Below are 229,539 nucleotides of genomic sequence, written 5' to 3' on the forward strand. Positions count from 1 at the left end.
GGCCAAGAAGTGCCCGGCCGGCAAGAAGCTCTCCATCGAGGCCTTCGACAACGACCAGCAGGCCCAGACCCGGCTGCGCGCCGGCGGCGCCGACGCCGGTTCCTCGGACTTCCCCGTCGCGGCGTACGCGGCGAAGACCTCCGGTGGCGGCAAGGACTTCGAGGTCGTCGGCGAGCAGGTCGAGGCCGCTCCGTACGGCATCGCGATCGACAAGTCGAACACCGAGCTGCGGGACGCCCTGAAGGCCGCGCTCGACGCGATCATCAAGAACGGCGAGTACGACAAGATCATCGCGAAGTGGGGCGTCGAGGCCGGCGCCGTCAAGGAAGCCACCCTCAACGGCGGCAAGTGACCGCGTTCCCAGCGGCACTGAAAGGCAACATCCGTGACTGTTGACATCGACAAGACGGCCGACCCTCAGGACACACCCCCGGGCGGACCGGAGGCCATCAAGGCCATTCCGGTCCGTCACTACGGGCGGTACGTCTCGGCCGTCATCGCGATCGCGATCTTCGTCTCGATCATCTACGCGTTCGCCCAGGGCAAGATCAACTGGGACGCCATTCCGGACTACTTCTTCGACGACCGCATCATCAAGGGCGTCGGCCAGACGATGCTCCTCACCGTCCTCTCGATGGTGATCGGCATCGCGGGCGGCATCCTGCTCGCGGTGATGCGCCTGTCGAGGAACCCGGTGACCTCGTCGATCGCCTGGTTCTACATCTGGTTCTTCCGGGGCACCCCGGTCCTGGTCCAGCTCGTCGTCTGGTTCAACCTGGGCCTGGTCTTCGAGTACATCAACCTCGGTCCGATCTACAAGGACGAGTGGTCGAGCTTCATGACGCCGCTGCTGACGGCGCTCCTGGGACTCGGTCTGAACGAGGCCGCGTACATGGCGGAGATCTGCCGCGCGGGTCTCCTGTCGGTCGACGAGGGCCAGACCGAGGCCTCGCACGCCCTGGGCATGAGCCACAGCAAGACCCTGCGGCGGATCGTGATCCCGCAGGCGATGCGCGTGATCGTGCCCCCCACGGGCAACGAGGTCATCAACATGCTGAAGACGACCTCGCTGGTGTCGGTGGTCCAGTTCGCCGAACTGTTCCGGTACGCCCAGGACATCGGTCAGTCCTCGGGCGCACCGGTGGAGATGTACTTCCTGGCCGCCGCCTGGTACCTGGTCCTGACCTCGGTGCTCAGCGTCGGGCAGTACTACATCGAGCGGTACTACGCCCGCGGTTCGAGCCGTTCGCTGCCGGCCACACCGTTCCAGAAGATCAAGGCGAACATGCTGTCACTGTCCAACCGCTCGGGGGGAGGGGCCAAGGCATGAGCACCGACATGACGAAGAGTGCGACCGCGGCGGGCTCCGGTACGCCCATGGTGAAGGCCGAGGGCGTCCACAAGTCGTTCGGCCCGGTCGAGGTCCTCAAGGGCATCGACCTCGAGGTGAAGCCCAGTGAGGTCTTCTGCCTCATCGGTCCCTCCGGCTCCGGCAAGTCGACGTTCCTGCGGTGCATCAACCACCTGGAGAAGGTCAACGCCGGGCGCCTGTACGTGGACGGGGAGCTGGTCGGCTACCGCCAGAAGGGCGACAAGCTGTACGAGCTCAAGGACAGCGAGGTCGCGCTGAAGCGGCGGGACATCGGCATGGTGTTCCAGCGCTTCAACCTGTTCCCGCACATGACGGCGACGGAGAACGTCATGGAGGCGCCGATCCAGGTCAAGGGCGTCAGCAAGGCGCAGGCGCGGGAGCGTGCGGCGCAGCTCCTGGAGCGGGTCGGTCTCGCCGACAAGGCGGGCAACTACCCCTCGCAGCTCTCCGGTGGCCAGCAGCAGCGGGTCGCGATCGCGCGGGCCCTCGCCATGGACCCGAAGCTGATGCTGTTCGACGAGCCGACCTCGGCCCTCGACCCGGAGCTCGTCGGCGACGTCCTCGACGTGATGCGCGACCTCGCCGAGTCCGGCATGACGATGATCGTCGTCACCCACGAGATGGGCTTCGCCCGTGAGGTGGGCGACTCGCTGGTCTTCATGGACGAGGGCGTGGTGGTCGAGTCCGGCAACCCACGCGACGTACTGACGAACCCCCAGCAGGAACGGACACAGTCGTTCCTGTCAAAGGTCCTTTAGCCGTCCGGCGGTTCGCGGAGGGGCGGTACGGATTCCGTACCGCCCCTCCGCGTTCGGCTACCACCGGGTTGTTCGTCGTCCGCGGGCGCGTGGGACCTGATCGCGCGGTTCCCCGCGCCCCTGAGGCCTTTCAGCCTGTCCGGCGCTTGAGGGCAGGGCGGTTCAGACCAATCCCCCACCCACCCTCCAGCCCCCACTCACCAGCCCGTCCGGCGCCTGAGGACAAGGCCGCGCAGGCCAATCCCCCACGCACCCCCAGCCCGTCCGGCGTTTGAGGGGACGGTCATCAGGCCGACTCCCCACCCACCCCCGTCAGCCCGCACCCGCCCAGCCTGTCCGGCGTTTGAGGCAAAGGCCGTTCTGGCCGATCCCCCACCCACCCGGTCAGCCGCCACCCACCCCCAGCCCGTCCGGCGTTTGAGGACAAGGCCGTGCAGGCCGGCTCCCCGCCCACCCCCGGCAGCCACCCCCGCCCACCCAGCCCGTCCGGCGTTTGAGGACGAGGCCGTTCAGGCCGAAGCGGGGGGCTGGGGGCGGCAGCCCCCAGAGATGGGACGGGTAGGGGCGGCGGGGGCGAGGAAAAGGCGCTACTTGAGGGCCAGGATCAGCGCGTCCGACGGGGAGCGCCAGACATCACGGGCCTCCGCGAAGCCCCGCTCGCGGAGCACACGCGCGTGCCACTCGACAGACGGCGTATCCCCCTCCGCATGCTCACCGTAGATCTCGAAGCGACGAGCCGTGGGCTCGGCCAGGACGGGATCCTGCCCGGCAAGCTGCCACCAGTCGGCCCAGTCGAGAACCCCGGCGGCCTTGGCCTCGTCCATACGGCCATGCCGCTGCGCACGATCCGCCGCATTGATCCGCGGAGTCGTCTCGTCGATCATGTGGTCCGCGTTCATGAACACCCCACCGTCCCGGACGAGTTCCGCGACCTGACCGTAGAGGACAGCGAGGGGCTCCCGGTGCAGCCAGTGGAGGGCGGTGGCCGTGAGGACGGCGTCGTACGAGTCGTACGGCAGCTTCGCCGGCCAGTCGGCGTCCTTGAGGTCGGCCGTGACGAAGGTGACCCGGTCGTCGCCCTCGAAGGTGCCCCGCGCGATGGTCAGCAGCGCGGGGTCGAGGTCGACGCCGGTACTGACCGCCTTCGGGAACCTTTCGAAGAGGCGGGCCGTGATACTCCCCGTACCGCACGCGAGGTCCAGGACACGCGGCTCGGGACCCACGAGGGCCTCGACCATGTCGAGCATGACCCGGAAGCGCTCCTCACGGTCCGGCATGTACCACTCCTGCTGCCGGTCCCAGCTCTCCTGCCAGGCAGCCCAGTCAGCTCCGATGTCGGTCGTCATGGATACCCCTCTCCCCTCCAGCATGTAATACCCTGGAAGTGCAATTAGCCATTACCTGTCCGCACCACGACGATAGAGTGCCTCCGTAAGGACTACAAGTGGAACTGGCCTATTACTCGGATTACGCCGTACGACTCGTCAACAGCGAGGAACCGGCCCGGGGCAAGGACGCGCTCACCTCGGTCGAGGCCGTCCGCGACCTCTTCGGCGGCAACTCGTCGGCGGCCCGCCGCGCCACGGACGCGGACGTGACCCGCTTCCGCGGCGTACGGGCCCGGCTGCGCGCGGTCTTCGAGGCGGCCGACGGCGGCGACGAGACCCTCGCCGTGGACCTGTTGAACTCACTGCTCCTGGAGTTCCCGGTGAGCCCGCAGATCTCGGGCCACGACTTCCGGGACGACGACGGCCGCCCGCTGTGGCACATGCACCTGGCGGACCACCCGTCGAACGCGACCGCGGGGTACGCCGCGACCGCCGCGATGGGCCTGGCCTTCCACCTCACGGAATACGGCGTGGACCGCCTGGGCCTGTGCGAGGCAGCACCGTGCCGCAACGCCTACCTCGACACCTCGACGAACCGCTCACGGCGCTACTGCTCGGACCGCTGCGCGACCCGGGCGAACGTCGCCGCCTACCGGGCCCGCAAACGCCTGGAGGCGGACCGGTCGGAGAGCACCGGCCTGGCGGCCGACAGCACCCAGCGCGCGACCGCGAACGGCGAGCGCTGACCCTTCTTCGGCGGCCGGTACCGGAACCGGACCTTCCCGAGGACGAGCTCCTCGGGCACGGTCCCGTAATCGGTACTGTCCCCACCCGCGTACGCGTTGTCGCCGAGCACCCACCAGCCTCCCTCGCGCCGCTCGGCCGCGCGCTTGACGACCAGCAGGTCCTGCTGGAACGGATGACGCAGTACGACCACGTCACCGGGCCTGACCCGGGCCCCGTACTGCACGACGAGGAGGTCCCCGTGCTGCAGTGTGGGCACCATGGACGGCCCCGTCACCTCGGCCGTACCGAAGGGCAGGGCGGCCCTTCCACGCTCGGTCTCCTGCGACAGCTCCGGCATCACCGGCACCTCCCCGGTCCATCCTCCACGAGTCCCAGTCTCACCCTGGACTTTTGTCCTAAGCCCATGGGGGCACTCGCGAAAACCCGTCCCTCACGGAGTAATGTCCCACCTGAGAAGACGATCACGAGGAAGGACAGCTCAATGCTCTCCCGCCTGTTTGCCCCCAAGGTCCAGGTCAGCGCACACTGCGACCTGCCCTGCGGTGTGTACGACCCGGCCCAGGCCCGCATCGAGGCGGAGTCGGTGAAGGCCGTGCAGGAGAAGATGGCCGCCAACGACGACCCGCACTTCCAGGCTCGCGCCACCGTCATCAAGGAGCAGCGCGCCGAGCTCGCCAAGCACCACGTCTCGGTGCTCTGGAGCGACTACTTCAAGCCCCCGCACTTCGAGAAGTACCCGGAGCTGCACCAGCTGGTCAACGACGCCCTCAAGGCCCTCTCGGCCGCCAAGGGCTCGACCGACCCGGCCACGGGCCAGAAGGCGCTGGACTACATCGCCCAGATCGACAAGATCTTCTGGGAGACCAAGAAGGCGTGACCCAACGCCTTCCGTTTTCGCGGTGGAGGGGCCCGGCCAATGCCTTGGCCGGGCCCCTTCCTCGTTCCGCTTCCGGGCCGTCGGCCGGTCGGAACCCGCGCCGACCGGGCAGCCCGCCGGTCGTCCGGGCAGGTTGACCGGCCCCGAGCCAGGGGCTCTGTCGGTGGGCCGTGGCATGCTGAGGGGCATGAACACGGAAGATCTGGTCCGGCTGCGCAAGGCGCGCGACCGGATGGACCGTGAGTACGCCGAGCCGCTGGACGTGCCCGCGCTCGCGCGTACGGCGCTGATGTCGGCGGGCCACTTCCAGCGCAGTTTCCGGGCGGCCTTCGGGGAGACTCCGTACGGCTATCTCATGACGCGGCGCATCGAGCGCGCGAAGGCGCTGCTGCGGCGCGGCGATCTGACCGTCACGGAGGTCTGCATAGCGGTCGGGTGTACGTCACTGGGGTCGTTCAGCTCCCGCTTCACCGAGCTGGTGGGCGAGTCCCCGAGCGCGTACCGGGCCCGTCCGCACGACGCGGGGGCGTCGATCCCGGCCTGCGTGGCGAAGATGTACACAAGACCCACACGCGTCCGGGCGTCCGAACCCCCGCCCTGAGGACAGCGGCGCGCTTCAGGGCGCCAGGCGGGCCGCGCGTGCCCGGAGGTAGCGCTGTTCCGGGCGGCTGAGGGTCTTGGCGGCGGCCGACTCGTAGGCGGTGCGGGCGGCCTCGGTGTCGCCGGCCCGTTCCAGGAGGTGGGCGCGGACCGCGTCGAGCCGGTGGCCCGTCGACAGCTCCCCTTCCAGGGAGGCGAGTTCGGCGAGACCGGCCTCCGGACCGTGGGCCATCGCGACGGCCACCGCGCGGTTGAGGCGCTCCACGGGACCGGGGACCAGACGGACGAGGATGTCGTAGAGGCCGAGGATCTCCTGCCAGTCGGTGTCGTCGGGCGAGGCCGCCTCGTCGTGGACGGCGGCGATCGCGGCCCTCAACTGGTAGGGGCCCAGCTGCGGTCGGGCCAGCGCCCGCGTCACGAGGGCCACACCCTCGTCGATCGCCGCCTTGTCCCACAGAGTGCGGTCCTGCTCGTCGAGCGGCACCAGTTCGCCGTGCGGCCCGGTGCGCGCGGCACGGCGGGCGTCGGTGAGGAGCATGAGCGCCAGCAGACCCGTCACCTCGCAGTGGCCGGGCAGCAGCGCGTGCACGGTACGGGTCAACCGGATGGCCTCGCCCGCGAGTTCGGCCCGCTGGAGCGCGGGCCCGGACGTGGCCGTGTACCCCTCGTTGAAGATGAGGTACAGGACGTGCAGGACCGCAGGCAGCCGCTCCTCCCAGTTCTCGGGGCGGCCGAAGCTCGTGCCCTTCACCTTCTGCTTGGCCCGGCTGATCCGCTGCGCCATGCTCGCCTCGGGCATCAGATGCGCACGGGCGATCTCGGCCGTCGTCAGACCGCCGACCGCCCGCAGTGTGAGCGCGATCCGCGCTGGCTGGGTCAGATCGGGGTGGCAGCAGAGGAAGAGCAGGGTGAGGGTGTCGTCCTCGGAGGGCGCGCGGTCGGCGCCTGGCGGCGGGGCCGTGAAGGCGTCGCGGGGAGTGAGCGCCGCCGCCCGCTCCTCGCGCAGCCGCCGCGCCTCCTCACTGCGCAGCACGTCCGTGAGCCGCCGCGAGGCGACCTTGATCAGCCAGCCGCGCGGATTCTCGGGCACCCCGGCCTCGGGCCACTGCCCGGCCGCCGCGAGGAGCGCCTCCTGTACGGCGTCCTCGGCGGCGTCGAAGTGTCCGTACCGGCGCACGAGCGCGCCGAGGACCTGCGGCGCGTGGCGGCGCAGCAGGTCCTCGGTCTCGGTCGTAGGTTCCGACGGGCGTCTCGGGGGACGGCTCACACGTCCCCGCTGCCGTCGGGGATCGAGCGGATGACCAACGGGTACTGCTTGGTGCCCTCGGGGACGGGGCACTCGAGGACCCGCGCGGCGATCTCCGTGACCCGCTCCAGGCTGGCGCAGTCCAGGATCCAGTACCCGGCGAGTACTTCCTTGGTCTCGCTGTACGGACCGTCGGTGATCACGGGCTTCCCGTCCGGGCCCCGCTCGACGAACCGGGCCTTCGCGGGCTCCGACAGACCGTTGCCGTCGATCATCTCGCCGGTCTCGGCGAGGTCGTTGTTGAGCGCGCCCATGTGCGCGTACATGGTCTGGATGTCCTGCTCGGTCCAGACGGGCGCGTCGGCGGAGCCCTTGCCGCTCTGCGCCGCGTAGTCGGCCTGCGTGCCCTGGATCATCACGAGGTACTTCATGAGTCCGCTCCTTCGATTCTGGGCCACCCGCACCGGGCGGCTCTCACAGGGGACGTCGGAGCCGGGCCGCGGTTCTCTACAAGAGCGCGAAAAAAAACTTTCCCGCGTTTTCTCGCGGGCCGTCGCACTCAGGAATCCCGCTCCACGGACGCCTGGTCCGCAGCCGCCTGGCCGGCGACCGCCTGCGGTGCCTCGGGCGGTCCGGGCTCGCTCGCCAGAACACGCTCCGACTCGGCTTCGGCCTTCTCGGCCTCCCCCTCCTCGTACTCCGCGCACGTGGAGTTCCGGCAGGGGCCCGCGCTCCACAGGGGCACGAAGACCCCGAGGGTCTTGCGCCGACGAACGACCGTGTCCACGGCCTGCTTGCAGACCGGACAGACGTACTCATCGCTGGTCATGTGCCCAGGGTATTGCGGGAGGGCGCGCCCCGACAGGCGGGCGACGAACCCGGCCCGGAATCAGCGCTTCCTGCTGTACGTCCGCACGATCGCTCCGTTCTTGAACGTGCGCACCTCGCCGAGCGTGAACTCGCCGATGGCGAACCCGGAGCCGAACATCGGCATGCCGGAACCGAGCACGATCGGGTACGTCTTGACGACGAGCTCGTCGATCTCGTCGACCAGTTCGCCCGCGAGCCGGGAGCCGCCGCACAGGTAGATACCGAGTTCGCCGTCCTCGGCCTTGAGTTCGCGGACCTTGCCGACCAGGCCGTCGGAGACGATCTCGACGTGCGGGTCGGGCGACTCCTTCAGGCTGCGCGAGGCGACGTACTCGCGCATATGGGCGTACGGGCTGGTGACGCCGATCTCCAGCGCGATGTCGTAGCTGGCACGGCCCTGGATGATCGTGTCGAACTTCTGGTTCGCCAGGTGGTCCGTGCCCGTGGCCCGACGGCCGTGGGTCGGCAGCGTCTCCGGGTATTCGGTCCTGAGGAAGTCGAAGAACTCCTCGTCGACCATCTCCACCATCATCTGTGCGTCGCCGCTCGGGTCGCCGATGAAGCCGTCGATCGAGCAGGCGATGAAATACGTGAGCTTTCGCAAGCCGGTCTCTTTCCGTAGGATGCGTGAACCACTCCATTCATAGTGCTTCATCTGTAGTGGTTGCAAGGGGGATTTCCGAGGAAGTCCCGTACGGGACTCAAGTGGGAGAGGGGATTCCGCATGGCGAGCAATCCGGAGCGCCGGGCCGCCCTGGTCGACGCCGGTGTGGAGGTGCTGGCGCGCGAGGGGGCACGCGGGCTGACGTTCCGCGCGGTGGACGGTGAGGCCGGGGTGCCGGTGGGCACGGCCTCGAACTACTTCGGCGGCCGCGACGACCTGCTCCGCCAGATCGACGCCCACCTCCACGAACGCCTCGCCCCGGACCCCGAGGTCCTGGCCGAACTCATGAAGGCCCCCAAGGACCGTGCCCTGGTCACCGCGTTCATGCACGACCTCATGGCCCGCGCCCAACGGGACCGCACGGGCTATCTGGCCCTGCTGGAGATGCGCCTGGAGGCCACGCGGCGCCCCGAACTCCGCGCCTCCTACACGAAGACGATCCGCGCCGACCTCGAATTCGGCATGGAGTTCCACCGCGGGGCGGGCCTCCCCGGCGGCGACGAGACGGTCACTGTCCTGTACCTCGCCATGCTCGGCCTGATCCTCGAACACCTGACCCTGCCGGGCGTCCTGGAGGGCGTACTGCCGGGAGTGACCGTCCCGGACGGCCTGGTGGAACGAATCGTCGCAACGATCGTGCCGGAGCCGGCCGACTAGGCGGCCGAGACGCCCCGCCAGGGGCGCGGGGAACTGCGCGACCAGCCCCCACCGGCCCGCGGACTACGAACCGGCGCCCCCGCCAAGCGATTCGGTCAGCGGCTTCCGCCACATGGGCCACATCGGCGGCCCATCGGGAAGCTCGAGCGCGCTCCCCATGAATTCGAACCCGAGCCGCTCGTAGAGCCCCCGGCTACGCGCACTGCTCGCCTCCAGATACGCGGCCACACCCTCACCGTCGCACCGGTCCAGCACATGCTGGACAAGCGCCGAACCGAGCCCCTCCCCCTGCCGGCCCGGCGCGACGGCGATCATCCAGAGGTACTCGTGGGCATGCCCCTCCGGGTGGATCCCGGCGGTCAACCGGCCTATCAGCTCGACCCGTTCGTTCTCGGGATCGATCTCCTCGCGCAGTTGGGCGGGCACGTCCTCGTCGTCCTCCCCGGCGGGCTCCGCGGGTATCGACAGCCACAGCGCGCAGGCCGAACCGTCCTCCGTGACGTCCACGTACCCCTCGGCGAGCACGCCGTCGACGAAGGCCCCCATCAGCAACGGATGCGTCCGCCGCCGGTGTTCCGCGTCGGGAAAGATCCAGCTGCTCACCGGGTCGTTCTGAAAGGCCTCGTCGAGCAGCCGTGTCACGGCCTCCCGATCGTCCTCGCCCGCTCTTCGGATCGCCACGCCCACTGCCCGCCCCTTTGACTCAACTGCCCATGCCCACTCGGCCGTTGCAGCCTAGCGATCACCGCGACGGAAGGCGACGGGCCCCGCACACCGTGGGGATGCGCGGGGCCCGCCGGAACCGGAACCCCTCCGCCTCACCGCGTTGTCAGGCACCGCGCGGCGAAGAGGGCCCCGGAGTCTCGTACCCATTACGGCCGATGAACGCCGTACCGCTCAGGGTGGAGTGACAGAAGTGAAGCAAGGGTGGAAGCGAGTCGGAGACGGGCGGTGTGGAGACGGGCCGGACTGGGAGTGGGCCGAGCCGGGAACGCCCCCTGTCCCCCCGCCCCTGCTCTGCCTCACCCCCGCCCTCGCCCTCGCCCTCACCCCCACCCTCGCCCTCGCCCCCGACACCGTGCGGCTTCGGCTGCCGCGTGCCCGCGGGCACCGCACGGCATCGGCCCCTGATCTCTACATACGCGCCGCCCTTCGATCACCCCTCACTCGTCGCACCCGTCCTACCCGTCTCACTCGTCGCTCCCATCGCTCCCATCGCTCCCTGCCGATCGCCCCCCACCAAAGGCCCGAACTCACATGCTCCGCCGCGTCACGAACTCCGCCAGGGACAGGAGCCCTCCCGCCGCCTCCGGATCCGGGACGGCCCGGGACAGATGCTGCAGGGATCTGGCCATCCGGTCGGCGGCCTGGACCTGGGCCCAGTCACGCCCGCCCGCCCGCTCGACGGCGAGGACCGTACGCTCCAGATCGCCGTCGCGGTACGGAACCCGGTACAGCTCGGCCAGTTCGGCCGCGGCCGATGTGCCGGAGGTGAGCGCGGCGACCACGGGGAGGGATTTCTTGCGGGCCATGAGGTCCGCCCCGGCCGGCTTGCCGGTGCGGCTCGGGTCCCCCCAGATGCCGATCACGTCGTCGATGAGCTGGAAGGCGAGCCCTGCCTCCCGCCCGAACGCGTCGAGGGCCTCGACGTCCTCCTCTCCGGCCCCCGCGTACAGCGCCCCGAGCGCGCACGCGCAGCCGAGCAGGGCCCCCGTCTTGGCCTCGGCCATGGCGAGCACCTCGTCGAGCGTGACGTCGTCGGGACCGCGACGCTCCATCGCGGTGTCCGTGTGCTGGCCCGCGCACAGTTCGACGACACAGCTCGCGAGCCGCGCGGCCGCCGCCGAGGACGCCGGATGCGGATCCTCGGCGAGCAGCTGATGGGCCAGCGCCTGCAGGGAGTCCCCGGCGAGGACCGCGTCGGCGTCCCCGAACACCGCCCACGCGGTGGGCCGGTGTCTGCGGGTGGTGTCCCGGTCCATCACGTCGTCGTGCAGCAGGGTGAAGTTGTGCACCAGCTCCACCGCGGCGGCCGCCCGTACGGCCGTCTCCTGCTGTCCGCCGAGCGCCCGGACCGCGGCCAGCACGAGCGCGGGCCGGATCGCCTTGCCCGAGTTCCCCGCCGCCGGGCTGCCGTCCGCGTGCTCCCATCCGAAGTGGTAGAGCGCGATCCGACGCAACGGGCCGGGCAACGACTCGACGGCCCTGCGCAGTTCGGGGTCGACCGACGCCCGGGACCGCTCCAGGATCCCGGCGGCCTCCTGCCCGTCGGGCGACCCCCTTCGCCCGCCAGGCACGCCACCCGGCACCGGCTCTCCCCGCGCTTCCGGTCCTTCCACGGCCGGCAGCGGGCTCTGTTGCGTCTCCGTCATGAGCTCACCCATGGATCCGCCTCGCACAGTGCGCGGACGGTGGCTGTTCCGCCGGGTTCGGGCACGTACCCCTTCGGTCCGCCGGCGACGGACGCGTACCCCCTCGGTCCGCCCCCACCGGCGGACAGGGACACGGCGCGCGCCGTACGGGACGTCACCTCCAGCGGCCGATCTCGACGTTCTCCAGGACCCCGAGCGCGTCGGGCACCAGGACCGCGGCCGAGTAGTACGTCGTCACCAGGTACGACATGATCGCCTGCTCGCTGATGCCCATGAACCGCACCGACAGGCTCGGCTCGATCTCGTCCGGGATGCCGGCCTGCTGGAGCCCGATGACGCCCTGGTCGGCCTCGCCCGTACGCATGGCGATGATCGAGGTCGTGCGGGCCTCGGTGACCGGGATCTTGTTGCACGGGAAGATCGGCACACCGCGCCAGGTGGGAATGCGGTTCCCGCCCATGTCGATGGTCTCCGGGACGAGCCCCCGCTTGTTGAGCTCGCGGCCGAACGCGGAGATCGCGCGCGGGTGGGCGAGCAGCAGCCTGGTGCCGCGCCGCCTGGTGAGCAGCTCGTCCAGGTCGTCCGGGCTGGGTACGCCGTCGTGCGGCTGCAGCCGCTGGTCGTACTCGCAGTTGTTGAGCAGCCCGAACTCCCGGTTGTTGATGAGCTCGTGCTCCTGGCGCTCCTTCAACGCCTCGACCGTGAGCCGCAACTGCTGCTCGGTCTGGTTCATCGGCTGGTTGTAGAGGTCGGCCACGCGCGTGTGGATGCGCAACACGGTCTGCGCGACGCTGAGTTCGTACTCGCGCGGTGCCGCGTCGTAGTCGACGTACGTCCCCGGGATGGCCGGCTCTCCGGTGTGGCCGGCGGCGAGGTCGATCTCCTTCTCGCCGTAGTTGTTGGCGCGCTGCGTGGGAATCGCGCGCAGTTGTTGCAGGTGCTCGCGCAGGGACTCGGAGCGCTCGGCGATCTGGTCGAGGTCCTGGCGGGGCAGCGCGAGGACCGTGCAGGCCGTGACCGCGCGGGCCGTGTACTCCCAGATGGCCTCCGGGTCGATGATGGCCTGCTCGCCGAAGTAGGCGCCGTCGGCGAGGACGCCGAGGACCGCGTCGTCCCCGTACGGACCCGTGCCGATCTTCTCGACCTTGCCGTGTGCGAGCAGGAACACCTCGTCGGCCTGGCTGCCGAAGGAGGCGAGGACGTCGCCCGGGTCGAACTCCCGCTGCTGGCAGCGCTGTGCGAGCTCGGCGAGCACCTCCGGGTCCTCGTATGTGCGCAGTGCCGGCAGTTCACCGAGTTCGGCGGGGATGACCTGGACGCGGTCACCGGTCTTCACGAACGTCACGCGTCCGTCGCCCACCGAGTAGCTGAGCCTGCGGTTCACGCGGTATGTGCCGCCCTGCACGTTCACCCACGGCAGCATGCGCAGCAGCCATCGTGAGCTGATCTCCTGCATCTGTGGTGCGGACTTGGTGGTGGTGGCCAGGTTCCGCGCCGCGGATGTGCCGAGACTCTTCTGCGGCTGATCCTGGTCCGCGCGGATCTCTTCGCCTACCGACATGAAATTGCCCTCCCCATCGTGCAATGAGCTGCGCCGAGAACACTTCCATCACAGACCGTGCCGGTGCTATTACACGAAAGAGGGGGAATGGATCTTCGAAAGCAGGGCATAACGGAGGGCCTCGCCCAGGCCGACAGGTCCCGGCGGCCGGCCGGCCCGGCGTCGTGGATCTTCCCGAACGGGAACTTCAAGATCGGGCCGCCCGTTGAACCGGCAAAACGGACGAACGACTACGGACGAACGACGAGGAGACGGCAATGGCAGGGTTCCTGGACCGCGCGAAGGAACAAGCGCAGCGCGGCCTCACGCAGGGCAAGCAGAAGCTCGACGACGTCCAGGCCCAGCGGGCCGGCGGCGATCTGCTGAAGAACCTGGGCGCGGCCTACCTCGCGGAGCGGCGCGGCAGCGGCTCTCCGCAGGCCACCCAGGAGGCTCTCCAGGCGCTGGAGAGCCACATCGCGACGCACGGGGACGGTTTTCTGCGCGCCTGAGGTCCGCCCGTGCCGCTGACCGGATCGGCTCGCACGCCGTGCGAAGAAGTGGCTCCGACCGGAGAGATCCGGGTACAAGCTGCGGTACGAGACGGCCGCGCTGGGTGGCCGTCGCGGCCTGTAAGGAGGCGGTCATGGCCCCACCCATGTCCGCGGGCAGTTTTCTGAGCCGGCTCAAGGCGGAAGGGCTCACCGTCGTCGAGGTCGGCGACTGGGAGCATCACAACCGCAATCACAAGGGCCCGTGGGGCCCGGTCCACGGCGTGATGATCCACCACACGGTGACATCGGGAAGTCAGCGCACGGTCGAGATCTGCCGTGACGGCTACAGCGGCCTGCCCGGCCCGCTGTGCCACGGTGTCATCACCAAGGACGGCAGAGTCCACCTCGTCGGCTACGGCCGTTCCAACCACGCGGGCCTGGGCGACGACGACGTATTGCGCGCGGTCATCGCGGAGAAGGCCCTCCCGCCGGACAACGAGGCGAACACCGACGGCAACCGCCACTTCTACGGCTTCGAGTGCGAGAACCTCGGCGACGGCGAGGACCCCTGGCCCGAGGCCCAGCTCGACGCCATCGAGCGCGCCGCGGCGGCGGTCTGCCGCCACCACGGCTGGACGGCCCGCTCGGTCATCGGCCACCTCGAATGGCAGCCGGGCAAGATCGACCCCCGCGGCTTCACGATGGCGGCCATGCGGGACCGCATCCACGAACGACTGAAGTAGCGCCCTCGTGGCGGGCCCGTGCCGCCGTGCCCGTGCCCCGCCCGGACGCGTGTCCGACAATGGGCGGGTGATCAGCCCCGAGACCCCCGAAGCGCTCGACCTGGGCGCCCTGCGGCCACGGCTGCCGTCCCCGGTGCGGGAGGCCGTGGACGAGCGGTTCGCGCGGCGCGGTGTCCGGCTGCTGCTCAAGCGGGACGATCTGATCCACCCGGAGCTGGTCGGCAACAAGTGGCGCAAGCTGGCCCCGAACCTGCGCGCGGCGGCGGGCCGCACGGTCCTCACCTTCGGCGGCGCGTACTCGAACCATCTGCGGGCCACCGCCGCCGCGGGCCGCCTCCTGGGCCTGCCCACCGTCGGCGTGGTCCGCGGCCAGGAGCTCGCCGACCGTCCGCTCAACCCGTCCCTGGCCCGGTGCGCGGCCGACGGCATGCGATTCCACTTCGTCGACAGATCGACGTACCGCCGCAAGAGCGAGCCGAGGACGCTGGCCGCGCTCCTTCGTGCGTGCGCCGCCGAGGACGCGTACGTGATCCCGGAGGGCGGCAGCAACTCGCTTGCCGTTCTGGGCTGCGGGGCCCTCGGCGAGGAGCTGCGGGACCACGGCGGTGTCGACGTGGCCGCGGTCGCCTGCGGCACGGGCGGCACCTTCGCGGGCCTGGCCGCCGGCCTCGGCCCGGACAGCCACGCCCTCGGCATACCCGTCCTCAGGGGCGGCTTCCTCGACGCGGAGATACGTACGCTCCAGGACGAGGCCTTCGGCGGCCCGCGCGGCGACTGGTCGCTCGACGACCGCTTCCACTTCGGCGGTTACGCCCGTACGCCACCCGAACTCGAAGCGTTCGCCGCCGACTTCGAACAGCGCCACGGCCTGCCCGTGGAGCGTCTCTATGTCGCCAAGTTGCTGTACGGACTTGTCGCCCTCGCCGAGGAGGGCGCGTTCCCGCGCGGGACGACGATCGCGGCGGTCGTCACCGGCAGCCCCCACCCTCGGGCCGCCGACAGGATCTAGGCGTCCGGGCCCTACGTCGCCTCGCGGAAGGCCGCCGCCTCCTCCAGGTCCAGCCGTCGCAGCAGCGTCCGAAGCATCTCGTCGTCGATGTAGCGGCCGTCCCGGAGTCTCACGAACATCTCCCGCTCGGCGCCGATCATCTCGCGCGACAGCCGCCGGTACGTGTCGTCGACGGTCTCCCCGGTCACGGGGTTCACCGTCCCGAGCCGCTCCCACACCGCGTTGCGGCGACGCTCCAGGACCGAGCGGAGCCGGTCGGCGAGCGGCGGCGGCAGCGCGTTGCGCTCGTCGTCGAGGAGTTCGTCCAGGCGGCGCTCCGCGGTCCGGGACGCCTGCGCCTGGGCGTTCGCCTCCGCGAGCGTCTCGGCCTGCAGATCCCGCTCGGGCAGCTTCAGCGCACGGACCAGCGGCGGCAGCGTCAGCCCCTGCACGACCAGCGTGCCGATCACCGTCGTGAAGGTCAGGAAGAGGATCAGATTGCGGCCAGGGAAGTCCTCCCCGCCCTCCGCGGTGAGCGGGATCGAGAAGGCGATGGCGAGCGAGACCACGCCTCTCATCCCGGCCCAGCTGATGATGAAGGGCCCCTTCCAGGTGGGGTTGTCCTCCCGTTCCCGGATCCGTTTGGACAGGATGCGCGGCAGGAAGGTCGCGGGATACACCCACACGAAGCGGGACACGACGACGACCAGGAAGACGGCCACCGCGTACCAGGCGGCACTCACTCCCTCGTACTCGTCGAGGCCCTTGAGGACGATCGGGAGCTGCAGGCCGATCAGTGCGAAGACCGACGACTCCAGGATGAACGCGACCATCTTCCAGACCGCCTCCTCCTGGAGGCGGGTCGCGAAGTCGACCTCCCAGTTGCGGTGCCCCAGGTAGAGCGCGACGACGACCACGGCGAGCACTCCGGAAGCGTGCACCTGCTCGGCGACCGCGTACGCGAAGAACGGGATCAGCAGCGACAGGGAGTTCTGGAGCAGCGCCTCCTTCAGGTGCGTGCGCAGCCAGTGGAGCGGCATCATCAGGACGACCCCGATGCCGACGCCGCCGATCGCGGCGAGCAGGAACTCGCCGATGCCGCCCGCCCAGGTCGCGCCCTCACCGACGGCGGCGGCGAGGGCCACCCGGTAGGCGGTGATCGCGGTCGCGTCGTTCACCAGCGACTCGCCCTGCAGGATCGTGGTGACCCTGGAGGGCAGCCCGACCCGGCGCGCCACCGCCGTGGCCGCCACCGCGTCCGGCGGCGCCACGACCGCGCCGAGCACCAGCGCCGCCGTCAGCGACAGGTCCGGCACGATCATGTAGGCGGCCCAGCCGACGACGAGCGTCGCGAAGAGCACGTACCCGACCGACAGAAGCGCGACCGGCCTGAGTTGCGCCCGCAGATCGAGGTACGAGCTGTCCGTGGCCGCCGTGTAGAGCAGCGGGGGCAGCACGAGCGGGAGCACGATGTGGGGGTCGAGTGTGTACTCGGGGACCCCGGGCAGGTACGAGACGATCAGACCCGCGGTGACCAGCAGCAGCGGCGCGGGCACCGGGGTACGGCGGGCCGCGCCGGCGACCACGGCGCTGCCCGCGACCAGCAGGAGGAGGGGCATCACATGCATCGGCTTCGGCCCACCTTCGATTCCGCGCGGATTCCCGCACGCCCGACGTAATCTGGCAATCATGAAACAGTGCACGCACGCCGACGCGCTGCCGCATCCAGAACCCGAGCCGCTGAGCGAGACCTGCCTGGAGTGTCTGGCGGCGGGCTCGCACCCCGTGCAGTTGCGACTGTGTCTCATCTGCGGAGACGTGGGCTGCTGCGACTCGTCGCCGCTGCGGCACGCGACGGAGCACTTCAAGAAGACGGGACACCCGATCATGCGCACGTTCGAGCCCGGAGAGAACTGGCGCTGGTGCTTCGTCGACCACGTACTCGTGTGACGAGGGATCCGGACGGTTCGACCCTCTGACCGTTGGGTACGTCAACCCGGCGCGCGCTCTTCCCAATTGGGCCCGCAGACCCCTAGCCACTGTGCGTATCCATAGGTTTACTATGAGTGACAGCAAGGGGTTGGGGTCCCGGGGACAGGAAACCTGAGAGCGCGATAGCGTCACCGCTGAACCACGTTGCGCGTTACCCCGGGGGGCGACCCTCGGCCCCCGAAAGAGCTTGTACCACCTTGGAGGTGAGGGTGTCCCAGATCGCAGGCGAGCCCGCGACCCAGGACTTCGTGGAAGTCCGGCTGCCGGCTGCGGGTGCCTACCTGTCGGTGCTGCGCACGGCCACAGCCGGCCTCGCGGCGCGTTTGGACTTCACCCTCGACGAGATCGAGGACTTGCGCATCGCCGTGGACGAGGCATGCGCGATCCTGTTGCAACAGGCGGTGCCGGGCTCCGTGCTCAGCTGTGTCTTCCGCCTGATCGACGACTCGCTCGAGGTGACCGTCTCGGCCCCGACCACCGATGGCCATGCCCCCGCGCGGGACACCTTCGCCTGGACCGTGCTGTCGGCCCTCGCCGGCAAGGTGTCCTCCTCGGTGGCCGACGACAAAACCGTTTCGATCAGCCTCTACAAACAGCGCGGCGCGGGACCCGGGCCGGCGTGAGGAACGGGGACGGGCCGGTGCGGGACGAAGAGCGCGGCACACGGGAACTTCCCGGCAAGGGCGAGGACGGCCCGACCGGGCCTCGGCCTCTGGCGGAAGGTGTCGACGGCATCCCCGAGCAGCAGGCCCGGCCGCATCCGGAGGACGACGCCTCCTCGGCGGCCGAAGCGCCTCGGCGGGAAGAGCCGGTCGGCAAGGACGGGCGCGAGGCGCTCTCCGACAGTGACGGGCGACAGGATCCAGACGTTGCCGCGCAGTGGGGGTCCCCCCGGACGGAGTCTGGGGGAACGTCCTCGGAAGGGCGGCGGCGGGTGACGGGCGGGATCATGAGCGAGCAGCACGAGCACGAACGAAATGCCGACAGCGGCGCGTCGGGTACGCAGCACGACCCCCACGACCGCAGTGGGGCGCGGGCCAGGTTCATCGAGCTGCGCAAGCTGGACCCCAGCAGCCCGGAGTACGCGGAGCTGCGCAACCGGCTGGTCCGGATGCATCTGCCGCTCGTGGAGCACCTCGCGCGCCGCTTCCGCAACCGCGGGGAGCCGCTGGACGACCTCACACAGGTCGCCACCATCGGTCTGATCAAGTCGGTCGACCGCTTCGACCCGGAGCGCGGTGTCGAGTTCTCGACGTACGCGACTCCGACGGTGGTCGGTGAGATCAAGCGGCACTTCCGTGACAAGGGCTGGGCGGTGCGTGTGCCGCGCCGGCTGCAGGAGCTGCGGCTGGCGCTCACCACGGCGACCGCGGAGCTCTCGCAGCTGCACGGCCGCTCGCCCACGGTCCACGAGCTGGCCGAGAAGCTGGGCATCTCGGAGGAGGAGGTCCTGGAGGGCCTGGAGTCGGCCAACGCGTACTCCACGCTGTCCCTGGACGTCCCCGACACCGACGACGAGTCCCCGGCGGTCGCGGACACCCTGGGCGCCGAGGACGAGGCCCTGGAGGGCGTCGAGTACCGCGAGTCCCTCAAGCCGCTCCTGGAGGACCTCCCACCACGCGAGAAGCGGATCCTCCTCCTTCGCTTCTTCGCCAACATGACCCAGTCCCAGATCGCCCAGGAGGTCGGCATCTCCCAGATGCACGTCTCCCGCCTACTGGCCCGCACCCTGGCCCAACTCCGCGAAAAGCTCCTGGTGGAGGAGTAACGAACCGCGCCCCTGAGACAGGGGCGCGGGCACCATGCGGTTTTCTTTCAGGGGCGCGGGGAACTGCGCGATCAGCCACAACGGACCCGCAGACGCAGTACGCCCTCAGCCCGCCCCGGCACACTCCGGCAGAACGCCCACAGCGCCCCCGGACCACTTAAGGCTCGCGTACCCCACCCGGCCCGGTGATCCCCAGGGCCCTGGTCGTCTCCGGGTTCACGATGAGCACCAGCGCCGCCACAGCCACCACCGCCAGGGCGATCCCCCCGGGAATGGCGAGACTGTCGGCCTGAAGCAGGTTGTACGCGACGGGCAGCGCCATGATCTGCGTGATGATCGCCGGCCCCCTGCTCCACCCGCGCCGCAGCAACAGCCCGCGCGCCGCCAACAGCGGAAGCAGCGCGAGCACGATCAGCGTCACGCCTCCCGTGACGGCCTGGCTCCGGTCGTCCGGGTGCCCCGTGAGACCCCTCACAAGCATGTAGCCGCCACCGACCACAAGAGCGAGCCCCTCCAGCGCGGCGAGCGCCGCCGCGACGGTCAGCCGCGTGGGACGGGGTTCGGCGTCGGAGGTGTCCGGGGTCGATTTCTGCTCAGAACTCACCCCTGAAGGGTAGCCCTCGCCCCGTACCCGCCAACGGCCCCGGGGCACCCCCGGGAATCCGCAGCGTGCTCCCCCTCACACCTGATCCTCACCTCGGTATGGGCCGAGTACCACGCGGTAGGTACGCTGCATCGCATGCGTGCACTTCTCGTGGTCAATCCGGCAGCAACCACCACAAGCGCACGCACGCGTGACGTCTTGATCCACGCCTTGGCGAGCGAGATGAAGCTCGAAGCGGTCACCACCGAGTACCGCGGGCACGCCAGGGACCTCGGCCGGCAGGCCGCGGAGAGCAAGGACATAGAACTGGTCGTGGCCCTCGGCGGCGACGGCACGGTCAACGAGGTCGTGAACGGTCTGCTGCACGGCGGCCCCGACCCCGACCGGCTGCCCGGCCTCGCCGTCGTCCCCGGCGGCTCCACGAATGTCTTCGCGCGCGCCCTCGGTCTGCCGAACGAGCCCGTGGAGGCCACCGGCGCCCTCCTCGACGCGTTGCGCGAGGGCCGCCAGCGCACGGTGGGCCTCGGCCTCGCCGCGGGCACCCCGGGCAGTGAGGACGAAGGCGTCCCCGCCCGCTGGTTCACCTTCAACGCGGGCCTCGGCTTCGACGCCGGCGTGGTCGGCCGCGTCGAACAGCACCGCGAACGCGGCAAACGTTCCACGCACTCCCTCTACCTGCGCCAGGCGATGCGCCAGTTCTTCGGGGAGACCCACCGCCGCCACGGCACGATCACGCTGGAGCGGCCGGACGCGGACCCGGTGACCGATTTGGTGCTGTCGATAGTCTGCAACACCTCTCCGTGGACGTATCTGGGCAATCGCCCGGTGTACGCGTCACCTAAGGCCTCGTTCGATACCGGGCTCGACGTACTCGGTCTCAGCCGCATGTCGACCACCGCGGTTGCCCGGTATGGCACCCAGTTGCTCACTTCGTCCCCCGAGCGCGGACCCCATGGGAAGCATGCGGTGTCCCTGCACGACCTGACCGACTTCACCTTGCATTCGAAGGTCCCACTCCCCCTCCAGATGGACGGCGACCACCTCGGACTGCGTACGAGCGTGACGTTCACAGGCGTTCGTCGTGCACTGCGTGTGATTGTGTGAGCGGAACGGGCTAAAGTCCTTCCACTCGAACGTTTAGGCCAGGATCCACCCCATGGAAGTACGGCTGTGACCTAGTCGACACCGAGGAATCAAAAAAACTTTCCGGTAGGGGTTGTATCCGTCGCTGAGGTTTGCGAGTCTCTTTGTGGCGCTCGGGACGGGCCGCAACATCGCCCCCACAGAGCGCCGGAACCCCTCCTCAATTCACAGGACCACACCAGTCCGTCTGGTAGTCGGCCCTTCACTTGTTGAGGGATTCGTGAAAGCGTTCACATTCACAAGCAACGTGCATGTAATACCAAGGAGAGGTAGCAGCCATGGACTGGCGTCACAACGCCGTTTGCCGCGAGGAAGACCCCGAGCTCTTCTTCCCCATCGGCAACACCGGTCCTGCGCTGCTGCAGATCGAGGAAGCCAAGGCCGTCTGTCGTCGCTGCCCCGTCATGGAGCAGTGCCTGCAGTGGGCGCTCGAGTCCGGCCAGGACTCCGGCGTCTGGGGTGGTCTCAGCGAGGACGAGCGCCGCGCCATGAAGCGCCGCGCCGCCCGCAACCGGGCCCGCCAGGCATCCGCCTGACAACCCACCCCACACGGTCCTGAGCTTGGCGGCGCGTACAGCGAGTACGCTTCTCCCGCCCCCGAGCCGCAGCGCGCAGTACCCCCGATGCGCAGATAGCAACGAGCACGATGAGCCCCGGACCGGAAATCGGTCCGGGGCTCATTGCTGTTTGCGGCTGCGTCTTCGTGGTGCGCCCGGCAAGCACTGGGCAGGCTCGGAAGCTTGTGACGATTACGCAGCGTGTGCGTGGAGTAATGGTGCGGATTGCCTGTGCGTCACTTGTGGGGCACCACCGGAATGTCCAGGACGACCTGCGTTCCGCGCTCGGGCGCACGGACCATGTCGAAGGTGCCGCCCAACTCCCCCTCCACCAGCGTCCGTACGATCTGCAGGCCCAGATTGCCGGAGCGGTGCGGGTCGAAGCCCTCGGGCAGACCGACGCCGTCGTCCTGGACGGTGACCAGGAGGCGGGCCTCCTTGGTGCTGCCGCCGCGGACCGCGGACACCTCGACCGTGCCACGGTCGCCCTCGCGGAAGCCGTGCTCCAGCGCGTTCTGCAGGATCTCCGTGAGGACCATGGAGAGCGGGGTCGCGACCTCGGCGTCGAGTATGCCGAAGCGTCCGGTGCGCCGGCCGACGACCTTGCCCGGGGAGATCTCGGCGACCATGGCGAGCACCCGGTCGGCGATCTCGTCGAACTCCACGCGCTCGTCCAGGTTCTGGGAGAGCGTCTCGTGCACGATGGCGATCGACCCGACACGGCGCACGGCCTCTTCGAGGGCCTCGCGGCCCCGGTCGGACTCGATCCGGCGGGCCTGGAGGCGGAGCAGGGCCGCGACCGTCTGGAGGTTGTTCTTCACCCGGTGGTGGATCTCCCGGATGGTGGCGTCCTTGGTGATCAACTCACGCTCGCGGCGCCGCAGTTCGGTCACATCACGCAGGAGTACGAGCGAACCCACCCGCGTGCCCTTGGGTTTGAGCGGGATGGCGCGCAGCTGGATCACGCCGTCGTTGCTCTCGATCTCGAACTCGCGGGGCGCCCAGCCGCTGGCGACCTTGGCCAGCGCCTCGTCCACCGGGCCGCGGGACGGGGCGAGTTCGGACGTGGTCTTGCCCAGGTGGTGGCCGACCAGGTCGGCGGCGAGGCCGAGACGGTGGTACGCCGACAGCGCGTTCGGTGACGCGTACTGGACGATGCCCTCCGCGTCCAGCCTGATCAGGCCGTCGCCCACCCGCGGCGAGGCGTCCATGTCGACCTGCTGGTTGGGGAACGGGAAGGAGCCGGCCGCGATCATCTGTGCGAGGTCGGACGCGCTCTGCAGGTAAGTGAGTTCGAGCCGCGAGGGGGTGCGCACGGTGAGGAGATTGGTGTTGCGGGCGATGACGCCCAGGACGCGCCCCTCCCTGCGCACGGGGATCGACTCGACCCGAACGGGAACCTCCTCGCGCCACTCCGGGTCGCCCTCGCGCACGATCCGGCCCTCGTCCAGGGCCGCGTCCAGCATGGGGCGGCGGCCGCGCGGGACGAGGTGGCCGACCATGTCGTCCTGGTACGAGGTGGGGCCGGTGTTGGGCCTCATCTGGGCGACCGAGACGTAACGGGTGCCGTCGCGGGTGGGAACCCACAGGACGAGGTCCGCGAAGGAGAGGTCGGAGAGCAGCTGCCACTCCGAGACCAGCAGGTGCAGCCACTCGAGGTCGGAGTCACCGAGGGCGGTGTGCTGGCGGACGAGGTCGTTCATGGAGGGCACGTGTGCGAGCGTACCCGCCGGGTACGACATGCTCCGAAATCGGCCACCCGCACGGGCCCCGGAAACACCCGCGGGCCGCGGCGCCTGAGAGGGACCCTCAACCCTCCCGGCACCGCAGCCCGGAGCAACATCGGCCGCGGGCTGTGCGGTCCCGTTCGGCCGAAGGATGAGGATCCGGTGCAGTCAGGGCAGAGAGCGCCGGCTCCTCGGTCCGTCTTCCTGTGCGGGGAAGACGGAGGCTTGGTCATTCGGACGGCTTGATCATCAAGTTGCGTTCTCAAGCTTTGTACGATTGTGGACTAGACCACTCTCGACTGTCCATGCGTTGGCGGATGTTTGTTGTTGTCTCTTTATCCAACAACTCACGTCCTACATCCACCACGCAGCCTATCCCCGAGCGGTTCACGAGCGGGGCCAGATTCGCATGGCGAGTTCGGCGAGTGCCTCCAGCTCTTCCTTGGTGGCGCCGTCGCGGGCCTGCTGGGACATGCCCTGGATCATGGCCCCGGTGTGCCGGGCCAGGGCTGCCGTGTCGATGTCCGCAGGCAGCTCACCTGCGGCGACGCCGGACCTTATGCGGCTCTCGATGGCGGCGATGTTCGCGTTGCGCCGATCGCGGAGGGACTCCTCCACCTCCGGGGTGGTGCAGTTGGTGGCCGCGTGGACGATCAGGCAGCCGTGCGGGCGACCCGGCTCCGTGTACTCGGCCGCGGCCTCGCGCAGCATCCGCTCGACCGCGGCACGGGCCGTCGGCTCCTCGGCTAGGGCGCGGTCGCCGAACGAGCCGTACCTCGCGCCGTACTCCCGCACGACCTCGTCGAAGAGCGAGCGCTTGTCGCCGAAGGCCGCGTAGAGGCTGGGGGCGCCGATGCCCATGACCTGGGTGAGGTCCGAGACGGAGGTCGCCTCGTACCCGTGCTCCCAGAACGCGAGGATCGCCTTCTCCAGCGCGGTCTCCCGGTCGAAGGAGCGGGGGCGACCGCGAGGCTTCGAGGCAGGACCGGCGGCGTCCTTGATGTCGTGGCTGCTCACCATGGAGTGAATTGTATAGCGGGTGCTAGAGAAATGTCCGCGGCGTGTTGTACGGTTTTTCTGTAGCGACCGCTAGACAAATGAGAAGGGGGCGTCGGCATGGGCGTGCTCACGGGCAGGACGGCACTCGTCACGGGGGCGAGCAGGGGTATCGGACGCGGGATCGCCGAGCGGCTGGGCCGCGACGGGGCGCGGGTCGGGGTGCACTACGGCAGGAGCGAGGCGGCCGCGAAGGAGACGGTGGCGACGATCGAGGCGGCCGGCGGCTCGGCGTTCGCGATCCGCGCGGAGCTCGGACTGCCGGGGGACGCGGCGGCCCTGTGGGAGGAGTTCGACCGGCACGCGGACGGGGTGGACATCCTGGTGAACAACGCGGGGATCGGTTCGACGCCGTCGATCGATGAGATCGACGAGGAGACGTACGACCAGGTCTTCGCGGTGAATGTGAAGGCGCCGTTCTTCATCGTCCGGCAGGGCCTCGGGCGTCTGCGCGACGGTGGCCGGGTCGTCAACATCTCCTCGGGGCTGGCACGGGCCGCGGCCTTCCCCCACCTGATCGCCTACGCGATGACGAAGGGCGCCCTGGACGTCTTCTCCCGGGACCTGTCCAAGGTGCTGGGCGCCCGCGGCATCACCGTGAACTCACTGGCGCCGGGCATCGTCGACACCGACAACACGGCCGAGCTGTTGCACGGCACCAGCGACGGGTGGGCGAAGGCTGCGGCGATATCGGCGCTCGGCCGGGTGGGCGAGACCGCCGACATCGCCGACGTGGTGGCGTTCCTCGCCTCGGACCAGGGGCGGTGGGTGACCGGGCACTGGATGGATGCGACGGGGGGTTCGCTGACCTGAGCCCCCGGACGGCCGGGGGCGGCCCGGGCGGCCGGGGGCGCCTCCGGATCGCTGGGGCGTCTTCGGATCAGCAGGGTGGCCCGGTCGAGCAGGGCAGCCGGGGCTCCTTGAGGTCGGCGGGGCAGCTTCGGTTCAGTGAGGCGGCTCGGGATCGGCGGGCGCGGCTCGCGACTGGCGGGGCAGCTTCGGTTCAGTGAGGCGGCTCGGGATCGGCGGGCGCGGCTCGCGACTGGCGGGGCGGCTCCGGATCGGCGGGAGGCTCGGGGTCAGCGGGTTTCTGTGACCTTCGCGAGGGCGCGGGGTGCGTCGGGGTCCTGGCCGCGGGCGATGGTGACCTCGTAGGCGAGGAGCTGGAGCGGGAGGATCTCCAGGATCGGCTGGACCTCTTCGGCCACCCCCTCGGTGGGCAGGACGAAGCCGGCGGAGGCCTGTTCGACCTGGGGGCGGGGGCCGATGACGACGAGGTCGGCGCCGCGTCCGCGCAGCCGGTCGAGCACGGGCTGGAGTGCCGCGCCGCCCTTGCCGTCGGTGACGACCGCGATGACCGGGGAGATGTTGTCGACCATGGCGAGCGGGCCGTGCAGCAGGTCCGCGCCGGAGTAGGAGAGGGCGGGGATGTAGCTGGTCTCCATGAGCTTGAGTGCGGCTTCCTTGGCGGTGGGATAGCCGTAGCCGCGGGAGGTGATCACCATGCGCTCGGCGAAGCGGTAGCGCGAGGCGAGGGCACGGATCTCGTCCTGGCGGACGAGCAGTTGCTCGGCGAGGTCGGGGAGCACCTTGGCCTGGGCGCCGTCGCCGCCGCGCAGTCCTTCGACGAAGAGATAGAGGGCGAGGAGGGAGGCGGTGTAGGTCTTGGTCGCGGGGAGGGCCTTCTCCGGCCCGGCCATGATGTCGATGTGGTACTCGGAGACGGCTGCCAGCGGTGAGTCCGGGTTGTTGGTCACCGCGAGCGTGATGGCGCCGGCCTCGCGGGCGGCCCGGGTCGAGGCCACCAGGTCCGGGGAGCCGCCGGACTGGCTGACCACGATCACCAGGACGTCGGTGAGGTCGGGGCGGGCACCGTAGGCCGTCGTGGTCGACATGGAGGCGAGGCCGCACGGCAGGCCGAGGCGGATCTCCAGGAGGTACTTGGCGTAGAGGGCGGCGTTGTCGGAGGTCCCTCGGGCGGTGAGCAGCACGAAGCGGGGCTTGCGGGCGGCGACCTGCTGGGCCACGTCCTGGATGCGCGGGGCGCCCTCCTCCAGGATCCGTCGCAGGACGGCGGGCTGCTCGGCCATCTCGCGGGCCATGATCCGGCCCGGGCGGTCGGACTCGGCGGATGCCGGCTGCGCGTCGGGCTGGGGGTCCGGCGGGGTGGCGGTCATGGCGTTTCCTCCTGGGGCTGTTGCATGGCGGGCGGAGCTGGGTCCGCGGGAGGGGGTGGCAGGGCTCGGTTGCGCGTGCGCAGGTTCCATTCCACTCCCCCGGGGCGAGCGGCGCCCGCTCGGGGTGGGGTGTCGGGCGCCTGCCGTGGCTCGGGCTGCCAGTCACCCGCCGCGGGGTCGGGCTGCCAGTCACCCGCCGCGGCTCGGGGTTCCGGTCACCCGCCGTGGGTCGGGGTTCCGGGCGCCCGCCATGGGGTCGGGGTGCCGGTCAAGTGTGGTTGGTCGGGGCGCCCCGAGCCGGGGGCGGCCGAGGTCGGCCGAGGGGCGACCGTGGAGAGCCGTTCTGCTAGATTGGTCTATACCACATGTTCGGTTGTGTCCCCTTCACCTTTCAGAACGGCAGGCCCAGCGTGGAAGTTGTCATCGTTTCGGACGCCAAGGCGGGTGGCGAGCTCATTGCCGAGGCCATGGCGGAGCTGCTCCGGCACAAGCCCGACGCACTGCTCGGGGTGGCCACCGGCTCGACGCCGCTGCCCATCTACCAGGCGCTGGCGGCGAAGGTGGATTCCGGGGCCGTGGACGCCTCGCGGGCGCGGGTCGCGCAGCTCGACGAGTACGTGGGACTGCCGGCCGAGCATCCCGAGTCGTACCGGTCGGTGCTGCGGCGCGAGGTGCTGAAGCCGTTGGGGCTGGACGTCGACGCGTTCATAGGACCTGACGGGACCGCCGAGGACGTGCGGGCGGCGTGCGAGGCGTACGACAAGGCGCTCGCCGAGGCCGGCGGGGTCGATCTCCAGCTCCTCGGGATCGGGACCGACGGGCACATCGGGTTCAACGAGCCGTGTTCGTCGCTCGCCTCGCGTACGCGGATCAAGACCCTCACCGAGCAGACGCGGGTGGACAACGCCCGGTTCTTCGAGGGCGACATCGAGCAGGTGCCGCATCACGTGATCACCCAGGGGATCGGGACGATTCTGGAGGCACGGCATCTGGTGCTGCTCGCCACGGGTGAGGGCAAGGCGGATGCCGTCGCGGCGACCGTCGAGGGGCCCGTCGCCGCGGTGTGCCCCGCGTCGGCGCTCCAGTTGCATCCGCATGCCACGGTCGTCGTGGACGAGGCGGCCGCGTCCAAGCTGAAGCTCGCGGACTACTTCCGGCACACGTACGCCAACAAGCCGGACTGGCAGGGTATTTAGGCGACTCGCTTCACGATACGAGTGCGTACGAAGGGGTGCGAGTAAGCACGAATACGAAGGTGCCGGGTCCCTCGTGGAGGACCCGGCACCTTCGTTCGTGCGGTGAGCCGGACATGCCCCGTCCGGCTCACGCCCCGGCGATGGCCTCCGCCGCCGCGAGGCCGCAGACGCGGGCCGCGCCGTGGGTGGCGATGTGGAGGGCGCCCCGGGGCGGTGACTGCGGCACGCCCATCTCGACCACGACCGTGTCGGGGCGGGCGGCGAGCAGGGTGTCGAGGGCCTCGGCCATCCAGGTGTGGCGGTGGGCGTCGCGGACCACCGCGACCACGCGGCGGGAGCCGGCCGCCGCGAGGGCCTCGGCCCCGGCGCGCTCCCCCGTGAAGCTCCCGGTCTCCGTGCCCGGCAGCATGCGCCGCAGTTCGGCGGCGACGCCCCAGGGGGTCTCGTCACCGACGGCGATGTTGGCGACGGGGGTGAAGGCGGCGACGTACGGAGCCTCGGTGACCGGTGCGAAGTGCGCTCCGCGCGTGACCGTCAGCGCCCGTCGGGCCGCCACCAGCCCGACGTCGGTCCTCGCGTCGGAGCCCGCAGCGGACCCCGCCTCGGTCCCCGCTGCGGAAACTGCCGACGCGGGTGTTGAAGGTGTCGGGTGCGTCGAAGCCGTCCAGGACGCCAGTGCTCTGACGCGGGCCGCCGCGTCCGCCAGGCGTTCCTCGGGGAGTTCGCCCGAGCGGACCGCCGCGACCAGGGCGTCCCGCAGTCGCAGGACCGTCGGCTCGTCGGAGAGTCCGCCGCCCACGCAGATGGCGTCGGCGCCGGCGGCGATCGCGAGGACACTGCCCCGTTCGATGCCGTAGGTCGCCGAGATGGCCTGCATCTCCATGCCGTCGGTGACGATCAGGCCGTCGTAGCCCAGTTCCTCGCGGAGCAGACCGGTGAGGATGCGGCGCGAGAGGGTCGCGGGGTGGACAGGGTCCAGGGCCGGGACCAGGATGTGCGCGCTCATCACGGCACGGGTGCCCGCCTCGATGGCCGCGCGGAACGGCACCAGTTCGCGGGACTCCAGGACCGCGAGGTCCGCGTCGATGCGCGGCATCGCGTGGTGCGAGTCGACCGCCGTGTCGCCGTGGCCCGGGAAGTGCTTGGTACAGGCGGCGACCCCGGCGGACTGCAGCCCGGAGACGTACGCGGCCGTGTGCCGGGCCACCAGTGAGGTGTCGGCGCCGAAGGACCGTACGCCGATGACGGGGTTGTCGGAGTTGGAGTTGATGTCGGCGGACGGCGCCCAGTTGAGGTTCACGCCACAGGCGGCCAGCCGGCGGCCCAGCTCGTGGGCGACCGCCTCGGTCAGCCCGGTGTCGTCGACCGCGCCCAGCGCGTGGTTGCCGGGGAACGAGGACCCCGTACGCACCTCCAGACGGGTGACGTCACCGCCCTCCTCGTCGATGGCGACCAGCACGTCGTCGCGTTCCGCGCGCAACTGGGCCGTCAGGGCTGCCACCTGGGCGGGCGTGGCGATGTTGCGGCCGAACAGGCCGACGGAGGCGAGGCCTTCGCCCAGCCGCCGCAGCAGCCAGGAGGGAGCCGAGGTCCCGGTGAAGCCGGGCTGCAGGACGGCAAGGGCGTCACGGGTCAGCGTGTCCGTGCCGGAGGCGATGGTGGTCATCGGGGGTGCTATCCCTTCACCGCGCCGGAGGTCAGTCCGCTGACAGCCTTGCGCTGGAGGAAGACGAAGAGGACCAGGATCGGGATGGCGAAGAGCGAGGCCGCCGCCATCGTGGCGCCCCAGTCGTCGCCGAACGTCGACTGGAAGCTGGAGAGCCACAGCGGGAGCGTCTGCTTCTCGGCGTCCTTGTTGAGGATCAGGACCAGCGGGAACTCGTTCCACGCTGTGATGAAGCCGAAGAGCGAGGTCGCCATCAGGCCCGGGGCGAGGAGCGGGAAGATGACCTTCACGAAGGCCTGCGGACGGGTGCAGCCGTCGACCATCGCCGACTCCTCCAGTTCCTTGGGCACGGCGGCGACGTAGCCGCGCAGCGTGAGGACCGTGAAGGGCAGCACCATGATCATGTAGAAGACGGTGAGCGGGACGAGGCTGTTCAGCAGGTCGGCGTCACGCACGATGATGTAGATCGCGATGACCATGACCTCCCAGGGCGCCATCTGCGCGATCATGAAGGTCAGGAGGAAGCCGCGCCTGCCCTTGAACCGCATCCGGGCCAGCGCGAAGGACGCGAGCAGCGCGATGACGAGGGAGAAGACCACCGCGAGGGTGGTCACCGTCAGGGAGTTGCCGACCAGCGTCCAGAAGTGGTCGGCGTCGAGAGCCCGTCGGAAGTGGTCGAAGGTGATGTCGGTCGGCAGGAAGACCGGGTCGTCCGCGATGATGTCGCCGGTCGGCTTCAGCGAGGTCGCGAACATCCAGTAGACGGGGAACGCGAAGACGACGAAGAGGACGAGGGCCGTCGCGTTGGGCCACAGCCGGGCCATCAGGGAGCGCTTCACAGCTCGTCCTCCTCTTGCTTGAGAACGGTACGCAGGTAGTAGGCGGTCAGGCCGAGCAGGATGAGGATCGTCAGGAACGAGATCGCCGCGCCCATGCCGTAGTGCTGGTTGCCGGGGCCCTCGACGAACGCGTAGATCGGCAGGGTCTCGGTGAGCCGGTCGGGTCCGCCGGCGTTCATCGCGAAGATCTGCGGGAACGCCTTGAAGACCCAGATGACCTCCAGGAAGGTCGTCGCCCACAGGAACGGCCGCAGGAACGGGAAGGTCACGTGGGTGAAGCTCTTCCACATCCCGGCCCCGTCGATCGAGGCGGCCTCGTACAGCTCTTTCGGGATGGTGGTCGTGGCGGCGTAGAGGTTGATCGCGACGAACGGGATGGACTGCCAGACGATCAGCAGGGTGATCACGGAGAAGGTGGAGAACTGGCTGCCGAACCAGTTGTAGTCCGACATCGACGACCAGCCGGCCTTGGCTAGCAGCCAGTTGACGACGCCGAAGCGCTGGGCGAACAGCCACTGGTAGACGGTGGTCGCGGCGATCACCGGCATCGCCCAGGCGAGCACCAGGCCGAGCATCAGCACGAGCCGCATGCGCTTGCCGAGCCGCGCGAGGAGCAGTCCGACGAGGGTGCCGAGCAGCATGATGAGGACGACGTTGGCCGTGGTGAAGACGACCGTCCGCTGGACGACCTTCCAGAAGTCCGAACTGCCGAGGACTTCCTTGTAGTTGTCGCCGCCGTTCCACTCGGTGAGGTGCAGGATCAGCTGGCGCGGGTTGAGGTTCTGGAACGACAGCATGCCGTTCTTGACCAGCGGCCAGCCGAGCAGCACCACGGTGACGAGCAGTGCGGGCACCAGGAGCAGGTAGGGGGCGGCCGTGCCGCCGCGCCGTCTGGCCTGCCCCGGACCGCCGGGCGGGGTTACGTCGGTCTTACGGACACCGGGCGCCGCGGCCGTGCCTGTGTCCGTGCGTTCGGTCTGCACTGACATGCTCGCCATCTCTTCCAGGTTCAGGAGTCGCAGATCGTTCGATGCGCCGGCGCGCCGGGGACGGACAGGGCCGCCCCCGGCGCGCAGGTGATCAGCTGCTCTGTGCGAGCCGCTTGTTGATCTCCGACTCGACCTGCTTGGCGGCCTCGGCGGGGGACTTGCCCTTCAGAACCGCGGTCATGTACGCCTTGATCGGGTTCGGGTCGTTCTCCACGGCGGCCCACTCGGGGATCAGCGGCGTGGTGCCACCGCCGGCCGCGGCCGGGGCCGCGGCCTCGGCGGCGCCGTTGCCCGCGAGGTTGGTCTGCAGCGACTCCTTGTTCGGGATGACGCCGTTCTCCTTGGCGAGCGCGCCCTCGAACTTGTCGGACAGCGCCATCTTCAGGAACTCCTTGGCGAGTTCCTGCTTCTTGCTGCCCGCGGCGACCGCGAAGTTGGAGCCGCCGAGGAAGACACCCTCGGGCTCGGCGGCCGACTCACCGGGAATGGTGAAGTAGCCGATGTCCTTCTCGATCTTCTTGTTGGCGGCGATGGCCGTGCCGGCCTCCCAGCCCATGCCGATGAAGGCACCGACGTTGCCCTTGGCGAAGACCTCGGCCTGCTGCGGGGTCGCCTCGTCCTTGTCCTTGGGCGCCTTGGAGAAGGCCTGGTACTCCTTGTAGATCTCCATGGCCTTGCCGACCTTCGGGTCCGCGAGGTTGGAGACGTACTTGTCGCCGTCCTTCTTCACCAGGTCGGCGCCCTGGCCGATGGTCAGACCGTCGAAGAAGTACCAGTTCTGGCCGGGCAGGTAGATCGGCTCGGCGTCGGTCTTCTTTTCGATGGTCTCCAGGGCGTCGAAGAACTCGTCCCGCGTCTTCGGGGTGTCCTTGATGCCCGCGTCGGCCCAGACCTTCTTGTTGTAGATGACGACACGGTTGGCGAAGTACCACGGGGCCGCGTACTGCTTGCCGTCGAAGACCGAGGACTCGTTCAGGGCCTTGGTCCAGTCGGCGCCTATCTCCGACTTGAGGTCCGACAGGTCCGCGAGACCGCCGGTGGCCGCGTACGCCGGGGTCTGGGTGTTGCCGACCTCCAGGACGTCCGGCGGGTTCTCCTCGGAGAGCGCGGTGGTGATCTTCTGCTGGATGCCGTTCCACTGCTGCGTCTCGAACTTCAGCTTGGCCTTCGTCTTCTTCTCGAAGGCGGCCGTGAGGTCCTTGGTCCAGCCGGGCGGCGTGGAACCGTCCATGGCCCAGACGGTCAGGGTCTGCCCCTTGAACCCGTCGGCCCCCGTCTTGCCGCCACTGTCACCGTCGTCGCCGCCACAGGCCGCTACGGACATCAACATGCCCGCGACACCGACAGCCGCAATGAGCTTGCGCTTCACGTCACCCTCCTCAGGGATTCCAGCAACCCCCCTGCCCACCGCGTGACTTACGACGAGTACTGCCCGTGGGGCTGGGACCTGGTCCTCAATGGTTTAGACCAGTAGGGGGGAGCTTGGCCTAGACCTAGAGGGGTGTCAAGGGTGGAAAACCCGCTCCAGGCCGTCCGTTACGCGACCTACATATGCAGGGACCTTTCACTACACGGGGAACAGAACGGGCATGCCTCGACGGGCGCATCGGCAGCCCCCTTGGAGCGCCCGTAGCAACCGCTCTCCGGCCCTGTGGACTAGACCAAAAGAGACCCCGACGGTATATAGAGGGGATCACGCAGCGTGCGGGGGGACACTCGCACGGCAAGCCGTGCCACGATGTGAGCCGCGGCCGACGCGCACGTCGGCCCATCGGCACCTGGAGCCGGGAAGGCAGAGTATGAGCACCGACGTCAGCAGTGCGGAGAACGAGGGTGGGGCCCCCATCCGTACCGCGCGCGTGCCCAAGTACTACCGCCTCAAGAAGCATCTGCTCGACATGACGGAGACGCTGCCGCCCGGCACACCGGTACCGCCCGAGCGCACCCTCGCCGCCGAGTTCGACACCTCGCGCACGACCGTGCGGCAGGCCCTTCAGGAGCTGGTCGTCGAGGGCCGCCTTGAGCGGATCCAGGGCAAGGGCACGTTCGTCGCCAAGCCGAAGGTCTCGCAGGCGCTGCAACTCACCTCGTACACCGAGGACATGAGGGCCCAGGGCCTCGAACCCACCTCGCAGCTCCTGGACATCGGCTACATCACGGCGGACGACACGCTCGCCGAGCTGCTCGACATCACCGCCGGCGGGCGGGTGCTGCGCATCGAGCGGCTGCGGCTCGCGAGCGGGGAGCCGATGGCGATCGAGACGACGCATCTGTCCGCGAAGCGGTTTCCCGCGTTGCGGCGGTCGCTCGTCAAGTACACCTCGCTGTACACGGCGTTGGCGGAGGTGTACGACGTTCATCTCGCCGAGGCCGAGGAGACGATCGAGACGTCGCTGGCGACTCCTCGGGAGGCGGGTCTTCTCGGTACGGATGTGGGGCTGCCGATGCTGATGCTGTCCCGGCACTCGCTCGACAGGGGTGGGTTGCCGGTGGAGTGGGTGCGGTCGGTGTACCGGGGGGACCGGTACAAGTTCGTTGCGCGTCTGAAGAGGCCTGTGGAGTAAGGGTTGTGGGGGTGGGCGGGCGGCTGCGGGCCCGGTGGGGGCTGATCGCGCAGTTCCCCGCGCCCCTGAAAGCAGGGGGTTGCGCCCGGTCTTTTGTCTTTGAGGGGCGCGGGGAACTGCGCGATCAGCCACGACGCACCCGCACGCCCCACCGCCCCAAGCCCACAACGGCGCAGGGGAGTTCACGTAAGCGCACATCGACTGGTGCGCATGGTGTAGCGCTGGTCCTCTTCCTGTTCTACGGTCCTCCCGTCACCCATGGACGGGAGGACGACCCGTGCGCACCGACAGCCCACAGACGGCATCGCCCCAAGGCCCTCGCAAGGCAAGTCCGCAAACCATCGTCATCTGGACCGTCGTCGCGCTGGTGTGCGCGGCCGGTTGGTCGGTCCTCGCGCTGTCCCGGGGCGAGGAGGTGTCGGCCGTCTGGATGGTGGCCGCCGCCCTCGGCTCGTACGCCATCGCCTATCGCTTCTACTCGAAGTTCATCGCCTACAAGGTCCTGAAGGTCGACAAGACCCGGGCCACGCCCGCCGAGCGGCTCAACAACGGCATCGACTTCCACCCCACGGACCGGCGCGTACTGCTCGGCCACCACTTCGCGGCGATCGCGGGTGCGGGTCCGCTGGTCGGGCCCGTACTGGCCGCGCAGATGGGGTATCTGCCCGGCACCATCTGGATCATCGTCGGCGTGATCTTCGCGGGGGCGGTCCAGGACATGGTCGTCCTGTTCTTCTCCACCCGCCGGGACGGCAGGTCCCTCGGGCAGATGGCACGCGAGGAGATCGGCCCGTTCGGCGGCGCGGCCGCCCTGCTCGCCGCCTTCGCCATCATGATCATCCTGCTCGGGGTGCTCGCGCTGGTCATCGTGAACGCGCTCGCCCAGTCGCCGTGGGGCACCTTCTCCATCGCGATGACGATCCCGATCGCCCTGCTGATGGGCTTCTACCTGCGGGTCCTGCGGCCCGGCCGGGTCAGCGAGGTCTCGCTGATCGGCGTCGGCCTGCTGCTGCTCGCGCTGGTCGCGGGCCGCTGGGTCGCCGAGTCGTCGTGGGCCGGCGCGTTCACGCTCGCGCCCTCGACACTGGTGATCTGGCTGGTGGCGTACGGCTTCATCGCGTCGATCCTGCCCGTGTGGATGCTGCTCGCGCCCCGCGACTACCTCTCCACCTTCATGAAGATCGGCACCATCGCGCTGCTGGCGATCGGTGTCGTCGTCGCGATGCCGACGCTGAAGATGGACCCGGTCACGGACTTCGCCACGCGCGGGGACGGGCCGGTCTTCGCCGGTTCGCTCTTCCCGTTCGTCTTCATCACCATCGCGTGCGGGGCCCTGTCCGGCTTCCACTCCCTCATCTCCTCCGGTACCACGCCGAAGATGATCCAGAAGGAGACGCAGGTCCGGATGATCGGGTACGGCTCCATGCTCATGGAGTCGTCCGTGGCCGTGATGGCGCTGATCGCGGCGTCCATCATCGACCCGGGTCTGTACTTCGCGATGAACGCGCCGGCGGGTGTCATCGGGGACACGGTCCAGAACGCCTCGCAGGTGGTGGGGAGCTGGGGGTACCAGATCTCCCCCGAGGACCTGGCCGCCGCGGCGAAGAACGTCGAGGAGGCGTCCCTGCTGTCGCGGACCGGTGGCGCGCCCACCCTCGCGATCGGCGTCTCGGAGATCTTCTCCGAGGTCACCGGGGGCGGTCTGCGCGCGTTCTGGTATCACTTCGCGATCATGTTCGAGGCGCTGTTCATCCTGACCGCGCTCGACGCGGGCACCCGCGTGGGCCGCTTCATGCTCCAGGACACGCTGGGAAACATCTACAAACCCTTCAAGAATGTGAGCTGGAAGCCCGGACTCGTCATCACGAGCGCGATCGTCTGCGGTCTCTGGGGCTACTTCCTGTGGGTCGGCGTCCACGAACCGCTCGGCGGGATCAACCAGCTTTTCCCGATCTTCGGTATCTCCAACCAGCTCCTCGCGGCGGTCGCCCTGGCCGTCTGCACGACCCTGCTGGTGAAGTCCGGACGCCTCAAATGGGCCTGGATCACGGGGATTCCGCTCGCCTGGGACGCCACGGTGACGCTGACCGCGAGCTGGCAGAAGGTCTTCTCCAGCGACCCGCGCGTCGGCTTCTTCAAGCAGCGCTCGGTCTACCAGGACGGCATCGACCGGGGCGAGCTCATCGCGCCCGCCAAGAGCATGGACGACATGCACACGATCGTCACGAACTCCACAGTCGACGGCGTCCTGTCCGCAGTCCTCGCCCTGCTCATCGTGATCGTGATCGCGGACTCGACGAGGGTGTGCATCCGGCACATACGCCGTCCCGCGCTCTCCACGCTCAGCGAGTCGCCGTATGTCGAGTCGAAGATCGTCGCCCCGGCCGGGCTGTTCCCGACCAAGGAGGAGAAGGAGGAGGAACGCGATGCGGTCGGCGCTGCTCCGGGCGGCTAGCCGGACGGTCAGGGGCGTGCGCTGGTACGTACGGGAGCTCACCGACGAATCGGCGTACGACCGCTATGTCGCGCATGTGCGCGAGGGGCACCCCGAGGCGGTCGTACCGTCGCGGCGGGAGTTCGAGCGGATGCGCACGGACCGTCAGGAAGAGGACCCCCGGCAGGGCTTCCGCTGCTGCTGAGCGCCATGTCCGCGGGCTGTCGGGCTCCGTGCTCGACAGCCCGCGGCCGTGAGCGGAACGCCATATCCGTTATGCGGACGGGGGTTCCATAAAGCGGAACCGTCCCTTAGATTTCCTGCGCGTTGCACAGGTGATCAGTGAGGGGACGGAGCCGCAGTATGTCTGAAGCGCCGGATGCGCCAAGAGCGCCCGAAGGGAAACCACCGGTGGCGACCCCGCCGGTCGTGACACCGCCTGTCGTCACACCGGTCCGCGTGGTGATCGCCGTCTGCCTGATCGCGCCGTTCGTGGCGATGCTCTGGGTCGGCTCGTACGCGAAGGTCGACCCGGCCTTCATCGGCATCCCGTTCTTCTACTGGTACCAGATGCTGTGGGTGTTCATCTCGACCGCACTCACGATGGTCGCGTACAAGCTGTGGAACCGTGACCAGCGCGCCCGCAAGTCCCAGAAGGAGGGCGCGTCCGCATGAACGACGGCGTGAACGGCGTGGCACTCGCCGTCTTCATCTTCTTCTTCCTGGCCGTCACGGTCATGGGCTTCCTGGCCGCGCGCTGGCGCAGGGCCGAGACCGAGAGTCTCGACGAATGGGGCCTGGGCGGACGGTCGTTCGGCACCTGGGTCACCTGGTTCCTGCTAGGCGGCGACCTCTACACGGCTTACACGTTCGTGGCGGTCCCGGCGGCGATCTACGCGGCGGGCGCGGCCGGCTTCTTCGCCGTCCCGTATACGATCCTCGTCTACCCGCTGATCTTCACATTCCTGCCCCGCCTGTGGTCGGTCTCGCACAAGCACGGGTACGTGACGACGTCGGACTTCGTGCGCGGCCGCTTCGGCTCGAAGGGCCTGTCGCTGGCCGTCGCGGTGACGGGCATCCTCGCGACGATGCCGTACATCGCGCTCCAACTGGTCGGCATCCAGGCCGTCCTGGACGTGATGGGCGTCGGCGGCGGCGAGGACACCAACTGGTTCGTCAAGGACCTGCCGCTGCTCATCGCCTTCGGTGTGCTGGCCGCGTACACGTACTCGTCCGGTCTGCGCGCACCCGCCCTGATCGCGTTCGTGAAGGACACGCTGATCTACATCGTCATCGCGGTGGCGATCATCTACATCCCGATCAAGCTGGGCGGCTTCGACGAGATCTTCGCCAAGGCGGGCGAGGCGTACAGCCAGACCAACCCGGCGACGGGCGCGCCGCGCGGTGCGCTGGCACCGGGTGAGGCGGGCCAATGGACCTACGCCACGCTGGCGTTGGGCTCCGCGCTGGCCCTGTTCATGTACCCGCACTCGATCACGGCCACGCTGTCGTCGCGCAGCCGTGAGGTGATCCGGCGCAACACCACGATCCTGCCGCTGTACTCGCTGATGCTGGGCCTGCTCGCGCTGCTCGGGTTCATGGCGATCGCGGCCGGAGTCAAGGTCTCCAACGGGCAGTTGGCGATCCCGCAGCTCTTCGAGGACATGTTCCCCGCGTGGTTCGCGGGAGTTGCCTTCGCGGCGATCGGTATCGGTGCGCTCGTGCCGGCCGCGATCATGTCCATCGCGGCGGCGAACCTCTTCACCCGCAACATCTACAAGGACTTCATCCGGCCCGACGCGACGCCGGCGCAGGAGACCAAGGTCTCCAAGCTGGTCTCGCTGCTCGTGAAGGTGGGTGCGCTGGTCTTCGTCCTGACCATGGACAAGACGGTGGCCATCAACTTCCAGCTGCTGGGCGGGATCTGGATCCTGCAGACGTTCCCGGCGCTGGTCGGTGGGCTGTTCACCCGGTGGTTCCACCGGTGGGCGCTGCTCGCCGGGTGGGCGGTCGGGATGCTGTACGGGACGGTGGCTGCGTACGGAGTTGCCTCGCCGACGCAGAAGCACTTCGGTGGTTCCTCGAAGGAGATTCCCGGGATCGGGGAGATCGGTTACATCGGTCTGACGGCGTTCGTCCTGAACGTGGTCGTGACGGTCGTCCTGACCTTCGCCCTCAAGGCCCTCAAGGCGCCCGAGGGCATCGACGAGACGTCCCCCGAGGACTACACGGCGGACGCGGGCGACAAGGGAGTCCAGGTCGAGCTGCCGCCGGCCACGGCGGGGGCCAACCACTAACCCCCGCTGCGCAGTTCCCCCGCGCCCCTGGGTATCCAGGGGTGCGGGGGAACTGCGCGACAAGCCCCCACCGGGCCCGCACCCGACAACTCCCCCTGGCCACACGGCAATCCGCGGTTACGCTGGTCGGCGTGACCGCTCGCGCGCCGATCGTCCTCGACAGTGACCCCGGCATAGACGACGCCGTGGCTCTCCAGTACCTGCTCGGCACGGGCAGGTGGGACCTCCGGGCCTACACCTCCGTCGGCGGCAACCTCCCCGCCGGGCAGACCTACCGCAACGCCCGCGCCCTGGCGAGAGCCCTCCGCATCGACACCGACGTCCCGGTCCACCGCGGAGCGGCCCGCCCCCTCACCCGTCTCCCGTACACGGCCGCCGCCCACTTCCACGGCCCCGAGGGCCTCGGCCAGGAGACGCTGCCCGACTCGACCGCCGGGCACCTGACGGAGTCCTCCGCACAGGCACTGCTGCGGCTCTCCCGGGAGCACGAGGGCGAGCTGACCGTGTGCGCCACCGGCCCGCTCACCAACGTGGCCATCGCACTCCTGGAGGACCCGGCCTTCGCCCACCGCGTGCGGAAGTTCGTGTTCATGGGCGGCAACGCGCAGGTGCCGGGCAACATCACCCCGGTCGCCGAGTTCAACATGTGGGCGGACCCGGACGCCGCCGAGGTGGTGCTCTCCTCGGGCATCCCGTTCACCATGGTCGACCTGGACGCCTCGCACCGCTGGCTCTTCGGCCCCGCCGACCTCGCCGCGCTGGAGGCGGCGGGGGCGGGCGCGGCGCTCGCGGCCCGGCTGCTGCGGGTCTACATCGACTCCTACCGCCGCCACGGCGGAGGCGACTCCTGCCCGCTGCACGACCCGCTCGCCGTGGGCGTGTGCGCGGACGAGTCGTTCGTGACGCTCGCGGAGGGAGCCGTCGTCGTCGAGTGCGCCAGCGAACTCACCCGCGGCCAGACCGTGTTCGTCCCCTCGGCCGCCCAACGGAACTACTACACCGAGTCGCCCGCCCTGACCGCCCGCACCCGCCACATGGGCCGCGTGGCCCTCGGCCCGGGCCCACGCGACTTCACGAAGGACTTCGTCACGACCCTCCCGCAGTGGCCCGCCGTGGGCTGAGCCCGCCCCCCTCGGACGTCCCTGGCACCGACGCGACGTCGTCCCCGGCACCGGTGCGCGAGAAACTCGGCAGCCCTTTGTCGTACCCCTCGGGCACACTGCCAGGCATGACCATCGTGATCAGACGGGCGAGGCCCGAGGAGTACGAGGCTGTGGGCGAGATCACCGCGCAGGCCTATCTCGGCGACGGGCTCCTCGACTTCGGGGAGAGCGACGAGTATCTGGGCGAGCTGCGGGACGTGGCGAAGCGTGCCGCCGCGGCCGACGTACTGGTGGCCGTGGTGGGGACGGGCGCGGCCGAGCGGGTCGTCGGCGGCGTGACCTTCGTCCCGTCCGGCGGACCGATGGCCGACATCGCGCGCGAGGGCGAGGCCGAGATACGGATGCTGGCGGTCGCGAAGGAGGCCCGCGGGCACGGGGCGGGCGAGGCCCTCGTGCGCGCCTGCGTCGAGCGTGCCCGGGCCACGGACGGCTGTGTACGCGTCGTGCTGTCCACCCAGCGCACCATGCACAGCGCCCATCGCATCTACGGACGCCTCGGCTTCACCCGCGCCCCGGACCGCGACTGGAACCCGATCCCGGACCTCGACGACATCATGCTGCTCACCTACGAGTTGACACTCTGACACCCTCCGAAGCCGACACGACACAAGATGTGGGGGTGCTTCCCGAGCCCGGCACAAGATGTATGCTCATGCTCGCTGTCGCCGCAGGGGAATCCGGTGCGAATCCGGAACTGTCCCGCAACGGTGTACTTGTGCATGTCTGTCCCCTGAGGAGAGCCGTGCGCCTGGTCAGTCCGAGGACCTGTCGACAGCGTGCCCAGGCCACCCGGCCCGGGTGCCATGACGTCCGGGCCTCGCGGAGTGGGCCGGTGGACGCGGCGTACCGCTGCGCAGAGCGTGTACCCCCGTGTGCCCCGAACCCCTCTCCCCGCAGGCCCCGTGCCGAGCGAGGGAGAGCCCCACGTGACCATCGCGCCAGCCGATCCGGTCTCAGCGAAAGCGCCCCAGTACCAGCAGGACAGGGCCGAGGCCGACGGACCGGGAACCGTGTTGCTGCGGACCCTGACCGACCTCACCGCCGACCTTCCCGACGCCGATCCCGGCAAGGTCGCCGCCGCCGCGCTGCGCGGCCGGTCCTCCGTCGGGGCCGACGGGATCACCGCGGAGCTGCGCGAGCTGGCCACGGAGTCGGCCGCGGGCCTCATCTCCGAGGACCCCGTGTACTCGAAGCTGGCCGCCCGTCTGCTGACGATCGGCATCGCCGAGGAGGCCGCCTCGCAGGGGGTCAGGTCCTTCTCCGAGTCCGTCGCGGTCGGCCACCGCGAGGGCCTGATCGCCGACCGCACCGCCGAGTTCGTACGGACCCACGCGGCCCGTCTGGACGCGCTGATCGACCTCGAGGGCGACGACCGCTTCGGCTACTTCGGCCTGCGCACGCTGCACAGCCGGTATCTGCTGCGGCACCCGATCACGCGGTCCGTCATCGAGACTCCCCAGCACTTCATGCTGCGTGTCGCCGCCGGTCTCGCCGAGGACGACTCGGCCAGGTCCGTCGACGAAGTGGCCGCGCTGTACCGGCTGATGAGCCGCCTGGACTATCTGCCGTCCTCCCCCACGCTCTTCAACTCCGGTACGCGGCACCCCCAGATGTCGTCCTGCTACCTCCTCGACTCCCCGCTGGACGAGCTGGACTCCATCTACGACCGCTACCACCAGGTGGCCCGTCTCTCGAAGCACGCGGGCGGCATCGGCATCGCGTACTCCCGTGTCCGCTCGCGCGGTTCCCTGATCCGCGGGACGAACGGACACTCCAACGGCATCGTCCCGTTCCTGAAGACGCTCGACGCCTCGGTGGCCGCCGTGAACCAGGGCGGCCGGCGCAAGGGCGCGGCCGCGGTCTACCTGGAGACCTGGCACTCCGACATCGAGGAGTTCCTGGAGCTGCGCGACAACACCGGTGAGGACGCCCGGCGTACGCACAACCTGAACCTCGCGCACTGGATCCCGGACGAGTTCATGCGCCGGGTGAACGAGGACCGCGTGTGGTCGCTGTTCTCGCCGTCCGACGTGCCCGAGCTGGTCGACCTGTGGGGCGAGGAGTTCGACGCCGCCTACCGCAAGGCGGAGGACCAGGGGCTCGCCAAGAAGACCATCCCGGCCCGCGATCTGTACGGCCGCATGATGCGCACCCTCGCGCAGACCGGCAACGGCTGGATGACCTTCAAGGACGCCGCCAACCGCACGGCCAACCAGACCGCGCTGCCCGGCCACACGGTCCACTCCTCCAACCTCTGCACGGAGATCCTGGAGGTCACGGACGACGGCGAGACGGCGGTCTGCAACCTCGGTTCGGTGAACCTGGGCGCCTTCGTCGACACGGACCCCGGGGCCACCGACGTCATCGACTGGGAGCGGCTGGACGCGACCGTCCGTACGGCCGTCACGTTCCTGGACCGGGTCGTCGACATCAACTTCTACCCGACCGAGCAGGCGGGCCGCTCCAACGCCAAGTGGCGGCCGGTGGGCCTGGGCGCGATGGGTCTGCAGGACGTCCTCTTCAAGCTGCGGCTGCCCTTCGACTCCGCCGAGGCCAAGGCGCTCTCCACCCGGATCGCCGAGCGCGTCATGCTCGCCGCGTACGAGGCGTCCGCCGACCTCGCCGAGCGCAACGGCCCGCTGCCCGCCTGGGAGAAGACCCGTACGGCACAGGGCGTGCTGCACCCCGACCACTACGACGTGGAGCTGAACTGGCCGGAGCGCTGGGCCGCGCTGCGGGAGCGGATCACCTCGGTCGGCATGCGCAACTCGCTGCTGCTCGCGATCGCGCCCACCGCGACGATCGCGTCCATCGCGGGCGTCTACGAGTGCATCGAGCCGCAGGTCTCCAACCTGTTCAAGCGCGAGACCCTCTCCGGCGAGTTCCTCCAGGTCAACTCCTACCTGGTGGCGGAGCTGAAGAAGCTCGGTGTGTGGGACGCGCAGACCCGGGAGGCGCTGCGCGAGTCGAACGGCTCGGTGCAGGGCTTCACGTGGGTGCCGCAGCACGTGCGCGATCTGTACCGCACGGCGTGGGAGATCCCGCAGCGCGACCTGATCGACATGGCGGCGGCCCGGACCCCGTTCCTGGACCAGTCCCAGTCGCTGAACCTGTTCCTGGAGACGCCGACGATCGGCAAGCTCTCCTCGATGTACGCGTACGCCTGGAAGTCGGGGCTGAAGACTACGTACTACCTGCGCTCGCGCCCGGCGACGCGCATCGCCCGTGCCGCGGGTTCCTCCTCGGCCGCGGCCGCCCCCATTCCCGTACAGGCGACTCCCGACGAGGACGCCGTCGCCTGCTCCCTTGAGAACCCCGAGTCCTGCGAGGCCTGCCAGTAATGACCACCGCTCCCGACAAGACCGTCAAGAACCTGCTCGACCCGGGCTTCGAACTGACCCTGCGTCCGATGCGCTATCCGGACTTCTACGAGCGCTACCGGGACGCGATCAAGAACACCTGGACCGTCGAGGAGGTCGACCTCCACTCGGACGTCACCGATCTGGCGAAGCTGTCACCGGGTGAGCAGCACATGATCGGCCGGCTGGTCGCGTTCTTCGCGACGGGCGACTCGATCGTGTCGAACAACCTGGTGCTGACGCTCTACAAGCACATCAACTCCCCCGAGGCGCGGCTGTATCTGAGCCGTCAGCTCTTCGAGGAGGCCGTGCACGTCCAGTTCTATCTGACGCTGCTCGACACGTATCTGCCCGATCCCGAGGACAGGGCCGCGGCCTTCGACGCGGTGGAGTCCATCCCGTCCATCCGCGAGAAGGCCGAGTTCTGCTTCAGGTGGATGGACTCGGTGGAGAAGCTGGACCGGCTGGAGACGAAGGCCGACCGCCGCCGCTTCCTGCTGAACCTCATCTGCTTCGCCGCGTGCATCGAGGGGCTGTTCTTCTACGGTGCCTTCGCGTACGTCTACTGGTTCCGCAGCCGGGGTCTGCTGCACGGTCTGGCGACGGGCACCAACTGGGTGTTCCGCGACGAGACGATGCACATGAGCTTCGCCTTCGAGGTCGTGGACACCGTCCGCAAGGAGGAGCCGGAGCTCTTCGACGACCGGCTCCAGGAGCAGGTCACCGACATGCTCCGGGAGGCCGTCGAGGCCGAGCTGCAGTTCGCGCGCGACCTGTGCGGTGACGGCCTTCCGGGCATGAACACCGACTCGATGAGGCAGTACCTGGAGTGTGTCGCCGACCAGCGCCTGGCGCGCCTCGGCTTCGCTCCGGTGTACGGCTCCGAGAACCCCTTCTCCTTCATGGAGCTGCAGGGCGTTCAGGAGCTGACCAACTTCTTCGAGCGCCGGCCCTCGGCGTACCAGGTGGCCGTGGAGGGTTCGGTCGGCTTCGACGAGGACTTCTGATCCTTGAGGTGTCCCTGCTCGGCCTCCCTGAGCTGACGGTCGATGCGCCGGTCGCGCACGATGCCGATCACCGACGGGAGGACGAGCAGGACCAGGATTCCGAGGACGAAGAGCATTGAGATCAGGCCTTCCAGCTGTGTCGTTTCCATGGACACCACTGTCGCGCCGATTGCTCCTTACCGTGAGTGGCAGTACTGCCGCACACCCTCGATTTCCTGCCAGATCGGGTGCACACTGGCAGCATGCTGAACAACGTGGCCGTCGTCCTGCTCGACGGGGTGCATCCTTTTGAACTCGGTGTGGTCTGTGAGGTGTTCGGCCTCGACCGCAGTGACGAGGGGCTGCCGGTGTACGACTTCGCGGTGGTCTCCGCGGAGACTCCGGGGGCGAGCCTCAGCACCCACGTCCCCGGGTTCACGGTCGCCACTCCGTACGGCCTCGACCGGCTGGAGGAGGCCGACCTGGTCGTCGTACCCGCCGGCAGCACCTATGCCGTACGCGAGTATCCGCCCGAGATGCTCGACGCACTGCGCCGGGCCGTGGACCGCGGGGCCCGGGTCCTGAGCGTCTGCTCCGGGGTCTTCGTGCTCGGCGCCGCCGGGCTCCTGGACGGGCGGCGCTGCGCCGTGCACTGGCAGCACGTGGACACGCTGGCCCGGCAGTACCCGCGGGCGAGGGTCGAGCCGGACGTGCTGTACGTGGACGACGACCCGGTGGTCACCTCCGCGGGCACCGCGGCCGGCATCGACGCCTGTCTGCACATCGTCCGCAAGGAGCAGGGCCCCGAGATCGCCAACGCCATCGCCCGCCGCATGGTGGTGCCCCCGCACCGGGACGGCGGCCAGGCCCAGTACATCGAGCGGCCGCTGCCTCGCTCGCAGTGCGACACGGTCGGCGAGGTGCTCGCCTGGATGGAGCGCCACCTCGACGAGGAGGTGACCGTCGAACAGCTCGCCGCTCGCGCGCTCATGTCCCCGCGCACGTTCGCCCGCCGCTTCCAGCAGGAGACTGGCACGACCCCGTACCGCTGGCTGCTGCGTCAACGGGTGCTTCTGGCACAGGAGTTGCTGGAGGCCACCGACGAGACCATGGACTTCATCGCGGACCGCACGGGGTTCGGGACCGCGGCCGCGCTGCGCCACCAGTTCGTCCGCTCGCTCGGGACGACCCCGAACGCGTACCGGCGCACGTTCAGAGGCTCCGAGGCCGCCTGAACGTGCGCCGCGCGCTCAGCGGGCCACCGCCCTCAGCAGCAGCCGGTGCGGCCGCAGTGTGATGCCGACCCGGGTCGTGTCGTCGGAGTCGGACACCTGCTCCAGGCGCCAGCGCGAGGCCACCGCCGCGGTGATGAGGCTGAGCTGGGCCATCGAGAAGTGGTCGCTCGGGCACTTCCGGTTGCCCACGCTGAACGGACTCATCGCGAACTTCGGCACGTCCTTGGCGCGCTCGGGAAGCCAGCGGTCGGGGTCGAACTCCAGGCTGCCGTCGTACGACCGCGGATCGCGCTGGATCGCGTACGGGCTGTAGACGATGTCCGCCCCGGCCGGAATGCGATACCCGCCCAGTTCGGTTTCGGTCACGGCCCGGCGCGTCAATATCCATACGGCGGGACGCAGCCGCATGGCCTCGACGACGACATTGTTCGTGTGGGACAGCTTCCGCACATCCGCGAATGCGACGGGACGGTCCCCCGCGACGGATTCGACCTCTTCGCGTACGCGGTCCGCGTGTTCCGGATGTTCGGTGAGGACTTGCAGCAGCCACATGATCGTGGAGGCGACGGTTTCGCTGCCGGGGGTGAGTATCGCGACGACCTGATCGTGGATCTCCTGTTCGCCGATCGGGTCGCCATTCTCGTCCTTCGCTTCCAGCAATGCCGTCAGCAAATCGTCCGGCTTTTGACCAGACGCCCGGCGTTCGGCGACGATCTCGTCGACCAGGAGGTGCAAATCGGCCAGTGCGCGGTCGAATTTGCGATTGGCCGGAAGCGGCAGCCGATAGAGCGGCCCCGCCGGGATCACCATCCGCCGGTACATGCCCCGGAACACCGTGGCGAGCGCGACGCTCAGCCGCTCGGCGCGCTCGTCCATGAAGTCGCCGCGCAGCAGACAGCGGGCGGCGATACGGACGGCGACCCGGAACGACTCCGAGGTGCAGTCGACCGTCTCGCCCGACCCCATGCGCTCGGCGAGGGCGTGCGCCTCCTCCTCCATGATCGGCCCGTACTCGGGGATGATGTCGAGCCGGAACGCGGGCTGGATGGTCCGCCGCTGGCGCCGGTGCCGCGGCCCGTTGGCGGTCGCCACTCCCTCCTTGCCGAGCAGGCCTTCGAGGGACTCCCACAGGGGTCCGTCGATCTTGAAGTCGGGGTTCAGCGCCAGCGCTCCGGTGAGGGCCGGCGTGGTGACCGCGTACACCGTCTTCGGGCCGAGCCTCAGCCGGACGACGTCGCCCTGGTCGCGCAGCCGGGCCAGGAAGCCCAGCGGGTCACGGACCAGTTTCAGGCCGTGACCGAGGCCGGGGACACCGCCCCCGGCGAGGGGCGGGGTGGACAGTTCTGCCGCCTGAGGTGCAGCGGGCCGCACGGACTCGACGGTCATTTCTCACCTGCCGCTTCGTTGTTGACGTACGGGGGTGTGGAGCGGTCGTCCCAGCTGTCGACCATGTACCGGCCGGACTCGTGGTGGAACCAGTACACGGAACTGAACCAGTTCCGCATATTGAACAGACACGCGCGCACGGCGTCCGCCAATTCGGCGCCCCGCACGGATCCGCTGTCGATCCGGTCGGCGTACCGCAATACCTCCTTCTCAACGTCGAGGAATTCGCTGATGCATTCCTCGACCCGACGCCTCACTTCCTTCACCGCTTCTTCGAGTCGCATTCCCTCGTGGTGAATGAGACTGATTCCGAGATTGTGGACCTCGTCGCCCGCTATTTCTTTCGGAAGCGAACACAGATCGTTGTACCAGGCGGCGAAATCCTGGCACAGCAGCGAAGCCCGCCGATATGCGGAGTTCTGCCGTACGGCGGCGGGCAGTTCGTACTCCGCGCTCGGCTCAAGCAGGTCGATCCAGATCCAGTGCGCGAAAGTCATCCGCCGCAGTTCGAGATATTCGTCGACGGTCGGGACAATGCCTTCCGTTCGGTTGCGGAATTCCCGGTCGTACGCCTCGATGACGGCGTGGAAGTCGTCGGCGAACCGGACGTTCCACCCCTCGCCCAGGAACGAGTACAGCCGCACCATGCTGTCCGCGAACCCCGCGACCAGGGGATCCCGGTGGTGCAGGTGGTCCCACGGGGAGTCGAGAGCCGTGTGCAGCCGGCGCCGGAGCCTGCGCCAGGCCTCCGGCCGGCCGTGTATGACGTCGCGGTCGTGGCGGTCGTCCCAGACGAAGAACCACGCGCTGTAGTCCGCTATCGCCTGGAGGACCTGGTCGGGCGCGCCAATGTAGTAGCCCGCCATGAGGTCCGTGTAGCAAAGCCCGTCGGCATATGCCTCGACCTTGTCCGGGGACATGAGGCGTTTTTCCAGGAGCCAGGCCCTGGTCTTCTCCTGAAGCCGGGGCCAATACGGATGGAGTTGACGGGGAAACTCCCTCTCGATCACCGGGAGAGAGAGCGCCGGTGGAACCGAGATCGCGGTGTGCGTCGTTGTGGTGCTCTGTGGGAAAGCAGGCACGAACAAACCCCTCTCAGCCGCCTGTTGGCGACACGCCCCTCCCGCTGTGCCGGGCGTGCGCCGTTGCGTATCCCCGCACTTCCCATTCAGCACCACAACTGACCGTTCTGGGAACGGATTTGCTTCACTCACTACCCCACCGTGCCGAGAATCTCCCCTCACGTGACTGAATATGGATCATTGCGTGCGCACAAGGGATCGAACGTGCGACGCACAGACGAACGACGCCTGGTCGGAAGGTGATCCGACCAGGCGTCGTGGATACGGGACGCTCACGCCCCGGCTGTCGTTCTCTGTCACAGCCGTTCACAGCCGTTCAGAGTTCTTCGCGGCCACCGGCGGCCACCGGCCGGCCGTTCGCAGCCGTCCTCGACTGTTCTCGGCCGTTCTCCGTGGCTTCGGCGGCGGTGGTTCAGTCGTTCGCGACGACGGGGTACCGCGGCTCGTTCTCGGCCATCTGCCGCAGCGCGTCCTTGCGCTCGCGCTTGGAGAGCCGGTCGATGTACAGGTACCCGTACAGGTGGTCCGTCTCGTGCTGGAGGCAGCGCGCGAAGTAGCCGGTGCCGCGCACCTTGATCGGGTTGCCCTTCTCGTCCTGCCCGGTGACCTCGGCGTAGTCGGGCCGGGCCAGCGGCGCGTACGCGGTCGGCACCGACAGGCAGCCCTCGTTGCTCTCGTCCAGCTGGCGCCGCTCGGCGGGCAGCTCCACGAGCACGGGGTTGCAGACGACGCCCACGTGCCGCTTGCCCTCGTCGTCCGGGCAGTCGTAGACGAAGACCTTCAGGTCGACGCCGACCTGGTTGGCGGCCAGCCCCACGCCCTCGGCGGTGTGCTGGCTGGCGAACATGTCGTCGACCAGCTTGGCGAGGTCGTCGCCGAACTCCGTGACGTCCTTGCACTCCTTGTGCAGTACGGGGTTCCCGACGACCGTGATGGGCCGCGAGGAGCCGCGCCCGCGATAGGCCGCCTCACGCTCCCCCGCGTCGTCCTCACTGTCGATGACGAAGCCCTCGTCGTCCACGGGGAGCACGCCCACGTGCTGCTGATCGGTGTCCTGCTGCGCCATGACCGACGTAAGCCTTCCTCGGAAAACAGGGTTGTGATGCTGAACAGGGTACGGGGCGCTTCCTGCCAGGAGCCGCCCCGTCAGGAGGCGCTCCTGACAGGGGCGCCCCTTCAGGGGCGCGGGGAACTGCGCGACCAGCCACGGACGGCCCGCAGCCTACGAACAGCCCACGCAGCCCTTAACAAACCTCTTCAAGATCCCGCCAGTCCCGGGAGTCGGGACTGTCGGCAACCCACCCGTCCAGCAACCCCCTCACCAATGAGGCGGGGGCGGCAAGCCCACACTCCCGCTCGGGCACCCACAGCTGCCCGTCCGTCCGGTGCCCCAGCGGCCCCGGATGCCCCGGCTCACTGTGATCGTGCGGATCGAGATGCTCCCCGTCCCCCTCGTCGGACGGCATCCGGGACTCGGAACACATCCGGCAGAGCAGCCGGACCGACGACGACCAGTCCTCCGCGGCGAACCCGGCGTCGGCCGCCAGCCGCTCCAGGGCGTTCCGGTCGTCCTCGGTCTCCGCCTCAAGGAGGACCACCCAGGTCGGCACGGGAGAGGGGGCCCACAGCTCGATCTCGTCGAACACGGGATAGGAGTGCCCCGCGGCGGTCGTCCGCTCACCGTGCGGAACCCCGTCGTGCAGCACGACCTCGCCCCAGCGCCGCCCGGAGGACGGCAGCGGGATGGAGAGGACCTCGATCCGGGCGGGGTCGAGCCGCCGCCCCCACACGACCTCGGCCTCGCCCTCGGGCGACAGCCGTACGGCCGCGCTGCCGAGGTCCATGCCCACCGGTTCGCCCGAGGCGGTGGCGCCGCCCGGCACCCGCAGTCCGTAGGCCTGCCAGGCCCGCCGCGCGAGCGGCCAGTCCTGGAGGGCGGTGGCCGCGATGCCGACGTTCCACCAATCAGGGGCCCCGGTCTCCCGGTCGAGCAGTGCCACGGCCCTCAGACCGGCCGCCCGCGCCTGCTCCCAGTCGTGCCGGAACTTGTGCAGGAGCGCGAGGTTGAACCAGGACTCGGACAGCCAGGGTTCCAGGTCCGCGGCGCGCGTGAGCAGCGCCCCCGCGTCCTCGTACCGGCCGTCGCCGATCAGCGTGAACGCACGGTCGGTGGCCTGCCGCCATGAGGCGGAGGGCCGGTGCCGTCCCTTGCCGAAGATCCTCACGATTCCCGCCTGCCAGTTCGTTGAAGAGCGTGCAGCCTCGGGCTGGACTGTGCCCCCTGATGTCCTCTTCCTCGCATCCAACCACGGACGGTCGGACGGGCGCTCATTACCCATGGGTTACCCAGCCAGGGGCAGCATAAGACTGCCCCTCGCCAGCACCCTGGCCAGCGACTCCACCACCTCGGGCTGATAGTCCCGGGCCGTGCCGAGCCTCAGCTCCTCCAACGCCCTGAGGGGCCCGCCGGGACCTGCTTCCCTGGCTTTCTCCTCGTACGCGTTGACCGCCCGTACGATTCTGGCGCTGACCGGCTGTTCGCGGTACGGGTCCGCCTGGCGCTCCACCACCACGGCGACCTCCGCGTCCACCCCGGTCCGGCGCACCACGGCACCGCCGAGCAGGGCGATGCGCCGCTGGTCGTCGGGGGCGAGGGAGGCCGTGGCCCCCGCGGGAACGGGATCGACGAGGGACAGCTGACCGATGTCGTGCATCAGGGCCGCGTACTCCAGAACGGTCAGTTCGGGCTCGGAGAGGCCCAGCTCACGGCCGACGGCCCGGCTGAGCGCGGCCACGCGTCTGGCATGCCCCGCCGGGGTGTAGCCGGCGATCTCGGTGGCCCGGGCGAGGGAGGCGATGGTCTGGCGGTAGGTGGTCCGCACGGCCGCGTACCGCCGGAAGGACAGCTGGGTGAGCAGCAGCGGCAGGGAGAACACGGGCAGCGCCCACAGGCCGGCGACGGCGACCGCGAGCGCCATCACGGCGCCGGTCGCGCAGACCGCCGACCCGATGCCGAGGGTGCCCCGCAGCTCGTCCCGCAGCAGCGGCCCGAACGGCCAGCGGGTCCGCGCGTGCGCCATGGCGGCGGCCAGTACGGCGTCCCACAGCGCGGACAGCACGAGCAGCGCGACGACGAGGGCCGCGTACGTGGGTCCGTCCGCGGCCCACTCCCTCAACCTGCCCTGGTTGTAGAGGGGTTGGAAGCAGACGGCGGCGAAGGCGACGGTCAGGACGCGCCGCGTGAGGTGGTCGGCGGTGGGCCCGTTCCCCTTGGCCACATGGGGCACGCACCCCGCCAACGAGGCCGCCACGACGACGGCGACGGTCTGCAGCACCCCGTGGTGGCTGCTCTGCCCGCCGTTCTCCCCGAGCAGCGCGTACGCGAGCGCCCCGGCCGCCCCGAGCGGCGCGGCCTCCCGCTGCTCCGCCCCACCCCACCGGGCCAGCTCCCCAACAGCGATCAGCACCCCGAAGGCGAGGGCCACACCACGTTCGTCGAGTCCGTGCCAGAGGGTGCCGACGAGCGCCACGACCGCGAGAAGGCCGGCGGCGACACGGGCGAGGGTGAGCACGGACAGGGGCCACGACCGATTCACGGGGACCTCCGGCGGGCGGTGCGGGCGGGTGCTCGGCGGCCCGGGTACACATGGCAGGCGGGGCTTGAGGAGGGAACTCGGCCGGGCAGGCGGGCGTGGGAGTCGGTGGTTTGTGAGGGCGGCGCGATGCCGGGGGTGGTCATCGCGTGGTCTCGCCGACGCTTTTGCGGTGACCGGATGGCGTGCTGGAAACGGGCGGAGTGGGTGGGTAAGGCTCGCCGCGCAGCGGTGTCTCGTCGGCGGTGACAACGGGATGCCACCCCCCGCGGGCAAGCCCCCGCACCAGCGCCTCCACCATCCGCGGATCGAACTGCGCCCCCGCACACCGCTCCAACTCCTCCAGCGCGGCCGCAACAGGCCGCGCCCGACGGTACGACCGAGTGGACGTCATCGCGTCGAAGGCGTCCGCGACCGCCACCACCCGCGCGAACTCCGGAATCTGGCCCCCCTTGAGCCCGTACGGATACCCGCTCCCGTCCAGCCGCTCGTGGTGATGCAGGATCGCCGACCTGGCCTCCCCCAGAAATCCGATCCCGCGCACCATCTCGTGCCCGTACTCGGGATGCAGTTCGATCACCCGCCGCTCCTCGGGCGTCAGTGGCCCGTCCTTGCGCAACAGCCGCGTGGGGACCCCGAGTTTGCCGACATCGTGGAGGATCCCGGCGAACCTGAGCACCTCGGCCCGCTCGTCGTCCATGCCCAGTTCGCGCGCGATCACCATCGACGCCTGCCCCACCCGCTCGCTGTGCCCGCGCGTGTACCCGTCCTTGATGTCGACGGCCTGCACGAGCGCCCGGATGGTCGCCTGGTGGGCGGCCCGTTCCCGGTGGTACTGCGCGAACACCCACCACGACACGTACATCGGCAACAGCACGAGGAGCGCGGCGACCGGCCCGTACGGACTGCGCCAGAGGACCGCCATCATCAGCCCGGCCAGACCGTGCACGGCGACGGGCGCGAGCGAGCGGAGAAAGAGCCCGCGCCAGGCGGCCCGTACGGGCACCCGCTCGGCGAGCACCAGGATCCCGCCGTCGAGCACGGTCAGCACCAGGCAGAACGCCACGACGGCCGCACCGGCGGTCACCAGGACGTACGGGAAGTCCGACGAGAGGACCGCGTCCCGCCCGCCGAGCGCCCAGTGCACCCAGGAGGCGGCCCACGCGGCGAGCGCGAGCTGCCCGGCCCGCCACACCCGGCGCAGCCACCGCGGCCGCTGCTCGACCCGGGTCAGCAGCGCCCCCGGCAGGGCAATGAGCGCCGCGGCCGGAGGCGGCAGCAGAAAGGCCGCGGCGAGGAGCACGGGCGTGTGCCACCTGGGGGAACCGCCCGGTTCCCCGGACACCCCCGCGCCCTCGGGTGCGCGGCCCGCCGCGAACCGGCTTCCGGCGAACAGTTCGCACCCCGCGCAGAGCACCGCGAAGAGCAGCACCGCACCCCACGGCGCGTGCGTGGCCGGCAGTGGGAGGGCGCAGCACGCCGCTCCGAGCGCGGTGCAGACGACGTAGACACGCGCCCACGGCGAAACCGGCCGCATGGCGCTCCCTTCCCTGTGGCCCGGCCCCTGTCGGCCGACCGGGCGGGGCGGCTCCGGCACAAGCCCCGTACAGGCCTTGGGACATGGACGATAGGACGGCCGGGCACGGCTCGGGGGAGGCATGGAACGATTCGTCGGGCCCAGGAGGCAGATTCGCCCGTTCGAGTGAGCCGGGTACGCGCGGGGCACCGCGTCGTCGTCAAAGCGCTGTCAGAGCGTCGTCGAAGCGCGCCGGATCGCCCTCAGAGCACCCTTCGAGCCTTGTCGAAGCCGTCAGTGCGCCACATCGGCCGCGAGCGCCCGGCTCAGCTGCTCCACCGTCGCCGGTGACTCGCGCTGGAACGCGGGGATGTCGAGGCCGTCGTCCCCCATGACGGTCAGCAGGGCCCGGTCGCCGACCGCCATCACGATGACGTGTCCGGAGCCGCACCTCGCCACCACCTCGCGGAGCGCGCCCACGCCCGCCTGGTCCGCCATCCGCCGCCCCACGCCGAGCGTCGCGGCGGCGAGCGCGGCGACGGACTCGGGGTGGACGGAGTCGGAGTCGTGGACGACGAGGAGGCCGTCCGCCGTGGACAGAACGCTCTGGGAGATCCCCATCACCCGGTCCCGCAGAGAGGTCAGGATCTCGGTCAGGGGACTGGGCGGCGGCTGTTCACTCATGACGAGCTCCTTGCTAAAGGCATATGCAATCCTGGTACGGTCCAACTGGTACGTTCCAACGGGTCAGTCGGATTCCGGCAGTCCCGTCAGGCCCCGGCGGACACGGCGGAGCATGTCGACCGAGGGTTGGTCGGCGGCAAGGTCCTCGGGCGAGAGCATGGGGAGAACGAACGGCTGCGCCCCCGGGGATTCACCGGCGGTGTCCCCGTCGGCCCCGGACGACGAGGCCGCGCCCCGCACGGGCAGTGGCGGCCTGCCGACCGGTGGTGCCGGTCGCGACGGCGGTGCCTGTTGTACCGGCTGTGTCTGTTGCACCGGCGGTGCCTGTTGCACCTGCGGCGCCTGTGGGAGCCGCGGTGCCTGTGGGAGCCGCGGTGCCTGTGGAACCTGCGACCGAGTGCCGGATTCGGTGGAGCGTCCGGGCCGCGCCTGTGGGGCGTCCGCGTCCGGTCCTCGCACCCGCTGCTTCGCGGCCCGCCTCGCTTCGGCCTCCGTGCTCCGTCGGCGCATCGCTGCCCGACGTCTGCGTGAGCTCACTACCCCCCCGTCCCCCCGTCGTTACCTGCGGCAAAAGCACTGCTTCCCCCCGCGGGCCGTTGGCCCGCCGGACCCTCGCGTGCCGGCCCTTCTCCCACCCTCGACGCACCGCCCGGCCTGCGCCTCGGCAGTGGTTCGGCCTTCGACTGCGACCCGAACCCGGCCTCTGATCCTGACCCGGCGCCGGACCTCGACGGCTGCGGTGTCGCGGAGCGCCGTTCGGGCAGTACGCGCGGCGCGGTGCTCGGCCTGCCGCCGGATTCCCTGCCCGCGTCCCACCGGACGAGGTCCAGCGCCTCCAGCCGGGTCAGGTCGAGCATGACCGCGTACAGCCCGCGCCCGAGTGTGAAGGCGATGTCCCGGGCCGTACGACGCCCGTTGACGGTGTTCAGCACGGACTGATGGCGGAGCGACAGCCAGCGGCCGGGCCCGGGGCCCGGAACCGGTGTGGGCCGCACGCGCGCGAGTTCCCCCGGCGCCCCCCACGGGCCGGAGAGCTGCGCCATGCGCCGGGTGGTCTCCTCGGTCAGCCGCCGCGGTTCCACACCCGGCGTGGCGAGGAGAGTGGGTTCGGGGTCGCTCAGTGTCCAACTGCCGGGCGGACCCAGCGCCATGGCGAAGGCCGCGTCGAACACGGCCGCGGTGCACACGACCTCCAGTTCGGCGGCGCCGATCAGGCCCGCGGCCACCAACTGCCCGCCCAGCCGGTCCACATCACGCTCCGCCGCACACGCGGCCAGCCAGGCCTCGTCGTCGATGCGGCCCGGTGTGAGCAGGACCGACGTGGCGGTCGGCGCGCCCGGTGTCTCGACCGCGCCGATCAGACCACGCCTCAGATGAATCGTTCCGCCCGGGGAACCGGAGACCCGCACCGTGCCGGTGAAGCCCTCCTCGTACAGCCCCTGCAGAAGCGCGGGCAGATTGCGCGCCGGGGCTCCCGTCATGCGAGCACCTCGGCGACCCGGTCGCCCAGACTCCGCGTGGCGAGCGCCAGGTTGGCCCGCTCCCGGTCCATGCCGGCCGCCAGCAGCAGGGGGTCGCCGGCCGGCCGTGCCACCGCGAGCAGCACCTGATGGCGCCGCGCGCTGGTCGTGATCACGCTCTCCAACTCCCCCTCGGCGCCCGCCTGCCCGAGCCGTTCGACGATGAGCGCGGCGAGTTCGGCGCACTCCGCCCCGCCCGCGGCCTCCTCGGAGTCCCCGGCCACCCCGTAGGTGAGGCCCGTGACCGCGTCGACCAGGGCGACACCCGTGACCCCGGGGGAGTCGAGGAGCCGGGCCAGGGAGGCTTCAACGGCCGTTGTCATTTCCCCGTTTCCCCCTTCACGTCCGAACGTCGCACAGTACTTTGAACATCAACTAACGCAACAGGTAACAAATTTGATGTTTTGTGACGCACAAGCCACTTGTGTTCGATCGTAGTTGTACGAGCAACGACCGTCAGCGTCACTGAGGAATTGGGGCAACGTGAACATCGAGACCGCACTCAAGGAAGCCATGACCGTGGACGGGGCGATCGGCGTCGCCCTCGTCGACTACGAAAGCGGAATGTCGCTCGGCACGCTCGGCGGGGGGCCGGCGCTCGACCTGGAACTCGCCGCCGCGGGCAACACCGAGGTGGTGCGCTCGAAGATGCGCACGCTGGCGTCGCTTGCCATGGACGACACCATCGAGGACATCCTGATCACGCTGGGCCAGCAGTACCACCTGATCCGCCCGCTCGGCAGCAGCAGCGGCTCGCTCTTCCTCTACCTCGCGCTCGACCGGTCGCGCAGCAACCTGGCGCTGGCCCGGCACAGCCTGAAGCGGATCGAGAACGGCCTGGAGGTCTGAAACGGCCCAGGACGTCGGAGGTGAGACGCCACTGCCCGCGGCCGGACCGGTCAACCCGGTCCGGCCGCGGGCAGCTTGGCGACCGGGGCCGGTGCCAGGACCGGCAGCGCGGAAGAAGGAACCGCGGAGGTGGGCACCGTGCCGAGGCGGAGACCGCGGAGGCAGGAACCGGGGCGCTCAGCCCTCCGTGGCGGCCGCTCCGCGGACGTCGGCGACGGTGACGTCGTGCTCCGGCACGGTCTCGCCGGAGCGGATCAGCTCGATACGGCCCATGACCTTCGCCCGGAGGTCGGTCGGCACGTCGTCATGGCCGCAGCACCGCTTGACCAGCTTCTTCACGGCCTGCTCGAGGCCGTACTTCTCCAGGCACGGGGAGCACTCCTCGAAGTGCACCTCGAACTTGGTGCAGTCGGCATCCGGCATCTCCCGGTCGAGGAACTCGTAGAGATGATCGAGTACTTCACTGCAGTCCGTCTCGTGCGGCTCTCCGCAGCTCATGAGCCCGAGCCTTTCGTTCCGTCCGACTCCCCGGCGCCCGCCGGGACCAGGCCGCGGTCCTTCGCGTAGTCCTCGAGCATGCCGCGCAGCTGGCGGCGGCCCCGGTGCAGCCGGGACATCACCGTACCGATGGGTGTCCCCATGATGTCCGCGATCTCCTTGTACGCAAAGCCCTCTACGTCGGCGAGGTAGACCGCGATGCGGAATTCCTCGGGGATCGCCTGCAGCGCTTCCTTGACGTCCGAGTCGGGCAGGTGATCGAGCGCCTGCGACTCGGCGGAGCGCAGACCGGTCGACATGTGCGACTCGGCGCGCGCCAGCTGCCAGTCCTCGATCTCCTCGGCGGCGGACCGCTGGGGCTCGCGCTGCTTCTTGCGGTACGAGTTGATGAAGGTGTTGGTGAGGATCCTGTACAGCCACGCCTTGAGGTTGGTGCCCTCACGGAACTGGTGGAAGGACGCGTACGCCTTCGCGTACGTCTCCTGCACCAGGTCCTCGGCGTCGGCCGGGTTCCGCGTCATGCGCAGCGCGGCCGAGTACATCTGGTCGAGGAACTCCAGCGCGTCCCGCTCGAAGCGCGCACTGCGCTCGGCGGTCGACTCGCCGCTGCCCGGGCCCTCGGGCTGCTCCGCCTGGCCGTGTTCGGTCCCTGCGTCGGTCCCTGTGACCGGACCCACCTCCTCCAGAGTCTGGGCAGGACCGAAACCGGACCCACCAGAATCGGAGGATAGACGACGATCCGGCCCGGCCGCCGCCCGAATAGGGGTGGTCTTTGCCGCATGCAGAACGGACCACTCCAGGTCAGCGCTGCTGCTACGGCTCGGGCAGATGGTCGAACCCATGCGGCGGACTTCCTCTCATGCGACTTCTCACAGCACGTGTCGTGCTGTCTGATCCGCACAACAGTGGCCCGGGGCTCAGCATTCCCGGGGGTCACCCGAGTGATGAGGTCCACTTCAGTACGCCATCGGTGACGATCTTCAGGGCCTCGCCCTGGTCGAGAGGAGCACGCTTCGGCACGGCGAAGCCATGATCGCCGTACGGCACCTCGACCATCTCGTACGCGCCCTCCGGGAACTCCTCAGGCCTGCCGAACGGGTCATTGCCGCCCTGGACGACGAGCGTGGGCACCCCGGCTCCGAGCAGTTCGTCGGCACGGGACTTCTCCGGCCTGCCCGGCGGATGAAGGGGGAAGCTGAGCGCGAGGACGGCGTGGGCGCCGAGTTCGGTGGCGGTGCGGCAGGCGACACGGGCTCCGGCGCTGCGCCCACCCGCGATCACGGGCAGTCCGGGCTTCACCAGTGCCGGCCAGATGCCGCGCCATCCCACGTCCAGCGTCTTCGGCGCGGGCGCGAGCTTCTTGCCCGCCACCCGCCAGGGCTGCTCGACCAGGGCCACGCTCACACCGTGCGCGGGCAGCTCGGCGGCGAGCGCCCGGAGGTCCCGCGCCTCGATCCCGCCGCCGGCGCCATGGCTGACGGCCAGCACCAGCCGCGCCTTCCTCGCCCGGTGCCATGTGACGCGGGCCGTACCCGCGTCGGTGTCGATGGTCTCGATGATCTCCGTCACATGATCCGTCACGTCAGAAGAGTGTGCCCTCTTCGGGCCCCTCCAGCTCCTTCAGCAGCTCCGGCCCGTTGTTGCGGACGTTGCTCACCGCGGTGGAGACGGGGTACGCCCGCATCAGCCCCTCCGGGGGAGGCGCGAGCAGGGAGCGCAGGTCCTCGACGTCCGTGCGGGACGGGTCGAGCCAGGAGTCCCAGCGGTCCGGGGTGAGCATCAGCGGCATACGCGGGTGGATGTCGGCCAGCGCGCGCGGCCCCTCCTCCGGGCCGACGGCGAGCGGCGAGGTCTCCGCCTCCGTGGTGATGACCGAGCACGTCACCCACCAGGCCCGCGGATGGTCGTCGGGCAGCGTCTTGTCCCGCCAGAACTCGTACAGCCCGGCCATCGCGAAGACGGAACCGTCGGCGGGAAGCACGAAGTACGGCTGCTTGCGCGGCCGCTTCTTCTTGCCCTCGACCTCCAGATCGCGCTCTCCGGAGCCGGTCACCCACTCGAAATAGCCATCGGCGGGGATGATGCAGCGCCGGGTGGCGAAGGCCCGCCGGTACGAGGGCTTCTCGTGGACGGTCTCGGCCCGGGCGTTGATCATCCGGGCGCCGCCCTCGGGAGTCTTCGACCAGGACGGGACGAGTCCCCACTTGAGCGTGCGCAGCTGCCGAACCGGCTTCGGGTCTTCCGCGTCCTTAAGAGGACGGTCCAGGACCGCGTAGACCTCTTTGGTGGGAGCCACGTTGTAGTCGGGGGCCAGAGCCTCCTCCGGCTCCCACTTCTCGATCTCAAAGATTCCTGCGAGATCCTCGGGCCTACGACTCGCTGCATACCGTCCGCACATACGTGCAACACTGCCAGATTCCGAGCCAGCCAGAGGAGCCCTCACCCACAATGGACAGCATCGCCGCCACCTCGCTGGCCACCCTCTGGGACGAGGTATTCGGGAGCCAGCCCGACCCGGACACCTGGGTGGTCATAGCCACGATGGTCGCGGCACTGGCCGTGATCGTCCCGCACAACATCTGGCGGCTCTCGCGCAACGCCATCACCATCGCGCACGAGGGCGGCCACGGTCTGGTCGCGCTGCTCACGGGTCGCAGCCTCAGCGGTATCCGACTGCACTCCGACACCAGCGGCCTCACCGTCAGCCGCGGCAAGCCGACCGGTCTCGGCATGATCCTCACGGCGGCCTCGGGCTACACCGCTCCCCCGCTGCTCGGCCTCGGCGGCGCCGCGCTGCTGGCCGCGGGCCACATCACGGCCCTGCTGTGGCTGGCCACGCTGCTCCTCGTGGCGATGCTGGTGATGATCCGCAACGCGTACGGCGCCCTCACGGTCCTCCTCACCGGCGGCACGTTCGTGGTGGTGTCCTGGCTGGCCGGCCCCCAGGTCCAGGCCGCCTTCGCCTACGCCGTCGTCTGGTTCCTCCTCCTCGGCGGCGTCCGCCCGGCCTTCGAACTCCAGATGAAGCGCAGCCGCGGCGGAGCCGGCGACTCGGACGCCGACCAGCTCTCCCGTCTGACCCACGTCCCGGCAGGCCTGTGGCTGTTCCTGTTCCACACGGTGTCACTGTGCGCACTGATGGGCGGGGGCAGGTGGCTGCTGGGGTTGTGAGCCGCGCCCCGTAAGGGGCGCGGGGAACTGCGCGACCAGCCACACACGACCCGCAGCCGCCCAACCACACAAATCCCCCGAGCTCTCAGGCGCACCCCACGGAGTGGTTCCGCCCCTTTCGATCAAGATCTCCGCAAGTGGCAAACCATTAAAGTGAGGGCATGCCCGTTAACGCCGCCCACACCGCCCTCTGGCCCGCCCCGCACGCGAGCGGAGCCGTCGACGCGACGGTCCACGTGCCCGGGTCCAAGTCGGTCACCAACCGCGCCCTCGTCCTCGCCGCCCTCGCGGCGGAGCCCGGCTGGCTGCGCCGCCCCCTCCGCTCCCGCGACACCCTCCTGATGGCCGGCGCCCTGCGTGCGATGGGCGTGGGCATCGAGGAGGGCGTGGGCCCCGACGGCTCCGGCGAGGCCTGGCGGGTCATCCCCTCGGGCCTGCACGGCCCGGCCACGGTCGACGTCGGCAACGCAGGCACGGTGATGCGCTTCCTGCCCCCGGTCGCCGCCCTCGCCGACGGCCCCATCCGCTTCGACGGCGACCCGCGTTCGTACGAGCGCCCCCTGCACGGAGTGATCGACGCGCTGCGCGCCCTCGGCGCCCGTATCGACGACGACAGCCGCGGCGCGCTGCCGCTGACCGTGCACGGCTCCGGGGCGCTGGAGGGCGGCCCGGTGGAGATCGACGCGTCCTCGTCGTCCCAGTTCGTGTCGGCGCTCCTGCTCTCCGGCCCGCGCTTCAACCAGGGCGTGGAGGTGCGGCACACCGGCTCCAGGCTCCCCTCCATGCCGCACATCCGGATGACCGTCGACATGCTGCGCTCGATCGGTGCCCAGGTGGACACCCCGGAGTCGGGCGGCGAGCCGAACGTCTGGCGGGTCACGCCGGGCGCGCTCCTGGGCCGCGATCTGACGGTCGAGCCGGATCTGTCGAACGCCCAGCCCTTCCTGGCGTCCGCCCTGGTCACCGGCGGCAGGGTCGTCATCCCGGACTGGCCGCTCCGCACCACCCAGCCCGGTGACAAGCTGCGTGAGATCTTCACCGAGATGGGCGGTTCCTGCGAACTGACCGACCGGGGCCTGGAGTTCACCGGCTCCGGTTCGATCCACGGCATCGACGTGGACCTGGGCGAGGTCGGCGAGCTGACCCCGGGCATCGCGGCGGTGGCGGCCCTCGCCGACTCCCCCTCCACCCTCCGCGGTGTGGCCCATCTGCGCCTGCACGAGACGGACCGGCTGGCCGCGCTCACCAAGGAGATCAACGAGCTGGGCGGCGACGTCACCGAGACCGCCGACGGCCTCCACATCCGCCCGCGCCCACTGCACGGCGGAATCTTCCACACGTACGACGACCACCGCATGGCCACCGCGGGCGCGATCATCGGCCTCGCGGTCGACGGCGTACAGATCGAGAACGTGGCGACGACGGCGAAGACCCTGCCGGACTTCCCCGATCTGTGGACCGGAATGCTCGGGAACTGACGGGCGGACCGGGATCATGCGCCGTTACGGCAAGCACACCGACGAGGACGACATCCGCCAGCGCCCGAACCGCAAGGGCAACCGGCCTCGTACGAACATCCGCCCCAAGCACGAGGAGGCGGTCGAGGGCATGGTCCTGACCGTCGACCGGGGTCGTCTGACCTGCCTGGTCGACGGCCGTGTCGTCATGGCGATGAAGGCCCGCGAGCTGGGCCGCAAGGCCGCGGTCGTCGGCGACCGGGTGGCCATCGTCGGCGACCTGTCCGGCGAGAAGGACACCCTCGCTCGCATCGTCCGCATCGAACCGCGCACCTCCGTGCTGCGCCGCACGGCCGACGACGACGATCCGTACGAGCGTGTGGTCGTCGCCAACGCCGACCAGCTGGCCATCGTCACGGCCCTGGCCGACCCCGAGCCCCGCCCGCGCCTCATCGACCGCTGCCTGGTGGCGGCGTACGACGGCGGCCTGGACCCCCTGCTCGTCCTGACGAAGTCGGACCTGGCCCCGCCCGACGAACTCCTTGAGCTGTACGGGGCGTTGGGCGTCCCGTACGTCGTGACGAGCCGTCAGGAGCTGGAGAGCGGCGAGGCGCTGGACCGCGTGCACAAGCAGCTGGACGGCAAGATCACGGCCTTCGTCGGACACTCGGGCGTCGGCAAGACGACGCTGGTCAACGCGCTCGTGTCACGGGAGCGGCGGCGCTCGACGGGCGTGGTCAACGCGGTCACCGGCCGCGGCAGGCACACCACGACGTCGGCGCGGGCGATCCCCCTGCCCGACAACGACGGCTGGGTCGTCGACACGCCGGGCGTACGGTCCTTCGGTCTGCACCATGTGGATCCGTCCCGGGTCATCAAGGCCTTCCCGGATCTGGAGCCCGGCACCGAGGGCTGTCCGCGCGCGTGCAGCCACGACGAACCGGACTGCGCACTGGACGCGTGGGTGGCCGAGGGTCACGCGGATCCGGCCCGCCTCTACTCACTGCGCCGGCTGCTCTCCACGCGCGAGCGGCGCGAGGGGGACTGATCTCCGGCCGATCCGCGACCGATCTCCGCTTGACCTCAGTGTTGTTTGCATCCCCGCTGCGACGGTAAAGGCATAATCGCACCAAGCGGGATGCAAGCGAGACGAAGCGGTCACGGAGCGTGGGAGGGCATCACATGGCGTGGCTGCTGGTTGTCGTGGCGGGGCTCCTGGAGACGGGTTTCGCCGTCTGCCTCAAGCTCTCCCACGGCTTTACGAGACTCTGGCCCACGGTGGCCTTCTGCATCTTCGCCCTGGGCAGCTTCGGCCTGCTCACGCTGTCCCTCAAGAAACTGGACGTGGGCCCCGCCTACGCGGTCTGGACAGGCATCGGCGCGGCCGGCACCGCCATCTACGGCATGATCTTCCTCGACGACCTGGTCTCCACCCTGAAGATCGTCTCGATCTCCCTGGTGATCATAGGAGTCATCGGCCTGCAGCTGTCGGGCTCGTCCCACTAGGAGCAGGCCACCTGTCTGTGGGCAGGCGTTCCGCGCATCAACTCACCGACCGCACAGTCGTCAAGGCGTCCCGAACCATCCCCGCCGTACCGCCCTCCCCGGCAGGGGCCAGCACACACGACACCCCCAGCCGCACCACGAGCTCACAGGCCCGGGCCAGCTCCGAGGCCTCGGACTTCGACGTCCCGGGCACGGTCAGCGATGCGACGGCCCGGTCCCGTACAAGACCCACGAAGTCCCCCGGCGACGGCAACGGCCCATCGGCCCTGCGCTGAGCGGGCACGGCCGACGAGGACGGCACCGCGGACAGGGTGGGAGAGGGCAGCCTCTCCGCCCAGCACCCCGTGAGCATCGCCCGCACCAGCGCGTTCCCCCGAGCCGCCGACACCGTCCACTCCGCCGCGGCGGCCAACCGCTCCCGGGGCTCGGCATGGCTCACCAGAGCCCGCTCGACGCCCGCGAGATACGCGTCGGCCTCCCGCCGTACGAGCGCACGCGCGAGCCCGTCCTTGCTCCCGAACTCGTTGTAGAGGGTCTGCCGCGAGACCCCGGCCGCGGCGGCCACGTCGACCATCCGCACGGCGGACCACGGACGCCGTCCGAGCGCCGTGTAGGCGGCGTCCAGTAGGGATTCCCGCGCTGCAGGCATCGTCGCCTCCCGGGGGCGATCGGCTCTGCGCTTCAGAGTTGACGCGCACGGAGGCACTGTCAAGGGTTCGCGGCACCGCCGGGGGGGGCGCCAAGCGCCGCCGAGGGGCGCGCGACCGTGCCGGACCGCGGCTCGCCGCGGGGGTGCGACCGGCCGCGGCGGGGTGCGACCGCCCGCATCCGACCCGTACCTGTAACACAACCCCCGGTCTCCCCCCGTTCCCCGCGGAGCGACCCGGAAGATACGGTTCGCTCATGCCCGACTATCGCGATGACCTGCGCCTCGCCCATGTCCTGGCGGACGCCGCCGACGCCGCGACGATGGACCGGTTCAAGGCGCTCGACCTCAAGGTCGAGACCAAGCCGGACATGACCCCGGTGAGTGAGGCCGACAAGGCCGCCGAGGAGCTGATCCGCGGCCACCTCCAACGGGCACGGCCGCGGGACGCGATCCTCGGCGAGGAGTACGGCGTCGAGGGCACCGGCCCCCGCCGCTGGGTGATCGACCCGATCGACGGCACCAAGAACTACGTACGCGGCGTACCCGTCTGGGCCACGCTCATCGCGCTCATGGAGGCGAGTGAGGGCGGCTATCAGCCGGTCGTGGGCGTGGTTTCCGCGCCCGCGCTGAGCCGCCGCTGGTGGGCGGCGAAGGGTCACGGCGCGTTCACCGGCCGCAGTCTGTCGTCCGCGTCCCGGCTGAAGGTCTCCCAGGTCTCGCGCATGCGGGACGCGTCCTTCGCGTACTCCTCGCTGAGCGGCTGGGAGGAGCGCAGCCTGCTCGACGGCTTCCTCGACCTGACCCGCGAGGTGTGGCGCACGCGCGCGTACGGCGACTTCTGGCCGTACATGATGGTCGCCGAGGGCTCGGTCGACATCTGCGCGGAGCCCGAACTGTCGCTGTGGGACATGGCGGCGACCGCGATCGTCGTGACCGAGGCGGGCGGCTCCTTCACGGGCCTCGACGGCCGCCCGGGCCCGCACAGCGGCAACGCGGCCGCGTCGAACGGCATCCTCCACGACGAGTTGCTGGGGTATCTGAACCAGCGCTACTGAAGCCGCCTAGGGCTTGACCTGCACGTTTCCCCTATCCTCACCCCTCCTGGGCCGTCGTGGGGCCGTCATCGGCCTTCGGGCCGTCCTCGAACGCGCGGTTCACCGCTTCCCGCGTGCGCTTCTCGCTGCTCGGCATCAGGTGCGTGTACGTCCGCAGCGTGAAGCCGGGGTCATGGTGTCCCAAGTACTCCGACAACGCCTTGATGCTCTCCCCCGCGTCCAACAGAACGGACGCGTAGAAGTGCCTCAGTGCGTGCATGCCGTTCTGCCTGCCGCGCGGGATGCCTGCCTTGTCGAGGGCGGGCCGCCACGCTTTGAGGTTGAAGGAAAAGCGATTCACCGCGCGCCCCTCGGCATTGGGGAAGAGAAGGGAGTGCGTGACCGGTGAACCGTCGACCGACCGCCAGGGCAACGGCACGGCCAAGGGCGGATGCTGCGCGATATGAGCCTCAAGCGCGCGAGCAACGCTCTCAGGCAGAGGGACCGTACGTGCCTTGCCGCCCTTGGGAAGCGCGAACACCTGCTTCGTGGCGATGAGTTTGACCTGCCGGACGATGTGAACGACTCCTTCGACGAAGTCCACATCGTCAACGGCCAGGCCAAGCACTTCGCCCTGCCGCATGCCGCACCCGCCGGCCAGATCCACCATGGCTCGGTACCGCTCCGGCAGTTCCGAGCGCATCGCCAGCACGCGCTCAGGTCCCCACGGAACGATCCGGCGAGGTTCCGGCTTCGGTGCCTTCACGGACGACGAACGGCACGGGTTGTGCGGGATCAGGCGATCGTCGACGGCAGCCGCCAACATCGCGTTGAGGTTCGCGAAGATGACCCGCTGATAGGCGGGGGCCAATCCCCCGTCTTCGAGCTTTCGCAGCCACTCGCGGATATGGATCGGCCGCAGTGAGTCGAGCGAGCGGCTGCCGAGGTGCGGCAGGACGTGAAGGCGGATGCGCGTCTCCGTGCTCACGAACGTACTGGGGTCCATGGTGAGAGACGCCAACCACCGTTCGGCGTGCTGCCGCACGGTGAGGCGACCGGCCCGAGGGTCGATGTACTGCCCGCGCGTCATGTCCGCCTCGATCCCGGACAGCCACTTCTCGGCGAGTCGCTTCTGCCCATCGGGGAAGCTCTTGGACTTCTCGGTGCCGTCGGGGCCGATGTACCGGGCCCGGTAGCGCAGGCCGCTTCCGTGGCGGTCACTCTTCACACGGGCGGTCTTGCCGTCGGCGTTGGTCTCGGTCTTGTACCAGCGGTCTTGGATGTGGCCTGCCATGTGGCGGCGGTCCTCTCAACACGCAGCAGGGAGAGCCGCCGGGTAGCGGCTCTCCCTGCTGTCTGCGGTGGGTGTTGGGTCAGGCGGCGTCTTGGTCGGTGCTCTTGCGTTCGGCCACGTGGGCGAGCACGTCGGCGGGGTCGTAGCGGATGTACTTGCCGATGCGGAATCCGGGCGGACCGATGCGCTTCTTGCGCCACTGGTAGACGGTTTCTTTGGGCACCTCGAAGATCTCAGCGATGTCGTCGGAGGTGAGGTACCGATCGGGCAGGCCGCCGCGAAGGGTGGCGCGCGGGTCGGACTGAGCGGAACTGGTTCGGCTCATGGGATTCCTCGGAGGTTGAGGCACGTCGCGTGGGGCCTCGGACTCCGTGTGTGTCCGAGGTTCGGATTTCTGCGTCACCGCGTCATCAGCGTCACTTGAGGCTCTGACCTGCGGGTTTAGGTGACGCGGCCGTTCGGGGCTGCGTCACCGGTGCGTCATCGGCTGCGTCATCTGGTGACGCAGGTGACGCAGGATGACGCAGAGCCATCCGTCTGCGTCATCGCTGTTAGCGCAGATCAGCGGCCGTTTTCCGGCTCGGGTGACGCAGGTGACGCAGCGTCTTCCTACTTAGGACAAAGAAGGGGCCGCCTGTAGTACCTCGGTGCGCCTTACAGAGCGAAGAAGGAGCCGCTGCGCGGCGCGACCTTGGGGCGGCGTTCCGCCGAACAGCAAGAGGAGCACGTGCTCCTCTTGCTGTTCGCTTGAGCGTGCGGGTCGCGGGTCAGAACGCGTGCGTCTGCTCGTGCGGAGGCAGGGTCAGGACGACTGTGCGGGTCATTTCGAGGTAGCGGCCCGCCTTGGTGCGGCCCGAGTCGATGAGGACGCCCCGAGCGGCCAGCGTGGGTTGGAGGCGCTTGAGGCGGTCGGAGAGGACTTTGCCGGTGGTGGGCCACCCCTTGGGCAGGGGACGGCAGTCGTCGCCGCTGTAGAGGCTGCTGAGGCAGGCCAGCCACTCCGTGGACGTCATCTGCTGCGCTGCACCCGGCTCGATGGTGTCGGCGTGCCGGAGAACGGTCTGCGCGAGGAGGTCACCCTCGATCACGTCGTCGTTCAGGTCGTCCAGACTCGCCCGGTAGGCAGGCAGGGCCCCGAGACCGGTCGCCGCGTCGAACTGCGCGCACAGGTGCGCGAAGTCCGCCATCCGCAGGTCAGTGGGCGTCTCCGCCGTCACCGCGCGGACCTTGACCGTGAGGTCCAGGAGCGAGCCCAGCACGACGGGCAGCACTTCCGCGTAGTCCGCCCACAGTTCGGCCTCGGTGCGCCGTACGCGGGGCCGCTCCAGCCGCAGCGGCAGGAGCCGTTCCGCGAGGTCGGGCCGGATGACGCCGACGTCGATTCCGGTGAGGAGGAGGGGGCGGCGGTAGCCGACGCGGAAGACGTCCCCGTCGGTGAACAGGGCCCGCTTGACGCTCTCGGCGCCGGTGACGATGCAGCACATCGCGTCGGACAGGTCGGGGGTCATGTGGGAGAGGTTGTCCAGCGCGGTGACCCAACCCGCCGCCACCGCCGCGATCAGGTTCTCTTCATCCTTCGGCGCCCTGCGCAGGTCCCCGCTCATGCCCTCGATGATCCGAACGAGCATGCGGCCCCCGGTGGACTTGCCCGCTCCTTGCGGTCCGGTGAGGAACGGCGCGGGCACCGGCACGGACGGACCGAGGCAGCCGATCAGCCACGCGATGGCCAGGCACTCGGTCTCGGCGTTGGCGAAGTTGCACAGCCGCATCAGCAGGTCGATGCCCTTGCCGTCGGTGTCCTTGACCGGCAGCGGCAGTTCCCCGGTGAGCTGCGTGCGCCGCCAGCACACCTCCCGGGGGTCGGGGGTGAGGATGTCCCAGCCGGTGGGGTGGATGCGGACGGACTGTCCGTCGTCGCGGCCCAGGTCCAGCCATGTCGCTCCGTCGAATCCGGGGGCCACACGGATGTTCACGGCGTGTGTGTCCGCGTCCAGTGCGAGGGCTTCGATCAGGTCCAACGCCTCTTTCATCGCGGACCCGTTGAACACGCCGCGTCCGTCCTTGAACAGGCCGACCATGAGTTCCTGCCGGTGGCTTCCCGTGGTGCCCTGGGAGCGCATCGGGCGGGCCACGGGGTGCCCGTTCTTCTGCGCGTAGACGGTTCCGTCGGGGGTGCGGAAGTACCGGAAGTGGGCCTGTGCGTAGTCCGTAATGACTTCGCGGCCGGGAGTCTTGTCGTCCTCAGACATGCTGAAGTCCCAACGTGGTCAGGGCGTTGGTCCACGCATCCGTGCAGTGCCGGGCGCTCTCGCCCTTGGCCTGCGCTGCGGTGAACAGCCGGGCGGTGTGAGCGTCGGTGAGGCAGCCGCACCGGCCGTGCGCGGACAGCACCGCGAGGAACGTCCGGTAGACGGTCGCGTGCACCGCAATGCGGGCTTCGGTGATCCGCTGTACGGCCATGGCAATGCCACGGTCCAGATAGGTGGGCGTGCGGTGCGGGCACTGCCCGCCACCGGCCAGCGCGGGCACCGCGACAGACGTTGGACGGGTCGAGGCCGACGCCTTCACGGTCAGCGCACGCACGGCATCCGGCAGGGCCGTCATGGTGCCGGTGCCGGGCCCGAGGTAGCGGGCGTAGGCCATGGTGGACTTGATGTCGACGCCGGTCCGTACGCCGTTGGCGCCCTGCATCGCACCCTGGTAGAGCCAGTGCTCGCCCCGGGTCGTCGGCACGATCCGGGTAGCGGGCAGGCTCGCACGGGCCCACACGATGGCGGCCTCGTTGTCGAGATCCACGACAGTCAGGCCTGCGCCGCCGGGGTGGTAGGCCACGCCCGCCGCTTCCCGCCACGCCCTCGCCCACGACGTCGAGTTGATGACGTGGGGGTTGGTGGTGGCGGCGGCCCAGCCGTGGCACGGCTGCGGGCAGGCACAGGGGCCGGGGATCTTCATGTTCGGTCGGCCACCGCACGCGTTGCGCGCGCAGGTCGGACAGTTCCCGAACGGCATCTTCCCTGCTCGTAACGGCATCGGGGGTACGCCGTGGGCTGCCAGCGATAGGGCGGTAGCGAGATGGTCTCGCCGAATGTCGGTGAGTTGGGTCATGCTGAAGGTCTCCAGTTCTCTTTGAGCGTGCTGGATTGGCGGCGGCCCCGGTTCTTGGTCGGATGGGGGCCGCCGTTGTCGTGACTAGGAGTTGTCGGGCGGTCATGAGCCAGAGCGCTGAGCCTGAGGCTCCGCCCGGTGCGTCACGGATTTTTGCGCCCTGACCTGCAGCGTTCATGTGGTCGTTTGTGTGTAAAACTCCACGGCACACGAACCAATGCGAAGGCAGGGCACATGCGTGGGGTGGGAGTGGCCGTGGCCGCGATAGCGGTGATGACGGCGCTGACAGGTTGCGGCGGCGGTGACAGTGTCGACGCAGCGGGCGAGCGGACGACTGCTCGTGCGGCCGAAAAGGCGGCCAAGGACGAGTTGACCGTGGATGCCGTGCGGGGTGATGTCCGGTCTGCGGCCAAGGCCGCGGGGATCGGACGGCTGAGTTTCCCCGACATGAGCAAGGCGGGCTCTCCGTGCCGTGTGCTGGGGGTCTTGCGGACTGAGGACGCGCCGAAGCGTGAGGTCGTGGATTCGGTGTCTGTTGTGCTGAAAGCACGGGGCTGGGGACGGATGGAGCGGATGTCAGCCGAGGACGGTGGCCAGGCTTGGCACCTGGAGAAGAACGGCTGGGACATGTTCCTGGGTGCGGGGAAGGTCCCCGAGGGAGCGGGGATCGTATTCGACGCGTCGGGGAAAGCGTGCGGGGTGCCCATGCCGTCGCGGCCCGCAGCCTCCGAGACTGCGCCTCCTGAGCGGCCCGTCCTGCCCTGAGCGCAGCCGCTCTCTGTGCTGCGGTGGGTCAGGCGGCGGCGGAGTCGTCGCGCGTGGTGGTCAGTCGGCCGTCCGTGGTGCGGAAGAGCGTGCCACCGGTGGTGAGAGCTTTGATCTCGCGCGAGACGGTGCCCTTGTTCAGGCCTGTCGCGTCGGCCACGTCCTTCGCGGTGCGGGCCCCGGACTGCACGGCGGTGAGCACCTTGTCCCGGTTGGACGCCGTCCCGGACGGTGCGGCGGTGCCCTTGACCAGGTGCAGCGGTCGCGGCGACTGCCCGCCGGTCGACTGGTCCGGGGTCCAGATCGACTTGGGCAGTGCGCGTACGCCCGCGTCGTCGAGGGTCCAAGTGCGCAGCATGCGAGGGCCGTAGCCCTTGAGGTATCCGTGCCCTCGGTACTCGCGGCCGTCGGGGATCTGGTGCGGGGCGTAGTGCGCGCAGTCGTCCAGCGCGACCTGAGCCTGTGTCGTGCCGGCCACCCGCAGCGAGAACCGCGTGAGGAGGTTCGGTGCGATCAGCTTGTGCACGCCCGGGGCCCCACCATCGGTGAGCGGGTACTGGGTGGCCCACCACAGGACGACCCCGCGCGAGCGGCCCAGCGAGGACAGTTCGATCAGCCGTTGCAGCCGGTCCTTGTCCTTGGTGATCAGGGCCAGGATCACCTGTCCCTCGTCCACGACGACGGTGAGCTGACGGCCGTCCCACACGCTGATCCCGCGCTGTTTCATGTCGACCTTGCGGCGGTTCATCTCCGCGTGCGCTTCATCCACGGCGTCGGTGATCTCGTCGCGTTCTACGGCGACGCGGCACGCGGACTCCCAGATGTTGGCCTCTTCGCCCTTGCCGTCGATGAGCAGCAGGTCACCGCGCAAATGGGCGGTCGCCATGAGCGGGCGGAAGGACCAGGACTTGCCGGTGCCGGACGCGCCGGACACCAACAGCCGCTCGTCGAACGGGATCAGGACCTCATCCCCGGTCTCGGTGTCCAGAGCGAGGCTCATCATCAGCGGGTCGGACGGGATGCGGTCCGGGGTCCACAGCGAGGAAACCCCCGCGGCTGCCGACCGGGTCGCCAACGTCACGACAGCCCACCCGCCGCGCGAGGCGGACGTGATCCGTATGCGCAGCGCGGTGCGGGCACCCAGCAGCGCACGGACCGAATCGGCCTTGTCCGCGAGCGTCTTGACCGTCCACGTCCCATCCAGCCGGATCTCACACCGGATACCTCCCGGCTCCATGCTCGGCGGCGTGGTGACCGTGCCGGACAGACCACGGTCCGGGGCGTGCTCGACCCAGTACGACGGGTCGAGCCGTTCCATGAGCTGACGCTCTTCCAGCGACAGCGACTCATCCACCACCACCCGCAGCTTGCGCCGCCCGAGCGCGAGGGCGGCCACGTTCGCCCCGACGAGTACGGCCGAAGTCGCGGCCGGCCAGATGGTCAGGTGTGAGGTGGACATGAGCGCGGACGCAATCGCGCTCGGCACGGCGTGCACCGAGTGTGCCTGAATCGCGCGGGCCTTGAGTGTGCTCGGGTAGTTCACCCGCGCGGCCTTGAGCTTGGCGCGGGTGTCGCGCTCGTGCCGCGCGGCTGCCTTGCTCGCGACGCGCGCGGCGCGGCGACCGGCCGCGAACGGATTGTTGGACGCGGCGCGCGCGGTGAGTTGCTGGCTCTTGGCGGTGGAGTGCGTGGACCGTGCGGCGTTGTGCTCCTTCTGCGTCGCCATGAGCGTCTTCAAGTGCTCGGGGGTGCGCAGCTTGTTCCGCCGGTCGGCCTCAAGGTCCCAGCGGGTGGCGAACGGCACGCACACCGGGGCGAGTGAATCCAGCGCGCTGTTGGTGGTGTTGGCGGTGGTCGACCATGCTTGTTTCCAGTCCACGAAAGGGTCCTCCAAGACCGTGGATGAGGGCCGGTGCGCCGTCGCATGGCGTCACCGGCCCGCCCGAGTTGCAGGGAGCAGTGCTGTCGGTTGCGTCGACAGCACCGGTTGAACCCCCGCAACCACATCTGACCTGCGAAGTTGCAGAGTTGAGCAGTGGGGAGGGGTGGGGCCCTACGCGCCCGCGCGCGTAGGGCGGCGGAAAAACCGGCCGTGCAACCCCATCGCGGGGCCCTGTATGGCCGTTCACGGCTCGGGGGGTCTCGACCCACACGGAAGGGGGTCCGGGCGCCCTGCGGGCCGCCTACGGCTCCTGGCCCGTTGCGGGGATGCGGAGTCGCAGGCGGATGGTGCGGAGCGCCGGGTCAGACCTTGGGGCGGGCGAGGCGGAAGGTGATGCCGCCGATGCCGATGGGTCCGGCGGTCTGGGCGATGACGGTGACCGTGTGGGCGGCGGCGTCGAGCAGCGCGCACAGGGCGGCCACCAGTCCCCAGCACCCCATGGCACAGGCGCCCGCGATGACCAGCGGGCCCAGGTAGTGGCCCAGCGGGCGCCCGCCCTGGTCGGTGGTGTGGACGACGATGACGACGGGTTGCCCGGTGGCTTCGGCGCGGCGGTAGGCGTCTGCGGGAATGTGCGGGGCGATGATCCCCGGAGGGTCACGATGGTCCATCAGGGCTCCTTCCTCGCGATCAGTTGGGGTAGGCGCAGGGAACGCAGGCACCGAGCGAGGCGGGGATGACGTATCCCGCGTCCGTGCGGCACTGCGGGCAGGTGCGGCGGGCGAGATTGGCCTTGGCCAGCGCCGCCCGTTTCGCCGGTGTCATCGGCCGGACCGGCTTCGCGTAGTCGAGGCGGTACAGGTAGGCGACCAGCGGGCCGCGCCGGTAGCGCGGGCGCAGGACCTGCGCGGCGATGGGCTGTCCGCCCGGACGCAGGCCACGCGCCCGCAACTGGCGGCGCGTGACCATGCCGTCCGGTGCCATCCGCCACGGGAAGGTGGGGATGCCGTAGCGGGCGCCGTTGGGGTCGAAGCACTTGCCGTACGAGCGGCCCATCACGGAGTGGTGGCGGCGCGTTCGGCGAGCAGGGTGTCACGCAGCATGCGCGCGTTGGCCGGAGAGGTGTGGACCTCGCGGCGGATGCCCTCAGCGGTCACCTTCGCGGCCGGCCAACCGGCCGTCACCGTACGCGCCTCGTCGAGCAGTTGAGCCGGGGTCCGCTTCGGCCGCGCCGATCGGGCGACGACGGGAACGGTGCCGGTCGCCCGACGCGGTCGGATCGATGCGGCAGCCGCCGCGCGCTTCGCGGTCACCTTGACCGGAGCCGGGGCGATGGCACGTACCGGCTTGAACGGCAGAGCCGACTTCAGGAAGTCGACCGCGACCGGAGCGGGCATCCGCAGCGGAGCCACGGTGATCGGCGCGGGGGTCGATACCGTGAGGTCAGCCGTAGACCGATTCCTCATAGTCTCGGTAGATTCCTCCGCATTCGCGACCAGGGTCGGAATCGGGGCGGGGCGGTGGTGCAGCACCTTGGCGACCAGGTCCGAGCCGAAGTAGATCGACCCGACCGGAAGCGATGTCGCGAGCAGGACCAACGCGTAGTTGGCGGGGTCCCAGTCGGCGAGTCGACCCCAGTCGACCGACGCGCCGTGCAGCTCGGGAACGAGTCCGTGGACGTAGTTGAGGACCAGCGAGGCGAGCGTGTAGGTGCCCAGCACCTTCAGCGCGAACCGCTTGTCCCCCTCGTCCGTCAGAACCAGGGTCGCGAGCAGGGCCAGCGCCATCAGTCCGTCGACCACGAACGGGTAGAGCGTCGCGGCCGTGCTGTCCGCGCCGATCGCGCTGGCCACGTCCCGCAGCGCGTTCCACGAGACCCGGAACGCCATGCCGACCACGCCGACCAGGGCTAGGACCAGGAGGGCTTTGCCCTTGCGGTTCAGGTTCATGCGCGCACCTCCGGGAGGACCGGAGAGGCCGCGTTCGCCAGCAAGCGGCGGGCCGCCAGGACGCGGCGGCGGGCCCGACGGACACGCCGGGCGTCCAGCTCCGTCGGCGTGCGGTCCAACATGATGATCTGCGCGTCCAACAGGTCGATGTCCGCCCGGATGGCGGGCATCTCGCGTTCGATGGCGTCCAGCTCCGCGTCCGTCGGCTCCATGAAGTCGGCGAACGCGGTAACAGCATCCTGAACAGTGACGATGGTGCTCATAGGGTCGTGGTTCCTCTCACCAGGAACGGCCCGAACAGCGGCCCCGGTGTTCCCGCACCGGGGCCGCCCGCCGTTGAAGTCGGTAGATCCGGCTCCCCTCAGCGCTGCTCGTACGAGACGAGCAGCGGAGGCAACCGGCCACAGCAGATGAGCTGCGGAAAGGTCGAATTCCGTTGCACTCACACGCGGGGCGAACCCCACTTGTGCCGCCCACTTGGTCGCAGAGGTAGGGCAGTCACCTCAGGCACGCTGTTCAGTTCTCAACCAATGCGCGCTCACTTCGTACTCACCCCTGCGGGCTTTCCTCCGGGCACATCCCTAAGGTTCCCTAGGGTTCCCTGTGGTGTCAAGCGGTAAGGTAGGGAACCTCAGGGAAGTGACGACAAGGAGCGAGCGACATGGCAGGCCAGGCCGACAATCGGGCCCCGTACGCGAAGATTGCCGCCCACTACACGGAGTTGATCGCGTCTGGTCAGCTACAGCCGGGATCACTCTTGCCGAGCATCAAGAACCTCGCGGAAGAGTGGAAGGTGAGCACTGCGACGGCCGAGAAAGCCCTGCGCAAGCTGCGCAACGAGGGGCTTGTTCGCGGCATCCACGGCATCGGAACCGAGGTTCTAGACCGGCCGGCTTCGATGTCGTCGGGGTCCCAACGCCAGGATCGAGGACGCCGGACCGGGTCCAGTTGGGGGCAGGGCGAAAGGTCCGACTCGCATCAGGCGGCAGTGGTGCCCGCACCCGCCGAAGTAGCCCAAGCGCTGGACATCGAGCTTGGCTCTGATGTGGTCCGCCGTAGCCGGGTCTACAGGGACCGGCACGGCATCGTGGCCCACAGCACGTCTTGGATTCCTGCTCGATACGGGAAGCTGATCCCTCAGCTAGCAAAGAGTGAGCGTCTGACAGGCGGAACGTCGCTCCAGCTCATCACCCAGGTGACCGGCCACCCGATCAGCCACAGAATCGACACCGCTTCGGCTCACCTCCTGACGCCGGAGTACGCACGGCTCTTGGAGCTTGACGCCGATGGCCCGCTGGAGGAACCGGTAGTCGTGATGACAGCGAGGTTCGTCGACAGCGAAGGCAACATCGTTGAGTACGGCGTGGACCTCGGGGGCCCGGGCCGTACATGGCGCACGGAATCGGAGGTCTCCGCGTGAGGGTCGTGGATGACACTCTCGTGAGCGTGCTCGAAGACCGCCTAGGAACACTGCTCGTCGAGCGCAGGACTGGCACAATCACGCCTGAAGCCGAAGCAGAGATAGAAGCCATCGCCCAGACCTTGACGAGACCGATGCAACCACGCCTGCCCTTCTGCGTCCTGATGGCCGGACTTCCCGGCTCCGGAAAAACCACCCTCTCCCGCGCCCTCACAGCCCGTGGGTTCGTACGGCTGTGCCCAGATGAGGAGATGTACCGCCGACATGGCGTCTACGGGGTGGACTTCCCCCGGGGCACCTTCCCCACCCTGGAACGGCCGGTCCTCGATGACGTGGCGGGGGAACTGAGCACACAGCTCAAGGCGGGACACGATGTGGTCGTTGACCACGGCTTTTGGACCCCCGAGGATCGGAAAAAATGGCGAGCCATCGCCACTGACGCCGGCGCCGTACCTGTGCTTGTCTACCTCGCGGCTAGCCACGATGAGCTTTGGGCAAGGATCAGCAAGCGCAACGAACTCCACGAGAACGATCCAAACTCGATCTACTTCGCAGAGAGCGACCTACAGCGCTACCGCATGCGATTCGTCCCCCCTGAGGCAAACGAATCGCATCTCACATACGACGGCGATGCAGCTGCCGTGATCGCGGCCCTGAACGACTCACACTCTCAACGCTTGCAGGACTGATACGAGGTCAGGCGGGCAGTGCTCCACCTCAAGCTCTGTCTCATTTGGCCTGCCGTTTTAACGTCGCCGCTAACCTCACCTGGGGGTGATTATGACTGAACCGGTGACGCTGATCACCATAGAGCAGCAGATCATCGAGTGGGAAGCGACCGTTAATGAACGGCTGTTCCAGAGAAGGCTTGCGAGGATATGGATCTTCGGCCTGATTCCATTGCTGGTGACAGGAATTGTCGCAGGAAACATCCTCATTGACTTCTCAAGGCCCGGCAATGGACGTGCAGCACTAAACTATTCACTATCCATTCCGCTCATTATCAGCCTTTTCGGCGCTCCTCCATCTTGGTGGACGGCCCGGAATAACCTACATACAGCACAATTGCGACTGAGACAGAAGCAGGCCCTAAGGGAGGCGATGCAGCCCAGGGCCAGTGATGCCGGGCGACAGACATCCGAAGCGTTTCGAAGTTACCGAGAAGCCATTCCTGCACTCCTTGATGACTATAGACGTGGGGCCGAGAAGTATAGAACTCGTCACAATTGGTTCCAGATTGCAGTTATCGTCGGATCGATCCTCACCTCTGTCGCGACAACGGCGGCAGCCGAACAGGGTTTTTGGAGTTGGCTCGCCGTGGCCCTCAGCTCAGTTGTAAGCGTCTCGGCAGGAATCATCTCGTACTTCAAGTTTCGAGAGAGAAGTATGAATCTTCAGCAAACTGCAGATTCCGTCGACCAGGAGATTCAAGCCTTCACTCTCGGAATTCGCCGTTATAAGAACTTGAACGCCGATCAAGCAGCCGCCGAATTCGCCGAAGAAATTGAACGCATCAAGGAAGAGCAACGAAAAAAGGAGCTACAGCTAGAGCAGCCACCTGAGGCGCAACAACAGGCTTCCGGAAGCAATGGAACGGTTCAGTCCTGAGCACTACAAGGCGCGACCATAAGGACAGCGACAGCCCTTCCCCGCCGGGCCGCCCCCGAGCCCCCACAGCTTGCGTTCGCAGCTTAAATCGTGGTCTCACTAATGGCCTCAATGCCCGATCGTTCCAGGGTGATAAAAGACCCGTTCCGCGGCTGGGCGGTTGACTCTATGACTCTACGGCATCCGACGGTTGCATAATCTCACCAACGCGCTTGACAAGAAAGTTGACCGACTGGGCATTGCGAATCTTTTCTACGTAGCCCTCTTGGAATTCGCAAAATCTCGCCAAGCAGAGTAGCACCATCAGCCTCAGGGATTCTGCCAGCCAGTACAACTCCACGGTTGACGCGCCAGGCCCCTTGCCTTTGTCGTGATGCACCATTCTGTTACGAGCGTCAGTCACAGCCTTGGCCCAATGTTGCGCATCACATTTCAAGACAGAAGGAAGATCAGCATACTCAGCAAGCTCGATTAGGCGATCCCGGAGGCGGGGTTCATTCGAATGCAGAAGTTGTTGGCTCAGCCATGAGCGATATTTCTTGGGAACATGACGTACGAGCATGCGCCTGAAGTGTTTATACTCATCTGCCGGGCGAAGTTCATTCGGAAACTCCATCCGGTGAAGTGTTTCAGCGGCCGAAACTGCGTTGAAGAATTTGTTCTCCGTGTACATCTGACTGTACTTCGATGAAAGCATCAGGCCAAGCACTACACGCCGTCCGCGAACGAAATTAAACCAGCGCGCTACGGACGGAATGTCTCCAATTTCCTTCAACTTGAGGACCATGTCACTGGGCTTCGACTCTTTCACTCTGGTGTACGCGGGTTGCTGCCCATAAGCCTGGACGAAACTGGGCTTACTGTCACCCTCGCCACTCCCTACCGGAATCTCCAGCGTAATATGCGTCGGCACTGAAACTGCATCGGTGGTCGCCGTCAGCAGATCTTGCAGTACGGTTACATCCCCCACAATGGATTCGAATCCAACGGGATCTTCGTACGCAATACTGATCGAGAAGTCTTGTTCGAATCCCGGATTCTGTTGATTACCAAGAATCTTCCAAACACCGCCAATGGAAATCTTGCACCCGTCAGCAGGATGTTCAATCTTTTCCATTGGCGTCAGCGTGAGTCCAGCTTTTACGAGCTTGTTCTGCGCATCGAAAACGTGCTCACGGGAAACTGATGAATACCCAATCCAGTCGTAGAGGTTGTTGAACCGAACTGAAACGCGGTTGAACACTACGGATTCAGGAGCCAGCAACGCTTGGCCGGCAAACATGTACTCAACCCGATAGTCTTCACGCATAAACCCTGGCGACTCAAATCGGCGTGAAGCTCGACTGGATCCGATAAGGGTCAGGAACCTCTTCCCTGCTACGCCATGGATGATTGAAGCCTCGGGCCCATTCTCCATATCACCGAAGGGCGTCTCTGAAAAACCGCCGATCAGTGAAAGCCTAGTCCCCGTTATGGGAGAAAAGGAAACCCGCCCGGCTACCTGGTCCTCCTCCTGGTTGGGCAACCAGAAGAGACCATCGCTTTCGAACGACTCCACAGGCTGCCTCGAAATCCTAGTTGGATATCAACTAGCACAGTTTAGGGAAGCCGTTGCTTCCCTGCGAGCAATTTACGGAGATCCGGCACTCAAGGCGGACTGCTCCGGAGCCGTCCGGGCCCAACACGAGGAGCACTCAGTCGATCAAGACACAGGGCCCCTCGTGTGGGACTCGCCCTCGGCCACCGGGCCGCCTGTGGGCCGTCCGGGGGCGGCCCACGACGACCAACAACGACCAAGAACAACAGCTACCAGGCAGCTCCCCAGGGGGATGCGGGACAGGGCTGCACCTCGCCGCAAGGCCAGTTCAATACCAGCGCTACTGAGGCGCCCGGGGGCAGTTGAGGCACTGACGGGCGAGAAGGCGCCCCAAATATCGCCCGCACACGCCCTCTTGTTGACCGTCTCTTTAACTGCGACTCTGAGAGTCCCCCCACTTGTGAACTTGTGAATCCGTTAACTAACGGATTCGTAGGAGGTGGCTCCGTCCATGCTCGTCCGCGACGCCATGAGCACGGTGGTCCTCACCATCGGACCCGCTCACACCCTCCGGCAGGCCGCCGCGCTGATGTCCGCACGCCGCGTGGGCGCGGCCGTGGTTCTCGACCCCGACGAAGGCGGGCTCGGCATCCTCACCGAGCGCGACATCCTCAACTCCGTAGGCCTGGGCCAGAGCCCGGACGCCGAGCGGGCCCATGCCCACACGACCACCGACGTGGTGTTCGCCGCCCCGACCTGGACGCTGGAGGAGGCGTCCCTCGCCATGACCCACGGCGGTTTCCGCCACCTCGTCGTCCTCGACCACGGCGAGCCGGTCGGCATCGTCTCGGTCCGCGACATCATCCGCTGCTGGGCACCACTGCGGCAGCACGCCACGGCCTGAGCCCACCGGGCTCGAGCAGTCCTGCTTGAGCCCGACTCTCCTTGCGCGCGACTCTTCTTGAGCACGGCCCGGAAGGCGAACGGGCCGGATCTCCGGTACGGGAGATCCGGCCCGCTCTTCGACGACAAGCGTTCCAGTGCTGGTGTCAGCCGCGCAGGGCCTGGACCGCGGCTTCCAGCCGCTTGCCGAAGTCTCCGTCGGCCTGACGGAAGTTGTCGATCGCGCGCTCGGCGATGTCGTCGCGCGAGACCTTGGCGATGAAGCCCGCGAGGTTGTCGACCAGCCGGCCCTTCTCGCCCTCGGACATCAGACGGTAGAGGTTGCCCGCCTGCACGAAGTCGTTGTCCTCGGAGTGGACCGGGGCCTCGTGATTACCGGTGCCTGCCGTGAAGTTCGCGGTCGCCCGCCACAGCGGCCGGTCCGTCTGGAACGGCCCGCCGAAGCTGTTCGGCTCGTAGTTCTTGGCACCCTTGTGGCGGCCGTCGTACAGAAAGCCGTCACGGGAGTGCGTACGCGCCTCGGTCGCGTGCGGACGGTTCACCGGCAGGTGGTCGGCGTTGACGCCGACGCGGTAGCGGTGGGCGTCGCCGTACGCGAACAGGCGGCCCTGGAGCATCTTGTCGGGCGAGGGTCCGATACCCGGCACGAAGTGCGCGGGGCTGAAGACGGACTGCTCGACCTCGGCGAAGACGTTCTCCGGGTTGCGGTTGAGCTGCAGCCTGCCGATCTCGATCGGCGGGTAGTCCTCGTGTGGCCACACCTTGGTGAGGTCGAACGGATTGAAGCGGTATGTCGCCGCGTCGGCCGCCGGCATGATCTGCACCTGCACGGTCCAGGTCGGGAAGTCGCCGCGCTCGATCGACTCGCGCAGATCGCGCTGGTGCGAGTCGGGGTCGAGGCCGGAGACGTTCACGGCCTCCTCGGTCGTCAGGTTCCTGATGCCCTGGTCGGTCTTGAAGTGGTACTTGACCCAGAAGACCTCGCCGGCCTCGTTGTTCCACTGGTAGGTGTGCGAGCCGTACCCGTTCATGTGGCGGTACGAGGCGGGGATGCCGCGGTCGCCGAAGAGCCAGGTCACCTGATGGGTGCTCTCCGGGCTGAGCCCCCAGAAGTCCCAGACGTTGTCGGCCTCCTGGGAGCCCGTGTACGGGTCGCGCTTCTGCGTGTGGATGAAGTCGGGGAACTTGATGGCGTCCTTGATGAAGAACACCGGGGTGTTGTTGCCGACGAGGTCGTAGTTGCCCTCTTCGGTGTAGAACTTCAGCGCCCAGCCGCGCGGGTCCCGGACGGCGTCGGCCGAACCGAGGTTGCCGGCCACGGTGGAGAAGCGCAGGAATGTCTCGGTCTGCCTGCCGACCTCGGAGAGGAAGTGGGCACGCGTGTACCGGCTGACATCTGCGGTGAGCGTGAAGGTGCCGTAGGCGCCGGCGCCACGGGCGTGCACCACACGCTCCGGGATGCGCTCACGGTTGAAGTGGGCGAGCTTCTCCAGGAGGAGCTGGTCCTGGACGAGAACAGGGCCGCCGATGCCCGCGGTCTCGCTGTTCTGGTTGTCGGCGACCGGCGCGCCGGCTTCCGTCGTAAGCGGTCCCTGAGTCACGTGCGCCTCCTGCGTAATTCCTTGCCGATCTCTGTCGGCCTGCTGATCCTGCCCCTCAGCCAAGGCCGAACTCGATCCTACAATAGACAATGTCTAAGTCAAGGAATGCTCCAAAGTCACACCTGTTCGGAAACTGGGCCTCCCTGCTGCTAGGCTTGGTGGTATGAGCGACCTGTTGGAACGACTGCGCGGACGCGGCTGGCGCATGACCGCGCAACGGCGCGTCGTGGCCGAGGTCCTCGACGGCGATCACGTCCATCTGACGGCCGACGAGGTCCATGCGAGGGCCGTGGCCAAGCTGCCCGAGATCTCCCGGGCGACCGTCTACAACACCCTGGGTGAGCTGGTCTCGCTCGGCGAGGTGCTGGAAGTCGCCACGGACAAGCGCGCGAAGCGGTACGACCCGAACGCGCACAGTCCGCACCACCACCTGGTCTGCGCCCAGTGCGGCGCGATCAAGGACGTCCACCCGGGCGGCAACCCGCTGGCGGACCTCCCCGACTCCGAGCGCTTCGGCTTCGCGGTCTCGGGCGTAGAGGTCACGTACCGCGGCGTCTGCCCGAACTGCGCGGCAGCCTGACCACCCGCCCAACACCCCCGAAGCCCCGGCCACGATCGACTCAGGCCGGGGCTTTCGACACCCCCGCCCCCTGCCTCACTCGCCCTCCCGCCCCCGAACACACCGAAGGCCCGGAACCATTGGTTCCGGGCCTTCGGTCTTCAGTAGCGGGGACAGGATTTGAACCTGCGACCTCTGGGTTATGAGCCCAGCGAGCTACCGAGCTGCTCCACCCCGCGGCGATGTCTGAACAGTACGTCACCGGCCCCGACCAGTGCAAATCAGTTCCTCTACCCTTCGAATCCCGCTCCTGGACGGGCTGTTTTTCAGCCCGTCCGGCGTTTGAGGACGAGCGCGGAGCGCGATACGGGGGTTCGGGGGCGGAGCCCCTGAGTCAGGGACGGGAATGGGTAGGGGCGGCGGGGGCGAGAAAGCCAGGCCCGCCACCCCCTCACGCCGACAACTCCTGCCGCAACGCATCCCGCAACCGAGCCGCCCGCTCGGAAACCTCACCGGGCCCGAGCGACACGGCCCGATCGGCCCACCGCTGCCCCTCCGCCAACTCCCCACGACGCGCGTAGACGAGGGCGAGCCGCAACGCCGCCCGCCCATGCCCCGCGTCAGCGGCCCGAGTCCACCACAAGGCAGCCTCCGGCTCACTCCCCTCCCGGGCAAGCAACAGCCCAAGATTGAACGCCCCGTTCCGAGACCCCGCCTCCGCGGCCTCCCGGTACCACCGAGCCGCGTCCACGACATCCCCGCGCGCGGAGGCGAGCATCCCCACCCGCACCTGAGCCCGCCGATGCCCCTGGGAAGCGGCCCGCTCGTACCACTCCTCGCACTCACTCTTCTCGGTAGCCGGCTCCCCCAGCTCATGCGCGGGCGCGGGCGGCCGCCGGGCGTCGAGCACGGTGGCCAGCCGATAGGCCGCCTCCGCGCTCCCCCCGCCCGCGGCACACCGAAGGTGCCGCTCGGCGGCCCGCTCGTCCCCGTCCCGAAGACGCGCGATCCCCACCTGCAGCGCGGCCTCGGTGTGCCCGGCGGCAGCGGCCCGCTCGTACCACCGCAGGGCCGCCGCGTCCTCGCCCCGTCCGGCGTGCAGGATCCCGAGGTTGAAGGCGGCGTCCACGCTCCCGGCCTCAGCGGCCTTGGAGAACCACGGCTCGGCCCCGGACGCGTCACCGACCTGCAGCAGCAGGATGGCCAGCGCGTTCGCCGCCTCACGGTGTCCCGCGTACGCCGCACGCCGGTACCACTGCTCGGCCTGCGCGGTCCGCGCCTGCTCGGCGCAGAGCAGCCCGAGGTTGTACGCGCCGTTCACATCACCCGCGTCCATCGCGGCCCGGTACCACCGCTCGGCGGTCTGCGTCTCGCCCCGCTCGGCGTGCAGCGCGCCCAGCGCGTTGGCGGCGTTCCCGTCGCCGTCCTGGGCGGCCCGCAGCCACCACACGGCGGCGCTCTCGGTGTCGCCCGCGTCCCGCAGCAGGAACCCGAGCGCGCAGGCGGCCCGCGCCTCGCCGTCCTTGGCGGAGGTCAGATACCAGCGCCCGGCCTCCTTGAGCTCCCCGCGCCTCTCCAGGATCGCTCCGAGGTGCAGCGCGGCACGGCGGTGACCGCGCGCGGCCGCCTGCCGGTACCACTGCTCCGCCTGCGCGGCGACGGTCGCCGCGACACCGTTGTCGCCCTCGTCCTCGCCCGCCTGCACGGCCTTGCGGTCCAGCGTCCGCGCGAGCCGGTACGCCGCCTCACGGTGCCCCCGCTCGGCGGCCGCCCGCATCCAGTCCACGGCACCGGCGTCGCCGCGGTGCTCCAGGAGGTCGGCGAGTGCGTAGGCGCCGAGGGCGTGGCCCTGCTCGGCGGACTGGCGCAGCCAGTACTCGGCGGCGGGCTCGTCCCCGCGCTCGCGGTGGTGGCGGCCCAGCGCGTGCGCGGCGGCCGCGGAGCCGGCGACGGCGGCGATCCGCCACCAGCCGGCCGCCTCCTCGGCGTAGCCGCGCTGGTGCAGGAGGACACCCAGATTGTTGGCGGCGGCCCGGTCCCCGGCCGCCGTGGCAGCGCGCAGCTGAGGCTCGGCCCCGTCGAGATCACCGCGGCGGAGCAGCATGGCTCCGAGAACACTCATCGCCTCGACGTCGCCCGCCTCCGCGGCGAGTCGTCGGCGAGCCTCCTCCGCAGCCTCGCCGGTCTCGTCCCGGTCGGAAGGCTGCACAAACCGCCCTGTCTCCAACAGAGTTGCCTTGTCCCCCATAACGTCCATCGTCGCACCACCTGCAACCTGGGTACACCTGGTATACCGCAGCCAGTGAGGTCACTTCAGCGTTTTGTCGACATGCCCACAGAGAGACAAGTGAAACACAGATTCCCCAACTCAAGGCGGATGGCGCAGCCTTCGCCGCAGCAGCACTGATGAACGATGGGCACACGCACGCGGTCCCGCACGGTCCGCACACGTAGAAGGACCCGGATCCTTTAAGGATCCGGGTCCTTCTACTTCAGTAGCGGGGACAGGATTTGAACCTGCGACCTCTGGGTTATGAGCCCAGCGAGCTACCGAGCTGCTCCACCCCGCGCCGTTGTGTTGCAACCGTACCACGGCGCGGGGTGGGCCTGCTCAACTGCCCTGGTCACCGTCCTGTTGACCGCTCTCTTCCTTGTTGGCCTCGCTGTTGGCACCACTGGCGGCGCCGGCCTTCTGCTCGGCCTCGGAGGCGCGCTGGAGTGCGTCCTGAAGGTCCTCCTGGGCCTTGCCGTACGCCTCCCAGTCGCCCTTCTTGAGCGCTTCCTCACCGGCCGTGTAGGCGTCCTGGGCGTCGGCGATGGCCTTCTCCAGGTCGGTGTCGCCCGTCGTCGGCGGCGTCGGGGTCTCACCTTCCTTGGGTGGTGGCTCGGTGGTGTCCTCGCCGTCCACTCCGAAGACCGTGTTCAGCCCTTCGGCGAGGGTGTCCTTGAAGACGGTCTGGTCGCCGTAGGCGACGCCCACCTTTCTCAGCAGCGGGTAGTTGGACGTGCCGCCTCGCGCGTACACCGGCTCGATGTACAGGAACCCGCCGTTGAGTGGCACGGTCAGCAGGTTTCCGTACTCGATGTCGGAGTCCGTGCCTCTGAGGTTGCGGACGAACTCGGCGACGTCGGCATTGCTGTTGAGCTCGCTCTGCACCTGTTGTGGACCTCTCACCGTGGAGGTCACTCTCAACAGCCTTATCGTGCCGTAGTCCTTACTGGCCGCATCCGCGTCCACCGCCATGAACGCCCCCAGGTTCGGGCGCCCGTTGGGCGTGAAGGTCGTGGTCAGCGAGAACTGCTGCGCGTTCTGCCCGGGCATCTTCAGGCTCAGGTAGTACGGCGGGACCGCACTGCTGTCCTTGTTGGTCGGGTCGTCCGGCACCTGCCAGGCGTCACTGCCGCTGTAGAACTGGGCGGGGTCGGTGACGTGGTAGCGGGTGAGCAGCTCACGCTGGACCTTGAAGAGGTCCTGCGGGTAACGCAGGTGCTCCATCAGCGACTCGCCGATGTCGGCCTTCGGCTTCACCGTGTCGGGGAACGCCTTCATCCAGGTCTTGAGGACCGGGTCCTTGGTGTCCCACTGGTAGAGCTTGACCGAGCCGTCATACGCGTCGACGGTCGCCTTCACCGAGTTGCGGATGTAGTTGACGCGGTTCTGCTGCGCCACCACCGCCCGCTGGTTGTCGGTCAGCGAGTCCGCCGTGGTGTCGCCCAGCGTCGTACGGGAGGCGTAGGGGTACCCGTTGGTCGTCGTGTAGGCGTCGACGATCCACTGGATCTTGCCGTCCACGATCGCCGGATAGGCGTCGCCGTCGATGGTCAGCCACGGGGCCACGGCCTCGACGCGCTCCTTGGGCGTGCGGTTGTAGAGGATCCGGGAACCCTCGCCGATCGCGCCCGAGTAGAACATCTGCGGCTCGCCGAAGGCCACCGCGTACGCGGCGCGGTTGATCGGGTTGGCGAGGTTGACGCCGCTCTTGCCCTTGTAGCTGGTGGTCTTCTCGCCGTTCTCCTCGTAGTCGAGCTCCTTCTGCGGGCCGCCCACGATGGAGTACTGCTCGGTCTTCTCCCCGTAGTAGATCCGCTGCTCGTACTTGCCGAGGTCACCGGTGGTCGGCAGCCCCGACTCGGAGAAGTCCGGGGAGCCCGGCGGATCGGAACCGGTCGCCGTGCCCCTGGCCGCGACCGCGCCGTAGCCGTGGGTGTACGTGAAGTGGTCGTTGATCCAGTTGCTCTTCGGGATGCCGTTCAGGTTCAGCTCGCGCAGACCGATGACGGTGTCCTGCTCCTTGCCGTTGGCGTCCGTGTACCGGTCGACATCGAGCGTGGAGGGGAACTGGTAGTACTTGCGCTCCTGCTGGAGCTGCTGGAAGGCAGGCGAGACGACGTTCGGGTCGATCAGCCGGTAGCTGGCGGCCGAGTCGGCGTCCTTGCGGATCTGCTCGGCGTTCTCGGTGCCGCCCTTGCCGGAGTAGTCCGTCACCTTGGCGTCGTCGATGCCGTAGGCCTCGCGCGTCGCCTTGATGTTCTTCTTGACGTACGGCGCTTCCTTGGCCTGCTCGTTCGGCTGGACCTGGAACTTCTGAACGATCGCCGGGTACAGACCGCCGATCAGGATCGCCGAGAGCACCATCAGGCCGAAGCCGATGACGGGCAGCTGCCAGGTGCGCCGCCACAGGGTGGCGAAGAACAGCAGGGCGCAGATGACGGCGATGCAGAACAGGATCGTCTTCGCGGGCAGATACGCGTTCGCGTCGACGTACCTCAGGCCCGTCCAGTTGTCCGTCGCCTTGAAGTCACTGGACTTCACCGCGAGGCCGTACCGGTCGAGCCAGTACGCGACCGCCTTCAGGGCGACGAAGAGGCCGAGCAGCACCGAGAGATGCCCGGTGGCCGCGGCCGTGGCGCGCGCTCCGGGACTGGTGATGCGCAGCCCGCCGTACAGGTAGTGCGTCAGCGCCGCGGCGATCACCGAAAGGATCGCGGCAGCGAATCCGAAGCCCAGCAGGAAGCGGTACCAGGGCAGATCGAAGGCGTAGAAGGCGATGTCCAGGTGGAACTGGGGGTCCTTCTGGTTGAAGGGCACTCCGTTCACCCACAACAGCCACGTACGCCACTGGCCCGCCGCGGAGGCGCCCGCGATCAGCCCGACCAGGGCGGTGATCCCGAGAAGAATCCACTTCTTGTACGGGGCCACGCCCATCCGGTAGCGGTCGAGGCTCTGCTGCTCCATCGACATGGCGCTCAAGGGCGGCCGCAACCGGTGGGCCAGCCAGATGTTCACACCGACGGCCGTGGCCATCAGCAGTCCGAAGACGGAGAACAGTCCGATCTTGGTCCACAGGGTGGTCGTGAAGACGGACGAATACTTGACCGACCGATACCAGAGCCAGTCCGTCCAGAACCCCGCGAACATGACGAAGGCCATGGCCAGCACGGCCAGTACGCCCAGTGTCATGAGCAGGGTCCGGACGCGCCGGGACGGTCGGCCCACTCTGATCCGTGGCCCCGTCGGGCCTCCGCCGCGGTCCGGCATCTGGAAAGCCAAGGTGCGCACCTCGAAGTTCGCTGTTGGTATCTGGGGGCCCCGCAAACGCCGGGCCACATCTATGCAACTTACTGATGCTTTACTCGGTTCCCGCTTCGGGGGCCGAACGAGGCAGGATTGTGACCATGTCCAACACCTCCTCCTCAGGCACACCCATGGCGGCCGGGCCCCTCACCCGTGCCGTCCTCGAGATCGACGAGTACGTATCGGGGCTCGGCTGGGACCAGCCCGCCCGTCTCTTCGCCCTGGTCGACACCGGCCGGCTGCGCTCCCAGGAACCGGGGCTCGCCGAGCGCCTCGGCCTGACCGAAGACGCCCCAGAGGGCACCCTTACCCCGATTGAGCAGGACGAACTCCCCGCGGGCAGCCCGCTGGACGAGTTCCTCGGCACCATCGCCTGGCCGGACACGGTGGTCGGCTGCGCCCTGTCCGTGGAGCGGCTGATGCTCCCGCCGTCCGCGGAGGCGTCCGTCCCCGACGGCCTCGACGAGAAGCGGCTGGCGAAGTGGGTCGCCGAGCACCCGGAGCGCCAGGAGGTCCGGATGACCGTCGCGGTGCTGCGCGGCGGGAAGCGCGAATCGGCGCTGCGGCTGCGCGAGAAGGACGCGGCGACGGACGTGCTCACCGGATCCGACCTCGTACCGGGCCTGGCCGAGGCCCTGACGGCGACGTTCGCGGAGTAGCACGGCGCGGGCCGACCCGCCGCGAGTGCCCTAGTTCCTGGTGCACTTCGGCAGGTCGGCCGTCTTGCCGCCGCGGATGTCCTTGAGGGCGCTCATCGCGTCGTCGATGGTGCCGACCTTGACGAGTGTGAGCCCCTCGGGGACGTCACGGGCGGCGGCCGCGCAGTTGTCCTTGGGCGTCAGGAAGTACTGGGCGCCCTTGTCGCGGGCGCCGACCGTCTTCATCTCGATGCCGCCGATCGGGCCGACCTCGCCGTCGTCGGTGATGGTGCCGGTGCCGGCGACGAACTTGCCGCCGGTGAGGTTGCCCGGCGTCAGCTTGTCGACGATGCCGAGGGCGAACATCAGACCGGCGCTGGGGCCGCCGACGTCGGCGAGCTTGATGTCGATGGTGAACGGCAGCGTGTGGTCGGTCCCGGCCGAGATACCGACGATCGCCCGCTGCTCGCCGGTGTCCTCGGACTTGGCGGTGGTGATCGTGATCTCCTCGGTCCTGGTCGCCGTCCGGTTCTCCTTCTCGGCGGCGGCCTGTTCCTTGGCGGGCACGATCGTGAAGACGACCTTCTCACCGGGCTTGTGCTTGGTGACCAGCTTCGCGACGTCGTCGGGTGCCTTCACCGTCGTACCGTCGACGGCCTTGATGACGTCACCGGCGTGCAGCCTGCCCTCGGCGGGGGTGTCCTTGACGACGGTGGAGACGATCACCCAGGACTTCACCGGGATGTCCAGTTCCTTGAGGGCCGCGACCTTGGCGCTCTCCTGGGACTGGCTGAACTCCTCGGCGTTCTCCTGTGTCGACTGCTCCTCCGTCTTGCCGTTCGGATAGAGCGTGTCGTGCGGAACGACCTTGTTGTCGTGGGCCAGCCACCCGTACACGGCCTCGACGAGGTTCATCTTGTAGTCGGCACTGGTGACCCGGACGGTGGTCATGTTCAGATGCCCGGTCGTCGCATAGGTCTTGCGGCCTGAGATCTGGAGCACCGGCTCGCCGTCGTGCTCCCCGAGTGTGTTCACCGTCGGACCCGGTGACATCTCCGAATACGGCACATTGATGAAGACTCCCGCGCACAGGAGCGCGATCAGCATCAGGGTGGAGGCGAGCATCGTCGCGGTGCGGCGTGGCATGGAACGACAGTACGGGACCGGTCTGTCAGCGCACCGTCAGGGCCGTCCGTCCGGGGAATCCGGGCCGGTCAGGCGTCCGTGTGCAATTGCGCCGACTTCTCCGGGTTCTCCGACTTCTCCATGGCCTCGCGGAAGCGTGTGTAGCCCGCGAGCTCGGTGCCGTCCCCGAGGGTCTTTCGGTTCCGTCCGGCCCAACTGCCCCACAGTCCGGCGCCGATCGCGGCCAAAAGCGGAATCAGCAACCAGGCGAGCGCCGCCATGCCGACCTCCCAACCCCATGAGCGACCGCAACTGACTGATCAGCAGATTAACCATCCGCATGTTCAACGCTCACGGCAGGGGTCGGGTTACGCAACCGGAACGGCGGACAGGAGTGCCCACTGGGACTGACGTGACCCCTGGGACCTCAACAGGCCCCGACCCACTCCTCCGTACCGTCGGAGAATGTCTGGTGCTTCCAGATCGGGACCTCGTGCTTGAGATCGTCGATCAGTTTGCGGCAGGCCTCGAACGCCTCGCCCCGATGCGGACACGAAACGGCGACGACCACCGCGAGATCACCCACCCGAAGATCACCGATCCGGTGCACCGCGGCGAGCGCCCGCACCGGATACTCGGCGACGACCTTCTCGGCGACCCGCCGCATCTCGGCCTCGGCGCTCGGATGACAGGAGTACCCGAGCGCGTCGACATCGGCTCCCCCGTCATGATTCCGCACGGTCCCCACGAACAGCGCGGTCCCTCCGGAGGCATCGTCCCCGACAGCCCGGAAAACCTCGTCCAAGGAGAGCGCGGTCTCCCGAATCGCCAGCAGCTTGATGGGCTCCTGAGCGGCCAGCTCACCGGGATGATCATTCATCGATGCCATACCCCCATCGTGCCCCACCCCGCCAACCCCACGGAATACGGTTTTCCCCCCGCACACACGCGTGCACGATTGGAGCCTCCTACAACCAGCCCGTCCGGCGTTTGAGGACGAGGCCGTTCAGGCCGATGCGGGGGCCTGGGGGCGCAGCCCCCGGAAAGGGTCGGGGATGGGAAGGGGCGGCGGGGGCGAAAACCCCCACGCCACAGCCCCACCGCCTCAGATCCGCCGCCTCAGATCCGCCGCCTCAGATCCGCCGCCGAGCCTTCCGAGCCCGCCGCACCAACGCAGCCGTACCCAACAGAGCAACAGTCGCCCCCGCGGCCCCCGCGGCCGTGGCATCCTTCCGCCCAAGCCGCCGCCCGGCCAACGTGTGCCGCCCGGCAACCTCCTCGAGCAGCTCCGCAAGAACCTCCTCATTGGTCCACTGCGGCCGCCACCCGGCATCATGCAGCCGGCTCCCGCTCACCACCCACGGATACATCGTGTAGGCGAGATCCCCCGCCGGAGACGGCGTGAGCCCGATCCGATGGAGCCGGGCCGCGGCCCCCAGCGCGACGGCCGACGGCAACTCCATCCGCCGGATCCCGCTGAGCTCCTCGACCTCCTCCTGCTCCAGCCACCCCTCGCACCCGACGGCCAGCTCCCCCTCGACCTTCTCCAGAACGGCGTACTCCAGAGCCCCGCACAGGTCCTCGACATGGCAGAACTGCCAGACGGGACGCGACCCGGCGACGACGAGCAGCCGGGGCGACTCGAAATACCGCGTGAGAGCGGTGTCGGTCCCTCCGACCAGCACGGCAGGCCGTACGACGGTGACGTTGAGCCCGGGATGCGCACGGGGCGCCCGCCGCGCGAGCCGCTCGACCTCCAGGAGGTCCCCCACCCCCGTGGCCTCCGCGGTCGCCCGCAGTTCGGCGTCTTCGGAGAGGGGCAGTTCGTTGTCGGGCAGCGCTCCGTAGACCATCGCCGAGGTGCACAGCACGACACGGTGGACCCCGGCCGCGGCGGCGGCCGTCAGCACGGTCTGTGTCCCCCGCACGTTGTAGGCCGTTCGTGCGGCCGGGTCCGTCTCCAGGTCGAGATCGAGCGCCAGGTGCACCACGACGTCCGCGCCGCGCAGCTTCTCGGCGATCGCCGGATCCCGGACATCCAGGATGTGCCACTGCGCCGCCGCGCACTCGCCGCGCCGCTCGTCGATGGCGATGACCTGCTTGATCTCGTCGCTGGCGGCCAGCCGCTCGGTGAGCATCGCGCCGATTCCGGCGGCGGCTCCGGTGATCGCGACGACCGGGCCGCGTAGAGCCGGATTGGTTGAAGGGTTTCGCGCTGCGCGAACCTGTGGATCTGGGGAACTCACCGGGCGTCTCCAGCGGTTGTCTTCAGTAAGAACGCGCGTGACGCGTACGTACCAGGTGGCATCCATCCTGCCGCAGCCGCTGTGTCGGCGAAGCACCGAGGCCCGAACCGGTTGTGGTGTCTACGCTGGGTGGTGATGTAGGGCAGCCGCCGTCGGAGCGAACCGGCGGCCTTAACAGCCGAGGAATCCCGTGAGTGACACCCCATTCGGATTCGGCCTTCCGCCGGAGGAGCCGGACGACGGCGACGAGGGCAAGAAGAAGGACCAGCAGAGCGGTGGTGGTCAGGGACCTGCCAACCCGTTCGGTTTCGGGCCCGGAGGACCGGGTGGCGACAACCCGCTCGCAGCCATGTTCGGTTCGCTGAACCCCAACGACCTGGGCGCCGCGTTCCAGCAGCTCGGCCAGATGCTCTCGTACGAGGGCGGGCCGGTGAACTGGGACATGGCCAAGCAGATCGCCCGCCAGACGGTGTCCCAGGGCACTCCCGACGGCACCAAGGACGCGAGCATCGGCCCCGCCGAGCGCACCCAGGTCGACGAGGCGGTGCGCCTGGCCGACCTGTGGCTGGACGACGCGACATCACTGCCGTCCGGCGCCGGCTCCGCGGTGGCCTGGAGCCGCGCGGAGTGGGTCGAGGCGACCCTGCCGGTGTGGAAGGAGCTCGTCGACCCGGTCGCCGAGCGGGTCGGCGCGGCCATGGGCGACGTACTGCCCGAGGAGATGCAGGCCATGGCGGGCCCGCTCCTCGGGATGATGCGCTCCATGGGCGGCGCCATGTTCGGCACGCAGATCGGGCAGGCCGTCGGCGTGCTCGCGGGCGAGGTCGTCGGCTCGACCGACATCGGCCTGCCGCTCGGCCCGGTCGGCAAGGCCGCGCTGCTGCCGCTGAACATCGAGTCGTTCGGCAAGGACCTGAGCGTCCCCCAGGAGGAGGTGCGGCTGTACCTCGCCCTGCGCGAGGCCGCCCACCAGCGGCTCTTCGCCCACGTGCCATGGCTGCGCTCGCATCTGTTCGGCGCGGTCGAGGGATACGCGCGCGGGATCAAGGTCGACACGGCGAAGCTGGAGGACGTGGTCGGCCAGTTCGACCCGCAGAACCCGGAGGAGCTGCAGCAGGCACTCCAGCAGGGCATGTTCCAGCCGGAGGACACGCCCGAGCAGAAGGCCGCCCTGGCGCGCCTGGAGACGGCGCTCGCGCTCGTCGAGGGCTGGGTGGACGCGGTGGTCCACTCGGCCGCGAAGCCGCGTCTGTCGTCCGCCGACGCGCTGCGGGAGACGCTGCGCCGCCGTCGTGCGACGGGCGGCCCCGCCGAGCAGACCTTCGCCACGCTGATCGGCCTGGAGCTGCGCCCGCGCCGCCTGCGGGACGCCTCGCGCCTGTGGGCCTCGCTCACGGACGCCCGCGGCGTCGACGGCCGCGACGGCCTGTGGGCGCACCCGGACATGCTGCCGACCGCCTCGGACCTGGACGACCCGGACGGTTTCGTGCACCGCGAGCAGCTGGACTTCTCCGAGCTCGACAAGATGCTCGGCGAGGCCGCGAGCGGCCCGTCCGAGAAGCCGAACCTCACGAAGGACGAGCCCAAGGACGACGAAAAGGGCGAGGAAAAGGGCGACGACGACAAGTGAGTCTGTACGACGACGCCGTCCTGGTCCTGAAGGGCATCGAGGGCCAGGAGGAGCTGCGGCAGGCCTATCTCGACCATCTGGAGGCGCATCCGGACGGCATGTGGAAGGCCTGCACGGCCGGACACGTCACGGCGAGCGCCCTGGTGATCGATCCCGGGCACGGCAGGGTGCTGCTGACTCTCCACAAAAAACTGCGGATGTGGCTCCAAATGGGTGGTCACTGCGAGCCCGGCGACGCCACGCTGGAGGCCGCCGCCCTGCGTGAGGCCACGGAGGAGTCGGGCATCGCGGGCCTGACCCTGCTCCCGGGGGGACCCGTCCGCCTGGACCGGCATCCCATCCCGCCCCCCTGCCACTGCCACTTCGACGTGCAGTACGCGGTGGTGGCCGAGCCCGGCGCCGTCCAGGAGATCAGCGACGAGTCCCTGGACCTGCGCTGGTTCCCGTACGACGAGGTGGCGAAGGTGGCCGACGACTCGGTCGTCCGTCTCCTGGCGGCGACACGGGCAAGGCTCTGAAGAGGCACGCGTAAGGGGCGGCCGCAGTGGCGACCGCCCCTTACACACACGCTGACAAGGGCGCTCCGTCAGGGGCGCGGGGAACTGCGCGCCCGGCCACGGCCGGCCCGCAGCCAACCACCGGCCCCGGACCTTTCGCGTGGCACTCCGAGGAGTGCCGAGCGAAAGGTCCTAACTCCAGGCGTTGCCCTGGTTCTGCCCCCGGGCCCCCTGCTGCCCCATCCCGTACTGGGCGGCAACACCCGATCCGATCGCCGCGTTCTGCGGCGGCAGCATCTCGCTGGGCTGCACGAGCGCGTACCCCTGGCCCATGAAGCTGAGCTCCCAGCCCTCACCGGTGTTGCCCCGGCGCCGGAACACCCCGGAGGAGTGGGTCTGGGCCTGCATCTGTACGCGCAGACTGGTGGACCAGGCGACGATCGCGTCGGCGTCGCAGTTGACGTACCGGTCCGGCGTGACCTGCAGCATCAGCGGCATGCCCGACGTCATCAGGGCGACCTTGCCGCGCCCGGTGATGTTGAGCTGGTACTTGCCGGAGCCGGAGATCCCGTACTGGCTGTCCACGGCGATCACCTCGTGGTGCAGCGAGGAGTCCATCGCGAGGACGTAGCTGCTGTCCACGGTGAGGCCGTCCTGGTCCACGTCCACCACATGGATGTGCTGGGCGAGGTTGGCCAGGTAGACGGTGCCCTGCCCGTGGCAGCGCATCAGGTCGAGGCCCTCTCCGGTGTGGGCGCGCGAACGCTGCTGACCGGAGTTCTGGTACTCGGCGTCGAACTCCACAAGACCCTGGTACGCGACCATGGTGCCCTTGCGGGCCAGCATGTCGTCGTGGCCCTCCAGGACGACGCGCAGCATCTGCTTGTTCTGCAGGCTGTAGCGCTCCTGGGACTGCTGGTCGTTGTAGGCGAAAAGCGGGCTCTGCATGGTGTGTGTGCTCCCCCTCAGCCCCGTACCCGGAGGCGGTCGGTGCTGTCCTCGCTGGGCTGGACGACGACGATGCCCTGTCCGGAGAAGGCCATCTGGAAGGCCTCGCCGCTGCCCCGCCCGATCAGCGACTGCGCCTTGAAGCTGCGCTTGCCCTTCACCTTGAGGTTCGGGGACCAGGCGACGAGCGCGTCCGGGTCGACGTACGTCTCGTCCTCGCCGCCGCCGCAGTCGACGACGATGGGCTTGCCCCGGGAGGTCAGGGCGACCCAGCCCTGCCCGGAGATCTTGGTGTTCCACAGGCCCTGTCCGGCGAACTTCGCCAGCCCCTTGACGCGCTCGACACCCCAGGTGAGGTGCGCGTCGAAGGCGAGCAGGTTGGTGGCGTTGACGGAGATCGCGTCGCCGTTGAGGTTGATGACGACGACGTTCGCCCCGTAGTCGGAGAGGTACAGCAGACCGTCTCCGGAGCACTTCATCAGGGGTGCGCCCTCGCCGGTCATCCAGTCCTTGGCGATCTGGCGTACGGCAGGCGGATTCGGCTCGTACTGGACGAAGCCTTCGTAGGCGACCATCGACCCCACGCGCGCGAGGAGGTCGTTTCCGGTCTGCATGGCGACCTTGAGCATGTGGTTGCCGTGGTTCTCCATGCGTGCGGCAACGGGTGCCGGGGCGAAGCCCGCGAGCTGCTGGTTCATAGGACGGGCTCCCTCAGACCTCGTACGGCTGGACGACGATGAAATTGCCGGGCGCGCCACGGAACTGGAGGTTCACGCTCTCCCCGGTGTCGCCCGGGTAGGCGTTGCGACGCATCCTTACCTGGCTGGAGACGATCACCTGGGAGGCGGCGGACCAGGCGACGACGGCGTTGCAGTCGGCGAACGTCGTCGGCGTCACGGGCAGCACGACGGGCACGCCACGCGTCTTGACGACGATCGTGCCGGTCCCCTGGAACTGCATCGTGAACAGCGCTCCGCCGGGGATGCCGTGTCCTTCGACGCGGCGCACCTCGTACTGGAGTGTCTCGTCGAAGGCGAGGACGTTCTCCGCGGAGACACAGACGGCGTCGCCCTGCAGTTCGATCGGGTGCAGCATCGCGGAGTTGTCCGCGAGGAACACCTGGCCGCGGCCCGAACAGCGCATCAGCTGCATCTCCTGGCCGGTCGCGTTGCCCACGATCCGCCCGGAGAATCCGGCGCCCTTGTAGCTGAAGTCGACCTTGCCCTGGTAGAGCACCATGCTGCCCTGGCGGGCCAGTACGGCCTGGTCGCCGCCCATGCCGAGGTCGACACGGACCATCTTCTTGTTCTGCTGGGTCCAGCGCTGCCCGGTGGGCGTCTCCTTGTACGCCTGCAGCGCCGCGGTGACACCGGCGCCTCCCTGGGGAGCGCCCTGAGGCACTCCGTAGGCGGCGGGCGCACCCGGCACACCCGGTGCGCCGGGCTGACCGGGCACCTGGCCGAACGGCGGCTGCTGACCGTAGCCGGGAGGCGGGGTCGGCTGGCCGTAGCCCGGGGGCGGAGCGGGTGCCTGGGGCGCCTGAGGTGCCTGGGGCTGTCCGTAGCCGGGCGGCAGGGGTGCGGTCTGGCCGGGGGCCTGACCGTACTGAGGCTGCTGGCCCGGCTGCCCGTAGGGCGCGGGGGCGGGAGCCGGAGGCGGTACCGGGGCGCCGCCGGGCGGGGTCAGGGGCGCGATGATGGTCGGCGCCGCGTGCACCGAAGGCACGGGGGCCGGCGGTGGCGTGGCTCCCTGGGGCGGTGCGAAACCCTGTGCGGCAGGCTGCGGAGCCGGCACGGCGGGGCCTGCCGGCGCGCCGAACGCGGGCGGTGCGGCTGCCTGGGCGGGCGGCGCGAACGAGGGCGCGGCGGCCTGGGGTGCCGGGGCCGCGGGCTCCTCCTCGGCGACCTCGCCGCCGAAGTTCTTCAGCAGCGCGTCGAGCCCGCCGTCGAAGCCCTGTCCGACCGCGGCGAACCGCCAGACGTCCTTGAGGTAGAAGTCGCCCAGCATCACGGCGCGTTCGGTGGAGAACTCGCCACCGTTGAAGGAGTAGCGGGCCACCTCCTCGCCGCCCGCGACGATGCGGAGGTACCCGGGGGCGACCTGCGACATCTGTCCGGTGCCGTCGATCGTCGCCGTGAAGGACAGCTTCTGGATCTGCGCCGGGATCCTGTCGAGCGTGACGCGGAAGGACTCCGTGTCGCCCGCCTGCGCACCGAGAAGCTGGATGGACTCTTCGGGGGTCTTCGGCTGGTTGAAGAAGACGAAGAACCGGTCGTCCGAAAGCTGTTCGTCGGCGTCGAGACCGAAGCAGCTGATGTCGAAGCTCAGTCCGGGGCCGGTGATCTGCACACCCACGTACAGATCGGTGCCCGCGGTGAGGTCACTGATCTTGGCCTTGTGGCCGCGTTGGAATTCCCTGGCCATGCGTAACGACCGTCCCCCATCCCGAATACGAGTGCGTCGCGTCAGGCTAACGGCAAAATCCAGCCGTGGACGAAGCCGGTACACACCCGGTACAGAATCCCTGCTTCGAGCGGTCCGGCCAGGGTTTCGGCGCCGGACGGGCGTCAGGCCGACGTCACTCGCCGCGGGTGGCGGGCAGGTGGGGCAGCCGGTCGGCGGCGACCACTCCTTCGAGGTAGCCGCGGGCCCGCTCGGTCCGCGGATAGGCCTCAAGAAGCCGCCAGAAGTCGGGGCCGTGGCCGGGCACGAGCAGATGCGCGAGTTCATGGACGAGGACGTAGTCGACGACGTATTCGGGCATGCCCTGCAGCCGGTGCGAAAGACGGATACTGCCCTCGGCGGGGGTGCACGAGCCCCAGCGGGTGTTCTGATTGGTGACCCAGCGGACCGAAGTGGGCCGGGCCCGGCCGTCGAAGTACAGATCGGAGAGCCGCGCGGCCCGCTCGGACAACTCCGTGTCGCCGAGCACCCGCTTGTTCTCCTGGGCGGCCAGCTTGTCGAGCATGACGCTCACCCAGCGCTGCTCCTCCGCCTCGGACATCCGGGCGGGGATGAGCACGACGGTGCGATCGCCTTCACGGTACGCAGAGACCGTTCTGCGCCGTCGCGCGCTCCTGCGGACCTCGATCGCGCTCGCCCCCGAGCCGCTTGGCGGCTGGCTCGTCGTGCTGCGCTGTGGGTTTCCGGCGCGGTGCAGTGGGTCGGCGGGCACAGCCCGACGTTACCCGTTGCACACGGGGGAAGTCCCGCCTCCGGGACGCATCGATGCCGAACCGCACCCCACGCGCTCGATTTGTACGACGAATATCCACTGCCTGTGGACAACTTTCGGCACGTGCCGGGCAATGCGGGCATGCTGACATTCGACCGGCGGAGCGGGACGAACACCCGCCGGCGCAACGGGGACGTACGGGGGTCGGTCATGCATCCGATGGTGAAACCCGCGCTGCGGCGCGGCTGGCGGGATCTCAACACCGTGCAGTTCGGGATGGCACCCGCACACGCGATGGTGCTCGGCCCGATGGACACGGCGACGGGCAGTCTTCTGACTTTGTTCGACGGCACACGCGGACTGCCTCTGTTACGCGACGAGGGACGCCGCATGGGTCTGCCCGACGGCCATGTCGACGGTCTCGTGGAGCGACTGGCCCAGGCGGGACTGCTGGACGACGCGACGGGCGGCGGCCCGGCCGCCGATGCTTTGCGCAAGAAACCGGCGGTCCTGGACCGGCTGCGACCCGACGTCGCATCGCTCTCCCTGGTCGCTCCCGAACCGGGCGACGCCATGCGCCGGCTGGCGGCCCGCCGCTCACTGCGCGTACAGGTGCGGGGCGCGGGCCGGGTCGGAGTGGTACTCGCCGCGGCACTGGCGGGAGCGGGCGTGGGCCAGGTCGACGTGCACGACGGCGGCTGCGTCGAGCCGTGGGACGTGGCTCCGGGCGGGCTGCCCGTCGAATCCATCGGCGAGCGCAGGGACGAGGCCGCACGCCGTGCGGTGCGCCGTGCGGCACCGAACCGCCCGCCGCGTCGCGGCAGCGCACGCCAGGCTCCCGAAGCCGAGGATCCGGGCCTCTCCCTCGTGATCATCACGCCCCGGGACGGTCTCGCCGTCCACGCCCCCGACCCATCGGCCGCCGAGCCCCTGATCGACTCCGGAACACCGCATCTGTACGCCGGGGTGGTGGAGGGCACGGGAGTCGTCGGCCCCCTCGTCCTGCCGGGCGACACGGCCTGCGCGGGCTGCCTGGATCTGGGACGCACCGACCGGGATCCGACCTGGCCACGGCTACTGGCACAGTGGCGTTCCGCTCAGTCCCGTCACGTACCGGCGTGTGATCTGGCGCTGTCCACCGCGGTCGCCGGCCTGGCCGCGGGGCATGCGCTCGCTTTTCTGGACGGGGAGCTGCCGTCGAGTGCGGGGGCCCGCTGGGAGGTATCGGTGCCCGGTTTCGACTGGCACTCGACGCCGGTGTGGGACCATCCCGCATGCCGCTGCGGGGCCGCGGAGAAAGCTAAGGGGGAGCAGACCTCGGACGACGAAGGGCCGCACGAGACAATGGCCGGGCAACAGCCGCACGCGGCACGGCTGTCCGGTACTTGGAGGGCGCATGTCTGATCTTCCCCGGAAGGCGGTCACCCGAACCGCCAAGCTCGCCGCGCTACCGCTCGGCTTCGCCGGGCGGGCGACCTGGGGACTCGGCAAACGAATCGGCGGCAAGTCGGCCGAGCTCGTGGGTCGCGAGCTGCAACAGCGCACGGCGGAGCAGCTTTTCAAGGTGCTCGGTGAGCTCAAGGGCGGAGCCATGAAGTTCGGACAGGCCATGTCCGTCTTCGAGTCGGCGCTGCCCGAGGAGGTCGCGGGCCCCTACCGCGCGGCGCTGACGAAACTCCAGGAAGCGGCCCCGCCGATGCCGACCCGCACGGTGCACTCCGTGCTGGCGGAGCGGCTCGGCGAGGACTGGCACGACCTGTTCCTGGAGTTCGAGGACAAGCCCGCCGCGGCGGCCTCGATCGGCCAGGTGCACCGGGCGGTGTGGCACGACGGCCGGGAGGTCGCGGTCAAGGTGCAGTACCCCGGGGCGGGCGAGGCCCTGCTGTCCGATCTGAACCAGCTGAGCCGTTTTGCCCGCCTGCTGGGGCCGTTGATTCCCGGCATGGACATCAAGCCGCTCATCGCTGAGCTGCGCGACCGGGTGTCCGAGGAGCTCGACTACGCCCTGGAGGCACAGGCGCAGCGGGCGCACGCGGAGGAGTTCGCCGACGACCCGGATGTACTGGTGCCGGCGGTGGTCCACCAGTGCGAGCAGGTCCTGGTGACGGAGTGGATCGACGGGATCCCCCTGTCCGAGGTGATCACCGACGGTACGCAGGAACAGCGCGACCGGGCAGGCCAGCTCCTGGCCCGCTTCCTCTTCTCCGGCCCGTCCCGCACCGGCCTGCTGCACGCGGACCCGCACCCGGGCAACTTCCGTCTCCTGCCGGACGACGCAGAGGACGCCCAGGACCCTGAGGACCCCGAAGGCTCCGGCGGCAAGGGCGGCTGGCGGCTCGGCGTCCTGGACTTCGGCACGGTGGACCGCCTGCCGGGCGGCCTGCCCCCGACGATCGGCGACTCGCTCCGCATGACCCTCGACGGCGACGCCGAGGCGGTCTACGACCTGCTCCGCGAGGAGGGCTTCGTCAAGGAGTCCATAGAACTCGACCCGGACGCCGTACTGGACTACCTGCTCCCCATTATCGAGCCGGCCCAGGCCGACGAGTTCACCTTCACCCGCGGCTGGATGCGCAGCCAGGCGGCCCGCATCGCCGACCCCCGCTCCCCCGCACACCAACTCGGCAAACAGCTCAACCTGCCCCCGGCGTACCTCCTCATACACCGGGTGACCTTGAGCACCATCGGCGTGCTCTGCCAACTGGGAGCGACGGTACGACTGCGGGACGAACTGGAGGAGTGGCTGCCGGGGTTCGTACTGGAGGACGACGAGACACTGACGGAGGGCGACTCAGTGGCTGAGGCGTGAGCTTGGGCTGCCGTTCTTTGAGCGGGAGGGGTGGAGGCGGGGGGAGGGGGGAGGGGCCCAAGAGGACTCCGGAGCTCACCACCAAGCCGAGTCCAGTCGGCCCTCGATCGCTCTGAGGTTGGCCCGGGCGCAGTTGTCGCAGATGTAGTGGCGGGCGCCGTTCTCCACGGAGAAGGTCCAGGTCAGTGGCGGGTCCTCTGATGTCGCGCCGCAGCGGGCGCACGCGATGGGCCGGGGCTCCGCGGTGGAGCCGTCGCTGTCACTGTCACTGTCCCCGGGAAGACTCGTCACGTGGTGACGATAACTCCGGGATCCGCGGTTGGAGAGGCACAACGCACCGCGGGGGCCGGTCCGTTCGGACCGGCCCCCGCATCAGCTGTTGCTTCTGTTGCCGTTGCGAAAACGGTTCTACTGCATGACCGCCATGGCCAGTGCGCGGCGGGCGCGGCGTGAGGCGCGCTCGGCACGGCGCTGCATGCGGCGCGCGGTCACCAGGCGCATCGCCCGGCGTTCCTGCTCCGCCTCATGCAGCCGGTCGTGCATATGCGCACGAGCCAGGGCTTCTGGGATGAGTTGCATCTCTCGGGTCCTGTTCTGGCGCGTGTCGTTCGCGCCGGTGGAGGTGAAGTCTGGGATCGCGGAGCCGGCGGGCTCGCTGGTGGACGGCTTCATCGGGACCTGCTTCTTGGGGTCGTGCGTCAGGGGGCGATCGATCGTTCCTAGGGTGTTCATGCCGCAACCGGGTTCTTGCGCGGGCGGCCACGCGGCCGCTTCCGGGCGACAACGACGCCCTGGACGAAGAGCTCGCCGCCCCAGACGCCCCAGGGCTCACGCCGCTCCTTGGCGCCGGCGAGGCAGGCCTCGATCAGCGGGCAGGTGCGGCAGAGGGACTTGGCGTACTCGACGTCGGCCGGCGACTCCGCGAAGAAGACCTCCGGGTCGTACGAGCGGCAGGGGACAGGTACGCCGAGGTTCTCGATGGCGTCGTCGAGCGCGGTGAGCGCAGTGAGCGGGGTCAAGGTGGAGTCCTCCGTGAGGCCGGGCGGGGAGATCGTTTCGGAAGGCGGTACGGACGGGGCGTGCGCTTCGAGTTGCACGATTGGTTCTTCCTCGTCTGGTCGTGCCGGCCGGTTGGCCGGTTGGCGGCTGGTACCGGGTTCTTTTCTTGTCCCGAGGCCCCTTCGCTCTGTCGTCCCTGGTCGGGGACAAACAGAAGGGCCGCGGATCCCGGGTGGGGTTCCGCGGCCCTGAAGGCGCCGGCCTGATCGTCGATCAGGCTGGATCACTCCAGGGTTCAGGCCCACGGAAGGCCCACATCGTGTGGTGCGTCTGCTTGGCGGCTCCGGCACCGGTGGCTGCGAAGGCATAGGCCTGCGCCTGTGCCTCTACTGCTTCCAGTGCCTTCATCGGTCGCTCATTGCGCTCACGGACAGGGAGGCCCGAGAGAGACACGGAGGACGCCGGCCGGACGGCGGGAATGCCGGACAGACCGGTGCCCAGGTTCGAGAAGCCGAGCAGGCACGTGGAGACGACCGAGCGATCGGTCAATTTGACGGAGCTGACGGAGCTGACGGAGCTGCTGGTGGTGCTGATCACTGGAATCGCCTCCTCTCGGCGTCTCTGGGACCGGGCGAGCCGGTCCGACGGTTATTAAGTACAGCACGGAACCAGGGCCTTCGAGAAGGCCGCCGTTTCCGTGCTTTAGAACCTATGGGGATTGCTGGGGCATGCGCAAACTATTTTTTCGACGAGTTTGAATCAGTCCTCGTCTGCGTCGTCCTCAAGTTCCTGACCTGCGCAGATGGCGAGTACGTCGGCCCCGTAGCGGTTGAGCTTGCGGGCGCGGACCCCTGGGATGCGGGACAGCTCGACCGGAGTGGACGGCACCGCTTCCGCGATGGCCATCAGGGTCTTGTCCGTGAAGACGCAGAAGTCCGGCTGCCCGCTGCGCTGCGCCTGGACGGCCCGCCAGTCGCGCAACCGCTCGTAGAGGCCCTCGTCCATGTCGGAGGGGCAGTCCTCGCAGCGCATCAGTTTCATCTCGCCGGCGTCGTTGAGGGTGCGGCCGCAGACCCGGCAGCGGGCGGGGGTGCGGTTCGCCCGTCGTGTGACGCCGGGGGCGCTGCCGGGAGCGCCGCGCTCGATGCCGCCCGAGCCGAGGGGGCCTGCGGTGCCGCCGCGGTTCGCCGTGGTGACGGAGCCGGGTCGCAGTCCGTCGAGGAAGCGGCTGGGCCGCCGGTTGGGGCGGCCGCCGGGTGAGCGGGACAGGGCCCAGGAGACGGAGAGGTGTTCTCTGGCGCGGGTGACGCCGACGTAGAGGAGGCGGCGCTCCTCCTCGATCTGTTCGTCGGTTTTCGCGTAGGTGATCGGCATCATGCCTTCGGCGACGCCGACCAGGAACACGACGTCCCACTCCAGGCCCTTGGCGGAGTGGAGGGAGGCGAGGGTGACGCCCTGGACGGTGGGGGCGTGCTGGGCGCCGGCGCGTTCGTCGAGTTCGGCCACGAGGTCGCCGAGGGTGGCGTCGGGTTTGGCGGCGGCGAAGTCCTGGGCCAGGTGGGCGAGGGCGGCGAGGGACTCCCAGCGCTCTCTGACGGCGCCGGAGCCCGCGGGGGGCTGGTGGGTCCAGCCGTCTCCTGACAGGACGGCTCGCACCTGCGAGGGCAGGTCGGGGGCGTCGTCGAGGAGTGAGTCGTTGCCTCCGAAGCGGGCTGCTCCGCGCAGGGCGTGGATGGCTCTCTTCACCTCGGGCCGGTCGAAGAAGCGCTCGGCTCCGCGCAGTTGGTAGGGCACCGCGACGTCGGCGAGGGCCTGTTCGTAGATCTCGGACTGTGAGTTCGTACGGAAGAGGATCGCGATCTCGCTCGCGGGGATGCCGGAGGCGATGAGGTCGCGGATGCGGCGGGCGGCGCCTTCTGCCTCGGCGGGTTCGTCGGTGTATTCGGTGTAGCCGGGTTCGGGGCCCGCGGTGCGCTGGGAGATCAGCTCCAGGCGGTGGTCGGCGGCGCGGCCGCGGGCCTGGGCGAGCAGGCCGTTGGCGAGGTGGACGACCTGGGGGGTGGAGCGGTAGTCGCGGACGAGTTTGACGACCGTGGCTCCGGGGTGGCGGGTGCGGAAGTCGAGGAGGTGGTCGGGGGTGGCGCCGGTGAAGGAGTAGATGGTCTGGCTGGCGTCGCCGACGACGCAGAGGCTGTCGCGCTCGCCGAGCCACAGTTCGAGGAGGCGCTGCTGGAGGGGGCTGACGTCCTGGTACTCGTCGACCACGAAGTGCTGGTACTGGGCGCGGACCGCTTCGGCGATGTCGTGCTGGTCCTGGAGGATGGCGACGGTCAGCAGCAGGACGTCTTCGAAGTCGATGACGCTGCGATCGCGTTTGAGGTCCTCGTACGCGGCGTAGAGCTGGGCGATCTCGGCGCGGTCTCGGGGGGCTTCGCGGCCGGCCTTGGCCGCGGCGGCGGCGTAGTCGGAGGGGACGGTCTGGGTGACCTTGGACCATTCGATCTCGGTGGTGACGTCCCGCAGCTCGCCGCGGTCGAGGCGGACGCGGCAGGCCGCCGCGGCGTCGGCGACGAGTTGGATCTTGCGGTCGACGATCCGGGGCAGGCTGCCTCCGACTGCTTTCGGCCAGAAGTACTGGAGCTGGCGCAGGGCGGCGGAGTGGAAGGTGCGGGCCTGGACTCCGGAGGCGCCGAGCTGGCGGAGGCGGCCGCGCATCTCTCCGGCGGCGCGGTTGGTGAAGGTGACGGCGAGCACGCTGGAGGGCTGGAGGATCCCGGCGCGTACTCCGTAGGCGATGCGGTGGGTGATGGCGCGGGTCTTGCCCGTACCGGCTCCGGCCAGCACGCATACCGGGCCGTGCAGGGCGGTGGCGACCTCGCGCTGCTCGGGGTCGAGCCCTTCCAGTACCGCGTCGGCCGTGTCAGGGGCCTGCGGGAAGAGGGTGGAATGCGTTGCTGCTGTCACCCCGCCATGCTGCCAGGTCGGCGGAGACGGGTGCGCCGGTTGTCCACAGGGAGGCGCTCGCAGTCGTACTAATGCGGCAGGTGCCCGGCCCGACGGCGACGGCACCGCCCCTTTCACCGGGGCTGCCCTCCGCCGTGTGCACCGGCTCTCTCCCTTGCCGCGTATGGGAATGGTGGCCAGGTCGCGTACGTTCCATCACTGCGAAGACGTACTCCCCTGCAGCGAAGGAGCATGAGAGACATGCTGGGCACTGTGACGATGTACAGCACCACGTGGTGTGGCTACTGCCGCCGGTTGAAGGGCCAGATGGACCGCGAGGGCATCACGTACAACGAGATCAACATCGAGCAGGACCCAGCGTCCGCGGCCTTCGTGGAGAAGGCGAACGGCGGAAACCAGACGGTTCCCACCGTTCTCTTCCCGGACGGTTCGACGCTGACGAACCCTTCGCTGGCGCAGGTCAAGCAGAAGATCGGCGCGTAGTCGGTACGTGCTTCAGGCGGCCGCCCCGCGTGTCGGCAGGGGCTTGCCGTACCAGAGCTCGATCAGGCGGGCCGCAATCGAGATGCCGTAGGGAGGCAGGACCTCCCCGGACTCGAAGGCGGCCCGCAGGTCTTCGCGGGAGAACCAGCGGGCTTCCTGGATCTCCTCGCCGTCGACGTTGATCTCCGCCGAGGTGGCGCGGGCCATGAAGCCCAGCATGAGGCTGGAGGGGAAGGGCCAGGGCTGGCTGGCGATGTACTCGACCTCGCCGACGGTGATGCCGGCCTCTTCGAAGACCTCGCGGCGGACCGACTGCTCGATGGACTCGCCGGGCTCGACGAATCCGGCGAGGGTGGAGAACCGGCCTTCGGGCCAGTGGACCTGGCGGCCGAGGAGGATGCGGTCGTCGTGGTCGGTGACGGCCATGATCACGGCGGGGTCGGTGCGCGGGTAGTGCTCGGCGCCGCAGGCGGGGCAACGGCGGATGTGGCCGGCCGCCGCGATCACGGTGCGTTCGCCGCAGCGGGAGCAGAAGCGGTGCAGGCGCTGCCAGTTCTCCAGGGCGACCGCGTGCACCATGAGGCCGGCGTCGCGCTGTGAGAGGAGCAGGCCGGCTTCGCGCAGGCCGGCCGCGCGCGCGGACTGGTCGATGCGGCCCGGAAGGGCGTCCTTCTGGAGTGCGAAGTAGCTGACGCCGTCGTCGTCGGTGCCCAGGAAGTAGCGGTGTGCTTCGGTGAGGGGCGCTTCGAAGGACGGGGTCATGACGAGTTCGGTGGTGCCGTCCGCCGTCTCGTCGATGAGGACCTGGCCGCCGGAGACCACGAAGGCGCGGGTGGTGGGGTGGCTCCACGCCGCGGCGAGCCAGGCCTCGTCGAGCCGGTGGTGGGCGGCCCGGTCGATGCCGCTCGGGGCGGTGAGCGAGATGGGACGGTCGGCGGTGTGGTCGGTCCAGGTGGTCACGGGTGCTTCCAACTCCCCCGGTGGAACGGTTGTTTCGGCGGGTGGTTCAGCGGCTGTACGGCAGGGCGTCTGCGACGGGGCGTCTTCAGTGTGCATCGCGCCAGTTCTCGGCCAGGTCGCCCCACAGGTAGGCGGTGGTTTCGACGCCTTTGAGGAGGAGGTCGAGTTCGACCTTCTCGTTGGGTGCGTGCCAGCCGTCGGAGGGGACCGAGATGCCGAGGAACAGCACGGGTGCGGCGAGGACGTCCTGGAGGTCCGCGGCGGGCCCTGATCCTCCCTCGCGGGTGAAGCGGATCTCCTGCTCGAAGGCGCGCCCCATGGCGCGTGCGACGGACTGCAGTGCCGGGTGGTCGAGGGGTGTGAGGCACGGGCGGGTGGCGGCGGCGAAGGTGATCTCGTGGCGGATTCCGGCGGGCAGCCGCTCGGCGGTCCAGGCGCGGACGATCTTCTCGATGTGGTCGGGGTCCTGTCCGGCGACGAGCCGGAAGGAGAGCTTCACCATGGCCGAGGAGGGGATGATCGTCTTGCTGCCGGGGCCTTGGTAGCCGCCTCCGATGCCGTTGACCTCTGCGGTCGGCCGGGCCCAGATCCGCTCCAGGGTGGTCCGTCCGGCCTCTCCGTGGGTGGCCGTCGACTTGGCGGTGCGCAGCCACTGCGCCTCGTCGAAGGGCAGTTCGGCGAAGAGTTCGCGCTCGCGGTCGGTGAGTTCGGTGATGCCTTCGTAGAAGCCGGGGACGGCCACGCGCGCGTGCTCGTCGTGCAGGTCCGCGACGAGGCGTGCCGCGGCGGTGGCCGGATTGGGTACGGCGCCGCCGAAGGCGCCGGAGTGGATGTCCTGGTCGGGCCCGTGGAGCTCGATCTCGCACTCGGCGAGACCGCGCATGCCGGTGCACACGGTGGGAGTGTCCTCGGACCACATGCTGGTGTCGGAGACGATCACGGCGTCGGCGGTGAGGCGGTCCTGCCGCTCTTCGACGAGTGCGCGGAAGTGCGGGGAGCCGGACTCCTCCTCGCCCTCGATGAGCAGCTTCAGGTGGACGGCGGGGGCGGTGCGGCCGGTGGCGGCGAGGTGGGCGCGGACGCCGAGTGTGTGGAAGAACACCTGGCCCTTGTCGTCGGCGGCCCCGCGCGCGCGGAGGCGGTTTCCGCGGACGACGGGCTCGAAGGGGTCGGTGTCCCAGCCGTCCTCGCGGGCCGCGGGCTGTACGTCGTGGTGTCCGTAGACGAGGACCGTGGGTGCCTGCGGGTCGTCGGAGGGCCATTCGGCGAAGACGGCGGGGGCGCCGGGCGTGGCCCAGACCTCGCAGGTCGGGAAGCCTGTCTCCTGGAGTTTGGCGGCGAGCCAGTCGGCGCTGCGCCGTACGTCCGCGGCGTGTTCGGGCTGGGCCGACACGGACGGGATGCGCAGCCACTCGGCGAGGTCGTCGAGGAAGGCTGCGCGGTGCTGCTCGATGTACGCGCGGACGGCGCTGTCCGGAGTCTTGCTCATGGTCACGAGCCTAGCCGTCCACGCGCGCGTGCTGGTCCGGCGGTTCCTCGGGGACCCCATCGGGTGGTTCTTCGAGGAGGAGCCGCTCCAGTGCGGCCCGGTCGGGCAGGCTCTCGGGGCGTACGACCTCGCCGCTGCGCACGTACAGGAAGGCGGCCTGTACGGAATCCAGGGGTACGCCGTGCTGCTCGGCCCAGGCGAGCCGGTAGAGGGCGAGCTGGAGTGGGTCGGCGTTGCGGGCGCGGTTGGTCTTCCAGTCGACGATCTCGTACGTCGTCCTGTCGCCGTCGTCTTCTTTGTAGACGGCGTCGATGCGGCCCCGTACGACGCGTCCGGCGATCGCGAGCTGGAAGGGTGCCTCGACGCGGTAGGGGGTGCGGTGGGCGTACGGGGTGCGTTCGAAGGCGTCCTTGAGGGCTTCCAGGTCGCGTTCGTCGGCGATCTCGGCCTCGCTGCCGGGCAGTTCCTCCGGTTCCAGCATCGGCAGGCGCAGCTCTTCGAAGCGGGCCTCGACCCAGGCGTGGAAGCGGGTGCCGCGGCGGGCGGCCGGCTGGGGCGGGCGCGGCATGGGGCGCGCGAGTTCCTGTGCGAAGGCGTCCGGGTCGGCGGCCAGGCGCAGCAGCTGGGAGGCGGTCAGGGAGGCCGGCAGGATGACGTCCGTGACGCTTTCGCGGGCGCGCAGGAGCTCTCCGGCGAGGGCGTCCAGGTCGCGGTCCCAGGAGGCGACGGTGCGGGCTTCCTCCGGGGTGAGGTGCCTCGTCTCGGAGGCGGGGCGGGGCGTCTCCGGAGGGTGTGGGCGCGCGTCCGGGGAGCGGGCGAGGTGTGCGTCCGGGGACGGGGTGGGGTGCGGAACCCTGGGACGGTTCGTGGTCCACGAGTCCCAGTCCCCCCGGGCTGACTCGTCTGTGAAATCGGTCTCTTCGTGGATGTCCTCCCCGAAGGGGGGCTCGTCGTGGAGCGGTTCGTCGTAGGGCAGTTCGTCGTCCTCGGGTGGAGGCGGCCAGTCCGGGTCGTCGCACGACTCCGGGGCGTCGTGGGACGAGGGGTGGGCCGTCTCGTGGGAGTGGCCGGATTCCAGGTGGGCCAGGACCGTCTGTGCGGCCGCGCGTCGGCGGGCCATGGCCGCGTCGTCGAGCGGGAGCGGCCAGGCGTGGTCGCCGCCCGCCTCGTGCAGCGCGGGGTTCTCCTCGGTCTCCTCGGGTTCGTCCGCCCAGGCCTCGATCTCGCCGTGCCCGGCCTCGCAGTGCTCGTACAGGGACTGCAGGAAGTCGGAGGGGCCGCGGGGCTTCTTCTGGGAGGGGCCCCACCAGTGGCCCGAGCCGAGCAGCAGGGAGCGGGGGCGGGTGAACGTGACGTAGCCGAGGCGGAGTTCCTCGGTGTGCTGGTGTTCCTTCATGGCCTCGTGGAAGGCCTTCATGCTGCGGGAGTCCCAGGCGCCGATGTCCGGCAGGGTGTCGGCGTCGCCGCGGAGTTCGTGCGGCAGGACCTTGCCCTGTGCGGTCCATTTCTCGCGGCCCTGGCTGCTGGGGAAGGTGCCGGTGACGAGGCCGGGGACCGCGACGACGTCCCATTCCAGGCCCTTGGACTTGTGCGCGGTGAGCACCTTGACGGTGTTCTCGCCGCCCGGCAGGGCGTTGTCGAGGCCCTTCTCGTACTGGGCGGCGGTGCGCAGGAAGCCGAGGAAGGCGAGGAGGGTGGCCTCGCCGTCGTTGGCGGCGAAGGAGGCTGCGATGTCGAGGAAGTTGGAGAGGGTCTCGCGTCGGCGGGCCGCCAGGGCGTGCGGGGACGCGGAGAGCTCCACCTCCAGGCCGGTGGTGGCGAGGACCCGGTGCAGGACGTCCATGAGCGGGTCGGAGAGCGAGCGGCGCAGGTCGCGCAGTTCGGTGGCGAGCCGTGCGAACCGTACGCGGGCGTCGGCGGAGAAGGGCAGGCCGTCGTCGTCCCCGTGGCCTCCGAGGGGTGTCTCCAGGAACGTGTCGAGGGCGTCCGCGAGCGAGATGATCTCGGCAGGGTCGATGCCCTCGACGGCGGCGGCGAGCCGCCGGTCGGGGTCGTCGTCGGCCCCCACGCGCGCGTGCGACACGAGAAGGCGGGCCCTGCGTCCCAGGAGGGCGAGGTCGCGGGCGCCGATGCGCCAGCGCGGGCCGGTGAGCAGGCGGACCAGCGAGGCGTTGGCGCCCGGGTCCTGGAGGACCTCGCAGACGGCGACCAGGTCGGCGACCTCGGGGAGGTGCAGCAGCCCGGAGAGGCCGACGACCTCCACGGGGATGTCGCGGGCGACAAGGGCGCCCTGGATCTCGGCGAAGTCGGTCGCCGTGCGGCACAGGACGGCGATCTCACCGGGCGCCTTTCCGGTGCGTACGAGATGGGCGATGGAGTCGGCGAGCCAGTCCATCTCCTCGGCGTGGGTGCGCAGCAGGGCGCAGCGCACCATGCCGTCCCGCTCGGCCCCCGGGGCCGGGCGGAGGGCCTCCACGCCCGCGTGGAGGGCGCGCAGGGGCTCGGCGAGGCCGTTGGCGAGGTCGAGGAGGCGGCCGCCGCTGCGGCGGTTCTCGCTGAGCGACTGGCGGGTCGCTGGGCGGCCGTCGGCGTGGGCGAAGTGCTCGGGGAAGTCGTCGAGGTTGGCGACGGAGGCGCCGCGCCATCCGTAGATCGCCTGGCAGGGGTCACCGACGGCGGTCACCGGGTGGCCCGTGCCGCTGCCGAACAGGCCCGCCAGGAGGATGCGCTGGGCCACGGAGGTGTCCTGGTACTCGTCGAGCAGGACCACGCGGAACTCGTCGCGCAGGATGCCGCCGACCTCGGGGCGGGTGCTGGCGAGGGTCGCGGAGAGGGCGATCTGGTCGCCGAAGTCGAGGAGGTCGCGCTCGCGCTTGGCGGCCCTGTAGCGGCCCACCAGCTCGGCCAGTTCACGCCGGGCGGCGGCCGTCTCGGGGACCTTGCGCAGGTCGGCGTTGGTGAGCTTGACGCTCTCCAGGTCCCGCAGCAGTACGGCGTCGTAGGCCCGCAGGTCCCGGGGGTGTACGAGGTGTTCGGCGAGCTCGCCGTCGAGCGTGAGGAGGTCGCTGACCAGGTCGGGGAAGGAGCGGGTGAGCGCGGGGTAGGGCCCCGGTGCCTCGCGCAGGACGCGTGCGGCGAGCTGGTAGCGGGTCGCGTCGGCGAGGAGGCGCGCGGTGGGTTCGAGCCCGATGCGCAGTCCGTGGTCGGTCAGCAGGCGGCCCGCGAAGGCGTGGTAGGTGGAGATGACCGGCTCGCCGGGCGGGTTGTCCGGGTCGATCACGTCCGGGTCGGTGACGCCCGCCTTGATGAGGGCTTTCCGTACGCGCTCGGCGAGTTCGCCCGCCGCCTTGTTGGTGAAGGTCAGGCCGAGGACCTGTTCGGGCGCGACCTGTCCGGTGCCGACCAGCCACACCACGCGCGCGGCCATCACCGTGGTCTTGCCGGATCCGGCGCCGGCCACGATCACCTGCGGGGCGGGCGGTGCGGTGATGCAGGCCGTCTGCTCCGGGGTGAACGGGATGCCGAGGAGCTCCTTGAGCTGCTCGGGGTCAGAGATACGGGCTGGCACGTCAGAGAGGCTAGCCGCGCCCACTGACAGCCGGTGCCGAATCGGTGTCCGGGCCGGAGGATGCGCTGGTCAGCACGCGTGGTGCGGTACGTCACTTCACGTACGGCGGGAGCCCTGCGAACAGCGGAGCCTCTGCTACGGCGGATGTCCGCACCCGCCCTTCGGAGGCCCGCGCCCTGTCACTCGGCCGTGGCCGTCACTCGACCACTCCCGTCACTCAACACCGCGCTCATCACCCGACCAGGCCTCTCACTCGACCACGTGCCGCCCTTCCGGCCGTGCGCTGCACGAGGCCCGGAACGCGCAGTGGGTGCAGTGCTGGCCGGTCGTCGGTGTGAAGCGTTCGTCGAGGACCTTGCCCGCCGCGGTGGCGAGGAGGTCGCCGACCCACTCCCCCTCCAGCGGCTGCTGGGCCTGCACCTTGGGCAGGGTCTCGCCGCCGTCCTTCTTGGGGGCGCCCTGACGGAGTTGGACGAGTTCGGCGCCGCCCGATTCGGGGCGTTCGCCCTCGAAGGCCTCGTCGACCGCGCCTTCGCTGACGGCGAGCTGGTAGACGGCGAGCTGCGGGTGGTGGGCCACGTCGGCCGCGCTCGGTGCCTGTTTGCCGGTCTTGAAGTCGACCACGTAGGCGCGGCCTTCGGCGTCCTGCTCGACGCGGTCCATGGAGCCGCGGATGCGTACTTCGTAGGAGCCCGCTTCGAGGGTGACGTCGAAGTCGTGCTCGCTCGCCACCGGCGTACGGCCCGCGCGGGCGCCGTTGGAATCGACGTGCCACTTCAGGAAGCGTTCGAGCGCCACGCGCGCGTGCTCCTTCTCCTGCGCCGACTTCCAGGGCGCGTCGAAGGCGAGCGCGTCCCACACGGAGTCGAGGCGCTCCATGAGGACAGCGAGGTCCGCTGGGGTGCGGCCGGAGGCGACCTCGTCGGCCAGGACGTGCACGACGTTGCCGAAGCCCTGGGCGACGGTCGCGGGGGCGTCGGCCTTCACCTCGCGGCCCAGGAACCACTGCAGGGCGCAGGTGTTGGCGAGCTGGTCGAGGGCGCTTCCGGACAGCACCACGGGATGGTCGCGGTCGCGCAGCGGCACCTTGCTCTCGGTCGGCTCGTACATGCCCCACCAGCGGTAGGGGTGGGCGGACGGCACGAGGGGGCGACCGTCCTCGTCGCCGAGCGCGGCGAGCCTGGCCAGCCGACGGGCGGCGGCCTCCCTGAGCCGGTCCGAGACGCGTGGGTCGACCGTGGTGGCGCGCAGTTCGGCGACGAGCGCGGCGACGGACAGGGGGCGACGGGGGCGGCCCGTCGTGTCCTTGGGCTCCACGCCGAGTTCGGTGATGAAGCGCGAGGGCTGGTCGCCGTCGTCTGCCGGGGCCTTCACGGCGGTGACGACGAGGCGCTCACGCGCGCGCGTGGCGGCCACATAGAACAAACGGCGCTCTTCGGAGAGGAGTGCTCCCGGGGTCAGCGGCTCCGCGAGGCCGTCGCGTCCGATGCGGTCGGCCTCCAGGAGGGAGCCGCGGCGACGCAGGTCGGGCCACAGCCCTTCCTGGACGCCCGCGACGACCACGAGGCGCCACTCCAGGCCCTTGGAGCGGTGTGCGGTCATCAGCCGTACGGCGTCGGGGCGTACGGCCCTGCGGGTGAGTGTGTCGGCCGCGATGTCCTCGGCGTCGATCTCCTCCAGGAAGTTGAGGGCGCCACGGCCTCCGGTGCGTTCCTCCGCGCGGGAGGCGGTGGCGAACAGCGCGCACACGGCGTCGAGGTCACGGTCCGCGTTGCGGCCGGCCGCGCCGCCGCGCCGGGCGGCCCGCTCCAGGCGCTGCGGCCAGGGCGTGCCGTCCCACAGCTCCCAGAGCGCCTCCTCGGCCGTACCGCCGCCCGCGAGGCGCTCTCGTGCCTTCCGCAGCAGGGCACCCAGACGCTGGGCTCCGCGCGCGTACGACGGGTCGTGGGCGACCAGCCGCTCGGGCTCGGCCAGCGCTCGCGCCAGCAACTCGTCGGAGGGCGGCGGCACATGGTTGCCCGCGGCACGCTCCTCCTCTCGCAGGGCGCGTCCCAGACGACGCAGATCGGCGGCGTCCATACCGGCAAGCGGCGACGCGAGGAGGCTGAGCGCGGTCTCGGTGTCGAGCCAGGGCCTGTCGGGAGATGGCGCTTCCGGCGCGGAGTCCCCGGAGGGATCGGAGTCCACGGAGAGATCGGGGTCCTGGGAGGAGTCGGGGTTCTCGGAGGAGTCAGGATCCTGGGAGGGATCGGGGTCCTCATGAGGCGCGTCGGCTCCCTCGGCCTGCTCGCCGACTTCCCCGACGGGTGGGTCGTCCTGGTGGCCTGCCTCCGCGCGTTCGTGCACGCCGGTCGCGTGTTCATCCACACCGGTCGTGCTTTCGTCCACCCCGGCCCGTACGCCCTCATCGGCCCGTACGCTCTCGTCCGCCCGTACGTCCTCGTCGGGACGCACGCCCTCACCCGGACGCTGGTCCTCGTCGGGTCGCACACCCGCCGCGGCGCCCACCGGGCCCGAGGTCTCCGCCGCGGCCACCGCCCTGAGTGCCGTCAGGAGCGGCGACACGGCCGGTTCGTGCCGCAACGCCAGGTCGTCGCCGTCGATGTCGAGGGGGACGCCGGCCGCGGTGAGGGTGCGGCGAATCGTCGGGATGGTGCGGGAGCCCGCGCGCACCAGGACGGCCATCTCGTTCCAGGGGACGCCGTCCTCCAGGTGGGCGCGGCGCAGGATGTCCGCGATGTTGTCCAGCTCCGTGCCGGGCGTCGGATACGTGTGGACCTCGACGCGGCCGCCGTCCCGTACGGGGGCCAGCTCCCGGTGGGCGCGTACTTTCTCCGCGGGGAGGCGGGTCAGGGGCATGCGCTGGGTCAGCAGCCGGGTGGCCGCCAGGAGGCCGGCGCCGGACCGGCGTGAGGTCCTGAGGACCTCCATCGGTGCCGATGTACCGTCCGCGCGCGGGAAGGCCTCCGGGAACTGGAGGATGCCGTTCACGTCGGCGCCCCGGAACGTGTAGATCGACTGGTCGGGGTCGCCGAAGGCCACGAGGGTGCGGCCGCCGCCCGCGAGCGCGTGCAGGAGCCGTACCTGTGCCGGATCGGTGTCCTGGTACTCGTCCACGAAGACGGCGTCGTACTGGGCGGCGAGGCGCTCGGCGACCTCGGGGCGGCGGGCGAGCAGGACCGCGCGGTGCACCAGTTCCGCGTAGTCGAGGACTCCTTGCATGTCGAGGACGTCGAGGTACTCGGCGAGGAAGGCGGAGGCGGCGAGCCAGTCGGGGCGGCCGATGCGCCGCGCGAAGGCCTGGAGGGCGTCGGGACCGAGGCCCAGTTCGCGGCTGCGGGCGAGGACCGCGCGGACCTCGTCGGCGAAGCCGCGCGTGGTGAGGCAGGCGCGGAGCTCGTCCGGCCAGCGCACATGGGCGAGGCCGAGCTTCTCCAGGCCGGGCTGGCCCGCGAGCAGTTCCCGTACCGCCACGTCCTGTTCGGGGCCGGAGAGCAGCCGCAGCGGCTCCACGAACAGGTCGCTGTCCTGGTGGGCGCGGACCAGGGCGTAGCAGAAGGAGTGGAAGGTCGTCGCCTGGGGCGCGCGGGCCGCTCCTATGCGCAGCGCCATGCGGTCGCGCAGTTCGACGGCGGCCTTGCGGCTGAAGGTGAGCACCAGGATCCGCTCGGGGTCCGCGCCGCGTGCGATCCGCGCCGCGACGGACTCCACGAGTGTGGTCGTCTTGCCGGTGCCCGGACCTGCGAGAACGAGCAGCGGGCCGTGCTCGTGGTCAACCGCCGCGCGCTGCCCTGCGTCCAGCAGAGGGGGAGCCACCCTGGCCGGCGGGGTACGCACCAGTCGGTAAGCGCCACGGGCCCCCTGTCGCCCCTGGGGGTGCGACAGGCGCCTGGTGGAGAAAGAGGAGCTCACGTGGTTCGCCGGTCCTGGTGGGTGTGCTTGGGTCTGTCTCTGTCGACGCGGAACGCCGTCATTCAGGGGTGGTGGTGGGGCTACGGGTGGATGGCCCCTCGCGCGTGGAGGGCGGTGGCCGCGGGGTGAACGGGATGCGCGCCGTCGACGCTACGCCGGTGGATGTGATGGAAGCAGCGCTTCCTCTTGTTCCCACCCGGCACACGCGTCTCCCGCCTCACGAACGTACGGCATGTCACGGGCGTGCCCCGCTTCCCCCGTACGGGCCATCGGTGCCCCTCCTGACAGCTCGATGCCGGAAGCTGTCAGGTGTGACCCTCCGTGCGCCCTCCGCCGTCCCACCGGGCCCGTTTCATGTCGACCCGCGGGAGATGGCCCTCGGAGGCCCTGCTCGCCTCCTTCAGGGGCGTGCCCTCGGCGCGGTAGTGGCCCAGCGCGTCCAGCTCGTGGCCGGGGAGCAGCTTGCCGTCCGCGCGTATGACCCGCCACCAGGGAACCGCTCCTCCGTAGAGGGCCATGACGCGGCCGACCTGTCGGGGCCCGCCCTCCTCCAGCCATTCGGCGACATCTCCGTACGTCATGACACGCCCGGGCGGGATCAGCTCGGCGACGTCGAGGACCCGCTCCGCGTACTCCGGCAGGGCGTCCGCCGGAAGGCTCTGCTCGCTCATCCGGCCCATCCTGCCCCAGAGCACCGACAATGTGACGTGGTGGCGACTGTGCGTATCCCTCGCCCCGGAGCAGCGCTTGGGGCAGACTGTGCGACCCCGCATTGCACCCTGATGCCCCCCTGTGTCGGCGGGGCATGCCACCATCGTGCGGGCGGTTACTGGTGATACGAGATCAAGAAGAGACGATGAAACAGCAGGGCGTGCACCCCGAAGACGCGGAGGGCACCTCTGAGGTTTCGTCGCGCCCGGACACCGACGACGGCACGGACGAGCGCGCTGCGAGCGCGTCCGAGAAGGCCGACCTGACCAAGAAAGCGGCCCCTGACGGGCGGCCCGACGGACAGGCGGACGCGCACAAGGAGAGGGGCGACGAGGCGGCGGACTGCGCCGACGACGACGCCCACAGCGAAGAGGTCGAGGGCGACGAACCGCTGCTCCCCGCGCGCGTGCACCGCCCTTCCGACCTGATGCGTCTCCTGGTGGGCGTGCTCGCGGTCGCCTTGTTGCTGGCGATCGCCGCGTTCGCGCACGGCACCACATCGGGGCTGGCGCAGGACATCAACAAGGGCACCGACGAGGCACCCGACCTGCTGATCAAGATCGCGGGGCTCGCGTCGAGCATCGCGATCCTGCTGGTGCCGGTCGCGTTCGCCATCGAGCGGCTGATCAAGCGTGACGGGCTGCGCATCGCCGACGGTGTGCTGGCCGCGGTCCTCGCGCACGGTGTGACACTCGCCACCGACCTGTGGGTCGCCAAGGCGGCCCCGGACTCGATCCAGAAGGCACTCACACAGCCCTCCCCCGGCGACATCCAGGCCCTCACCGACCCGGTGCACGGTTATCTCGCGCCGGTCATCGCGTACATGACGGCCGTCGGCATGTCGCGTCGGCCACGCTGGCGCGCGGTGCTGTGGGTCGTGCTGATGCTCGACGCCTTCTCCATGCTGGTCACCGGCTACACGACCCCGTTCTCGATCATCCTGACCGTGCTGATCGGCTGGAGCGTGGCGTACGGGACGCTGTACGCGGTCGGCTCGCCGAACGTGCGGCCCACGGGTCGGACCCTGATGGCGGGCCTGCGGCACGTCGGCTTCCACCCGGTGAGCGCGGCCAGGGACGAGACTCCGGAGGCCCTGGACGGCGATCGCGGCCGCCGGTACTTCGTGACGCTCCAGGACGGTCCACCGCTGGACGTCACGGTCGTCGACCGCGAACAGCAGGCGCAGGGCTTCTTCTACCGTGTGTGGCGCCGTCTGACGCTTCGCGGCATCACCACGCGCCGCAGCCTCCAGTCGTTGCGCCAGGCCCTGGAGCAGGAGGCCCTCCTCGCGTACGCGGCCATCGCGGCCGGAGCCAACGCGCCCAAGCTGATCGCGACCTCCGAGCTCGGCCCCGACGCCGTGATGCTGATCTACGAGCACACCGGTGGGCGCACGCTCGACTCGCTGCCGGACGAGGACATCACCGACAACCTGCTCCGGGACACCTGGCATCAGGTACAGGCACTGCAGTCCCGGCGCATCGCGCACCGCAGGCTCGCCGGCGACGCGATCCTGGTGGATCGTTCCGGCACGGTGATCCTCACGGATCTGCGCAACGGCGAGATCGCGGCCGGTGAGCTGCTGCTGCGCATGGACGTCGCCCAGCTGGTGACCACGCTGGGCCTGCGGGTCGGCGCGGAGCGCGCGGTGGCGTCGGCCGTCGGGGTCCTCGGCCCGGACGCGGTCGCGGACTGTCTGCCCATGCTGCAGCCCATCGCGCTCACCCGCTCCCACCGCGCGACGCTGCGGAAGCTGGCCCGGGAGCGGTCGGAGCGCGAGCGCGAGGCCGTCCTGGAGGCATCCCGGCAGGCCAAGCTGGCCCGCGCCGAGGAGCACGAGCACACTCCCGAGGCGACCAGACCCGTCCTGGAGAAGCCCGACAAGAAGGCCGTACGCGCCGAACAGCGGGCCGAAAAGCGCGCCATCGACGACGCCCTCGAGGAGGCGCGCGAGGAGGATCTGCTCACCCAGATCCGTCACCAGGTGCTCCTGATCAGGCCGCAGGCACCCGTCGAACCGGCCCGTCTGGAACGCATCCGGCCTCGCACCCTGATCAGTTTCATCGCGGGCGCGTTCGGCGCCTACTTCCTCCTGACGCAGCTCACGCACATCGAGTTCGGCACGCTCTTCGACAACGCCGAGTGGGGCTGGGTCGCCGCCGCCGTGCTCTTCTCGATGCTGAGCTACTTCGCGGCGGCGATGAGCCTGCTGGGCTTCGTGCCCGAGCGGGTGCCGTTCATGCGGACCGTGGCCGCGCAGGTCGCGGGGTCCTTCGTGAAGATCGTGGCGCCCGCGGCGGTGGGCGGTGTCGCCCTCAACACGCGGTTCCTCCAGCGCTCGGGGGTACGGCCGGGGCTCGCGGTGGCGAGTGTCGGCGCGTCGCAGCTGTTCGGGCTCGGCTGTCACATCCTGATGCTGCTGTCCTTCGGCTATCTGACGGGTACCGAGAAGACGCCCTCCTTGTCGCCGTCCAGGACCGTCATCGCGGGTCTGCTGACCGTCGCGGTCCTTGTCCTCGTGGTGACGTCGGTGCCGTTCCTGCGGAAATTCGTCGTCACGCGCGTGAGGTCGCTTTTCGCGGGTGTCGTGCCGCGCATGCTGGATGTGCTCCAGCGGCCGCAGAAGCTCCTCACCGGCATCGGCGGCATGCTTCTGCTGACGGCCTGCTTCGTGATGTGCCTCGACGCGTCGGTCCGGGCGTTCGGGACCGAGGGCATGCCCTCGCTGAGCATCGCCAGTGTCGCCGTGGTCTTCCTCGCCGGAAACGCGCTCGGTTCCGCCGCACCGACCCCGGGTGGCGTGGGCGCGGTCGAGGCGACCCTCACGGTCGGTCTGATCGCCGTCGGGCTCCCCAGCGAGGTCGCGGCGCCCGCCGTCCTCCTGTACCGACTGCTCACGCTGTGGCTGCCCGTGCTGCCGGGGTGGCTGTTCTTCAACCACCTCACGCGCAAGGGCGCGCTCTGACCCCTGGGCTCGCCCCTGAGCGGCCCCCGGGACACGAGAGCGCGCTCCACAGAGGTGCCTCGGGGCTCTCACCCGCACGGACCGTGTCCCGAGCGCCCCGCTCCGGGCGACCTCAGGATGGGAGCATGCCGAACCCTTCCCCGCTGCGGGCCGCCGCCCTGACCGCCACCGCCGTTCTGCTGTCGGCGGCCCTCGCCGGCTGCGGCGGCGACGGGGACTCCAAGGACGAGGACCTGTCGGCGCAGAAGCTGAGCTGGAAGGACTGCCCGGAGCCCTCCGAGGCCGAGGGTGGCGGCGATGCCCCGTCGCCCCTGCCTGACGGTGACACGTGGAAGTGCGCGACCCTCAAGGCGCCGCTGGACTGGGACAAGCCCAAAGGGGACACGATCGGGCTCGCGCTGATCCGCGCGGAGGCGAGCGGCGCCAAGGACAAGCGCATCGGCTCACTGGTCTTCAACTTCGGCGGCCCCGGCGGCTCGGGCGTGACCACGCTCCCCGCGTTCGGCCAGGACTACGAGCAACTGCGCACCCGCTACGACCTGGTCAGCTTCGACCCCCGGGGCGTGGGCCGCAGCGCGGGCGTGAAGTGCGAGAACAACGAACAGCTCGACGAGTACTTCCAGCAGGACGCCACCCCCGACGACCCGGCCGAACAGAAGACGCTCCTGGAGAACACCAAGGAGTTCAACGCGGCCTGCGAGAAGAACTCCGGCAAGACCCTCCCGTACGTACGCACCACCGACGCGGCCCGCGACATGGACCTGATGCGGCAGGTCCTCGGCGACGACAAGCTGCACTACTTCGGCATCTCGTACGGCACGGAACTGGGCGGCGTGTACGCCCACTTGTTCCCCAAGAAGGTGGGGCGGGCCGTCTTCGACGCGGTCGTGGACCCGACACAGAACTCGGAGCAGGGATCGCTCGGGCAGGCCAAGGGCTTCCAGCTCGCACTCGACAACTTCGCCGAGGACTGCACGTCGAAGACGGAGGACTGTCCGCTCGGCAACAGCGCCCAGGACGTCAAGGACCGGATCGCGAAACTGCTCACGGACCTCGAAAGCAGACCGATCCCGGGCGTCTTCCCCCGGCAGCTGACCCAGACCGCCGCCACCAGCGGCATCGCGCAGTCCCTGTACTCGCAGGACTTCTGGGAGTACCTCACCGAGGGACTCCAGCAGGCGTACGACGGTGACGGCCGGGTGCTGATGCTGCTGGCCGACTCGATGAACGGGCGGAACCAGGACGGCGAGTACAGCAACATCGCCGCCGCCAACGTCTCCATCAACTGCGCCGACGACAAGCCCCGCTACACCACCGCCGACGTGCAGGCGAAGCTTCCGGAGTTCCGCAGGGCCTCGCCCCTCTTCGGCGACTATCTGGCGTGGGGCCTGGTCGGCTGCACCGACTGGGCCGTGGCGGGCGCCGCCGACCACCCGGACGTGAGCGCGCTGGGCTCGGCACCGATCCTCGTGGTCGGCAACACCGGCGACCCGGCGACGCCGTACGAGGGCGCCCGCAAGATGGTGGACTCGCTCGGCAAGGGAGTCGGGGTGGAGCTGACGTACAAGGGCCAGGGGCATGGGTCGTACGACAGTGGAAACAAATGCGTGCGCGACACCGTGAACGGCTATCTGCTGAACGGCAAGGTCCCGCCGACCGGCCAGGTCTGCTCGTGAAATAGCAGGTCAGACGGTTATCCACAGGGCTTCACGGCGCTCGCGGCCATCTGCCTACTATTGCCTGACTGTCATCCGCGACATCCGGCGGACGACACCCGCGAGGGGGGAAGTGTTCATGGCGCGTATCGCACGGTGGACGGCTGTGGCCGCCGCCGCGTTGCTGGTGGCCGGCTGCAGCGGCTCGTCCGGGAGCGACGGGGACGAGAGCAAGGACGACGGAAGGCCGCCTGCCGCGGCGCCCTCCGACACCACTGGGCTGCCCGCCTCCCTCACGTCGCAGAAGCTCGACTGGGGCGGCTGCAAGTCGACGGAGACCGGCCCCGCCCCGGGCGGCGACTGGCGGTGCGCGACGCTCAAGGTGCCGCTGGACTGGTCGAAGCCGACGGGCGAGACCATCGGCATAGCGCTGATCCGCAGCGAGTCGAGCGGCTCCTCGGACGAGCGCATCGGCTCACTGCTGTTCAACTTCGGCGGCCCGGGCGGCTCGGGCGTCGACTATCTGCCGCCGTACGGACCCACGTTCGCCGAGCTCCACAAGCGGTACGACCTGGTGAGCTGGGACCCGCGCGGCGTCGCGGCCAGCGAGGGCGTGCGCTGTCGTGACAACAAGGAGATCCAGACGGCCGAGTCGGTCGACACCACGCCGGACACCTCCGCCGAGGAGACCACGTTCCTCAAGGACGCGGCCGACTTCGGCAAGGGCTGCGAGAAGTCGGCGGGCAAGCTCATGGAGCACGTCTCGACCACCGACACGGCCCGGGACATGGACCTGATGCGCCATGTCCTCGGCGACCAGAAGATGCACTACTTCGGCATCTCGTACGGCACGGAACTGGGCGGCGTGTACGCCCACTTGTTCCCCAAGAACGTGGGGCGTCTGCTCCTCGACGCGGTTGTCGACCCGAGCGCCGGCACGGTGGGCCACGCCAAGAACCAGGCAAAGGGCTTCCAGCGCGCCCTGGAGGACTACCTCAAGTCGACGGGCCAGGACCCGCAGGAGGGCTCCCAGAAGATCGTCGACCTGCTGAAGCGGATCGACTCCGAGCCGCTGCCGACGACAAGTGGCCGCGATCTCACCCAGCAGCTGGCCCTCACCGGCGTCATCTACCCGCTCTACAGCAAGTCGTCCTGGCCCGCGCTCACCAGCGCGCTCGAAGCGGCCGAGGACGGCGACGGTACGGAACTGCTCGCGCAGGCCGACGGCTACAACGACCGTGATGCGTCGGGGCGCTACGGCACGACGACGCATTCACAACGGGTCATATCGTGCTTGGACGACAAGGAGCGGCCGACGCCCGCCGAGGCGAAGGCGCTGCTCCCCGAGTTCCGGAGGATCTCGCCCGTCTTCGGCGATTCGATGGGCTGGGACACGGCGGGCTGGTGCCACGACTGGCCGGTGGCCGGCCAGCACGAGACGGCGGAGGTGAGCGCGCCCGGCGCGGAGCCCGTCCTGGTGGTGGGCAACACCGGCGACCCGGCGACGCCGTACGAGGGTGCCCGCAAGATGGCCGACGAGCTGGGCAAGGGCGTCGGTGTGCAGCTCACCTGGAAGGGCGAGGGACACGGGGCGTACGGCAGCGGGAGCGACTGTGTCGACAGCACGGTGAACGACTACCTGCTGGACGGGAAGGTGCCGCAGGACGGCAAGGTCTGCGAGTAGCGGTCCGGGCGGCCCCGACGGGAGCGAACCCGACCGGGGCAGCCCTGAGCGGGCCGGTTCCGACCGGAGCAATCCTGATCGGGCCGGTCCCGACCGGAGCGATCCCGACCGGGGCAACGAAAAGGGGCCCGGCGCACCTGGTGCCGAGCCCCTCGTCGCAAGGCCTGTGCCTGCGAAGCCTGTCCCTAGTAGATGGGCTTCTCCGGCTCGATCTGGTTGACCCAGCCGATCACGCCGCCGCCCACGTGCACGGCGTCCGCGAAACCGGCCGACTTGAGGACCGCGAGGACCTCCGCGCTGCGGACACCCGTCTTGCAGTGCAGGACGATCTTCTTGTCCTGCGGGAGAGTCGCCAGGGCGGTGCCCATGAGGAACTCGTTCTTCGGGATCAGCTTGGCGCCGGGGATCGAGACGATCTCGTACTCGTTGATCTCGCGGACGTCGATGATCTCGATGTTCTCGCCGTCGTCGATCCACTCCTTGAGCTGCTTGGGAGTGATCGTCGAGCCGGCCGCCGCCTCCTGGGCCTCTTCGGAGACGACGCCGCAGAAGGCCTCGTAGTCGATGAGCTCGGTGACGGTGGGGTTCTCGCCGCAGACCGCGCAGTTCGGGTCCTTGCGGACCTTGACCTGGCGGTACTGCATCTCCAGGGCGTCGTAGATCATCAGGCGGCCGAGGAGCGGCTCACCGATGCCCGCGAGGAGCTTGATGGCCTCGTTGACCTGGATGGAGCCGATCGACGCGCACAGCACACCGAGGACGCCGCCCTCGGCGCAGGAGGGGACCATGCCCGGCGGCGGGGGCTCCGGGTAGAGGCAGCGGTAGCAGGGGCCGTGCTCGGACCAGAAGACCGACGCCTGGCCGTCGAAGCGGTAGATGGAGCCCCAGACGTACGGCTTGTTGAGCAGCACGCACGCATCGTTGACCAGGTAGCGGGTCGCGAAGTTGTCCGTGCCGTCGACGATCAGGTCGTACTGGCTGAAGATGTCCATCACGTTCTCGGCCTCGAGCCGCTCTTCGTGAAGGACCACGTTCACGTACGGGTTGATGCCCAGCACGCTGTCGCGGGCCGACTCGGCCTTGGAGCGGCCGATGTCCGCCTGGCTGTGGATGATCTGGCGCTGCAGGTTCGACTCGTCGACCTCGTCGAACTCCACGATGCCGAGCGTGCCCACGCCGGCGGCGGCCAGGTACATCAGCGCCGGCGAGCCCAGGCCGCCGGCGCCCACACAGAGCACCTTGGCGTTCTTCAGCCGCTTCTGCCCGTCCATGCCCACGTCGGGGATGATCAGGTGGCGGGAGTACCTGCGGACCTCGTCTACGGTGAGCTCAGCAGCTGGCTCGACCAGGGGTGGCAGCGACACGGGGACTCCGTTGGTCGGTCAATCACTACAGTTGTTCTCCCCGTAACACTGCCACGCCCTTCTTCATTCCGAGACACCCGTTCCGATCCGCGAGACGATTTCGTCCCAGTAGCCGGGCATGCTCTCCCAGGGGTCGGCCGAACCGCCGCGATCCGTGCGGTCGGTGAAGTAGATCGTCGAGGCGCCCTGCCAGCGGGCGATGCGCAGTGCCTCGTCGAGATGGCCGCGCGGCACGCTGTGCACGAAGTGGCAGAAGCGCTCGGGCGGGTACTCGGCGGTCCACTCGGCCACCTGCGACCAGCGGTAGTCGCTCCAGGGCCCGGCGAAGGTCACCAACTGGTCGGCGGCCTCGGCATATCCGGGATACGGGTGGCTGCCGTGGCCGAGGACGACATGGCCCTCGCGGCCCTCGCCGAAGAGCGCGCGCAGGCTGGTGGCCGTGCGACGGATCTCGGGCAGCGCTGTCCGCTCCGTGGGACAGCGGTCCAGGAGGAAACCGTCGACCTGGTACCAGTCGCGATAACGGTGTGCGTCGGAGACGAGCTCGCCGAAGGCTCGTGCGCCGTACGTCACATCCAGGTGGCCCAGGACACGGACGCCCGCGTTGCGCAGGCGTCCGGCCGCTTCCAGACAGCGGGGGTCGGGGCGGGTGCCGGGGCCGTCGGCGACGTTCAGGACGACCCAGTGCAAGGGGGTGCCGGGGCGGGTGAGTTCGCCCCATTCGACCGGGGCGACAAGGGGGTGCGCATAGCCGGGGATACCGAAGCCGACCCGTAAGTCGGTGCTCGCGGTGCCCGTTGCGGTGCTGGTCAGATGCGGCATGCCGCCTCCATCCAGATGTCGGCGAGGGATTCCTCGAGGTTGATCCGGGGGCGCCAGCCGAGCCGGTCTCGTGCGGTGCGCACGTCGGCCTGCTGCCAGCTGCCGCAGCCGTCCGGGTAGGGGTAGGCGGTCGGGGCCGTGTGCTCGGGTTCGGAGCGGGGGTGGCCGATGGATGGCCTGACCGGGACGGGCGGTCCGTCGAGTTCGTGCAGGGCACCGCCGTAGCCGGCGACGCGTGCGAGGACGGAGGCGGCGTCGCGGAGGCGTACGGCACGACCGGATCCGATGTTGATGACGCCCTGTGCGGCGGAGAGGGAGGCGGCATGGACGGCACGGGCGACGTCGCGTACGTCGATGAAGTCGCGTTGGACACCGAGGCCACCGAGTTTGAGTTCGCCGTCGCCGGACTGCATGGCGCGGCGCATGGCCTCGGCGAGGCGGCCGAGGGGCGAGCCGGCCGGGGTGCCGGGGCCTGCGGGCGAGAACACCCGCAGGACGACGGCGTCGAGGCCGGACCCGAGGACCAGTTCGGTGGCGGCGAGCTTGCTGACGCCGTAAGGGCCGCCGGGGCGGGGCACGGCGTCCTCGGCCGTGGAGGAGCCGGGCTGGCTGGGGCCGTACTCCGCGCCGCAGCCGATCTGCACGAGGCGCGCTCCGCAGCCGCTGCGGCGCAGGGCTTCGCAGACGGTGGCGACGGCGACGGTGTTGTGCCGGGTCAGCTCGCGGGCGCCGCCGCGGGTGGCTCCGGCGCAGTTGACGACGACGCCGGGGTGTACCGCGTCCAGGAAGCGGGTGAGCGCTCCCGGGCTGCCGCTTGCGAGGTCGAAGCGCACGTCCGCGTCGTCGCCCCGGCCGAGCGCGGTGAGCTGCACGGCGGGGTCGGCGAGGAGGCGGTCTGCGACGAACCGGCCAAGGTATCCGTTGGCTCCGATCAGCAGCACCCTCATCGGGCGGCTCCCGGGGCGGATTCTCCGATGCGGAGGGTGATCATCTGGCGTTCTCCTTCAGGGTGTTGCCGTGGGTCGTGCGGAAGGCCCGCGGTGTCGGCCCCGCGGGAAGGGCGCTCGGCACGGAGGCCGGGCGCCGGGGGCGGTTCACGGTGTGTCTCCGTGTGCCGCGTGGGCCGAGGCCCGGGTGAGGGTCCTGGTCGCGTGGATCAGGAGGACGAGTGCCGCCCCTCCCCACACAAGGGCGGGGACGGATCCCGGCCCCCAGGCGGCGGCCGCGGTCTCGACGGGCCGGGCCAGCAGCGAGCAGCCGGGCAGGCGGCCGGCGAAGACGCTCACCAGTGCCAGCGCCTGGGCCGTGCCCGCGGCCGCGAGGATGACGGCGGGAGCGTGCGTGAAGCCGTGCACGGTGAGGAGCCGGGCGAGCAGCAGAAGCGCGCCGAGGGCTCCGGCCGCGGCGTACGCGGGAGGTTCGCCCAGCCATGCCCCGCTGCCGGCGAGCAGGCCGCCCAGGGCGCAGAGGAACAGTCCGAACACGCCCAGGAGCAGGGGCCTCACGGAGGAGGCGAACTCCTCCAGGCCCCGGCTGGTGGCGAGTCGGCGCCGGGCGCGTACGGCGAAGAGGTGTGCGCACCAGGCCGCCGGGACGACGGCCAGGGTGAGGGCGAGAACGGACGCGAGGGCTATCGGCCAGGGGCTGCCGGAGCCGCCGGTGGGCGGTCCGTCGGGGCCGCCCTCGATGCCCGCGGCGAGCAGGCCGTCGCCGAGAAGGGCGTAGGCGAGGAGCCCGCACGTCCACGCGCGCGTGGACGTGGTCGGGTGCCACGCGCGTGCGGCACTCAGCGGGCCGCGGCGGACGGCCGCGCGCAGGCCCAGGGAGATGGCGAACACGCCCACGACGGCCACCGCGAGACGCGGCCGTCCCTCCGTGAGCCGGAGCCCGGTCACGGTCGCCGCGCACAGGGCGCCCGGCAGCAGGGTGAGCAGAGCCCAGTCGGCGCGCACCTTCGGGCTGTCCGGCGCCTCGGACCGCGGTGCCGTGTCACCGGCGCGGGGCACGCGCGCGTACATCTCCTCGGCGAGCGAGAACACGTCCCGGTGCCGGAAGCGCGTGGCGGTCCGGTCGGTCACACCGTGTGCCTCCAGCCCCGCAGCGATCTCCAGCGGGTCCACCGCGCGTTCGCACAACTCGCGGTGGCGGTGCATGAGGGCCTTCACGGGGTCGACGGCACCGCGCCGGGCGGAGGGCTTGCGGTCCGCGGCAGCGCCTCCCCCGGCGTAGGCGGACGCATCGCGGTCGGACCCGGCCGACTCACTCCCGTGGACGGAAGCCCCGTGGACGACAGAAGCGGCCTGGCTCGCGTGAGACGTCGGCTTCCGGCCGGAAGCCGGCGCCACCCCGGCACCCAAGCCCGCACCCGCACCCGCACCCGCACCCGCACCCGCACCCGCACCCGCACCCAAGCCAACACCTGCGCCCAAGCCAACACCGGCACCGGCACCCTCGCGAGAGACGGCATCCCACGCGCGCCGGGCATCCGCCACCCTCGACTCCCCCAACTGCACGTCCACCACGCGGACTTCTCCGGGCTGGACGTCGACCACCCTCGTCTCGCCGACCTCGGCGTCCGGTGTCCCCGGCTCGTCGACGCCCATCAGCCACTCCTCGGACCTTGCGTCCCATGCCTCGGGGCTTCCCGGTGCCTGGGTGGCGTCCGCGCGCCCCGTCCGTCGCCGTCCGTTCACCACGCCCCCTCCCCCGCGGGCACGGGCTCGCCGGAAGCGGCCCCCGAGGCGTACCCGAGCGGGACACCCCGGACGGGCGGTCCCGCCGCCCATCCCGGCCCCGGTCTGCCCGCGACCAGTCGTGTGCCGGAGTCGGCCCACCGCCCCGGCACATGGGCCTCGGCCGGTATGGCGAACGGCAAGGGCTCACCCGAGGCGTCGACGACGACCCTCGGGACCGGACAGCGCGAAACGATCTCAAGGTAAATGCCGTGAAATGCCGTGATGTTCTGCTCGACGGTGAACAGTTCGAGCGCACGCGCGCGTGCCGCCGCGCCGAGGCGCGCACGACGCTCGGGGTCGCGCAGCAGGGAGACGCACGCCTCGGCGAGCGCCCGCGGATTGCGCGGCGGCACCACGAGACCCGTACCGCCGATGACCTCCACGACCGCGCCGACATCGGTGGAGACCGTGGCGCGTCCGCAGAACATCGCCTCGACGAGGCTGATCGGGAAGCCCTCGACGACGCTGGACAGGACGACGACGGACCCCGCCGCGTACGCCTCCGGGAGGGTCGGTACCTCCGGTCCGCCGATCTCCTCGAAGGAGACAGGGTTGTCGCCGACGGTGTGCACACCGTCCGCCTCGTCGGGGAAGAGCTGCGCGGCCAGCGCCTTGCAGTGCGCCAGATAGGTCGCGCCCTCCAGCCCCTCGGACGGTGCGCCGACGATGCGCAACCGCGTCTTCGGCTCGTCCTTGCGGATCTCCGCGAAGGCGTGCAGCAGCGAGATCAGGTCCTTGGCGGGCTCGATGCGCCCGACCCACACCAGGGTGTCCGCGTCGGCGGCTTCGGCGCTCTCGCCCACGTCCGAGAAGCGGGACGCCTCCATGCCCGGATAGACCGTACGGATCCTGGCGCGGTCGGCGCCGCAGCGCTCCTGCCAGCGGCGGGCGTGCGTGTTGCCGGGCGTGATGATCTCGGCCTGCCGGTAGGCCTCGGCGGCGAGCCGGCCGTGGAACGCGGCGAGCAGCGCCCGCGCCGAGGACGAGGCCGCACGGCCCTCCAGATCCTCCCGCGCACCCAGATAGTGCGCCCGCAGCTGCACGCCGTACTCGGTGACGAGCAGGGGCACGCCCGTGAAGTGCCGCGCCAGCAGCCCGGGTAGGGCCGCCGCGCCGCCGGAGGTGGCGTGGCACAGGTCGACCGAGCCGAGCCCGTCGTCCTCGTACCAGTCGAGGGACAGCGGTCTCAGCGTGCGCTCCACCTGGGCGGCGACGGTGAGCAGATCCGGTACGCGTGCGCCGCGTGCGGCACGAAGTGCGCCGGGCGCGCGGCAGGCCCGCTCCAGGGCGCGCACGGCGGTCTCGGAGCGCAGGGCGCCGACCAGTCCGCCCTCGTCCCGGGCGAGTTCCGCCAGCCCGTACAGCGCACTGCCGAAACGGTCCGCCACACCCGCAGAAGCACCCGCGGAGGCACCCCCGACCGCCCCTCCGCCCCCGGCCGCTCCGGCGGATCCGGCTGCCGCCGCAGACCCGGCCGCCCCCTCGAACGCGGCGGATCCCACCGGCGCGTCCCCGGCGCACACGGCCGCCGCCAACTCCTCGTAACACTCGGCGAAGCGCCGCCGTGCCCGTCGCCCGTATCCGACACCGTCGTCCTCGGCGGTCCACAGCGGTGCGGTGCGTACGCGGCTGACCTGGGGCGGGAGTTCGATCCAGCCCTCGTCCTCCTGTTGCTCGCTGCGGCTGAGCGCGTAGATGTCGAACTCGTGCTGCCCGAGCCCGCGTACGAGCCGGTCGCACCAGAGCCTGGCATCACCGCTCACATACGGATAGCCACCCTCCGTAAGCAGTCCGATGCGCACGAGCGCACCCCCGATCTCCCGTATGGGGAGCCGCCGTTGACCCGGCGGCTCACAGCGGGACGAACGTATGCGGACATGACGGTGGCGCGATGGACGGTTGTCCATCGCGCCACCAAAAGGGGTGAACGGTCGTAACTTTCCCGTGCGGGTCGCGTTCTGTCGCGCTAAGAGATCAACCGAACACGTTTCGTCATGTCACGGCCCGCCGGTTTCCGGCGAGCGGCCGCCAGCCCTCGGGAAAGCCGTCAGTTCCCGGGGAACGCCCAGGGGTTGGGCCGGCAGCGGATTCCGTCGTGGTCGAGGAACTTGGTCTGCTGCTGCATGACGGGGGCGAGCGCGCCGTCCACACTGCAGCTCACATGGCCGAAGCCGAGCCGGTGGCCGATCTCGTGGTTGATCAGCATCTGGCGGTACGCGTACATCTTGTCGCCGTACGTCTCGGAACCCTGGGCCCAGCGGTACGCGTTGATCATCACGCGTTCGGTGGAGGCCGAGTCGCAGGAGACGTTGTCCTCGGTGGTGTCGAGGCCCGACTTGGCACACCAGAACGCCGTCGTCCCGGGGCTTGCCAGGGTGATGACGAAGTCGGACTTCCCGGAGGAGACCCGCTCGAAGGTACGGCCGCCGTCGTGGGCCCAACTCCGGTCGTCGTTCAGGGTCTTCTGCACGGCCTCCGCGAAGAGCGCACCGTCGAGACCGAGGCCCTTCTCGACGTCGACGCGGTAGGTGTACTTCCGCCCGGTCCCCGGCGCCTTGTCGAACCCGGAGATCGCGTCGAACTCCCCGGAGCCCTTGAGATCCGCCGCCAGGGGATATTTCTTCGCCATCTGCTGGGAGTACGACAGCGTGGCCGCACCAGCGCCAGCACCAGCAGCCGCATCCGCCCCCGCCGATGAGGACGGGACCGGCCGGCTGTCGGTGCGCGACGCCGAGTCCTTGGCCTCCCGGTCGGCGCCACTCGCGGACTGCGGGCGTACGGAGTCGTCCTCACGTCCGCCGATGACCTGTCCGGCCACGACGACGGCCAGGACGGTGGTGACGGCGGCGGCCGCGATGCCGGTGAAGGCCCGGCCCTTGCCTCCCCCGGCCTTCTCGGGCCGCGCGTCCGGAGGTTCCTGATCGCCCGGAGGCGTCCTGCGCCCGCCCGGGGCCACCTTGTGCTCGACCTCGTCGTCCCAGACGGTGACGGAGGCGTAAGGGTCCGAGCGAAGCGCCGCCTCGGCGGCAGAACGGGGCGCGAAGGGGTCCTCGCCCCGGTCGAAGGCGTCCACGTAGGCCTGCCGGGGGCCACCGGCTCCCGACCTGGGCGGCGCGAACCGCTGCCGGGGAACCGTCGGGCCGGACCGGCCCTGCGGCAGGCCCTGGCCTTCCCCGGGCCCGGGCCGCACTGCCCCGGGAGGCCCTTGCGGAGATCCCTGCGGGGATCCCTGCGGCGCTCCGTACCCGACGCCCGCCCGCGGACCACCCCTCAACTCGCCCCAGGCACCGCCGTTTTCGCGCTGCTCGGGATGCCCACCACGGACCCGCGGTACGCCGTGCGCGGGAGTGCCGTCGGGATAGCGCGGCGCGCCACGGTCCGGAGTCCCGTCGGGCAGCCGGGGAAACCCGTGCGCCGGAGTCCCGTCGGGCAACCGCGGAAACCCGTGGGCAGGCGTGCCGTCCTGCGGCCTCGGAAAGCCGTGGGCAGGGGTGCCGTCCTGCGGCCGCGGGAAGCCGGCGGCGGGAGTGCCGTCCTGGAAGCGCGGAAACCCATGAGCGGGCGTGCCGTCCTGCATCCGCGGGAACCCGTGCGCCGGAGTCCCGTCGGGGAGGCGCGGAAACCCGTACGCGGGCGTGCCGTCGGGAAGCCGCCCGGTGGGCGCTCCTCCACCGGTCGCCCCGCCGGCCGCTCCTCGCGCCGCCGGACCGCCGGAGAACCGCGAAGGTCCCCCGGCCTGCGCGCCACCCGCGAATCCCGAAGTCCCACCCGGGGCCCTGCCGGGAGCCCTGCCCGGGGCTCCACCCTGAGGCATCCCGCCCCCGGCCCGCGGAACTCCCTGCCCCGGTACGCCCTCGGACCCCCGGGGTGCCCAGCCCTCGGGCAGCCGGGGCATGCCCTGGGCCGGCGTCCCGCCCGTGGGCGGCTGAGGAGCCTGCCGTTCGGCCGACCCCCGCCGGCGCCCGGACCACTTCCTCTTCTCCGGCTGCGGTTCCGACCGGGCAGCGGGAACCACGTGTATGTCGGCGGTGTCGCCCTTCGGGGCCGGCCCGCGGCGGCTGTGACGTCCCACGTCCCGCCTCAGCTCCTCGCGCTGGTAGGGCCGGTGTCGGCCAACTCGCCGGTGTCCGCGAGGAGTTCGCGGAAGGCCGTGGCCACGGTCTCCGGGTACTCCATCATCGCCACATGTCCCGCGTCAGGCAACGTCAGCAACCGCGAGTCGCGAAAGGCTCGTGCCGCCCGCTGGGCCATACGGTACGAGACGAGCTGGTCGCGGCCTCCGTACACGAGGAGCGTCGGCGCGAGCACCCGCTCGGCCTGGCGCCACAGTCCGTGCTGGCCACCCAGTGTGTACGCGTTCACGATGCCGCGTGCCGAGCGTGCCATGGCGTCCCAGAAGTAGGGGAGGGCGAGCCGCCGCTCCATCTCCTCGACCGCGTTGCGGAATCCCTCGGGCGTGACCATGCCGGGGTCGCCGTAACAGAGCGCCGTGACTCCCCGTACGCGCTGTTCGGCGGACCAGTCCTTGGTGAACCTGGTGAACAGGCCCGCCACGCCGGGCAGGGCCAGCAGCGCCGTCGGCACGGCCGAGCGCTGCACCCGGATCTCCGGGAGCGCCGGCGAGACGAGGGTGAGCGTGCGGACGAGATCGGGCCGTACCGCCGCGACGCGCGTGGTGACGGCTCCGCCCAGCGAGTTCCCGAAGAGATGCACGGGACCGCGCTCGGCCGCGTCGAGAAAACGGATGACCGCGCGCGCGTGCCCGGTCACCGAGTAGTCGCCGTCGTCCGGTGGCGGCGAGTCGCCGAAGCCCGGCAGATCGACGGCCTCGCTTTCCACGAGGCCGTCCAGGAGGGGCATCAGCGCCGACCAGTTCTGCGAGGAACCGCCGAGACCGTGCACGTACAGCGCGGGCGGCAGCCCCTCCCGCACCGGCGGTCTCGACCGGACCGTCAGCGTGATCCCGGGGAGCCCGACCGTGCGCAGCCGCTCCCCCGCGGCCACCCTGACGGTCCCGACCTTCGGAGCGACGGAAGTGGCCAGCACGGACGGCAGTTCGGTCGAAGACATGCGGCAATGTTACGAGACGATCACGCGCTGGATCGTGTGTTCGCAGTCACAGGACCCGGTGTCGCACGACGGCCCGGCGGCCGGACGGCGGCGCGATCGCATAGCGTCCCGATCTCGACTCTCATAGGCTTCATAGACGAGGGCACTCGTTACTCGCACGAGAGCGCGCTCGCACCCACTCGGGAAGAGGACACATGACCGTCGACCCCACCGACCCCGAGACCATCGAGGAATCCGACGACACCGAGATCGGTGTCGAGGCCCCCGAAGCCGACGCGGCCGAACAGCACGCGGACCTGGCACTCCACCGCGACGAACCGCTGACCGATGCGGACACGGACAGCGCCAACGAGGCGGACCTCGCGGAACAGGCGAGGGTCGTCGAACTCGACGAGGACGACTACCGCTGAGGCGAGGTGAGGCGAACCGGGGCGGGGTCGGAGAAGACACGACCGCCCGGTATGCCCCTTGATGAAGGTTTATGCAGGGTTTTCACCGGCGTCCGGTCCGTGAAATTCTGCGCTCGCACCGCGCACACCACGGTTACCGAAAAGTACGATGGCCGCGCGGCGCTCACCGCAATGTGGACGATTTTGGGAGGCGGCGTGACAGCCATCGAGCAGACAGAGGCGGCGCGCCCGCGGGGCACACGCCTGCCGCGCCGTGCCCGACGCAACCAGCTCCTCGGCGCTGCCCAGGAAGTGTTTGTCGCGCAGGGATACCACGCGGCCGCGATGGACGACATCGCCGAACGCGCGGGCGTCAGCAAGCCGGTGCTCTACCAGCACTTTCCCGGCAAGCTCGACCTCTACCTCGCGCTGCTCGACCAGCACTGCGAGTCACTGCTGCAGGCCGTACGTGCCGCCCTGGCGTCCACCACGGACAACAAGCTGCGGGTGCGGGCGACCATGGACGCGTACTTCGCGTACGTGGAGGACGACGGCGGCGCGTTCCGTCTGGTCTTCGAGTCGGACCTGACGAACGAGCCCGCGGTGCGCGAGCGGGTCGACAAGGTCACGTTCGAGTGTGCGGAGGCGATCTGCGAGGTCATCGCGGAGGACACCGGTCTGTCCAAGGCCGAGTCGATGCTGCTGGCCTCGGGTCTCGGCGGACTCGCCCAGGTGGTGGCCCGCTCCTGGCTGCACAGCGACCGCAGCGTGCCGCGCGACCAGGCGGTGCAGCTGCTGACCTCGCTGGCATGGCGGGGCATCGCCGGTTTCCCGCTGCACGGCAGCGAGCAGCACTGATCACGGGGATCGCGGCACCACTGGTCGCGGGGATCACCGGGGTCACCACGGGGGACGACCACCGACCGCCACTTTGTTCCCACCGGATGTTCGCTCCTGGCGTTCTCGGGCGGAACATGTACGTCCCCTCACCGGGCTAATGTGTGCTGCGTACGGCGCGGACGAACGCGCACATCAGTGACCGTCGGAGGGACATAGCCGTGGAGGTCAAGATCGGCGTGCAGCACGCGCCCCGCGAGATCGTTCTGGAGAGCGGTCAGACCCCGGAAGAGGTCGAGCGCGCGGTGTCCGAGGCGCTGGCCGGCAAGTCGCAGCTGCTCAGCCTCGTGGACGACCACGGCCGCAAGGTCCTGGTCCCGGCGGACCGCCTCGCCTACGTGGAGCTCGGCGAGCCGACGACGCGCAAGGTGGGCTTCAGCGCGCTGTAAGGCGAAGAAGAGGGGCTCGGTGGCAACTGCCGCCGAGCCCCTTTTCCATGCTCTCGCCCCTGGTGTCCGTGCTTCACGGATGGAGCACAACTCGCTCACAGAGGAGGATTGCATTCCGCAGGTCACGGGTATGCAGGGCTACGACCGAAGTGCACACGGCCGTGCGGGAGGGACCCCCTGATGTTCTTGGAAGCGCTCGGCTCCGCGATCCTCGGTCTGGCACTGGCCTGGGCCGCCGCGTATCGCCTGCCGCACCGCCTGCCCGCTCGCCGCCTGGTCCTCGGGACAGGCATCGCGGGAGGCCTCTTCGGCGCCTTCCTCACCCACACCGCCCTGGGCTCCGTCGGCTTCCTGCCCGTGATGCTCGGCGCGGTGGCGGTGGCAGCAGCATCCATCTCCCTGCTCCTACGCCCCGCGGGAAGACTGAGCCGCCACTCGGCAACGGTGTGAGCGACGGTCCCGACTAGCTTTTGGGGGCGCGGGGAACTGCGCGCCCAGCCCCCACGCACCCGCAGAAAACAAACGAGCCCAGAAAACGAACCGGCGCCAAAAAGGCTAGGCGGCCAGCCCGAGCGCAGCCATCCGCTTTGTGTGCGCCTCAGTGATCCGCGAGAACATCCGCCCCACCTCGGCGAGATCGAACCCGTCGGCCACCCCGCCGACGAGCATCGTCGACAAGGCGTCCCGGTCGGCAACCACCCGCTGGGACTGCGACAGCGCCTCGCCCATCAACCGCCGCGCCCACAGGGCGAGTCGCCCGCCCACCCGCGGATCCGCGTCGATGGCGGCCCGTACCTTCTCGACGGCGAACGACGCGTGCCCGGTGTCGTCGAGCACGGCCAGTACGAGCCCGCGCGTATCGGAGTCGAGCCGGGCCGCGACCTCCCGGTAGAAGTCGCTGGCGATCGAGTCGCCGACGTACGCCTTGACGAGTCCTTCCAGCCAGTCCGAGGGGGCCGTCTGCTTGTGGAAACCGTCGAGCGCGGCGACGAACGGCTCCATGGCCTGCGTCGGCTCCGCCCCGATCTCCGTGAGCCGGTCCCGCAGCTGTTCGAAGTGGTGGAACTCCGCCGACGCCATCTTCGCCAGCTCCGCCTTGTCCGCGAGCGTCGGCGCCAGCTTCGCGTCCTCCGCGAGGCGTTCGAACGCCGCCAGCTCCCCGTACGCCAGCGCTCCGATCAGGTCCACGACCGCGGCGCGGTACTGGGGGTCGACGGAGGCCTTGGCCCAGTCCTGGGCGGCGACTCCGGTGTGAGCGGCAGATGCGTCGGAAGCGTTGTCAGGCGTCGTCATGAAGCGCACAATAGCCCGCCCACCGTACGACGGAAGGCCCTGGTCAATCAGTGTGACGACGACTACGTGACCAAATCGGCCATCGCATATGCGCGATTCCGGGGTATGGTGGTAATGCGCTCGCTGAGTTGATCTACGTAACTCGACGGGCCGCACGAATGAGGATGCCCGGTCGGTGGCCCGATCGGCTCCGACCAGACAGCCCTCCACGTCGGTACGGCACATTGCGTACGACACCCGGAGGGAACCCTCAGCGGTACGAGAGCTCGAGCGTCGGCAGTGGTCCCATGCCACCCGGCCCGCTGGTCAAGAGCGGCCGACGTCCCCGGCACGGTCCCGACACGACCCCCGCGCTCGCCTCGCACCGCGTACACAGAAGAGGCAGCACCCTGACTACTTTCCGAGAGCTCGGGATTCTTCCCGAGACAGCCGAAGCCCTTGAGGCCGTCGGCATCACCAGTCCCTTCCCCATCCAGGAGATGACGCTCCCCGTTGCCCTGACCGGCACCGACGTCATCGGCCAGGCCAAGACCGGCACCGGCAAGACGCTGGGCTTCGGTCTTCCGCTCCTCGAGCGCGTGACCGTTCCCGCGGACGTCGAGGCGGGCCGGGCCAAGCCCGAGCAGCTCACCGACGCCCCGCAGGCCCTCGTCGTCGTCCCGACGCGCGAGCTGTGCACGCAGGTCACGAACGACCTGCTGACGGCCGGCAAGGTCCGCAACGTACGCGTTCTGGCCATCTACGGCGGCCGGGCGTACGAGCCGCAGGTCGAGGCCCTCAAGAAGGGCGTCGACGTGATCGTCGGCACCCCGGGCCGGCTGCTGGACCTCGCGGGCCAGCGGAAGCTCGACCTCAAGCACATCAAGGCACTCGTCCTCGACGAGGCCGACGAGATGCTCGACCTGGGCTTCCTGCCCGACGTCGAGAAGATCATCAACATGCTGCCGGCCCGCCGTCAGACGATGCTGTTCTCGGCGACCATGCCGGGCGCGGTCATCGGCCTCGCGCGCCGCTACATGTCGCAGCCCACGCACATCCGCGCCACGGCGCCGGACGACGAGGGCCAGACGGTCCGCAACACCGAGCAGTTCGTCTACCGCGCGCACAACATGGACAAGCCGGAGATGGTCTCGCGGATACTGCAGGCCGACGGCCGCGGTCTCGTGATGGTCTTCTGCCGCACCAAGCGGACGGCGGCGGACCTCGCCGACCAGCTGCAGCAGCGCGGTTTCGCCTCCGGCGCGGTCCACGGCGACCTCGGCCAGGGCGCCCGCGAGCAGGCGCTGCGCGCCTTCCGCAACGGCAAGGTGGACGTGCTCGTCTGCACCGACGTGGCCGCGCGCGGCATCGACGTCGAGGGCGTCACGCACGTCATCAACTACCAGTCCCCCGAGGACGAGAAGACGTACCTGCACCGCATCGGCCGTACGGGCCGCGCGGGCGCCAAGGGCATCGCGATCACCCTCGTCGACTGGGACGACATCCCGCGCTGGCAGCTCATCAACAAGGCGCTGGACCTCGGTCTGAGCGACCCGCCGGAGACGTACTCCACGTCCCCGCACCTCTTCGAAGAGCTGAAGATTCCCGCGGGCACCAAGGGTGTTCTGCCGCGTGCCGAGCGCACCCGCGCCGGTCTCTCGGCCGAGGCCGTCGAGGACCTCGGCGAGACCGGCGGGCGTGGCGCACGCGGCCGCGGTGGCCGTTCCGGCGCCCCGGCGTCGGCCGCGGCCCCGGTCGCCGAGCGCGACCGGGAGCGTCCCGCTCGTACGCCGCGTCGCCGTCGCCGCACCCGCAACGGCACGCCGCTGGACGCCACGGAGCAGCAGACCACGCAGGAGACCACGGAGTCGGCGCCGGCCGCCGCGGCCACGGAGGCACGCACGCCGCGCCGCCGTCGTCGTACGCGTTCCGGTGGCGCGTCGGAGGCTGCCGAGACGGCCGTCGCCACGGCCGAGGGCACGGTGGCCGAGGCCGCCGAGCCGACCGCGTCGGCCGAGCCGGTCGCCACGGAGGCCAGGTCGCGCCGTCGTCGTACGCGCCGGGCCGCGGAAGCCGCTCAGCCCGAGACTGCCGTCGTCGAGGAGGCCCCCGCGGCCCCCGTCGCCGAGGCCGTCGAGGTGTCCGAGCCTGCGTCCGAGAGCAGGCCGCGCCGCCGGACCCGCAAGTCCGCCACGGCTGCTGCCACAGCTGCCGAGGCCGCGGTGGACACCGCCGAGGGCACGGTCGTCGAGGCGGCGGAGGTCGCCGAGACGAAGCCGCGCCGCCGTACGCGGAAGGCCGCCCAGGCCCCCGAGGTCGTGGTGGAAGCCGCTGTCGAGCCGGTGGAGGCCGTCGAGGCCAAGCCGCGCCGCACCCGCAAGGCGACGACCACGGCCGCCGCGGAGGCCGCCCTGGACACCGCCGAGGCCGCGGAGGCCAAGCCGCGCCGCCGTACTCGTAAGGCCGCCGCGTCCGCCGAGGTCGCAGCAGCCGTCGAGGCCGTCGAAGCCGCCATCCCGGCCCAGGTGGCCGAGGAGGCCGAGGCCAAGCCGCGCCGCCGCACCCGCAAGGCAGTCACGGACACCACGGTCGCGGAGGCCGCTCCGGTGGACGAGGCGCTCGCCGCGGAGGCCAAGCCGCGTCGGCGTACGCGCAAGGCCGCCGAGGTGGCGGTGGACACCGCCGAGGGCACGACGGCCGAGGCGCCTGCGGCCACGGCGACGAAGCCCCGCCGCACCCGCAAGACCGCTGCAGCCGCGGAGGCCGCCGTGGACACCGCGGAGGCTGCGGAGGTGGCCGAGACGAAGCCCCGCCGCCGCGCCCGCAAGGTCGCGGTCGCCGAGGCCGACATCCCGGCCCAGGCCACCGAGGCCGCCGCGGCCGAGGCCCCGGTCAAGCCGCGCCGCACGCGCAAGACGGCGGCCACGGCCACGGCCACCGTCGCGGACGCGGTCACGGTCGAGGCCGCACCCGAGGCCAAGCCCCGCCGCCGTGCGCGGAAGACGGCTGCGGCCGCCGCCGAGACGACGGAGAGCTGACGCTCACACCTGAAGGCCCGGTCCCCCTCCGGCGGGACCGGGCCGTCGGCGTTCCCGCGCATGGTGGCTGGCTGGTCGTCGGTGTTCCCGCACGCGGCCGCGGGCTCGTCGTCGGCGTTCCCGCACGCGGTCGCAGGCCTGTCGTCGATGTTCCGGTGCACGATCGCGCGCCTGTCGTCGACGTTCCCGCACACGGTCGCGAGCCCTTCGCCGATGCTCCGGTGCACGGCCGTGGGTCCGGCGTCGGGGTTCCCGTGCACGGTTGCACGCCTGTCCTCGGCCTTCCCGTGCGCGGTCGCGGGCCCGTGTCCCCGGCCCGTCGTCCCGCGGTAGCCGCCCGGCATGCCGTTCGAAAGGTTCCCCGGATAGCCTCCTCCTCATGAGCAGGCCCGCCACCTTCGTCCCGCCCCCCGGAACCCGTGCGTATCGGCTCGCCACCGCGCGCGGGGAGTTCGCCGTGATCGAGGCGGGCAGTCCCGAGAAGGGCACCGCACTCCTGCTGCCGGGGTTCACCGGCAGCAAGGAGGACTTCATCTCGCTGCACGAACCACTGGCCGCGGCCGGGTACCGGACCGTCGCCGTGGACGGGCGGGGCCAGTACGAGTCACCGGGCCCGACGGACGACGAAACTCCTTACGCACAGGCCGAGTTGGCGCAGGACGTCCTCGCCCAGATCGACGCCCTGAGCGATGGCCTCAGCGATGGCCTGGCCAACGCCCCGACCCACCGCCCGCAGGAGCGCGTCCACCTCGTGGGCCACTCCTTCGGCGGGCAGGTCGCCCGGGCGGCCGTGCTGCTGGATCCGTCCCGTTTCCGGTCGCTCACGCTGATGTCGTCGGGGCCCGCCGAGATCTCCCCCTCCCAGCAGCAGCGCGTGAAGCTCCTGCGGGACGCGCTCGCCGTGATGGACATGGGCCAGGTGTGGGAGGCCATCCAGGCCCTTGAACCGCCGGAGGACGCCGAGGGCGACCTGGACGCCGGTCTGGACGACCAGGACGACCTGAAGCGCCGCTGGCTCGGCAACAGCCCGGCCCAACTCATCGCCGCGGGGCGGCAGTTGTGCGAGGAGCCCGACCGGGTGGCCGAGCTGGCCGCCGTCGGGCTGCCCGTCCACGTCCTGTCGGGCGAACGTGACGACACGTGGCCTGTGCCGCTCCTCGACGACATGGCGGTGCGCCTGAACGCGTACCGCACGGTTGTCGGCGGGGCCGAGCACTCGCCGAACTCGGATCGGCCGCGGGAGACTGCCGAGGCGCTCGGCTTGTTCTGGGATCGGGTGGGCTGACGCCCTGCCGGTGGGCTTTGCGGCCGCGGGTCGTTCGTGGCTGGTCGCGCAGTTCCCCGCGCCCCTGACGGGGCGCTCCTCGCCGGCCCCGCAACGAACGAACCGTCGCCTCCGCCCAGGCAGCGGCAAACGAGCCTAGTACTGCCCCTGCAAGTGCTCCCAGAACCCGTCCCGCAGGGACCGTCGCAGGTCTGCCTGCCCCCGCAGTGAGTACTGCAGCAGCCCCTCCGCCTCCACGAGCAGGTCCTGGTCGACCGGGCCGGGCAGGTAGGGATGTCCGGGCAGCAGCTCCGACAGCGCCTCGCGCCCCCGCGCGGCCAGCCACTTCGCGGCGATCTGCGCGCCCACGAACCGCACGTCCTCGCGCGTGGGCCGGCCCGCCGCCGACGTGTCGTACGAGGCGGCGGTCCGCCGGGCGACGTACGGCTTGAAGAACTCCAGGTCGAAGGTGCGCTGGCTGTCGACCTCCCAGAGCAACGGCTCCGCCTGGTTGCGCCCCTCCGGCGCCTCGATGCCCCACAGGTGCACGCGGGCCCCGTACCCCTGCGCCGCCTCGACCGCCGAGACCAGGTCCTCGTCACCGCCGATGAGCGCCGCGTCACTGATGGCGCGGTGCCGGGCCAGTGACTCCAGATCGGTGCGGATCAGGGAGTCGACGCCCTTCTGCTGATTGTTGGCGTTGAGGTTGCCGAGGCGGACCTTCACGTCCGGCAGCTCGGCGATGGACTGCTGCTCCGCGGTGTGGATGCGGCGCCGCGCCCCGTCGTACCAGTAGACGCGCAGCAGCCTGCTGTCCGCGAAGATCGTGCGGGCCCGGTCGATGAGCGCCTCGATGAGTCCTTCGGCGTCCAGATCGAAGGCCCGGCGGTCCTCCGTCCCGGCGACGAGCCGGCCCGCGGCCGCGTAGAGGTACCCCGCGTCGACGAAGATCGCATGAGTCGACGGCGTCTTCGCCACCTCGGCGAGCATGCGCTGGAGCAGCTCGTTCGTGCGGTCGATACGCGCACCGAGCACCGCTGGATCGAGGTCGTCATTCATATGCGCCTCATTGTCGCAGGCGGTCACGGGACGAACACAACCGGTCCGGAATCCCGTCCGAATACCGACCCGGCCACCGACCCGGACAGCGGTCGGATACCAGTCAGTAGTTAGCCGTTCGAAAAATTTCTTTAGCGTAGGGAATGTTTGTAACACGCATGCCGTTGGATCCCTATGTAACCAAGTAGTTCTCCTCAGGAGGATGACCAGACGAAGGGAGAAGCCTGTGCGCTTCGAAATCATGCGCCTTGACGACGTCGACGGAACCCCCGTGGACAGCACCGTCGTGGACGCCGCCTCCGTCAACCGGATCGTTCAGCAGGCCGCCGCCATCGGGCAGCGCCTCTGGATCCGCCCGGCCAACACCCCGGCGTCATAACGCCGGACACGCTCGGCAGACCACAACTGGCTGACCGACAGACTTCAGAACCCCCGTACGGCACCGACGCCGTACGGGGGTTCTGCGTGTACGACGCCCTGGACGGCACACGCGCAAGGGCCTTGAACTGCCGGCCTTCAGCTGTTCTGGATGACCTGGGTCACGCCGTTGATGATCTGCTGCACGGCGATCGCGGAGAGCATCATGCCCGCGAGCCGGGTCACCAGCACGACACCGCCGTCCTTGATGACCCGGATGATCAGCAGCGAGTACCGCATGACCACCCAGAGCACGACATGGATGGCGACGATGGCGGCCCACACCGACACCTGCGACGCCACGCCGTCGGCCTTCTGCACGGCCAGGATGACGGACACGATCGCGCCCGGCCCGGCGAGCAACGGCATGCCCAGCGGTACGAGGGCGACGTTCACGTCCTTCGTCTGCTTGGGCTCATCGGTCTTGCCCGTGAGCAGGTCGAGCGCGATGAGCAGGAGCAGCAGCCCGCCCGCGATCATCAGCGCCGGGACGGACACATGCAGGTAGTTCAGGATCTGGTGCCCGAGCAGCCCGAAGACGGTGATGACTCCGCCGGCCACGCAGACGGCCTGGAACGCCATCCGCTTCTGCACCTTGGCAGGCCGTCCGGACGTCAGCGCGAGGAAGATCGGCGTGATCCCGGGGGGATCCATGATGACGAAGAGGGTGAGGAAGAGAGAGCCGAAAACGGCGAGGTCGAACACGATGAGCCTTGCGAGAAGAGGGACGGGACGAGGGGTGGGGTGGGACGAGGGAGCGGAACAACGAGAGCAGGCCGTACGGCCCAGCGCCCACCGCCTGCCACCGCTACCGACAGGCGTTACGCAGCCCTGAAGCGCCAGCCACAGCCGGGAACCGATGGACACAGCCCGGGGCTCAGGCGCCTTCGGAAGCGATCGAGAGGGAACCCGACGGGACCGGTTACCGCTCGGCGCCCCCGCCGGCCCCCGGCACGGGAAACGCGCCGGTCGCCCGCCGGGTGATCTCCCCGTAGATCTCGGGATCCGTCGTGAACTCCCCGAGCACACACGTCTTCCGGCTGCCGTGGTAGTCGCTTGAGCCGGTCGGCAGCAGCCCCAACTCGCCCGCGAGGCCCCGCAGTCGGGCCCGGGTGGCCGGTTCGTGGTCCATGTGGTCGACCTCGATCCCGTCGAGCCCGGCCGCCGCGAGCTCCGCGATCGCCGACTCCGGAACGGTCAGTCCGCGCTTCGAGGCGGCAGGGTGCGCGAAGACGGTCACTCCGCCCGCGGCCTTGACGAGCCGGATCATCTCGAAGGGGTCCGACTCGTGCTTCTCGACGTAGGCGCGCCCGCCGTCGGCGAGCCACTCGGTCGTGAACGCGTCGGAGACGCTGCGCACGACGCCCAGCTCGACCAGCGCGGTGGCGATGTGCGGCCGCCCCACGGAACCGCCGGCCGCGATGCGCTCCACCTGCTCCCAGGTCACCGGCACGCCCAGCTCCTGGAGGTTGGCGATCATGGCCTGGGCCCGCGGCACCCGGTCGTCGCGTACGAGCTCGCGCTCGCTCAGCAGCTCGGGCTCCTCGGGATCGAAGAGGTACGCCAGCATGTGCAGCCCCACTCCGTCGAGGCGGCAGGAGAGCTCGGCCCCGGTCGCCAGCGTCAGCCCGGCGGGCAGGGCCGCCAGGGCCTCCGCGTACCCGCGTGTGGTGTCGTGATCGGTCAGCGCGACGACGTCCAGCCCGGCGGCAGCGGCGTTGCGCACCAGCTCGGCAGGGGTGTCCGTGCCGTCGGACGCCGTGGAGTGGCAGTGCAGATCGATGCGCACGACACGAACTCCAGACACAGACGAAACAAGAGGGACCGCTCAAGGATAACGGCAGCGAGGACACCCTCTGTCACACCCACAGCAGGGTTTCACCCCCTACAGGCAGCTCCCGTGACAGCACGCCCGCGCTCTTCAGGGGCGCGGGGAACTGCGCGACCAGCCACGAACAACCCGCACCCGGCAGACCACAGGCACCCCACCCGCAATAGCCGCCCACCCCACCAGCGGAGCGCTACGGCTCGAGAATCCGCGGAGACAACGCCCCACAAGGCAACAGATCCACTTCCGCCCCCGCGTCCCGCAGATCCGTCAGCACCAGCTCGTCGTACATCAGCAGCCCCGACTGCTCGGGCCACACGACGGCCCACAGCCACAACCCCCGTGCCTCCCCCGCGAAGACGGCCCGGTCGTCGGGCGTCCCGGCGACATGCCACAACGGCGTCGGCCGCCCCGCGGCGAGCAGCTTCGCCTGGGCGGGCTTCTCGACACTCATGTACGGCCCCGGATCGGGCCCGTCGATCCCCGCGTACCGCGCACCGAGCCCGACGCCGAGTTCCTCGGCGATGAGCACCAGCTCCCCTATGCCACCGAGCGGCCCCGGCCCGGAGCAGGCCACCGCCGTGGCGCGGCCGCCACTGCGGTCGTCGCCGGCGAACGCGGCACCCGTGAAGAGCCAGCCGACGGGCAGCGGCCACGGCATCCACACCGGTACGCGCGCACGGTGTACGACCACGCCGAGGGCTTCGACGCTGGGCGGGATCACGGGCTGCAGCGGATGCACGATGCCGTGCACATCGCACTGCCAGGAGTCGGCAAAGAGGCCGGGAGCCCTGACCCGGCCACCACACTTCGGGCAACTGGGTTCGCCCCTCATAGGGCCCAACGGTCCTCCCCCTATTTGGTTGCGTCAAGGACGATCACCCGTCCGGCGTGTGCCTGTCACCTTCCTCCCACCTCGGGAAACTAGATGTAGCTTGCATTTATTAGTGGACCTAACTTATTATGTGTATACACCAACGATCCCGATGCGAGGAGTGAGGGAGCCGGCATGAACAGCGGTACGGGAGATCACACAGGAGGTCCCGCCGAAGGGGACACGTTCGACGCGGGTGCCGGCGGCCTCCTGCGTCAGCCGAAGGCGGTCTGGGCGACCGCCGGGGCATCCGTCGTCGCGTTCATGGGCATCGGCCTCGTCGACCCGATCCTGCCCTCCATCGCCAAGGGCCTGGACGCCAGCGCGGGCCAGGTCTCGCTGCTCTTCACCTCGTACTTCCTGATCACGGCCATCGCGATGCTGGTCACGGGCTTCGTCTCCAGCCGTATCGGCGGCCGCAGGACCCTGCTCCTCGGTCTCGCCCTGGTCGTGGTGTTCGCGGGCCTGTCCGGCACGTCCGGTTCGGTCGGCGAACTCGTCGGATTCCGCGCGGGCTGGGGGCTCGGCAACGCGCTGTTCGTCTCGACGGCCCTCGCCGTCATCGTCGGAGCCGCGGCCGGCGGCAGCGCCGCGGCGATCCTGCTGTACGAGTCCGCCCTGGGCCTCGGCATGGCCTGCGGGCCCCTGCTCGGCGCGCTGCTCGGGGACGCCAGCTGGCGCTACCCGTTCTTCGGCACCGCGGTCCTGATGGCGATCGGGTTCCTGTGCATCACGGCGTTCCTGAAGGAGCAGCCGAAGCCCGCGCGCAAGACGGGCCTGCTCGACCCGATCAAGGCGCTCGGCCACGGCGGGCTCGCCTCGGCGGCGGCCTCCGCGTTCTTCTACAACTACACGTTCTTCACCGTGCTGGCCTTCACGCCGTTCGTGCTGAACATGAGCCCGTACAAGTCGGGCGCGGTCTTCTTCGCCTGGGGTCTGCTGCTCGCGGTGTTCTCGGTGCTCGTGGCGCCGCGCCTGCAGGCACGGTTCGGGTCACTGAAGGTGCTCGGCGGTTCGCTGGTGCTGCTCGCGGCCGACGTACTCGTCCTCGGCTACGGCAGCCACACCACGGCCGTCGTCTGCACGATCCTCTCCGGCGCCTTCATCGGTGTGAACAACACCGTCTACACGGAGCTCGCGCTCGGTGTCTCGGACGCCCCGCGCCCGGTGGCGAGCGCCGGCTACAACTTCGTCCGCTGGTTCGCGGCCGCCGCCGCTCCCTACTTCGCGCCGAAGATCGAGGAGTGGACCGACATCCACATCCCGTTCGTGGTCGCGGCGGTCACCGCGGTGCTGGGCGCCGTCGTCGTCCTCGTACGCCGGAAGTCCCTCACGCACGAGGCGGAGGAACTGGAGACGCGGCACGCGACCGAGGACAGTGTCGCCGTTTTTGCCAACTGACGGATTTCGGCCACGGGTTGGTGACGTTACTCACCCCCGGGGCCGCCCGGATCAGTCCAGTGGGACGGACTTGCGTGAGGGATCGCGCAGGTCCGTTCCGCTCGTGAGCCAGCGCTCCTGGAGGGCCCCCGCGCCGTGCACCCGCTTCCACGCGGCCTCGTTCGGGGTCATGGGCAGCAGCGGCAGGAAACGTACGGGATCGAGGGGGGCGTCGAGCTCCAGGTCCTCGATCAGGCCGCCCGCCTCGGCGACCAGTACGGAGGTGAAGGGGGCGCCCGGCCATAGGGGCTCGCCCACGTCGAGCGAGGCGCCCGGGGCCACGATCAGGCCCTCGACCTGCGGGGACGCGGCCAGTACGGCGAGGGGGCGGAGCACCTTGTCGGTGTCGGCGGCGCCGGGCCGTACGGAGAGGACCAGCTCCGCGCGCGGGCCCGCGACGGGATCGACGACGACCGCCGTGGGGTCGGCCATCGGCTGGGCGGACATGCCGAGCGTCGCGTAGCGGACGATCCCCTTGTCCGTTCCTCCGGCGGTTCCGTCGGTGAAACGGAGCACCTCGATGCGGTCGGTGCCGAGGAAGGTCACCGCGGCGCGCGCGTCCGGTTCGCCCAGCGCGGTACGCAACCGGGCCTCGACCAGAGGAAGAACATCAGCCATGCGCCGAGCATAGAACTCGTCAGTGACGGGCAAAGCGACGGCTTGACACTTCAGTCGGCTGATAGTCTTGGCCGCTGGTCGGGGCAGCACGCAGAAGCGTCGCTCTCGAGTCCCGACCCAAGTCTCGACAGTCTCGACGCATGAGACTCCCCTACGGGGGATGGACCTCCCCTACGGGGGACCGGCCGGAGGAGGTGGGGCTCCATGGATCGAAGTCGACCGTGCAGTACCACCCGCTCTTCCGGCGGCTGAGTCCCTCTCAGCTCCAGAGCTCACGCTCTACTGGCTGCCACCTCTCGCACTCGCGTCCTGGCCTCCGGTGCACAACGGAAGAGCACTTCGTTTTTCCTGATCTGTCTGATTTTTCTGATCTGTATCAGTAGCGAAGCTGCCACCGCGACGGTGCGGTGCTCCCCGCTTTGTGGACGTGCCAAACATCCGCAGTCAGGACGTCCCCATTCCGGGCAGTCTCAACCGTTGCCGGCGGCTCTCGTTCCGCGAAGGAGCCAGCCATGTCGATGATTCGTGACCTGCGTGCCGCGGTCCGTCCCTCGCTGCGCAAGGACGGCGGCGCGTACGACACCACCCGCGCGGCCGGGGACAGTTCGGCCGTCGTGGACTGCGCGGTCTACCGCGACGGCGTCCGCCTCCCGTCCGACGAAGGCCTCACGCCGCGTGCGGCGATCCGCCAGGCACGGCGGGACGGCGGATTCGCCTGGATCGGCCTGCACGAGCCGACCGAGGCCGAATTCGCCGGTGTGGCCGCCGAGTTCGGGCTGCACCCGCTTGCCGTCGAGGACGCCGTCCACGCCCACCAGCGGCCCAAGCTGGAGCGGTACGACGACACTCTGTTCGCCGTCTTCAAGACCATCCACTACGTCGAGCACGACGAGCTCACCGCCACCAGCGAGGTCGTCGAGACCGGCGAGGTGATGTGCTTCACCGGGCGGGACTTCTTCATCACCGTGCGGCACGGCGGCCAGGGCTCGCTGCGGGCGCTGCGCCACCGGCTGCAGGACGACCCCGAGCTGCTCACCAAGGGCCCCTCGGCCGTGCTGCACGCCATCGCCGACCACGTCGTCGACGGGTACGTGGCCGTCGCCGACGCCCTCCAGGACGACGTCGACGAGGTCGAGACCGAGGTGTTCTCGCCCGGGCCGCGGGGCGGGGTGTCGCGCGGTGTCGACTCGGCGCGGATCTACCAGCTCAAGCGCGAGGTGCTGGAGTTCAAGCGCGCGGTGTCGCCGCTGATGCGGCCCATGCAGCTGCTCAGCGAGCGGCCGATGCGGCTGGTCGACCCCGACATCCAGAAGTACTTCCGCGATGTCGCCGACCACCTCGCGCGGGTCCAGGAGCAGGTCGTGGGCTTCGACGAACTGCTCAACTCGATCCTCCAGGCCAACCTCGCGCAGGCCTCCGTCGCGCAGAACGAGGACATGCGCAAGATCACGTCCTGGGCGGCGATCATCGCCGTGCCGACGATGGTGTGCGGCGTGTACGGCATGAACTTCGACCACATGCCTGAGCTGCACTGGCGGTACGGCTACCCGGTGATCATGGGCGTCACCGTGGTGCTCTGCCTGGGCATCCACCGCACCCTGAAGCGCAACGGCTGGCTCTGAACTGCCCCGACCTGCCATGAGGGGCCCGGCACTAGGCTGACCCCATGACGGATCAGCTGCTCGACCAGGCCCTCGTCGAGGAGGCCACGAAGAAGTCCGGGCTCGTCTGGGTGCGGGGGCTTCCCATGCAGGGTCCCGTCCAGGGGTCCCTGCACGGGGACGGGGCGTCCTCCCAGGCCCTGTGGCACGTGTGGCACGACGGGGCGGTGTGCCTGGTCGGGGACGGGCCCGGGGAGCAGCCGTTGCCCGGGCTCGTGGACGGGGGCGAGGCCGTCGTCACCGTACGCAGCAAGGACAAGGGCGGTCGCCTTGTCTCCTGGTCCGCGAAGGTGGTGGAGCTCGCTCCCGGGTCGGAGGAGTGGGACGCGGCCGTCGGCGAACTGAAGGGCAAGCGGCTGAACGCGCCCGACGGGGAGGCGATGACCGGGCGGTGGGCCCGGGAGTGCCGGGTGGTTCGGCTGGCGCCGACGGGGTCGACTGCGTCGCTGCCGGACGGGTCGTTGGCGGCACCGCCGTTGCCCACGTCCGCGACGACGCGTCTGCCGATTCCGGCGGGGTTGCCGCGGCTGCTCTTCAAGAAGCGCAGGCGCGGCTGAGCGGTGCCGCTCCGCGGGGTGCGTCGTCGACTGCGGGTGCGTGGGGGCTGGTCGCGCAGTTCCCCGCGCCCCTAAAAACGGGCTCGTTTCAGGGGCGCGGGGAACTGCGCGATCGGCCACGAACAACCCGCGCTGGACCCACCGGCCTCAGCCACCCCCAAGGGGCGCGGGGAACTGCGCGACCAGCCACTACGCGCCCGCAGCCGAGCCGCAGGCGCAACTCCCCTCAGGACGACGGGAGTTGCTGGCCGTAGTCCACCGTTTCGTCCTTGTCCGGGGCCTCCAGGGCAAACCCCTTGCCCCAGTCGGTCAAGCGAAGCGTCCCCGCTCCGCCGGCGCGGACGAGGAGGAGAGGGTACGGCTTGCCCTCAAGGGAGACGTCCAGCTCGCCGCCGGAGCCCTTGTCACCGGTGATCCGGATCGTGCGGAGCCCGCGCTGCTCATGGTGGCCGTCGGTGGCGAGCTCGCCCTGGAGGGTGAGCAGGCCGTCGAGGAGTACGTCCTTGTCGGTGAAGACGCTGAGCTGCTTGTAGGCGGGGTCACCCTTGGGGACCTTCACGTACTTGCCCTCCAGCTTGCCCGCGGCCGTGGCGTCGGACGTGGCGTCGTCGCTCTTGCCGTCCTGGTGGTCCCAGAAGTCCGCGTCGGCCTTGATGAAGAGGTGCTCGTCGACCCGCAGCAGTTGGAACGTCACTCCCTTCGAAGTGACCGAGCCGGTGCCGCCGTCACCCTTCAACTGCATGTCCAGCTTGTAGGTGCGTTTGCCGCTGATCACGGCGCCGGACAGCCGTACCGTCTCCGCGGCCCGGGCGGCCGACTGCGTTCTGCTCTGGATCTTGGCCGGGGGCAGTTTCCCGACCCCGTTCGTGCCCGCGTCCGGGTCGTCACCGCCGCACCCCGTCACCCCTGTCCCCGTCACGACCAGCGCACACACGGCGCTCGCCAACGCGGCCCTACGGGTACGTCCCTGGGGAATCGCAGTCACAGGTGGCGCTGCCTCTCATGCGGGTGACCTCAACGGCGTACCGCAGCGTACCGGGGCCCCCTACGCCACTCGGAGTCAGTCCGTCCGCACCGCTCACCAGGGCGTATCCGACCGGGACGGGCTAGCCTGAAGCCCACCCGAGCGGACATGACACATCAAAACGCCCGTAGTGGAGCCCGTACGAACAAGGAGGCGCGGGCATGGCGGCAGGTGCCCCCAGGATCTTCGTCTCGCATCTCTCCGGCATCGCCGTCTTCGACCCGAACGGCGACCAGGTGGGCCGGGTGCGCGACCTGGTCGGCATGCTGCGCGTCGGGCGGAAGCCCCCTCGGCTGCTCGGCCTCGTCGTCGAACTGTCCACCCGCCGCCGCATCTTCCTGCCCATGACCCGGGTGACCGGCATCGAGTCCGGTCAGGTCATCACCACCGGCGTCCTCAACGTCCGCCGTTTCGAGCAGCGGCCCACCGAGCGGCTGGTCATCGGCGAACTGCTCGACCGGCGGGTCACACTCGTCGAGACCGACGAGGAGGTCACCGTCCTCGACGTCTCCATCCAGCAGTTGCCCGCCCGCCGCGACTGGGAGATCGACCGGGTCTTCGTACGGAAGGGGCGTACGGGCGGCGCGTTCCGGCGGGCCAAGGGCGAGACGCTGACCGTCGAGTGGTCGGCCGTCACCGGGTTCTCGCTGGAGGAGCACGGGCAGGGCGCCGAGAACCTCCTCGCCACCTTCGAGCAGCTGCGCCCCGCCGACCTCGCGAACGTGCTGCACCATCTGTCCCCCAAGCGGCGCGCGGAGGTCGCGGCCGCCCTGGACGACGACCGGCTCGCGGACGTCCTGGAGGAGCTCCCCGAGGACGACCAGATCGAGATCCTCGGCAAACTCAAGGAGGAGCGCGCCGCCGACGTCCTGGAGGCGATGGACCCCGACGACGCGGCCGACCTGCTCGGCGAGCTGCCGGAGGAGGACAAGGAGCGTCTGCTGGCCCTGATGCGTCCGGACGACGCGGCGGACGTACGACGGCTGATGGCGTACGAGGAGCGCACGGCGGGCGGTCTGATGACGACCGAGCCGATCGTGCTGCGGCCGGACGCGACGGTCGCGGACGCGCTCGCGCGGGTGCGCAACCCCGACCTCTCCCCGGCGCTGGCCGCCCAGGTGTACGTGTGCCGCCCGCCGGACGAGACGCCGACCGGCAAGTACCTGGGCACGGTCCACTTCCAGCGGCTGCTGCGCGATCCGCCGTACACGCTCGTCGGCTCGATGATCGACGACGATCTGCAGCCGCTGGACCCGGAGGCCGTACTGCCCGTCGTGGCGGGCTTCTTCGCGGCGTACGACATGGTCGCGGCGCCCGTGGTCGACGAGAGCGGCTCGCTGCTGGGCGCGGTCACCGTGGACGACGTACTCGACCACATGCTGCCCGAGGACTGGCGCGAGACGGAGTTCCACCTGAACGGGGAGACACCGCCGGAGACGGCCGGTGAGGGGGCTTCTCATGGCTCCTGAGCGCGAGGCCGCCCGCGAGCGGGCCGCCACCGGGGCGACCGCCGCCGGCCGGCCGCGCACCCGGCTCGACCAGCCGCAGCCGCCGCGGCGCCGGTTCCTGCCCGAGTACGACCCGGAGGCCTTCGGCCGGCTGTCCGAGCGGATCGCCCGCTTCCTCGGCACCGGACGGTTCATCGTCTGGATGACGTTCGTCATCATCCTGTGGGTGGTGTGGAACGTGTCCGCGCCGCGTGACCTGCGCTTCGACAACTACCCGTTCATCTTCCTGACCCTGATGCTCTCGCTCCAGGCCTCGTACGCCGCCCCGCTGATCCTCCTCGCGCAGAACCGGCAGGACGACCGCGACCGGGTCAACCTCGAACAGGACCGCAAGCAGAACGAGAGGTCGATCGCGGACACCGAGTACCTGACGCGGGAGATCGCCGCGCTGCGCGTGGGCCTCGGTGAGGTCGCCACCCGTGACTGGATCCGCTCGGAGCTGGAGGACCTGGTCAAGGAGCTGGACGAGCGGCGTCCCGAGGGTCGCGGCGACGCTCGTGTCGTATTCCCGGCAGAACACCCTCGGGGACGTGACGTAGACGACCGGTGACAGGCTTTCCTGGGCCGGTGGGAAGCGCCGTACCATCGACCCTATGGCTACGGAAGACGCGGTGCGTGAAGCACTGGCGACAGTGAACGACCCCGAGATCCATCGCCCGATCACCGAGCTCGGAATGGTCAAGTCGGTGGAGATCGGTGCGGACGGTGCTGTCGCGGTCACCGTCTACCTCACGGTCTCCGGCTGCCCGATGCGCGAGACCATCACGAAGAACGTCACGGACGCCGTCGCGGCGGTCGAGGGCGTCACCCACGTCGACGTCACGCTGGACGTGATGGGCGACGAACAGCGCAAGGAGCTGGCGTCCGCGCTGCGCGGCGGCCAGGGCGAGCGGGAGGTCCCGTTCGCCAAGCCGGGTTCGCTGACGCGTGTGTACGCGGTCGCCTCCGGCAAGGGCGGCGTCGGCAAGTCGTCCGTGACGGTCAACCTCGCGGCGGCGATGGCCGCCGACGGCCTCAAGGTCGGCGTCGTGGACGCCGACATCTACGGCCACTCCGTGCCCCGCATGCTCGGCGCCGACGGCCACCCGACCCAGGTCGAGAACATGATCATGCCGCCGTCGGCGAACGGCGTGAAGGTCATCTCGATCGGCATGTTCACCCCCGGCAACGCGCCCGTCGTGTGGCGCGGCCCGATGCTCCACCGCGCCCTCCAGCAGTTCCTCGCGGACGTCTACTGGGGCGACCTGGACGTGCTGCTCCTGGACCTCCCGCCGGGTACGGGAGACATCGCGATCTCGGTCGCGCAGCTCGTCCCGAACGCGGAGATCCTGGTCGTGACGACTCCCCAGCAGGCGGCGGCCGAGGTCGCCGAGCGGGCCGGCTCGATCGCCGTCCAGACCCACCAGAAGATCGTCGGCGTCGTCGAGAACATGTCGGGCATGCCGTGCCCGCACTGCGACGAGATGGTGGACATCTTCGGCACGGGGGGTGGGCAGTCGGTCGCCGACGGACTGACCCGCACGACCGGCGCCACCGTGCCGGTCCTCGGCTCCATCCCGATCGACCTCCGCCTCCGCGAGGGCGGTGACGAGGGCAAGCCGGTGGTTCTGACGGACCCCGACTCCCCCGCGGGCTCGGCCCTGCGAGCGATCGCCGGCAAGCTGGGCGGCCGCCAACGGGGTCTGTCGGGCATGTCCTTGGGCATCACGCCGAGGAACAAGTTCTAGGACGTCGCCCATTGCCCTGCGGCCGCGCCTTGCAGGGCGGCCGCGGGCCCGGTGGGGGTTGTTCGCGCAGTTCCCCGCGCCCCTAAAAAGCGCGGGGCTGCGCCCCTGGCTTTTATCTTCGGGGGCGCGGGGAACTACGCGCTCAGCCAGAACGCTCCCGCGCTCGACGCACCACGCCGGACCCCACTCACCCAGGGGCGCGGGGAACTGCGCGACAAGCCCCCACCGGGCCGCAGCCGACGAACAACGCCAAGGAGGGCACCGTCAGCAGACGGTGCCCTCCTCGCTCAGCCCGCCGCCTAGGCGTACGTAGCGATGTCCTTGATCATGGCGAAGCCCAACCCGTACGCGCTCATCCCCCGCCCGTACGCCCCCAGGTGAACCCCCTCCTGGGTGGACCCCGCGAGAACCCACCCGAACTCGGACTCCCGGTAGTGGAACGGCGTCGGAACGCCGTCCACGGGAAGCGAGAGCGTGGACCAGTCGGCGCCGTCCAGATCGTCCGCGAGGACCCACGCCGTCTCGGTCTGCTGGTCCAGCCAGTCGTCCCGCAGCGTGTGGTCCATCTGCCCGGGCCAGGTGAAGGACAGCAGCCCGACCCCCGCGAGCCAGGCCGCGGAGGACACCGAGGTGGCCTCCAGCAGCCCCGTGCCGTCGGCGCTGCGCCGCACCGGGCTGGCCGCCACGGTCACCACGACCGCGAACCGCTCCTTGTCCTCCGTGGTCTCGCCGCGTACCGAGGGCTCGTCGCCGTGCCCGATCGAGCCGTGCTCGATGGCTCCGTCGGCCGAAGCACCGACCTGCATCAGCCAGCGCGGTCCCGTGAAGGCCTCGTCGAGGCCGTACCACGGGAAGGGCGCCAGCAGGTAGCCGTCGACCGTGCGCCGGGCGGAGGGGACCTGTTGTCCGCCCTCCGCAGCCGGCGCCTGCGCGCCTACCCGACTTGTCGTCTCCATCGCCCGGACGCCTCCTCGCTCTCGTCGAACCGGGCGGCCCGCCCCCCTTCGGGCGTCCTTCCGGTCCGCACAACAACTAGGCAGGATAGCCACAGGTCCGCGGCGACCCCGGAAACCGGTCGGCTCGTGGGTCGCGTACGCGTCAGATCCGGCCCCCTTTGAGCAGGCAGAACGCAGGCTGCGTACGGGGAAAAGGGGTGCGGGCAACCCGGCTGGAGCGAGTTCCGGACGGCGGGCGTGCCGCACGTCGACGGCCCGCGGGCGTACGCCGCGGACCCGGGCTGTTCAGAGCGGCCCGGGTCGGCCCAGGTCAGGGCCGTTCGGCGCGAGCGGCCGGGACCGGCTCAGGTCGCGTCGGCGTCGAACGGCGGGCGTTCGTCCTGGTCGAGCTTCTCGCGCTTCTTCGTCATGTCGACGGTGCCGCCGGTGGAACCGGACGAGGAGGAGGACGACGAGGCGGAGGACTCGGACTCGCGGCCGTGCACCGCGTCCGTGACGTCGGCCATCTCCTTCTTCAGGTCGAAGCCGTTACGGATCTCCTTGAGCCCCAGCTCGTCGTTGTCCAGCTGCTTGCGGATGAACGTCTTGGGGTTGAGGTCCTCGAACTCGAAGTCCTTGAACTCCGGGCCCAGTTCCTCGCGGATGTCCGCCTTGGCGCTCTCCGAGAACTCGCGGACCTTGCGGATGGTGCGCGTGACGTCCTGGATCATCTTCGGGAGCTTCTCCGGGCCGAAGACGAGCACGGCAAGGACAACGAGCGTCACGAGCTCGAGCGGTCCTATGTCATTGAACACCTTCAGCTCCTTGCGATGTCCTCGGCCCTCGGCAGGTCGTTCCGTGGTCCGGGCCGGGTCCACGGTACCCGGCGATCCTGTCCGACCGGTACTGTCCCGGGCCCTCGGACCGCGTGTACACACCGGGTTTTCCAGGATGTTTGCCTGATGGGGTCCTGGTTCGGCCCGCTTCCTGTGAAGTTCCTGTCGGTTGCCCCGCGCGATCGCCCCGTCAGTCGCCGTCGGCGGAACCGAGGACGAGAGTGACCTTCTTCTCCTTGCCGTCGCGCTCCAGCGTCAGCTCCAGGCGGTCGCCGGGGCGGTGGGACCGGGTCTTGACGATGAGCTCCTCGCCGGAGCGCACGCGCTGTCCGTCGACCTCGGTGATGACGTCGCCGGGCTTGATGCCGGCCCGGTCGCCGGGGCCGTTCCGGTTGACCGGAGGGCTGCCGTCGTTGCCCTTGGTGCCGACGCGGGCGCCGTCGCCGCTGTAGTCCATGTCGAGGGTCACGCCGATCACCGGGTGCGTGGCCTTGCCGGTGTTGATGAGCTCCTCGGCGACGCGCTTGCCCTGGTTGATGGGGATGGCGAACCCGAGGCCGATCGAGCCGGACTGGCCGCCCTCCAGGTCCGAGCCGCTGTCGGCGGAGCGGATGGCGCTGTTGATGCCGATGACCCGGGCCTTGGAGTCGACCAGCGGGCCGCCCGAGTTGCCGGGGTTTATCGGGGCGTCCGTCTGCAGCGCGTCCACGTACGAGATGTCGCTGCCGTCGCCCTCCTCACCGCCCGCCGTGATGGGGCGCTCCTTGGCGCTGATGATGCCCGCGGTGACGGTGTTCTCCAGGTCGAAGGGGGCACCGATGGCCACGACCGGGTCGCCGACCTGGACGTTGTCGGAGTTGCCGAGGGCCAGGGGTTTCAGGCCGCTGACACCGCTCACCTTCACGACGGCGAGGTCGTAGCCGCTGTCGTGTCCGACGACCTTGGCCTTGGCGGTCTGGCCGCCGCTGAACGTCACGGTTATCTCGCCGCTGCCGTCCGCCGGGTCGACCACGTGGTTGTTGGTGAGGATGTGTCCGCGCTGGTCGAGCACGAACCCGGTGCCGGTGCCCTGCGCCTCCGACCCGCTCACATGCAGGGTGACCACACTGGGCAGCGCGCTGGCCGCGATCCCGGCCACGCTGTCCGCGGCCCGTCCCTCGGCCTCGGTCCCGGCCTGCGGCAGCTCGACGTCGTCGATCCCGCCGTTGCGCTCCAGATACGCCCCTACGGCCCCGCCGACGCCGCCGGACACCAGGGCGAGCAGCGCGGCCCCGAGGACCAGCGCCCGCCCCCTGCGCCGACGCCGCCCGGTCGTGGTCTCGACGGCCGCCCCGTTCTGCTGAAGGGGGGCGGCGGCCCAGGGGTCGTAGTTCTGCCAGGGGGTGTGGGGTGCTTGAGGGTGGTGGGGCTGAAGGTCGGGCTGAGGGTGGGGCTGGGGATGCGTCTGGGGGTGGGCCTGAGCGCCTGCCTGGGGCACGGGGGCGGGGGCGGCCGGGACGTGCGGGGTCAAGGCCTGCGGGGCCGAGGCGTGCGGTCCAGGGGCGTGCGGAGCCCCGGGGTGGGGAGCCGGGGCCTGCGCGGGGGCCCCGTGGTCCGTGGGGCCGTGGTCGGGAGTGCCGTGGAGGGGGGCCGCCGCCTGGTGGTAGCCGGAAGGCAGCGTCGATCCGAGGATGCCCTGTGTCGCGGCCGGTCGCGGGACGGAGTCCTCCGGCCCGGCTCCTGCCGGAGTGCCCTGGGGCGGAGTCACGGCATGGACAGCGGCCGTGCCGTGCGCGGGAGTCGTCCCCGGGTGCTGGACCGGGGGCGCGGGAGCCCAGGGACCGGGCCCGCCGTAGGGCGGCGTGCTGTAGGGATCCGGATCGTGCAGAGGCCTGGGCCGCCCACCCGGAGGCTCGGGCCTCACGTCCGAGGGCTCGGGCCGCTCGTCCAGAAACCTGGGCCGCTCGCCCGGGGGCTCGGGCCGCTCACCGGCCGCGTCGGCGCCACCGCTCGCGTCGGCCGACACATCGCTCGAAGCCCGGGTCGGCACATCGCTCGAAGCCCGGGCCGGTGCCTGGCCCGGCGTCCCGCCCGGCGCCACGGTGGAACCGGTCGGGGTCTCGGCGCTGAAGGCATCCGCGACGCCGGCCGCACCCGCGCCACCGAAAACGCCCGCGCCGCCCGAGGCACCAGCGGCACCGGAGCCACCCGGGCCGCCCAAGCTGCCCGCGGCACCCGACGCACCGGCAACCGCAGGCTTCTCCAGCTCGAAGTCGCCGTCCATGTCGCTCCCGTGGAACCCACTCGTGCCGTCCCCCGCGGAAACCGGGTCCGGCGGAGCGGATTCCGGCACGTGGGTCCGGGGCCGGCTCCACCACTTCGGCTTCGTGGGCTTCCCCTCGTCCATGCTCTCCCCACACCTGACCCGCGGCTCGACGCATCGGCGGTCACCGCGGTTTGTCCACTCCGAGCCCGGGTTCCTACCGCGGGCGCGGCCCATCCCTGGATTCAACCAGGTTCACGGGCCGCAGCGCAGAGGGCCGGTTCAGCCGGGGGAGGAAGGCGAAGGTGAGGCGGACGAGTCGGACGGTGGCACGAGCGGCAGCAGGGACGTCTCCAGCTCCGACGCCGTCGAGAACGCGGTCAGCGCGACCGGTGGGGCGGGGCTGAAGGGGCGTATGAGCGGGGACATGGCGGCGGCACCGGCCACCACGGGGGTGGTCAGCGCGTGCAGCGTGCGCGCGCCCTGCTCGGCGGGCGAGGGTGCGAGGGGCGCGGGCACCCCGGGAAGCAGCGGCGCGGACATCTCGGTCTGCGCGCCCCCCTCCGCGGTGAAGGTGCGCTGTCCCTGTGCGAGCAGCGGTGTGAGCGACCGGCGGCGCTGCGAGTCGGGGTTGGTCACCCCGCCCGCGTTCGCCGTCCGCATCGGGGTCACGTTGCTTCCCGTACCCGACCCGCCGCGCGCGTCCGTGGTGTCCGTCGGCATACCCGTCGACACCCCGCCGAGCGCGATCGCGGCGAGCGACACGGCACCGGCCGCGGCGGCCGCGAAGCGCAGGCCCCGTGAGGCCGAACGCTCGGCCTCACGCCGGCTTATGTCATGGATGCGGAACCCGCGCTGCTCGGAGGGCATCACTGCGGCATGGGGGCCGGACGGCACGTAACCGAAGGAGTCCGGCTTCATGCCGAAGACTCCGGACGTGCCGAACCCTCCCCCGCCCAGCGGAGAACCGTCGCCTTCCGGGTCGCCTCCTCCGGGGAGCCCCTGCAGACGGGCCAGGAAACTCTCCGAGGGGGGCGGTGGGGCGACCTCCGCGAACACGTTCTTCAGTCGTCGCTGCTCGTCGGCCTCGGCTTTGCACTTCGCGCACGTGGCGAGGTGTGCGAGGACACGCTCGCGCGCCTCGTGGCCGAGCTCGCCGTCCACGAGGGCGGAGAGCCGGTCTCCGAGGTGCTGCTCGGTAAGGGGCCGATCGGCAGGGTTAAGCCGTGATCCACTCACGCGCTCGCGCCCCCTCCTCCCAGAGCGGGCACTCCGGTGACCGCGAAACCGCGGCGCTCGGCACGGGCCTCGGGCGAGCGGTGGGCGAGCGCCTTGCGCAGCTGGGAGCGGCCGCGGTGGATGCGGCTGCGGACCGTGCCGAGCTTGACGCCCAGGGTCGCGGCGATCTCCTCGTACGAAAGGCCTTCGATGTCGCACAGGACCACTGCGGCGCGGAACTCCGGGGCGAGGGTGTCGAGGGCCTGCTGGACGTCCGCGTCGAAGTGCGTGTCGTTGAAGACCTGCTGCGGGGAGGGCTCGCGGCTGGGCAGTCGCTCGGCCGCGTCGTCGCCCAGGGCGTCGAAGCGGATGCGCTGCTTGCGGCGGACCATGTCCAGGAAGAGGTTGGTGGTGATGCGGTGGAGCCAGCCCTCGAAGGTGCCCGGTGTGTACGTCGACAGGGAACGGAATACCCGGACGAAGACTTCCTGGGTCAGGTCCTCGGCGTCGTGCTGGTTGCCCGTCAGGCGGTAGGCGAGACGGTAGACCCTGGTGCTGTGCGTGCTGACGATCTCCTCCCAGGTGGGCGGAGTCCACGCCTGCGAGTCCGCGTCGGACGTGAAGGTCGCGGTCTGAGCGGAGTCAGCGGTGCGGAAACGGTCAGCGGTGTCGTTCACAGATTTCGGCTCACCCGCCGATCTGAGCAGGCGCCTCAGCACCCCTCCCCGATCCACAGGCGCAGCCGCACCTCCCCTGTCGGCTCTGGTGGTGTCCGGTGGAGCCCCTACCATAGCCACCTCGCCCGTTAGCTCCGGATAAGCGGTTTTACGAGAAATTGATACGCGCTCATATGGCTGCGTCAGCACTTGCTCGGTGTCCTGATCCATCTGCTACCCCCGCGTAGTTCCCCACCCCCTCTAAACGCCCGGTCCCATCTGCGGGTTCCCGGCGGCAACGGATACAGTCACGCCCAGGCAACCACGGGGACAGGAGAGGGCCATTACCGGCAACCGGCTGACGAGCTGGGCGTTCGCCGACGCCTTTGTCGCCGAGGACGAAGCACTGCACTGGGCCCGGGACCGGGCCCGGGACGCAGGGCTGCGCTCTGTGTCGCCCGGCACGGGCGCCGCGCTGCGACTGCTCGCCGCCACCGTGGACGCCAAGGCGGTCGCGGAGATCGGGACCGGCACCGGGGTCTCCGGAATGCATCTTCTGCACGGCATGCGGCCGGACGGTGTACTGACGACCGTGGATCCGGAGCCCGAGCACCAGCAGTTCGCCCGCCAGGCCTTCCGCGCGTGCGGCTTCGCGAGCAACCGGGCCCGCTTCATCCCGGGCCGCGCGCTGGACGTCCTGCCCCGGCTGGCGGACGCCGGCTACGACCTCGTCTTCTGCGACGGCGACCGTCTCGAGAGCCTCGACTACCTCGCTGAATCGTTGCGCCTGCTCAGGCCCGGCGGCCTGGTCGTCTTCGAGGGTGTCTTCGCGAACGGCCGGACCGTGGAGTCGGGCCCGCAGCCCACGGAGGTCCTGCGGCTGCGCGAACTGCTGCGCACGGTCCGTGAGAGCCAGGAGCTGATTCCCTCGCTCCTGCCGGTCGGCGACGGCCTGCTGTGCGCGGTCAAACGCTGATCCGGCCCCTCGCCAGACCGCCCCTGAACCCCTGCTGACCTGCGCGAACACGCATGGCACAGGTCGCCGGCGTACCCCTGAAAACCCACTGCCCCGGCATCACTTTGGATGCCGGGGCAGTGGACAGGTATGGTCGCGTTCCGCGTCAGCCGACGACCTTCTTGAGGGCGTCGCCGAGCGCGTCGGCCTCGTCAGGGGTCAGCTCGACGACGAGCCGACCGCCGCCTTCGAGCGGAACGCGCATGACGATGCCCCGCCCCTCCTTGGTCACCTCGAGCGGGCCATCGCCCGTCCGCGGCTTCATGGCCGCCATGCTCGTTCCCCTTCCTGAAACCAGCTCATCGTCGCCGACGGCCCCACTGAAGGGCACGCATCCTCTCGTCGGACACGCGTCACCGGCATCGAACACATTGCTTCCAGGCCATTATCCCGCATCTCAGGACCCGATGACCAACATCAGTCGGCATCGCTTGCGCAACGCGCTTGAGCAAAACCACTCAATTCGCCGAAGTGGCTGCGATACTGCGCCGCTGTCGCGCCGCTGCATGGACTTTCGGACGCCGGAATTCTTTGACGCAGGTCACATGTCCGAACCCCGCCGCCGCTCATGATCTCCGCCATGCTGTCCTCAGACCAGAACGTACCGACGGGTACGACGGAGCCGCGAACCGGAGGGGACCCCCATGGCCGACACCGTGCTCTACGAGGTGAGCGACGGACTCGCGACGATCACGCTCAACCGCCCCGAGGCGATGAACGCGATGAACATCGAGACCAAGGTCGCCTTCCGCGAGGCGGCGCAGGCGGCCGCGGCGGACGATTCCGTACGGGCCGTGCTGCTCACCGCCGCCGGTGACCGTGCCTTCTGTGTGGGCCAGGACCTCAAGGAGCACATCGGCGGGCTGCTGGCGGCGCGCGAGTCCGGCTCTGGCGAGGGTGTCATGAGCACCGTCCAGGAGCACTACAACCCGATCGTGCGGGCCCTGACCGGGGCGGCGAAGCCGGTCGTGGCGGCGGTCAACGGGGTGGCGGCCGGCGCTGGCCTCGGTTTCGCCCTCGCGGCGGACTATCGCATCGTCGCCGACACGGCTGCCTTCAACACGTCGTTCGCCGGGGTCGCGTTGACCGCCGACTCCGGGATCTCGTGGACGCTGCCCCGGGTCGTCGGGCCTTCGCGGGCCGCGGATCTGCTGCTGTTTCCGCGCAGCATCACCGCGCAGGAGGCGTACGAGTTGGGGATCGCCAATCGGGTTGTGCCTTCTGCCGAGCTGGCGGCCGAGGCGGTGAAGGTGGCTCGGGGATTGGCCGAGGGGCCGACCTTGGCGTACGCCGCGCTCAAGGAGTCTCTTGCCTATGGGCTGACCCACTCGTTGGAGGAGACCTTGGAGAAGGAGGACGAGTTGCAGACTCGGGCCGGATCTTCCGAGGACCATGTGATCGCTGTGCAGGCGTTCGTCAACAAGGAGAAGCCGAAGTACTTGGGGCGGTGACCGTTTGTGGGGAGCTGCGGGCCGGTGGGGGCTGGTCGCGCAGTTCCCCGCGCCCCTAAAGGGCGGCGCCTCTGGCCACGCAGTCTGCCAAGTGGTCGTTGACCAGGCCGCAGGCCTGCATCAAGGCGTAGGCCGTGGTGGGGCCGACGAAGCGGATGCCTTGTTTCTTGAGGGCCTTGGAGAGGGCCTTCGAGTCGTCGGTGACCGCGGGGACGTCGGCGAGGGCCTTCGGGGCCGGGCGGGTCGTCGGGTCGGGGGCGAAGGACCAGATCAGTTCGTCCAGCTCGCCCGGCGCCCACTGCGTGAGTACGCGCGCGTTGGCGACCGTCGCCTCGATCTTGGCGCGGTTGCGGATGATGCCGGGGTCGGCGAGGAGGCGCTCCTTGTCGGCGTCCGTGAACGTGGCGACCTCGGAGATCTTGAAGCCCGCGAAGGCGGTGCGGAAGCCCTCGCGGCGGCGCAGGATCGTGATCCAGGAGAGACCCGACTGGAAGGCCTCCAGGCACAGCCGCTCGTACAGCGCGTCGTCGCCGTGGACCGGGCGGCCCCACTCCTCGTCGTGGTACGCCACGTAGTCCTCGGTGGACAGGGCCCAGGGGCAGCGCAGGGCGCCGTCGGGGCCCTTCAGGGCGTCGCTCACCGGTTGTCCTCCTCGGCGGGCTTGTCCAGGGAGGTGGACCGGGCCGCGTGGGCCGCTCCGGCCAGCGCGGCCTCCAGGTCGGAGATCCGGGCGTCCCGCTCGGCCAGCTCGGCGCCGAGGCGGCCCAGGGCGTCGTCCACGTCCGCCATGCGGTAGCCGCGCATCGTGAGCGGGAAGCGCAGGGCCTCCACGTCACCGCGGTGCAGGGGGCGGTCCAGGGGCAACGGATCCTGGAGGCGCTCCGGCGGGGTCTCAGGGAGGGCGCTGCTCTCGCCGCCGCCCACCACGGAGAGAGTCACCGCGCCGACCACGACGACTAGGGCGACGACCAGGAACAAGAACATGAACATCGCTGAGGTACCCCTTCTGTTGTGCTGTGCCTCCGGGACGCCCCAGCCGGTGTCGAGGGGGCGACCGTGCTCGACCCTTCGGGCCTCCGCGCGCTCACCCCTCGGCACCGGCGCGCCCCTCCGGCTCCGCCGCACTCTGGTGCCGACGCGGACGCGTCGGCGCGGAAAGTATCAGGCTCCGATCGTGCCATGCGACTCTGACAGTTAGGGTCGCAGGCGGCGGAACGGCGACATCCGCTGCCGACTAACGGGAGAGGTCACAGGGGATGCTCAGGCTGGGCAGGCGCGAGTTCGAGGCGCACGAGCCGGTGATCATGGCGATCGTGAACCGGACCCCGGACTCCTTCTACGACCAGGGCGCCACCTTCCGCGACGGGCCCGCGCTCGCGCGCGTGGAGCAGGCGGTGTCCGAGGGCGCGGCCATCATCGACATCGGCGGGGTCAAGGCCGGACCGGGCGAGGAGGTAACGGCCGACGAGGAGGCGCGGCGGACGGTCGGCTTCGTCGCCGAGGTGCGGCGCCGTTTCCCCGACGTGATCATCAGCGTCGACACCTGGCGGCACGAGGTGGGCGAGGCCGTGTGCGAGGCGGGTGCGGATCTGCTCAACGACGCGTGGGGCGGGGTCGATCCCCGGCTCGCGGAGGTCGCCGGGCGATACGGGGTGGGGCTGGTGTGCACGCACGCCGGTGAGACCCAGCCCCGGACCCGTCCTCACCGCATCGCGTACGACGACGTCATGGCCGACATCCTGCGGGTGACGCTGGCGCTGGCCGAGCGGGCCGTGGAGATGGGGGTGGCGCGGGAGTCCGTGCTGATCGATCCCGGGCACGACTTCGGGAAGAACACGCGGCACAGTCTTGAGGCGACGCGGCGGCTCGGGGAGATGGTGGAGACGGGGTGGCCCGTGCTGGTGTCCCTGTCCAACAAGGACTTTGTGGGTGAGACGCTCGATCGGCCGGTGAAGGAGCGGGTGGTCGGGACGCTCGCGACCACCGCCGTGTCGGCGTGGTTGGGGGCTCAGGTCTACCGGGTCCACGAGGTCGCCGAGACGCGGCAGGTCCTGGACATGGTCGCGTCGATCGCCGGCCATCGCCCGCCTGCCGTTGCCCGGCGGGGGCTGGCGTAGGGCCTTTTTCGCCCCCGCCGCCCCTGCCCATTCCCGTCCCTTTCGGGGGCCGGCCCCCGAACCCCCGCTCCTCAAACGCCGGAGGGGCTGGTTTTCAGCCCGTCCGGCGTTTGAGGACGAGGCCGTTCAGGCCGACAGCGGGGGTCTGGGGGCGGCAGCCCCCAGGGACGGGACGGGTAGGGGCGGCGGGGGCGAGGAAAAGGCCCCCTACCTCCCCGCCTCCTTCGACACCAACGCCACCGCCTCGTCCACGTCGTCCGTGAGGTGGAACAGGAGCAGGTCCTTCTCCGAGGCCTTGCCCTGGGCGATCAGGGTGTTCTTGAGCCAGTCCACCAGCCCGCCCCAGTACTCCGTACCGAAGAGGACGATCGGGAAGCGGGTGACCTTCTGGGTCTGGACGAGGGTGAGCGCCTCGAAGAGTTCGTCGAGGGTGCCGAGCCCGCCGGGCAGGACCACGAACCCCTGGGCGTACTTCACGAACATCATCTTCCGCACGAAGAAGTAGCGGAAGTTGAGACCGATGTCGACATACTGATTGAGCCCCTGCTCGAAGGGGAGCTCGATACCGAGCCCGACGGAGATGCCCTTCGCCTCGCAGGCACCCTTGTTGGCGGCCTCCATGGCGCCGGGACCGCCACCCGTGATCACGGCGAAGCCCGCCTCGACCAGCCCGCGCCCGAGCGCGACCCCCGCCTCGTACTCCGGAGAGTCCGCCGGCGTCCGCGCCGAGCCGAACACACTGATCGCGGGCGGCAGTTCGGCCAGCGTGCCGAAGCCCTCGATGAACTCCGACTGGATGCGCAGCACCCGCCAGGGATCGGTGTGGACCCAGTCCGACGGCCCGCCCGCGTCCAGCAGCCGCTGGTCCGTCGTGCTGGCCTGCACCTGTCCCCGCCTGCGCAGCACGGGGCCCAGCCGCTGCTCCTCCGGTGGCCGCTTCTTGCCCTCCGGGTTGCCAGTAGCCATGTCCGCTCCCTCCACACGTGCGGGTCGTTCCGCCCCAGCGTAGATCTACGCGGGTTACGGAGGGGGGACGCCGACATGTCCGCCATGAACAGCCGTCAGGTACGGGTCAGGCGGTGAGCCACGCCCTCAGCCGCTCCTCGCCCGCGAGGATCTTCGCGATTTCCACCCTTTCGTCCCGCTTGTGTGCCAGATGCGGGTTTCCGGGACCGTAGTTGACGGCCGGGACGCCGAGGGCGCTGAAGCGGGAGACGTCCGTCCAGCCGTACTTGGGCTGGGGGGTGCCCCCGACGGCCTCGATGAAGGCGGCGGCCGCGGGGTGGGAGAGGCCCGGCAGCGCCGCGCCGCTGTGGTCGTCGACCACGAACTCCTCGACACCGCAGTCGGCGAAGACCTCGTGGACGTGGGCCAGCGCTTCGGCCTCCGTGCGGTCCGGCGCGTAACGGAAGTTGACGGTCACCACGCACTCGTCGGGGATGACGTTGCCCGCCACCCCGCCCGAGATGCCGACGGCGTTGAGGCCCTCGCGGTACTCCAGGCCGTCGATGACCGGGTAGCGCGGCTCGTAGGAGGCGAGGCGCGCAAGGATCGGGGCGGCTGCGTGGATGGCGTTGGAGCCCATCCAGCCGCGCGCGGAGTGCGCCCGCTCGCCCGTCGTCCTCAGCAGCACCCGCAGGGTTCCCTGGCAGCCGCCCTCGACCTGTCCGTCGGACGGCTCCAGAAGGACCGCGAAATCGCCCTCCAGCCACTCCGGGTGTGCCTCGGACACATGCTTCAGCCCGTTGAGGTGTGCGGCCACCTCTTCGTTGTCGTAGAAGACGAAGGTGAGGTCGCGATTGGGGGCCGGGACCGTGGCCGCGATCCGCAGCTGGACGGCGACTCCCGACTTCATGTCGCAGGTGCCGCAGCCCCACAGCACGCCGTCCTCGTCGAGGCGCGAGGGCACGTTGTCGGCGATCGGGACCGTGTCGATGTGGCCGGCCAGGATCACTCGCTCGGCCCGGCCCAGGTTCGTACGCGCCACGACGTTGTTGCCGTACCGCTCGACCGTCAGGTGCGGCAGGGCGCTCAGCACGCCCTCGATCGCGTCCGCGAGGGGCTTCTCGTTGCCGCTCTCGGAGGGGAAGTCGACGAGCTGCGCGGTGAGCCGGGCGGCGTCCAGGGCAAGATCAAGTTGGGTGTCGGCCATGCCGTCGACCCTAACGCGGCGCACGCCGCGGCCCTGTCGGTGGCCTGATACCTCTGCCGTCACTGGCTTGTCCACAGTCCCACGGATGGCCGACAGTACTCTCCAGTACCTTGTACGCGTGCCAGAGCCGTCCCCCACCTCCGCCAGGTCCGTACGCCGTGGTCGTCTCCTCCGTTCCGGAGCCGCCTTCGCCGTGCTGCTCGCCCTCGCCGGCTATCTCGCCGTGCAGTACCTGACAGGGAGCACAGGAGAACCGAAGTGCACGGTCGTCTCCGGCAGGGGCGACGGAGCGTCGTACGAGTTCACGGCGGAACAGGCGGTGAACGCGGCGACGATCACGGCCGTCGGCACCAACCGCGGTGTGCCCGAGCGCGCCGTCACGATCGCCCTCGCGACGGCCCTCCAGGAGTCCGCCCTGCGCAACATCAGCCACGGCGACCGTGACTCGCTGGGCCTGTTCCAGCAGCGGCCGTCGCAGGGCTGGGGCACCGAGAAGGAGATCCTGGACCCGGCGTACGCGGCGGGCGAGTTCTACGAACACCTGGAGAAGGTGCCGGACTACACGAAACTGCCGCTCACCGTCGCCGCGCAGCGCGTCCAGCGCAGCGGCTTCCCGGAGGCGTACGCCAAGCACGAGCCGGACGCCACGCTCCTCGCCGCGGCCCTGACCGGGCGCGCGGCCGCCACCTTCACCTGCGAGGGCCGTCCGAGCACACCCCCCGAGGGCCCGGACGCGGTACGTGCCGCGCTCGTACGGGACTTCGGGCGCGACGCGTTCCAGGAGACGGGCGCCGAGGTGGCCGCCACGCCCTCGGCGTCTCCGTCGGCTCCGACGGCCGTGCCGTCGACCTCCTCGACCGGTACCAGTGGCCCCGGCGGCACCCGCACCGTGACCGTGACCGTCCCGAAGACCCCGGCCGCGCAGGGCGGGGAGCGGCGGCGCGGCTGGGCCCTGGCGCACTGGGCGGTGGCCAACTCCTCGGCGCTGCACGTCGAGCGTGTCTCGTACGCAGGCAGGTCGTGGACGGCCGGGAGCACCCGGAGCGAGTGGCGCGACGACTCGGGTGCGAGCAACTCCACGGGCGAAGTCCGAATCGTCACCGGGCAGTAGTACGGGCCGTCACCCGTTGGAGGCATGCCCGGCGCGGCACGTCGACGCTCGCCGGGTATTTCCTCCGGCCCTTCCCGCGTCTGTCGCGAATCAGCTGAATCCCTTGGGAACAAAGGGCCGTAGCCATTCGGCAGACTTTCTCACCGGACGTTCTTTGCCCGGGTTTCTCCACAGCTGATAATGCGACGCATTGCCAACTCTTTACGTTGGATCACCGCAACCTTCGCGGACTTCGAGCGGTAGTCACTGCGTCCGAGCCCGGAACGATCAACAGCCGGTCGATCGACGGCAGACCGACAGCCAGCCGGTCAACTGCCGGGCACGGCACGACACTTCACCGTTCTCTTCCGTCAAAGGAGCATCATGTCCCTCCCCCTGACCCGCCGGATCGCCCGTGCCGCGCTGCTCGTCGCAGCGGGAGCGGCAGCCGGGGTCGGTGCGGCCGGCTCCGCGAGCGCGGCCGAACTGCCGGCCACCCCCGACCTCGGCGGGCTGTCCGCGCTGGACAACGCGGGCACCACCGTCGACGGCGCCGCGCAGAACGCCACCGGGCTCGCGGGCAACGCGGGCAGCAAGGCCGTCAAGAAGGCCGTGCCGACCGCGGGCAAGACCGGCGGCAAGGCCGTCAAGACCACGACTCCCGCCGCGCAGAAGACCGCGGGGGATGCCGCGGGGACCGCGGGTGAAGTGCTCGGGGACGCGGCGGGGGCCACCGGTGGTGGGCTGCCCGGGGCGGGGCAGCTGCCGCTTCAGGGTCTGCCGCTCGGCTAAGCCCTCCGGGGGCTTTACGGAGAAGGGGTCCAGGGAGTTTCTTCCCTGGACCCCTTCTCTTGTGCCCGGTGGGTGCGTGCCCGGTGGGTGCGTGCCCGGTGGGTGCGTGCCCGGTGGGTGCGTGGGTGGGTGCGGGTGCGTCGTGGCTGGTCGCGCAGTTCCCCGCGCCCCTAAAGGGGCGCGAGCCGGTTTACCGCTGCCTGTACCCGGTCGTCCGTTGCCGTCAGTGCCACGCGTACGAAGGTGTCGCCCGCGGGGCCGTAGAAGTCGCCCGGGGCCACCAGGATGCCCAGGTCGGCGAGATGGGCGACGGTGTCCCAGCAGGGCTCGTCCCTGGTGGCCCAGAGGTAGAGGCTGGCCTCGCTGTGCTCGATGCGGAAGCCGTGGGCCAGGAGGGCGTCGCGCAGGGCGGTGCGGCGGGCGGTGTAGCGGGCGCGCTGTTCCTGGACGTGGGTGTCGTCGGAGAGCGCGGCGACCGTCGCGGCCTGGGTGGGCGCGGAGGTCATCATGCCGCCGTGCTTGCGGATCTGGAGGAGGTCGCCGAGGACCGCGGGGTCACCGGCCAGGAACGCCGAGCGGTAGCCCGCCAGATTGGACCGCTTCGAGAGCGAGTGGACCGACACGATCCCCTCGTACGAGCCGCCGCACACCTCGGGGTGCAGGACCGAGACCGGGTCGGCCTCCCAGCCCAGCTCGATGTAGCACTCGTCGGAGAAGACGAGGATGCCGTGCTCGCGCGCCCAGGCCACGATCCGGGTGAGTTCCGGGAGGGAGAGCACCCGGCCGGTCGGGTTCGACGGGGAGTTGAGCCACAACAGCTTCAGGCCGGTGGGGTCCAGGTCCGTCGGGTCGTCGTACGCCACGTAGTCCGCGCGGGCCAGCCGGGCGCCCACCTCGTACGTCGGGTAGGCCAGGCGCGGGTAGGCGACCCGGTCGCCGGGGCCCAGGCCCAGCTGTGTGGGCAGCCAGGCCACCAGTTCCTTGGAGCCGACCACCGGCAGGACGTTGCGGTGGGTGAAGTCCCGTGCGCCCAGCCGTCGCTCGCACCAGCCCACCAGGGCGTCCCGCAGCTCCGGCGTGCCCCACACCGTGGGATAGCCGGGCGAGTCGGCGGCCGCGACCAGGGCTTTCTGGATCAGGTCGGGCACCGGGTCGACCGGGGTGCCGACGGACAGGTCGACGATGCCGCCCGGGTGAGCGGCGGCCGTCGCCTTGAAGGGCTCCAGCTTGTCCCAGGGGAAGGTGGGAAGCCGGTCGGAGACTGCGGACACGGATTCTGGCTCACTTTCTCGTACGGACGGGGGTGTCCGCACGGACGGGTGGCACGTACGGCAAACGCCTCGGTCCCGTACGGCGGCAGGCCGTACGGGACCGAGGCGGCGCTTGTACCGCCGGCGGGGCCACAGCGTCGCTGGGTGGGGCCCCGGCGTACGTGCCGCTTACTGGTTCTGCGGCGGCAGCGCTGCGACGAAGGGGTGGTCGCGCTCGATGAGTCCCAGCTTGCTGGCACCGCCGGGCGAGCCGAGCTCGTCGAAGAACTCGACGTTCGCCTTGTAGTAGTCCTTCCACTCCTCGGGAGTGTCGTCTTCGTAGAAGATCGCCTCGACCGGGCAGACCGGCTCACAGGCACCACAGTCGACGCATTCGTCCGGGTGGATGTACAAGGACCGGGAGCCCTCGTAGATGCAGTCGACCGGGCACTCCTCGATGCACGCCTTGTCCTTGACGTCGACACAAGGCTGCGCGATGACGTAGGTCACGCTGTCGTTCCTCCTCGATAGGGCGCTGGCGAGCCGTCTTCAGGCTCCGCCACCTGGCGCGCGGGAGCGCGGCGTCGTCGATGCCCGCACCTAGTATCTCCGTTCTTGGGCATGATCCGAACAGGAGGGTTGGACTGAGCTGTGGAATTCTCCGCACACTTCCGTCTCGAAGTCCGTGTTACCCCCGCTGACGTGGGGAAACGCGTCTCGGTGCGACGGTTGCGCGAAGACCCTCCTGAGGGTGAGAAGTTCACCGACACGGTTGGCGTTCTCACATCATGGGACGACGGTGTGCTGCTGATCACACGACGGTCCGGGGAGAGCGTCCGTATTCCGGAATCGGCGCTGGTGGCGGGCAAGGTCGTCCCGACCGCCCCGGCCCGCCGCAGGGGCCCGGCGGCCTCGTACGAGGAGCTGGCGCGGGTCGCCGCCCGGGCCTGGCAGCCGGTCGAGCGGGAGCGGCTCGGCGAGTGGGAGCTGCGGGCCGCCTCGGGGTTCACCCGGCGGGCCAACTCGGTGCTGCCGCTCGGCGACCCGGGCGTCCCGCTGGACGACGCGCTGTCGCTCGTACGGGAGTGGTACGCGGCCCGGGAGCTGCCCGCGTACGTGCAGACCGCGACCGGGGCCGAAGGCACGCAGGAGCTGTTGTGCGCGGAGCTGGAGGCGCGGGGGTGGGTGCGCGAGGTGACCGCGGAGATGTGGATCGGCGCTCTGGCGCCGATCGGTGATCTCCCGGACCCCGCCCCGGACCGGACCGTCGTGCTGGCGCGCGAGGCGGACGAGGCGTGGCTGGGCCGCTATCAGCGCAAGGGCGTGAGCGAGGTGGCCCTGGAGGTGCTGGGCAGCGGACCGTCGGTGTGGTTCGCGACCGTGCCCGGCGCCGAACCGGGCATACCCGCGGCGATCGGCCGCTGTGTGGTCGACGGGCGCTGGGCCGGTTTCGCGGCGGTGGAGGTCGACCCGTCCCTGCGCCGCCAGGGCCTGGCCACCACGGTCATGGCCGCCCTGGCCCGCCGGGCCCTGTCCGAGGGCGCCTCGGCGGCCTGGCTCCAGGTGGAGGCCGACAACGCGGGCGCCCGGGCCCTGTACGCGGGGATGGGCTTCGCGGCGCATCACGCGTACCACCACTACCTCGGGCCCGCGGCAACGGACGGCGGGATCTCCGCCGGTGCCGACGAACAGGTCGGCCACCGCGCGGGCGGCGAACTCGGTGGCGGAGCCACAGAGCGGTATCGATCGGTGTGAAAGGGCACGAGGCAGCTATGCGTCCTCTTCATCCTCCCGGGCCCGAGCGGAGCGCCGAGTGGCGGCGGCGGTTCGGCGACGAGGCGCGGGCCGAGCGGCCCGATCTGTCGGCGTTGTGTCTGCTGGTGGGCGCCCAGGCGGACGGGGAACTGGACGAGACCGGGCTGGACGCGGCGCAGATCGAGCTGGACCGGCTGGCCGGGGAGCTGCCGTTCCGGCCCGGCGGACCGCGGTCCTGGGCCACTGCACTCGCCGAGCACCTCGGCGGCCGCTGCGGGTTCCGGGGTACGCCCGGTGACTACCAGCGGCTGGACTCCTCACTGCTGCACGAGGTGCTGCGGCGCCGCCGTGGGCTGCCGATCCTGCTGTCGGTGGTGTGGATGGAGGTCGCGAGGCGGGCCGGGGCCCCGGTGTACGGGGTTGCTCTGCCGGGGCACTTCGTCGTCGGGTTCGGGCCGCCGGAACAGCAGGTTCTCGCCGACCCGTTCGACGGGGGCCGGGTGCTGACCGGGACCGATGCGGAGTTGCTCGTGGCCGGGGCCACGGGGGCGCCGCTGGATCCTTCGATGCTGTCGCCCGCGGATCCGCTGGACGTCGTCCTGCGCATCCTCAACAACGTCCGTGCTTGGGCCGCGGCTCGGCCCGAACGGTCCGATGTGGCCCTCTGGGCCGTCGAGCTTTCCCTGCTGCTGCCGTCCCATCCCGCTCGTCTTCGGTACGAGCGGGCGCAGTTGCTCGTGGAGCGGGGGGACTTCCTCGCGGGGGCGGTGGAACTCGACGCGTACGCGGAGGTTGTGGCCGCGGTTGATGAGCCTGCGGCCGATCGGGTTCGGGGGCAGGCCCGGGCCGCTCGGGCCATGCTCAACTGAATCTCACGGATCGTTCGCCCAAGCGCCGCAGGGCTGTTGTCGTGGGGCGGGTGCGGGTGCGTTGTGGCTGGTCGCGCAGTTCCCCGCGCCCCTGGAGGGCGCCCCGCTGAAGGGGCGCCCTCTGACGGGGCCTACAGCCAGCCCTTCTCCCTCGCGATCCTGACCGCCTCCGCCCTGTTCCGTGCCGCCAGTTTCTGGATTGCCGTGGAGAGGTAGTTGCGGACCGTGCCGTGGGACAGGTGGAGGGCTGTTGCCAGGTCGGCGTTGGTGGAGCCGTCGGCCGCCGCGCGGAGGATCTCGCGTTCGCGGTCGGTGAGGGGGTTGGCGCCCTCGGCCAGGGCCGCCGCGGCGAGTGCGGGGTCGATGACGCGTTCGCCGGTGAGGACCTTGCGTATCGCCTCGGCGAGTTGGGCGGCGGGGGCGTCCTTGACCAGGAAGGCGTCGGCGCCCGCCTCCATGGCGCTGCGGAGGTAGCCGGGGCGGCCGAAGGTCGTGAGGATGACCAGCTTGAGCGCGGGGAACTCCCGGTGGAGCTCGGCCGCCGCCTCGATGCCGGTGGCGCCCGGCATCTCGATGTCCAGGAGCGCCACGTCCACGTCGTGCCCGCGTACGGCGGCCAGCACCTCGTCGCCGCGGGCGACCTGTGCCACCACGTCGATGTCCGGTTCGAGGCCGAGCAGGGCGGCCAGCGCCTCGCGGACCATCGACTGGTCCTCGGCGAGCAGGACCTTGATCGATCGGCTCATGCCCCGGATCCTACGGCCGCGGGGACCGCGGGAACGCGGGCCAGCAGCCGGAAACCGTGCCGTGCGCTCCCCGCCTCCAGCTCCCCGCCCACCTTCTCCAGCCGCTCCCTCAGTCCGGTCAGCCCGTTGCCCGGACCGCTGTCCGCGCCGCCGCCGTCGTCCTCCACACTCAGCTCCAGCACCGGCCCCTCCAGCGTCTGGCGCCGCACCACCTCGACCGTGCACCGGCGGGCCCCGCTGTGGCGTACGACGTTGGTGACCGCCTCGCGCAGCGCCCAGGCCAGTGCGGACTCGGTCTCCGAGGCGACGCCCGTGAGGTCCGGTTCGGCCGGCAGTTCGGCCGTGATGCCCGCCGCCGTGAGGGCGACCCGCGCGCCCGCGAGTTCGCCGGGCAGCCGGGGCCGCCGGTAGCCGGTGACCGCCTCGCGGACGTCGACCATGGCCTGCCGGCTGACGTTCTCGATGTCGGCGACCTGCTGGGCCGCCTTGTCGGGGTGCTCGGGCAGCATCCGGCCCGCGAGCTCGCTCTTCAGGGTGATCAGCGAGAGCGAGTGGCCGAGCAGGTCGTGCAGGTCGCGGGCGAGCCGCAGCCGTTCCTCGTTGGCGGCGAGCTGGGCGACGGTGGCGCGGGCCTCGCGCAGCTCGATCGTCGTACGGATCAGTGCGCGGACGCCGACCATGGAGAAGCCGCCGAGGAGTGCCGGCAGGAGCAACGAGGCCAGGTACTCGTTCCCCTCCGGTACGGAGAGGGCGATCACCGTCATCAGCGCGGACACGGCCGGGACGGTCAGCCGGGCGAACCGCGGGGGCAGTGCCGCACCGGACGCGACCGACACGTACACGAACAGGACGAGCCACTCGCGGCCGAGGGTGAGCGAGAGGATCGACGACTGGGCCGCGAGCACGGCCAGCGAACCGAGGACGACCCCGTCGGCCGCGCCGCGTCCGGCGCGGAAGACCAGGGCGAAGTACCAGGCGACGAAGGCGACCAGGCCGACGGCGCCCAGGACGCGGACGCCGTCGCTGTGCCCGCCGTGCAGCAGGTCGCTCACCGGCGCGCTCAGATAGGCGAGCCAGATACCGGTCCAGAGGAACTTGACCGCCCTCTGCCTGTTGTTCTGCGGGCGCTGCCCGATGCCGATCTCCACGCCGCTCACGCCTTCAGCGTGTCCTTCCTGTACAGCCAGGCCGCGCCGCCCGCGAACAGGACGAAGGAGACGGCGAGGATGGCGAGGTCCTTCGCGTGCGGGGCCTGGCTCTGTTCGATGGCCTGCCCGAGGGCAGCGTACGCGTGCGTGGGGAGCCACTTGGCGATGTCCTGCAGCCAGTCGGGGAAGGTCGTCGTGGGCATCCACAGGCCGCCCAGCATGGACAGGCCGAAGTACACGATCATCGTGATCGGGCGGACCGCGTCACCGCTCGCCATGTAGCCGATGGCGACGCCGAGCGCGGCGAAGACGAGGCTGCCGGCCCAGATCGCGCCGGTGAGCGCGAGCCACTGCCAGGCGTCCAGGCGTACGTCCTTCACGGCCGCCGCGACCACGAAGACGACGACGATCGACGGGAGGCTGATCACGGCCGCGCTCGCGGTCTTCGCGAGGACGTAGCCGCGTCCCGGCAGCGTGGTGAGCCGCAACTGCCGTACCCAGCCGCTCTCGCGCTCCTTGGCTATCCGCTCGCTGTTGCCCATGAGGACGGCGGTCAGGGCGCCGAAGGAGGCCATGGAGACCATGAAGAACGTCGGCAGGGTGAGCCCGGTGCCGTCGACCTTTGTCGTGCTGTCGGCGCTGCCCGCGATCAGCAGGAACAGGGCCGAGGGGTAGATCACCGAGAAGAACAGGAACTTGCGGTTGCGCAGGGCGCGGGTGATCTCCAGCCTGATCAGACCGTTCATGCCGGACATACCGCTCATGGGGTTCCGGGTGTTCGCGGCCTTGATGGAGTTCATGGTCTTCGTGGCGTTCATGAGGTGCGCGCCTCCTCGGCGGCGGTGATGGCGACGAAGGCCTGCTCCAGACCGAGCCCGGCCACTTCGAGGTTGCGGGGGTGGACGCCGAGCCCGTACAGGGCGTGGACGGTCGCGTCGGCGTCGGAGGACTGGATGCGGACCGTGTGGCCCGACACGTCGAGCGAGGTGAGGAAGGGCAGGTCGCGCAGCGCGGGCTCGTCGATCGGGCCCTCCAGGTCGAACGCGATCCGCCGGGCGCCGGCCTTCGCCTTGATCTCGGCGGCGGTGCCGTCCGCGAGCAGCCGTCCCCGGTGCAGGACGAGCACACGGTCGGCGATGGCGTCGGCCTCCTCCAGGTAGTGCGTGGCGAACAGGACCGTCCGCCCCTGGTCGGCCTGCTCGCGCATGGTGGCCCAGAAGGCCTGGCGCGCGGAGACGTCCATGCCGGTCGTCGGCTCGTCGAGGACGATGAGGTCGCTGTCCCCGGCCGTGGCGAGCGCGAAGCGCACGCGCTGCTGCTGGCCGCCCGAGAGCTTGTTGACCTTGCGGTCCGCCAGCTGGGTGAGGCTCGCGCGGGCGAGCACGTCCGGCACGGGGAACGGCTTCGGGTGCAGGGCGCAGCCGAGCCGGACCAGCTCGCCGACCGTGACCTCGTCCATCAGCCCGCCGCTCTGCAGCATCGCGCCGACCCGCCCGGCGACGATGGCGTCCCTCGGGCTGCCGCCGAACACCCGCACCGAGCCGCTGTCCGCCTGCTTGAGGCCGAGCAGCAGGTCGAGCGTGGTCGACTTGCCCGCACCGTTGGGCCCCAGCAGGGCCACGGTCTCGCCCGGGTGCAGGGCCAGCGTGAGCCCGTCCACGGCCCGTACGCTTCCGTAGGTCTTGGTCACCTGATCGAACCCGACCACCGAGCCGGTGGCCTCCGCTGTCGCAGTCGCTGTCATGCGACCCAGCGTGGCGGGAGACGGGCCCCGCCCGGCAGTGTCGGCCGTCGTCACTCCCGGATGACAGATGTCATGTGCGGGGACGCGACACTCACCTCCTGGCCCCCAGCACCTCCAGCGCGTCGGCCACCGAGCGGAGGAAGGCGGCGTACGCGTGGGCGCTGCACGGCAGTTCCGGGTTCCAGGGCGCCACGGCCGCGGTCGCGGTGAGGGCCTCCCACGCGGGCACGGACTCCAACTCCCCCGCCGGTACGGCGTTCGCGCGGGCGTCCGCGAGGACCAGGTCGGGGGCGAGGCCGAGGGCGTGCTCCCAGCTGGTCGTGGACCAGTTCGCACCACCGGCGCCGGGCTCGACCAACTCCACGCCCAGTTCGGCCAGATGACGTAGTTCGGGCCAGGTCCCGGGCCGGGCGAGATGCACCTGGCGGGTTCCGCCGGCCGACAGCGCGAGCACCTTCAGCGGAGCGGAGGCGGCGGACCGTACGGCGTCCTCCGCGGCGGCCAACTCGCTGTCCCCGCCCGCCGGTTCGCCGCCGAGGGCCACCGCCAGCTGGCCGAACCGCGCCAGGATGCCGGGCAGCGAGGTGTCGCCGCCGACCGCGAGGGCGAGGACGGGTGCGCCGGCCCGTTTCGCCGCCGCCTCCGTGACGGCGTACGGCTTCTCCCGGTCGTAGGTGACGTCGACGACGATGTCGGGCCGTACGGACCGTATCGCCCCGTCGTCGAGCCCCTTGCCCGCGCCCAGGTACGGGACGTCTGCCAGGGCGCCGGACTTGGCGCGGTCGGGCTCGTCGCCGTCGTGGCCTGATCCGTACACCCCGACGGGCCGGACCCCCAGATCCCACAGTGCCGCGCCCGCGCGGACGTACGCGGCCACCCTCTCGGGCCGCCCGATGCGCCGTAACGTGATCCCCCGGTCGTCCGTGAACTCCCAGCCCATACGGCACCCGCCCCTTCGACACCCGCCCGGCGCGGGCCACTCGGGCCACGATGAGCCGGACGCCGGAACGAGACAAGGGGACACCCGGCCATCACCGGGTGCCCCCTTCAACCAGTCCGCTCAACCGGTCCGCGACTAGCTGGGGTTGGTCTCGATCACTCCCACACGGTCCGCCGCCGTCTTGCCGAGGAGCGCCGGGCGCATCGCGCCGACCACGTCCTGGGGCGTCACGGGGGTCTTCTTGCCGTTGCCCCGGGTGATCAGTACGCCGTCGAAGGCGCCGCCGTACAGCTCCTTCAGCGCTTCCAGGTCGTAGTACTCGACCAGCTTGCCCTGGGCGTTGGCCTTGACGCCGAGGAACTTCCACAGGGAGTTCTCCGGGCTGAACGGGAGCTCCACCGCGCCCGCCTTGATCGTCACGTTGGCCGACATCGCCGGCTGCGCGAACGCCTTCATCATGCGGTCGACCTCGGCCTTGGTGACCTTGGGCTCCTTGGCCGTGGTGGGGACCTTGACGGTCGCCGCCTTGCCGGTCTCCACCTGCGCGCGGTAGGCCTCCTCGACGGCCTCCGTCGACTGTCCGGTGTCGATGCCCTTGCCCGCCTTGCCGTAGACGGCGACGGCCTTGCCCGACTCGAACTTGATCGTGCCCTCGGTCGCCGAGCCGGAGCCGCCCGCGGCGCGCTCCAGGGCGGCCGTCAGCTTCTCCTCGTCGACGGGCATCGCGGGGTCGACCACGCGATGGTTGCCGAACAGCGAGCCGATCACCGAGACGGGGTTGTAGTCGCTGCCCGCCGCGGACCGTACCGTCGCCTGGCTGTCGAGCTGGAGACCGGCCTGGTCCGGCCTGAGCGCGACGGTGTCGCCCTCGACCGAGAGCTGCAGCGGCTTGGCCGCCCGTGCCTTGAAGGCGTCGTCGAGCTTCTTGACGGCCTCGTCACGGGTGCCGCCGCCGATGTCGACGCCGAGCACGGTGGTGCCCTTGGGCACGTCGGAGTGGTTCATGAGCAGTCCGGCGCCGTACGCGATGCCGCCCAGCGTCACCACGCCGGTGACCAGGAGCACCAGCTTGTTGCGGCCCTTTTTCTTCTTGGTCCGCGAGGCCGCGGGCGCGGCCGGGGAGACGGGTTCGGGCAGCTTCGGGGGCTGGTGCGGCAGCGGTCCGTCGGTGTGCGCGCCCGGTCCGAACGGCGAGTTCGGGGCGGGCGGCACGACGGGGATGCCGCTGGTCAGCGTGTGTCCTGAGACGTTCTCACCGGCGCCGCCGTAGCCCGGCGTACCGGGTTCGGGGGCGGGCTTCTGCGGGGTGAGGATCGCGGTGTCGTCACTCATCCCACCGCCGGGCCCTCCGGTGAAGGACGAGCCGTGCTGGGCACCCTTGCCATCGGGGAAGCCGGCGCCGCCGGGACCACCAGGTCCGGCACCCTGACCGCCGGGGCCACCAGGGGCACCGGGTCCGCCCGGGAAGCCGGAGCCGTTCTGGGCACCGTTGGGACCAGGGAAGCCCGAGCCGTCCGGACCGCCGACGCCGCCTGGGCCACCAGGACCGCCCGGGAAGCCCGAGCCGTTCTGGGCACCGTTGGGGCCGGGGAAGCCCGAGCCGTCCGAGGTTCCGGGGCCGCCGGGACCACCAGGTCCGCCGGAAGCGCCGTGGAACGCGGCGGCACCCTGACCGTTCTGGTCACCCATGCCACCACGGGCACGCGGACCGCCAGGTCCACCGGGTCCGCCAGGAGCGCCCTGGCCGCCGGGACCGCCCGGACCGCCGATTCCGCTCGGGGCTCCGCCGCGCACCGCGCCGGGCGGTGTCAGCCGGCCGTCGCCGGTGGCCGGTCCGCCGGTCGGGCCCGAGGGTCCGCCCTGGCCGCCGCCGGAGAAGTAGGGAAGCCCGTCGCGCCGCGGCTCACCGCCGCCGTCGCCGGAGCCGTCCGTCGGATACGGCGAGTTGCCGGGGCCGCTGCCCAGCGGCCCCGCCGCCAGTGCCGCGGACACGTCGAAGGAACCGGTACCGCCGCCGTGGCCGGGCGCCACGGGCCCGGTACCGCCCGCGCCGGGCAGCCCGGCGCCGTTGGTACCGCCGGGCCGGGAGCCACCGGGCCTGGCTGCACCACCGGCACCGCCGTTGGGCGCGGCCGAACCGGAGGGCCGTGCACCGGAGCCGCCAACTCCCGCTCCGGCACTCGTGCCGGGGCCCGGCGCACCCGAACCGCCGGGCGTCCCGGCGCCGTTGGTGCCGCCACCGCCCGGACCGCCCTTGGGCGCACCGGACTTGCGTGGCGCGAACCAGTCGCTCGTCTTGTCCTCGGCGGAGGGCGTGGGCATGGGGTGGGATCCGGTGTCGGAGTCCACGGGCCCGCCCACGCCGGTGCTCGGCCCGGTGTCCACGGGGGCCGGTTTGGGCACACTCGTGCTGTCGGAGGACTCGCCGCCCCCGACGGGTGTGCGCACGACGACCGGCGGAATGGGCCGGGATCCGGGGATGTTGATGCGGATCCGCGTCGTCAGCGTGGTCTCGGTCTTGGGCTGCTCCGGCCGGTCACCGGCGGAACGCCCATTGTCGGCGGCGCCGTCGGAAGCCTTGGGCGTTCCGTACGGCGGAGTCCCCGACGGGTATGCGGTTCCGCCGCGCCCGTTGGGCCCGGAGGACGAACTGTCAGTTTCACGACTCAAGGCAGGTTCTCCTGGTTGGCTCCACCGCCCGTGTACTCGACCTCGATTCGGGCGGCTCGGCGGCGCGCACCACCATACTGGCCACTTGTCGTCCGCATCCTGCGGCCGCAGGGGAAACCCACACCGGACTTGCACCTGCGCACTGCGGCGAAGTGGTACGTCACTTGCCAAGTCGGGCGGCGAGCCCACCTGGTTGCCGCCCCGGGCCAAGGGTGGCGCACATCACAGCCACGGCCATTCCACCGAGCAGGAAGAGGTAGGAGCCCGCTCCCGCGGCGAAGAGGAAGTCCCCCTCGGGCCTGCTCGCGGTGAGCAGGACGACGGCGATCATCCAGCCGGCGGCGGGTGCGACGGCCCCGCCCCGGCCACCGGTCGCCCGTGCCCCGCCGATGAAGAGCCCCGCCGCGCCTGCCAGCGCGAGCAGCAGCCCGCCCGGGAACAGGCCCGCCTGGACCAGTCCGCCGGCCGCCCCGACCACGGCACCCAGCACGAAGAGCCCCAGGTGGACGAGGATCCGTCCGGCAGAGGGCGCTCGCGGGGGCTCGGCGAGCATGCTGCCCGCACCCGGCCTGTTCGCCGTACTCATCAGCCACTCACTTCATTACGTGTCGGACATCCACCACGACTCATCGGACACCCTCATCCTTTTCCGCCGTCCCGGCGAACAGGTCCGTCTCCCGTGCAGGTCCTTCGCGCCCGCCGCGCACCAACTCGTAGTACTCCACGACGAACAGCGGCTGCGCGAGCTGGTTGGAGAGCGCGAACCACGGCTCGGCGACGTCGATCTGGGTGGCGTGCGCCCGCATCGCGGCTGCCTTGGCCGCGGCGAAGGGGGTGCCGTCGATCTCCGTGGTGATCAGCGAGTCGTCCACCACGCCCGGCACGTCGTCGACGGCGGCGGAGGCAGGGAACGGCAGTTCGTCGAGCACGTCCTTCAGCCGGGCGAAGCCCTCCTCGGCGACCGTGCGAGGTACGCGGTTCCAGTAGATCTTTGCGATCGTCCACGGTTCGCCGAGCTCCGGACCGAAGCCGGACTCCGCGGCCAGGTCGGCGGCGCGCATGGCGACGCGGTGGGCCTGGACGTGGTCCGGGTGGCCGTAGCCGCCGTTCGTGTCGTACGTCACGAGCACCTGGGGGCGCACCTCGCGGATCACCCGGACGAGATCCGCGGCCGCCTCGTCGACGTCCGCCTGCCAGAAGCAGCGCGGGTCGTCGTTGTCGGGCAGGCCCATCATCCCGGAGTCGTGGTAGCGGCCGGGGCCGCCGAGGGAGCGGAAGTCGCTCACCCCGAGTTCGCGCATCGCCGCGCCGAGCTCGGCTTGGCGGTGATCGCCGAGGGCCTCGCCCGACAGATGGGCGAGACCGGGCGGGATGACCTCGCCCCGCTGGCCCAGGGTGCAGGTCACGAGCGTGACGTGGGCGCCCTCGGCCGCGTACCTGGCCATGGTCGCGCCGTTGTTGATCGCCTCGTCGTCCGGGTGCGCGTGCACCAGGAGCAGACGCCGGGAGGGCAGTTCCGTCATGGGCCCCACCCTACGAGGCGTGGGGCAGAACCCTACGAGGCGTGGGTCAGAACTTGATGTCTCCGATCATGCCCGCGATGTTCGTGGTCAGATCGTTGATCGTCGGTGCGATCGTCGAGCTGGCCAGGTAGAAGCCGAACAGGACACACACGATGGCGTGAGGCGCCTTCAGCCCTGATTTCTTGATCAGGATGAAGACGATGATCGCCAGCAGCACCACCGCCGAAATCGAGAGTGCCACGGCGGCTCACCTCCAAGGATCCCAGGGACGCGGGGGGTCGGATGATGGGGGCAGTAAATCCATACAGCGGCCAGCAGGTTGATACCCACACAGCAGTAGTGATCATAACTATTCGTACGTGCGCATTGATCGGCGCACGGCCGCACAAGGGGGCGCATGGCCAATATGGTCGGAGCATGACGACCGAGCCTCTCTCCTTTCCGCGCCGGCAGGCGCGCACCCTGCGCTTCACGCTCGGCGCGCCCCGTGCGTTCACCGTGGCGCCCGACGGTTCCCGGGTCGTGTACCTGCGGTCCTCGTCCGGTACGGACCGGGCGAACCAGCTGTGGGTTCTCGACGTGGCGGACGGCGAGGAGCGCCCCGCCGCGGATCCGGGCGCGCTGCTCGGAGGCTCCTCGGAGAGACTGTCGGCGGCGGAGCGGGCCCGGCGCGAGCGCAGCCGCGAGGGCGGGGCGGGCATCGTCGGCTATGCCACCGACACGGCCGTGGAGTTGGCGTCCTTCGCCCTGTCGGGGCGGCTGTTCACCGCGGAGCTGCGGGCGGGCACGGCACGTGAACTGAGGGTTCCCGGGCCGGTCCTCGACCCCCGCCCGTCCCCCGACGGACGGCTCGTCGCGTACGTCTCCGGGGGCGCCCTGAGGGTCGTCGGCGCCGAGGGGGAGGACGACAGGGCGCTCGTGCAGCCGGAGTCCGACACGGTCACCTACGGTCTCGCCGAGTTCATCGCGGCCGAGGAGATGGGCCGTTCGCGCGGTTTCTGGTGGTCGCCGGAGTCGGACCGGCTGCTGGTCGCACGGGCCGACGACGCTCCCGTACGCCGCTGGTGGATCTCCGATCCGGCGCATCCCGAGCGGGATCCGCAGCAGGTCCCCTATCCGGCGGCCGGGACGGACAACGCGGAGGTGCGGCTCTTCGTGGTGGGGCTCGAAGGGGCGCGCACGGAGGTCGCATGGGACCGCGCACGCTACCCCTACCTCGCGCGAGTGCACTGGTCGGCGGCCGGAGCGCCGCTGCTTCTCGTCCAGGCGCGCGACCAGACGAGCCAGCTCTATCTGGCCGTCGACCCGGACACCGGGGCGACCCGGATGGTGCACGCGGACGAAGATCCACAATGGCTTGATCTTTTCCCCGGGGTGCCGAGCTGGAGTCCGAGCGGACAGCTCGTGCGGATCGCCGACGAGGGCGGGGCGCGTGTCCTCGCCGTGGGCGAACGCCCCCTGACGGGACCGCAGTTGCATGTGCGAGCGGTACTGGACGTGTCGGACGACGACGTGCTGGTCTCCGCGTCGGCCGGCGAGGCGGCGGCCGCCCCGGAGACCGGTGAGGTGCACGTCTACCGGGTCAACGACCTCGGCGTGGAACGGATTTCACAGGAACCCGGCGTCCACTCGGCGGTGCGTGCGGGCGGGGTGACGGTCCTCGTGTCGGCCATGCCCGGCCAACCGGGCGCCCGGGTGCAGGTGCTGCGGGACGGCAAGCGCGCGGCGACCGTGGCCTCGTACGCCGAAGACCCCGGGCTGAGCCCGCGCGTGACGCTCACGGAGGCGGGCGAGCGCCGTGTGCCGTGTGCCGTGCTGCTCCCCACGGACTACACCGACGGTCCGCTGCCGGTGCTGATGGACCCGTACGGCGGGCCGCACGGGCAGCGGGTGCTGGCCGCGCACAATCCGTATCTGACCTCGCAGTGGTTCGCCGACCAGGGGTTCGCCGTGATCGTCGCGGACGGGCGGGGCATGCCGGGCCGCTCGCCCGCCTGGGAGAAGTCGATCAAGGACGATCTCGCGGCGGTCGTCCTCGACGACCAGATCCACGCGCTCCGGGCGCTCGCCGAACGCTTCCCGCTGGACCTGGACCGGGTGGCGATCCGCGGCTGGTCGTTCGGCGGCTATCTCGCGGGGCTCGCGGTGCTGCGCCGACCCGACGTCTTCCACGCGGGCGTGGTGGGCGCGCCGGTGACGGACCAGCGGCTGTACGACACCCACTACACCGAGCGGTATCTGGGCGATCCGAACACGCGGCCGGAGGTCTACGCGGCGAACTCGCTGATCGACGACGACGGTCTGGTGGGGGCCGCCGAGCCGGCCCGGCCGATGATGATCGTGCACGGTCTCGCCGACGACAACGTGGTGGTCGCGCACTCCCTGCGGCTGTCCTCCGCGCTGCTGGCCGCGGGCCGCCCGCACGAGGTGCTGCCGCTGTCGGGGGTCACGCACATGACCCCGCAGGAGCAGGTCGCGGAGAATCTGCTGCTGCTCCAGGTGGACTTCCTGAAGCGGTCCCTGAACCTGGCGTAGCGAACCCGCTGTAGCGAGCCTGCCGTGGACGTGCGACCGGCCGGGGAGACATGGCGCGCCCCGGCCGGTCTACGGCACCCGCACGGCCGTACGCTGTTCAGACTGACGCGTCCGTATATCGGTATCGGGTCGGCCAAGTTGCCTGCGTGTTAACGAAGTTGATGCGCATTTGTCATGCTATTTCGCGTCGTCCGTGGGCTCGTCCTGGATCTTGTCCACGGGCTCGTCAGGAGTCTCGTCCGCCGGCTCCTCCGGTGGGACCACCTGCTTCTCCTCCGCGAAGTGGCACGCCGAGTCGTGGGCCGCGGCACCGGCCGCCTCGAACCGGAACTCCGCGGGCACCGCGAGCAGCGGGACCTCCAGGGCGCAGCGCTCCTTCGCCTTCCAGCAGCGGGTGCGGAAGCGGCAGCCGGAGGGGATGTTCGCCGGCGAGGGCACGTCTCCGAAGAGGATGATCCGCTCCCGGTGCTCACGGGCCTCGGGGTCCGGGACGGGCACCGCGGACAGCAGGGCCTGTGTATAGGGATGCGTCGGGTGGTCGTAGATCTCGGCGTCCTTGCCGATCTCCACGATCCGCCCGAGGTACATCACACCGACCCGGTCGGAGATGTGCCGCACGATCGAGAGGTCGTGCGCGATGAACACGTACGACAGGTCGAACTCGCTCTGGAGCCGGTCCATCAGGTTGATGACCTGGGCCTGGACCGAGACGTCGAGGGCGGAGACCGGTTCGTCGGCGACGATGATCTCGGGGCGCAGGGCCAGGCCGCGCGCGATGCCGATGCGCTGGCGCTGGCCGCCGGAGAACTGGTGCGGATAGCGGTTGATGTACTCCGGGTTGAGCCCGACCACGTCCAGCAGGTCCTGGACCTTCCGGCGCCGGTCGCCCTTCGGCGCGACCTCGGGGTGGATCTCGTACGGCTCCCCGATGATGTCGCCGACGGTCATGCGCGGGTTGAGCGAGGTGTACGGGTCCTGGAAGACCATCTGGATGTTGCGGCGCACGGCTTTGAGGGCACGGCCGGAGAGCCTGGTGACGTCCTCGCCCTTGTACGCGATCTCGCCGGCCGTCGGCTTCTCCAGGTTGACCAGCATCTTGGCGACCGTGGACTTGCCGCAGCCGGACTCGCCGACGATGCCCAGGGTCTCGCCCGCGGCGAGTTCGAAGTCGACGCCGTCGACGGCCTTCACCGCGCCGATCTGTTTCCTGAAGACGATGCCCTGGGTGAGCGGGTAGTGCTTGACCAGGCCCCGCACCTGGAGGATCGGCTCAGCCATGGAGGCACTCCCTCCAGAAGTGGCAGGCGCTCACACGGTCCGTGCCCGCCTCGGTCACCTCGTACAGCGGTGGTACGTCGGTCCGGCAGACGTCCTGGGCCAGGGGGCAGCGCGGGTTGAAGGCGCAGCCGGGCGGGATGTGCATGAGGTTCGGTGGCAGGCCCTTGATGGCGTACAGCTCCTTGCCCTTCTGGTCGAGCCGCGGGATCGACTCCAGGAGGCCCTTCGTGTACGGGTGCGCGGGGGCCTTGTAGATGTCGTGGACCGGGGCGGACTCGACGATCCGGCCCGCGTACATCACGGCGATCCGGTCGGCTACGTCCGCGACCACGCCGAGGTCGTGGGTGATGAGGATGAGCCCCATGTCGAGCTCGCGCTGGAGCTCGGCGAGGAGGTCCATGACCTGGGCCTGGACGGTGACGTCGAGGGCGGTGGTGGGTTCGTCGGCGATGATCAGGTCCGGTTCGAGGGCCAGCGCCATGGCGATCATGATGCGCTGGCGCATGCCTCCGGAGAACTGGTGGGGATAGTCGCCCACGCGGGCGGCCGCGGCCGGGATGCGCACCCGGTCCATCAGCTCGATCGCCTTGGCCTTGGCGGCCTTCCTGGACATGCCCTGGTGGACGGTGAACATCTCGCCGAGCTGGGCGCCGACGCTGAGCACCGGGTTCAGGGACGACAGCGCGTCCTGGAAGATCATCGCCATCTTGGCGCCGCGGACCTTGCGCCGGTCCTCCTCCTTGTACTTCAGGAGGTCCTCGCCCTGGAAGAGGATCTCGCCCGCGGTGATCTTCCCTGGCGGTGTGTCGAGGATGCCCATGATGGCCTGGGCGGTCACGGACTTTCCGGAGCCGGACTCGCCGAGCACGGCGAGCGTCTCGCCCTCGTCGACGCTGTAGGAGACGCCGTTGACGGCCTTGGCCACCCCGTCCCTGGTCCTGAACTCCACGTGCAGATCGCGCACTTCGAGCAGCACGGCGGTCACCTCAGCTTCGGGTCGAGGGCGTCGCGCACCGCGTCGCCGAGCATGATGAACGCGAGGACGGTGACGGCGAGGGCCCCGGCCGGCCACAGGAGCGCGTGCGGCGCCGTGCGGATGTACTGGGACGCCGAGGAGATGTCGATGCCCCAGCTCACGGTGGGCGGCTTCAGACCGACGCCGAGGTACGAGAGGGTCGCCTCCAGCGAGATGTACGTACCGAGCGCGATGGTCGCCACGACGATGACCGGGGCGATGGCGTTGGGCGTGATGTGCCGCAGCAGCATCCGGGAGTTGGAGGCGCCCAGCGCCCGGGCCGCCTGGACGTAGTCGTTCTGCTTGGTGGTGATGACGGATCCGCGGGCGATACGGGAGATCTGTGGCCAGCCCAGCAGCACCATGAACCCGATCACCGGCCAGACCGTGGAGCTGGTGACGACGGACAGCAGCACCAGACCGCCGAGGACGACGGGGATCGCGAAGAAGATGTCGGTGATCCGGGACAGGATCGCGTCCCACACCCCGCCGAAGAACCCGGCGAGCCCGCCGAGCACCGAGCCGAGGATGGCGACCCCGAGCGTGGCGCACACACCGACGGTGACGGAGACCCGGGCCCCGTACACCGTGCGGGTGTAGACGTCGCAGCCCTGGCCGTTGAAGCCGAAGGGGTGTCCCGGCTGGGAGCCCTCCTGGGCCTTGGCGAGGTCGCACTTGAGCGGGTTCTGGTCGGCGATCACCCCGGGCCACAGGGAGATGAAGACCAGGAACAGGATGATGAGCGCCGAGATGATGAAGACGGGGTTGCGGCGCAGGTCGCGCCAGGCGTCGGACCAGAGGGAGCGCGGCTTCTCGGAGGGGCCGGTGCCGTCGGGTCCGCCCGGGGTCTTCTCCAGGGTCGTGGCCTCCGCGGTGGCCAGGTCCATCGCGCCGCCCATGCCCGTCGCGGCGATGGCGCCGTCCTCCGGGGCGCGGCCCCCGCCCGACAGGTGCGGCTCACGCGGCATCGGTTCAGGCATAGCGGATCCTCGGGTCGAGTACGGCGTACAGGAGGTCGACCAGCAGGTTGGCCACCAGGAAGACGAGGACCAGGACGGTCACGAAGCCGACGACGGTCTGGGTGTTCTGGCGCAGGATGCCCTGGTAGAGCTGGAAGCCGACGCCGTGGATGTTGAAGATGCGCTCGGTGACGATCGCGCCGCCCATCAGCGCGCCGATGTCGGTGCCGATGAAGGTGACCACCGGGATCAGTGAGTTGCGCAGCAGATGCCGGGTGATGACCCGGCGCCTGGGCAGTCCCTTGGCGACGGCGGTACGGACGTAGTCGGCGCGCCGGTTCTCCGCGATGGAGGTGCGGGTCAGCCGGGTCACGTACGCGAGGGAGACGGACGCGAGCACCAGGCCCGGCACGATCAGCTCGTCGAAGGGGGCCTCCGGGGAGACGGACGGACTGATCCAGCCCCATTCGACGCCCAGCAGCAGCTGGAGCAGCAGACCGGTGACGAAGGTCGGCACGGAGATGACGACGAGGGTCACCAGCAGGACGCCGGTGTCGACGGGACGGCCGCGGCGCAGTCCGGTGACGACGCCGAGTGTGATGCCGATGACGATCTCGAAGAGGATCGCGACGATCGTGAGCCGGATGGTGACCGGGAACGCGCTCGCCATCAGCTCGGTGACCTCCTGACCGTTGAACGCGGTGCCGAAGTCGCCGGTGAAGACGTTGCCCATGTAGGTCGCGTACTGCTGCCACAGGGGCTTGTCGAGGCCGAACTCCTTGCGCAGCTGGGTGGCCGTGGCGGGGTCGCACTGCCGGTCGCCGCACAGGCCCGCGATGGGGTCGCCCATCACGTTCACCATCAGGAAGATCAACAGGGTGGCGCCGAAGAAGACCGGGATCATCTGCAGCAGACGCCGGATCACATACCGTCCCATGAGGGCTCCGGAGGTAGGCGGGGGCACCCGTGTGTCGACGGGTGCCCCCGCGGCTCAGCTGACCTTGATCTCGTTGTAGACGGGGACGCTGAACTGGTTGAGCGCCACGTTGGAGACCCGCTGCGAGTAGCCGGCGCTGCCGTTCTGGTACCAGAGCGGGATGGCGCCCATGTCGTCCCGCAGGACCTCCTCGGCCTGCTGGAAGAGGTCGACGGCCTTGGCCTGGTCGGTCTCGGCGTTGGCCTCGTTGACGAGCTTGTCGAACTCGGCGCTGGTCCACTTGCCGTCGTTGGACGAGGCGTTGGTGTAGTACAGCGGCTGCAGGAAGTTCTGGATCAGCGGGTAGTCCATCTGCCAGCCGGCCCGGAAGGGGCCCGACATCTTGGACTGGGTGATCTGGTTGCGGAAGTCGGCGAAGGTGCCGATGGGGTTGCCGACGCAGGCCTTGTCGTTGTCCAGCGCGTTGTTGACGGAGTTGCAGACGGCGTCCACCCACTCCTTGTGGGAGCCGGTGTCCGCGTTGTACGAGATCTTGACCTGGCCGCCGGGCAGCCCGCCGCCCTCCTCGATCAGCTTCTTGGCCTCGTCGGGGTCGTACTCGCAGGCGTCACCGCACAGCCCCTCCTTGAAGCCGCCGGCCTCGCCGAGGACGGGCGAGGTCCAGTCGGAGGCGGGCGTGCGCGTCTTCTGGAAGATGGTCTCGGTGATCTGCTCGCGGTCGATGGCCCGGGACAGGCCCGTGCGGACCTTCTCCATGCCGTCCTTGTCCCAGGCCTTGTCATAGAACGGGAAGGCGAGGGTCTGGATGATGCCGGCGGGCGTGTTGATGTACCGGTCGCCGAGGTCGCTCTTGGCGTTCTTGAGCTGGGAGGCGGGCACGTCGTCGACGAGGTCGAGGTTGCCGGCCATCAGGTCCGTGTAGGCGGTGTTGTTGTCGGTGTAGACCTTGAGGTCCACCCCGCCGTTCTGCGCCTTGTCCTCGCCCGGGTACTGCACCCACTCACGCATCTTCATCACCGAGCCCTTGGCGTACGAGTCGATGGTGTACGGGCCGTTGCCGACCGGCTTGTTCAGCCAGGCCGCGTGGTCGTCGAAGAACGCCTGCGGCAGCGGGGAGAAGGCCGCGTAGCCCAGGGTGTCGGGGAAGGTCGAGAACTTCTGGTTGAGCTTGACCGTGAAGGTGTTGGGCCCGGTGACCTTGAGGCCGGAGAGGGTGTCGGCCGTCTGCTTGCTGCCGTCCTCCGGGTGCGTCTTGTCGTAGCCGTCGATGTACCCGAAGAAGTACGCGTTCTTCTGGTTGTTCTTGAGGCTGGCGCCGTAGTTCCAGGCGTCCACGAACGACTTGGCGTCGACGGCCTCGCCGTTGCTGAACTTCCAGCCGCTCTTGACGGTGACGGTGAAGTTCTGCGAGTCCGAGGTCTCGATCTTCTCGGCGAGCATGTCGTTGGCCTTGCCGGTCTTGGCGTCGTAGCGCTTCAGACCGCGGAAGAGCATGTCGAGGACCTTGCCGCCCTGCACCTCGTTGGTGTTCGCCGGCTCCAGGGGGTTCTGCGGGTCGCCCCACGAGGAGCTCACGATCCCGGAGCCGTCGCCGCCGCCACCGCTGTCGCCGCCCCCGTCGTCCCCGCAGGCCGTCGCGGCGAGAGCTACCGCCGCCGCGCATGCGGCCCATCTGGCGTGCGTGGCTCCACGCATGGAGTGCCTCCTGTTCAGTGCGCTTTCAGTGCACTTTCCGTGCGCTGTGGCTCCGGCGCCGGAGCGCTGTGCCTCAGCGCCCAATATCGGCGCATATGGGACTTGACGCCCATTCATCCCACTCTTACGAGTGGGAACACCCTCCGAATGCACGTATGCCGAAACATGGCGAACCGCATATCGGACCTCGCTTTGGTCATGGCAGTACCAAGCCACGCCAAGCGGGCGGCCTGGCTCGGGTCAAACGGCAAAAGACCAGATCAAAGCCGTCAACGTTTCATTGACGCTGCCTGAACGGCGTTGAAATGGTCGCGCTAGCCCGTGGGTCGCATCCCGCAGACCCGCATGACAGTTCGGGCCAGGAGCACGATGACCTCGCCTACACCCTCTGCCACGACCGCACCCATGGTGGTGGCCGAAGACGCCGTACCGACGGCGCCGAAGACCCCGCCCCGAGGCGGTGACAGCCGCTCCCCCGGCCGGCTCGCCTGGCTGCGCTTCAAGCGCGACCGCACGGGTGTGGTCTCGGCCTGTGTGGTGCTGGTCTTCTTCGTCGCCGGAATCGGCGCCCCGCTGATCGCGAAGCTGTACGGCAAGGATCCGTACACGACCTACGGTCAGAACACGGCGGGTCTGCTCAACGACTTCGGTTTCCCCGTCCGGCCCAACGGCGGCATCAGCGGCGACTTCTGGTTCGGCGTCGAACCTCAGCTCGGGCGGGACGTCTTCACGCTGCTGCTCTACGGCATCCGCAACTCGCTGCTGATCGCCACGGTGACGACCGTGCTGGTCACCCTGCTGGGCATCGTCGTAGGGCTCACGGCCGGCTATCTCGGCGGCCGGACCGACTACCTGGTCGGCCGGGTCATCGACATCCTGCTGGCCTTCCCCTCCACGCTCTTCTTCATCGCCTTCTGGCCCGTGATGATCTCGATCCTCGTCTCGCCGGAGGACGCCACCCCGACCTGGCTCACGGTGGTCAGCCTGATCTCGGTGATGACCGCGTTCGGCTGGGCACCGATCGCCCGGCTGCTGCGGGGCGAGGTACTGGCCCTGCGCGAGCGGGAGTTCGTCGAGGCGTCCAAGGTGACCGGGGCGTCGCCGGCCCGGATCATCTTCAAGGAGCTGCTGCCGAACCTGTGGACGCCGATCCTCATCCAGGCGACCCTCGCGCTGCCGATGTACGTCACCACGGAGGCGGCGCTCGCCTTCCTCGGGGTGGGGCTCAGCGACCCGACGCCCGACTGGGGCGTGATGATCCAGCGCGGGGCGCAGGTCTATCAGAACGACATCACTTACATGCTCTTTCCCGGGCTGACGATGGTGATCTTCGTGATCGCTTTCAACCTGCTCGGTGACTCCGTCCGGGATGCGCTCGATCCGAAGACCAGGCGTCGATAGCTCCGCTGAATTTGTCGGTTTGAACCTGCGGGTTCGTCGTGGCTGGTCGCGCCCACGCGGCGGAGCCGCAAATCGATACAGCCCCGCGCCCCTGAAAGACAGGGGGCGCCCCCCGCTTCTCCCCTCTCCCTCATTCAGGCAGGACACCCATGTCTATCTCGCGCAGAAACTTTGTCATCGCGACCTCGGTCGCGGCCGGTGGGTCGATGGTGCTTTCGGCCTGCAGCAGTGGTGGGGGCGGTGGCGGCACGGGAGGTGGCGGCTCCACGAGCACCGCCAAGTACTCCGCCGTCACCATCGGCACCGCGGACGACTCCACCGGGCCCGCGCCCGAGATCACCGGCGCGCGCAAGGGCGGGACGATCCACCCGATCGGGCCGGACGACTTCTCGCACCTCGACCCGCAGCGCATCTACTTCGCGTGGAACTCCACGGTCGGCAACCTCTACATCCGCTGTCTGACCGGCTACAAGATCGCCTCCGGCGGCGCCATGAAGCTGGTCGGCGACCTCGCCACCGACACCGGCACCATGTCCGACGGCGGCAAGACCTGGACCTTCACCCTGAAGGACGGGCTGAAGTGGGAGGACGGCAGCGAGCTCACCGTGGACGACGTACGCCACGGAATCGAGCGCGGCTTCGCGAGCTTCACCACCGAGGGGGCCACCTACCTCCAGTCCGCGCTGACCGGCACGAACGACTTCCGCTCGGTCTACAAAGGCCCGTACGGCGGCAAGCACCTCAGCTCGGTCGTCACGGACACCGCGAAGAAGACCATCACCTTCCACCTGAAGGAGGCCCGGCCGGACCTCAACTGGACGCTGGCGATGCAGTCCTACGGTGCCGTGCCCGTCAAGCACGACACCAAGGAGAAGTACGACAAGGACCCGGTCTCCTGCGGCCCGTACCGGATCAAGCAGCACTCGGTCGACAAGTCCCTGACGCTGGTGCGCAACACGCACTGGGACCCGGCGACGGACGCGATCCGCAACGCCTACCCGGACTCCTTCGTCTTCGAGTTCGGCCCCGAGGCACTCCAGGCCACGGACCGGCTGATCGCCGACTCCGGGACCGACCAGTACGCGGTCATGGCGTACAGCGGGGTGCCGGCCGAGCGCATCCAGAAGGTGCTCGGCACGGCCGACCTGAAGGCCCGTACCGTCGACGGTCTGCTGACCGGTCTCTACTACTACGCCATCAACTGCAAGCGGATCACTGATGTGAAGGTGCGTCAGGCGCTCAACTACGCCTGGCCGCTGGAGCAGATCCGCCGGATCTACGGCGGCCCGTCCGCGGGCGACTACGCGACCACGGTCCTCTCCCCCGATATCGCGGGCCGGGTGAAGTTCGACATCTACGGCAAGCTGACCAAGCCGCAGGGCGACACCGCGAAGGCGAAGGCCCTGCTCAAGGAGGCCGGAAAGCTCGGCCAGAAGATCGTCTACACCTATCCGCAGGGCGGGAACGACGCGTACGACAAGACCAAGGTCGTCATCGCGGACGCGCTGAAGCAGGCGGGCTTCGACCCGGTCGTGAAGCCCGTCGAGTCGACCAGCTACTACGACCAGGTCCAGCAGATAGACAACCAGTTCGACGTGATGTGGTTCGGCTGGTCCCCCGACTGGCCCACCGGCTACACCCTCCTCCAGCCCCTCTTCGACGGCACCACGATCGCCAACGGCGCCAACAACGTCTCCCAGCTGAACGTGCCCTGGGTGAACGCGGCGATCAAGAAGGACGCCGTCATCCCGGACGCGACCAAGGCCAACGCCTCCTGGGCCGCACTGGACCGGCAGATCATGGAGAAGGAGGCGCCGATCATCCCCGAGACCTACCAGCGCCGCTACTACCTGTACGGGGACAAGGTGGGCGGGGGCGAGTTCGACCCGCTGTTCTCGGCGTTCATCCTCTACAAGCTGTACGCCAAGGCCTGAGACCACCGGCCACCAGGGAATCGCCTCGCCATGTTCCGCTTCCTCGTCCGTCGGACGCTCGGCGCGCTGCTGATCCTGCTGATCATCAGCGCCCTCACCTTCGTGCTCTTCTACGTCGCCCCGCGGGACCCGGCCCGCGCCGCCTGCGGCAAGCTCTGCACGCCCCAGACGCTCGCGCTGGTCCGGCACAACCTCGGGATCTCCGACCCGCTGCCGGTCCAGTACTGGCACTGGCTCGTGGGCGTGTTCGCCGGCCGGGACTACACGGGGCTCGGGCACTGTCCCGCCCCGTGCCTCGGCTACTCGTTCACCAACCACGAGCCGGTGCTCGGCCTGATCACCGACCGCTTCCCGACGACGCTCTCGCTCTCCATCGGCAGCGCGGTGGTGTTCGTGCTCTTCGGCGTGGGCACGGGCATGATCGCGGCGGTCAAGCAGGGCAAGGCACTGGACAAGATCGCGTCCTCCGCCTCGCTGGTCGGCTCGTCGCTGCAGATCTACATCGTCGGTGTGGTCGCGATGTACTACCTCTCCGACGAGTGGCATCTGCTCCCCCGTCCGCAGGACAGCACGGGGTTCACCCAGGATCCGGGCGCCTGGTTCAAGGGGCTGCTGCTGCCGTGGCTGGTCCTCGCGCTGATCTTCACGGCCAACTACACCCGGATGACCCGCTCCCAGCTCGTGGAGACCCTCAGCGAGGACTATGTGCGCACGGCCCGCGCCAAGGGCCTGTCCCGTCGGACGGTCTTCTTCCGGTTCGCCTGGCGGGGTGCGATGGGCCCGATCGTCACGATCCTCGGCCTCGACATCGGCTATCTCCTCGGCGGCGCGATCATCACCGAGGAGACGTTCGGACTGCACGGCATCGGCGCGCTGTCCATCAAGGCCGTACGGGACAACGACCTGCCGCTGCTGCTCGGTGTCGTCCTCACCGCGGCCGCCGCGATCGTCGTCGCCAACATCGTCGTCGACGCCGTCTACGCCCTCATCGACCCGCGGGTCCGGCTCGCCTAGGAGAGGACGACCTCATGAGCACCCCTTTCCTCTCCGTACGCGACCTGCGTGTCGCCTTCTCCACCGAGGACGGCCTCGTCAGGGCCGTCGACGGGCTCTCCTTCGACCTGGCCCAGGGCAGAACGCTCGGCATCGTGGGCGAGTCCGGCTCGGGCAAGTCCGTCACCAGCATGGCGATCCTCGGCCTGCACGACCGTGAACACACCGACGTGGACGGCGAGATCCTGCTCGACGGCAAGGATCTGCTGACCGCGACCGAGCGGGAGCTGGAGCGGCTGCGCGGCAACACGATGTCCATGATCTTCCAGGACGCGCTGGCCTCGCTCTCGCCCTTCCACACGGTCGGCAGACAGATCGGCGAGACGTACCGCAAGCACACCGGGGCGTCCCGGCACCAGGCTCGGGCGAGGTCGGTCGAGATGCTCCGACGGGTCGGCATCCCGCAGCCCGACCTGCGCGTGGACGACTATCCGCACCAGTTCTCCGGCGGTATGCGCCAGCGCGCGATGATCGCCATGGCGCTGGTCTGCGACCCGCAACTGCTGATCGCGGACGAACCGACCACGGCCCTGGACGTGACGGTCCAGGCCCAGATCATGGACCTCCTCAAGGACCTCCAGCAGGAGTTCGGCACGGCGATCGTCTTCATCACCCATGACCTGGGTGTCATCGCCAACATCGCGGACGACGTGCTGGTGATGTACGGCGGCCGGTGTGTGGAGCGGGGCACGCGGAACCAGGTACTGCGCACGCCCCAACACCCGTACACCTGGGGCCTGCTGGGCTCGATGCCGAGCCTCGACGGGCCGGTCGACGTGCCGCTGTCACCGATCCCCGGCCTGCCGCCGTCCCTCCTCAATCCGCCGTCGGGCTGCCGCTTCCACCCCCGGTGCGCGTTCGCCGAGAAGGTCCACGGCGGGCTGTGCGCCACGGACAGCCCGCCGCTGGAGATCAACGGCGGGGGCCGCGGCACGGCCTGCCACCTGACCGCCGACCAGCGCCGCGAGTTCTTCGTCGACTACGCGACGCCCCAGCCCAACTGACGCCGCAGCCCAACCGACTTACAAGAGAAGGGATTTCACGATCATGAGCGCCACGGACCCTCTCCTGGACGTCACCGGACTCACCAAGCACTTCCCGGTACGGGGCGGCTTCCCCGTCCGCCGTACGGTGGGCGCGGTGCAGGCGGTGGACGGGCTCGACCTGACCGTCGCCGAGGGCGAGAGCCTGGGCCTGGTCGGCGAGTCGGGCTGCGGCAAGTCGACGACGGGCCGGCTCATCACCCGCCTCCTGGAGCCGACCGCCGGAAAGATCACGTACGCGGGGCAGGACATCACCCGCGCCTCGCGCAAGGAACTGGCGCCGATCCGCTCCGAGATCCAGATGATCTTCCAGGACCCGTACGCCTCGCTGAACCCCCGGCACACGGTCGGGAAGATCGTCTCCGGCCCCATGGAGATCAACGGCATCGACCCGGCGGGCGGCCGCGAGAGGCGCGCCCGCGAACTCCTGGAGATCGTCGGTCTCAACCCGGAGCACTACAACCGCTTCCCGCACGAGTTCTCCGGCGGCCAGCGCCAACGGATCGGCGCGGCAAGGGCGTTGGCACTTCAGCCGAGGCTGATCGTGGCGGACGAGCCGGTGTCGGCGCTGGACGTGTCGATCCAGGCGCAGGTGGTGAACCTCCTCCAGACCCTGCAACGGGACCTGGGCATCGCCTTCGTCTTCATCGCCCACGACCTGGCGATCGTCCGCCACTTCTCGCAGCGCGTCGCCGTGATGTACCTCGGCCGCATCGTCGAGACCGCCGACCGCGACGACCTGTACGGGAATCCGCGGCACCCGTACACGCGGGCGCTTCTGTCCGCGGTCCCGGAGGCGACGACATCGCACGTGCCGGCCGCGGCCCGCGAACGCATCCGTCTGACCGGAGACGTCCCCTCCCCTCTCAACCCGCCGTCCGGCTGCCGCTTCCGCACCCGCTGCTGGAAGGCGACGGAGCGGTGCGCGGCGGAGACGCCGGCGCTGGTACGGGTCGAGGGGAACGGGGTGGGGCACCTGACGGCGTGCCACTACCCGGAGGTACGGGACGACGCGCCGGGGCGGGTCGTGGTTTCGGAGGCGGCGGCCTGAGAGGCCGCTCCCCCGGCGGTCGTCGGGACCGGGGCTCGCAGGACCGGGGCTCGCAGGACAGGCCGGTCTTACGCGTCCAGGTCCAGCTCCCCCACGACCTGGTCGCCGCTCGTCTCTCCCGTACGGCGGAATCCGAGCCCCAGGTAGAACGGCTCGGGGCTGCCCTCGCCCTCCGCCCAGGTGACCGTCACAAGGCGGGTTCGGCCACGGCGGCGGATCTCGTCGCAGACGGACTGCACCGCGAAGCGGCCGTATCCGCGGCGCTGCTTGCCGTCGGCGATGTTGAGACGCCAGAGCCCTGAGCGGGGCCGGTCGTCGGGATTCTCGGGGTTCTCGGGGTCGAAGCGGACGTCGAAGAAGGCCATGACGAAGCCGACGAGTTCGTCGCCGTCGTAGACCAGGCGGGGCCAGGCGGTGTCGGGCTGTGCGTAGGCCTCGGCCAGGGACTGTGCGACCGGGGAGACGAAGCGTTCCTGGTCGGGGCGGACCTTGAGGGCGAGCGCGGCCTCGATGTTGTCGGGGGTGACCTTTTCCAGGCGGAGGGACTGCGGGCCGGTGGTGGCGGAGGGGGCGGGGGACGGCTGCGCGCGCTCCACGCAGAACTCGTTCCCCTCGGGGTCCGCCATGGTGACCCAGCCGCCGCCGCCGGGGCGGCGGAGGTCGTTGATCACCCGGGCGCCGAGGGCGATCGCGCGGTCGACCTCCTCCTCGCGGGTGCGGCCCTTCGGCTTGAGGTCGAAGTGGATGCGGTTCTTGGTCGTCTTGCCTTCCGGGACGCGGACGAAGAGCAGCCTCGGGCCGCCGTCCGGGTCCTCGATCAGCGCCTCCGGGTCACCGGGCTTGTCGTCGTCGGCCAGCGGCCGCCCGAGCAGTTCGCTCCAGAACAGCCCGAGGTCGTACGGGTCTCCGACGCAGTCAAAGGTGACGCTATGAATCCCCGGCCTCAACTGTCCCCTCCAGAGCTCTTGTCCTGCACGATCACCGCCCGAATTCCTCGCCCCCGCCGCCCCTACCCTCCCCCACTCTCGGCTTCGCTCGAGCGGGGGGACCCCCATCGTCCCTGACTCAGGGGCTCCGCCCCCGAACCCCCGTATCGGCCTGAACGGCCTCGTCCTCAAACGCCGGACGGGCTGAAAATCAGCCCCTCCGGCGTTTGAGGAGCGGGGGTTCGGGGGCCGGCCCCCGAAAAGGGACGGGAATGGGTAGGGGCGGCGGGGGCGAGGAAACGTCAGTTCTTTGTGGCGTCCTGTTCCAGGGCCGCCAGGGCCGGGTCGAGGACGATGTCCTCGTCGCGGGCCTCGGTCGTCGGGTCCTCCGGGAAGTGGCAGGCCGTCAGGTGACCGGCCCGGTTGCCGGAGATCTGGAGCAGCGGAGGCTCCTCCGTGGCGCACTTGTCCTGCGCCTTCCAGCAACGGGTCCGGAACCGGCAGCCGGACGGCGGATGGATCGGCGAGGGCACGTCACCGGAGAGCCGAATCCGCTCCCGGTCCTCGACCTCGTCGTCCAGCGCGACCTCCGGAACCGCCGACAGCAGAGCATGCGTGTAGGGATGCCGCGGCCGGTTGTAGATGGAGTCCCGGTCCCCGACCTCCACCACCTTCCCGAGGTACATCACCGCGAGCCGCTGCGAGAAGTGCCGCACGATCGCCAGGTCGTGGGCGATGAAGAGGAAGGCGATGCCCATCTCCTCCTGGACCTTCTGGAGAAGGTTCACCACCTGCGCCTGGATCGACACGTCCAGGGCCGACACCGGCTCGTCCGCCACGATCAGCTTCGGGTTGAGCGCCAGGGCCCGGGCCACCCCGATGCGCTGACGCTGACCGCCGGAGAACTCGTGCGGGAAGCGGTTGTAGTGCTCCGGGTTGAGCCCGACCAGTTCGAGGAGTTCGCGTACCCGCGTCTCCCGACCGCCCTTCGGGTCGATCCCGTTGACCTCCATCGGCGACTTGATGATCGTGCCGACGGTCTGCCGCGGGTTCAGCGAGGAGTACGGGTCCTGGAAGATCATCTGGATCTCGGACCGTACGGGCGCGATCTGCTTGCGCGAGGCGTGCGTGATGTCCTGCCCCGCGTACGTGATCTTTCCGCCGGTCGGCTCCAGGAGGCGGGTGATGAGCCGGCCCGTCGTCGACTTGCCGCAGCCGGACTCGCCGACCAGGCCGACGCTCTCGCCGACACCGACGGTCAGGTCGACACCGTCGACGGCCTGCACGGCTCCGACCCTGCGCTTGATCGGGAATCCGCCGTAGATCGGGAAGTGCTTCGTCAGGCCCTCGACGGAGAGCAGCGGTTCGCCGGCTCCGTCGACGGGGCCCTGCGGCTTCGGCAGGGTGAGTTTGTCGCTCATGTCTCGTTCTCCCTAGCCCAGCCGGGGTTTGATCTGCTCGATGAAAAAGGTCGACTTCTGCGCCGCGTCGAGATGGCAGGCGGCGCCCCGGCCCTCGGGCAGCTGCGGCCGCTCGTCCGTGCAGCGGGTTCCGCCGACCTCGGCGGTGAAGCCGCAGCGCGGGTGGAAGGGGCAGCCCGACGGCGGGTTCAGCAGGCTGGGCGGCGAGCCGGGGATCGGCGTGAGCGCCTGCGCGGTGTCACCGCCGAGTCGCGGCATGGAGCTCAGCAGGCCCCAGGTGTAGGGGTGCTGGGGGTTGCGCAGCACCTCGCGGACGGTGCCGCGTTCCACGGCCCGCCCGGAGTACATCACCAGCAGGTCGTCGGCCATGTTGGAGATGACGCCGAGGTCGTGGGTGATGAAGATGATCGCCGAGCCGAACTCCTGCTGGAGGTCCTTGAGCAGGTCGAGGATCTGCGCCTGGACGGTCACGTCCAGGGCCGTGGTCGGCTCGTCCGCGATCAGCAGGTCGGGGTCGCAGATCAGCGCCATGGCGATCATCGCGCGCTGGCGCATACCGCCGGAGAACTGGTGCGGATAGTCGTTGAAGCGCATGGCGGGCTGCGGGATGCCGACCTTGTCGAGCATCTCGATGGCCCGCGCCTTCGCCTCCTTCTTGGAGGCGCCGGTGTGCTTCATGAACGGTTCCGCGATCTGCCGGCCCACCGTGTAGTACGGCGAGAGCGCGGTCAGCGGGTCCTGGAAGATCATCGCGACCTTGTTGCCGCGGAGCTTCTCCATCTCCTTCTCGGTCGCGGTGACCAGCTCCTTGCCGTCCAGGACGATCTCGCCCTCGACGGTGGAGGTCTTCGGGTTGTGCAGGCCGAGGACGGTCAGGTTGGTGACGGACTTGCCGGAGCCCGACTCGCCCACGATGCCGAGCGTCTTGCCTCGTTCGACGTCGAAGGAGAGTCCGTCGACCGCCTTCACAATGCCGTCCTCGGTGGAGAACCGCACCCGCAGGTCGCGGACCGAGAGGAAGGCCTCCGGCCCGCTCGGGGCCTTCTCGCCTTCGGTCTTGGTCAGTGTGGTCACGGTATTTCTCCTAGGCGAGGCGCACGCGCGGGTCGATGTAGGCGTAGGCGAGGTCCACGATGATGTTCAGGATCAGGATGAAGAAGGCCCCGAACAGCATGACGCCCATCGTCAGCGGAAGGTCCTTGGTCAGCGAGCCCTCGACCGCGAGACGCCCGATACCGGCCAGGTCGAAGGTGAACTCCGTGACCACCGCGCCCGAGAGCAGCGCGCTGAGGTCCATGCCGATGATCGTGACGATGGGGATGAGTGAACCACGCCAGGCGTAGCGGAAGAAGACGTACCGCTGTCGCATGCCCTTGGCGCGGGCGGTGCGGACGTGCTCCTCCTGCAGCTGCTCGATCATGGTCGAGCGCGCCATACGCGTGTACTGGGCGGTGAAGATGGTGGCCATCACGGCCCAGGGGATCAGCATGCCCATGAACCAGCCGCCCGGGTCGTCCGTGAACGACACGTACTTGGGGTTCTCCAGCCAGCCGGTGTTGTAGACGAGGAGGCTGAGGACGATGGGACCCAGGAAGTAGATCTGGAACGAGCTGAGGACCATCGAGGAACCGCTGACCACCTTGTCGACGGCGGTACCGCGCTTCCAGGCGGCGAGCAGACCCGTACCGAGACCGAAGAGCAGGAAGATCACCAGGCCGCCGAGAGTCAGCGAGAGCGTCAGCGGGAAGCGGTCCATGATGGAGTCCCAGACGAAGTCGCCGCTGTCGAAGGAGACGCCCAGACACGGGGCGGAACAGTGGCCCTGCGGGAAGTCCCGGCCGGACACGATGCCCATCATGAATTCCCAGAACTGGGTGGTGATGGGCTTGTCGAGGCCGAGGTTCTCACGGATGACCGCGATGTTCTCGGGGGAACAGTTCTTGCCGCAGGACAGCTGCGCGAAGTCCTGGGGGATTGTGTAGAACAGGAAGAACGTGAAGGCGCCGATCAGGAACATGATCACGACGGCGCCGCTCAGCCTGCGGATGAGGAACTGAAGCATGGCGGGTGGGTGCTCTCTTCGGAACGCGGCGGCAGGAGGGGGATACCGTCCGCGGGGGTGCGCTCCGCCTGGCGCACACCCCCACGGATCAGCCGAGCTGAGGGGTTACGGCTGCTTCAGGTACAGGTCGTTGATGTCGATGTAGCTCGACTCCGTGCTGTACCGGGCACCGCCGATGTTCGACCCGTAGAGCTGGATCTGCTTCGAGTAGTACACCGGGGCACCGGGGTTGATCTCCTCCACGATGCGGTGGTGAGCCTGCTCCCAGGTCTTGGCGGCTTCCTCGGGCTCCTGCGTGACGGCCTTCTGGATGAGCTCGTTGACCTGCTTGTCGTTGATGTGCGAGTAGTTCGGCGAACCGTCGGCGACCTGCGTGCCGTCGTAGACCGGGGTGATGACCGTGCCCGGGGACGGCCAGTCCTGGCCCCAGCCGGTCATGTAGAGGTCGTACGGGTTCTTCAGCTTGCCGACCTGCTCGTAGAAGGTCGCGCGGTCGATCTCCTTGGCCTGGACATCGAAGCCGAGCTTGTTCAGCGCGTCCTTGATGATGAGCATCTGGGCCTGGCCACGCGGGGTGTTGGAGTAGGCGTAGCTGAGCTTGGTGCCCTCCTTGACCCCCGCCTCCTTCAGCAGCTCCTTGGCCTTCGCCGGGTCACCGTTGGGCTTCTTCAGCTTGCCGAACGGGTCGTACGTCGGGTCGAAGCCCGGCAGGGTCGGCGCCATCAGACCGCCGGCCACCTCGCCGCCGTAACGGCCACCGTCCGCCTGGACCATGGACTGGTTCGGGATCGCGTAGGTGATCGCGTCGCGGACCTTCTTGTCCTTCATCTTGGCGCTGTCGAGGTTGTAGGAGAGCTGCCACACGTAGGGCTGGTAGCCCTGGATGGTGCGCTTCTTCGCGGCCGCGTTGCCGATGACCGTGGACAGCTGGGCCGGGTCCACCGAGTCCGTGAACTGGATGGCGTTCTTGGCCTCGCCCTGGTCGGCGAGCAGACGCTTGGTCTGGCTGGCCTGGTCGATGGTGTTGCTGAAGTTGTAGCCGTCGACGTACTGGTGGCGCACCGAGTCCGTCTTCGGGTCCCACTGGGTGTTCTTGACCAGCGTCACCGACTTGCCGGCCTTGTACTCGGCGACCTTGTACGGGCCGAGGGAAGCCGGAGCCTTGTCGTACTTCTCCTTCGTGTCCTGCTTCTCGGGCACGATGGCGTAGCCGGCCATGGCCAGGGCCTGCGGGAGGTCCGGCTGGGCCGTCTTGAAGTGGAAGACGACGGTCTTGGCGTCCGGGGTCTCCAGGACGGAGTCCGGCAGGTGCTTGCCCTTGTACGGGCCGTCCGGCAGCGCCTTGCGGTACTCGGCGCCCGAGAGCCAGTTCTGGACGTAGGTCGGGCCGTCGAAGATGAACTTGGCGTACTGCCGCTCGATGGTGTGGCGGACGTCGGCGGACGTGATGGCGTTGCCGTCCTCGTCCTTGATGCCGTCCTTGAGGGTGTACGTCCAGGTCTTGCCGCCCTCGGACGACTTGCCGGAGTCGGTGGCGACGTCACCGACGACCGTCAGGTTGCCCTTGTCGTCCTCCTGGAAGTTCGTCAGACCGCGGTGGACCAGGTTGGCGAACTGGCCCGCGTCGCTGACGTAGATCTGGCCCGGGTCCATGTGGGTCAGGTCGGACTGCTGGTAGACGTTGATGGTGCCGCCGGTCTTGGCCCCCGCCACCGCTTCGGCCGGGCCGTTCGATGCCTGGGCATCACCGTAGGCGACAGGCGTCGACTGCGAGGCGGCATCTTCCTTGGACTTGGAGTTGTCCTTGGAGTTGTCCTTGCCGCTGTCACTGGAGCAGCCGGTCAGCGCCAGCGAACCCGCCGTGATGGCGACGGCTATGGCGCGCACGGTGCGCGTTCTGATGGGCTTCATGATGCCGATGCACCTACCTGTCGATAGTTGTCCACGAGTACTGCCTGACGGTCCGGTTGCCCGGAACGGGGGTGGCAGTCCCCCCACCACCAATGGACGGTTAGCGTCCGGTCTTGGGGTCGAAAGCGTCCCGGACGGAGTCGCCGAGAAGATTGAAGGCGAGCACGAAGACCACCATCGCCACGCCCGGGAAGAACATGAACATCGGGTCCTGCTCATAGATCTCGGAGCCGATGGCGAACATCCGGCCCCAGTCCGGCGTCGGCTCGACGAAGCCCACACCGACGTACGAGAGGAAGGCGATGGAGAGGATCGAGCTGGGCAGCATGTAGGTGCCCTGCACGAGGATCGGCGTGACGATGTTCGGCAGGATCTCCTTGCGCACGATGCGCGTCGGAGAGGCTCCCGAGACCTTGGCCGCCTCGACGAACTCCCGCTCCCGCAGGGAGAGTACGGAGCTTCGCACCAGACGGGCCATGCCCATCCAGCCGAGGAACCACATCACGAGGATGATCGCGACGGCGCGCAGATAGACCGGGGTCTCGTCCGTCGGGGAGACGAACAGCGCCGTGACCACGGGCATGAAGGCGATGAAGAACAGCTGCTGCGGGAACGCCAGGAAGAAGTCCGTGACCCGGCCGAGCCAGTAGTCGACCTTGCCGCCGAAGTAGCCGCTGACCATACCGATGACGACGCCCGTCAGAACGCTGAACACCGTGACCAGCACGGCCATGTAGAGCGAGGTCCGCATGCCGTACAGCAGCATCGTGAACACGTCGCGCCCCAGCTTGGGCTCGACACCGAACCAGAAGTCACCGGATATTCCCCCGAAGGAGCCGGTGGGCATGGCGAAGTCGTCGAGCAGGAAGGGGTAGTCGGGCTCCTGCGCGTAGAGCGTGTACGGATCCTTCCCGTACAGCTGCGAGATGACCGGGGCCAGTGCGGCGATCGCGAAGAAAAAAATCACCACGCACGCGGAGATGACTCCGGTACGGTCTCGCTTGAAGCGATGCCACATCAACTGCCCGGGGGAGCGGCCCTCGAGCTTCTCCGCCTCGACCGGCTCGGGTTTCGACGCGAGCTCGGGGTCCAAGGCCGCCGACGGCCCGGAGCCCTCGGCCTTGGTTGGACTGGTCATCTTTGTTCTTCCCCCGGGGGATGGAGAGTTGAGCGCAGCACAGATACCGGCAGGTTCTGTGGTTTCAGGGAACTTTCACCAAGTGGGTCAACGCGCGTCAAGGGCGGAAGACATAGGGATCTCCCTACCGTCGAAATTTTGAGCAAAAATTGCAAAGATTGACACCTGCGCGCGCTTGACAGGTGAGACGAGAATCCGGCAAATCAGACATGATTGTCGAAAATTTCGTTTACGTGTCCGAAACTTGATTGGCCAATGCCCGATATGCGAACGCCGCCGCTTCCACTGCACCGTTGCCCGAACTGACACGGTTTCGGCGTCCGGGTACGCCGAAGGCCCGGCTCCCCACCTTCGTGCGGAAACCGGGCGTTCAGCAGCCCTGAGAGGGCGTCAGCCGTGCTTGGCGCGGCTCGCGGAGCGGGCGCGCTCGCGGGCGTCCAGGTTCACCTTGCGGATGCGAACCGACTCCGGGGTGACCTCGACGCACTCGTCGTCGCGGCAGAACTCCAGGGACTGCTCCAGGGAGAGCTTGCGCGGCGGGACGATCGCCTCGAACGAGTCGGCCGCGGCCGACCGCATGTTGGTGAGCTTCTTCTCCTTGGTGATGTTCACGTCCATGTCGTCGGAGCGCGAGTTCTCGCCGACGATCATGCCCTCGTACACCTCGGTGCCGGGGTCGGTGAACAGCACACCGCGCTCCTGGAGGTTCGTCATCGCGAAGGCGGTGACGGCGCCGGCGCGGTCGGCGACCAGGGAGCCGTTGTTGCGGGTCGTCAGCACGCCGAACCAGGGCTCGTGGCCCTCGTGGATCGAGTGCGCGATGCCGGTGCCGCGGGTGCCGGTGAGGAACTCGGTCCGGAACCCGATGAGACCGCGGGACGGCACGACGAACTCCAGACGCACCCATCCCGAACCGTGGTTGGACATGTTGTCCATGCGGCCCTTGCGGACGCCCATGAGCTGCGTGACCGCGCCCATGTGCTCCTCGGGCACGTCGATCGTCATGCGCTCGACGGGCTCGTGGACCTTGCCGTCGATGACCTGGGTGACGACCTGCGGCTTGCCGATGGTCAGCTCGAAGCCCTCGCGGCGCATCTGCTCGACCAGGATGGCCAGCGCCAGCTCACCGCGGCCCTGCACCTCCCAGGCGTCGGGGCGCTCGGTGTCCAGGACCCGCAGCGAGACGTTACCGATCAGCTCGCGGTCCAGGCGGTCCTTGACCTGACGGGCGGTGACCTTGCGGTCCTTCACGGCCGCCTTCGCGGAGGCGCCCTTGCCGGTGCCGCCACGGCCGACCAGCGGCGAGGTGTTCGTACCGATGGTCATGGAGATCGCCGGCTCGTCGACCGTGATGAGCGGCAGCGCGATCGGGTTCTCGGGGTCGGCGAGGGTCTCGCCGATCATGATGTCCGGGATACCGGCGACCGCGCAGATGTCACCGGGGCCGGCCATCTCGGCCGGCTTGCGGGTGAGCGCCTCGGTCATCAGCAGCTCGGTGATGCGCACGTTGGACATCGTGCCGTCGCGCTTGATCCACGTGACGGTCTGGCCCTTGCGCAGCTCGCCCTGCTCGACGCGGAGCAGCGCGATACGGCCGAGGAAGTTGTCGGCGTCCAGGTTGGTGACGTGCGCCTGGAGCGGGGCCTCCTCGTCGTACGACGGGGCCGGGACGTGCGACAGGATCGTGGAGAAGAACGGCTCCAGGCTGTTGCTGTCGGCCGGGACGGTGCCGTCCTCCGGCTTGGTCAGCGAGGCAACACCGTCACGTGCACACGCGTAGACGATGGGGAACTCGATCTGCTCCTCGTCCGCCTCCAGGTCCAGGAAGAGGTCGTAGGTCTCGTTGACGACCTCGTCGATCCTGGAGTCCGGGCGGTCGGTCTTGTTGATGCACAGGATGACCGGCAGACGCTGCTGGAGCGCCTTGCGCAGCACGAAGCGGGTCTGGGGCAGCGGGCCCTCGGACGCGTCGACGAGCAGCACGACCGCGTCCACCATCGACAGACCGCGCTCGACCTCGCCGCCGAAGTCGGCGTGGCCCGGGGTGTCGATGATGTTGATCGTGATGACGTCGCCGCCATCCTTCGGGTGGTACTTCACGGCCGTGTTCTTGGCCAGGATCGTGATGCCCTTCTCACGCTCCAGGTCGTTGCTGTCCATCATGCGGTCGTCGAGCGACTCGGCGGCGTGCGCGGCGAAGGCACCGGCCTGCTTGAGCATGGCATCGACCAGGGTGGTCTTGCCATGGTCGACGTGGGCGACGATGGCGACGTTGCGGATGTCGTGGCGCGTGGCCATATTGAGGCGCTTCTCCCGGAGTGAGTGAACGGCCTCCGCTGCGCGGGGCCCTGCCGGGCTGAAACGTGCCACGGCCTTACCCCATCGTACGTGCACGCTGCCGCTGGGGCTTCGCGGGCTGGGCGGGCCGGTTCTCACAGTGCGGGCCGTGGGGGCCGATCGCGCAGTTCCCCGCGCCCCTCACGGGGCCGCGGCCCCGCTCAGGACGAAGGTCTCACCTGCGGCTTTGTGTTCTTCTTCAGGAAGCCCATGTCCTCGTAGAGAGGGGTCTGGAAGCCGAAGGCGCCTGCGTTGGCGAGGTTGGTCCGGGCCGCGGTGAGCTGGGGGCGCTGGTAGAGGGGGATCGAGCCGGCGGCGGCCCAGATGCGGGCGTCCGCCTTGCGGACCAGGGAGCGGGACTCGCCCGGGTCGAGTTCGGCGATGGCCTGGTCGAAGAGCTGGTCGACCTGGTCGGTGCCGACCCGGGTGTAGTTCTGCTCGACGTTCAGGGAGCCGTCGGAGGCCGGGACCGGCTTGGAGTAGATCGGGCGGGCGTCGGTCGCGGGGAACGCTGACGCGGGCCAGGAGTACAGCGCCAGGTCGTACTGGCCCGAGGCGATGTGGTCCTTGAAGTAGCTCTCGTCGGCGACCTTGGAGATCTCCGTGCGGATGCCGATACGTTCCAGCATCCGCGCGATCCGCTCGCCGACCGCCCGCAGCGACTGGGAGCCGGGGCCCGACGGGAGCACGAAGCGCAGCGACAGCGGCTTGCCGTTCTTGGCCAGCGGTCCGGCCGCGGCACGCCCCGGGGCTGCGGTGCCCTTCGGCGCGTACGCCCCGGGGGCGCCGCCGTGCTGGAACTGCGACTTGCCTTCGTGGGCGAGGTTCTTCTCCACCTTGCCGGACGTGCCCGGCCCGTCCATCCTCCGCTGCTTCTCCGTCTCGGCCCTCTGCTTCTGCCCGGCCTTCTGCTTCTGCCCCTTCTTCGCCTTCTCGGCCTGGCCGCGTACGCCCAGGACGTAGGCCTGGTCGAGGAGCGCGACCCGCTGCAGTTCGGCCAGGGGCGCGGGCACGAGCAGGGCCGGGGCGCGGTCGGCGCCCGGCTTGTCGTCACCCGGCTTCCCGTCCTCACCGACGATGTACGTACCGTCGTCCCCTGAGCTGTCGGAACCGTCCGAGCCGCTGGAGCTGTCGGAGCTCCCGGAACTGTCGGAACCCGTGGAGCCGTCGGAGCTGCTGGAACCTTCCGAGCCGTCGGAACTGCTGGAGCTGCCCGAGCTGCCGGAATCCTCGGAGCCGGTCGAGCCTTCGTCGGTGTCCGAGTCCGATTCCGATTCCGACCCCGAACCCGAGCCCGATTCCGCGGGGGTCCCCGACGCCTCGGACGCCTCCGAGCCGGCCGGTTCCTTCGAGGCTCCGGCGCCGGCCGCCTTCTTCTCCTTCTGCTCCTCCTTGACGGGACCGCCGGACACCCATCCGGCGTCGGCCAGCAGGGCCTGCGCCTCCTTGGTGTCCTGGCCGCCGAGCGCTCCGCTGTTGTCGGCGTACGCGTGCTGTCCGGAGAGCGCGAGATGGCTGCCGACCGGTTCGGCGGGCAGGCCGAGCGGCCGCAGGACCACCCTGGCGAGCTCGTCCCGGTCCAGGGCGCGGGCCACGGCCCGGCGGACCCGCTCGTCGGCGAGCGGCCCCTCCTCGCCGTTCAACGCGAGCTGGGTGAAGGCGGGTTCGAGGGACTTGCGGACCTCGAAGCCGCGCAGGGCCGACTGCTCGTCCGCGTACTTCGCGACGGCCTTGCCCCGCTTCTTGCGGGCCAGGATCTCCTCGTCGGCCGCCTCCTCGTCGGAGCCGTGCGCGATCGCCCAGGAGCGCAGCGACCTGCCGGGCGTGAGGGCGGCGCCGGGGCCGTGGGCGAGCGGCGCCCCGTTGCCCTTGCCCTTGCCCTTGTCGCGGGCGGCGAGCGTGATGCGGTGGGCCTCGGCGGAGTCGATCTCGGCCAGGTCGACCTTGCCCTCGGCGAGCGCGGCGGTGCGCTTGTCCCGAGGTACAGCGCGCAGGACCAGCTCGGAGAGCTTGGCGGGGCGGCCCCACCAGCGCGGGTTGCGCTTCAGCCTGACCTCGCCGGAGTCCTTGTCGACGGTGTCGAGGGCGAAGGGGCCCGCGGTGACCTTCAGCTTGCGGCGGGCGCCGTCGTTGAAGGCGTCCGGGGTGCCCATGACGTCCTTCGGGTACAGCGGCGAGAAGAGCGACTGCCAGTCGGCGTACGGCTTGCTGAAGGTGACCCGCACCTCCAGGTCGTTGGCACCGCGTTCGATCTTCTCGATGCGGTCGTAGCCGGCGTTGCGGGCGGTCCAGTACGCGGAGTCCTTGCCGGACAGGGCGCGCCACTGGGCGGCGAAGTCGGCGGCGCCGATCTCGCGGCCGTCGCTCCAGACCGCCTGCTGGTTGAGCTTGTAGAGCACGACCTGTCTGGGCTCGCGGTCGACGACCTTCGCGGACTCCAGGTAGTCGGGGTTGCGCTGCGGCCGGCCGTTCGCGTCGAGCCGGTACATGGAGGGCAGCACGGCGCCCGCGACCTTGGAGGTGGCGGCGTCCGCGTCGGCCTGGAAGGCGTTGAGGGTCTCCGGGAGGGCGTCCACGGCCCAGCGCAGGGTGCCGCCGTCCGCGATCCGGCCGCGCTCCGCGGGGGCGATCTCCTGACCCGCGGTGGGCTTGCCCGCCGGGTCCTTCTCGCTGCAGCCGGCAAGGGCGGGCACCGCGAGCACGCCCGCCGTGAGGAACGCGACCGAGCGCATCACCGCGCGGGGTCCGACGCCGTCGTGGGACATGACTGGTACCTCCGGGGCGGTGCTGATCACGAGGAGCAGAACGGACAGGGCAGGCCAGGTCAGGCACTGTGATGTAGATCACTTTTGGCGGTATAATGGAGTTGATCTGATCTATCGCCCCACTGAAGGGGAGAGTCGCCGCCCGCGGGCGGCGACACGGCGACCGGCCCACGGAAGCCCACCCGTGCGGCCCAACGGCTCGGCGCCACCGTGCGCGCCCCCTCCCGGCCGGGGGCGCGCGACCAGCGCGCAGAGAGCGACACGATCCGGTAATCCATGCAGATCCCTTCACAGGGGCCGATGTGACGCGCGACACTCGCAGGCGCATGAACGTTGCCGCCTTGGGCCGGAGGTCCGCGGAAGTGAGGGCAAGTCATGTCCGTGCACGATGACCTGACGTCAGTCCAGCGCTGTCTCGACGACCTGGTGAGGTCCGTGAAGCGACTGGAACAGCAGATGGGTGGCGGCGGCCTGGAGATGCGCAGGGTGCGCACCGACGCCGACCACCTCCGCGAGAGCGTTGCGCTGCTCCGCGAGGCCGCACCCGGCCTCGGCAAACCGCGGCGCCCCGACCTCGTGTCGATCCCCGACACCCCGTACGACAACACCCTGTGGACGGACTCCGACGACGAGGGTCTCGGCGCCCGCGACCGACGCGCTCCATGAACACGCCGGCCGACCGGCGAGCGAGGCGAACCGAGCCCTGAAAAGAAGGTGCGCTTTCCTTGGCCACTGGTACGGAACCTCAAATGAACAGCGGCGGCGTACGGACCCGTACGCGCGCCGCGATCGCCGCCCCGCATCTGCGGACCGACCGCTGGTGGCTGGCGCCCGCCGCCACCGCGGCCGGGCTGCTGGCCTTTGTCGTCTACTCGACCTGGCGGGCGTTCGCGAACAGCGACTACTACGCGGCCCCGTACGTCTCGCCGTTCTACTCGCCCTGTCTGGCGGAGAACTGCGAGCCGATGCGGAGCGGCCCGAACTGGGAGATCTTCGGCAGCTGGTGGGGCCTGTCCCCCGCGCTGATCGTTCTGATCTTCCCGCTCGGCTTCCGGCTGACCTGCTACTACTACCGCAAGGCCTACTACCGGGGCTTCTGGGCCTCGCCGCCGGCCTGCGCGGTCGCCGAGCCGCACAAGAAGTACACCGGCGAGACCCGCTTCCCGCTGATCTTCCAGAACATCCACCGCTACTTCTTCTACGCGGCGGTGCCTGTCGCCGGGATCCTCACGTACGACACCGTGCTCGCCTTCCGTGACGAGCACTACGAGTGGGGCCACATGGGGCTCGGCACGCTCGTGTTCCTGGTCAACATCACGCTGATCTGGGCGTACACGCTGTCCTGCCACTCCTGCCGGCACATCGTCGGCGGCAAGCTCAAGCACTTCTCCAAGCACCCCGTGCGCTACAGGACCTGGCAGCTGGTCGGGAAACTGAACGCCCGTCACATGCAGCTGGCCTGGGCGTCGTTGGTGAGCGTGGCGCTCGCCGACTTCTACGTGTACCTGGTCGCCTCCGGCGCTTTCGACGATCCGAGGTTCTTCTGATGTCCGTGGTCGACCGACAGGAGTGGGACGTCGTAGTGGTCGGCGCCGGTGGCGCCGGCCTGCGGGCCGCCATCGAGGCCCGTGAGCGAGGCGCCCGTACGGCCGTGATCTGCAAGTCGCTGTTCGGCAAGGCGCACACGGTGATGGCCGAGGGCGGCATCGCGGCGGCCATGGGCAACGTGAACTCCGGGGACAACTGGCAGGTCCACTTCCGCGACACCATGCGCGGCGGCAAGTTCCTCAACCAGTGGCGGATGGCCGAACTGCACGCGCAGGAGGCCCCCGACCGCGTCTGGGAGCTGGAGACCTGGGGCGCCCTCTTCGACCGCACGAAGGACGGGCGCATCTCGCAGCGCAACTTCGGCGGGCACGAGTACCCGCGGCTCGCGCACGTCGGCGACCGTACGGGCCTGGAGCTGATCCGCACGCTCCAGCAGAAGATCGTGTCCCTCCAGCAGGAGGACTTCAAGGAGACCGGTGACTACGAGTCACGCCTGAAGGTCTATCAGGAGTGCACGGTCACCCGGATCCTGAAGGACGGCAGCCGGGTTTCCGGGGCCTTCTGCTACGAGCGCGAGTCCGGCCGTTTCTTCGTGCTGGAAGCCCCCTCGGTCGTGGTCTCCACCGGCGGTATCGGCAAGTCTTTCAAGGTGACGTCGAACTCGTGGGAGTACACGGGCGACGGGCACGCGCTGGCACTGCTCGCGGGTGCGCCCCTGCTGAACATGGAGTTCGTGCAGTTCCACCCGACGGGCATGGTCTGGCCGCCGTCCGTGAAGGGCATCCTCGTCACGGAGTCCGTGCGCGGGGACGGCGGGGTCCTCAGGAACTCCGAGGGCAAGCGGTTCATGTTCGACTACATCCCCGACGTCTTCAAGGAGAAGTACGCGCAGTCGGAGGAGGAGGGCGACCGGTGGTACGAGGACCCGGACCACAACCGCCGACCCCCTGAGCTGCTCCCCCGGGACGAGGTGGCACGGGCCATCAACTCCGAGGTGAAGGCCGGCCGCGGCTCCCCGCACGGTGGCGTCTTCCTGGACGTGTCGACGCGTATGCCCGCCGAGGTCATCAGGCGACGGCTGCCGTCCATGTACCACCAGTTCAAGGAACTCGCGGACGTCGACATCACCGCCGAGGCGATGGAGGTCGGGCCCACCTGTCACTACGTGATGGGCGGGATCGCGGTCGAGTCGGACAGCGCGTCGGCGCGTGGCGTGCCCGGTCTCTTCGCGGCCGGGGAGGTCGCAGGCGGGATGCACGGTTCCAACCGGCTCGGCGGCAACTCCCTCTCCGACCTGCTGGTGTTCGGGCGGCGGGCCGGTCTGCACGCGGCGCAGTACGCCACCGGGCTCACCGGGGCCCGGCCCCTCGTGGACGACGTCCAGGTGGACACCGCGGCAGCGGAGGCACTGCGGCCCTTCTCCGCCGAGGGCCCCGAGCCCGGCGTGGAGAACGGCCGGCCGCCGGAGAACCCGTACACCCTCCACCAGGAACTCCAGCAGACGATGAACGACCTCGTCGGCATCATCCGCCGTGAAGCGGAGATGGAGGCGGCCCTGGAGAAACTCGCCGACCTGCGCGTACGGGCCAGGCGGGCCGGGGTCGAGGGGCACCGGCAGTTCAACCCCGGCTGGCACCTCGCGCTGGACCTGCGGAACATGCTGCTCGTCAGCGAGTGCGTGGCACGGGCCGCGCTGGAGCGTACGGAGTCGCGGGGCGGTCACACGCGGGAGGACCATCCGGCGATGGACCGGGCGTGGCGGCGCGTGAACCTGCTCTGCCAACTGGTCGATCCCACCGGCGGGTTGGCGGCGACCGACCCCGTGCGCGGGCAGATCGACCTGGTCCGTGAGACCACCGAACCCATCCGCCCCGACCTGCTCGCCCTCTTCGACAAGGAGGAGCTGGTCAAGTACCTCGCCGAAGAGGAGCTCTACGAGTGAGCAGCTATGAGGCCCGCTTCAAGGTCTGGCGCGGGGATGCCGAGGGCGGCGGCCTGGAGGACTTCGGGATCGAGGTCAACGACGGCGAGGTGGTGCTCGACATCATCCACCGCATCCAGGCGACCCAGGCTCCCGACCTGGCCGTGCGCTGGAACTGCAAGGCGGGCAAGTGCGGTTCGTGTTCGGCGGAGATCAACGGACGTCCGCGGCTGTTGTGCATGACGCGGATGTCGGTGTTCACCCGCGAGGAGACGATCACCGTGACCCCGCTGCGGGCGTTCCCGGTCGTACGGGACCTGGTGACGGACGTCGGCTTCAACTACATGAAGGCGCGGGAGGTGCCCGCGTTCGTGCCGCCGGAGGACCTCGGCCCCGGTGAGTACCGGATGATGCAGGAGGACGTGGACCGGTCGCAGGAGTTCCGCAAGTGCATCGAGTGCTTCCTGTGCCAGGACACCTGCCATGTGGTGCGTGACCACGAGGAGAACAAGACCGCGTTCGCCGGCCCGCGCTTCCTGATGCGGGTGGCCGAACTGGACATGCATCCCCTGGACGCGGCCGACGAGAGCGGTCTGGACCGCAAGAAGACCGCCCAGGACGAGCACGGCCTCGGCTACTGCAACATCACCAAGTGCTGCACGGAGGTCTGCCCCGAGGGCATCAAGATCACGGACAACGCGCTGATTCCCTTGAAGGAACGGGCGGTCGACCGTAAATACGATCCGCTGGTGTGGCTGGGCGACAAGATCCGCAGGCGGCCGTCCGGTTCGGTGTAGGAGGTCGGACCCGGCCGGGGTGGCGGGACCCGGCCGGGGTCAGAACAGGCTCAGCAGCGCCTCTGCCGGGTCCGTGAGGCCCTTCCCGCCGTTGGGGAGGGGCAGTTCGAACCACACCGTCTTGCCGCGGGGTGTGCGGCGGGAGCCCCAGGCCGCGCTCAGGAGGCCGACGAGCTGGAGGCCGCGGCCGCCCTCGTCCGTGTCACGGGCACGGCGGCGGCGGGGCTGCACCAGTCCTGCGTCCCAGACCTCGCAGACCAGGGTGCGGTCGAGGAGTAGACGCAGCCGGATCTCGCCCTCGCCGTAGCGCAGGGCGTTGGTGACGAGTTCGCTGACGAGGAGTTCGGCCGTGTCGACGAGCGGCTCCAGGTCCCAGCTGAGCAGCTGGCCCCGGGCGTACTCCCGGGCGCGGCCCACGCTGCGCGGCTCGCGCGGCAGCGTCCAGTCGCCGACGGACTCGGACGGCAGCCCCTGGACACGTGCCATCAGCAAGGCGATGTCGTCCTCGCCGTGGTGCGTGTCGAGCGTGTTGAGAACGTGGTCGCAGACGTCCTCCAGCGGGCTGGAGGGGTCGGTGAGGGCGCCCACGAAGGCCTGTAGGCCCTCGTCGAGGGGGTGGTCGCGGGATTCGACCAGTCCGTCCGTGTAGAGCGCCAGGAGGGCACCTTCCGGCAGTTCCACCTCCACCTCCTCGAACGGCTCGCCGCCGACGCCGAGCGGCATCCCCGGCGGTACGTCGAGCATGAGCGCGCTCTCGCCGGGCTCGACGAGGACGGGCGGGAGATGGCCCGCGTTGGCGAAGGTGCAGCGGCGGGTGACGGAGTCGTAGACCGCGTACACGCAGGTGGCGAGGTAGACCTCGGAGAGGTCTGCGTCCCGGGACTGGCGAGCACCGCGCGTAGACTGCTGGACTCCGCCGGGCGTTCCCAGGCCGCGGGCGATCTCGTCCAACGCGGAGAGCACCTCGGCCGGTTCGAGGTCGAGCAGCGCCAGGGTGCGTACGGCCGTGCGGAGTTCACCCATCGCGACGGCCGCGCGCAGACCGCGGCCCATCACGTCTCCGACGACCAACGCAGTGCGGTGGCCGGGGAGTTCGATGACGTCGAACCAGTCGCCGCCGACCTCCGTGGCCGCGTTTCCGGGAAGGTAGCGGCAGGCGATGTCCAGGCCGGAGGCCTCCGGGTCGCCCGGGGGGAGCAGGGAGCGCTGCAGTATCAGGGCGCGCTCGTGCTCCCGGCGGTAGAGGCGGGCGTTGTCGATACAGACCGCGGCGCGCGAGGCCAGTTCGACCGCGAGAGAGCTGTCGCGTTCCCCGAACGGCTCGCTCCCCTTCGTACGCGAGAACTGGACCAGGCCGACGACCGTGTCGTGGGCGACCATCGGCACCGCGAGCGTGGACTGGATCAGGCCGCCCTCCTCGGCGGCGACGCTCTGCGGGCGGGCGGTGCGCAGGGCGTCCGCGAAGGGCGAGTTGAAGGCGTAGTGGTGGACCGCGCCGACGTTCACGGCTTCCGGGCCACCGATGAAGGGCGCGTCGGACACGGCGCTGGCGTAGGCGACGCGGCGCATCTCGGCGCTGCCGTCGGCGAGGCCGGGCGGGGTCTCGTCGCCGGCCAGGAGGCCTTGGTAGAGGTCGACGGAGGCGAGGTCGCAGAAGCCCGGGACGGCCACATCGAGGAGTTCGCGGGCGGTGGTCTCCAGATCGAGGGAGTTGCCTATGCGCGCTCCCGCCTCGTTCAGAAGGGCGAGATTGCGCCGTGCGTGGGCGGCCTCGCGGGCGGCGGCGCGGCGCGCGGTGATGTCGGTGCCCAGCCAGGCGATGCCGATCGGACGGCCCGAACCGCTGTGTACGCGATAGAGGTTGATGGACCAGTGGCGGCGCTCGCTGGAACCGGGCACCGTACCGCTGACCAGCAGCTCGTTGACCGAGTCACCGGTCTCCAGGACCCGTCGCAGAATCGCGGAGACCCGCTCGGCCTCGCCCGGTGCCAGATAGTCCTTGACGGTGCGTCCGCGATGGTCGTCGACGGTGCCGCCGAAGACCGAGGCGAACCGCTCGTTGGCGCGGCGGATGCGCAGGTCCGGGTCGATCAGCAGGAAACCGAAAGGAGATTGGCCGAAAATGGCCTGCGAGGCGGCGAGATCGGTCTCGATCCTGCGCAGAATACGAACGTCCACGACTATGCAGACGGCGGCCCGCTCGCCCTCCTCCGTTCGCGTCGGCATGACGTAGACCTCGGCGAGTCCTTCGGCGGCCAGGCCGGTGCCTTCGGGGTCGGGCAGTCGGAAGGGGACGACACCGGTCCACTCCCTGCCGTCGAGGACTTCGGCCATCTTCCGCTGGCCCAGTTCGCGCTTGTCCTCGGCGACGAAGGCCTCGATGGGGTCCATGCCGACCGCGCGCTCGGTCGAGATGCCGAAGAGCTGCTCGGCGCGCAGACTCCACTGGTCGACGAGGCCGTCGGGGCCTATGGAGAACGAGGCGACCTTGATGTAGTCGTAGATCGATCCGGGCGGACTGCTCTGCCACACGACCTCGCCGGGCACCTCGCCCTGCGCCTCGACGGACGCACCGGATATTCCGGCGTGCCCCGCGCCCCGGGGCTCGTCCGGCACCGGCAACGCGCCATCGCCTGTCGTCGCATCAGCCATCGCGCCGCCCGACGGGTCCTCGGACTCCGTGGCCTTCGCTGGTATCTCGCTCACGCGAACCGTCCCCTCCAGCTCACCGCGTCCGGCACCGGTCACCGGAGGCGGCTGCCCGCAGTATCCAGCACTACGGTGCCGCACAACACGGTGTTCACGATCACAGCACGGTCCCGATGCTTTTAGGACCGGCCGCGACAAACACTCCCAGTCTTCTAACCATGTGGGACCCCGTCGAACCACGGACTTGGGGGTGGCTCGTGTGTCCGAGGGGTCGGGGGTGGTTCGGGGGGCACTTGGGGGCGGCTGTGGGACGGCCATGGATCGGCTGCGGGTCGGCTGCGGAATGGCTTGGGATTGGCCGGGGGGTGACCGCGGGGCGGGTGCGGATCGACTGCCTGGTCGGGGCGGATCGGCTGCTGATCGGCTTGGGGCGGCTGCTGATCGGCCTGGGGCGGCTGCTGGTTGGCTGCGGGGGCGGCCGCCGGCCGTCAGGTCGGGAGTGCCAGTTCGAACCACACCGTCTTGCCCTTGCCGCCCGGTCGGGTGCCCCAGCGGCGGGAGGAGTTCGCCACGAGCTGAAGGCCACGGCCGCTTTCGTCCTCGGGCTCCGCGTCGCGTTCCTGCGGTGGATCGGGGAGGGGGTCGGAGACCTCGACGAGCAGGACGTCCATCGGTTCCGTGGGGCGTACGAGGCGAACGCCGATGGGACCCGTCGCGTGCCGCAGGGAGTTGGTGACCAGCTCGCTGACCAACAGCGCGGTCACGTCACCGAGGGAGTCCAGGCCCCAGGCATGGAGCTGGCCCCGGACGACGGTTCGGGCGGTCCGGACGGCGCCTGGATCCGCGGGAAAGGTCCACTCGGCGATATCGCCCTCGGTGTGGATCACGCAGATCACTCCCAGGCCAGAAGCGGACCATGTCCGGTTTCATGGGGTTAATGGGCACATACCCGATATCCCGGGCGGAGTACCGTGCGCGAGGGCGCACTGTGGCGCGAACGGCGTACTCGGCGCTCGTCTCAGCCGCCACATGCGCCTCGCGAGCCCGAGCGTCCCACGTACGGTGTGCGTCCCGCACCCCGCAGACTCGAGTGCGCGAAGTTGTGATGGTCACACCTTTTCTTTCGCCCCCGCCGCCCCTACCCATTCCCGTCCCTTACTCAGGGGCTCCGCCCCCGAACCCCCGTATCGGCCTGAACGGCCTCGTCCTCAAACGCCGGACGGGCTGAAAATCAGCCCCTCCGGCGTTTGAGGAGCGGGGGTTCGGGGGCCGGCCCCCGAAAGGGACGGGAATGGGTAGGGGCGGCGGGGGCGAAAGAACCCCTACCCCGCAGCCGCCCCGCTCCCCCAAACCCCCCGCGCGACCTCCATCACGGCCGCTACGTCCTGGTCCAGCCACTCCACGTCCCAGAGCTCGTCGGAGGTCAACCAGCGAAGCTCGTCGTGGTCCTGGAGCGGCTTGGGCGCAGGCGAGTCGGCGAGGAGACGCACGGTCCAGACCTGAAGGACGTACGGCGACCGCAAGGCCCACTCACCCGGAACACGGGCAAGCACCTCCGACTCGACCCCGAGCTCCTCCCGAAGCTCCCGCACGAGCGCCCCCTCGGAAGTCTCCCCGACCTCCACCTTCCCCCCGGGCAACTCCCACCGCCCGGCCAACTCCGCGGGCGCACTGCGACGCGCGGCAAGGAGACACCCGTCGCTCAACACGGCGGCTCCCACCACCACGATCCGTTCGGTCATGCGCCGGAGCCTACGGGAGCCCCACGGACACACCCCCACGCGTCACTTCGAGCCGTTCTGCCCGATCCGCTCGACCCAGTAGAGCTGCTTGTGCCCACGGTCGTCGAGGCTGTCCGCGATCTTCTGGGCCTCGGCCCTCGTCGCGTACCTGCCGACGCGGTAGCGATTGCCGTTGTCGTCCTGTCGTATGACGAGCCAGGGAAGTGTGATGGTGCCGTCGTTCATCGCGCCCCTCCGCTCCCCGCCCCCGGCTCGCGTCCTGCCCCGCCACATAAGGAAACCGCAATCCGCATATGCCCGAGCCTACGCCTAACCTTCACGCAGCGAATACGCCTTTTCACAAAGAGGTATGCGCGGGATGCCCGAGAGGTACGCAATCGGCCAGCACGAAGGGGGCGCATCCTCACGGACACGCCCCCTCATCCCCTTCAGGCTCCCGCCGACAGCACTAAGACCGCGCCGAACACCCTCCAGGAGAACGACCGGATTCCACCGGCACGGGCCCCGCCAACCAGCCGCCGACAGCCGGCAACCGGCCCAAGTCGCAAGCAGCTACGACGGCTACGGTCTATTTCACCGGCAAGTGATACGCGATCCGATACCGGTCCGCCGGCACCACCACGTCCGCCGTCTCCACCGGCCGCCCGGACGCGTAGTACGTCCGCTGGATGACGACCACGACATGCCCGGGTACGCCACCCAGCGCCGACAACTCCTCGGCGAGGCCGGGCCGGGCGCCCACCTCCTCCGTGACGTTGTCCACGATCACGTCGATGGCGGCCATGCGCTCGACGACGCCCATGCCACCCAGGGGGCCCTCCTCGGGCAGCATCACCGGTGTGCGGCCCGTGACGGCGAGGGGCTCCCAGGAGGTGGAGAGCATCATCGCCTCGCCCGCGTCCCGGAAGACGTACTTCGTGCACATCACGCGGTCGCCGGCCTGGAGGCCGAGCCGTTCGGCGATGGCGCCGCTCGCCTCGGCCTGCGCGCTGTGCGACTCCCACGTACCGCGCGCGGAGACGTCGGCCTGCTCCTGGCGGAACGGCGTCGACCCGCTGTCCGGCCGGTACCCGGAGCGGGCGACGCGGCGCGGCACCGGGCGCTCGCGCACATACGTACCGGACCCGGAGCGGCCCTCGACCAGGCCCTCGGCCATCAGGACCTTGCGGGCCTCCAGGGCGACCGTGTCCGAGACGCCGTACTCCTCGCGGATTCTGGCCTGTGACGGGAGCCGTGTGTGCGGTGGCAGCGATCCGTCGACGATCTTCTTGCGAAGATCACCTGCGACGCGCAGATACGCCGGCTGCTCACCGAATGTCACTGGCCACTCCCGTCAGGTTGTACAGACAGCTACAGGGTGGCAACCGTGGGTTGTGCCAGGCAAGCGAAGGCCAGAGAATCACTCGATGTGATGACTTGGGGCCGCCCAAGGCTTTACGCAGGCACTTTCTCCCCGCTATGGCCGCCGTCACACCTCTGCACCGCTGCCTCCTGTGCCGCCTCCCGTACCGGCGTCCTCATCTCCGCCGTCCTCGTACGACTCCGGTGGCGTCGAGGCGAGGCCCAGAGCCTTGCGCGTGGTGACCGACTTCTCGGCGTCGGTGAGTTCCAGCGCCTTGTCGTAGTGCTCGTAGAAGACGTCCGCGTCGGTGGCCCTCGCCGCTGCCGACCACTCCCCCTGTGCCGTGTCCAGGTCCTTGACCAGCGCGGCGACCGGCTCCTTCGCGTCGGCGGGCCAGTCGTGGCCGCGCAGCATTCCGAGCTGCTCGGTGAGGGCGGCCGAGACCCTGGTCGCCCACTCCTTGTGGCCGGGCAGGTCGTCCTCGACGTACTCCTCCTCGGGCGCCGAGTCCATGGCCTCGTTGAGGACCTGGGCCGCCTTCAGATAAGTGAGCTGGTCGGCGTCGAGGGTCGTCTCGTCCTGGCGCAGCGAGCCGGTCAGGCTGCCCTTCTCGTCCACGTTGCCGAACAGGCAGCTGATCTCGCGGTCGCCGAGGCTCCAGCTGTCCCGGGTCGGCGTGAAGTAGTAGATGTCGACGTTGTCCGGGATGGCCCAGGTGTCCATGGCGTAGGCGTACTGGAGCGGGTAGCACTTCTCGTCGGCCGCCTCGGTGATCTCGCTGTCACCGGGGTAACTGCCGCTCGCCATCCTGAAGTTCGCGAAGACCTCGCCGTCGTGCTCCTCGTCGCAGGGCACCGTGTCGACGTCGTACGCCATGCCCTCCAGCGAGCCGCCCGGCGTGTCGAAGCACTCGCCCTCGTCCACGGAGAAGGTCGCGCCCTTCTCGCTCGCCTCGCGCGCCCCCTCCTGGAAGCCGTCCCAGAACTCGGACGCTCCGCCGGTGGCCAGCGCGAGGGCGAGGATCGCGGCGCCGATGCCCGACAGGATCATGCCGGCGATCGCCATGCCCTTGCCGCGCTCGCCCTTCCTCCTGATCTGCGCCAGCGCGAAGAAGCCGAGGATCAGGCCGACCAGGGGGAGGAAGCAGAGGATGCCGAGCACCAGCGCGGCTATGGCGAGGCCGTTGACCGGGGCCGGGGTGTTGTACGGGGAGTAGCCCTGTCCCCAGGGCTGATAGCCGTACGGGCCCGGTCCCGGGACCGGGCCCTGCGGCTGGCCCGGGTACGCGCCGTACGGGCCCTGCGGCTGGCCCGGTGGCGGGTACGGCCCCTGGGGTTGTCCTCCCTGAGGCTGGCCACCCTGCGGGTGCTGGGGCCCGGAGGGCGGGGGTATCTCCACTAGTACCGTGCTCCTCGTCCGAGTGCTGTGTCCAGGTGGTGCGGAACTGACGTACGACAGGGCGCATCGTAAGCGCGGCCCGGACAACGACGGAACACAGGGAACGATCCCGACGATTCGGTCGCCCCCACCTGTCTTCGCCCCCGCCGCCCCTACCCATTCCCGTCCCTGACTCAGGGGCTACGCCCCCGAACCCCCAAAAGACCAAAAGACTGCGCAGTTCCCCGCGCCCCTAAGTACCTGGGTACTTAGGGGCGCGGGGAACTGCGCGACAAGCCCCCACCGGACCCGCACCCGACAACACACCCCACGGGGCCTGGGGCGGAGCCCCAGAAAGGGACGGGAATGGGTAGGGGCGGCGGGGGCGAAATCCAACGCACCTCGCCCCCGTGGCGTGCCACGGGGGCGAGGGGAACTACCGGCGTACCGCTACCGCCGCGTAGCCGTCGGGTGGGTCAGAACTGAAGCCCCCACGAGTTGATGTACCCGGTGTCCAGCGAAGCGTTGTCGCTCACGCGCAGCGTCCACGTCCCGTTGGCGACCTCGGACGAGGCGTTCACCGTGTACGTGGTGTTGATGTTGTCCGTCGAACCCCCGGTCCCGTACGCCTTCAGCGTGTAGGCCGTCCCGTCGGGAGCGATCAACTGGACCTGGAGGTCACCGATGTAGGTGTGGACGATGTTCACCGGCACGCTCAGCGCGGCGGGCGCGTTGCCGGTGACGCCACTCACCGTGACCGGAGAGTTCGCCGTGGAGTTGTCGGCGATCGCGTAGTCCGCGGTGTTCTCGAAGAGGTCACCCGTCGGAGGCGGAGTGGTACCGCCGCCACCGACCTTCAGCAGACGGTTGGGCGAGCCCGTACCGGGGCTGGTGACGACCCCGGTGGTGGCCGAGTTGACCAGCGCGGTCTGGACGGCGGCCGGCGTCGCGGTCGGGTTGTCGGCCAGATAGAGCGCGGCGGCCCCGGCGACATGCGGGGTCGCCATCGACGTACCGGAGATGGTGTTGGTCGCGGAGTCGCCCGTGCCCCAGGCGGAGGTGATGGAGGAGCCGGGGGCGAAGAGGTCGAGGACCGTGCCGTAGTTGGAGTAGCTGGCCTTGGCGTCGGTGCTGGTGGTGGCGCCGACGGTGATGGCCTCGGTGACGCGGGCGGGCGAGCGGGTCGAGGCGTTCGTCGTCTCGTTGCCGGCCGCGACGGCGTAGGTGACGCCGGAAGTGATGGAGTTGCGTACGGCGGTGTCGATCGCCGTGTCGACGGTCCCGCCGAGGCTCATGTTGGCGACGGCCGGCTTGACGGCGTTGGTCGTCACCCAGTCGATGCCCGCTACGACCTGGGCGGTGGTGCCGGAGCCCGAGTTGTTGAGGACGCGGACGCCGACGACCTTCGCCTTCTTGGCGACGCCGTACGCCGTGCCCGCGACCGTGCCGGCCACGTGCGTGCCGTGGCCGTGGCCGTCCTGGGCGGTGTTGTCGTTGTCGACGGCGTCGTAGCCGTAGGAGGCCCGGCCGCCGAAGTCGGTGTGCGTGATGCGGACACCGGTGTCGATGACGTACGCGGTGACGCCCTCACCGGCGGTGTCGTCGTACGTGTAGCTCTGGTTGAGCGGGAGGGCCGCCTGGTCGATGCGGTCGAGACCCCAGGAGGGCGGGTTGGGCTGGGTCGTCTCGATGGAGAAGACGCGGTTCTGGACGACGGAGGCGACGGCCGGGTCGGCGGCGAACCTCTTCGCCTCGGCCTCGGTGGCCTCGACGGCGTAACCGTTCAGCGCCTTCTTGTACGTACGCTCGATGGTGGCGCCGTACTCCTTCGCGAGGGCCCTGCCCTCGGCCGAGCCGGACTTCGCGGCGTCCGGGTGGAGCGTCACGATGTAGCTGTTCGCGATCGTGTCGGGCGCGCCGGCGTACTGGATCCGGCCTTCGGGGCCCGCGGCGGCCTGCGCCGGGAGGGCGGAGACGAGACCGGCGACGAGGGCCGCCGTACCGATGCCCGCGATACCGGAGACACGGGAGATCCCGGCGAGTCTTCGCCGGGCATGACGCATCACTGCCATCTGAGGATCCTCCTCAATAGGTGGTGCGCTGGTGGTGGGGGGTGGTGCGGTCGTACGCACGCGAAGGCGACAGGGTCATGTCAAGAACTGGCCACTTCGCCCCTGCGCTCAGCCGAAAGATTGAGGGTTCCCAAGGAATTGCACAAGAGCCCTGCACAGACGTAACGCAGGTGCCATATGCCAGTCATGACACTCCGTCACCAATCGGTGCATCTAACCTGCCGACATGACTCCCTTGCCGGATTGTTTCTGCCCGGTGGACGGCACGCGCGTCCCCATGGACTCGCTCGCGTGGTGCTGTCCGGTCTGCCGCGGCCCGCTCGACCTGGACTTCGCGCCCACGCCCGCCTCCCTCAAGTCCCTCGCGGGCAGGGTGAATTCCCTCTGGCGTTACGCGGAGTGCCTGCCCCTGTCGTCCCCCTCGGTGTCGCTCGGCGAGGGCCGCACCCCGCTGGTCCCGCTCAAGGACGGTGTTTCGGCCAAGCTGGACTTCCTGATGCCCACGCTCTCCTTCAAGGACCGCGGGGCCGTCCTCCTTGCCGAGCTGGCCCTGCGGCTGCGACCGGGCCGGGTCGTCGCGGACAGCAGCGGCAACGCGGGCACGGCGGTCGCCGCGTACTGCGCCAGGGCCCAACTGCCCTGCACGGTCTACGTGCCCGACGGCACGTCCGCGAAGAAGCTGGAGCAGATCGGGGCGCACGGGGCCCGCCTCGAAGTCGTCCCGGGCGACCGGGAGGCGGCGGCGAGGGCAGCCCGGGAGGCGGCGGACGCGGACGGCACGTTCTACGCCTCGCACGTCTTCAACCCGTACTTCCTGCACGGTACGAAGACATACGTCCACGAGCTGTGGGAGGACCTCGGCGGCCGGCTCCCCGAGGTGATCGTCGTCCCCGTCGGCAACGGCACGCTCCTGCTCGGCGCGTCCCTCGCGATCGCCGAGCTGCACGCGGCGGGCATGATCGACCGCAGGCCCGCCCTGTACGCGGTCCAGTCCGCCGCCGTCGCCCCGCTCGCCCACGCCTGGCACGAGGGCGCCGACGACCTGGTCGGTGTCACCCCGGCGGCCCCCACGTTCGCCGAGGGCATCGCGATCCCCCGGCCGCCGCGGGCCCGGCAGATCCTGCGCGCTGTCCGGGAGTCCGGCGGCACGTTCCTCACCGTGACGGAGGACCAGCTCCGCCACGCCCAGCGGGACCTTGCCTCGCAGGGTCTGTACGTGGAGTCGACGGGGGTGGCTTGCTGGGCGGCCGTACGGGAGGGGGTGCTGGGGGCGCGCACGGCCGTCGTGCCCCTGTGCGGGGCGGGCCTGAAAACGGGGCTCGCGCGTTCGTAGGTCTTCGGGTTGTGACTCGGGTGCGGGTGGGTGGGGGCTGATCGCGCAGTTCCCCGCGCCCTTGCTTTTGAGGGGCGCGGGGAACTGCGCGACCAGCCCCCACCGGCCCGCAGGCGAAACACAACCTCACCCCGCGGCCAACCGCTGCTGCTCCTCCTCCACGATCCGCCGAGCAATCGTCCCGTCCGACACATCGACCGCATCCGGCGTCGCCTCGGCGACGTCACTGCGGCGGGCGTACGCGTCGAAGAGGCGGGACTTGCTCTCCAGGATGCGCAACAGCCGGTCGTCCACGCTGTCCGTGGCGAGGAGCCGGTGCACCTGGACCGAGCGGACCTGCCCCATGCGGTGGGCGCGGGCGACGGCCTGGTGCTCCAGGGTCGGCTTGACCTGCGGCTCGCAGAGGATCACGACGGACGCGGCCTGGAGGTTGAGGCCGACACCGCCGGCCTCGATCTGGCAGAGCAGCACGGCGTGCCCGGACGCGGCCGTGAACTCGTCGACGAGCTGCTGCCGCCGGGTGGCGGGCACACCACCCGCGATCGGCCCCAACACGCTTTCACCGACGGCCTGTTGGACGGTGGCGAGGACGTCCCGGAAGTAGGAGAAGACGACCACCTTCAGATCGTTCACGGCGGCTTCCGCCACGAGCTCGCGCAACCGCTGGAGCTTCGCCGACTTCTCGGCGTGCGCGTACGCGGCTCTGCGCATCGCCATGAAGTTCCCGGCGGCGACCGCCTCGCGGTAGGCGTCCATGTCGGCGGCGCTGAACTCCTCCCACTCGTCTACCTGGACGAGCGCGGGCAGTTCGGTGAGCACGTCCTGCTGGTTGCGCCGCAGATAGGCGGGGGCGACGGACCTGCGGAACGTGTGCGGGCCCGCGACGGCGTCGCTGCCCTGGATCTTCGGCACCAGCTCGGGCTGGAGGTAGCGGACGAGGGTGCGGAACTCCTCGACGCGGTTCTCCATCGGCGTACCCGTGAGGAACAGGACGCGCTCGCACCGGTCGGTCCACCGCGCGACGGCCCGGGACCGACGCGCCTCGGGGTTCTTGACGTAATGGGCCTCGTCGACAACGAGCGCGGCGGGGGCAGCGGGTACGGCGGCGGGGATCCCGGCCGGACCCTTCGCACCCCTACCGCCCCGCACCCCCTTCGCCGGGTCCGGCAGGCTGTGCAGCACGTCGAAGGTGGTGACCGCGACGCCACCGCGCTCGCGCCACTCGGCGTACGCCTCCTGCCGGTCGGGCCCGTGCACGGGCACCGCGCGCAGGGTGCTGCGGGAGCGGATCTCGCGCGTCCAGTTGATCAGTACACTCGCCGGGCACACCACCAGGAAGTGCCTGTGCCCGTCGGCGGCGAGGTGCGCGAGGACGGCGATGGCCTGGACGGTCTTGCCGAGGCCCATCTCGTCGCCGAGCACCACCCGGCGCTGGGCGAGCGCGAACCGCGCGCCGAAGGACTGGTAGCCGCGGAGCGAGACCCGCCGGTGGGTGTCGTCGAGCCCCTGCGCGTGCACCCGGTCCGCGACCTCGGCAGGCAGGAACCCCTCGGCGGCCTCGACGTCGGGCGCGCTCCCGGCGATCTCGGCGAGCTGGCTGTAGTACTCCGGGGACTTCAGCTCGAAGTCCACCCACGCCTCGGCGTCGGACGCGGACTCCCGCAGCAGGTCGGTGGACGCCTGCGTGAGCAGCATCGGTACGCCCCTGGCGACGGCGTCGCCCGTCAGTGCGCGCAGTTCCGCGACGGCGGCTAGGGCGCTCTGACGCCTGGCCCTGCCCGTGAGGGCCATCCGCAGCCGCCCGGTGGCCGGACGGGCCGCCGGGAGAAGCAATTTGAACCTGCGGTCGAGTTCTGTGGCGGCGTCCACGGCCCGGCGCAGGTCGGGGCCGGCCTCGACGAGCCTGCGCAGTGCGATGACGAGGGCGGTGGTCCGCGGTTCGGGGTGGTCGACGTCGATCCGTACGGACACGGTCTCCTCGACCGCGCGGGCGATCTGCCGGGCGGCGGCGAGCGCCTGGTCGGCGGTCTGTGCCCCGACTCCCGGTATCTGCCGCAGCTCGTACCGGCTCGCGTCGAACACGCCGCGCACCGATCCGAGCCCCGCCGCCTCAAGGGCCCCGAGCCTGAGCCGTCCCTCGGTGACGTCCTTCAGGCGTGAGACCGGGATGCCCTCCAGCTCCTGGGCGACCAGTTCGGCGAGGACCGGCGCGAGGGCCGTACGCACCTGGTCGACGGCCCGCGCGTGATCGTCGAGCACTCCGTGCGCGAGCCCGCGCAGCCGCTCGCCCCGCGCGACGACCGTTCGGGTCCTCCGCCCCACCGGTACGGGGCTGTCGACCGCCCCCTCACCCTCCGCCATGACGCCCCTCGTGTGCCGTACGCCGCGATGAGCGGTCATCCTTCCACGGGGGACCGACAGTCGCGCCGGACGCCGGACGGGCCGGGCGCCCGGTCCGCCGAGGCACCTCGGCTAGATGCGGGCGTCGCGGGGCCGGCGGAACACGAACGCCGAGGCCACTCCGCCGATGAGGCCGAAGAGATGCCCCTGCCAGCTGACTCCGGCCGTCGTCGGCAGTACGCCCCACAGGATCGAGCCGTAGACCGCGCCGACCACGAGCCCTATGACCACGTCACCGATACGGCGGTCCACGAAGCCGCGGACCAGCAGATAGCCGAAGAGACCGAAGACGACGCCGGACGCGCCCGCGGTTATGGAGTGTTCGGACGCGGTGAGCCAGACGCCCAGACCGCTGACGAGGATCGTCACGGTGACGACGGCGAGGAAGCGGCGGATCCCGGACAGCGCGGCGAGGAAGCCGAGGAGCAGCAACGGCACGCTGTTCGCCGCGAGATGGTCCCAGCCGAAGTGCACGAAGGCGGCGGGCACGATGTCCCGCAGCTCGCCGAATTCACGCGGCGTGATGCCGAACGTGTCCAGGGCGTGGCCCGTCGCCACGTCGATGGCCTCCAGCACCCAGAGCAGGGCGACCCAGCCGCCCGTCAACAGGGCCGCGTTCTTGACCCGCTCACCGCGCGACACCGGCGCGGGAACAGCCACGCCGTACGGCCCGTACGCCATGAGAACCTCCTGGCTTCCCTCGTGTAGTCCTCAACGTACGGAAGGCTCGGCCCGGTTCCCACCCCGTGGCCGGCCGAAGCGGAATCACGATGACCACTCTCGGTCTCGTACTTTTTACGCATTGTGAGCAGGTGCCCGTGGCCCCACTGTGATCTGCCATGGACAACGGATCACAGGCCGGGGAGACCCGCCTGGTCGAGCTGGTCGTGCCCGGCATCGGTCCGGTGGACCGCGCGGAGGCGCTGGAGCCACCGGTCGTCCACCGGATCAGTGGGGACGAGGCCGCCGGCTGGTACGGAGCGGTGGAGGAGGACGACACCGAGCCCGTCGTCGAACGGCAGGTCTACGACTGGAACCGGCTCACGATCGGCGGCGCGGGCCGTGCCATGTGGCTGCTCCTGTTGCCCTTTCTGCTGATCAACCTGGTGACGTGGATGCAGCCCAGGCTTCCGCGGCACAGCCGGGTGTCGGGCTGGCTGTACGACTTCGGGGCCCGGCTGCTCGGACTGTCGCTGACGGTGATGCTGGTGGGCGTGTTCGGGCAGGCCGCCATGGACCAGGTCGTGTGGCAGTGCGGGGCGCCCGCGCGCTCCGCCTGTGGTGCGGAGAACCCGTTGGTCGGCGCCGCACGCGACGTGGGCACCGGACTCGGGCTGACGCTCGCGGCCGTGGTGCCGCTGCTCGTCGGAGCGGTGATGGCGTTCAGCGCGCGGGACGCCAAGAAGGAGTACCGGCCGGTCCTGAAGACGGTGGAGGGCGAGGAGTACCGGCGCCTGGACCGGGCGGACAAGCTGCAGGCCCGGAGGGCCGGCAAGGTGCGGCGGCCGCTGGAGGTGCGCGGTTTCTGGGAGCACAACTGGCGGGCCGAGGGCCTCACTTCACAGCACCGGTGTGCGGGGCTGCTCACCGTCGCGATGCTGGTGATCGTTCCGGGGCTCCAGTACGACCTGCGCCGGGACGGCACGGTCGTCGGTCTGGTGCTGTTCGTGTTGATCCTGGTGCTGGCGGCGCTGATGGTCGCCGACGGGCCCTGGTTCAGAAGGGTGGCGTGGGCGAATCGGTGGCTGCCCAATCACCGGCGCACCACCCTCGGCGTGTGTCTCGGGGTGACGGCCGCCGCCATGCTCTACTGCGCGCTCCCCGAGCGGGACTGGCTCGCGGCGCGCGGCAGTTCCCGGATGCTGCCGGGAATGGGCGAGGAGGCCAACGACGTCGTGATCGCCCAGGGCGTCGGCGTGCTGCTGATGATCGTCGCCTGTCTGGTGATGTGCCTCAGGGACCGCGACCGTGCGGGAAAGACGTCCCTGTACGGACTGTTGGGGCCCGTGGTGGCAGTGGTGGCCTGCTTCATCGGGTGGCTCTACACGGCGGCGTTCTCTCTGTGGGTGCAGGGCTGGCTCACCCCGGACGGCGACCCGTACGCCACCGAACTCCCGCGCGCGGTACGGGTGATCGCCGCGGCCTTCCCCCTGGTGGTCGTGCTGGGCGGGCTCGCGGCCGGGGCCAACGCCCTGTGGAAACTGTGGAGGCGCAGGACGGGAGCCCCGGCCCACCCGGGGGAGGAGAAGGAGGACAGGAAACACCGCAGCGAGATCAACTGGGCCCGGAATATGGGAGAGGACGGCCTGAACTGGTACGACCAGGGCCTCGCCGCGCTGGCCTCCCTCATCGTGGCCCTGGTCCTCACCCTGTATCTGGCGAACTGGGTGGGCGACGGTTCCCTGACGACGAGCGTCCGCCGGACCACCAGCGACACGGTCAAACAGCTCACCACCCTCGGCGCCCTCGCCCTGATCGCCCTCGTGGCGGTCGCGGTGCTCGCGGTACGGGCCGTCGCGCTCCGCCCCGAGATGCGCAGGAACACGGGCATCGCCTGGGCCTTCGGCGTGTTCTGGCCACGCGCCGCGCACCCTTTCGCCCCGGCGGCCTGGACCGTTCGGACCGTCCCCGAGCTCGTGCACCGCATCGAGCATCTGCTCGACTCCGACAGCCGTACGCGGATACTGCTGCACGCGCAGTCCATGGGGTCGGTGATCGCCGTGGCCGCGTTGTGGCAGATTCCGCCCGGACTGCGTCCGCGTATCGGCCTGTTGACCACGGGAAGCCCGATCGGCGCGGTGTTCGCACGCCACTACCCCGGCTATGTCACGGCCGAGTCCCTCGACGCCCTGGTCCGCGACGAGAACGCCGGCGAGGACGACGGCGACCCGGACAGGACCCGCCTGCTCAGGACGTGGGTCAACATCCACCGCGAGACCGACGTGCTGGCCGGTCCGACCGGCGTCGGCGGTGTGGACCAGGAGTGGAAGGACGGGGTGGCGCCGATGGACCCCGACACCGGGCGGTCGCATGCCCGCACCCGCGCCCAGCCCGTCTTCTGGCCCCTGGAGCGGCACAACGGCTACCGCCGCGACCCCAGGATCGCGGCGGTCCGCAGAGCCATCCTCCACACCCTCGCCGAGTCGGCCCCTCCCCCGCCCACTCCCCCGGTGCCACCCGCTCCACGCCGGCCCACGCCCTCTCCCGCGCCGACGCCGAGGCCGACGCCGGCACCCGCACCCGCACCCGCACCCGCACCCGCACCGACTCGAAGGGGGCCGACCTCCTGATCGGACCGGCCCCGTTTGAAGCCCGCGGGGCCCCGTGCCGAGGCCGCCCCGGAATCCCGGGTGGCTCCGAACGAGTGGACTCGCCGGAACGATTACCGGACGGGGACCTCCGCCCGGGGCCCGGGTGGTGACGTATGCCGTCCGAGCCCCTGACCTGGAAGAGGCGCCCCGACATGCGACGTACCCCCTCCCGCCGGCTGTTCACCGCGGCGCTCCTCGTGGCGTCGGTGCTGGCGCCGATGACAGCGATTCCCGGCACGCCGGTCCACGCCGCGGGCGCCGACCGGCACGGCGGCGGCCCGTACGACGGCAACCGGCACTGCGTCGAACCGCACGACGTCGGCCGGCACGGCTTCGACCGGCACGACAAGGACGAGTGCCCGCCGAAGGGTCTCGGTCCCGAGCTGACGGCCCGGCTGGACAAGGCCATCGAGGACGTCCGCCAGAAGGCCGACATCCCCGGTGTCATCGTCGGGCTGTGGATGCCGGGCAAGGGAAGCTACGTACGCGCGACCGGGGTCGCCGACACCGCCACCGGCCGGCCGATGACCACCGACCCGTTCATGCGGATCGGCAGCGAGACCAAGACCTTCACGGTCACCGCGCTGCTCCAGCTCGTCGACGACGGACGGATCCGGCTGGACGACCCGATCTCCAAGTACATCCATGGCGTGCCGGGCGGCAAGCGGATCACACTGCGTCATCTCGCCGAGATGCGCAGCGGCCTGTACCCGTACAGCGCCGACCCGGGCTTCGTGCACGACCTGCTGAGCGACCCGAGCCGCTCGTTCACCCCGCGTGAGGTGCTCGCGTACGGCTTCAAGCACAAGAACACCTTCAAGCCGGGGAAGCAGTTCCAGTACTCCAACAGCAACCTCGTCCTCCTCGGTCTGGTGATCGAGAAGGTCAGCGGGCACAACCTCGTCGACTTCATCGACAAGCGGGTGCTCCGCCCTTCCCACCTGCACCACACGCTGTTCCCCCTGGACGCCGAGTTCCCCGAGCCGCACCCGCGCGGCTACACCGACCAGACGCTGAGCGGTGAGGTCGAGGACTCGACGGACTGGAACCCCAGCTGGGGCTGGGCGGCCGGGGCGATGATCTCGAACCTGCACGACCTGCGCCGCTGGGCCAAGATCGTCGCCACCGGGACACTGCTCAGCCCCCAGACCCAGAAGGAGCGGCTGAAGACGCTGCCGACCGGTTTCCCCGGCACGAGCTACGGCCTCGGCATCTTCAACTCCGACGGCTGGATCGGCCACAACGGCTCCATCCCCGGATACGAGAGCGTGACCGTCTACCTGCCGTCGAAGAAGGCCACCCTGGTGGTCCTCCTCAACACCGACATCTCCTACGAGGGCAAGGAGCCGTCCTCGGCCCTCGCCCGTGCGATCACCGAGATCGTGACCCCGGCCAACGTCTACGACCGCCCGGTCCCGCCGCGCTAGAGGTCCGAGAGGGCCTTACGGTCTGGCCCTGACCAGCCCGGCGTCGTACGCCATGATCACGGCCTGGACGCGGTCGCGGGCGCCGATCTTGGCGAGGACGCGGCCGACGTGCTTCTTGACCGTGGACTCGGTGAGGACGAGGTGCTGGGCGATCTCCGTGTTCGTCCAGCCCTGGGCGACGGCGACGAGGACCTCTCGTTCGCGGTCGCTGAGGGTCCGCAGCCGGGGATCGTCCGGGGCGGGCGCGTCGGCCGGTGCGAGGACCTGGTGGGCGTAGGCGTCCAGCAGCCGGCGGGTCAGGCGCGGGGCCACGACGGCGTCGCCGGTGGCGACCGCGCGGATGCCGGCGACGAGTTCCTCGGGGCGGGCGTCCTTGAGCAGGAAGCCGCTGGCGCCGGCCCGCAGGCCCTCGTAGGCGTACTCGTCGAGGTCGAAGGTCGTCACGATGAGGATGCGGGTGCGGCCGCCGGCGGCGACGATCCGGCGGGTGGCCTCCAGGCCGTCCATGCCGGGCATGCGGATGTCCATGAGGACGACGTCGGGGCGGAGTTCGGCGGCCATGCGGACGGCCTCGGCGCCGTGTTCGGCCTCGCCGACCCCTTCCAGGCCCGCGGTCCCCTCGATGAGCATGCGGACGCCCATGCGCTGGAGGGGCTGGTCGTCGGCGATGAGCACGGTGGTCATGGCAGCTGTTCTCCCGGCGGTACGTCGAGCACGACGTCCACGGTCCAGCCGTGGCCGGTGTCACCCGGCCCCAGGACGACGGTCCCGCCGTACATGGCGGCCCGCTGGCGGATGCCGACGAGGCCGTGACCGGGATTGTCGTCGAGTCCTCCCGGCCTCGCGCGCGCAGGTGCCCCCGGCGGTACGCCCGTGTCGGCGACCCTGATCCGTACCCGTCCCGCCTCGACGGCGATGGTGACTTCGGCGGACGTGCCGGTCCCCGCGTGTTTGAGGGTGTTGGTCAGTGACTCCTGGACGACGCGGTACACGGTGAGCTGTACGCCGCTGCCCAGGGCGTCGAGATCACCCACGGTCCGGTACGTCACGGACAGCCCGGCCGTGCGCACGCGTGAGATGAGGGGGTCCAGGTCACGGATCCCGGGCTGCGGGGCGAGCAGACGTTCGCCCTCCTGCTCCTCGCGCAGCACTCCCAGCACCCGGCGCAGTTCGCTCATGGCCTGGCGGCCGGTGTCTCCGAGGACGCGCAGCGCCTCGGCGGACCGCTCGCTCCGGCTGGCGGCGAGGGTAGCTGCGCCGTCGGCGACGCTGACCATGACCGAGAGGTTGTGGCCGACGATGTCGTGCATCTCGCGGGCGACCCGGGAGCGCTCGGCGGCGGCGGTGAGCCGGACGCGCTGCTCCTGCTCGATCTCCAGCCGTCTGGCACGGTCCTCCAGAGCCGCCAGGTACATCCGGAGGATGCGGAGCGCCAGGCCGATGGCGACGGCGGCCGTCGTCGTGCCCAGCAGGAAGAAGCCGCCGATCATGGGGTGATCGGCCTTGCCGGGGACCAGTACGAAGGCGGCCAGCAGCAGTTCGACGGCCGCCAGCGCGACGGCCCAGCCCAGCACCCGTACGGACCCGTAGCGGGCCAGGGTGTACAGGGCGACGAGTCCGGCGATCCCGGTGGGGAGCCACACGCCCAGCGACCACTGCGCGACGGACACGAACGAGATCACGAGGAACGTGGCCGTGGGGGCCTTGCGGCGCCAGAACAGGGGAATGAGGTGCGCGGCGACCAGGAGGCACAGGACGCCGGTCGACAGCTGAGGTCCGGGTTCGATGTCGCCGAAGGGAGACGTCGGGGCCGTGTCGTTGTGGATCAGGCTGGGCAGGGAGATGGCCAGGATGAACAGCACCACCGCGGCGTCGAGCAGCCACGGGTACCGGCCGAGCAGCCCCGGCCGACGCCTTCGGTCGCCCAGCAGCCGGTCCAGGAGCGGGTGGGCCCACGCCGCGTCGAACTCGGGGGGCGTCGCCGCCGCCGGGCCGGTCGCCCCGGCAGCTGCCGCGTGGTGCGGGCTCATGACCACCATTGTCCGGTACCCGATCAGGCGTCGGTACTGACGAGCCGGTACGCCGCCCCCGCGAGGGCCAGCGCCACCCAGCCCGCGAAGACGGCGAGCCCCGCCCCGGGCGAGAGCGCGTCGGAGGACTGCTGGACGGCGTAGACGGCCTGGCCCGCGGTGCTCGGGAAGTACGGGCTGAGGGTGTCGTACAGCGAGTCCGGCAGCAGCCCGGCCAGGCCGGGCAGGATCAGCAGGATGCCGACCAGGGTCGCGATGGCCCCGGCGGAGGAGCGGATCAGCATGCCGAGGGCCACGCCGAACACGGCGACCAGGGCGAGGTAGACGCCGGCGCCCGCCAGGCTGCGCAGCACACCGTCGTCGCCCAGGGACAGAGCCACGCTCTCGCCGTCCAGGCCCGGTGCTCCGAGCAGGAACG

Annotated in this window: 205 protein-coding genes, 2 tRNA genes and 1 riboswitch (2 of these 208 only partly in view); of the genes, 81 read left to right on the forward strand and 126 right to left on the reverse strand. The window is 70.0% G+C overall.

What is annotated here, in order from left to right; all coding sequences use genetic code 11:
* The 3 genes in view from JEQ17_RS16180 to JEQ17_RS16190 are tightly spaced (at most 33 nt apart) and all read left to right on the forward strand, a layout consistent with a single transcriptional unit that may run on beyond the window.
* Positions 1-352 carry the 3' end of an ABC transporter substrate-binding protein gene (locus JEQ17_RS16180; RefSeq protein WP_200395908.1) on the forward strand. Its footprint begins 611 nt before the window's first position, so the window shows 352 of its 963 coding nt (coding positions 612-963); its start codon lies beyond the left edge, outside the window; it ends in the stop codon at positions 350-352.
* Between the two features lie 33 nt (positions 353-385).
* Entirely contained in the window at positions 386-1,330 is a 945-nt protein-coding gene (locus tag JEQ17_RS16185) for an amino acid ABC transporter permease (RefSeq protein ID WP_200395909.1), read from the forward strand.
* Positions 1,327-2,130, forward strand: a complete 804-nt coding sequence (locus JEQ17_RS16190; protein ID WP_325176262.1) for an amino acid ABC transporter ATP-binding protein — start codon at positions 1,327-1,329, stop codon at positions 2,128-2,130. The genes JEQ17_RS16185 and JEQ17_RS16190 overlap by 4 nt, the downstream gene beginning before the upstream one ends.
* A gap of 587 nt (positions 2,131-2,717) precedes the next feature.
* Here JEQ17_RS16190 and JEQ17_RS16195 read toward each other — a convergent pair.
* Positions 2,718-3,476, reverse strand: coding sequence for a class I SAM-dependent methyltransferase (locus JEQ17_RS16195; protein WP_200395910.1), 759 nt, complete (start codon positions 3,474-3,476; stop codon positions 2,718-2,720).
* 98 nt (positions 3,477-3,574) lie between these two features.
* Between JEQ17_RS16195 and JEQ17_RS16200 the strand changes: the two genes are divergently transcribed.
* Positions 3,575-4,204 (forward strand): CGNR zinc finger domain-containing protein, encoded by a 630-nt coding sequence (locus JEQ17_RS16200; protein ID WP_055618041.1) that lies wholly within the window; start codon positions 3,575-3,577, stop codon positions 4,202-4,204.
* Here the strand turns inward: JEQ17_RS16200 and sodX are convergent.
* Positions 4,108-4,542 (reverse strand): nickel-type superoxide dismutase maturation protease, encoded by a 435-nt coding sequence (gene sodX, locus JEQ17_RS16205; protein ID WP_200395911.1) that lies wholly within the window; start codon positions 4,540-4,542, stop codon positions 4,108-4,110. The two genes, JEQ17_RS16200 and sodX, sit on opposite strands and share 97 nt — an antisense overlap.
* A 144-nt stretch (positions 4,543-4,686) precedes the next feature.
* Here sodX and sodN point away from each other — a divergent pair, with 144 nt between their 5' ends.
* Positions 4,687-5,082: a superoxide dismutase, Ni gene (sodN, locus tag JEQ17_RS16210; RefSeq protein ID WP_200395912.1), complete on the forward strand. Its 396-nt coding sequence runs from the start codon at positions 4,687-4,689 to the stop codon at positions 5,080-5,082.
* A 187-nt stretch (positions 5,083-5,269) separates the two neighbouring features.
* Complete coding sequence (locus JEQ17_RS16215; RefSeq protein ID WP_200395913.1) at positions 5,270-5,683, forward strand: helix-turn-helix transcriptional regulator; 414 nt, start codon at positions 5,270-5,272, stop codon at positions 5,681-5,683.
* Positions 5,684-5,698: 15 nt separating this feature from the next.
* Here JEQ17_RS16215 and JEQ17_RS16220 read toward each other — a convergent pair whose 3' ends face one another.
* From JEQ17_RS16220 to JEQ17_RS16235, 4 genes are all read right to left on the reverse strand, one after another.
* Positions 5,699-6,949 carry an RNA polymerase sigma factor gene (locus JEQ17_RS16220; protein ID WP_200395914.1) on the reverse strand — a complete coding sequence of 417 codons (1,251 nt, stop codon included), beginning with the start codon at positions 6,947-6,949 and terminating at the stop codon, positions 5,699-5,701.
* Positions 6,946-7,359 (reverse strand): YciI family protein, encoded by a 414-nt coding sequence (locus JEQ17_RS16225; protein ID WP_200395915.1) that lies wholly within the window; start codon positions 7,357-7,359, stop codon positions 6,946-6,948. The genes JEQ17_RS16220 and JEQ17_RS16225 overlap by 4 nt, the downstream gene beginning before the upstream one ends.
* A gap of 128 nt (positions 7,360-7,487) precedes the next feature.
* On the reverse strand, positions 7,488-7,757 hold the full coding sequence (locus JEQ17_RS16230) for a hypothetical protein (RefSeq protein WP_200395916.1): 270 nt from the start codon (positions 7,755-7,757) through the stop codon (positions 7,488-7,490).
* A 60-nt stretch (positions 7,758-7,817) separates the two neighbouring features.
* Complete coding sequence (locus JEQ17_RS16235) at positions 7,818-8,402, reverse strand: dihydrofolate reductase family protein (protein WP_200395917.1); 585 nt, start codon at positions 8,400-8,402, stop codon at positions 7,818-7,820.
* A gap of 120 nt (positions 8,403-8,522) precedes the next feature.
* On the opposite strand from JEQ17_RS16235, the gene JEQ17_RS16240 reads away from it, so the two are divergent.
* Positions 8,523-9,119 (forward strand): TetR/AcrR family transcriptional regulator, encoded by a 597-nt coding sequence (locus JEQ17_RS16240; RefSeq protein WP_200395918.1) that lies wholly within the window; start codon positions 8,523-8,525, stop codon positions 9,117-9,119.
* 63 nt (positions 9,120-9,182) lie between these two features.
* Here JEQ17_RS16240 and JEQ17_RS16245 read toward each other — a convergent pair whose 3' ends face one another.
* From JEQ17_RS16245 to JEQ17_RS16255, 3 genes are all read right to left on the reverse strand, one after another.
* A complete protein-coding gene (locus JEQ17_RS16245; RefSeq protein WP_200395919.1) occupies positions 9,183-9,806 on the reverse strand; it encodes a GNAT family N-acetyltransferase in 624 nt (207 codons plus the stop codon).
* Positions 9,807-10,372: 566 nt separating this feature from the next.
* Positions 10,373-11,503, reverse strand: a complete 1,131-nt coding sequence (locus JEQ17_RS16250) for a family 2 encapsulin nanocompartment cargo protein polyprenyl transferase (protein WP_200395920.1) — start codon at positions 11,501-11,503, stop codon at positions 10,373-10,375.
* 142 nt (positions 11,504-11,645) lie between these two features.
* Positions 11,646-13,052 (reverse strand): family 2B encapsulin nanocompartment shell protein, encoded by a 1,407-nt coding sequence (locus JEQ17_RS16255; protein WP_200395921.1) that lies wholly within the window; start codon positions 13,050-13,052, stop codon positions 11,646-11,648.
* Positions 13,053-13,309: 257 nt separating this feature from the next.
* Here JEQ17_RS16255 and JEQ17_RS16260 point away from each other — a divergent pair, with 257 nt between their 5' ends.
* The 3 genes from JEQ17_RS16260 (at position 13,310) to JEQ17_RS16270 (ending at position 15,277) form a co-directional block, all read left to right on the forward strand.
* Positions 13,310-13,543, forward strand: coding sequence for a hypothetical protein (locus tag JEQ17_RS16260; protein WP_200395922.1), 234 nt, complete (start codon positions 13,310-13,312; stop codon positions 13,541-13,543).
* Positions 13,544-13,677: 134 nt separating this feature from the next.
* On the forward strand, positions 13,678-14,268 hold the full coding sequence (locus JEQ17_RS16265) for an N-acetylmuramoyl-L-alanine amidase (RefSeq protein ID WP_186001135.1): 591 nt from the start codon (positions 13,678-13,680) through the stop codon (positions 14,266-14,268).
* Positions 14,269-14,335: 67 nt separating this feature from the next.
* The gene (locus tag JEQ17_RS16270; RefSeq protein ID WP_234048222.1) at positions 14,336-15,277 is read left to right on the forward strand and encodes a 1-aminocyclopropane-1-carboxylate deaminase/D-cysteine desulfhydrase; all 942 of its coding nucleotides are present in this window, start codon (positions 14,336-14,338) and stop codon (positions 15,275-15,277) included.
* A gap of 11 nt (positions 15,278-15,288) precedes the next feature.
* Here the strand turns inward: JEQ17_RS16270 and JEQ17_RS16275 are convergent, their stop codons facing one another.
* Positions 15,289-16,884: a Na+/H+ antiporter gene (locus tag JEQ17_RS16275; protein WP_200395924.1), complete on the reverse strand. Its 1,596-nt coding sequence runs from the start codon at positions 16,882-16,884 to the stop codon at positions 15,289-15,291.
* Between the two features lie 61 nt (positions 16,885-16,945).
* On the opposite strand from JEQ17_RS16275, the gene JEQ17_RS16280 reads away from it, so the two are divergent.
* From JEQ17_RS16280 to JEQ17_RS16290, 3 genes are all read left to right on the forward strand, one after another.
* On the forward strand, positions 16,946-17,206 hold the full coding sequence (locus JEQ17_RS16280; protein WP_200395925.1) for a UBP-type zinc finger domain-containing protein: 261 nt from the start codon (positions 16,946-16,948) through the stop codon (positions 17,204-17,206).
* A 251-nt stretch (positions 17,207-17,457) separates the two neighbouring features.
* On the forward strand, positions 17,458-17,871 hold the full coding sequence (locus JEQ17_RS16285; protein ID WP_055512819.1) for an ATP-binding protein: 414 nt from the start codon (positions 17,458-17,460) through the stop codon (positions 17,869-17,871).
* On the forward strand, positions 17,868-19,016 hold the full coding sequence (locus JEQ17_RS16290; protein ID WP_200395926.1) for an RNA polymerase sigma factor SigF: 1,149 nt from the start codon (positions 17,868-17,870) through the stop codon (positions 19,014-19,016). The genes JEQ17_RS16285 and JEQ17_RS16290 overlap by 4 nt, the downstream gene beginning before the upstream one ends.
* A 157-nt stretch (positions 19,017-19,173) precedes the next feature.
* Here the strand turns inward: JEQ17_RS16290 and JEQ17_RS16295 are convergent, their stop codons facing one another.
* The gene (locus tag JEQ17_RS16295; protein ID WP_200395927.1) at positions 19,174-19,620 is read right to left on the reverse strand and encodes a hypothetical protein; all 447 of its coding nucleotides are present in this window, start codon (positions 19,618-19,620) and stop codon (positions 19,174-19,176) included.
* Between the two features lie 135 nt (positions 19,621-19,755).
* On the opposite strand from JEQ17_RS16295, the gene JEQ17_RS16300 reads away from it, so the two are divergent.
* Positions 19,756-20,724, forward strand: a complete 969-nt coding sequence (locus tag JEQ17_RS16300; protein ID WP_200395928.1) for a diacylglycerol/lipid kinase family protein — start codon at positions 19,756-19,758, stop codon at positions 20,722-20,724.
* Positions 20,725-21,041: 317 nt separating this feature from the next.
* The gene (locus JEQ17_RS16305) at positions 21,042-21,299 is read left to right on the forward strand and encodes a WhiB family transcriptional regulator (protein WP_016639615.1); all 258 of its coding nucleotides are present in this window, start codon (positions 21,042-21,044) and stop codon (positions 21,297-21,299) included.
* Positions 21,300-21,556: 257 nt separating this feature from the next.
* Here JEQ17_RS16305 and JEQ17_RS16310 read toward each other — a convergent pair whose 3' ends face one another.
* Positions 21,557-23,032: a sensor histidine kinase gene (locus tag JEQ17_RS16310; protein ID WP_200395929.1), complete on the reverse strand. Its 1,476-nt coding sequence runs from the start codon at positions 23,030-23,032 to the stop codon at positions 21,557-21,559.
* 402 nt (positions 23,033-23,434) lie between these two features.
* A complete protein-coding gene (locus JEQ17_RS16315; protein ID WP_200395930.1) occupies positions 23,435-24,067 on the reverse strand; it encodes a TetR/AcrR family transcriptional regulator in 633 nt (210 codons plus the stop codon).
* 96 nt (positions 24,068-24,163) lie between these two features.
* Between JEQ17_RS16315 and JEQ17_RS16320 the strand changes: the two genes are divergently transcribed.
* Positions 24,164-24,916, forward strand: coding sequence for an SDR family oxidoreductase (locus JEQ17_RS16320; RefSeq protein ID WP_200395931.1), 753 nt, complete (start codon positions 24,164-24,166; stop codon positions 24,914-24,916).
* 266 nt (positions 24,917-25,182) lie between these two features.
* Here JEQ17_RS16320 and JEQ17_RS16325 read toward each other — a convergent pair whose 3' ends face one another.
* Positions 25,183-26,280 carry an SIS domain-containing protein gene (locus JEQ17_RS16325; RefSeq protein WP_200395932.1) on the reverse strand — a complete coding sequence of 366 codons (1,098 nt, stop codon included), beginning with the start codon at positions 26,278-26,280 and terminating at the stop codon, positions 25,183-25,185.
* A 410-nt stretch (positions 26,281-26,690) separates the two neighbouring features.
* Between JEQ17_RS16325 and nagB the strand changes: the two genes are divergently transcribed.
* Positions 26,691-27,476, forward strand: coding sequence for a glucosamine-6-phosphate deaminase (gene nagB / locus JEQ17_RS16330; RefSeq protein ID WP_189837551.1), 786 nt, complete (start codon positions 26,691-26,693; stop codon positions 27,474-27,476).
* 127 nt (positions 27,477-27,603) lie between these two features.
* Here the strand turns inward: nagB and JEQ17_RS16335 are convergent, their stop codons facing one another.
* The 4 genes from JEQ17_RS16335 to JEQ17_RS16350 form a co-directional block, all read right to left on the reverse strand.
* Positions 27,604-29,142 carry a glycoside hydrolase family 3 protein gene (locus tag JEQ17_RS16335; RefSeq protein ID WP_200395933.1) on the reverse strand — a complete coding sequence of 513 codons (1,539 nt, stop codon included), beginning with the start codon at positions 29,140-29,142 and terminating at the stop codon, positions 27,604-27,606.
* 8 nt (positions 29,143-29,150) lie between these two features.
* A complete protein-coding gene (locus tag JEQ17_RS16340) occupies positions 29,151-29,981 on the reverse strand; it encodes a carbohydrate ABC transporter permease (RefSeq protein ID WP_200395934.1) in 831 nt (276 codons plus the stop codon).
* Positions 29,978-30,970 (reverse strand): carbohydrate ABC transporter permease, encoded by a 993-nt coding sequence (locus tag JEQ17_RS16345; protein WP_200395935.1) that lies wholly within the window; start codon positions 30,968-30,970, stop codon positions 29,978-29,980. Before JEQ17_RS16345 ends, JEQ17_RS16340 begins: the two co-directional genes overlap by 4 nt.
* Positions 30,971-31,061: 91 nt before the next feature.
* Complete coding sequence (locus tag JEQ17_RS16350; RefSeq protein WP_200395936.1) at positions 31,062-32,339, reverse strand: extracellular solute-binding protein; 1,278 nt, start codon at positions 32,337-32,339, stop codon at positions 31,062-31,064.
* Positions 32,340-32,769: 430 nt separating this feature from the next.
* On the opposite strand from JEQ17_RS16350, the gene JEQ17_RS16355 reads away from it, so the two are divergent.
* From JEQ17_RS16355 to JEQ17_RS16395, 9 genes are all read left to right on the forward strand, one after another.
* The gene (locus JEQ17_RS16355) at positions 32,770-33,534 is read left to right on the forward strand and encodes a GntR family transcriptional regulator (RefSeq protein ID WP_189837546.1); all 765 of its coding nucleotides are present in this window, start codon (positions 32,770-32,772) and stop codon (positions 33,532-33,534) included.
* 277 nt (positions 33,535-33,811) lie between these two features.
* A complete protein-coding gene (locus JEQ17_RS16360; protein ID WP_200395937.1) occupies positions 33,812-35,989 on the forward strand; it encodes a carbon starvation CstA family protein in 2,178 nt (725 codons plus the stop codon).
* Positions 35,961-36,173, forward strand: coding sequence for a YbdD/YjiX family protein (locus JEQ17_RS16365; RefSeq protein WP_200395938.1), 213 nt, complete (start codon positions 35,961-35,963; stop codon positions 36,171-36,173). The genes JEQ17_RS16360 and JEQ17_RS16365 overlap by 29 nt, the downstream gene beginning before the upstream one ends.
* Positions 36,174-36,331: 158 nt before the next feature.
* Positions 36,332-36,643, forward strand: a complete 312-nt coding sequence (locus tag JEQ17_RS16370; RefSeq protein WP_383398748.1) for a DUF3311 domain-containing protein — start codon at positions 36,332-36,334, stop codon at positions 36,641-36,643.
* Complete coding sequence (mctP, locus tag JEQ17_RS16375; RefSeq protein ID WP_200395940.1) at positions 36,640-38,265, forward strand: monocarboxylate uptake permease MctP; 1,626 nt, start codon at positions 36,640-36,642, stop codon at positions 38,263-38,265. Before JEQ17_RS16370 ends, mctP begins: the two co-directional genes overlap by 4 nt.
* A 131-nt stretch (positions 38,266-38,396) precedes the next feature.
* Entirely contained in the window at positions 38,397-39,386 is a 990-nt protein-coding gene (locus tag JEQ17_RS16380) for a nucleoside hydrolase (RefSeq protein ID WP_200395941.1), read from the forward strand.
* A gap of 107 nt (positions 39,387-39,493) precedes the next feature.
* Entirely contained in the window at positions 39,494-40,012 is a 519-nt protein-coding gene (locus JEQ17_RS16385; protein ID WP_200395942.1) for a GNAT family N-acetyltransferase, read from the forward strand.
* Between the two features lie 62 nt (positions 40,013-40,074).
* A riboswitch (cobalamin riboswitch) is annotated at positions 40,075-40,215 on the forward strand.
* Positions 40,216-40,354: 139 nt separating this feature from the next.
* Entirely contained in the window at positions 40,355-42,769 is a 2,415-nt protein-coding gene (locus JEQ17_RS16390; RefSeq protein ID WP_200395943.1) for a ribonucleoside-diphosphate reductase subunit alpha, read from the forward strand.
* Positions 42,769-43,794 (forward strand): ribonucleotide-diphosphate reductase subunit beta, encoded by a 1,026-nt coding sequence (locus tag JEQ17_RS16395; protein WP_200395944.1) that lies wholly within the window; start codon positions 42,769-42,771, stop codon positions 43,792-43,794. Before JEQ17_RS16390 ends, JEQ17_RS16395 begins: the two co-directional genes overlap by 1 nt.
* Here the strand turns inward: JEQ17_RS16395 and JEQ17_RS16400 are convergent.
* Positions 43,707-43,943, reverse strand: a complete 237-nt coding sequence (locus JEQ17_RS16400; protein WP_200395945.1) for a hypothetical protein — start codon at positions 43,941-43,943, stop codon at positions 43,707-43,709. The two genes, JEQ17_RS16395 and JEQ17_RS16400, sit on opposite strands and share 88 nt — an antisense overlap.
* A 93-nt stretch (positions 43,944-44,036) precedes the next feature.
* Here JEQ17_RS16400 and JEQ17_RS16405 point away from each other — a divergent pair, with 93 nt between their 5' ends.
* Entirely contained in the window at positions 44,037-45,008 is a 972-nt protein-coding gene (locus JEQ17_RS16405; RefSeq protein ID WP_200395946.1) for a helix-turn-helix domain-containing protein, read from the forward strand.
* 15 nt (positions 45,009-45,023) lie between these two features.
* Here JEQ17_RS16405 and JEQ17_RS16410 read toward each other — a convergent pair whose 3' ends face one another.
* From JEQ17_RS16410 to JEQ17_RS16450, 9 genes are all read right to left on the reverse strand, one after another.
* Entirely contained in the window at positions 45,024-46,394 is a 1,371-nt protein-coding gene (locus JEQ17_RS16410; protein WP_200395947.1) for a bifunctional albaflavenone monooxygenase/terpene synthase, read from the reverse strand.
* A complete protein-coding gene (gene cyc1 / locus JEQ17_RS16415) occupies positions 46,391-47,476 on the reverse strand; it encodes an epi-isozizaene synthase (protein WP_200401520.1) in 1,086 nt (361 codons plus the stop codon). Before cyc1 ends, JEQ17_RS16410 begins: the two co-directional genes overlap by 4 nt.
* A 412-nt stretch (positions 47,477-47,888) precedes the next feature.
* Positions 47,889-48,542, reverse strand: a complete 654-nt coding sequence (def, locus tag JEQ17_RS16420; RefSeq protein WP_055617767.1) for a peptide deformylase — start codon at positions 48,540-48,542, stop codon at positions 47,889-47,891.
* Between the two features lie 178 nt (positions 48,543-48,720).
* Positions 48,721-49,701, reverse strand: coding sequence for a tetratricopeptide repeat protein (locus tag JEQ17_RS16425; protein WP_055617768.1), 981 nt, complete (start codon positions 49,699-49,701; stop codon positions 48,721-48,723).
* Between the two features lie 117 nt (positions 49,702-49,818).
* The gene (locus JEQ17_RS16430) at positions 49,819-51,072 is read right to left on the reverse strand and encodes an HD-GYP domain-containing protein (RefSeq protein WP_407700055.1); all 1,254 of its coding nucleotides are present in this window, start codon (positions 51,070-51,072) and stop codon (positions 49,819-49,821) included.
* 139 nt (positions 51,073-51,211) lie between these two features.
* Positions 51,212-52,606: an HD-GYP domain-containing protein gene (locus tag JEQ17_RS16435; protein ID WP_200395948.1), complete on the reverse strand. Its 1,395-nt coding sequence runs from the start codon at positions 52,604-52,606 to the stop codon at positions 51,212-51,214.
* Between the two features lie 273 nt (positions 52,607-52,879).
* Positions 52,880-53,269, reverse strand: a complete 390-nt coding sequence (locus JEQ17_RS16440) for a roadblock/LC7 domain-containing protein (RefSeq protein WP_055617004.1) — start codon at positions 53,267-53,269, stop codon at positions 52,880-52,882.
* A 536-nt stretch (positions 53,270-53,805) separates the two neighbouring features.
* Entirely contained in the window at positions 53,806-54,750 is a 945-nt protein-coding gene (locus tag JEQ17_RS16445; RefSeq protein ID WP_234048223.1) for a DUF4388 domain-containing protein, read from the reverse strand.
* The gene (locus tag JEQ17_RS16450) at positions 54,747-55,112 is read right to left on the reverse strand and encodes a hypothetical protein (RefSeq protein WP_234048224.1); all 366 of its coding nucleotides are present in this window, start codon (positions 55,110-55,112) and stop codon (positions 54,747-54,749) included. The genes JEQ17_RS16445 and JEQ17_RS16450 overlap by 4 nt, the downstream gene beginning before the upstream one ends.
* 160 nt (positions 55,113-55,272) lie before the next feature.
* Here JEQ17_RS16450 and JEQ17_RS16455 point away from each other — a divergent pair, with 160 nt between their 5' ends.
* A complete protein-coding gene (locus JEQ17_RS16455) occupies positions 55,273-55,638 on the forward strand; it encodes a hypothetical protein (protein WP_200395949.1) in 366 nt (121 codons plus the stop codon).
* Between the two features lie 177 nt (positions 55,639-55,815).
* Here the strand turns inward: JEQ17_RS16455 and rsrA are convergent, their stop codons facing one another.
* The 4 genes from rsrA to JEQ17_RS16475 form a co-directional block, all read right to left on the reverse strand.
* Positions 55,816-56,136, reverse strand: a complete 321-nt coding sequence (gene rsrA, locus JEQ17_RS16460; protein WP_200395950.1) for a mycothiol system anti-sigma-R factor — start codon at positions 56,134-56,136, stop codon at positions 55,816-55,818.
* Positions 56,133-56,813 carry an RNA polymerase sigma factor SigR gene (gene sigR, locus JEQ17_RS16465; RefSeq protein ID WP_200395951.1) on the reverse strand — a complete coding sequence of 227 codons (681 nt, stop codon included), beginning with the start codon at positions 56,811-56,813 and terminating at the stop codon, positions 56,133-56,135. Before sigR ends, rsrA begins: the two co-directional genes overlap by 4 nt.
* A gap of 256 nt (positions 56,814-57,069) precedes the next feature.
* Positions 57,070-57,717, reverse strand: a complete 648-nt coding sequence (locus JEQ17_RS16470; protein ID WP_407700056.1) for an alpha/beta hydrolase family protein — start codon at positions 57,715-57,717, stop codon at positions 57,070-57,072.
* Position 57,718: 1 nt separating this feature from the next.
* Positions 57,719-58,534 carry an SOS response-associated peptidase gene (locus tag JEQ17_RS16475; RefSeq protein ID WP_200395952.1) on the reverse strand — a complete coding sequence of 272 codons (816 nt, stop codon included), beginning with the start codon at positions 58,532-58,534 and terminating at the stop codon, positions 57,719-57,721.
* Between the two features lie 50 nt (positions 58,535-58,584).
* Here JEQ17_RS16475 and JEQ17_RS16480 point away from each other — a divergent pair, with 50 nt between their 5' ends.
* The 4 genes from JEQ17_RS16480 to JEQ17_RS16495 all read left to right on the forward strand — a co-directional run bounded on the left by JEQ17_RS16480 (position 58,585) and on the right by JEQ17_RS16495 (position 62,270).
* On the forward strand, positions 58,585-59,307 hold the full coding sequence (locus JEQ17_RS16480) for a M50 family metallopeptidase (protein ID WP_200395953.1): 723 nt from the start codon (positions 58,585-58,587) through the stop codon (positions 59,305-59,307).
* A 161-nt stretch (positions 59,308-59,468) separates the two neighbouring features.
* A complete protein-coding gene (gene aroA / locus JEQ17_RS16485; protein ID WP_200395954.1) occupies positions 59,469-60,785 on the forward strand; it encodes a 3-phosphoshikimate 1-carboxyvinyltransferase in 1,317 nt (438 codons plus the stop codon).
* A gap of 16 nt (positions 60,786-60,801) precedes the next feature.
* On the forward strand, positions 60,802-61,812 hold the full coding sequence (rsgA, locus tag JEQ17_RS16490; RefSeq protein WP_200395955.1) for a ribosome small subunit-dependent GTPase A: 1,011 nt from the start codon (positions 60,802-60,804) through the stop codon (positions 61,810-61,812).
* A gap of 134 nt (positions 61,813-61,946) precedes the next feature.
* Entirely contained in the window at positions 61,947-62,270 is a 324-nt protein-coding gene (locus JEQ17_RS16495) for a DMT family transporter (RefSeq protein WP_200395956.1), read from the forward strand.
* Between the two features lie 37 nt (positions 62,271-62,307).
* Here the strand turns inward: JEQ17_RS16495 and JEQ17_RS16500 are convergent, their stop codons facing one another.
* Entirely contained in the window at positions 62,308-62,919 is a 612-nt protein-coding gene (locus tag JEQ17_RS16500) for a TetR/AcrR family transcriptional regulator (RefSeq protein ID WP_200395957.1), read from the reverse strand.
* 254 nt (positions 62,920-63,173) lie between these two features.
* Between JEQ17_RS16500 and hisN the strand changes: the two genes are divergently transcribed.
* Entirely contained in the window at positions 63,174-63,974 is an 801-nt protein-coding gene (gene hisN / locus JEQ17_RS16505; protein ID WP_055617014.1) for a histidinol-phosphatase, read from the forward strand.
* A gap of 37 nt (positions 63,975-64,011) precedes the next feature.
* Here hisN and JEQ17_RS16510 read toward each other — a convergent pair whose 3' ends face one another.
* From JEQ17_RS16510 to JEQ17_RS16525, 4 genes are all read right to left on the reverse strand, one after another.
* Positions 64,012-65,247, reverse strand: a complete 1,236-nt coding sequence (locus tag JEQ17_RS16510) for a tyrosine-type recombinase/integrase (RefSeq protein ID WP_200395958.1) — start codon at positions 65,245-65,247, stop codon at positions 64,012-64,014.
* A gap of 79 nt (positions 65,248-65,326) precedes the next feature.
* Positions 65,327-65,572 carry a helix-turn-helix domain-containing protein gene (locus JEQ17_RS16515; protein ID WP_200395959.1) on the reverse strand — a complete coding sequence of 82 codons (246 nt, stop codon included), beginning with the start codon at positions 65,570-65,572 and terminating at the stop codon, positions 65,327-65,329.
* A gap of 442 nt (positions 65,573-66,014) precedes the next feature.
* The gene (locus JEQ17_RS16520; RefSeq protein WP_200395960.1) at positions 66,015-67,496 is read right to left on the reverse strand and encodes an ATP-binding protein; all 1,482 of its coding nucleotides are present in this window, start codon (positions 67,494-67,496) and stop codon (positions 66,015-66,017) included.
* Positions 67,489-68,352 carry a bifunctional DNA primase/polymerase gene (locus JEQ17_RS16525; RefSeq protein WP_200395961.1) on the reverse strand — a complete coding sequence of 288 codons (864 nt, stop codon included), beginning with the start codon at positions 68,350-68,352 and terminating at the stop codon, positions 67,489-67,491. The genes JEQ17_RS16520 and JEQ17_RS16525 overlap by 8 nt, the downstream gene beginning before the upstream one ends.
* Positions 68,353-68,607: 255 nt before the next feature.
* On the opposite strand from JEQ17_RS16525, the gene JEQ17_RS16530 reads away from it, so the two are divergent.
* Entirely contained in the window at positions 68,608-69,117 is a 510-nt protein-coding gene (locus tag JEQ17_RS16530) for a hypothetical protein (protein ID WP_200395962.1), read from the forward strand.
* 28 nt (positions 69,118-69,145) lie between these two features.
* On the opposite strand, the gene JEQ17_RS16535 is transcribed toward JEQ17_RS16530, so the two are convergent.
* From JEQ17_RS16535 to JEQ17_RS16555, 5 genes are all read right to left on the reverse strand, one after another.
* Positions 69,146-70,996, reverse strand: coding sequence for a P-loop NTPase family protein (locus JEQ17_RS16535; RefSeq protein WP_200395963.1), 1,851 nt, complete (start codon positions 70,994-70,996; stop codon positions 69,146-69,148).
* 365 nt (positions 70,997-71,361) lie between these two features.
* Positions 71,362-71,670 carry a hypothetical protein gene (locus tag JEQ17_RS16540; RefSeq protein WP_200395964.1) on the reverse strand — a complete coding sequence of 103 codons (309 nt, stop codon included), beginning with the start codon at positions 71,668-71,670 and terminating at the stop codon, positions 71,362-71,364.
* A gap of 19 nt (positions 71,671-71,689) precedes the next feature.
* On the reverse strand, positions 71,690-72,055 hold the full coding sequence (locus JEQ17_RS16545; protein ID WP_200395965.1) for an RRQRL motif-containing zinc-binding protein: 366 nt from the start codon (positions 72,053-72,055) through the stop codon (positions 71,690-71,692).
* Entirely contained in the window at positions 72,055-72,948 is an 894-nt protein-coding gene (locus tag JEQ17_RS16550; protein ID WP_200395966.1) for a DUF2637 domain-containing protein, read from the reverse strand. Before JEQ17_RS16550 ends, JEQ17_RS16545 begins: the two co-directional genes overlap by 1 nt.
* Complete coding sequence (locus JEQ17_RS16555) at positions 72,945-73,211, reverse strand: DUF6284 family protein (RefSeq protein WP_200395967.1); 267 nt, start codon at positions 73,209-73,211, stop codon at positions 72,945-72,947. Before JEQ17_RS16555 ends, JEQ17_RS16550 begins: the two co-directional genes overlap by 4 nt.
* A 398-nt stretch (positions 73,212-73,609) precedes the next feature.
* On the opposite strand from JEQ17_RS16555, the gene JEQ17_RS16560 reads away from it, so the two are divergent.
* The 3 genes from JEQ17_RS16560 to JEQ17_RS16570 all read left to right on the forward strand — a co-directional run bounded on the left by JEQ17_RS16560 (position 73,610) and on the right by JEQ17_RS16570 (position 75,976).
* Entirely contained in the window at positions 73,610-74,368 is a 759-nt protein-coding gene (locus JEQ17_RS16560) for a GntR family transcriptional regulator (RefSeq protein WP_200395968.1), read from the forward strand.
* Positions 74,365-75,057, forward strand: a complete 693-nt coding sequence (locus tag JEQ17_RS16565) for an AAA family ATPase (protein ID WP_407700057.1) — start codon at positions 74,365-74,367, stop codon at positions 75,055-75,057. Before JEQ17_RS16560 ends, JEQ17_RS16565 begins: the two co-directional genes overlap by 4 nt.
* A 103-nt stretch (positions 75,058-75,160) precedes the next feature.
* Positions 75,161-75,976, forward strand: a complete 816-nt coding sequence (locus JEQ17_RS16570) for a DUF4231 domain-containing protein (RefSeq protein ID WP_200395970.1) — start codon at positions 75,161-75,163, stop codon at positions 75,974-75,976.
* A gap of 166 nt (positions 75,977-76,142) precedes the next feature.
* Here the strand turns inward: JEQ17_RS16570 and JEQ17_RS16575 are convergent, their stop codons facing one another.
* Complete coding sequence (locus JEQ17_RS16575) at positions 76,143-77,534, reverse strand: ApeA N-terminal domain 1-containing protein (protein ID WP_200395971.1); 1,392 nt, start codon at positions 77,532-77,534, stop codon at positions 76,143-76,145.
* 490 nt (positions 77,535-78,024) lie between these two features.
* Between JEQ17_RS16575 and JEQ17_RS16580 the strand changes: the two genes are divergently transcribed.
* Entirely contained in the window at positions 78,025-78,417 is a 393-nt protein-coding gene (locus JEQ17_RS16580; protein WP_200395972.1) for a CBS domain-containing protein, read from the forward strand.
* A gap of 145 nt (positions 78,418-78,562) precedes the next feature.
* On the opposite strand, the gene JEQ17_RS16585 is transcribed toward JEQ17_RS16580, so the two are convergent.
* Positions 78,563-80,035 (reverse strand): catalase, encoded by a 1,473-nt coding sequence (locus JEQ17_RS16585; protein ID WP_200401524.1) that lies wholly within the window; start codon positions 80,033-80,035, stop codon positions 78,563-78,565.
* A 145-nt stretch (positions 80,036-80,180) separates the two neighbouring features.
* On the opposite strand from JEQ17_RS16585, the gene JEQ17_RS16590 reads away from it, so the two are divergent.
* Positions 80,181-80,597 carry a Fur family transcriptional regulator gene (locus tag JEQ17_RS16590; protein ID WP_143636461.1) on the forward strand — a complete coding sequence of 139 codons (417 nt, stop codon included), beginning with the start codon at positions 80,181-80,183 and terminating at the stop codon, positions 80,595-80,597.
* A gap of 144 nt (positions 80,598-80,741) precedes the next feature.
* Here the strand turns inward: JEQ17_RS16590 and JEQ17_RS16595 are convergent.
* The 4 genes from JEQ17_RS16595 to JEQ17_RS16610 form a co-directional block, all read right to left on the reverse strand.
* Positions 80,742-80,815: transfer RNA gene (locus JEQ17_RS16595), tRNA-Met, on the reverse strand.
* A gap of 212 nt (positions 80,816-81,027) precedes the next feature.
* On the reverse strand, positions 81,028-82,833 hold the full coding sequence (locus JEQ17_RS16600; RefSeq protein ID WP_200395973.1) for a tetratricopeptide repeat protein: 1,806 nt from the start codon (positions 82,831-82,833) through the stop codon (positions 81,028-81,030).
* 239 nt (positions 82,834-83,072) lie between these two features.
* Positions 83,073-83,146 (reverse strand) — tRNA-Met (locus JEQ17_RS16605).
* A 41-nt stretch (positions 83,147-83,187) separates the two neighbouring features.
* Entirely contained in the window at positions 83,188-86,115 is a 2,928-nt protein-coding gene (locus tag JEQ17_RS16610; RefSeq protein WP_200401525.1) for a UPF0182 family membrane protein, read from the reverse strand.
* 137 nt (positions 86,116-86,252) lie between these two features.
* Here JEQ17_RS16610 and JEQ17_RS16615 point away from each other — a divergent pair, with 137 nt between their 5' ends.
* Positions 86,253-86,810 (forward strand): PPA1309 family protein, encoded by a 558-nt coding sequence (locus tag JEQ17_RS16615; protein WP_200395974.1) that lies wholly within the window; start codon positions 86,253-86,255, stop codon positions 86,808-86,810.
* A gap of 30 nt (positions 86,811-86,840) precedes the next feature.
* Here the strand turns inward: JEQ17_RS16615 and JEQ17_RS16620 are convergent, their stop codons facing one another.
* From JEQ17_RS16620 to JEQ17_RS16635, 4 genes are all read right to left on the reverse strand, one after another.
* A complete protein-coding gene (locus JEQ17_RS16620; protein ID WP_200395975.1) occupies positions 86,841-87,935 on the reverse strand; it encodes a YlbL family protein in 1,095 nt (364 codons plus the stop codon).
* Between the two features lie 68 nt (positions 87,936-88,003).
* Positions 88,004-88,195 (reverse strand): hypothetical protein, encoded by a 192-nt coding sequence (locus JEQ17_RS16625; protein ID WP_200395976.1) that lies wholly within the window; start codon positions 88,193-88,195, stop codon positions 88,004-88,006.
* A 146-nt stretch (positions 88,196-88,341) separates the two neighbouring features.
* Positions 88,342-88,803 carry a molybdenum cofactor biosynthesis protein MoaE gene (locus JEQ17_RS16630; RefSeq protein WP_200395977.1) on the reverse strand — a complete coding sequence of 154 codons (462 nt, stop codon included), beginning with the start codon at positions 88,801-88,803 and terminating at the stop codon, positions 88,342-88,344.
* A 244-nt stretch (positions 88,804-89,047) separates the two neighbouring features.
* The gene (locus tag JEQ17_RS16635) at positions 89,048-90,160 is read right to left on the reverse strand and encodes an SDR family oxidoreductase (protein WP_055610516.1); all 1,113 of its coding nucleotides are present in this window, start codon (positions 90,158-90,160) and stop codon (positions 89,048-89,050) included.
* 190 nt (positions 90,161-90,350) lie between these two features.
* Between JEQ17_RS16635 and JEQ17_RS16640 the strand changes: the two genes are divergently transcribed.
* Positions 90,351-91,790 (forward strand): zinc-dependent metalloprotease, encoded by a 1,440-nt coding sequence (locus JEQ17_RS16640; RefSeq protein WP_200395978.1) that lies wholly within the window; start codon positions 90,351-90,353, stop codon positions 91,788-91,790.
* Complete coding sequence (locus tag JEQ17_RS16645) at positions 91,787-92,308, forward strand: NUDIX hydrolase (RefSeq protein ID WP_200395979.1); 522 nt, start codon at positions 91,787-91,789, stop codon at positions 92,306-92,308. The genes JEQ17_RS16640 and JEQ17_RS16645 overlap by 4 nt, the downstream gene beginning before the upstream one ends.
* 171 nt (positions 92,309-92,479) lie before the next feature.
* Here the strand turns inward: JEQ17_RS16645 and JEQ17_RS16650 are convergent, their stop codons facing one another.
* The 4 genes from JEQ17_RS16650 to JEQ17_RS16665 form a co-directional block, all read right to left on the reverse strand.
* Positions 92,480-93,235, reverse strand: a complete 756-nt coding sequence (locus JEQ17_RS16650) for an AIM24 family protein (protein WP_200395980.1) — start codon at positions 93,233-93,235, stop codon at positions 92,480-92,482.
* Positions 93,236-93,252: 17 nt separating this feature from the next.
* On the reverse strand, positions 93,253-93,933 hold the full coding sequence (locus JEQ17_RS16655; RefSeq protein ID WP_055610520.1) for an AIM24 family protein: 681 nt from the start codon (positions 93,931-93,933) through the stop codon (positions 93,253-93,255).
* Positions 93,934-93,946: 13 nt separating this feature from the next.
* Positions 93,947-95,659, reverse strand: a complete 1,713-nt coding sequence (locus tag JEQ17_RS16660; RefSeq protein ID WP_200395981.1) for a TerD family protein — start codon at positions 95,657-95,659, stop codon at positions 93,947-93,949.
* 154 nt (positions 95,660-95,813) lie between these two features.
* Complete coding sequence (locus JEQ17_RS16665) at positions 95,814-96,410, reverse strand: M48 metallopeptidase family protein (RefSeq protein WP_190229728.1); 597 nt, start codon at positions 96,408-96,410, stop codon at positions 95,814-95,816.
* Between the two features lie 210 nt (positions 96,411-96,620).
* Between JEQ17_RS16665 and JEQ17_RS16670 the strand changes: the two genes are divergently transcribed.
* The gene (locus JEQ17_RS16670) at positions 96,621-97,814 is read left to right on the forward strand and encodes a ThiF family adenylyltransferase (RefSeq protein WP_200401526.1); all 1,194 of its coding nucleotides are present in this window, start codon (positions 96,621-96,623) and stop codon (positions 97,812-97,814) included.
* On the forward strand, positions 97,807-99,219 hold the full coding sequence (locus tag JEQ17_RS16675) for an ABC1 kinase family protein (protein ID WP_200395982.1): 1,413 nt from the start codon (positions 97,807-97,809) through the stop codon (positions 99,217-99,219). The genes JEQ17_RS16670 and JEQ17_RS16675 overlap by 8 nt, the downstream gene beginning before the upstream one ends.
* Before the next feature lie 75 nt (positions 99,220-99,294).
* Here JEQ17_RS16675 and JEQ17_RS16680 read toward each other — a convergent pair whose 3' ends face one another.
* From JEQ17_RS16680 to JEQ17_RS16700, 5 genes are all read right to left on the reverse strand, one after another.
* Positions 99,295-99,510 carry a hypothetical protein gene (locus JEQ17_RS16680; protein WP_200395983.1) on the reverse strand — a complete coding sequence of 72 codons (216 nt, stop codon included), beginning with the start codon at positions 99,508-99,510 and terminating at the stop codon, positions 99,295-99,297.
* Positions 99,511-99,627: 117 nt separating this feature from the next.
* Positions 99,628-99,951 (reverse strand): hypothetical protein, encoded by a 324-nt coding sequence (locus tag JEQ17_RS16685; RefSeq protein ID WP_200395984.1) that lies wholly within the window; start codon positions 99,949-99,951, stop codon positions 99,628-99,630.
* Positions 99,948-100,316, reverse strand: a complete 369-nt coding sequence (locus JEQ17_RS16690; RefSeq protein ID WP_143636489.1) for a WhiB family transcriptional regulator — start codon at positions 100,314-100,316, stop codon at positions 99,948-99,950. The genes JEQ17_RS16685 and JEQ17_RS16690 overlap by 4 nt, the downstream gene beginning before the upstream one ends.
* Before the next feature lie 175 nt (positions 100,317-100,491).
* The gene (locus JEQ17_RS16695; protein WP_200395985.1) at positions 100,492-100,815 is read right to left on the reverse strand and encodes a hypothetical protein; all 324 of its coding nucleotides are present in this window, start codon (positions 100,813-100,815) and stop codon (positions 100,492-100,494) included.
* A gap of 162 nt (positions 100,816-100,977) precedes the next feature.
* Positions 100,978-103,287: an ATP-dependent DNA helicase UvrD2 gene (locus tag JEQ17_RS16700; protein ID WP_407700152.1), complete on the reverse strand. Its 2,310-nt coding sequence runs from the start codon at positions 103,285-103,287 to the stop codon at positions 100,978-100,980.
* A 135-nt stretch (positions 103,288-103,422) separates the two neighbouring features.
* Here JEQ17_RS16700 and JEQ17_RS16705 point away from each other — a divergent pair, with 135 nt between their 5' ends.
* Positions 103,423-103,665, forward strand: a complete 243-nt coding sequence (locus tag JEQ17_RS16705) for a mycoredoxin (protein WP_055610529.1) — start codon at positions 103,423-103,425, stop codon at positions 103,663-103,665.
* Between the two features lie 12 nt (positions 103,666-103,677).
* On the opposite strand, the gene nudC is transcribed toward JEQ17_RS16705, so the two are convergent.
* The 5 genes from nudC to JEQ17_RS16730 form a co-directional block, all read right to left on the reverse strand.
* On the reverse strand, positions 103,678-104,625 hold the full coding sequence (nudC, locus tag JEQ17_RS16710; RefSeq protein WP_234048227.1) for an NAD(+) diphosphatase: 948 nt from the start codon (positions 104,623-104,625) through the stop codon (positions 103,678-103,680).
* Between the two features lie 85 nt (positions 104,626-104,710).
* On the reverse strand, positions 104,711-106,114 hold the full coding sequence (locus JEQ17_RS16715) for a dipeptidase (protein ID WP_200395987.1): 1,404 nt from the start codon (positions 106,112-106,114) through the stop codon (positions 104,711-104,713).
* Positions 106,115-106,124: 10 nt separating this feature from the next.
* Positions 106,125-109,682, reverse strand: coding sequence for an ATP-dependent DNA helicase (locus JEQ17_RS16720; RefSeq protein WP_200395988.1), 3,558 nt, complete (start codon positions 109,680-109,682; stop codon positions 106,125-106,127).
* A gap of 249 nt (positions 109,683-109,931) precedes the next feature.
* On the reverse strand, positions 109,932-113,594 hold the full coding sequence (locus JEQ17_RS16725; RefSeq protein ID WP_200395989.1) for an ATP-dependent helicase: 3,663 nt from the start codon (positions 113,592-113,594) through the stop codon (positions 109,932-109,934).
* 305 nt (positions 113,595-113,899) lie between these two features.
* On the reverse strand, positions 113,900-114,265 hold the full coding sequence (locus JEQ17_RS16730) for an MGMT family protein (protein WP_200395990.1): 366 nt from the start codon (positions 114,263-114,265) through the stop codon (positions 113,900-113,902).
* A 185-nt stretch (positions 114,266-114,450) separates the two neighbouring features.
* On the opposite strand from JEQ17_RS16730, the gene JEQ17_RS16735 reads away from it, so the two are divergent.
* The 3 genes from JEQ17_RS16735 to JEQ17_RS16745 all read left to right on the forward strand — a co-directional run bounded on the left by JEQ17_RS16735 (position 114,451) and on the right by JEQ17_RS16745 (position 120,609).
* Positions 114,451-117,270: a lysylphosphatidylglycerol synthase transmembrane domain-containing protein gene (locus JEQ17_RS16735; RefSeq protein WP_200395991.1), complete on the forward strand. Its 2,820-nt coding sequence runs from the start codon at positions 114,451-114,453 to the stop codon at positions 117,268-117,270.
* Between the two features lie 125 nt (positions 117,271-117,395).
* Positions 117,396-118,946, forward strand: coding sequence for an alpha/beta hydrolase (locus JEQ17_RS16740; protein ID WP_200395992.1), 1,551 nt, complete (start codon positions 117,396-117,398; stop codon positions 118,944-118,946).
* A 118-nt stretch (positions 118,947-119,064) separates the two neighbouring features.
* A complete protein-coding gene (locus tag JEQ17_RS16745) occupies positions 119,065-120,609 on the forward strand; it encodes an alpha/beta hydrolase (protein WP_200395993.1) in 1,545 nt (514 codons plus the stop codon).
* A 185-nt stretch (positions 120,610-120,794) separates the two neighbouring features.
* On the opposite strand, the gene moeZ is transcribed toward JEQ17_RS16745, so the two are convergent.
* The 7 genes from moeZ to JEQ17_RS16780 form a co-directional block, all read right to left on the reverse strand.
* Positions 120,795-121,973 (reverse strand): adenylyltransferase/sulfurtransferase MoeZ, encoded by a 1,179-nt coding sequence (moeZ, locus tag JEQ17_RS16750; RefSeq protein WP_200395994.1) that lies wholly within the window; start codon positions 121,971-121,973, stop codon positions 120,795-120,797.
* Positions 121,974-122,036: 63 nt separating this feature from the next.
* Positions 122,037-122,795 carry a spherulation-specific family 4 protein gene (locus tag JEQ17_RS16755; RefSeq protein ID WP_200395995.1) on the reverse strand — a complete coding sequence of 253 codons (759 nt, stop codon included), beginning with the start codon at positions 122,793-122,795 and terminating at the stop codon, positions 122,037-122,039.
* The gene (locus JEQ17_RS16760; RefSeq protein WP_200395996.1) at positions 122,783-123,742 is read right to left on the reverse strand and encodes an NAD-dependent epimerase/dehydratase family protein; all 960 of its coding nucleotides are present in this window, start codon (positions 123,740-123,742) and stop codon (positions 122,783-122,785) included. The genes JEQ17_RS16755 and JEQ17_RS16760 overlap by 13 nt, the downstream gene beginning before the upstream one ends.
* A gap of 147 nt (positions 123,743-123,889) precedes the next feature.
* Complete coding sequence (locus JEQ17_RS16765; RefSeq protein ID WP_407700153.1) at positions 123,890-125,317, reverse strand: hypothetical protein; 1,428 nt, start codon at positions 125,315-125,317, stop codon at positions 123,890-123,892.
* 167 nt (positions 125,318-125,484) lie between these two features.
* A complete protein-coding gene (locus tag JEQ17_RS16770) occupies positions 125,485-127,332 on the reverse strand; it encodes a DUF3492 domain-containing protein (RefSeq protein WP_234048229.1) in 1,848 nt (615 codons plus the stop codon).
* 245 nt (positions 127,333-127,577) lie between these two features.
* Positions 127,578-129,344 (reverse strand): DUF3152 domain-containing protein, encoded by a 1,767-nt coding sequence (locus JEQ17_RS16775; RefSeq protein ID WP_456115126.1) that lies wholly within the window; start codon positions 129,342-129,344, stop codon positions 127,578-127,580.
* 266 nt (positions 129,345-129,610) lie between these two features.
* Entirely contained in the window at positions 129,611-130,600 is a 990-nt protein-coding gene (locus JEQ17_RS16780) for an alpha/beta fold hydrolase (RefSeq protein ID WP_200395999.1), read from the reverse strand.
* 194 nt (positions 130,601-130,794) lie between these two features.
* On the opposite strand from JEQ17_RS16780, the gene JEQ17_RS16785 reads away from it, so the two are divergent.
* The 4 genes from JEQ17_RS16785 to JEQ17_RS16800 all read left to right on the forward strand — a co-directional run bounded on the left by JEQ17_RS16785 (position 130,795) and on the right by JEQ17_RS16800 (position 132,725).
* Positions 130,795-131,010: a hypothetical protein gene (locus JEQ17_RS16785; RefSeq protein WP_200396000.1), complete on the forward strand. Its 216-nt coding sequence runs from the start codon at positions 130,795-130,797 to the stop codon at positions 131,008-131,010.
* A gap of 195 nt (positions 131,011-131,205) precedes the next feature.
* Complete coding sequence (locus JEQ17_RS16790; RefSeq protein WP_200396001.1) at positions 131,206-131,847, forward strand: TetR/AcrR family transcriptional regulator; 642 nt, start codon at positions 131,206-131,208, stop codon at positions 131,845-131,847.
* 200 nt (positions 131,848-132,047) lie between these two features.
* Positions 132,048-132,275: a DUF3107 domain-containing protein gene (locus tag JEQ17_RS16795; RefSeq protein WP_055610545.1), complete on the forward strand. Its 228-nt coding sequence runs from the start codon at positions 132,048-132,050 to the stop codon at positions 132,273-132,275.
* Positions 132,276-132,455: 180 nt separating this feature from the next.
* A complete protein-coding gene (locus JEQ17_RS16800; protein ID WP_200396002.1) occupies positions 132,456-132,725 on the forward strand; it encodes a hypothetical protein in 270 nt (89 codons plus the stop codon).
* Between the two features lie 105 nt (positions 132,726-132,830).
* Here the strand turns inward: JEQ17_RS16800 and JEQ17_RS16805 are convergent, their stop codons facing one another.
* A complete protein-coding gene (locus JEQ17_RS16805) occupies positions 132,831-133,568 on the reverse strand; it encodes a ferritin-like fold-containing protein (protein ID WP_079052748.1) in 738 nt (245 codons plus the stop codon).
* A gap of 479 nt (positions 133,569-134,047) precedes the next feature.
* Here JEQ17_RS16805 and JEQ17_RS16810 point away from each other — a divergent pair, with 479 nt between their 5' ends.
* Both JEQ17_RS16810 and JEQ17_RS16815 read left to right on the forward strand, forming a co-directional pair.
* Complete coding sequence (locus JEQ17_RS16810) at positions 134,048-136,585, forward strand: DEAD/DEAH box helicase (RefSeq protein ID WP_234048230.1); 2,538 nt, start codon at positions 134,048-134,050, stop codon at positions 136,583-136,585.
* A gap of 379 nt (positions 136,586-136,964) precedes the next feature.
* On the forward strand, positions 136,965-137,870 hold the full coding sequence (locus tag JEQ17_RS16815) for an alpha/beta fold hydrolase (protein ID WP_200396004.1): 906 nt from the start codon (positions 136,965-136,967) through the stop codon (positions 137,868-137,870).
* 135 nt (positions 137,871-138,005) lie between these two features.
* Here the strand turns inward: JEQ17_RS16815 and JEQ17_RS16820 are convergent, their stop codons facing one another.
* The gene (locus JEQ17_RS16820) at positions 138,006-138,908 is read right to left on the reverse strand and encodes an NYN domain-containing protein (protein ID WP_200396005.1); all 903 of its coding nucleotides are present in this window, start codon (positions 138,906-138,908) and stop codon (positions 138,006-138,008) included.
* 226 nt (positions 138,909-139,134) lie between these two features.
* Between JEQ17_RS16820 and JEQ17_RS16825 the strand changes: the two genes are divergently transcribed.
* Positions 139,135-139,287, forward strand: coding sequence for a hypothetical protein (locus JEQ17_RS16825; protein ID WP_143636538.1), 153 nt, complete (start codon positions 139,135-139,137; stop codon positions 139,285-139,287).
* Positions 139,288-139,424: 137 nt separating this feature from the next.
* Here the strand turns inward: JEQ17_RS16825 and JEQ17_RS16830 are convergent, their stop codons facing one another.
* From JEQ17_RS16830 to JEQ17_RS16840, 3 genes are all read right to left on the reverse strand, one after another.
* The gene (locus JEQ17_RS16830; protein ID WP_200396006.1) at positions 139,425-140,030 is read right to left on the reverse strand and encodes a MarC family protein; all 606 of its coding nucleotides are present in this window, start codon (positions 140,028-140,030) and stop codon (positions 139,425-139,427) included.
* Positions 140,031-140,247: 217 nt separating this feature from the next.
* Complete coding sequence (locus tag JEQ17_RS16835; RefSeq protein ID WP_200396007.1) at positions 140,248-141,114, reverse strand: PHP domain-containing protein; 867 nt, start codon at positions 141,112-141,114, stop codon at positions 140,248-140,250.
* 232 nt (positions 141,115-141,346) lie between these two features.
* Positions 141,347-141,988, reverse strand: coding sequence for a DUF6758 family protein (locus JEQ17_RS16840; protein ID WP_055610553.1), 642 nt, complete (start codon positions 141,986-141,988; stop codon positions 141,347-141,349).
* A 174-nt stretch (positions 141,989-142,162) separates the two neighbouring features.
* Between JEQ17_RS16840 and JEQ17_RS16845 the strand changes: the two genes are divergently transcribed.
* The gene (locus JEQ17_RS16845) at positions 142,163-143,428 is read left to right on the forward strand and encodes an MFS transporter (RefSeq protein ID WP_200396008.1); all 1,266 of its coding nucleotides are present in this window, start codon (positions 142,163-142,165) and stop codon (positions 143,426-143,428) included.
* A 51-nt stretch (positions 143,429-143,479) separates the two neighbouring features.
* Here JEQ17_RS16845 and JEQ17_RS16850 read toward each other — a convergent pair whose 3' ends face one another.
* Positions 143,480-144,085 (reverse strand): suppressor of fused domain protein, encoded by a 606-nt coding sequence (locus JEQ17_RS16850; RefSeq protein WP_200396009.1) that lies wholly within the window; start codon positions 144,083-144,085, stop codon positions 143,480-143,482.
* A gap of 512 nt (positions 144,086-144,597) precedes the next feature.
* Between JEQ17_RS16850 and JEQ17_RS16855 the strand changes: the two genes are divergently transcribed.
* Together JEQ17_RS16855 and JEQ17_RS16860 are read left to right on the forward strand one after the other, a co-directional pair.
* A complete protein-coding gene (locus tag JEQ17_RS16855) occupies positions 144,598-145,707 on the forward strand; it encodes a magnesium and cobalt transport protein CorA (protein ID WP_200396010.1) in 1,110 nt (369 codons plus the stop codon).
* 44 nt (positions 145,708-145,751) lie between these two features.
* A complete protein-coding gene (locus tag JEQ17_RS16860) occupies positions 145,752-146,303 on the forward strand; it encodes a hypothetical protein (RefSeq protein ID WP_200396011.1) in 552 nt (183 codons plus the stop codon).
* 226 nt (positions 146,304-146,529) lie between these two features.
* Here the strand turns inward: JEQ17_RS16860 and JEQ17_RS16865 are convergent, their stop codons facing one another.
* Positions 146,530-147,288, reverse strand: coding sequence for a hypothetical protein (locus JEQ17_RS16865; protein WP_200396012.1), 759 nt, complete (start codon positions 147,286-147,288; stop codon positions 146,530-146,532).
* A gap of 200 nt (positions 147,289-147,488) precedes the next feature.
* Here JEQ17_RS16865 and JEQ17_RS16870 point away from each other — a divergent pair, with 200 nt between their 5' ends.
* The 3 genes from JEQ17_RS16870 to JEQ17_RS16880 are packed head-to-tail and all read left to right on the forward strand — an operon-like array spanning position 147,489 to position 150,562.
* Complete coding sequence (locus JEQ17_RS16870) at positions 147,489-148,796, forward strand: magnesium transporter MgtE N-terminal domain-containing protein (protein ID WP_200396013.1); 1,308 nt, start codon at positions 147,489-147,491, stop codon at positions 148,794-148,796.
* The gene (locus JEQ17_RS16875; RefSeq protein ID WP_200396014.1) at positions 148,786-149,385 is read left to right on the forward strand and encodes a DUF1003 domain-containing protein; all 600 of its coding nucleotides are present in this window, start codon (positions 148,786-148,788) and stop codon (positions 149,383-149,385) included. The genes JEQ17_RS16870 and JEQ17_RS16875 overlap by 11 nt, the downstream gene beginning before the upstream one ends.
* 43 nt (positions 149,386-149,428) lie before the next feature.
* Positions 149,429-150,562: an Mrp/NBP35 family ATP-binding protein gene (locus tag JEQ17_RS16880; RefSeq protein ID WP_055610561.1), complete on the forward strand. Its 1,134-nt coding sequence runs from the start codon at positions 149,429-149,431 to the stop codon at positions 150,560-150,562.
* A 299-nt stretch (positions 150,563-150,861) separates the two neighbouring features.
* Here the strand turns inward: JEQ17_RS16880 and JEQ17_RS16885 are convergent, their stop codons facing one another.
* From JEQ17_RS16885 to sigE, 5 genes are all read right to left on the reverse strand, one after another.
* Positions 150,862-151,518: a hypothetical protein gene (locus JEQ17_RS16885; RefSeq protein WP_200396015.1), complete on the reverse strand. Its 657-nt coding sequence runs from the start codon at positions 151,516-151,518 to the stop codon at positions 150,862-150,864.
* Between the two features lie 344 nt (positions 151,519-151,862).
* Positions 151,863-152,312: a sec-independent translocase gene (locus tag JEQ17_RS16890; protein ID WP_200396016.1), complete on the reverse strand. Its 450-nt coding sequence runs from the start codon at positions 152,310-152,312 to the stop codon at positions 151,863-151,865.
* A 211-nt stretch (positions 152,313-152,523) separates the two neighbouring features.
* Complete coding sequence (locus tag JEQ17_RS16895) at positions 152,524-154,719, reverse strand: S1C family serine protease (RefSeq protein WP_200396017.1); 2,196 nt, start codon at positions 154,717-154,719, stop codon at positions 152,524-152,526.
* A gap of 138 nt (positions 154,720-154,857) precedes the next feature.
* Positions 154,858-155,814 carry an anti-sigma factor family protein gene (locus JEQ17_RS16900; RefSeq protein ID WP_200396018.1) on the reverse strand — a complete coding sequence of 319 codons (957 nt, stop codon included), beginning with the start codon at positions 155,812-155,814 and terminating at the stop codon, positions 154,858-154,860.
* On the reverse strand, positions 155,811-156,512 hold the full coding sequence (sigE, locus tag JEQ17_RS16905) for an RNA polymerase sigma factor SigE (RefSeq protein WP_200396019.1): 702 nt from the start codon (positions 156,510-156,512) through the stop codon (positions 155,811-155,813). The genes JEQ17_RS16900 and sigE overlap by 4 nt, the downstream gene beginning before the upstream one ends.
* 214 nt (positions 156,513-156,726) lie before the next feature.
* Between sigE and JEQ17_RS16910 the strand changes: the two genes are divergently transcribed.
* On the forward strand, positions 156,727-157,425 hold the full coding sequence (locus JEQ17_RS16910; RefSeq protein WP_281198615.1) for an O-methyltransferase: 699 nt from the start codon (positions 156,727-156,729) through the stop codon (positions 157,423-157,425).
* 145 nt (positions 157,426-157,570) lie between these two features.
* On the opposite strand, the gene JEQ17_RS16915 is transcribed toward JEQ17_RS16910, so the two are convergent.
* On the reverse strand, positions 157,571-157,738 hold the full coding sequence (locus tag JEQ17_RS16915; protein WP_003966491.1) for a DUF3117 domain-containing protein: 168 nt from the start codon (positions 157,736-157,738) through the stop codon (positions 157,571-157,573).
* Between the two features lie 370 nt (positions 157,739-158,108).
* Between JEQ17_RS16915 and chcB the strand changes: the two genes are divergently transcribed.
* Positions 158,109-158,915, forward strand: a complete 807-nt coding sequence (gene chcB, locus JEQ17_RS16920) for a 2-cyclohexenylcarbonyl CoA isomerase (RefSeq protein ID WP_200396020.1) — start codon at positions 158,109-158,111, stop codon at positions 158,913-158,915.
* A 55-nt stretch (positions 158,916-158,970) separates the two neighbouring features.
* Here the strand turns inward: chcB and JEQ17_RS16925 are convergent, their stop codons facing one another.
* Together JEQ17_RS16925 and JEQ17_RS16930 are read right to left on the reverse strand one after the other, a co-directional pair.
* Positions 158,971-159,555, reverse strand: a complete 585-nt coding sequence (locus tag JEQ17_RS16925) for a DNA-3-methyladenine glycosylase I (protein ID WP_234048231.1) — start codon at positions 159,553-159,555, stop codon at positions 158,971-158,973.
* The gene (locus JEQ17_RS16930; RefSeq protein WP_200396021.1) at positions 159,552-159,905 is read right to left on the reverse strand and encodes a DivIVA domain-containing protein; all 354 of its coding nucleotides are present in this window, start codon (positions 159,903-159,905) and stop codon (positions 159,552-159,554) included. The genes JEQ17_RS16925 and JEQ17_RS16930 overlap by 4 nt, the downstream gene beginning before the upstream one ends.
* A gap of 266 nt (positions 159,906-160,171) precedes the next feature.
* Between JEQ17_RS16930 and folP the strand changes: the two genes are divergently transcribed.
* Positions 160,172-161,032 (forward strand): dihydropteroate synthase, encoded by an 861-nt coding sequence (folP, locus tag JEQ17_RS16935; protein ID WP_200396022.1) that lies wholly within the window; start codon positions 160,172-160,174, stop codon positions 161,030-161,032.
* 207 nt (positions 161,033-161,239) lie between these two features.
* Here the strand turns inward: folP and JEQ17_RS16940 are convergent, their stop codons facing one another.
* Entirely contained in the window at positions 161,240-161,998 is a 759-nt protein-coding gene (locus tag JEQ17_RS16940; protein ID WP_200396023.1) for an LOG family protein, read from the reverse strand.
* 106 nt (positions 161,999-162,104) lie between these two features.
* Positions 162,105-163,184: a succinyl-diaminopimelate desuccinylase gene (gene dapE, locus JEQ17_RS16945; RefSeq protein WP_200396024.1), complete on the reverse strand. Its 1,080-nt coding sequence runs from the start codon at positions 163,182-163,184 to the stop codon at positions 162,105-162,107.
* Between the two features lie 118 nt (positions 163,185-163,302).
* Here dapE and JEQ17_RS16950 point away from each other — a divergent pair, with 118 nt between their 5' ends.
* Together JEQ17_RS16950 and JEQ17_RS16955 are read left to right on the forward strand one after the other, a co-directional pair.
* Complete coding sequence (locus tag JEQ17_RS16950) at positions 163,303-164,295, forward strand: heavy metal transporter (protein WP_200396025.1); 993 nt, start codon at positions 163,303-163,305, stop codon at positions 164,293-164,295.
* Positions 164,296-164,658: 363 nt separating this feature from the next.
* A complete protein-coding gene (locus JEQ17_RS16955) occupies positions 164,659-165,066 on the forward strand; it encodes an ATP-binding protein (RefSeq protein ID WP_200396026.1) in 408 nt (135 codons plus the stop codon).
* A gap of 170 nt (positions 165,067-165,236) precedes the next feature.
* On the opposite strand, the gene JEQ17_RS16960 is transcribed toward JEQ17_RS16955, so the two are convergent.
* Positions 165,237-166,337, reverse strand: a complete 1,101-nt coding sequence (locus tag JEQ17_RS16960) for a bifunctional succinyldiaminopimelate transaminase/glutamate-prephenate aminotransferase (RefSeq protein WP_200396027.1) — start codon at positions 166,335-166,337, stop codon at positions 165,237-165,239.
* A gap of 168 nt (positions 166,338-166,505) precedes the next feature.
* Positions 166,506-166,826, reverse strand: coding sequence for a ferredoxin (gene fdxA, locus JEQ17_RS16965; protein WP_019058397.1), 321 nt, complete (start codon positions 166,824-166,826; stop codon positions 166,506-166,508).
* Between the two features lie 141 nt (positions 166,827-166,967).
* Here fdxA and JEQ17_RS16970 point away from each other — a divergent pair, with 141 nt between their 5' ends.
* Positions 166,968-168,071 (forward strand): GNAT family N-acetyltransferase, encoded by a 1,104-nt coding sequence (locus tag JEQ17_RS16970; protein ID WP_200396028.1) that lies wholly within the window; start codon positions 166,968-166,970, stop codon positions 168,069-168,071.
* Positions 168,072-168,088: 17 nt separating this feature from the next.
* The gene (locus tag JEQ17_RS16975; protein WP_200396029.1) at positions 168,089-168,940 is read left to right on the forward strand and encodes a transglutaminase family protein; all 852 of its coding nucleotides are present in this window, start codon (positions 168,089-168,091) and stop codon (positions 168,938-168,940) included.
* 131 nt (positions 168,941-169,071) lie between these two features.
* Here the strand turns inward: JEQ17_RS16975 and JEQ17_RS16980 are convergent, their stop codons facing one another.
* The 9 genes from JEQ17_RS16980 to JEQ17_RS17020 form a co-directional block, all read right to left on the reverse strand.
* Positions 169,072-169,686 (reverse strand): response regulator transcription factor, encoded by a 615-nt coding sequence (locus JEQ17_RS16980; protein ID WP_200396030.1) that lies wholly within the window; start codon positions 169,684-169,686, stop codon positions 169,072-169,074.
* Positions 169,683-170,843: a sensor histidine kinase gene (locus tag JEQ17_RS16985; protein ID WP_200396031.1), complete on the reverse strand. Its 1,161-nt coding sequence runs from the start codon at positions 170,841-170,843 to the stop codon at positions 169,683-169,685. The genes JEQ17_RS16980 and JEQ17_RS16985 overlap by 4 nt, the downstream gene beginning before the upstream one ends.
* Positions 170,840-171,580: an ABC transporter permease gene (locus tag JEQ17_RS16990; RefSeq protein WP_200401529.1), complete on the reverse strand. Its 741-nt coding sequence runs from the start codon at positions 171,578-171,580 to the stop codon at positions 170,840-170,842. The genes JEQ17_RS16985 and JEQ17_RS16990 overlap by 4 nt, the downstream gene beginning before the upstream one ends.
* 68 nt (positions 171,581-171,648) lie before the next feature.
* Entirely contained in the window at positions 171,649-172,578 is a 930-nt protein-coding gene (locus tag JEQ17_RS16995) for an ABC transporter ATP-binding protein (protein ID WP_200396032.1), read from the reverse strand.
* 91 nt (positions 172,579-172,669) lie between these two features.
* On the reverse strand, positions 172,670-173,518 hold the full coding sequence (locus JEQ17_RS17000; protein WP_200396033.1) for a substrate-binding domain-containing protein: 849 nt from the start codon (positions 173,516-173,518) through the stop codon (positions 172,670-172,672).
* A gap of 135 nt (positions 173,519-173,653) precedes the next feature.
* A complete protein-coding gene (locus JEQ17_RS17005) occupies positions 173,654-176,188 on the reverse strand; it encodes a hypothetical protein (protein ID WP_200396034.1) in 2,535 nt (844 codons plus the stop codon).
* A gap of 160 nt (positions 176,189-176,348) precedes the next feature.
* A complete protein-coding gene (locus JEQ17_RS17010; RefSeq protein ID WP_200396035.1) occupies positions 176,349-176,774 on the reverse strand; it encodes a DUF6113 family protein in 426 nt (141 codons plus the stop codon).
* Positions 176,775-176,814: 40 nt separating this feature from the next.
* The gene (gene mshB, locus JEQ17_RS17015) at positions 176,815-177,711 is read right to left on the reverse strand and encodes an N-acetyl-1-D-myo-inositol-2-amino-2-deoxy-alpha-D-glucopyranoside deacetylase (RefSeq protein ID WP_200396036.1); all 897 of its coding nucleotides are present in this window, start codon (positions 177,709-177,711) and stop codon (positions 176,815-176,817) included.
* Positions 177,712-177,757: 46 nt separating this feature from the next.
* A complete protein-coding gene (locus JEQ17_RS17020) occupies positions 177,758-177,952 on the reverse strand; it encodes a hypothetical protein (protein WP_055611106.1) in 195 nt (64 codons plus the stop codon).
* Positions 177,953-178,128: 176 nt separating this feature from the next.
* Here JEQ17_RS17020 and JEQ17_RS17025 point away from each other — a divergent pair, with 176 nt between their 5' ends.
* Positions 178,129-180,246, forward strand: coding sequence for a S9 family peptidase (locus JEQ17_RS17025; protein ID WP_200396037.1), 2,118 nt, complete (start codon positions 178,129-178,131; stop codon positions 180,244-180,246).
* A 177-nt stretch (positions 180,247-180,423) separates the two neighbouring features.
* On the opposite strand, the gene JEQ17_RS17030 is transcribed toward JEQ17_RS17025, so the two are convergent.
* The 5 genes from JEQ17_RS17030 to JEQ17_RS17050 are packed head-to-tail and all read right to left on the reverse strand — an operon-like array spanning position 180,424 to position 186,130.
* Positions 180,424-181,524, reverse strand: a complete 1,101-nt coding sequence (locus JEQ17_RS17030) for an ABC transporter ATP-binding protein (protein WP_200396038.1) — start codon at positions 181,522-181,524, stop codon at positions 180,424-180,426.
* Positions 181,517-182,500 (reverse strand): ABC transporter ATP-binding protein, encoded by a 984-nt coding sequence (locus JEQ17_RS17035; protein WP_200396039.1) that lies wholly within the window; start codon positions 182,498-182,500, stop codon positions 181,517-181,519. Before JEQ17_RS17035 ends, JEQ17_RS17030 begins: the two co-directional genes overlap by 8 nt.
* A gap of 5 nt (positions 182,501-182,505) precedes the next feature.
* Entirely contained in the window at positions 182,506-183,519 is a 1,014-nt protein-coding gene (locus tag JEQ17_RS17040; RefSeq protein WP_234048232.1) for an ABC transporter permease, read from the reverse strand.
* Entirely contained in the window at positions 183,512-184,435 is a 924-nt protein-coding gene (locus JEQ17_RS17045; RefSeq protein WP_200396040.1) for an ABC transporter permease, read from the reverse strand. The genes JEQ17_RS17040 and JEQ17_RS17045 overlap by 8 nt, the downstream gene beginning before the upstream one ends.
* A gap of 54 nt (positions 184,436-184,489) precedes the next feature.
* Positions 184,490-186,130, reverse strand: coding sequence for a peptide ABC transporter substrate-binding protein (locus JEQ17_RS17050; RefSeq protein ID WP_200396041.1), 1,641 nt, complete (start codon positions 186,128-186,130; stop codon positions 184,490-184,492).
* Positions 186,131-186,499: 369 nt separating this feature from the next.
* Here JEQ17_RS17050 and JEQ17_RS17055 point away from each other — a divergent pair, with 369 nt between their 5' ends.
* The 5 genes from JEQ17_RS17055 (at position 186,500) to JEQ17_RS17075 (ending at position 192,612) form a co-directional block, all read left to right on the forward strand.
* Positions 186,500-187,531 (forward strand): ABC transporter permease, encoded by a 1,032-nt coding sequence (locus JEQ17_RS17055; RefSeq protein ID WP_200396042.1) that lies wholly within the window; start codon positions 186,500-186,502, stop codon positions 187,529-187,531.
* A 149-nt stretch (positions 187,532-187,680) separates the two neighbouring features.
* Positions 187,681-189,465: an ABC transporter substrate-binding protein gene (locus JEQ17_RS17060; protein WP_200396043.1), complete on the forward strand. Its 1,785-nt coding sequence runs from the start codon at positions 187,681-187,683 to the stop codon at positions 189,463-189,465.
* 30 nt (positions 189,466-189,495) lie between these two features.
* The gene (locus JEQ17_RS17065) at positions 189,496-190,479 is read left to right on the forward strand and encodes an ABC transporter permease (RefSeq protein WP_200396044.1); all 984 of its coding nucleotides are present in this window, start codon (positions 189,496-189,498) and stop codon (positions 190,477-190,479) included.
* A 14-nt stretch (positions 190,480-190,493) separates the two neighbouring features.
* Complete coding sequence (locus JEQ17_RS17070; protein ID WP_200396045.1) at positions 190,494-191,522, forward strand: ABC transporter ATP-binding protein; 1,029 nt, start codon at positions 190,494-190,496, stop codon at positions 191,520-191,522.
* Between the two features lie 43 nt (positions 191,523-191,565).
* Positions 191,566-192,612 carry an ABC transporter ATP-binding protein gene (locus tag JEQ17_RS17075; protein ID WP_200396046.1) on the forward strand — a complete coding sequence of 349 codons (1,047 nt, stop codon included), beginning with the start codon at positions 191,566-191,568 and terminating at the stop codon, positions 192,610-192,612.
* Positions 192,613-192,680: 68 nt separating this feature from the next.
* Here the strand turns inward: JEQ17_RS17075 and JEQ17_RS50870 are convergent, their stop codons facing one another.
* The 8 genes from JEQ17_RS50870 to JEQ17_RS17115 form a co-directional block, all read right to left on the reverse strand.
* Positions 192,681-193,667 (reverse strand): GNAT family N-acetyltransferase, encoded by a 987-nt coding sequence (locus tag JEQ17_RS50870; protein ID WP_407700058.1) that lies wholly within the window; start codon positions 193,665-193,667, stop codon positions 192,681-192,683.
* A gap of 173 nt (positions 193,668-193,840) precedes the next feature.
* The gene (locus JEQ17_RS17085) at positions 193,841-194,959 is read right to left on the reverse strand and encodes an ABC transporter ATP-binding protein (RefSeq protein WP_200396047.1); all 1,119 of its coding nucleotides are present in this window, start codon (positions 194,957-194,959) and stop codon (positions 193,841-193,843) included.
* Positions 194,960-194,971: 12 nt separating this feature from the next.
* Positions 194,972-196,033, reverse strand: a complete 1,062-nt coding sequence (locus tag JEQ17_RS17090) for an ABC transporter ATP-binding protein (RefSeq protein ID WP_200396048.1) — start codon at positions 196,031-196,033, stop codon at positions 194,972-194,974.
* 10 nt (positions 196,034-196,043) lie between these two features.
* Positions 196,044-197,021 carry an ABC transporter permease gene (locus JEQ17_RS17095; RefSeq protein ID WP_143636626.1) on the reverse strand — a complete coding sequence of 326 codons (978 nt, stop codon included), beginning with the start codon at positions 197,019-197,021 and terminating at the stop codon, positions 196,044-196,046.
* Positions 197,022-197,126: 105 nt separating this feature from the next.
* Positions 197,127-198,932 (reverse strand): ABC transporter substrate-binding protein, encoded by a 1,806-nt coding sequence (locus JEQ17_RS17100; RefSeq protein WP_200396049.1) that lies wholly within the window; start codon positions 198,930-198,932, stop codon positions 197,127-197,129.
* 100 nt (positions 198,933-199,032) lie between these two features.
* Positions 199,033-200,070, reverse strand: a complete 1,038-nt coding sequence (locus tag JEQ17_RS17105) for an ABC transporter permease (protein WP_200396050.1) — start codon at positions 200,068-200,070, stop codon at positions 199,033-199,035.
* Positions 200,071-200,460: 390 nt separating this feature from the next.
* Positions 200,461-202,368, reverse strand: a complete 1,908-nt coding sequence (typA, locus tag JEQ17_RS17110) for a translational GTPase TypA (RefSeq protein ID WP_143636632.1) — start codon at positions 202,366-202,368, stop codon at positions 200,461-200,463.
* 200 nt (positions 202,369-202,568) lie between these two features.
* Positions 202,569-205,172: an ABC transporter family substrate-binding protein gene (locus JEQ17_RS17115; RefSeq protein ID WP_200396051.1), complete on the reverse strand. Its 2,604-nt coding sequence runs from the start codon at positions 205,170-205,172 to the stop codon at positions 202,569-202,571.
* Between the two features lie 375 nt (positions 205,173-205,547).
* Here JEQ17_RS17115 and JEQ17_RS17120 point away from each other — a divergent pair, with 375 nt between their 5' ends.
* Genes JEQ17_RS17120 through JEQ17_RS17135 form a run of 4 tightly spaced genes read left to right on the forward strand, consistent with a single transcriptional unit; the run spans position 205,548 to position 209,438 of the window.
* The gene (locus tag JEQ17_RS17120) at positions 205,548-205,838 is read left to right on the forward strand and encodes a hypothetical protein (RefSeq protein WP_200396052.1); all 291 of its coding nucleotides are present in this window, start codon (positions 205,548-205,550) and stop codon (positions 205,836-205,838) included.
* Between the two features lie 59 nt (positions 205,839-205,897).
* On the forward strand, positions 205,898-206,719 hold the full coding sequence (locus JEQ17_RS17125) for a hypothetical protein (protein WP_200396053.1): 822 nt from the start codon (positions 205,898-205,900) through the stop codon (positions 206,717-206,719).
* Positions 206,719-208,662, forward strand: coding sequence for a fumarate reductase/succinate dehydrogenase flavoprotein subunit (locus tag JEQ17_RS17130; RefSeq protein ID WP_200396054.1), 1,944 nt, complete (start codon positions 206,719-206,721; stop codon positions 208,660-208,662). The genes JEQ17_RS17125 and JEQ17_RS17130 overlap by 1 nt, the downstream gene beginning before the upstream one ends.
* Positions 208,659-209,438 (forward strand): succinate dehydrogenase/fumarate reductase iron-sulfur subunit, encoded by a 780-nt coding sequence (locus JEQ17_RS17135; protein WP_200396055.1) that lies wholly within the window; start codon positions 208,659-208,661, stop codon positions 209,436-209,438. Before JEQ17_RS17130 ends, JEQ17_RS17135 begins: the two co-directional genes overlap by 4 nt.
* Positions 209,439-209,477: 39 nt before the next feature.
* Here JEQ17_RS17135 and JEQ17_RS17140 read toward each other — a convergent pair whose 3' ends face one another.
* The 7 genes from JEQ17_RS17140 to JEQ17_RS17170 all read right to left on the reverse strand — a co-directional run bounded on the left by JEQ17_RS17140 (position 209,478) and on the right by JEQ17_RS17170 (position 218,620).
* The gene (locus JEQ17_RS17140) at positions 209,478-212,144 is read right to left on the reverse strand and encodes a SpoIIE family protein phosphatase (protein WP_200396056.1); all 2,667 of its coding nucleotides are present in this window, start codon (positions 212,142-212,144) and stop codon (positions 209,478-209,480) included.
* A gap of 431 nt (positions 212,145-212,575) precedes the next feature.
* Positions 212,576-212,983: an ATP-binding protein gene (locus JEQ17_RS17145; protein ID WP_200396057.1), complete on the reverse strand. Its 408-nt coding sequence runs from the start codon at positions 212,981-212,983 to the stop codon at positions 212,576-212,578.
* Between the two features lie 426 nt (positions 212,984-213,409).
* Positions 213,410-213,829: a (deoxy)nucleoside triphosphate pyrophosphohydrolase gene (locus JEQ17_RS17150; RefSeq protein WP_200396058.1), complete on the reverse strand. Its 420-nt coding sequence runs from the start codon at positions 213,827-213,829 to the stop codon at positions 213,410-213,412.
* A 42-nt stretch (positions 213,830-213,871) separates the two neighbouring features.
* Positions 213,872-214,054: an SPOR domain-containing protein gene (locus JEQ17_RS17155; RefSeq protein WP_055618615.1), complete on the reverse strand. Its 183-nt coding sequence runs from the start codon at positions 214,052-214,054 to the stop codon at positions 213,872-213,874.
* 343 nt (positions 214,055-214,397) lie between these two features.
* Positions 214,398-215,150 (reverse strand): GntR family transcriptional regulator, encoded by a 753-nt coding sequence (locus JEQ17_RS17160; RefSeq protein ID WP_200396059.1) that lies wholly within the window; start codon positions 215,148-215,150, stop codon positions 214,398-214,400.
* A 147-nt stretch (positions 215,151-215,297) separates the two neighbouring features.
* Complete coding sequence (locus tag JEQ17_RS17165; RefSeq protein ID WP_200396060.1) at positions 215,298-216,569, reverse strand: DUF4190 domain-containing protein; 1,272 nt, start codon at positions 216,567-216,569, stop codon at positions 215,298-215,300.
* Positions 216,570-217,024: 455 nt separating this feature from the next.
* The gene (locus JEQ17_RS17170; protein WP_200396061.1) at positions 217,025-218,620 is read right to left on the reverse strand and encodes a S8 family peptidase; all 1,596 of its coding nucleotides are present in this window, start codon (positions 218,618-218,620) and stop codon (positions 217,025-217,027) included.
* A gap of 226 nt (positions 218,621-218,846) precedes the next feature.
* Here JEQ17_RS17170 and JEQ17_RS17175 point away from each other — a divergent pair, with 226 nt between their 5' ends.
* Positions 218,847-219,953 carry a threonine synthase gene (locus tag JEQ17_RS17175; RefSeq protein ID WP_200396062.1) on the forward strand — a complete coding sequence of 369 codons (1,107 nt, stop codon included), beginning with the start codon at positions 218,847-218,849 and terminating at the stop codon, positions 219,951-219,953.
* Positions 219,954-220,079: 126 nt separating this feature from the next.
* Here JEQ17_RS17175 and JEQ17_RS17180 read toward each other — a convergent pair whose 3' ends face one another.
* Positions 220,080-222,314 (reverse strand): DEAD/DEAH box helicase, encoded by a 2,235-nt coding sequence (locus tag JEQ17_RS17180; RefSeq protein ID WP_200401532.1) that lies wholly within the window; start codon positions 222,312-222,314, stop codon positions 220,080-220,082.
* 111 nt (positions 222,315-222,425) lie between these two features.
* The gene (locus tag JEQ17_RS17185; RefSeq protein ID WP_200396063.1) at positions 222,426-223,034 is read right to left on the reverse strand and encodes a rhomboid family intramembrane serine protease; all 609 of its coding nucleotides are present in this window, start codon (positions 223,032-223,034) and stop codon (positions 222,426-222,428) included.
* A gap of 158 nt (positions 223,035-223,192) precedes the next feature.
* Between JEQ17_RS17185 and JEQ17_RS17190 the strand changes: the two genes are divergently transcribed.
* Together JEQ17_RS17190 and JEQ17_RS17195 are read left to right on the forward strand one after the other, a co-directional pair.
* Positions 223,193-225,643 carry a hypothetical protein gene (locus tag JEQ17_RS17190; RefSeq protein WP_200396064.1) on the forward strand — a complete coding sequence of 817 codons (2,451 nt, stop codon included), beginning with the start codon at positions 223,193-223,195 and terminating at the stop codon, positions 225,641-225,643.
* A gap of 173 nt (positions 225,644-225,816) precedes the next feature.
* The gene (locus tag JEQ17_RS17195; protein WP_200396065.1) at positions 225,817-227,091 is read left to right on the forward strand and encodes a serine hydrolase domain-containing protein; all 1,275 of its coding nucleotides are present in this window, start codon (positions 225,817-225,819) and stop codon (positions 227,089-227,091) included.
* Positions 227,092-227,106: 15 nt separating this feature from the next.
* Here the strand turns inward: JEQ17_RS17195 and JEQ17_RS17200 are convergent, their stop codons facing one another.
* The 3 genes in view from JEQ17_RS17200 to JEQ17_RS17210 are tightly spaced (at most 23 nt apart) and all read right to left on the reverse strand, a layout consistent with a single transcriptional unit that may run on beyond the window.
* Positions 227,107-227,775, reverse strand: coding sequence for a response regulator (locus JEQ17_RS17200; protein WP_200396066.1), 669 nt, complete (start codon positions 227,773-227,775; stop codon positions 227,107-227,109).
* Complete coding sequence (locus JEQ17_RS17205; RefSeq protein WP_200396067.1) at positions 227,772-229,121, reverse strand: sensor histidine kinase; 1,350 nt, start codon at positions 229,119-229,121, stop codon at positions 227,772-227,774. The genes JEQ17_RS17200 and JEQ17_RS17205 overlap by 4 nt, the downstream gene beginning before the upstream one ends.
* A gap of 23 nt (positions 229,122-229,144) precedes the next feature.
* Positions 229,145-229,539, reverse strand: the 3' portion of a protein-coding gene (locus JEQ17_RS17210; RefSeq protein WP_200401533.1) for an ABC transporter permease. The gene runs 442 nt beyond the window's last position; only the last 395 of its 837 coding nucleotides appear in the window; its start codon lies off the right edge, out of view; the stop codon is at positions 229,145-229,147.

This window comes from Streptomyces liliifuscus (assembly GCF_016598615.1).
GTDB lineage: Bacteria > Actinomycetota > Actinomycetes > Streptomycetales > Streptomycetaceae > Streptomyces > Streptomyces liliifuscus.

Coding starts and splice junctions, on each gene's coding strand:
- JEQ17_RS16190 (WP_325176262.1), top strand. CDS start 1,327: ATGAGCACCGACATGACGAAGAGTGCGACCGCGGCGGGCTCCGGTACG.
- JEQ17_RS16195 (WP_200395910.1), bottom strand. CDS start 3,476: ATGACGACCGACATCGGAGCTGACTGGGCTGCCTGGCAGGAGAGCTGG.
- sodX (WP_200395911.1), bottom strand. CDS start 4,542: ATGCCGGAGCTGTCGCAGGAGACCGAGCGTGGAAGGGCCGCCCTGCCC.
- sodN (WP_200395912.1), top strand. CDS start 4,687: ATGCTCTCCCGCCTGTTTGCCCCCAAGGTCCAGGTCAGCGCACACTGC.
- JEQ17_RS16215 (WP_200395913.1), top strand. CDS start 5,270: ATGAACACGGAAGATCTGGTCCGGCTGCGCAAGGCGCGCGACCGGATG.
- JEQ17_RS16225 (WP_200395915.1), bottom strand. CDS start 7,359: ATGAAGTACCTCGTGATGATCCAGGGCACGCAGGCCGACTACGCGGCG.
- JEQ17_RS16230 (WP_200395916.1), bottom strand. CDS start 7,757: ATGACCAGCGATGAGTACGTCTGTCCGGTCTGCAAGCAGGCCGTGGAC.
- JEQ17_RS16240 (WP_200395918.1), top strand. CDS start 8,523: ATGGCGAGCAATCCGGAGCGCCGGGCCGCCCTGGTCGACGCCGGTGTG.
- JEQ17_RS16250 (WP_200395920.1), bottom strand. CDS start 11,503: ATGGGTGAGCTCATGACGGAGACGCAACAGAGCCCGCTGCCGGCCGTG.
- JEQ17_RS16255 (WP_200395921.1), bottom strand. CDS start 13,052: ATGTCGGTAGGCGAAGAGATCCGCGCGGACCAGGATCAGCCGCAGAAG.
- JEQ17_RS16260 (WP_200395922.1), top strand. CDS start 13,310: ATGGCAGGGTTCCTGGACCGCGCGAAGGAACAAGCGCAGCGCGGCCTC.
- JEQ17_RS16265 (WP_186001135.1), top strand. CDS start 13,678: ATGGCCCCACCCATGTCCGCGGGCAGTTTTCTGAGCCGGCTCAAGGCG.
- JEQ17_RS16275 (WP_200395924.1), bottom strand. CDS start 16,884: ATGCATGTGATGCCCCTCCTCCTGCTGGTCGCGGGCAGCGCCGTGGTC.
- JEQ17_RS16280 (WP_200395925.1), top strand. CDS start 16,946: ATGAAACAGTGCACGCACGCCGACGCGCTGCCGCATCCAGAACCCGAG.
- JEQ17_RS16300 (WP_200395928.1), top strand. CDS start 19,756: ATGCGTGCACTTCTCGTGGTCAATCCGGCAGCAACCACCACAAGCGCA.
- JEQ17_RS16305 (WP_016639615.1), top strand. CDS start 21,042: ATGGACTGGCGTCACAACGCCGTTTGCCGCGAGGAAGACCCCGAGCTC.
- JEQ17_RS16315 (WP_200395930.1), bottom strand. CDS start 24,067: ATGGTGAGCAGCCACGACATCAAGGACGCCGCCGGTCCTGCCTCGAAG.
- JEQ17_RS16320 (WP_200395931.1), top strand. CDS start 24,164: ATGGGCGTGCTCACGGGCAGGACGGCACTCGTCACGGGGGCGAGCAGG.
- JEQ17_RS16325 (WP_200395932.1), bottom strand. CDS start 26,280: ATGACCGCCACCCCGCCGGACCCCCAGCCCGACGCGCAGCCGGCATCC.
- JEQ17_RS16335 (WP_200395933.1), bottom strand. CDS start 29,142: ATGACCACCATCGCCTCCGGCACGGACACGCTGACCCGTGACGCCCTT.
- JEQ17_RS16345 (WP_200395935.1), bottom strand. CDS start 30,970: ATGTCAGTGCAGACCGAACGCACGGACACAGGCACGGCCGCGGCGCCC.
- JEQ17_RS16355 (WP_189837546.1), top strand. CDS start 32,770: ATGAGCACCGACGTCAGCAGTGCGGAGAACGAGGGTGGGGCCCCCATC.
- JEQ17_RS16365 (WP_200395938.1), top strand. CDS start 35,961: ATGCGGTCGGCGCTGCTCCGGGCGGCTAGCCGGACGGTCAGGGGCGTG.
- JEQ17_RS16370 (WP_383398748.1), top strand. CDS start 36,332: ATGTCTGAAGCGCCGGATGCGCCAAGAGCGCCCGAAGGGAAACCACCG.
- mctP (WP_200395940.1), top strand. CDS start 36,640: ATGAACGACGGCGTGAACGGCGTGGCACTCGCCGTCTTCATCTTCTTC.
- JEQ17_RS16385 (WP_200395942.1), top strand. CDS start 39,494: ATGACCATCGTGATCAGACGGGCGAGGCCCGAGGAGTACGAGGCTGTG.
- JEQ17_RS16395 (WP_200395944.1), top strand. CDS start 42,769: ATGACCACCGCTCCCGACAAGACCGTCAAGAACCTGCTCGACCCGGGC.
- JEQ17_RS16400 (WP_200395945.1), bottom strand. CDS start 43,943: ATGGAAACGACACAGCTGGAAGGCCTGATCTCAATGCTCTTCGTCCTC.
- JEQ17_RS16405 (WP_200395946.1), top strand. CDS start 44,037: ATGCTGAACAACGTGGCCGTCGTCCTGCTCGACGGGGTGCATCCTTTT.
- JEQ17_RS16410 (WP_200395947.1), bottom strand. CDS start 46,394: ATGACCGTCGAGTCCGTGCGGCCCGCTGCACCTCAGGCGGCAGAACTG.
- def (WP_055617767.1), bottom strand. CDS start 48,542: ATGGCGCAGCAGGACACCGATCAGCAGCACGTGGGCGTGCTCCCCGTG.
- JEQ17_RS16435 (WP_200395948.1), bottom strand. CDS start 52,606: ATGCGGCCGGTTTCGCCGTGGGCGCGTGTCTACGTCGTCTGCACCGCG.
- JEQ17_RS16440 (WP_055617004.1), bottom strand. CDS start 53,269: ATGAGTGAACAGCCGCCGCCCAGTCCCCTGACCGAGATCCTGACCTCT.
- JEQ17_RS16445 (WP_234048223.1), bottom strand. CDS start 54,750: ATGACGGGAGCCCCGGCGCGCAATCTGCCCGCGCTTCTGCAGGGGCTG.
- JEQ17_RS16450 (WP_234048224.1), bottom strand. CDS start 55,112: ATGACAACGGCCGTTGAAGCCTCCCTGGCCCGGCTCCTCGACTCCCCC.
- rsrA (WP_200395950.1), bottom strand. CDS start 56,136: ATGAGCTGCGGAGAGCCGCACGAGACGGACTGCAGTGAAGTACTCGAT.
- JEQ17_RS16475 (WP_200395952.1), bottom strand. CDS start 58,534: ATGTGCGGACGGTATGCAGCGAGTCGTAGGCCCGAGGATCTCGCAGGA.
- JEQ17_RS16480 (WP_200395953.1), top strand. CDS start 58,585: ATGGACAGCATCGCCGCCACCTCGCTGGCCACCCTCTGGGACGAGGTA.
- aroA (WP_200395954.1), top strand. CDS start 59,469: ATGCCCGTTAACGCCGCCCACACCGCCCTCTGGCCCGCCCCGCACGCG.
- rsgA (WP_200395955.1), top strand. CDS start 60,802: ATGCGCCGTTACGGCAAGCACACCGACGAGGACGACATCCGCCAGCGC.
- JEQ17_RS16495 (WP_200395956.1), top strand. CDS start 61,947: ATGGCGTGGCTGCTGGTTGTCGTGGCGGGGCTCCTGGAGACGGGTTTC.
- JEQ17_RS16500 (WP_200395957.1), bottom strand. CDS start 62,919: ATGCCTGCAGCGCGGGAATCCCTACTGGACGCCGCCTACACGGCGCTC.
- hisN (WP_055617014.1), top strand. CDS start 63,174: ATGCCCGACTATCGCGATGACCTGCGCCTCGCCCATGTCCTGGCGGAC.
- JEQ17_RS16510 (WP_200395958.1), bottom strand. CDS start 65,247: ATGGCAGGCCACATCCAAGACCGCTGGTACAAGACCGAGACCAACGCC.
- JEQ17_RS16515 (WP_200395959.1), bottom strand. CDS start 65,572: ATGAGCCGAACCAGTTCCGCTCAGTCCGACCCGCGCGCCACCCTTCGC.
- JEQ17_RS16520 (WP_200395960.1), bottom strand. CDS start 67,496: ATGTCTGAGGACGACAAGACTCCCGGCCGCGAAGTCATTACGGACTAC.
- JEQ17_RS16525 (WP_200395961.1), bottom strand. CDS start 68,352: ATGACCCAACTCACCGACATTCGGCGAGACCATCTCGCTACCGCCCTA.
- JEQ17_RS16540 (WP_200395964.1), bottom strand. CDS start 71,670: ATGGACCATCGTGACCCTCCGGGGATCATCGCCCCGCACATTCCCGCA.
- JEQ17_RS16545 (WP_200395965.1), bottom strand. CDS start 72,055: ATGGGCCGCTCGTACGGCAAGTGCTTCGACCCCAACGGCGCCCGCTAC.
- JEQ17_RS16550 (WP_200395966.1), bottom strand. CDS start 72,948: ATGAACCTGAACCGCAAGGGCAAAGCCCTCCTGGTCCTAGCCCTGGTC.
- JEQ17_RS16555 (WP_200395967.1), bottom strand. CDS start 73,211: ATGAGCACCATCGTCACTGTTCAGGATGCTGTTACCGCGTTCGCCGAC.
- JEQ17_RS16560 (WP_200395968.1), top strand. CDS start 73,610: ATGGCAGGCCAGGCCGACAATCGGGCCCCGTACGCGAAGATTGCCGCC.
- JEQ17_RS16580 (WP_200395972.1), top strand. CDS start 78,025: ATGCTCGTCCGCGACGCCATGAGCACGGTGGTCCTCACCATCGGACCC.
- JEQ17_RS16590 (WP_143636461.1), top strand. CDS start 80,181: ATGAGCGACCTGTTGGAACGACTGCGCGGACGCGGCTGGCGCATGACC.
- JEQ17_RS16600 (WP_200395973.1), bottom strand. CDS start 82,833: ATGGACGTTATGGGGGACAAGGCAACTCTGTTGGAGACAGGGCGGTTT.
- JEQ17_RS16610 (WP_200401525.1), bottom strand. CDS start 86,115: ATGCCGGACCGCGGCGGAGGCCCGACGGGGCCACGGATCAGAGTGGGC.
- JEQ17_RS16615 (WP_200395974.1), top strand. CDS start 86,253: ATGTCCAACACCTCCTCCTCAGGCACACCCATGGCGGCCGGGCCCCTC.
- JEQ17_RS16620 (WP_200395975.1), bottom strand. CDS start 87,935: ATGCCACGCCGCACCGCGACGATGCTCGCCTCCACCCTGATGCTGATC.
- JEQ17_RS16625 (WP_200395976.1), bottom strand. CDS start 88,195: ATGGCGGCGCTCGCCTGGTTGCTGATTCCGCTTTTGGCCGCGATCGGC.
- JEQ17_RS16630 (WP_200395977.1), bottom strand. CDS start 88,803: ATGGCATCGATGAATGATCATCCCGGTGAGCTGGCCGCTCAGGAGCCC.
- JEQ17_RS16650 (WP_200395980.1), bottom strand. CDS start 93,235: ATGCAGAGCCCGCTTTTCGCCTACAACGACCAGCAGTCCCAGGAGCGC.
- JEQ17_RS16655 (WP_055610520.1), bottom strand. CDS start 93,933: ATGAACCAGCAGCTCGCGGGCTTCGCCCCGGCACCCGTTGCCGCACGC.
- JEQ17_RS16660 (WP_200395981.1), bottom strand. CDS start 95,659: ATGGCCAGGGAATTCCAACGCGGCCACAAGGCCAAGATCAGTGACCTC.
- JEQ17_RS16670 (WP_200401526.1), top strand. CDS start 96,621: ATGCATCCGATGGTGAAACCCGCGCTGCGGCGCGGCTGGCGGGATCTC.
- JEQ17_RS16675 (WP_200395982.1), top strand. CDS start 97,807: ATGTCTGATCTTCCCCGGAAGGCGGTCACCCGAACCGCCAAGCTCGCC.
- JEQ17_RS16685 (WP_200395984.1), bottom strand. CDS start 99,951: ATGAACACCCTAGGAACGATCGATCGCCCCCTGACGCACGACCCCAAG.
- JEQ17_RS16705 (WP_055610529.1), top strand. CDS start 103,423: ATGCTGGGCACTGTGACGATGTACAGCACCACGTGGTGTGGCTACTGC.
- JEQ17_RS16715 (WP_200395987.1), bottom strand. CDS start 106,114: ATGAGCAAGACTCCGGACAGCGCCGTCCGCGCGTACATCGAGCAGCAC.
- JEQ17_RS16730 (WP_200395990.1), bottom strand. CDS start 114,265: ATGAGCGAGCAGAGCCTTCCGGCGGACGCCCTGCCGGAGTACGCGGAG.
- JEQ17_RS16735 (WP_200395991.1), top strand. CDS start 114,451: ATGAAACAGCAGGGCGTGCACCCCGAAGACGCGGAGGGCACCTCTGAG.
- JEQ17_RS16740 (WP_200395992.1), top strand. CDS start 117,396: ATGCCGAACCCTTCCCCGCTGCGGGCCGCCGCCCTGACCGCCACCGCC.
- JEQ17_RS16745 (WP_200395993.1), top strand. CDS start 119,065: ATGGCGCGTATCGCACGGTGGACGGCTGTGGCCGCCGCCGCGTTGCTG.
- JEQ17_RS16755 (WP_200395995.1), bottom strand. CDS start 122,795: ATGCCGCATCTGACCAGCACCGCAACGGGCACCGCGAGCACCGACTTA.
- JEQ17_RS16760 (WP_200395996.1), bottom strand. CDS start 123,742: ATGAGGGTGCTGCTGATCGGAGCCAACGGATACCTTGGCCGGTTCGTC.
- JEQ17_RS16775 (WP_456115126.1), bottom strand. CDS start 129,344: ATGCCTCAGGGTGGAGCCCCGGGCAGGGCTCCCGGCAGGGCCCCGGGT.
- JEQ17_RS16780 (WP_200395999.1), bottom strand. CDS start 130,600: ATGTCTTCGACCGAACTGCCGTCCGTGCTGGCCACTTCCGTCGCTCCG.
- JEQ17_RS16785 (WP_200396000.1), top strand. CDS start 130,795: ATGACCGTCGACCCCACCGACCCCGAGACCATCGAGGAATCCGACGAC.
- JEQ17_RS16800 (WP_200396002.1), top strand. CDS start 132,456: ATGTTCTTGGAAGCGCTCGGCTCCGCGATCCTCGGTCTGGCACTGGCC.
- JEQ17_RS16805 (WP_079052748.1), bottom strand. CDS start 133,568: ATGACGACGCCTGACAACGCTTCCGACGCATCTGCCGCTCACACCGGA.
- JEQ17_RS16810 (WP_234048230.1), top strand. CDS start 134,048: ATGACGCTCCCCGTTGCCCTGACCGGCACCGACGTCATCGGCCAGGCC.
- JEQ17_RS16815 (WP_200396004.1), top strand. CDS start 136,965: ATGAGCAGGCCCGCCACCTTCGTCCCGCCCCCCGGAACCCGTGCGTAT.
- JEQ17_RS16820 (WP_200396005.1), bottom strand. CDS start 138,908: ATGAATGACGACCTCGATCCAGCGGTGCTCGGTGCGCGTATCGACCGC.
- JEQ17_RS16840 (WP_055610553.1), bottom strand. CDS start 141,988: ATGAGGGGCGAACCCAGTTGCCCGAAGTGTGGTGGCCGGGTCAGGGCT.
- JEQ17_RS16845 (WP_200396008.1), top strand. CDS start 142,163: ATGAACAGCGGTACGGGAGATCACACAGGAGGTCCCGCCGAAGGGGAC.
- JEQ17_RS16850 (WP_200396009.1), bottom strand. CDS start 144,085: ATGGCTGATGTTCTTCCTCTGGTCGAGGCCCGGTTGCGTACCGCGCTG.
- JEQ17_RS16855 (WP_200396010.1), top strand. CDS start 144,598: ATGTCGATGATTCGTGACCTGCGTGCCGCGGTCCGTCCCTCGCTGCGC.
- JEQ17_RS16860 (WP_200396011.1), top strand. CDS start 145,752: ATGACGGATCAGCTGCTCGACCAGGCCCTCGTCGAGGAGGCCACGAAG.
- JEQ17_RS16870 (WP_200396013.1), top strand. CDS start 147,489: ATGGCGGCAGGTGCCCCCAGGATCTTCGTCTCGCATCTCTCCGGCATC.
- JEQ17_RS16875 (WP_200396014.1), top strand. CDS start 148,786: ATGGCTCCTGAGCGCGAGGCCGCCCGCGAGCGGGCCGCCACCGGGGCG.
- JEQ17_RS16880 (WP_055610561.1), top strand. CDS start 149,429: ATGGCTACGGAAGACGCGGTGCGTGAAGCACTGGCGACAGTGAACGAC.
- JEQ17_RS16885 (WP_200396015.1), bottom strand. CDS start 151,518: ATGGAGACGACAAGTCGGGTAGGCGCGCAGGCGCCGGCTGCGGAGGGC.
- JEQ17_RS16895 (WP_200396017.1), bottom strand. CDS start 154,719: ATGGACGAGGGGAAGCCCACGAAGCCGAAGTGGTGGAGCCGGCCCCGG.
- JEQ17_RS16915 (WP_003966491.1), bottom strand. CDS start 157,738: ATGGCGGCCATGAAGCCGCGGACGGGCGATGGCCCGCTCGAGGTGACC.
- chcB (WP_200396020.1), top strand. CDS start 158,109: ATGGCCGACACCGTGCTCTACGAGGTGAGCGACGGACTCGCGACGATC.
- JEQ17_RS16930 (WP_200396021.1), bottom strand. CDS start 159,905: ATGTTCATGTTCTTGTTCCTGGTCGTCGCCCTAGTCGTCGTGGTCGGC.
- folP (WP_200396022.1), top strand. CDS start 160,172: ATGCTCAGGCTGGGCAGGCGCGAGTTCGAGGCGCACGAGCCGGTGATC.
- JEQ17_RS16940 (WP_200396023.1), bottom strand. CDS start 161,998: ATGGCTACTGGCAACCCGGAGGGCAAGAAGCGGCCACCGGAGGAGCAG.
- dapE (WP_200396024.1), bottom strand. CDS start 163,184: ATGGCCGACACCCAACTTGATCTTGCCCTGGACGCCGCCCGGCTCACC.
- JEQ17_RS16955 (WP_200396026.1), top strand. CDS start 164,659: ATGTCCCTCCCCCTGACCCGCCGGATCGCCCGTGCCGCGCTGCTCGTC.
- JEQ17_RS16975 (WP_200396029.1), top strand. CDS start 168,089: ATGCGTCCTCTTCATCCTCCCGGGCCCGAGCGGAGCGCCGAGTGGCGG.
- JEQ17_RS16980 (WP_200396030.1), bottom strand. CDS start 169,686: ATGAGCCGATCGATCAAGGTCCTGCTCGCCGAGGACCAGTCGATGGTC.
- JEQ17_RS16990 (WP_200401529.1), bottom strand. CDS start 171,580: ATGAACGGTCTGATCAGGCTGGAGATCACCCGCGCCCTGCGCAACCGC.
- JEQ17_RS16995 (WP_200396032.1), bottom strand. CDS start 172,578: ATGACAGCGACTGCGACAGCGGAGGCCACCGGCTCGGTGGTCGGGTTC.
- JEQ17_RS17000 (WP_200396033.1), bottom strand. CDS start 173,518: ATGGGCTGGGAGTTCACGGACGACCGGGGGATCACGTTACGGCGCATC.
- JEQ17_RS17010 (WP_200396035.1), bottom strand. CDS start 176,774: ATGAGTACGGCGAACAGGCCGGGTGCGGGCAGCATGCTCGCCGAGCCC.
- mshB (WP_200396036.1), bottom strand. CDS start 177,711: ATGACGGAACTGCCCTCCCGGCGTCTGCTCCTGGTGCACGCGCACCCG.
- JEQ17_RS17025 (WP_200396037.1), top strand. CDS start 178,129: ATGACGACCGAGCCTCTCTCCTTTCCGCGCCGGCAGGCGCGCACCCTG.
- JEQ17_RS17030 (WP_200396038.1), bottom strand. CDS start 181,524: ATGGCTGAGCCGATCCTCCAGGTGCGGGGCCTGGTCAAGCACTACCCG.
- JEQ17_RS17040 (WP_234048232.1), bottom strand. CDS start 183,519: ATGCCTGAACCGATGCCGCGTGAGCCGCACCTGTCGGGCGGGGGCCGC.
- JEQ17_RS17045 (WP_200396040.1), bottom strand. CDS start 184,435: ATGGGACGGTATGTGATCCGGCGTCTGCTGCAGATGATCCCGGTCTTC.
- JEQ17_RS17050 (WP_200396041.1), bottom strand. CDS start 186,130: ATGCGTGGAGCCACGCACGCCAGATGGGCCGCATGCGCGGCGGCGGTA.
- JEQ17_RS17055 (WP_200396042.1), top strand. CDS start 186,500: ATGACCTCGCCTACACCCTCTGCCACGACCGCACCCATGGTGGTGGCC.
- JEQ17_RS17060 (WP_200396043.1), top strand. CDS start 187,681: ATGTCTATCTCGCGCAGAAACTTTGTCATCGCGACCTCGGTCGCGGCC.
- JEQ17_RS17065 (WP_200396044.1), top strand. CDS start 189,496: ATGTTCCGCTTCCTCGTCCGTCGGACGCTCGGCGCGCTGCTGATCCTG.
- JEQ17_RS17070 (WP_200396045.1), top strand. CDS start 190,494: ATGAGCACCCCTTTCCTCTCCGTACGCGACCTGCGTGTCGCCTTCTCC.
- JEQ17_RS17075 (WP_200396046.1), top strand. CDS start 191,566: ATGAGCGCCACGGACCCTCTCCTGGACGTCACCGGACTCACCAAGCAC.
- JEQ17_RS50870 (WP_407700058.1), bottom strand. CDS start 193,667: ATGGGGGTCCCCCCGCTCGAGCGAAGCCGAGAGTGGGGGAGGGTAGGG.
- JEQ17_RS17085 (WP_200396047.1), bottom strand. CDS start 194,959: ATGAGCGACAAACTCACCCTGCCGAAGCCGCAGGGCCCCGTCGACGGA.
- JEQ17_RS17095 (WP_143636626.1), bottom strand. CDS start 197,021: ATGCTTCAGTTCCTCATCCGCAGGCTGAGCGGCGCCGTCGTGATCATG.
- JEQ17_RS17100 (WP_200396049.1), bottom strand. CDS start 198,932: ATGAAGCCCATCAGAACGCGCACCGTGCGCGCCATAGCCGTCGCCATC.
- JEQ17_RS17105 (WP_200396050.1), bottom strand. CDS start 200,070: ATGACCAGTCCAACCAAGGCCGAGGGCTCCGGGCCGTCGGCGGCCTTG.
- typA (WP_143636632.1), bottom strand. CDS start 202,368: ATGGCCACGCGCCACGACATCCGCAACGTCGCCATCGTCGCCCACGTC.
- JEQ17_RS17115 (WP_200396051.1), bottom strand. CDS start 205,172: ATGTCCCACGACGGCGTCGGACCCCGCGCGGTGATGCGCTCGGTCGCG.
- JEQ17_RS17120 (WP_200396052.1), top strand. CDS start 205,548: ATGTCCGTGCACGATGACCTGACGTCAGTCCAGCGCTGTCTCGACGAC.
- JEQ17_RS17130 (WP_200396054.1), top strand. CDS start 206,719: ATGTCCGTGGTCGACCGACAGGAGTGGGACGTCGTAGTGGTCGGCGCC.
- JEQ17_RS17150 (WP_200396058.1), bottom strand. CDS start 213,829: ATGACCGAACGGATCGTGGTGGTGGGAGCCGCCGTGTTGAGCGACGGG.
- JEQ17_RS17155 (WP_055618615.1), bottom strand. CDS start 214,054: ATGAACGACGGCACCATCACACTTCCCTGGCTCGTCATACGACAGGAC.
- JEQ17_RS17170 (WP_200396061.1), bottom strand. CDS start 218,620: ATGGCAGTGATGCGTCATGCCCGGCGAAGACTCGCCGGGATCTCCCGT.
- JEQ17_RS17175 (WP_200396062.1), top strand. CDS start 218,847: ATGACTCCCTTGCCGGATTGTTTCTGCCCGGTGGACGGCACGCGCGTC.
- JEQ17_RS17180 (WP_200401532.1), bottom strand. CDS start 222,314: ATGGCGGAGGGTGAGGGGGCGGTCGACAGCCCCGTACCGGTGGGGCGG.
- JEQ17_RS17185 (WP_200396063.1), bottom strand. CDS start 223,034: ATGGCGTACGGGCCGTACGGCGTGGCTGTTCCCGCGCCGGTGTCGCGC.
- JEQ17_RS17190 (WP_200396064.1), top strand. CDS start 223,193: ATGGACAACGGATCACAGGCCGGGGAGACCCGCCTGGTCGAGCTGGTC.
- JEQ17_RS17195 (WP_200396065.1), top strand. CDS start 225,817: ATGCGACGTACCCCCTCCCGCCGGCTGTTCACCGCGGCGCTCCTCGTG.
- JEQ17_RS17200 (WP_200396066.1), bottom strand. CDS start 227,775: ATGACCACCGTGCTCATCGCCGACGACCAGCCCCTCCAGCGCATGGGC.
- JEQ17_RS17205 (WP_200396067.1), bottom strand. CDS start 229,121: ATGAGCCCGCACCACGCGGCAGCTGCCGGGGCGACCGGCCCGGCGGCG.